181 protein-coding genes, 1 tRNA gene and 1 other RNA gene (2 of these 183 running past the window's edge) are annotated in these 218,689 nt (G+C 60.4%); 104 read left to right on the forward strand and 79 right to left on the reverse strand.

The annotated features are described in order from the left end of the window. Together GSVR_RS02555 and GSVR_RS02560 are read left to right on the forward strand one after the other, a co-directional pair. On the forward strand, nucleotides 1-547 hold the 3' end of the coding sequence (locus tag GSVR_RS02555; RefSeq protein WP_173198459.1) for an ATP-binding protein. Its footprint begins 1,883 nt before the window's first position; only the last 547 of its 2,430 coding nucleotides appear in the window; its start codon lies beyond the left edge, outside the window; the stop codon is at nucleotides 545-547. Between the two features lie 114 nt (nucleotides 548-661). Further along, on the forward strand, nucleotides 662-1,294 hold the full coding sequence (locus GSVR_RS02560; protein ID WP_203978774.1) for a LysE family translocator: 633 nt from the start codon (nucleotides 662-664) through the stop codon (nucleotides 1,292-1,294). A 399-nt stretch (nucleotides 1,295-1,693) separates the two neighbouring features. On the opposite strand, the gene GSVR_RS02565 is transcribed toward GSVR_RS02560, so the two are convergent. The 5 genes from GSVR_RS02565 to GSVR_RS02585 all read right to left on the reverse strand — a co-directional run bounded on the left by GSVR_RS02565 (nucleotide 1,694) and on the right by GSVR_RS02585 (nucleotide 9,108). Continuing rightward, the gene (locus tag GSVR_RS02565) at nucleotides 1,694-2,170 is read right to left on the reverse strand and encodes a hypothetical protein (RefSeq protein ID WP_173198458.1); all 477 of its coding nucleotides are present in this window, start codon (nucleotides 2,168-2,170) and stop codon (nucleotides 1,694-1,696) included. 32 nt (nucleotides 2,171-2,202) lie between these two features. After that, nucleotides 2,203-4,188, reverse strand: coding sequence for an ATP-binding protein (locus tag GSVR_RS02570; RefSeq protein WP_173198456.1), 1,986 nt, complete (start codon nucleotides 4,186-4,188; stop codon nucleotides 2,203-2,205). Next, nucleotides 4,185-5,555, reverse strand: coding sequence for a sigma-54 dependent transcriptional regulator (locus GSVR_RS02575; RefSeq protein ID WP_173198454.1), 1,371 nt, complete (start codon nucleotides 5,553-5,555; stop codon nucleotides 4,185-4,187). Before GSVR_RS02575 ends, GSVR_RS02570 begins: the two co-directional genes overlap by 4 nt. Nucleotides 5,556-5,712: 157 nt before the next feature. Next, nucleotides 5,713-7,719: a cache domain-containing protein gene (locus GSVR_RS02580; RefSeq protein WP_173198452.1), complete on the reverse strand. Its 2,007-nt coding sequence runs from the start codon at nucleotides 7,717-7,719 to the stop codon at nucleotides 5,713-5,715. A 3-nt stretch (nucleotides 7,720-7,722) separates the two neighbouring features. Then, a complete protein-coding gene (locus GSVR_RS02585) occupies nucleotides 7,723-9,108 on the reverse strand; it encodes a sigma-54 dependent transcriptional regulator (RefSeq protein WP_173198450.1) in 1,386 nt (461 codons plus the stop codon). Between the two features lie 410 nt (nucleotides 9,109-9,518). Here GSVR_RS02585 and fdnG (GSVR_RS02590) point away from each other — a divergent pair, with 410 nt between their 5' ends. The 10 genes from fdnG (GSVR_RS02590) (at nucleotide 9,519) to GSVR_RS02635 (ending at nucleotide 21,917) form a co-directional block, all read left to right on the forward strand. Further along, nucleotides 9,519-12,695 carry a formate dehydrogenase-N subunit alpha gene (fdnG, locus tag GSVR_RS02590; protein WP_173198448.1) on the forward strand — a complete coding sequence of 1,059 codons (3,177 nt, stop codon included), beginning with the start codon at nucleotides 9,519-9,521 and terminating at the stop codon, nucleotides 12,693-12,695. A 5-nt stretch (nucleotides 12,696-12,700) separates the two neighbouring features. Continuing rightward, on the forward strand, nucleotides 12,701-13,492 hold the full coding sequence (locus GSVR_RS02595; RefSeq protein WP_239077439.1) for a 4Fe-4S dicluster domain-containing protein: 792 nt from the start codon (nucleotides 12,701-12,703) through the stop codon (nucleotides 13,490-13,492). Beyond that, complete coding sequence (locus GSVR_RS02600; RefSeq protein ID WP_173198446.1) at nucleotides 13,485-14,108, forward strand: formate dehydrogenase subunit gamma; 624 nt, start codon at nucleotides 13,485-13,487, stop codon at nucleotides 14,106-14,108. The genes GSVR_RS02595 and GSVR_RS02600 overlap by 8 nt, the downstream gene beginning before the upstream one ends. 41 nt (nucleotides 14,109-14,149) lie before the next feature. Beyond that, the gene (locus GSVR_RS02605; RefSeq protein WP_173198444.1) at nucleotides 14,150-14,992 is read left to right on the forward strand and encodes a formate dehydrogenase accessory protein FdhE; all 843 of its coding nucleotides are present in this window, start codon (nucleotides 14,150-14,152) and stop codon (nucleotides 14,990-14,992) included. Nucleotide 14,993: 1 nt separating this feature from the next. Continuing rightward, nucleotides 14,994-15,656: a molybdenum cofactor guanylyltransferase gene (locus tag GSVR_RS02610; RefSeq protein WP_173198442.1), complete on the forward strand. Its 663-nt coding sequence runs from the start codon at nucleotides 14,994-14,996 to the stop codon at nucleotides 15,654-15,656. A 413-nt stretch (nucleotides 15,657-16,069) separates the two neighbouring features. After that, nucleotides 16,070-17,182 carry a hydrogenase small subunit gene (locus GSVR_RS02615; protein ID WP_173198440.1) on the forward strand — a complete coding sequence of 371 codons (1,113 nt, stop codon included), beginning with the start codon at nucleotides 16,070-16,072 and terminating at the stop codon, nucleotides 17,180-17,182. Beyond that, entirely contained in the window at nucleotides 17,166-18,119 is a 954-nt protein-coding gene (hybA, locus tag GSVR_RS02620) for a hydrogenase 2 operon protein HybA (protein ID WP_173198438.1), read from the forward strand. Before GSVR_RS02615 ends, hybA begins: the two co-directional genes overlap by 17 nt. Then, nucleotides 18,106-19,422 carry a Ni/Fe-hydrogenase cytochrome b subunit gene (gene hybB, locus GSVR_RS02625; protein ID WP_173198436.1) on the forward strand — a complete coding sequence of 439 codons (1,317 nt, stop codon included), beginning with the start codon at nucleotides 18,106-18,108 and terminating at the stop codon, nucleotides 19,420-19,422. The genes hybA and hybB overlap by 14 nt, the downstream gene beginning before the upstream one ends. Before the next feature lie 204 nt (nucleotides 19,423-19,626). Beyond that, entirely contained in the window at nucleotides 19,627-21,306 is a 1,680-nt protein-coding gene (locus GSVR_RS02630) for a nickel-dependent hydrogenase large subunit (protein WP_173198434.1), read from the forward strand. A gap of 122 nt (nucleotides 21,307-21,428) precedes the next feature. Further along, nucleotides 21,429-21,917 (forward strand): HyaD/HybD family hydrogenase maturation endopeptidase, encoded by a 489-nt coding sequence (locus GSVR_RS02635; RefSeq protein WP_173198432.1) that lies wholly within the window; start codon nucleotides 21,429-21,431, stop codon nucleotides 21,915-21,917. 27 nt (nucleotides 21,918-21,944) lie between these two features. Here the strand turns inward: GSVR_RS02635 and GSVR_RS02640 are convergent, their stop codons facing one another. Then, entirely contained in the window at nucleotides 21,945-23,915 is a 1,971-nt protein-coding gene (locus GSVR_RS02640) for a cache domain-containing protein (protein WP_173198430.1), read from the reverse strand. Between the two features lie 78 nt (nucleotides 23,916-23,993). Further along, nucleotides 23,994-25,361, reverse strand: coding sequence for a sigma-54 dependent transcriptional regulator (locus GSVR_RS02645; protein ID WP_173198428.1), 1,368 nt, complete (start codon nucleotides 25,359-25,361; stop codon nucleotides 23,994-23,996). A 735-nt stretch (nucleotides 25,362-26,096) separates the two neighbouring features. On the opposite strand from GSVR_RS02645, the gene fdnG (GSVR_RS02650) reads away from it, so the two are divergent. From fdnG (GSVR_RS02650) to GSVR_RS02685, 8 genes are all read left to right on the forward strand, one after another. Then, nucleotides 26,097-29,123 (forward strand): formate dehydrogenase-N subunit alpha, encoded by a 3,027-nt coding sequence (gene fdnG / locus GSVR_RS02650; protein WP_173198426.1) that lies wholly within the window; start codon nucleotides 26,097-26,099, stop codon nucleotides 29,121-29,123. Continuing rightward, nucleotides 29,120-29,983 (forward strand): 4Fe-4S dicluster domain-containing protein, encoded by an 864-nt coding sequence (locus GSVR_RS02655; protein ID WP_173198424.1) that lies wholly within the window; start codon nucleotides 29,120-29,122, stop codon nucleotides 29,981-29,983. Before fdnG (GSVR_RS02650) ends, GSVR_RS02655 begins: the two co-directional genes overlap by 4 nt. After that, nucleotides 29,980-31,200, forward strand: coding sequence for an NrfD/PsrC family molybdoenzyme membrane anchor subunit (gene nrfD, locus GSVR_RS02660; RefSeq protein ID WP_173198422.1), 1,221 nt, complete (start codon nucleotides 29,980-29,982; stop codon nucleotides 31,198-31,200). Before GSVR_RS02655 ends, nrfD begins: the two co-directional genes overlap by 4 nt. Then, nucleotides 31,200-31,856: a molybdenum cofactor guanylyltransferase gene (locus GSVR_RS02665; RefSeq protein WP_173198420.1), complete on the forward strand. Its 657-nt coding sequence runs from the start codon at nucleotides 31,200-31,202 to the stop codon at nucleotides 31,854-31,856. The genes nrfD and GSVR_RS02665 overlap by 1 nt, the downstream gene beginning before the upstream one ends. 246 nt (nucleotides 31,857-32,102) lie before the next feature. Further along, nucleotides 32,103-33,707: a methyl-accepting chemotaxis protein gene (locus tag GSVR_RS02670; RefSeq protein WP_173198418.1), complete on the forward strand. Its 1,605-nt coding sequence runs from the start codon at nucleotides 32,103-32,105 to the stop codon at nucleotides 33,705-33,707. Between the two features lie 420 nt (nucleotides 33,708-34,127). Then, nucleotides 34,128-34,979 carry a substrate-binding domain-containing protein gene (locus tag GSVR_RS02675; protein WP_173198416.1) on the forward strand — a complete coding sequence of 284 codons (852 nt, stop codon included), beginning with the start codon at nucleotides 34,128-34,130 and terminating at the stop codon, nucleotides 34,977-34,979. Further along, nucleotides 34,979-35,677: an ABC transporter permease gene (locus GSVR_RS02680; RefSeq protein ID WP_173198414.1), complete on the forward strand. Its 699-nt coding sequence runs from the start codon at nucleotides 34,979-34,981 to the stop codon at nucleotides 35,675-35,677. The genes GSVR_RS02675 and GSVR_RS02680 overlap by 1 nt, the downstream gene beginning before the upstream one ends. Continuing rightward, nucleotides 35,674-36,411, forward strand: a complete 738-nt coding sequence (locus tag GSVR_RS02685) for an ABC transporter ATP-binding protein (protein ID WP_173198412.1) — start codon at nucleotides 35,674-35,676, stop codon at nucleotides 36,409-36,411. Before GSVR_RS02680 ends, GSVR_RS02685 begins: the two co-directional genes overlap by 4 nt. A gap of 359 nt (nucleotides 36,412-36,770) precedes the next feature. Here GSVR_RS02685 and GSVR_RS02690 read toward each other — a convergent pair whose 3' ends face one another. Beyond that, nucleotides 36,771-37,139 carry a hypothetical protein gene (locus GSVR_RS02690; protein ID WP_173198410.1) on the reverse strand — a complete coding sequence of 123 codons (369 nt, stop codon included), beginning with the start codon at nucleotides 37,137-37,139 and terminating at the stop codon, nucleotides 36,771-36,773. Nucleotides 37,140-37,319: 180 nt separating this feature from the next. On the opposite strand from GSVR_RS02690, the gene GSVR_RS02695 reads away from it, so the two are divergent. The 14 genes from GSVR_RS02695 (at nucleotide 37,320) to GSVR_RS02760 (ending at nucleotide 64,157) form a co-directional block, all read left to right on the forward strand. Beyond that, nucleotides 37,320-38,489, forward strand: coding sequence for a hydrogenase small subunit (locus GSVR_RS02695; protein WP_173198408.1), 1,170 nt, complete (start codon nucleotides 37,320-37,322; stop codon nucleotides 38,487-38,489). Beyond that, nucleotides 38,434-40,131: a nickel-dependent hydrogenase large subunit gene (locus GSVR_RS02700; RefSeq protein WP_173198406.1), complete on the forward strand. Its 1,698-nt coding sequence runs from the start codon at nucleotides 38,434-38,436 to the stop codon at nucleotides 40,129-40,131. The genes GSVR_RS02695 and GSVR_RS02700 overlap by 56 nt, the downstream gene beginning before the upstream one ends. An 11-nt stretch (nucleotides 40,132-40,142) precedes the next feature. Then, nucleotides 40,143-40,796 (forward strand): Ni/Fe-hydrogenase, b-type cytochrome subunit, encoded by a 654-nt coding sequence (gene cybH / locus GSVR_RS02705; RefSeq protein WP_173198405.1) that lies wholly within the window; start codon nucleotides 40,143-40,145, stop codon nucleotides 40,794-40,796. 130 nt (nucleotides 40,797-40,926) lie between these two features. Beyond that, nucleotides 40,927-42,774 (forward strand): ATP-binding protein, encoded by a 1,848-nt coding sequence (locus tag GSVR_RS02710; RefSeq protein ID WP_173198403.1) that lies wholly within the window; start codon nucleotides 40,927-40,929, stop codon nucleotides 42,772-42,774. Further along, nucleotides 42,771-43,172: a response regulator gene (locus tag GSVR_RS02715; protein WP_239077440.1), complete on the forward strand. Its 402-nt coding sequence runs from the start codon at nucleotides 42,771-42,773 to the stop codon at nucleotides 43,170-43,172. Before GSVR_RS02710 ends, GSVR_RS02715 begins: the two co-directional genes overlap by 4 nt. 77 nt (nucleotides 43,173-43,249) lie before the next feature. Next, on the forward strand, nucleotides 43,250-45,142 hold the full coding sequence (locus tag GSVR_RS02720) for an ATP-binding protein (RefSeq protein ID WP_173198399.1): 1,893 nt from the start codon (nucleotides 43,250-43,252) through the stop codon (nucleotides 45,140-45,142). Between the two features lie 259 nt (nucleotides 45,143-45,401). Beyond that, nucleotides 45,402-47,645, forward strand: a complete 2,244-nt coding sequence (locus tag GSVR_RS02725) for a PAS domain S-box protein (RefSeq protein WP_173198397.1) — start codon at nucleotides 45,402-45,404, stop codon at nucleotides 47,643-47,645. A gap of 36 nt (nucleotides 47,646-47,681) precedes the next feature. Then, nucleotides 47,682-49,811 (forward strand): CHASE3 domain-containing protein, encoded by a 2,130-nt coding sequence (locus GSVR_RS02730; RefSeq protein WP_203978776.1) that lies wholly within the window; start codon nucleotides 47,682-47,684, stop codon nucleotides 49,809-49,811. Between the two features lie 56 nt (nucleotides 49,812-49,867). Further along, entirely contained in the window at nucleotides 49,868-51,514 is a 1,647-nt protein-coding gene (locus tag GSVR_RS02735; RefSeq protein ID WP_173198393.1) for a CHASE3 domain-containing protein, read from the forward strand. Continuing rightward, nucleotides 51,504-51,944, forward strand: coding sequence for a response regulator (locus GSVR_RS02740; protein WP_173198391.1), 441 nt, complete (start codon nucleotides 51,504-51,506; stop codon nucleotides 51,942-51,944). The genes GSVR_RS02735 and GSVR_RS02740 overlap by 11 nt, the downstream gene beginning before the upstream one ends. A 3-nt stretch (nucleotides 51,945-51,947) precedes the next feature. Next, entirely contained in the window at nucleotides 51,948-56,273 is a 4,326-nt protein-coding gene (locus GSVR_RS02745) for a PAS domain S-box protein (protein WP_173198389.1), read from the forward strand. 37 nt (nucleotides 56,274-56,310) lie between these two features. Next, nucleotides 56,311-58,575 (forward strand): PAS domain S-box protein, encoded by a 2,265-nt coding sequence (locus tag GSVR_RS02750; protein WP_173198387.1) that lies wholly within the window; start codon nucleotides 56,311-56,313, stop codon nucleotides 58,573-58,575. A gap of 87 nt (nucleotides 58,576-58,662) precedes the next feature. Continuing rightward, nucleotides 58,663-62,232 carry a PAS domain S-box protein gene (locus GSVR_RS02755; RefSeq protein WP_173198385.1) on the forward strand — a complete coding sequence of 1,190 codons (3,570 nt, stop codon included), beginning with the start codon at nucleotides 58,663-58,665 and terminating at the stop codon, nucleotides 62,230-62,232. 38 nt (nucleotides 62,233-62,270) lie between these two features. Beyond that, on the forward strand, nucleotides 62,271-64,157 hold the full coding sequence (locus GSVR_RS02760) for a PAS domain S-box protein (RefSeq protein ID WP_173198383.1): 1,887 nt from the start codon (nucleotides 62,271-62,273) through the stop codon (nucleotides 64,155-64,157). A gap of 53 nt (nucleotides 64,158-64,210) precedes the next feature. Here GSVR_RS02760 and GSVR_RS02765 read toward each other — a convergent pair whose 3' ends face one another. From GSVR_RS02765 to GSVR_RS02785, 5 genes are all read right to left on the reverse strand, one after another. Then, nucleotides 64,211-64,672, reverse strand: a complete 462-nt coding sequence (locus tag GSVR_RS02765; RefSeq protein ID WP_173198381.1) for a DUF2889 domain-containing protein — start codon at nucleotides 64,670-64,672, stop codon at nucleotides 64,211-64,213. An 11-nt stretch (nucleotides 64,673-64,683) separates the two neighbouring features. Next, on the reverse strand, nucleotides 64,684-65,121 hold the full coding sequence (locus GSVR_RS02770) for a DMT family transporter (RefSeq protein WP_173198379.1): 438 nt from the start codon (nucleotides 65,119-65,121) through the stop codon (nucleotides 64,684-64,686). Between the two features lie 224 nt (nucleotides 65,122-65,345). Beyond that, nucleotides 65,346-65,966: a DNA-3-methyladenine glycosylase I gene (locus GSVR_RS02775; RefSeq protein ID WP_173198377.1), complete on the reverse strand. Its 621-nt coding sequence runs from the start codon at nucleotides 65,964-65,966 to the stop codon at nucleotides 65,346-65,348. After that, nucleotides 65,963-69,490, reverse strand: a complete 3,528-nt coding sequence (gene mfd / locus GSVR_RS02780) for a transcription-repair coupling factor (RefSeq protein ID WP_173198375.1) — start codon at nucleotides 69,488-69,490, stop codon at nucleotides 65,963-65,965. Before mfd ends, GSVR_RS02775 begins: the two co-directional genes overlap by 4 nt. Nucleotides 69,491-69,557: 67 nt before the next feature. Next, nucleotides 69,558-70,115 (reverse strand): MXAN_5187 C-terminal domain-containing protein, encoded by a 558-nt coding sequence (locus GSVR_RS02785; RefSeq protein WP_173198373.1) that lies wholly within the window; start codon nucleotides 70,113-70,115, stop codon nucleotides 69,558-69,560. A gap of 163 nt (nucleotides 70,116-70,278) precedes the next feature. Here GSVR_RS02785 and glmU point away from each other — a divergent pair, with 163 nt between their 5' ends. From glmU to GSVR_RS02805, 4 genes are all read left to right on the forward strand, one after another. Continuing rightward, nucleotides 70,279-71,652: a bifunctional UDP-N-acetylglucosamine diphosphorylase/glucosamine-1-phosphate N-acetyltransferase GlmU gene (glmU, locus tag GSVR_RS02790; protein ID WP_173198371.1), complete on the forward strand. Its 1,374-nt coding sequence runs from the start codon at nucleotides 70,279-70,281 to the stop codon at nucleotides 71,650-71,652. A 54-nt stretch (nucleotides 71,653-71,706) separates the two neighbouring features. Beyond that, nucleotides 71,707-73,827: an EAL domain-containing protein gene (locus GSVR_RS02795; protein WP_239077441.1), complete on the forward strand. Its 2,121-nt coding sequence runs from the start codon at nucleotides 71,707-71,709 to the stop codon at nucleotides 73,825-73,827. 234 nt (nucleotides 73,828-74,061) lie between these two features. Next, entirely contained in the window at nucleotides 74,062-76,923 is a 2,862-nt protein-coding gene (uvrA, locus tag GSVR_RS02800) for an excinuclease ABC subunit UvrA (RefSeq protein WP_173198369.1), read from the forward strand. A 92-nt stretch (nucleotides 76,924-77,015) separates the two neighbouring features. Continuing rightward, nucleotides 77,016-77,840 (forward strand): formate/nitrite transporter family protein, encoded by an 825-nt coding sequence (locus GSVR_RS02805; protein ID WP_173198367.1) that lies wholly within the window; start codon nucleotides 77,016-77,018, stop codon nucleotides 77,838-77,840. Nucleotides 77,841-77,980: 140 nt separating this feature from the next. On the opposite strand, the gene GSVR_RS02810 is transcribed toward GSVR_RS02805, so the two are convergent. The 7 genes from GSVR_RS02810 to GSVR_RS02840 all read right to left on the reverse strand — a co-directional run bounded on the left by GSVR_RS02810 (nucleotide 77,981) and on the right by GSVR_RS02840 (nucleotide 85,414). Further along, nucleotides 77,981-79,219, reverse strand: coding sequence for an MFS transporter (locus GSVR_RS02810; protein WP_173198365.1), 1,239 nt, complete (start codon nucleotides 79,217-79,219; stop codon nucleotides 77,981-77,983). Nucleotides 79,220-79,489: 270 nt separating this feature from the next. Continuing rightward, nucleotides 79,490-79,885, reverse strand: coding sequence for an aspartate 1-decarboxylase (gene panD, locus GSVR_RS02815; RefSeq protein ID WP_173198363.1), 396 nt, complete (start codon nucleotides 79,883-79,885; stop codon nucleotides 79,490-79,492). Nucleotides 79,886-79,887: 2 nt separating this feature from the next. Further along, nucleotides 79,888-80,739 carry a pantoate--beta-alanine ligase gene (gene panC, locus GSVR_RS02820; RefSeq protein WP_173198361.1) on the reverse strand — a complete coding sequence of 284 codons (852 nt, stop codon included), beginning with the start codon at nucleotides 80,737-80,739 and terminating at the stop codon, nucleotides 79,888-79,890. A gap of 61 nt (nucleotides 80,740-80,800) precedes the next feature. Continuing rightward, complete coding sequence (panB, locus tag GSVR_RS02825; RefSeq protein ID WP_173198359.1) at nucleotides 80,801-81,601, reverse strand: 3-methyl-2-oxobutanoate hydroxymethyltransferase; 801 nt, start codon at nucleotides 81,599-81,601, stop codon at nucleotides 80,801-80,803. 376 nt (nucleotides 81,602-81,977) lie between these two features. Beyond that, nucleotides 81,978-83,954, reverse strand: coding sequence for a methyl-accepting chemotaxis protein (locus GSVR_RS02830; protein ID WP_239077442.1), 1,977 nt, complete (start codon nucleotides 83,952-83,954; stop codon nucleotides 81,978-81,980). 11 nt (nucleotides 83,955-83,965) lie between these two features. Next, the gene (locus GSVR_RS02835; protein ID WP_173198355.1) at nucleotides 83,966-84,358 is read right to left on the reverse strand and encodes a PilZ domain-containing protein; all 393 of its coding nucleotides are present in this window, start codon (nucleotides 84,356-84,358) and stop codon (nucleotides 83,966-83,968) included. A 72-nt stretch (nucleotides 84,359-84,430) separates the two neighbouring features. After that, nucleotides 84,431-85,414 carry a class II fructose-bisphosphate aldolase gene (locus tag GSVR_RS02840; protein WP_173198353.1) on the reverse strand — a complete coding sequence of 328 codons (984 nt, stop codon included), beginning with the start codon at nucleotides 85,412-85,414 and terminating at the stop codon, nucleotides 84,431-84,433. Between the two features lie 193 nt (nucleotides 85,415-85,607). On the opposite strand from GSVR_RS02840, the gene mnmH reads away from it, so the two are divergent. Both mnmH and GSVR_RS02850 read left to right on the forward strand, forming a co-directional pair. Next, the gene (mnmH, locus tag GSVR_RS02845) at nucleotides 85,608-86,645 is read left to right on the forward strand and encodes a tRNA 2-selenouridine(34) synthase MnmH (RefSeq protein ID WP_173198351.1); all 1,038 of its coding nucleotides are present in this window, start codon (nucleotides 85,608-85,610) and stop codon (nucleotides 86,643-86,645) included. A gap of 65 nt (nucleotides 86,646-86,710) precedes the next feature. Further along, nucleotides 86,711-87,403 carry an MgtC/SapB family protein gene (locus GSVR_RS02850; RefSeq protein ID WP_173198349.1) on the forward strand — a complete coding sequence of 231 codons (693 nt, stop codon included), beginning with the start codon at nucleotides 86,711-86,713 and terminating at the stop codon, nucleotides 87,401-87,403. Nucleotides 87,404-87,566: 163 nt separating this feature from the next. On the opposite strand, the gene GSVR_RS02855 is transcribed toward GSVR_RS02850, so the two are convergent. The 9 genes from GSVR_RS02855 to GSVR_RS02895 form a co-directional block, all read right to left on the reverse strand. Beyond that, nucleotides 87,567-88,049: a YbaK/prolyl-tRNA synthetase associated domain-containing protein gene (locus tag GSVR_RS02855; protein ID WP_173198514.1), complete on the reverse strand. Its 483-nt coding sequence runs from the start codon at nucleotides 88,047-88,049 to the stop codon at nucleotides 87,567-87,569. A 55-nt stretch (nucleotides 88,050-88,104) separates the two neighbouring features. Next, the gene (locus GSVR_RS02860; RefSeq protein WP_173198347.1) at nucleotides 88,105-88,461 is read right to left on the reverse strand and encodes an FxLYD domain-containing protein; all 357 of its coding nucleotides are present in this window, start codon (nucleotides 88,459-88,461) and stop codon (nucleotides 88,105-88,107) included. Between the two features lie 84 nt (nucleotides 88,462-88,545). Then, entirely contained in the window at nucleotides 88,546-89,004 is a 459-nt protein-coding gene (locus GSVR_RS02865; RefSeq protein ID WP_173198345.1) for a hypothetical protein, read from the reverse strand. A gap of 901 nt (nucleotides 89,005-89,905) precedes the next feature. Continuing rightward, nucleotides 89,906-91,246, reverse strand: coding sequence for an MATE family efflux transporter (locus GSVR_RS02870; protein WP_173198343.1), 1,341 nt, complete (start codon nucleotides 91,244-91,246; stop codon nucleotides 89,906-89,908). 102 nt (nucleotides 91,247-91,348) lie between these two features. Further along, nucleotides 91,349-92,290: a tRNA glutamyl-Q(34) synthetase GluQRS gene (gene gluQRS, locus GSVR_RS02875; protein ID WP_173198342.1), complete on the reverse strand. Its 942-nt coding sequence runs from the start codon at nucleotides 92,288-92,290 to the stop codon at nucleotides 91,349-91,351. Between the two features lie 77 nt (nucleotides 92,291-92,367). Next, nucleotides 92,368-92,682, reverse strand: coding sequence for a pyrimidine/purine nucleoside phosphorylase (locus tag GSVR_RS02880; RefSeq protein WP_173198340.1), 315 nt, complete (start codon nucleotides 92,680-92,682; stop codon nucleotides 92,368-92,370). 123 nt (nucleotides 92,683-92,805) lie between these two features. Beyond that, nucleotides 92,806-93,192, reverse strand: a complete 387-nt coding sequence (locus tag GSVR_RS02885; RefSeq protein ID WP_173198338.1) for a hypothetical protein — start codon at nucleotides 93,190-93,192, stop codon at nucleotides 92,806-92,808. A gap of 184 nt (nucleotides 93,193-93,376) precedes the next feature. Beyond that, a complete protein-coding gene (locus GSVR_RS02890) occupies nucleotides 93,377-96,028 on the reverse strand; it encodes a CBS domain-containing protein (RefSeq protein ID WP_173198336.1) in 2,652 nt (883 codons plus the stop codon). A 248-nt stretch (nucleotides 96,029-96,276) separates the two neighbouring features. Beyond that, nucleotides 96,277-97,461: an aminotransferase gene (locus GSVR_RS02895; RefSeq protein WP_173198327.1), complete on the reverse strand. Its 1,185-nt coding sequence runs from the start codon at nucleotides 97,459-97,461 to the stop codon at nucleotides 96,277-96,279. A gap of 216 nt (nucleotides 97,462-97,677) precedes the next feature. Between GSVR_RS02895 and GSVR_RS02900 the strand changes: the two genes are divergently transcribed. Then, nucleotides 97,678-100,254 (forward strand): response regulator, encoded by a 2,577-nt coding sequence (locus GSVR_RS02900; protein WP_173198325.1) that lies wholly within the window; start codon nucleotides 97,678-97,680, stop codon nucleotides 100,252-100,254. A 91-nt stretch (nucleotides 100,255-100,345) separates the two neighbouring features. Here the strand turns inward: GSVR_RS02900 and GSVR_RS02905 are convergent, their stop codons facing one another. Then, nucleotides 100,346-100,822: a MaoC family dehydratase gene (locus GSVR_RS02905; RefSeq protein ID WP_173198323.1), complete on the reverse strand. Its 477-nt coding sequence runs from the start codon at nucleotides 100,820-100,822 to the stop codon at nucleotides 100,346-100,348. Between the two features lie 232 nt (nucleotides 100,823-101,054). On the opposite strand from GSVR_RS02905, the gene queF reads away from it, so the two are divergent. The 25 genes from queF (at nucleotide 101,055) to ftsZ (ending at nucleotide 125,319) form a co-directional block, all read left to right on the forward strand. Continuing rightward, the gene (queF, locus tag GSVR_RS02910; protein ID WP_173198321.1) at nucleotides 101,055-101,489 is read left to right on the forward strand and encodes a preQ(1) synthase; all 435 of its coding nucleotides are present in this window, start codon (nucleotides 101,055-101,057) and stop codon (nucleotides 101,487-101,489) included. A gap of 131 nt (nucleotides 101,490-101,620) precedes the next feature. Beyond that, nucleotides 101,621-102,184: an elongation factor P gene (locus tag GSVR_RS02915; RefSeq protein ID WP_173198319.1), complete on the forward strand. Its 564-nt coding sequence runs from the start codon at nucleotides 101,621-101,623 to the stop codon at nucleotides 102,182-102,184. A gap of 326 nt (nucleotides 102,185-102,510) precedes the next feature. Further along, entirely contained in the window at nucleotides 102,511-102,813 is a 303-nt protein-coding gene (locus GSVR_RS02920; RefSeq protein WP_173198317.1) for a hypothetical protein, read from the forward strand. 214 nt (nucleotides 102,814-103,027) lie between these two features. Continuing rightward, complete coding sequence (locus GSVR_RS02925; protein WP_173198314.1) at nucleotides 103,028-103,813, forward strand: PilZ domain-containing protein; 786 nt, start codon at nucleotides 103,028-103,030, stop codon at nucleotides 103,811-103,813. Nucleotides 103,814-103,928: 115 nt separating this feature from the next. Next, nucleotides 103,929-104,005, forward strand: a tRNA-Ile gene (locus GSVR_RS02930). Between the two features lie 113 nt (nucleotides 104,006-104,118). Next, nucleotides 104,119-105,240: a Nif3-like dinuclear metal center hexameric protein gene (locus GSVR_RS02935; protein ID WP_173198306.1), complete on the forward strand. Its 1,122-nt coding sequence runs from the start codon at nucleotides 104,119-104,121 to the stop codon at nucleotides 105,238-105,240. Nucleotides 105,241-105,437: 197 nt separating this feature from the next. After that, nucleotides 105,438-106,154 (forward strand): zinc ribbon domain-containing protein, encoded by a 717-nt coding sequence (locus GSVR_RS02940; RefSeq protein WP_173198297.1) that lies wholly within the window; start codon nucleotides 105,438-105,440, stop codon nucleotides 106,152-106,154. 89 nt (nucleotides 106,155-106,243) lie between these two features. After that, nucleotides 106,244-106,605, forward strand: an RNA gene (gene rnpB / locus GSVR_RS02945) — RNase P RNA component class A. A gap of 23 nt (nucleotides 106,606-106,628) precedes the next feature. Further along, on the forward strand, nucleotides 106,629-107,201 hold the full coding sequence (locus GSVR_RS02950) for a hypothetical protein (protein WP_173198295.1): 573 nt from the start codon (nucleotides 106,629-106,631) through the stop codon (nucleotides 107,199-107,201). Beyond that, a complete protein-coding gene (locus tag GSVR_RS02955; protein ID WP_173198293.1) occupies nucleotides 107,188-107,541 on the forward strand; it encodes a hypothetical protein in 354 nt (117 codons plus the stop codon). The genes GSVR_RS02950 and GSVR_RS02955 overlap by 14 nt, the downstream gene beginning before the upstream one ends. Nucleotides 107,542-107,719: 178 nt before the next feature. Next, entirely contained in the window at nucleotides 107,720-108,202 is a 483-nt protein-coding gene (mraZ, locus tag GSVR_RS02960; RefSeq protein ID WP_173198291.1) for a division/cell wall cluster transcriptional repressor MraZ, read from the forward strand. After that, nucleotides 108,202-109,146 carry a 16S rRNA (cytosine(1402)-N(4))-methyltransferase RsmH gene (gene rsmH, locus GSVR_RS02965; RefSeq protein WP_255569658.1) on the forward strand — a complete coding sequence of 315 codons (945 nt, stop codon included), beginning with the start codon at nucleotides 108,202-108,204 and terminating at the stop codon, nucleotides 109,144-109,146. Before mraZ ends, rsmH begins: the two co-directional genes overlap by 1 nt. Nucleotides 109,147-109,234: 88 nt before the next feature. Next, nucleotides 109,235-109,576, forward strand: coding sequence for a cell division protein FtsL (gene ftsL / locus GSVR_RS02970; protein WP_173198289.1), 342 nt, complete (start codon nucleotides 109,235-109,237; stop codon nucleotides 109,574-109,576). Beyond that, nucleotides 109,573-111,561, forward strand: coding sequence for a penicillin-binding protein (locus tag GSVR_RS02975; protein ID WP_173198287.1), 1,989 nt, complete (start codon nucleotides 109,573-109,575; stop codon nucleotides 111,559-111,561). The genes ftsL and GSVR_RS02975 overlap by 4 nt, the downstream gene beginning before the upstream one ends. Nucleotides 111,562-111,761: 200 nt before the next feature. Continuing rightward, a complete protein-coding gene (locus GSVR_RS02980; RefSeq protein ID WP_173198285.1) occupies nucleotides 111,762-113,285 on the forward strand; it encodes a UDP-N-acetylmuramoyl-L-alanyl-D-glutamate--2,6-diaminopimelate ligase in 1,524 nt (507 codons plus the stop codon). After that, nucleotides 113,285-114,661, forward strand: coding sequence for a UDP-N-acetylmuramoyl-tripeptide--D-alanyl-D-alanine ligase (gene murF / locus GSVR_RS02985; RefSeq protein ID WP_173198283.1), 1,377 nt, complete (start codon nucleotides 113,285-113,287; stop codon nucleotides 114,659-114,661). Before GSVR_RS02980 ends, murF begins: the two co-directional genes overlap by 1 nt. Before the next feature lie 41 nt (nucleotides 114,662-114,702). Further along, on the forward strand, nucleotides 114,703-115,779 hold the full coding sequence (gene mraY / locus GSVR_RS02990) for a phospho-N-acetylmuramoyl-pentapeptide-transferase (protein WP_173198281.1): 1,077 nt from the start codon (nucleotides 114,703-114,705) through the stop codon (nucleotides 115,777-115,779). A gap of 37 nt (nucleotides 115,780-115,816) precedes the next feature. Further along, nucleotides 115,817-117,157 (forward strand): UDP-N-acetylmuramoyl-L-alanine--D-glutamate ligase, encoded by a 1,341-nt coding sequence (murD, locus tag GSVR_RS02995; RefSeq protein WP_173198279.1) that lies wholly within the window; start codon nucleotides 115,817-115,819, stop codon nucleotides 117,155-117,157. A 28-nt stretch (nucleotides 117,158-117,185) separates the two neighbouring features. After that, the gene (gene ftsW, locus GSVR_RS03000; protein ID WP_173198277.1) at nucleotides 117,186-118,319 is read left to right on the forward strand and encodes a putative lipid II flippase FtsW; all 1,134 of its coding nucleotides are present in this window, start codon (nucleotides 117,186-117,188) and stop codon (nucleotides 118,317-118,319) included. A gap of 31 nt (nucleotides 118,320-118,350) precedes the next feature. Beyond that, nucleotides 118,351-119,460, forward strand: coding sequence for an undecaprenyldiphospho-muramoylpentapeptide beta-N-acetylglucosaminyltransferase (gene murG / locus GSVR_RS03005; protein ID WP_173198275.1), 1,110 nt, complete (start codon nucleotides 118,351-118,353; stop codon nucleotides 119,458-119,460). Between the two features lie 77 nt (nucleotides 119,461-119,537). Then, the gene (gene murC, locus GSVR_RS03010; RefSeq protein WP_173198273.1) at nucleotides 119,538-120,914 is read left to right on the forward strand and encodes a UDP-N-acetylmuramate--L-alanine ligase; all 1,377 of its coding nucleotides are present in this window, start codon (nucleotides 119,538-119,540) and stop codon (nucleotides 120,912-120,914) included. 34 nt (nucleotides 120,915-120,948) lie between these two features. Further along, nucleotides 120,949-121,878 (forward strand): D-alanine--D-alanine ligase, encoded by a 930-nt coding sequence (locus tag GSVR_RS03015; protein ID WP_173198271.1) that lies wholly within the window; start codon nucleotides 120,949-120,951, stop codon nucleotides 121,876-121,878. 4 nt (nucleotides 121,879-121,882) lie between these two features. Then, complete coding sequence (locus tag GSVR_RS03020; protein ID WP_173198270.1) at nucleotides 121,883-122,758, forward strand: cell division protein FtsQ/DivIB; 876 nt, start codon at nucleotides 121,883-121,885, stop codon at nucleotides 122,756-122,758. Beyond that, nucleotides 122,736-123,974, forward strand: coding sequence for a cell division protein FtsA (gene ftsA / locus GSVR_RS03025; RefSeq protein WP_173198268.1), 1,239 nt, complete (start codon nucleotides 122,736-122,738; stop codon nucleotides 123,972-123,974). The genes GSVR_RS03020 and ftsA overlap by 23 nt, the downstream gene beginning before the upstream one ends. A gap of 169 nt (nucleotides 123,975-124,143) precedes the next feature. After that, nucleotides 124,144-125,319, forward strand: coding sequence for a cell division protein FtsZ (gene ftsZ / locus GSVR_RS03030; protein WP_173198266.1), 1,176 nt, complete (start codon nucleotides 124,144-124,146; stop codon nucleotides 125,317-125,319). A 282-nt stretch (nucleotides 125,320-125,601) separates the two neighbouring features. Here ftsZ and GSVR_RS03035 read toward each other — a convergent pair whose 3' ends face one another. From GSVR_RS03035 to GSVR_RS03075, 9 genes are all read right to left on the reverse strand, one after another. Then, a complete protein-coding gene (locus GSVR_RS03035) occupies nucleotides 125,602-126,411 on the reverse strand; it encodes a sensor histidine kinase (RefSeq protein WP_173198264.1) in 810 nt (269 codons plus the stop codon). A 9-nt stretch (nucleotides 126,412-126,420) separates the two neighbouring features. After that, nucleotides 126,421-127,200, reverse strand: coding sequence for a diguanylate cyclase (locus GSVR_RS03040; protein WP_173198262.1), 780 nt, complete (start codon nucleotides 127,198-127,200; stop codon nucleotides 126,421-126,423). 5 nt (nucleotides 127,201-127,205) lie between these two features. Next, the gene (locus GSVR_RS03045) at nucleotides 127,206-127,583 is read right to left on the reverse strand and encodes a DUF1987 domain-containing protein (RefSeq protein ID WP_173198260.1); all 378 of its coding nucleotides are present in this window, start codon (nucleotides 127,581-127,583) and stop codon (nucleotides 127,206-127,208) included. A gap of 13 nt (nucleotides 127,584-127,596) precedes the next feature. Then, nucleotides 127,597-128,124, reverse strand: a complete 528-nt coding sequence (locus GSVR_RS03050) for a SiaB family protein kinase (RefSeq protein WP_173198258.1) — start codon at nucleotides 128,122-128,124, stop codon at nucleotides 127,597-127,599. A gap of 46 nt (nucleotides 128,125-128,170) precedes the next feature. Beyond that, nucleotides 128,171-130,150: a SpoIIE family protein phosphatase gene (locus tag GSVR_RS03055; protein WP_173198256.1), complete on the reverse strand. Its 1,980-nt coding sequence runs from the start codon at nucleotides 130,148-130,150 to the stop codon at nucleotides 128,171-128,173. Nucleotides 130,151-130,199: 49 nt separating this feature from the next. Then, complete coding sequence (locus tag GSVR_RS03060) at nucleotides 130,200-130,382, reverse strand: hypothetical protein (protein WP_173198254.1); 183 nt, start codon at nucleotides 130,380-130,382, stop codon at nucleotides 130,200-130,202. Between the two features lie 61 nt (nucleotides 130,383-130,443). Continuing rightward, complete coding sequence (locus tag GSVR_RS03065) at nucleotides 130,444-132,135, reverse strand: radical SAM protein (RefSeq protein WP_173198252.1); 1,692 nt, start codon at nucleotides 132,133-132,135, stop codon at nucleotides 130,444-130,446. 200 nt (nucleotides 132,136-132,335) lie between these two features. Further along, nucleotides 132,336-134,951, reverse strand: coding sequence for a molybdopterin-dependent oxidoreductase (locus GSVR_RS03070; protein ID WP_173198250.1), 2,616 nt, complete (start codon nucleotides 134,949-134,951; stop codon nucleotides 132,336-132,338). 184 nt (nucleotides 134,952-135,135) lie between these two features. Then, nucleotides 135,136-137,154 (reverse strand): FAD-dependent oxidoreductase, encoded by a 2,019-nt coding sequence (locus GSVR_RS03075; RefSeq protein WP_173198248.1) that lies wholly within the window; start codon nucleotides 137,152-137,154, stop codon nucleotides 135,136-135,138. Nucleotides 137,155-137,320: 166 nt separating this feature from the next. On the opposite strand from GSVR_RS03075, the gene tnpA reads away from it, so the two are divergent. The 5 genes from tnpA to GSVR_RS03100 all read left to right on the forward strand — a co-directional run bounded on the left by tnpA (nucleotide 137,321) and on the right by GSVR_RS03100 (nucleotide 141,459). Further along, the gene (gene tnpA / locus GSVR_RS03080; protein ID WP_173196373.1) at nucleotides 137,321-137,758 is read left to right on the forward strand and encodes an IS200/IS605 family transposase; all 438 of its coding nucleotides are present in this window, start codon (nucleotides 137,321-137,323) and stop codon (nucleotides 137,756-137,758) included. A 343-nt stretch (nucleotides 137,759-138,101) separates the two neighbouring features. Next, nucleotides 138,102-139,232, forward strand: coding sequence for an aminopeptidase (locus tag GSVR_RS03085; RefSeq protein WP_173198246.1), 1,131 nt, complete (start codon nucleotides 138,102-138,104; stop codon nucleotides 139,230-139,232). Then, nucleotides 139,229-140,065, forward strand: a complete 837-nt coding sequence (locus tag GSVR_RS03090; protein ID WP_173198244.1) for a menaquinone biosynthesis family protein — start codon at nucleotides 139,229-139,231, stop codon at nucleotides 140,063-140,065. The genes GSVR_RS03085 and GSVR_RS03090 overlap by 4 nt, the downstream gene beginning before the upstream one ends. A 114-nt stretch (nucleotides 140,066-140,179) precedes the next feature. Then, nucleotides 140,180-140,974: a hypothetical protein gene (locus GSVR_RS03095; RefSeq protein WP_173198242.1), complete on the forward strand. Its 795-nt coding sequence runs from the start codon at nucleotides 140,180-140,182 to the stop codon at nucleotides 140,972-140,974. A 173-nt stretch (nucleotides 140,975-141,147) separates the two neighbouring features. After that, nucleotides 141,148-141,459 carry a hypothetical protein gene (locus GSVR_RS03100; RefSeq protein WP_173198240.1) on the forward strand — a complete coding sequence of 104 codons (312 nt, stop codon included), beginning with the start codon at nucleotides 141,148-141,150 and terminating at the stop codon, nucleotides 141,457-141,459. 436 nt (nucleotides 141,460-141,895) lie between these two features. Here the strand turns inward: GSVR_RS03100 and GSVR_RS03105 are convergent, their stop codons facing one another. Further along, a complete protein-coding gene (locus tag GSVR_RS03105) occupies nucleotides 141,896-142,417 on the reverse strand; it encodes a hypothetical protein (protein ID WP_173198238.1) in 522 nt (173 codons plus the stop codon). A gap of 317 nt (nucleotides 142,418-142,734) precedes the next feature. On the opposite strand from GSVR_RS03105, the gene GSVR_RS03110 reads away from it, so the two are divergent. Then, a complete protein-coding gene (locus GSVR_RS03110; protein ID WP_173198236.1) occupies nucleotides 142,735-143,283 on the forward strand; it encodes a DUF4337 domain-containing protein in 549 nt (182 codons plus the stop codon). Between the two features lie 46 nt (nucleotides 143,284-143,329). On the opposite strand, the gene GSVR_RS03115 is transcribed toward GSVR_RS03110, so the two are convergent. The 10 genes from GSVR_RS03115 to nuoH all read right to left on the reverse strand — a co-directional run bounded on the left by GSVR_RS03115 (nucleotide 143,330) and on the right by nuoH (nucleotide 153,667). Further along, nucleotides 143,330-144,124: a M48 family metallopeptidase gene (locus GSVR_RS03115; protein WP_173198234.1), complete on the reverse strand. Its 795-nt coding sequence runs from the start codon at nucleotides 144,122-144,124 to the stop codon at nucleotides 143,330-143,332. Nucleotides 144,125-144,138: 14 nt separating this feature from the next. Continuing rightward, nucleotides 144,139-145,542 carry an NADH-quinone oxidoreductase subunit N gene (locus GSVR_RS03120; protein WP_173198232.1) on the reverse strand — a complete coding sequence of 468 codons (1,404 nt, stop codon included), beginning with the start codon at nucleotides 145,540-145,542 and terminating at the stop codon, nucleotides 144,139-144,141. After that, entirely contained in the window at nucleotides 145,539-147,032 is a 1,494-nt protein-coding gene (locus GSVR_RS03125) for a NuoM family protein (RefSeq protein ID WP_173198230.1), read from the reverse strand. Before GSVR_RS03125 ends, GSVR_RS03120 begins: the two co-directional genes overlap by 4 nt. After that, on the reverse strand, nucleotides 147,029-148,975 hold the full coding sequence (gene nuoL / locus GSVR_RS03130; RefSeq protein WP_173198228.1) for an NADH-quinone oxidoreductase subunit L: 1,947 nt from the start codon (nucleotides 148,973-148,975) through the stop codon (nucleotides 147,029-147,031). The genes GSVR_RS03125 and nuoL overlap by 4 nt, the downstream gene beginning before the upstream one ends. A gap of 8 nt (nucleotides 148,976-148,983) precedes the next feature. Then, nucleotides 148,984-149,292 (reverse strand): NADH-quinone oxidoreductase subunit NuoK, encoded by a 309-nt coding sequence (gene nuoK, locus GSVR_RS03135; protein WP_173198226.1) that lies wholly within the window; start codon nucleotides 149,290-149,292, stop codon nucleotides 148,984-148,986. Further along, nucleotides 149,289-149,831 carry an NADH-quinone oxidoreductase subunit J gene (locus GSVR_RS03140; RefSeq protein WP_173198225.1) on the reverse strand — a complete coding sequence of 181 codons (543 nt, stop codon included), beginning with the start codon at nucleotides 149,829-149,831 and terminating at the stop codon, nucleotides 149,289-149,291. The genes nuoK and GSVR_RS03140 overlap by 4 nt, the downstream gene beginning before the upstream one ends. 4 nt (nucleotides 149,832-149,835) lie before the next feature. Then, complete coding sequence (locus tag GSVR_RS03145; protein WP_173198223.1) at nucleotides 149,836-151,455, reverse strand: methyl-accepting chemotaxis protein; 1,620 nt, start codon at nucleotides 151,453-151,455, stop codon at nucleotides 149,836-149,838. Between the two features lie 111 nt (nucleotides 151,456-151,566). Beyond that, nucleotides 151,567-152,097, reverse strand: coding sequence for an NADH-quinone oxidoreductase subunit NuoI (nuoI, locus tag GSVR_RS03150; RefSeq protein WP_173198221.1), 531 nt, complete (start codon nucleotides 152,095-152,097; stop codon nucleotides 151,567-151,569). 117 nt (nucleotides 152,098-152,214) lie between these two features. Then, the gene (locus GSVR_RS03155; protein ID WP_173198219.1) at nucleotides 152,215-152,625 is read right to left on the reverse strand and encodes an ankyrin repeat domain-containing protein; all 411 of its coding nucleotides are present in this window, start codon (nucleotides 152,623-152,625) and stop codon (nucleotides 152,215-152,217) included. Nucleotides 152,626-152,674: 49 nt separating this feature from the next. Beyond that, a complete protein-coding gene (gene nuoH / locus GSVR_RS03160; RefSeq protein WP_173198218.1) occupies nucleotides 152,675-153,667 on the reverse strand; it encodes an NADH-quinone oxidoreductase subunit NuoH in 993 nt (330 codons plus the stop codon). A gap of 278 nt (nucleotides 153,668-153,945) precedes the next feature. On the opposite strand from nuoH, the gene yihA reads away from it, so the two are divergent. The 5 genes from yihA (at nucleotide 153,946) to mqnB (ending at nucleotide 157,082) form a co-directional block, all read left to right on the forward strand. Further along, nucleotides 153,946-154,536: a ribosome biogenesis GTP-binding protein YihA/YsxC gene (yihA, locus tag GSVR_RS03165; protein ID WP_173198216.1), complete on the forward strand. Its 591-nt coding sequence runs from the start codon at nucleotides 153,946-153,948 to the stop codon at nucleotides 154,534-154,536. Continuing rightward, nucleotides 154,533-154,808, forward strand: a complete 276-nt coding sequence (locus tag GSVR_RS03170; RefSeq protein WP_173198214.1) for an acylphosphatase — start codon at nucleotides 154,533-154,535, stop codon at nucleotides 154,806-154,808. Before yihA ends, GSVR_RS03170 begins: the two co-directional genes overlap by 4 nt. Nucleotides 154,809-154,870: 62 nt before the next feature. Next, nucleotides 154,871-155,671 carry a GTP cyclohydrolase FolE2 gene (folE2, locus tag GSVR_RS03175; RefSeq protein ID WP_173198510.1) on the forward strand — a complete coding sequence of 267 codons (801 nt, stop codon included), beginning with the start codon at nucleotides 154,871-154,873 and terminating at the stop codon, nucleotides 155,669-155,671. A gap of 14 nt (nucleotides 155,672-155,685) precedes the next feature. Continuing rightward, complete coding sequence (locus GSVR_RS03180; protein WP_173198212.1) at nucleotides 155,686-156,372, forward strand: TIGR04282 family arsenosugar biosynthesis glycosyltransferase; 687 nt, start codon at nucleotides 155,686-155,688, stop codon at nucleotides 156,370-156,372. Beyond that, nucleotides 156,360-157,082: a futalosine hydrolase gene (gene mqnB / locus GSVR_RS03185; RefSeq protein WP_173198210.1), complete on the forward strand. Its 723-nt coding sequence runs from the start codon at nucleotides 156,360-156,362 to the stop codon at nucleotides 157,080-157,082. The genes GSVR_RS03180 and mqnB overlap by 13 nt, the downstream gene beginning before the upstream one ends. Nucleotides 157,083-157,280: 198 nt before the next feature. Here the strand turns inward: mqnB and GSVR_RS03190 are convergent, their stop codons facing one another. From GSVR_RS03190 to GSVR_RS03205, 4 genes are all read right to left on the reverse strand, one after another. Next, on the reverse strand, nucleotides 157,281-157,985 hold the full coding sequence (locus tag GSVR_RS03190; protein ID WP_173198208.1) for a YggS family pyridoxal phosphate-dependent enzyme: 705 nt from the start codon (nucleotides 157,983-157,985) through the stop codon (nucleotides 157,281-157,283). 118 nt (nucleotides 157,986-158,103) lie between these two features. Further along, nucleotides 158,104-158,691, reverse strand: a complete 588-nt coding sequence (locus GSVR_RS03195; RefSeq protein WP_173198206.1) for a Maf family nucleotide pyrophosphatase — start codon at nucleotides 158,689-158,691, stop codon at nucleotides 158,104-158,106. A 13-nt stretch (nucleotides 158,692-158,704) separates the two neighbouring features. Next, a complete protein-coding gene (locus GSVR_RS03200) occupies nucleotides 158,705-158,977 on the reverse strand; it encodes a hypothetical protein (RefSeq protein ID WP_173198204.1) in 273 nt (90 codons plus the stop codon). Nucleotides 158,978-159,006: 29 nt separating this feature from the next. Continuing rightward, complete coding sequence (locus GSVR_RS03205; protein ID WP_173198202.1) at nucleotides 159,007-160,386, reverse strand: FAD-binding oxidoreductase; 1,380 nt, start codon at nucleotides 160,384-160,386, stop codon at nucleotides 159,007-159,009. 323 nt (nucleotides 160,387-160,709) lie between these two features. On the opposite strand from GSVR_RS03205, the gene GSVR_RS03210 reads away from it, so the two are divergent. The 3 genes from GSVR_RS03210 (at nucleotide 160,710) to GSVR_RS03220 (ending at nucleotide 163,233) form a co-directional block, all read left to right on the forward strand. After that, a complete protein-coding gene (locus tag GSVR_RS03210) occupies nucleotides 160,710-162,041 on the forward strand; it encodes a hypothetical protein (RefSeq protein WP_173198200.1) in 1,332 nt (443 codons plus the stop codon). Nucleotides 162,042-162,175: 134 nt separating this feature from the next. Beyond that, nucleotides 162,176-162,910: an AzlC family ABC transporter permease gene (locus GSVR_RS03215; protein WP_173198198.1), complete on the forward strand. Its 735-nt coding sequence runs from the start codon at nucleotides 162,176-162,178 to the stop codon at nucleotides 162,908-162,910. After that, nucleotides 162,907-163,233 (forward strand): AzlD domain-containing protein, encoded by a 327-nt coding sequence (locus GSVR_RS03220; protein WP_173198196.1) that lies wholly within the window; start codon nucleotides 162,907-162,909, stop codon nucleotides 163,231-163,233. The genes GSVR_RS03215 and GSVR_RS03220 overlap by 4 nt, the downstream gene beginning before the upstream one ends. Before the next feature lie 168 nt (nucleotides 163,234-163,401). On the opposite strand, the gene GSVR_RS03225 is transcribed toward GSVR_RS03220, so the two are convergent. From GSVR_RS03225 to GSVR_RS03235, 3 genes are all read right to left on the reverse strand, one after another. Further along, entirely contained in the window at nucleotides 163,402-164,043 is a 642-nt protein-coding gene (locus GSVR_RS03225) for a tetratricopeptide repeat protein (RefSeq protein WP_173198194.1), read from the reverse strand. Between the two features lie 4 nt (nucleotides 164,044-164,047). Further along, nucleotides 164,048-166,768: a hypothetical protein gene (locus tag GSVR_RS03230; protein ID WP_239077443.1), complete on the reverse strand. Its 2,721-nt coding sequence runs from the start codon at nucleotides 166,766-166,768 to the stop codon at nucleotides 164,048-164,050. A 170-nt stretch (nucleotides 166,769-166,938) separates the two neighbouring features. Beyond that, nucleotides 166,939-168,159, reverse strand: a complete 1,221-nt coding sequence (locus GSVR_RS03235; protein WP_173198192.1) for an ammonium transporter — start codon at nucleotides 168,157-168,159, stop codon at nucleotides 166,939-166,941. Nucleotides 168,160-168,390: 231 nt separating this feature from the next. On the opposite strand from GSVR_RS03235, the gene uvrC reads away from it, so the two are divergent. From uvrC to GSVR_RS03265, 6 genes are all read left to right on the forward strand, one after another. Continuing rightward, the gene (uvrC, locus tag GSVR_RS03240) at nucleotides 168,391-170,223 is read left to right on the forward strand and encodes an excinuclease ABC subunit UvrC (protein WP_173198190.1); all 1,833 of its coding nucleotides are present in this window, start codon (nucleotides 168,391-168,393) and stop codon (nucleotides 170,221-170,223) included. 301 nt (nucleotides 170,224-170,524) lie between these two features. After that, nucleotides 170,525-172,096 (forward strand): Ig-like domain-containing protein, encoded by a 1,572-nt coding sequence (locus tag GSVR_RS03245; protein ID WP_173198189.1) that lies wholly within the window; start codon nucleotides 170,525-170,527, stop codon nucleotides 172,094-172,096. Nucleotides 172,097-172,270: 174 nt separating this feature from the next. Next, nucleotides 172,271-172,993, forward strand: a complete 723-nt coding sequence (locus tag GSVR_RS03250) for a response regulator transcription factor (protein ID WP_173198187.1) — start codon at nucleotides 172,271-172,273, stop codon at nucleotides 172,991-172,993. 241 nt (nucleotides 172,994-173,234) lie between these two features. Then, nucleotides 173,235-173,558, forward strand: coding sequence for a PleD family two-component system response regulator (locus GSVR_RS03255; protein ID WP_173198185.1), 324 nt, complete (start codon nucleotides 173,235-173,237; stop codon nucleotides 173,556-173,558). Between the two features lie 144 nt (nucleotides 173,559-173,702). Beyond that, nucleotides 173,703-174,611, forward strand: coding sequence for a tRNA (adenosine(37)-N6)-dimethylallyltransferase MiaA (miaA, locus tag GSVR_RS03260; protein ID WP_173198183.1), 909 nt, complete (start codon nucleotides 173,703-173,705; stop codon nucleotides 174,609-174,611). Between the two features lie 106 nt (nucleotides 174,612-174,717). Beyond that, nucleotides 174,718-175,401 carry an FKBP-type peptidyl-prolyl cis-trans isomerase gene (locus GSVR_RS03265; protein ID WP_173198181.1) on the forward strand — a complete coding sequence of 228 codons (684 nt, stop codon included), beginning with the start codon at nucleotides 174,718-174,720 and terminating at the stop codon, nucleotides 175,399-175,401. 86 nt (nucleotides 175,402-175,487) lie between these two features. On the opposite strand, the gene ndk is transcribed toward GSVR_RS03265, so the two are convergent. Continuing rightward, entirely contained in the window at nucleotides 175,488-175,901 is a 414-nt protein-coding gene (gene ndk, locus GSVR_RS03270) for a nucleoside-diphosphate kinase (RefSeq protein WP_173198179.1), read from the reverse strand. Between the two features lie 189 nt (nucleotides 175,902-176,090). On the opposite strand from ndk, the gene htpX reads away from it, so the two are divergent. The 6 genes from htpX to GSVR_RS03300 all read left to right on the forward strand — a co-directional run bounded on the left by htpX (nucleotide 176,091) and on the right by GSVR_RS03300 (nucleotide 181,965). Further along, nucleotides 176,091-176,945, forward strand: a complete 855-nt coding sequence (gene htpX, locus GSVR_RS03275; RefSeq protein ID WP_173198177.1) for a zinc metalloprotease HtpX — start codon at nucleotides 176,091-176,093, stop codon at nucleotides 176,943-176,945. Further along, on the forward strand, nucleotides 176,942-178,300 hold the full coding sequence (gene rsmB, locus GSVR_RS03280; protein ID WP_308936462.1) for a 16S rRNA (cytosine(967)-C(5))-methyltransferase RsmB: 1,359 nt from the start codon (nucleotides 176,942-176,944) through the stop codon (nucleotides 178,298-178,300). The genes htpX and rsmB overlap by 4 nt, the downstream gene beginning before the upstream one ends. A 159-nt stretch (nucleotides 178,301-178,459) precedes the next feature. Then, on the forward strand, nucleotides 178,460-179,125 hold the full coding sequence (rpe, locus tag GSVR_RS03285) for a ribulose-phosphate 3-epimerase (protein WP_173198175.1): 666 nt from the start codon (nucleotides 178,460-178,462) through the stop codon (nucleotides 179,123-179,125). Between the two features lie 88 nt (nucleotides 179,126-179,213). Then, nucleotides 179,214-180,131, forward strand: a complete 918-nt coding sequence (locus GSVR_RS03290; protein ID WP_173198173.1) for a diguanylate cyclase — start codon at nucleotides 179,214-179,216, stop codon at nucleotides 180,129-180,131. Between the two features lie 40 nt (nucleotides 180,132-180,171). Beyond that, entirely contained in the window at nucleotides 180,172-180,384 is a 213-nt protein-coding gene (locus GSVR_RS03295) for a hypothetical protein (protein WP_173198171.1), read from the forward strand. 120 nt (nucleotides 180,385-180,504) lie between these two features. After that, complete coding sequence (locus tag GSVR_RS03300; protein WP_173198169.1) at nucleotides 180,505-181,965, forward strand: transglutaminase family protein; 1,461 nt, start codon at nucleotides 180,505-180,507, stop codon at nucleotides 181,963-181,965. Between the two features lie 77 nt (nucleotides 181,966-182,042). Here GSVR_RS03300 and GSVR_RS03305 read toward each other — a convergent pair whose 3' ends face one another. The 6 genes from GSVR_RS03305 to GSVR_RS03330 all read right to left on the reverse strand — a co-directional run bounded on the left by GSVR_RS03305 (nucleotide 182,043) and on the right by GSVR_RS03330 (nucleotide 187,975). Next, a complete protein-coding gene (locus GSVR_RS03305) occupies nucleotides 182,043-182,807 on the reverse strand; it encodes an undecaprenyl-diphosphate phosphatase (protein ID WP_173198168.1) in 765 nt (254 codons plus the stop codon). Nucleotides 182,808-182,862: 55 nt separating this feature from the next. After that, nucleotides 182,863-184,173, reverse strand: a complete 1,311-nt coding sequence (locus GSVR_RS03310) for a pitrilysin family protein (protein WP_173198166.1) — start codon at nucleotides 184,171-184,173, stop codon at nucleotides 182,863-182,865. Continuing rightward, nucleotides 184,170-184,592, reverse strand: coding sequence for an HIT family protein (locus GSVR_RS03315; protein WP_173198164.1), 423 nt, complete (start codon nucleotides 184,590-184,592; stop codon nucleotides 184,170-184,172). The genes GSVR_RS03310 and GSVR_RS03315 overlap by 4 nt, the downstream gene beginning before the upstream one ends. A gap of 167 nt (nucleotides 184,593-184,759) precedes the next feature. After that, complete coding sequence (locus GSVR_RS03320) at nucleotides 184,760-185,986, reverse strand: ABC transporter permease (RefSeq protein ID WP_173198162.1); 1,227 nt, start codon at nucleotides 185,984-185,986, stop codon at nucleotides 184,760-184,762. An 84-nt stretch (nucleotides 185,987-186,070) separates the two neighbouring features. Further along, on the reverse strand, nucleotides 186,071-186,763 hold the full coding sequence (locus GSVR_RS03325; RefSeq protein ID WP_173198160.1) for an ABC transporter ATP-binding protein: 693 nt from the start codon (nucleotides 186,761-186,763) through the stop codon (nucleotides 186,071-186,073). A gap of 3 nt (nucleotides 186,764-186,766) precedes the next feature. Then, nucleotides 186,767-187,975 (reverse strand): efflux RND transporter periplasmic adaptor subunit, encoded by a 1,209-nt coding sequence (locus GSVR_RS03330; RefSeq protein WP_173198158.1) that lies wholly within the window; start codon nucleotides 187,973-187,975, stop codon nucleotides 186,767-186,769. 519 nt (nucleotides 187,976-188,494) lie between these two features. On the opposite strand from GSVR_RS03330, the gene cobM reads away from it, so the two are divergent. The 4 genes from cobM to GSVR_RS03350 all read left to right on the forward strand — a co-directional run bounded on the left by cobM (nucleotide 188,495) and on the right by GSVR_RS03350 (nucleotide 191,825). After that, nucleotides 188,495-189,271 (forward strand): precorrin-4 C(11)-methyltransferase, encoded by a 777-nt coding sequence (gene cobM / locus GSVR_RS03335; protein ID WP_173198156.1) that lies wholly within the window; start codon nucleotides 188,495-188,497, stop codon nucleotides 189,269-189,271. Continuing rightward, nucleotides 189,271-190,344, forward strand: a complete 1,074-nt coding sequence (locus GSVR_RS03340) for a cobalt-precorrin 5A hydrolase (protein WP_173198505.1) — start codon at nucleotides 189,271-189,273, stop codon at nucleotides 190,342-190,344. Before cobM ends, GSVR_RS03340 begins: the two co-directional genes overlap by 1 nt. Then, nucleotides 190,337-191,344 (forward strand): 4-hydroxythreonine-4-phosphate dehydrogenase PdxA, encoded by a 1,008-nt coding sequence (gene pdxA, locus GSVR_RS03345; protein WP_173198155.1) that lies wholly within the window; start codon nucleotides 190,337-190,339, stop codon nucleotides 191,342-191,344. The genes GSVR_RS03340 and pdxA overlap by 8 nt, the downstream gene beginning before the upstream one ends. 73 nt (nucleotides 191,345-191,417) lie before the next feature. After that, entirely contained in the window at nucleotides 191,418-191,825 is a 408-nt protein-coding gene (locus GSVR_RS03350) for a bacteriohemerythrin (RefSeq protein ID WP_173198153.1), read from the forward strand. 152 nt (nucleotides 191,826-191,977) lie between these two features. On the opposite strand, the gene GSVR_RS03355 is transcribed toward GSVR_RS03350, so the two are convergent. Beyond that, nucleotides 191,978-192,460 (reverse strand): YchJ family protein, encoded by a 483-nt coding sequence (locus tag GSVR_RS03355; RefSeq protein WP_173198151.1) that lies wholly within the window; start codon nucleotides 192,458-192,460, stop codon nucleotides 191,978-191,980. A gap of 266 nt (nucleotides 192,461-192,726) precedes the next feature. Between GSVR_RS03355 and GSVR_RS03360 the strand changes: the two genes are divergently transcribed. Then, the gene (locus tag GSVR_RS03360; RefSeq protein WP_173198149.1) at nucleotides 192,727-193,155 is read left to right on the forward strand and encodes a fibronectin type III domain-containing protein; all 429 of its coding nucleotides are present in this window, start codon (nucleotides 192,727-192,729) and stop codon (nucleotides 193,153-193,155) included. Nucleotides 193,156-193,234: 79 nt separating this feature from the next. Here the strand turns inward: GSVR_RS03360 and flgM are convergent, their stop codons facing one another. From flgM to GSVR_RS03415, 11 genes are all read right to left on the reverse strand, one after another. After that, nucleotides 193,235-193,522, reverse strand: a complete 288-nt coding sequence (flgM, locus tag GSVR_RS03365; protein WP_173198147.1) for a flagellar biosynthesis anti-sigma factor FlgM — start codon at nucleotides 193,520-193,522, stop codon at nucleotides 193,235-193,237. A gap of 52 nt (nucleotides 193,523-193,574) precedes the next feature. Then, nucleotides 193,575-193,988 carry a bacteriohemerythrin gene (locus GSVR_RS03370; protein WP_173198145.1) on the reverse strand — a complete coding sequence of 138 codons (414 nt, stop codon included), beginning with the start codon at nucleotides 193,986-193,988 and terminating at the stop codon, nucleotides 193,575-193,577. Nucleotides 193,989-193,997: 9 nt separating this feature from the next. Beyond that, the gene (locus GSVR_RS03375) at nucleotides 193,998-195,428 is read right to left on the reverse strand and encodes a pitrilysin family protein (RefSeq protein ID WP_173198143.1); all 1,431 of its coding nucleotides are present in this window, start codon (nucleotides 195,426-195,428) and stop codon (nucleotides 193,998-194,000) included. Further along, nucleotides 195,425-196,975: a pitrilysin family protein gene (locus GSVR_RS03380; protein WP_173198141.1), complete on the reverse strand. Its 1,551-nt coding sequence runs from the start codon at nucleotides 196,973-196,975 to the stop codon at nucleotides 195,425-195,427. Before GSVR_RS03380 ends, GSVR_RS03375 begins: the two co-directional genes overlap by 4 nt. 154 nt (nucleotides 196,976-197,129) lie before the next feature. Further along, nucleotides 197,130-198,212, reverse strand: a complete 1,083-nt coding sequence (locus tag GSVR_RS03385; RefSeq protein ID WP_173198139.1) for an MlaD family protein — start codon at nucleotides 198,210-198,212, stop codon at nucleotides 197,130-197,132. Further along, on the reverse strand, nucleotides 198,191-198,991 hold the full coding sequence (locus GSVR_RS03390) for an ABC transporter ATP-binding protein (RefSeq protein WP_239077444.1): 801 nt from the start codon (nucleotides 198,989-198,991) through the stop codon (nucleotides 198,191-198,193). The genes GSVR_RS03385 and GSVR_RS03390 overlap by 22 nt, the downstream gene beginning before the upstream one ends. Next, on the reverse strand, nucleotides 198,988-199,458 hold the full coding sequence (locus GSVR_RS03395; protein ID WP_173198137.1) for an EVE domain-containing protein: 471 nt from the start codon (nucleotides 199,456-199,458) through the stop codon (nucleotides 198,988-198,990). The genes GSVR_RS03390 and GSVR_RS03395 overlap by 4 nt, the downstream gene beginning before the upstream one ends. A gap of 10 nt (nucleotides 199,459-199,468) precedes the next feature. Continuing rightward, nucleotides 199,469-200,239, reverse strand: a complete 771-nt coding sequence (locus GSVR_RS03400; RefSeq protein ID WP_173198135.1) for an ABC transporter permease — start codon at nucleotides 200,237-200,239, stop codon at nucleotides 199,469-199,471. A gap of 192 nt (nucleotides 200,240-200,431) precedes the next feature. After that, nucleotides 200,432-202,744, reverse strand: coding sequence for an endopeptidase La (lon, locus tag GSVR_RS03405; RefSeq protein ID WP_173198133.1), 2,313 nt, complete (start codon nucleotides 202,742-202,744; stop codon nucleotides 200,432-200,434). A 108-nt stretch (nucleotides 202,745-202,852) separates the two neighbouring features. Continuing rightward, complete coding sequence (locus tag GSVR_RS03410; protein WP_173198131.1) at nucleotides 202,853-203,431, reverse strand: hypothetical protein; 579 nt, start codon at nucleotides 203,429-203,431, stop codon at nucleotides 202,853-202,855. A gap of 4 nt (nucleotides 203,432-203,435) precedes the next feature. Continuing rightward, on the reverse strand, nucleotides 203,436-204,047 hold the full coding sequence (locus tag GSVR_RS03415; protein ID WP_203978780.1) for a DNA-deoxyinosine glycosylase: 612 nt from the start codon (nucleotides 204,045-204,047) through the stop codon (nucleotides 203,436-203,438). Nucleotides 204,048-204,202: 155 nt separating this feature from the next. Between GSVR_RS03415 and GSVR_RS03420 the strand changes: the two genes are divergently transcribed. The 3 genes from GSVR_RS03420 to GSVR_RS03430 all read left to right on the forward strand — a co-directional run bounded on the left by GSVR_RS03420 (nucleotide 204,203) and on the right by GSVR_RS03430 (nucleotide 207,468). Next, nucleotides 204,203-205,108, forward strand: coding sequence for an NAD(P)H-binding protein (locus tag GSVR_RS03420; protein ID WP_173198499.1), 906 nt, complete (start codon nucleotides 204,203-204,205; stop codon nucleotides 205,106-205,108). 71 nt (nucleotides 205,109-205,179) lie between these two features. Continuing rightward, a complete protein-coding gene (elbB, locus tag GSVR_RS03425; protein ID WP_173198129.1) occupies nucleotides 205,180-205,833 on the forward strand; it encodes an isoprenoid biosynthesis glyoxalase ElbB in 654 nt (217 codons plus the stop codon). Between the two features lie 357 nt (nucleotides 205,834-206,190). Further along, a complete protein-coding gene (locus tag GSVR_RS03430) occupies nucleotides 206,191-207,468 on the forward strand; it encodes a M48 family metallopeptidase (RefSeq protein WP_173198127.1) in 1,278 nt (425 codons plus the stop codon). An 18-nt stretch (nucleotides 207,469-207,486) separates the two neighbouring features. Here the strand turns inward: GSVR_RS03430 and GSVR_RS03435 are convergent, their stop codons facing one another. Continuing rightward, nucleotides 207,487-211,086, reverse strand: a complete 3,600-nt coding sequence (locus GSVR_RS03435; RefSeq protein ID WP_173198125.1) for a DUF748 domain-containing protein — start codon at nucleotides 211,084-211,086, stop codon at nucleotides 207,487-207,489. A gap of 90 nt (nucleotides 211,087-211,176) precedes the next feature. Next, nucleotides 211,177-211,782 carry a helix-turn-helix domain-containing protein gene (locus GSVR_RS03440; RefSeq protein WP_173198123.1) on the reverse strand — a complete coding sequence of 202 codons (606 nt, stop codon included), beginning with the start codon at nucleotides 211,780-211,782 and terminating at the stop codon, nucleotides 211,177-211,179. Nucleotides 211,783-212,130: 348 nt separating this feature from the next. Here GSVR_RS03440 and GSVR_RS03445 point away from each other — a divergent pair, with 348 nt between their 5' ends. The 3 genes from GSVR_RS03445 to GSVR_RS03455 all read left to right on the forward strand — a co-directional run bounded on the left by GSVR_RS03445 (nucleotide 212,131) and on the right by GSVR_RS03455 (nucleotide 214,927). Continuing rightward, nucleotides 212,131-213,567 carry a DegQ family serine endoprotease gene (locus GSVR_RS03445; RefSeq protein ID WP_173198121.1) on the forward strand — a complete coding sequence of 479 codons (1,437 nt, stop codon included), beginning with the start codon at nucleotides 212,131-212,133 and terminating at the stop codon, nucleotides 213,565-213,567. Between the two features lie 39 nt (nucleotides 213,568-213,606). Next, a complete protein-coding gene (locus tag GSVR_RS03450; protein ID WP_173198119.1) occupies nucleotides 213,607-213,870 on the forward strand; it encodes a hypothetical protein in 264 nt (87 codons plus the stop codon). Nucleotides 213,871-213,973: 103 nt separating this feature from the next. After that, entirely contained in the window at nucleotides 213,974-214,927 is a 954-nt protein-coding gene (locus GSVR_RS03455) for an RluA family pseudouridine synthase (protein ID WP_173198117.1), read from the forward strand. Between the two features lie 15 nt (nucleotides 214,928-214,942). Here GSVR_RS03455 and GSVR_RS03460 read toward each other — a convergent pair whose 3' ends face one another. Continuing rightward, entirely contained in the window at nucleotides 214,943-216,172 is a 1,230-nt protein-coding gene (locus GSVR_RS03460; RefSeq protein WP_173198115.1) for a DUF3365 domain-containing protein, read from the reverse strand. Nucleotides 216,173-216,361: 189 nt separating this feature from the next. Between GSVR_RS03460 and GSVR_RS03465 the strand changes: the two genes are divergently transcribed. Continuing rightward, nucleotides 216,362-218,689: the 5' portion of a penicillin-binding protein 1A gene (locus tag GSVR_RS03465; protein ID WP_370552063.1), read on the forward strand. Its footprint extends 24 nt past the window's final position; 2,328 of the gene's 2,352 nt are visible here — the first part of the coding sequence; its start codon is at nucleotides 216,362-216,364; its stop codon lies off the right edge, out of view.

Raw genomic sequence — 218,689 nt, forward strand, 5'->3', positions numbered from 1 at the left:
GGAGATCGGTAAAGGCACCGGCCTGGGCCTGGCGACCATCTACGGTATCGTCACCCAGAACAACGGATTCATCAATGTGTACAGCGAGCCGGACTACGGCAGCGTGTTCAGCATATTCCTGCCCCGTCTGGAAATACTTCCCGATCCGGAAGTGCGGGAGCATCCGGCCTCCCTGAGCGGCTCCGGCACCGTGCTCCTGGTGGAGGATGACGAGACGGTGCGCGGCATGACGGTCATGATGCTGGAGGAGTTGGGCTATGCGGTGCGGGTGGCGTCCAACCCGGATGAGGCGATCCGCATCTGCGGTGATCAGGCGGTACCGGTGGATATCGTGCTCAGCGACGTGATCATGCCCGAGATGAACGGCAAGGATATGATCGACCGGATCAAAATCTTCCGACCGGGCATAAAGGTGCTCTACATGTCGGGCTACTCCTTCGAGGTGTTCTCGAACAAGGGGGTGATGGGGGCGGATATGAGTTTCATCCAGAAACCCTTTGACATGGCTATGCTGCACCGGATGATCAGCGAGACGATCGATACCTGAAAGGGCCGGGGGCAGCGGCGCTGTGGCGAAACTTTCGGCATCGCAGAGTTGCGGCGGGTTGACAGCCTGCTCAGGAGCACGGAGCTGGTATTCCATTATTCACAGGAGAACGAAGTGCAGCACATTTTTCCACTGCTCGGGATCGCAGGGGCCATAGCCATCGGCGCCATGAGCCCCGGGCCAAGCTTCCTGATGGTTGCACGCACGGCCGTGGCTTCGTCGCGCTCTTCCGGCCTGGCAGCGGCCCTCGGCATGGGGGTGGGTGGCGTTCTGTTCGCCATCGCGGCCCTGGCCGGCCTCCAGGCCGCTTTCACTGCCATTCCGGGACTATACCTGGTCTTGAGGATCGCCGGCGGGTTCTACTTGGTCTACCTGGGATGCAGAATCTGGAGGGGGGCTGCCACGCCGCTCATGCTTCGGTCGGAAACCGCCGGACCGGGCAGAACCGCAGCGCGCGCTTTTGTACTGGCGCTTGGAACACAGATCAGCAATCCCAAAGCGGCCGTGGTGTATGCGAGCGTGTTTGCCGCATTTCTGCCCCGGACGTTTCCTGTGCTGCTCGGTGTGGGCACGGTCGTGATCATCTTCATCATCGAAACCGGCTGGTATGCGCTGGTAGCAGCGGTTCTGTCCGCTGACGGCCCGCGTGCGGCCTACCTGCGGTACAAGGCATGGGTGGATCGTTCTGCGGGCGGCGTCATGGGCATTCTGGGGATCAGGCTGATCACGTCCGCCCGGGGAGGTTAATGAACCGCGGAGTTCTTGTTGGACGTATGTGTTTCGGGTGAGACCGTTGCCGGAGGAGGGTGAGCTCCCCGGAAAATTGTCCGTTGTTTTTTTATTCCAGAGGAGTATCCTTGAATCAGAAGCAGCAGAAAGACGAGTAATCCCGACGGTATTCCCATGAGAGTATCCGGGAATGAAAGTCCCGATGCGGCTTCTGAACTCATAAGAGTTGTGCTCCTGCTCCCGCGATTGGCTATAAAGACTATCGATCGCGCGTAAAACCCGTAGCTGACAAATAGCTGCGGATTCCTCAGGGGCACAATGATAACGCAAGGCCGGTTCACCCGAACCGGCCTTTTCTTTTTCTTCCGCCTCCGTGTCTCTGCGTGGTGGCGGAATTCATACCTCAGGCCCGTACTGCTATTGAAATGTGACGCTCTGAATGGCGACCGTCATGCCGGAAAGCGGCGCCCCTTCCGGGCTGGTGACGCTGTAGCCCCCCGCGATGCCGAAAACGTTTGCCGCCGGGACGTTTCCTGGAGCGATGTGGTAGGTCAGGGTAGCGAATTCGCCAGCCGGGATTCCGTTGGCACTGATGAGGCCAAGCACCACGGCCCCCACGGCGGCGGTATTGGGCGCCAGAAATGCGTCCGGGGCGGCCCCATTACCGGTCGCTGACACATCGGAAGTCCCGATGCTCAGTCCCGAGGCCGGGCTGGCGGTGACCGTTGCCTGAATGGTGCCGATCGACGTGTTGGCCGGCAGTGTTCCGGCTGTGTGCACCTTGACGATCGCCCTGGCAGGTGCTGGCCCTCCGTCTCCTCCACCGCCACCGCAGCCTGCAATGGCCAATGCCAGCATTGTCGACGTAATTCCCGGAACGTTCACGAACTTCATGAGCCCTCCTCTTGCCGCGTGTCGTCATGTCCTCATTGCAGGGGCGGTGGGGACGAAAGCGGCAACGTGACGGTGAACAGCGAGCCGCTGCCCGGTGTGCTGGCAACGGATATCGTGCCGCCGTGATTTTCGACGATCCCGTAGGAGACCGACAGGCCCAGGCCGGTACCGGTCGGCTTGGTGGTGAAAAAGGGGGTGAAGATATCCTTGAGATGCTCGGCAGGGATGCCCTGGCCGGTATCTGCAACGGTCACGGTGAGATATTCCGTCTCCGTATCGGCCGTTGCATCGATGGTCAGGAGCCCCTGACCGTCCATGGCCTGCAGGGCATTGACCACCAGATTGGTGAAAACCTGCCGCAGCTGTTCCTCGTCCCCTTCCATGAAGAGCACCCGGTGACGATAATTGCGGGCGATGGTGCAGCGTCCGAGATCGATCTGGTGTCCCACCTGGTCGAGAATGCCATCCAGCAGCGCCACCACCGAAAAGAGGCGGGACTGCTTGATGCCGCTGCGCGAAAAGGTCAGCAGGTTCTGGACGATGCGCTCGATGCGTCCGGACTGTCGCAGGATCGTTTCCACCTCTTCGCCCCCGGAGCCCTCTCCGGTGTAGAGTTCCAGCAACTCCGCATTGCCGCGGATAATCGCCAGGGGGTTGTTGATCTCATGGGCCACGCCCGAGGCCAAAAGTCCGATGCCCGCCAGTCTCTCCGCCTCGGCCAGTTCCTTTTGCGTGCCCAGCAACTGGCTGTTCCGCTCCTCGAGCTGCGCGGTGCGCTCGATTACCTTCTGCTCCAGGGTGCGGTTGAGCGACAGGTTTTCTTCCTCGCGCTCCGCCAGCCGGCGTTTCATGACATTGAATTCCCCGGCCAGGGAGGCGATCTCGTCGGAACCTTGCGCCGGAATGTCGGGCAGAGCTTCGCTGGCCGCAATCCGCCGGACCCCCTCTTCCAGTGCCTTGATGGGCCGGGCAAGGCTGCTGCCGAGCCAGGCGGAAAGCCCGATGCCCACCAGGGTGACGAAGAACAGCACCGTGGAGAAGATCAGGTTCATCTGCCAGCGCAGCTCACGGTAGGGGCGTTCGGGCATCCCGGCATAGAGCGCCCCGATGACCGCGCCCCGGTAATCCCGCAGCGGCTCGTAGGCGGAGAAGTGGCGCTCGTTCAGCACAAAGGCGCTGCCAGTCCAGCGCTCGCCCCGGCTGACGGCGGCATGCACCTCGGCCGACATCAGGCTGCCCACGGCCGGCTGGCCGCTGTTATCCGGCACGGTGGTGGCGATGCGCACATCGTCCAGGAAAATGGTGGTGTTGCCCGCATCCTTGGCAACGCTGTCACCCCGCCGGAACACGACCCTGGAGATGCGGTCCACCAGGCGCCTGTCGCTGTTCAGCAGCAGGCCGCCGTAGACCACTCCGGCTACCTCGCCGTCCGGCCCCGGCACCGGTGCGGCTGCCACCAGAAACATGCCGCGCTCTTCGATTTGTCTGGTGTAGGGCTGGCTATGGGGGGTGGGCAGAATGGAGATGCGCATCTGGCCCGGCAGCAGCGGATTCTCGCGGGCGGCCCGCTCCGGTGCGAGCAGCGCGATACCGCTGACGGCCGCCCCCTTGAGGGCATCGGCCACCAGCTTGTCGTCCCGGCGGGAATCTCCCGAGCTGCCCGGATTGGCGGCACGGTAGCGTACAAACCCGAAGCGGTCCACCAGGGTCAGAAAGCTGAGCCGTTCATTCCTGAGCACGACCTGCAGGGCCGGGGCGGCCGGTCCGCTGATCAGTGCAGCCGACAGTTCCGGAGAGCGGCTGGTGAGGCGGATGCTGTCCCCCAATCGGGCCAGTTCCCCCTGCAGCATTTCGTGGGCCGCGCTCAGGTCGGTCTCTACCCCCTGCTGGGCCTGGCTGAAGAAGCGGGTGGTGATGATCGAAGTACCAATCAGCCAGCACAGGACAATGGCGGCCATCAGCGGCACCAGAGTAGCCAGGGTCAGCTTGAGGCGTATGGAGTAGCGCAGCCCCTTCATGCGCCGCGCTCGTCTCCCATCCCGTATTCAACGATCTTGCGGTCCAGGGTCTTGCGCGAAATTCCCAGGATCTCCGCACTGCGGCTTTTGTGGAAACCGGTCTGGCGGAGCACCGTCTCGATATGCCGGCGCTCCACCTCCTCCAGGGCCACCAGCGCATCGGGTGCCGGAGGCGGGGCGTGCTCCCGACGCTCCCTTTCCAGGGGGAGCAGCGAAGCGGAGATGGTGCCGTTCCTGGCCAGTATGACTGCCCGCTCCATGACGTTTTCCAGCTCGCGGACATTACCGGGCCAGTCGTAGCGCAGTAGTGCGCCCAGGGCGTCATCGTCGATGCCGCGCACATCCTTTTTCATCCTGCGGGTGGCGATATCCAGAAAATGCCGTGCCAGCGGTTCGATGTCCTCGCGCCGTTCCCGCAGCGGGGGCAGGTTGATGGAAATGACGTTCAGACGGTAGTAGAGATCCTCCCGGAAGCGCCCGGCCTGGACCTCGGTCATCAGGTCCTTGTTGGTGGCAGCCACGAAGCGGACATCCGCCTTGCGGGGACGGGTGGAGCCTACGGCAATGAAATCCTTTTCCTGGATCACCCGCAGCAGTTTGGCCTGCACCGCCGGGCTGACGTCACCGATCTCGTCCAGAAAGAGCGTGCCTCCGTCGGCCTCCTCCACCAGCCCCTTCTGGTTGATGACCGCACCGGTGAAGGCGCCCCGCACATGTCCGAACAGCTGACTTTCCAGCAGGGTGTCCGACAGGGCGGCGCAGTTGAGCGATACGAACGGCTTGCCCCGGCGCGGGCTGTTGCGGTGCAGGGCATTGGCGATCAGCTCCTTGCCGGTGCCCGATTCCCCCATGATCAGGGTGTTGACGTCGCTCTCCGCCACCTGCAGGGTCAGGTCGTAGACCTCCCGGAAAGCGGTGCTTTGGAAAACGATCGAATCAGACCGCCCGGTGCCGCGCTGCAGTTCCTCGCGCAACTGACGATTCTCGCATGCGAGCCGGCGGTGGTCCAGCAGACGTTTCAGTACACCCAGCAGTTTCTCGCGGGGAAAGGGCTTCATGATGTAGTCGTAGGCCCCCAGCTTGATGGCCTGAACCGCGTCGTCGATGGTGCCGTGGGCGGTCATGATCACTACCGGCAGGTCGTGAAAGCGCTTGTGTACCTGTTCGAGCACCTGCAGGCCGTCCATGTCGGGCATGCGCACATCCAGCAGGATTGTGTCACATTCCCGCCGGTCCGCCGCACCGAGCCGGGCCAGCAGATCGGTCCCTCGGCTGAAGGTTTCCACCCGGTAGCCGGCCACGCTCAGCAGCTTGTCCAGGTAGCGCAGGATATCGGTTTCATCGTCACAGACATAGATCGTGGGCACGGATTGTCTCCTCTCGACCGGAGCCTGATCGGAATAAAGGGTCCGGTGGTGTATACGGGACAAAACGATACAGTGTCGGACAAAAAGTATCAAGCACTGTTTGTCATGTGGTCGGCTTCTTCCAAAAAAAATGGGCCGATACAGTCTTACCGGATATTCAGGCCTGCGCTGCCGTCTGTCTCACGGGCAGGGTAACCGTGAAGCGGGAACCATGGCCCGGCTCGCTCTGCACGCCGATTTCTCCGCCGTGATTCCTGACGATGCCGTACGAGACGGAGAGGCCCAGGCCGGTGCCGGTCTGCTTGGTGGTGAAGAAGGGGGTGAAGATGTCCCTGATCCGTTCCTGCGGTATGCCCGTTCCCGTATCCTCGATTTCGAGCCGGCAGAACCCCGGCTGGCGGTCCGGCCCGGTCCGGACGGTCAGGGTGCCACCCTGTTCCATGGACTGCAGGCCGTTCACGATCAGGTTGGTGAACACCTGCCGCAACTGGTTCTCATCGCCGTCGATCTCCGTGGTGCCATGGGGAGGAAATTCTCGCCGGAGTTCGATCCCTTCCAGCGGCACCTGGTGCCGCACCTGCCGCAGGATGTCGTCCAGAACCGGCTCGATCTCCACCCGTTTCACGCTCTTGCACTTCCGGCGGGCAAAGGAGAGCAGGTTGCCGACGATCTCCTTGACCCGCACCACCTGCCGGGCGATGATCTCCGCCTCTTCGCGGTTAGGGTGCCCCGGTGGCAGCTCCATCAGCAATACCTCCGAATTGCCCCGGATGATCGCCATGGGGTTGTTGATCTCGTGGGCCACGCCGGCTGCCAGCTCCCCCACGGCGGCAAGTTTCTCGGCCCTGACCAGCTCTTCCCTGGCCTTTGTCAGGAGCCGGTTCTTCTCCTCCAGTTCCGCGGTCCGTTCCCTGACCTTTCGCTCCAGTTCATTGCTGAACTCCCTGATCTCCGCCTCCCGCCGGATGAGGGTGGCGGTCATGGCATTGAACTCTGCGGCCAGGTCGCCGATCTCGTCGTTGCTGGTGACGCCGCCGATATGCAGGTCCCGTTCGCCGGCGGAAAAGCGTTTGACCAAATGCTGCAATTCGCGGATCGGCCGTGCCAGGCGTGAGCCGATGTACCCGGACAGGGCCAGGCCGAACAGGGAGCCCCCCAGGAGCACGGCGCCGAACAGCAGACCCACGTTCATCTTCAGGGCGGTGTTGGGCCGTTCCCGCATTCCCACGTAGAGGGAGCCGATCACCTCCCCCCGGAGGTCGAGGATCGGCTCGTAGGCCGAGAAGTACCAGTCATTGACCACAAAGGCCCGGTGTACCCATTTCTGCCGGTTAAGGATCACCCGGTCGTACACCTCGGCCGAGAGTCGGGTGCCGATGGCCCGGTTTCCGTCCTTGGTCTGGACATTGGTGCTGATGCGGGTGTCGTCCAGGAAGATGGTGGCGGTACCCACATCCTGCCCCTCGAAGCGGACCCCCTCGTACACGATCCGCTTGATCTTGTCCACCAAGCTGTTGTTCCGGTTGAGGAGAATGCCGCCATACAGGGCGCCCGCAATGCGGCCCGTGCTGTCCCTGACCGGTGCCGCGGCCACCAGCAGCATGCCAGAACGCTCGGTCGTTTTTACTCCCGGCCTGGCCCGCTCGGTGGGAATCACATCAATGGCGGCCATGTCCGCCAGACCGATCCCTTCGAGGGTCAGCCGCTCCGGTGGGAAGAGCGCTGTGCCGGCCGTTACTTCCCCTTTCAGGGCCCGCTCCGGCAGGGGATCGTTCCTGATCAGGTCGCCGTGGTCATCCGGGTTTCCGGCCCGGAACAGCACGCGCCCGCTCCGGTCCACTGCGGTCAGGATATCAAGCCGCTCGTTATGGCGCAGTGAGGAGAGCAGATCCGCAATCCTCTCCCGGTCTCCGGCGACCATCCCTTTGGCGATAAAGGGCATGCCGGCGGAAAAGCGCACCACGTTGCGGAGGTGGGCAATCTCGTTGTTGTACACTTCGCGGGCTGAATTGAGGTCGGTGCGCACCTTTTCCTGGGCTTGGGCGTCGATGCGCGAGTTGATGAGGGAGATGCCGGCCAGGGAACAGAAGAGGATGGCTACGAACAGCGGCAGCAGGGCGCCGATGGTCAGCTTCAGCCTGATGGAGACGCGGGGCCTTCCCATGGCCTACCTCTCCGCCCCCCTTTCCCGGGGAATGCTCAGGTCATATTCGGCAATCTTTCGGTCAAGGGTCTTGCGGGTGATCCCCAGGGCCCGGGCGGTACGGCTCTTTTGCCAGGCGTTTTTCTTCAGCACCCGGAGGATGTGGCCTCGTTCCATGGTTTCCAGGGAGTCGTTGCCGCTTCCGCCGGCAGGCGGCAGGGGAATGCCGTCACTGCGGCGCAACGGCAGGAGGTCGGCCGTAATCCGGTTTCCCCGGGCCAGAATGACGGCCCGTTCCATGACGTTCTCCAGCTCTCTGATGTTACCGGGCCAGTGGTATTCCGTGAGCCAGTGCATGGCGTCGTCGGCGATGGTGTCCACCTGTTTCTGCATCTTCGCGGAAAAGCGGGCCAGGAAGTGTCGGGCCAGGGGGGGCACATCCTCCTTTCGCTCGCGCAGCGGCGGCGGATTGATGGCGATCACGTTCAGGCGGTAGTACAGGTCCTCCCGGAAACGGCCTTCCCGTACCTCCCGCTCCAGGTCCCTGTTGGTGGCGGCCACGAAGCGGATGTCGGCCCTTCGGGGAGCAGTCGCGCCGATCGGAATGAATTCCCGCTCCTGGATGACCCGCAGCAGCTTGGCCTGCAGGGCCAGGGTCATGTCCCCGATCTCGTCCAGGAACAGGGTGCCGCCGTCGGCAGCTTCCAGGAGGCCCTGCTGTGTCGTGGTGGCTCCGGTGAAGGCGCCGCGCAGGTGGCCGAAGAGCTGGCTCTCCAGCAGGGTATCGGTCAGGGCCGCGCAGTTGATGGTGAGGTAGCGTCGCTCCCGCCGGGTGCTGTTGAAGTGGATGGCCCGGGCGATCAGCTCCTTGCCGGTGCCCGATTCTCCCTGGATCAGGATATTGGCGTCACTTGCCGCCACCTGGATGGTCATATCGTAGACCTCCCGGTACCTGGCACTGGTAAAGACGATCTCGTCGGAGGCCGGGTTCAGGTTCAGCTCTTCCCTGGGCCGCCGGTTTTCCGTCAGCAGCGATTCCCGTTCCAGCGCCTTTTCAAACACCTCCAGGAGCCTTTCCTTGGGGAACGGTTTGGCGATGTAGTCGTTGGCCCCCTGTTTGATGGCCTCCACGGCGGCATCTATGGAGCCGAAGGCGGTCATGATCACCACCGGCAGTCCGGACCGGAGTTCCCGCACCTTCCGCATCACCTCAATGCCGCTCATGCCGGCCATCTGCACGTCAAGCAGCAGGAGGTCGGGCCTGAAGGCGGGGTCTGCCTCCAGCCGGTCCAGCAGGGTCTGCCCCCCGCCGTAAGTCTCCACGGTAAAACCGTGGGCCTGCAGAATCTTCCGCAGGTAGCGCAGTATTTCCTTTTCATCGTCGCAGATGGCGATCTTTGCCTCCGGCACGCTCTCCTCCGTATTGAAATGTGTAAAAAGTATCCATCACAGGAAAAAAGAATACAAAAACGGCCAGGTTACCAGGGGTTGCCTCACGTAATCCACTGCGGATGCTTCGCAATTTTAGCTGGTTATACATAGCAAAATTTTGTTTTATTACGTGGATAAATAATGGCACGTGCGTTGCTGTAAATGTAGGTTTAATGCGCATCATGCCATCGTTATGATCAAGATTATGTATATAACATACTAATTTAAAAATTTATTTTATTTGAGAAGCATCTGGGTTGGGTTTACGTAATTACGATACAATGGTTTATTTATAAAATTCCAGTTTTTTGTACATCCATGATCGTTTCCCGACTTCTTGGGGGAGTACATGGGGATGCGTCACCATCAAATAATCGGGAGGAATATCTATGGGAGTGTCACGCAGGGACTTTCTGAAACTCTCGGGAACGGGGCTGGCGGCAACCACCCTTGGCCTGAACCTGTCGCCGCTGGAGGCAAGGGCGGAAGAACTCAGCATCCGCTACGCCAGGGAAACCACCACCATCTGTCCTTATTGCGCGGTCGGGTGCGGCATGATCGTCCATACCCTGGGGGGCAATGTTATCAACATCGAGGGAGACCCGGACCACCCCATCAATGAAGGTTCCCTCTGCCCCAAGGGCTCGTCCATCTACCAGTTGCGCGACAACAAGGCCCGCATCACCAAACCGCTCTACCGCGCCCCCGGTGCCACGGAGTGGAAGGAGGTTTCCTGGGACTGGGCCCTGGACGAGATCGCCAAAAAGGTCAAGAAGACCCGCGATACCTCCTTCGTAGCCACCTCCAGGATCAAGGTCAAGGAGAAGGTGGGCAACGCCGAGGTGGAGAATGAGATCGAAGCGGTGGTGAACCGCACCATGGGCATGGCCTCGGTGGGGAGCGCCGCCCTGGACAATGAAGAGTGTTACCTGTATCAAAAATTCCTCAGGGGGTTAGGCTTGGTGTATATCGAACACCAAGCACGCATTTGACACAGCGCTACGGTAGCGGCTCTGGCAGAGTCGTTCGGACGCGGTGCAATGACGAACCACTGGATCGATCTGAAAAACTCCGATGTAATTCTCATCATGGGAGCCAACCCGGCCGAAAACCACCCGGTTTCCTTCCGCTGGATCATGAAGGCCAAAGACGCCGGTGCCAAGGTGATCTGCGTCGATCCCCGCTTTACCCGCAGCGCGGCGAGAGCCGATGTGTATGCTCCGCTCCGATCGGGTACCGACATCGCCTTCCTGGGCGGCATGATCAACTACATTATCCAGAACAAGCTCTATTTCGGCGAATACGTCCGCAATTACACCAACGCCTCCTATCTGGTGAACGCCGACTTCAGGATGCCGGGGGATCTGGACGGCCTGTTCTCCGGCTATGCCCCCAAGAAGCGCAGCTACGACGTTAAGACATGGGGGTTCCAGAAGAACGAGGATGAAAGCGTCAAGAGAGACGCTACCCTGGAAGACCCGAACTGCGTCTTCCAGTTGATGAAGAAGCATTACTCCCGCTACACGCCGGAGTTGGTCTCGAAGATCACCGGCACACCCAGGGAGAAGCTTCTGGAAGTCTACAAGCTGTACGCTGCCTCCGGCGCACCGGATAAGGCCGGCACCTCCCTGTACGCCATGGGATGGACCCAGCATACCGTAGGGACCCAGAACATCCGCACCATGACCATCATCCAGCTCCTTCTGGGCAATATCGGCATTGCCGGCGGCGGGGTCAATGCCCTGCGGGGCGAGTCCAACGTACAGGGATCCACCGACCACGGTCTGCTGTTCAACAGCCTGCCGGGCTACATGCCGGTGCCTTCGGCCGATCAGAAGGATACAGCCACCTACATCGAGAAAAACACTCCCAAGACCAATGATCCACAGAGCGCCAACTGGTGGGGCAACCGCAACAAGTATCTGATCAGCTACCTGAAGGCCATCTACGGTGCCAAGGCGACCAAGGAAAACGATTTCGGCTATGCCTGGCTCCCCAAGCTGGATCCCGGCATGAATGGCTCATGGATGATGATCTTCGACAACATGATCAAGGGCAAGTTCAAGGGATTCTTCGCCTGGGGCCAGAACCCGGCCTGTTCCGGCACCAACTCCACCAAGGTACGCAACGCCCTGACCAAGCTGGACTGGATGGTGGCGGTCAACCTGTTCGACAACGAAACCGCTTCATTCTGGAAAGGGCCGGGCATGGACCCGGCCAAGCTCAAAACCGAGGTGTTTCTGCTGCCGGCGGCAGCCTCCTTCGAGAAAGAGGGGAGTGTCACCAACTCGGGCCGCTGGGCCCAGTGGCGCTACACCGCAGTCAAACCGCTGGGGCAGAGCAAGCCGGACGCCGAGATCATCCACGAGTTGTTCCAGAAGCTGAAGGAACTCTACACCAGGGAAGGGGGCGTTCTGCCGGAGCAGCTCACCCACCTGACTTGGAACTACGGCTTCAAGCGGGCCGACGGCACCATCAAGTCGGTGGACACCCATCTGGTGGCCAAGGAAATCAACGGCTATTTCCTGGAGGATGTGGAGGACAAGCCCAAGCTCAAGCCGGGCGAGGCGCCGCCACCCGCCCCGCCCCCCTGGACCCCCAAGAAGCTTCTGGGCAAAAAAGGGGAGCTGACCGGGGGCTTTGCCCAGTTGCAGGCGGACGGCAGCACCTCCTGCGGCTGCTGGATCTACAGCCAGAGCTACAACGAGAAGGGGAACCTGATGGCCCGCCGGGTGAAGAAGGACCCCACCGGACTGGGGCTGTTCCCGGAGTGGTCCTGGGCCTGGCCGGTCAATCGCCGCATCATTTACAACCGCGCCTCCTGCGACCCGAACGGCAAGCCGTACAACCTGAAAAAAGCGGTAGTCTACTGGAATCCCGCAGTCGTGCTGCCGGACGGCAAGCTGGGCGCCTGGGTGGGGGACGTGCCCGACGGCCCCTGGCCCCCCATGTCCAACGAAAAAGAGGGAAAGAAGCCCTTCATCATGCGGGCCGACGGCCTGGCGGCCATCTTCGGGCCGGGCATGAAAGACGGCCCCTTCCCCGAGCATTACGAGCCGGTGGAGTCGCCCCTGGCGCAGAATTTCATGTCCAAACAGATGTCCAATCCAGCTGCCAAAAATTTCAGCGGCACCGACATCAAAGAAGACGCCTTTGCCGCCAATGACGGCACATTCCCCTACGTGGCCACCACCTACCGGGTGACCGAGCACTGGCAGACCGGGGTCATGACCCGCAATACCCCCTGGCTGCTGGAGTTGCAGCCGCGCCTGTTCTGCGAGATCAGTCCGGAACTGGCCAAGGAGAGATCCATCGGCAATGGGGACCTTGTGGAGGTATCATCGGCTCGCGGCAAGGTTGAGGCCGTGGCCGTGGTGACGCGCCGCATGCAGCCTTTCAAGCTCGGAGACAAGGTCGTGCACCAGATCGGCCTGCCCTACTGTTTCGGCTGGTCCACGCCAGGGGTGGGGGACAGCGCCAACCTGTTGACCCCTACTGCCGGTGACGCCAACACCATGATTCCCGAAACCAAGGCCTTCATGGCCGCTATCCAGAGAAAGGGGTGAGCGCCATGACAGATATGGTAAAGACGGAAAACAGGAAGGGCTTCATGGTGGATACCTCCCGCTGCATCGGGTGCCGCTCGTGCCAGGTGGCCTGCAAGCAGTGGAACAAGACGGATGCCGACAAGACGGTCAACCAGGGCGCCTTCGAGAACCCGCGCGACCTGACCCCGGCGCTGTACAACCGCATCCGCTTCGTGGAACTGGGGGAGGAACCGGGCGGAGTGAACTGGCTGTTCCTCAACGAACGCTGCATGCACTGCGGCGAGGCCGGCTGCATGAAGGTCTGCCCCTCGCCGGGGGCGCTTTACCGCACCAAAGACGGCATCGTGGCCTACGACAAGGAAAAGTGTATCTCCTGCAAGTACTGCGTGTCGGCTTGCCCTTTCAATGTGCCGCGCTACGACGGCAATGACAAAGTCAGCAAGTGCCATCTTTGCCAAAGCCGAATCGAAGGTGGCATGACACCGGCCTGTGCCAAGGCATGTCCCACCGAGACCCTGAAGTTCGGCAACCGCAGCGAACTGATCGCCAAGGCCCAAACCACCAAGAAGACCCTGTACGGAGTGGGAGACCTGGGGGGGCTTGGCGTGGTGTACGCCCTTGAAGGGCCGCCGGAAAAATATGGCTTGCCGGCAGCCCCGCACATCCCGGTCTCCATCTTCCTTTGGAAGGACGTGATCAAGCCGCTGGGTATTCTCGGATTCTGGGGCAGCATCGGCGCCATGCTGCTGCACTACGTGACCATCGGCCCCAAGAAGATCGATGCGGCAGCCGAAAAGGAGGAACACCATGAGTAACTACATCGAGCGCTTCAGTACCAGCGAGCGTGTCCTCCACTGGATCGTCACCTGCAGTTTCTTCACTCTGCTTCTCTCCGGGCTGGGACTCTACTCCCGGCTGTTCAATGGCTATTTCGCCCTGTTCGGCAGCGGCAAGAATGCCATCATGGTCCACAAGATCGCAGGCGTGATTTTTTTCCTCAGCTCTCTGTACATGTTCCTCAACCACAAGAAGGATGTCTCCACCTTCGACGAGGATGACAAACAGTGGATCAAGCAGCGTGGCGGCTATCTCTCCCGGGGCGAGTCCCATTTCAATATCGGCAAATACAATCCGGGCCAGAAACTGTTCGCCATTTTTATCGCCGCCGCCACTCTGCTCCTGGGGCTGACCGGCCTGTTCATCTGGGCGCCAACAGCCTTTCCCCGCTGGATTGTGCAACTCTCGCTCATGACTCATGGACTCTTGTTTGTCGGTGCGGTCATGTTCGTGGTGGTGCATGTCTACCTGGCCACTGTCGGCAATCCGGGCACCATCGAGGCCATGCTCTACGGCAACGTGCGCAAGCGTTGGGCAAAAACGCATCATCCCAAGTGGTACCGGGAAATGACCGGAGAGAAGGCTGATGGCTGATGGACAGAGTAATCCCTTTTCCCTGAATGTGAGGAGGTGCGATGGTTTCGTACAGCAACAAGATCCACTGGCTTCGGCAAGCGCAGATGGCCTTGCCTGAATACGCCGAACTGGTCCCTCTTTTTGCGGAGCTTTTCCGTTATCTTGAAGAAAAGGGGGGGGAGACGGGGATCGAGCCCCGTATCAAACGGCAGGGGCTGAAGGAACGGCTGGAGAATGGTTTCCCGCTGCTCTCTTCCGGCGATCTTGAGATTGATGTCTCCGTTTGTACGGAGTTTTTGAAGGGGGCTATTGGGGTGCTTTCACAGTCCAGCCGCAACGGAGCAGACGGCTTGACGGACATTGGAGCTGCATTGACTGAGGGCAGGCTGGATCCGGCCCGGCTTATACGGGCTATTCTGGGGCGGGAGCGGATTGTCATTGAGGAAGCCGCTCAGGCAACGGGGACGCCGGCGCCTTTGGTGGAATATCTGTTCGAAATCCCGCTCAAGGCTGCGCTGGAGCGATGTGCAACAGGCTTCGCCCCTGAAGAGCTCGACGGCTGGAAAGAAGCGTATTGCCCGGTATGCGGTTCCCGGCCCGCCATGGCGGAGATTGCAGGCGACGAAGGACGGCGCTTCCTCTCCTGTTCCGCATGCACGTACCGCTGGCCTTTCAAGCGTCTGCAATGCCCCTGCTGCGGTAACGAAGAGGTGAAAAAACTCGGCTACTTTACGGCAGGCGAAGGCGCGACGCGGGTGGATACCTGCACGGCGTGCAGCCGCTACATCAAAACCAGGGATTCGCGAAAGGGGCATGCTGACGTACCGCTGGACGTGGAGGATCTGCTGACGATCCACCTGGACCTGCTGGCGGCGCGGGAGGGATTCGAACGGGGGAGATGATATGAATTATCACAATACCATACCCGGTGTGACCGGTGTCATTCTGGCCGGAGGCCGCTCATCCCGCATGGGAAGCGACAAGGCTCTGCTCCCCTACCGGGGTGGGCGGTTCGTGGAAGCGATTCACCGCCGGTTGTCCGGCATCTTCGACGAGGTGCTGCTGGTCACCAACAATCCTGAACAGTACGACTTCCTGCCCTGCCGGAAGGTACCCGACATCCATGCGGGCATGGGGGTTCTGGCGGGAATCCACTCCGGCCTGTACCACAGCAACAATCCCGCCATATTCGTCGTTGCCTGCGACATGCCCTACCTGGTGGAGGAGTTGATCCGCCGCCTGGCGTCCCGCGCCGATGCAGGGGGTGTCCTTATCCCGGAAAGCCCGCAGGGTCTTGAACCGCTCCATGCAGTCTACGGAAAGGGGTGTCTTGCCGCCATTGAGGCAGCCCTGCTGTCCGGGCAGCGGCGCATCGTCTCGTTTTTCGACCGGACCAATGTCAGCAAGATGAATATGGAGCAGGTCGCCCTGTTCGATCCCTCTTTTGTCTCATTCATCAATGTCAATACGCCCAGCGATTACTTCGAGTTGCGCGATGCCGAGCGGGGCCGTGATGCAGCGTATCAGTCTGCCATGCGGTATGAGGACGCACGCCGGGCGAGATAGCCCTGGAGATCAATATCATACACCGGACCTCGAAAGCCCCTGGTGGAGTAATCTGCCAAGGGCTTCCCTGTATTGCCCCCTCCATCAGTCCGAAGTCTGCAATACGGCGGCCCAGGGCCCGGCGGTCAGGGGCGGCCCTGTTCGATGAGCTGCAAGGATGTTGGTCGCCACAATGCCGTGGATAAGGTGATCAGCGCTGCGTCATTTCTGGACAAAACGACACATATTCGGGACACAATGAAACAGACTATTCCTTTCTGATCAAACGCCCGGAAGCGGGCCCCGCCGAAAATCCTCTTTATTACAAGTCATTAGGTAATGTCTTTCGACCCGATAACACTTGGCGCGCCACTTGCTAATACTGGCTTCGTTTACACGTATACATATTACATAGAGGCACGCGGAGGATTGGGATGAAAAAAGACGGTTTGCTCCCCGACGTTTCAAGACGGGATTTCATCAAAACATGCGTGACGGTTTCCGCCATGCTGGGGCTCCCGTTCGGGATGGTCAGCAAGGTGGCCGCTGCGGCTCAGAAGGGGGATAACCGACCGGCGGTAATCTGGCTCCATTTCCAGGAATGCACCGGTTGCTCGGAATCGCTGCTCCGTTCCACGCATCCCACGGTTTCGAGCTTGATCCTGGACATGATCTCCCTGGATTACCATGAGACACTCATGGCCGGTTCAGGGCACCAGGCGGAGAAGGCCCTGCACGATTCCATGCTGGCCAACAAGGGCAATTACATCCTGGTGGTGGAAGGAGCCATCCCCACCAAAGACAACGGCATCTACTGCAAGGTGTCGGGCAAGACCGCCCTGGACTCGCTGAAAAAAGGGGCTGAAGGGGCCCTGGCCATCATCGCCATGGGCACCTGCGCCAGCTACGGCGGCATCCAGTCCGTGGGTCCCAACCCCACCGGCGCCGTGGGAGTGCGGGACATCGTCAAGGATAAGCCGATCATCAACATTCCTGGCTGTCCCCCCAACCCCTACAACTTCCTCTCCACGGTGCTCTACTACGCCACCTTCAAGAAACTGCCGGAGCTTGATCAGATGGGCAGGCCCAAGTTCGCCTACGGTCGCAAGATCCACGAACACTGCGAGCGGCGCCCTCACTTCGATGCCGGCCGCTTTGCCAAGGCCTACGGCGATCCGACCCATGCCGAGGGGTACTGCCTCTACAAGCTGGGGTGCAAGGGACCGGCCACCTTTGCCAACTGTTCGGTACAGCGCTTCAACGACGTGGGGGTCTGGCCGGTGTCGGTGGGGCATCCCTGCATCGGCTGCACCGAGCCGGACATCCTCTTCAAGACCGCCATTGCCGACAAGGTCCAGATCCACGAGCCGACCCCCTTCGACAGCTATGCTCCGGTTGACCTGAAGGAAAAGGGCAAGGGTCCCGATCCGTTGACCACCGGCGTGATCGGTCTGGCTGCCGGTGCCGCCATCGGTGCGGGGGTGATGATGGCCAAGCGGCTCCCCGATGGCCAGGACAAGGGGGACGACCATGGCAAAACCGAGTAGACGCCAGTTTCTCAAGATCCTGGGCGCTACCGGCGCGGCGCTCCTGGCGGGGAAATCGGCCAGGGCCAATGAAGCGCACAGGATCAACAACGAAACCCTGGGCATGCTCTACGACGCCACCCGCTGCGTGGGCTGCAAGGCCTGCATGGCAGCCTGCAAACGGGTGAACGGCGACTACGGCAGCCTCTCCTACGAACGGGCTCCCTTTGACAACGACGGCCTGTGGGATGCTCCCCAGGACCTGTCCGGCTCTACCCGTACGCTGATCAAGCTTTTCAAGGAGTCGGAGCGGGAGTGGTCCTACGTCAAGTACTCCTGTATGCACTGCCAGAAGCCTTCCTGCGTGTCGGTCTGTCCGGTCAGCGCCATGACCCGCGATCCGGAAACCGGCATCGTGGACTACAACAAGAACACCTGCATCGGCTGCCGCTATTGCCAGGTGGCCTGCGCCTTCAACATTCCCAAGTTCCAGTGGGACAAGGCCATACCCCAGATCGTCAAGTGCGACCTGTGCAAGAACACCAATCTGCGCCAGAAGGGAATCTCGGCCTGCGCCGAGGTCTGCCCGGTGGGCGCGATCAAGTTCGGCAAGCGTAAGGATCTGCTGGAAGAGGCGTCCAAGCGTTTGCGGGAACATCCCGGCAAATACGTCAATCACATCTACGGCGAAAAAGAGGTGGGGGGCACCAACCACCTTTACCTGACCAGCATGCAGTTCAACAAGCTCGGCCTGCCGGTTCTCAAGGACGAAGCGCCGGCCGAGTTCTCGGAAAAGATCCAGCACACCATCTACAAGGGCTTCATCGCGCCGGTAGCGCTCTACGGCACGCTGTGCTTCATCGCGGTCAAGAACATGAAGGGACACGGTGAGGTGGAAAAAGACAAGACAGAAAAGAGCGATAGCGATGCAACGGGAGGGAGCGATGGGGCACGATGAATTTCAAACACACGACGCGAAGATCTTTACTCCTTCGTTCGTCGTCCTGCTGGTCCTGACCCTGATCGGATTCGGCCTGGTGATCCTGCGCTTCGTGAAGGGGATCGGGGCGGTCTCCAACATGAGCGACGGCTACCCGTGGGGGATCTGGATCACCTACGACGTGGCCACCGGCACGGCCATCGCGTGCGGCGGCTACGCCATGGCCATCCTGGTCTACATCCGCAACCGCATGAGTTACCACCCCATGATCCGCTCCGCCATCCTGACCAGCATGTTCGGCTACGGCCTGGCCGGTTTTTCGGTCATGGTGGACGTGGGGCGCCCCTGGAACGCCTACAACTTCTTCATCCCGTCCAAGTGGCAGGCCAACTCGGCCATGTTCGAGGTGGCCCTGTGCGTCATGGCCTACACCACCGTGTTGGTCATGGAGTTTCTGCCGGCCATTCTGACCACCCTGGAAAAGACCGAGTGGAAGACGCTGCAATTCCTGTTGGACAAGTTGTACTCCCGCCTGAAGCTGAAAGGGCGGCCGGAAGAGATCACCGACCGGCTGGAACGGGTCAGGGAGCTGGCGGTCTGGCTCAAGCCGCGCCTGGACAAGGTACTGATCTTCATCATCGTACTCGGCATCACCCTGCCGACCATGCACCAGTCCTCCCTGGGCTCGCTGCTGCTGATCGCCTCCACCAAGCTGCATCCGCTCTGGCACACCGGCTTCCTGCCGCTGTTGTTCCTGATCAACTGCATGTACATCGGCTACTCCATCGCCATCCTGGAATCGGTCATCTCCTGCTACGCCTTCAAGCGTCCTTTCGAAACCAAGGAACTGGCGGGCATGGCGCGCATCGTTCCCTGGCTGACGGTGATCTGGCTGACGGTCGTCATCGGCGACCTTGCCTGGCGTGGTCAGTTGGGCGCCGTACTGTCCCTGGATTTCTATTCGCGCTTCTTCCTGCTGGAGTTCTGTCTGATAGCCGGAGGATCGCTGCTGCTGTTCAGCGGCCGCAAGCGCGAATCCATCCGCTGGCTGTTCGTATCGGCGGCCCTGATCGTGCTGGGAGGCGCCCTGTACCGCTTCAACGTCTATCTGATCGGCTTCAATCCGGGCAAGGGATGGCGCTACTTCCCGGCCCTGGCCGAGTTGATGATCACCGTGGGCATCGTGGCTTTCGAGATCCTGGGCTACCAGGTGCTGGTCAAGATCCTGCCGGTCCTGCCGCGCCTGCACACCCGCGAGCAGCACGCCGCGGCCCAGGCGGGGGAGCATGAGGTCCCGCTCGGCGGGGCGGAAAAAGCGTAATCCCTGATGGAACACGGAAAATGCGGAAAAAACGGATAACAACAGATTTTAAAGCATCTTTTACGAGAACATTGCCAACCACAGATGAAAGCACATCGACATAGTAAAGGTATCTGCGTTTTATCTGCAGTGATCCGCTTTTTCTGCCTTTTCCGTGTTCTATCGCAGTCAGATTTTTAAGAATTCCATTCGGAGGTAACATACATGGCCCGCATTACCCTTGACCCCATCACCCGCATCGAAGGTCATCTCAGGATCGACGTGGAAGTCAACGGCGGCAGCGTCAGCAACGCCTGGTCCTCGGCCCAGATGTGGCGCGGCATCGAAACCATCCTCAAGGACCGCCCCCCCCAGGATGCCTGGATCTATGCCCAGCGTTTCTGCGGCGTCTGCACCACCGTGCACGCCATTTCCTCGATCCGCTCGGTGGAGAACGCGCTGAAAGTGGACGTGCCGCTCAATGCCCAGTACATCCGCAACATCATCATGGCCCAGCACTCGGTGCAGGACCACATCGTCCACTTCTACCACCTGTCGGCCCTGGACTGGGTGGATGTGGTTTCGGCCCTCAAGGCCGACCCCAAGAAGACCGCCCAGTTGGCACAAAGCATCTCCGACTGGCCCGGCAACAGCGAGACCGAGTTCAAGGCCGTGCAGAAGAAGCTCAAGTCGTTCGTGGACACGGGCCGCCTGGGCATCTTCTCCTCCGGCTACTGGGGGCATCCCGCCATGAAATTGCCGCCCGAGGCCAACCTGATGGCTGTGGCCCATTACCTCAAGGCCCTGGACTACCAGCGCAAGGCTGCCCAGGCGGTCGCCATCCTGGGGGGCAAGAACCCCCATATCCAGAATCTCTGCGTCGGCGGGGTGGCCACGGCACTCAACATGGAAAACCTGGCCACCATCAACATGGAGCGGATTGCGGCCCTGCGCGCCCTGATGGAAGAGACCCGCGACTTTGTCCAGAAGGTCTACTATCCCGACATGGTGGCCATCGCCTCGATCTACAAGGAGTGGTTCAAGTACGGACGCGGCGTGGTCAATTACCTGGCCGTGCCGGAAATGGCCGAAGATACCAAAAACACCAAATTCGCCCTGCCGGGGGCCATCATCACCGGAGGGGATCTCAAGCGGGCCCGCATCGTCACCAACCACCAGGACCTGGACCTGATCGCCAACATCAAGGAAAACGTGGCCCATGCCTGGTACGAGGGGAACGGTACTCTGCACCCCTGGGAGGGGGAGACCAAGCCCAACTACACCGATTTCCAGGACAACGGCAAATACACTTGGTGCAAGGCACCCCGCCTGCACGACAAACCAGTCCAGGTCGGCCCGCCGGCCCAGTTGTTCGCAGCGTATGCCGGGGGTAACGAAAAAGTCAGGAAGCTAGTGGACGCCAGCTGCGCCAAGATCGGCGTCGGTGTGAACGACCTGCACTCCACCATGGGCCGCCTGGGCGCCCGCGCCATCCGGGCCCATCTGATGGCCGACTACTCGCTGGAATACCTGGACAAGCTGGTCGAGAACGTGGGCAAAGGGGACAAGGTCTACGCCAATCCGACCGAGATCCCCAAGGGAGAATACAAAGGGGTCGGCTTCCATGAAGCGCCCCGCGGCACCCTGTCCCACTGGATCGTGATCGAGAACAAGAAGATCAAGAACTACCAGGCCGTGGTACCCTCCACCTGGAACGCCTCGCCCCGCGACGAAAAAGGAGCCTTGGGGCCCTACGAGGCATCGCTGGTGGGCAACCCGGTGGCCGAGCCGGAAAAACCGCTGGAGGTGCTGCGCACAATCCACTCCTTCGACCCTTGCATCGCTTGCGCCGTGCATACCATCGATCCGGAGGGGAAAGAAATTACTAAAGTTAAGGTGATGTAAAAAACAAGTTTACCGCGGAGGACACGGAGGAAGGCGGGGGAAGACTTTTGTTTTCCCCCTCTGTAGATTTCGGTTTTCTCTGTGCCCTCCGTGCCCTCTGCGGTGAAAAAAGGTTCTAACTAATGAAAACACTGATATTCGGCGCCGGTAACCTGCTCCTCTCGGACGAGGGCTTCGGCGTTCATTTCGTCAAATATCTGCAGGATAATTACCAATTTCCGGAAGACGTGGAATTGTACGACGGCGGGACCCTGGGGATCATGGTGACCCACTGGCTGGAGGAGGCCGACCAGGTCTACCTGGTGGACGTGGTCGAGGCCAAAGGGGAACCGGGGGATATTTACCGCTACGAGAAGGATGATTTCATGCTGGGCAGGTTGCCGGTCAAGCTGTCCCCGCATCAGATCGGCATCCAGGAAGTGTTGGCCCTGTCCGAGATCCGCGGGCGCTGTCCGGAGCAGGTGACCCTGCTGGGAGCGATTCCCGCTTCCTACGAGGCCGGCGTGGAGCTGTCCCCCGTTCTCGCGGAGAAACTGCCGGGACTGGCGGAACTGGTGGTAGGTGAGCTGCGTGAAAGCGGCCACACCATAGCAGCGCTGCCTTCCCCCTGACGATTCCCCCGCTGTGCCTGCCGTCCGTCAATGGGCGGCAGGCAGCCCTTTCTCTTGCCGGAGCGGCAGCACGACTGTAAAGATCGCTCCTTCTCCCACCCTGCTCTCTACCCGGATTTCCCCCCTGTGGTCGCTGACAATGCCGTAGGAAACCGCCAATCCCAGGCCGGTGCCATGCGGTTTGGTCGAAAAGAAGGGGGTGAAGAGCCGGTTCATGTCTTCCTCGCCGATGCCGCGGCCATGGTCCTGCACCATCACCCGCACCCGGTCGCCGTCTTCCTGCTCCAGCCCAACCCGCAGCTCTCCCCCCTCGGGCATGGCCTGCAACCCGTTGACCACCAGATTGGTGAAAACCTGACGCAACTGGTCCCGGTCCCCCTCCATCTCAAGGTCGCTGCCCCAGTAGGCCCGCACAACCCGGTAGTGTTCCAGGGGAATCTGGTGTCCGATGCTGTCCAGAATGCTGTCCAGCAGCTCACCCAGGGAAAAGCGTGAGAGGTGCTGCAGGCCGTTGCGGGAGAAGGCCCGCAGGTTGTTGACGATGCGGCCGATGCGCACCGCCTCGCCCACGATGGCATCAACCTCTTCCCGGTCCTCGTGCTCCGGCGGAATGGCGGCCTGCAGCAGCTCGGCATTGCCGCGGATAATGGCCAGGGGATTGTTGATTTCATGGGCCACGCCCGCTGCCAGCAGTCCCAACCCCGCCAGTCGCTCCGACTTGGCCAGTTCCTTCTGGGCAGCCAGCAACTGCCGGCTCTTCTCCTCCAGTTGGCAGGTGCGCTCAGCCACTTTTTGTTCCAGGGTCTGCTTCAGTATGCTGACCTCGCGGGCCATGGTGTTGAACTCTTCGGACAGGAGCGCGATTTCGTCGTCCCCCCTGACCGCGATCGGTTCGATGGGGGCGCCGGTGGCCATGCGGCGGGCCGCCTCGGCCAGGGCTCGCACCGGCCGGGCCAGACGGCTGCCGATCCAGGTGGAGAGCGTGATGCCGATCAGGGCCACCACCAGCAGCACCCCGCCGGTCAGCAGGTTGAGGTTCTTTCTGAGATCGAGCAGCGGCTGTTCCGGCATGCCGACGTACAATGCCCCGATCACCGTGCCGGCCGGGTCGCTGATCGGCTCGTAGGCGGAGATGAACCAGTCGTTCAGCACAAAGGCCCGGTCACTCCATTGTCTGCCCTGGGTGAGGACCACCCGCGCTACTTCCTGGGACATGAGGGTGCCGATGGCCCGGTCCCCGGCCGCGTCGCGCACGTTGGTGGCGATGCGCATATCGCCCAGGAACACCGTGGCCGCACCCCCTCCCTCCCGCTCGAAGACGATGCGGGTGATGGTATCCACCACCCGGCTGTCGCCGTTGAGCATGAAGCCGGCCTGCAGGGCCCCGGCCACTTGTCCGTCCGGCGTCAGGAGCGGCGCCACCGCCACCAGCACCAGTCCCCGCTCTTCGGTGTGATGGGTGACCGGGCGGGCATGGGGAGTGGGCCTGACCAGCATGCTCGCCGCACGGGCCAGGGCAGGATTTTCCAGGGACAGGCGTTCCCGGTCATAGACCTGGGCCCCGCCGGCCGGCTCCCCTTTCAGGGCGCTGGCCACCAGCGGGTCATCTCCGATCCGGTCCCCGCTGCGCTGGGGGTTGGCAACCCGGTAACGCACCACTCCGGTGCTGTCGATGATGTTGAGAAAGCTGAGCCGCTCCTCGTGCAGCAGGTGCCGCAGGGCCGTTTCCGGCATCGGCAGCCGGCCTGAGGCCAGGTAGCCGGCCATGGCGGGATCCAGGCCGGCCACCTTGACGATGCCGGCCAGATGGTTGACCTCGTCCTGATAGACCTTGCGGGCCAGGTTCAGGTCGCTGATCACATTCTGCTGGGCCTGGCGGAAGATGCGGTCGGTGATCAGCAGCGAACCGATCAGCCAGCAGAGCAGGATCGCCGCACAGAGCGGAGTCAGGGTGGCGAAGATCAGTTTGCGGCGGATGGGGGTGCGGACGCGCTGCATGGATTTAGTCTCCCGTCCAGGTATCGAGCAGGTTGCATGCAGATGTGAAGTGGCGATTCGTACAGGGCATGAGTGCGGTTATTCCCCCATCAGCCCGAAATCGGCGATCCTGCGGTCCAGGGTCCGGCGCGAGATGCCCAGGATCTCGGCGGTGCGGCTCTTGTTGTAGTTGTTCCCCTTGAGCACCGCCTCGATGTGCTGACGCTCCATCTCCTCCAGGGGGACCATGGCGGAAGGCTGCACAGGCATGGGCAGGGCAGGCGCAGCCGTCTGCGCGCTCTGCACGCCCCGCAGGGGGATGACGGCGGTGGTGATGGCGCTGCCGGCGGTGAGAATCACTGCCCGCTCCATGACGTTTTCCAGCTCCCGCACGTTGCCGGGCCAGCCATAGTTCTGCAGGGCCGCCAGTGCGTCAGGGGCGATGGCACTGATATCCTTGGCCATGCGGGCGGCAAAGCGCCGCAGGAAGTGCCGCACCAGCGGCTCGATGTCCTCGGGGCGCTCCCTGAGCGGCGGCAGGTTGAGGGTGATCACGTTCAGCCGGTAATAGAGGTCCTCGCGGAAGCGCCCCTCGGCTACCTCCCGCTGCAGGTCCTTGTTGGTGGCGGCCACGAAGCGCACATCAACCTTTTTGGGGCGGGTGGAGCCCACCGGGATGAAGTCCCGTTCCTGGATGACCCGCAGCAGCTTGGCCTGCACTGCCGGACTCACGTCGCCGATCTCGTCCAGGAAGAGGGTGCCGCCGTCCGATTCCTCCAGCATGCCCTTCTGGTTGGTCACCGCGCCGGTGAAGGCGCCCCGCAGGTGGCCGAACAACTGGCTTTCCAGCAGGGTGTCGGTCAGGGCGGCGCAGTTGAGGGAGACGAAGGGGTGGTTGCGGCGCGGGCTGTTGTGGTGCAGGGCGCTGGCGATCAACTCCTTGCCGGTGCCCGATTCCCCCAGGATGAGGATGTTGGCGTCGCTGGAGGCCACCTTGAGGGTCAGGTCGTAGACTTCGCGGAAACGGGGGCTGGCAAAGACGATCGGTTCCGGTGCTCCACCGGACAGCTCTTCCCGCAGGCGCCGGTTCTCGGCTGCCAGGCGGCGCAGGTGCAGTACGTTCTCCACCATGCCGAGCAGTTTCTCGTTGGGGCAGGGCTTGGTGACGTAATCGTAGGCCCCCAGCTTGATGGCCCGCACCGCGTCGTCCACCGTGGCAAAGGCGGTCATGATGATCACCGGCAGCTCCGGGCGTTTCTCTTTGAGGCGCTGCAGGATCTGGATGCCGTCCATGTCCGGCATGCGCAGGTCCTGCAGCAGCAGTCCCACCCGCTCCCCGGCCGGCGATTCCAGGTGCGCCAGCAGGTCCACCCCCCGGCTGAAGGTGGTGACCTGATGTCCTTTGAGCAGTTTTTTGAGGTATTTGAGGATGCCTTCCTCGTCGTCGCAGATACAGATCTGTGCCATCGTGTATTCCTTTTGTAAAAGGTTGTTGAAAAACGGGCATTTCGCCGACGTCCTCGTCAGCCCTCTTGTGACTTCGGCCTGCGGCCTCACCCTCCGGGAGTCTCCGCGGTCCAATCTCACACGTGAAATTGTGCGGCGTAGCGCTGCAGCCCTCTCTCTATCCCTCCCCCAGAGGGGGAGGGCATTCTGTTCCCTCTCCCTCTGGGGAGAGGGTGGCCAAAGGCCGGGTGAGGGCCTCCGCGGGGCTTCCTGCGGGTGCGACGATCTCCCCATTTTTGAACAACCTGGGAATTTCAGCAGCCTGCTAAAAGTCAACATCAAAAGCAAAGGAACGCGGACCCACAGAACGGGCCTAAAGAAAAGGCCGGATTTGAGCACATTTTCACGGATAAGCCGAAAACTGATTGAAAATCCGCATTGATCCGCCGCATCCGCGTAAATCCGCGTTCCATTGCTTTTCAGTTTTTGTAATCAAGACAGTTTTGCACAGTATTGGACAATTTTGCGCAGTTGGCAATCGAAAAAAGTGCCTGGCAGACCCTCGTCCCCTTTCCTTTGTTTACGCCGGAATCGCGCAGCCGGCCGCACGGCGCCGTCTCATCCCGATCATGTAAACAATATTGGCACACCACTTGCCGTATACACCGTGGCTTGAAGTGATCGAGACAGTTTTGCGCACTTTTGCTCATATACGGACACGGTTCTCAGTGTCATCAATGAAAGGAGATGTGTTGTATGGGAATGTCACGTAGGCAGTTCCTGCAGGGGGGGGCGCTGGCAGCGGCCGGCATGGCCCTGCCCAAGCAGGGCGAGGCCAATGCCGATGCACCGGCATTGCGCACCAAGGGGCTGAAAAGCTCCACCACCATCTGCCCCTTCTGTGCGGTCGGCTGCGGCCTGATCGTGCACACCAAGGACGGCAAGGTCGCCAATATCGAAGGTGACCCGCAGCATCCGATCAACCGCGGTTCGCTCTGCTCCAAAGGGAGCTCGCTCTTCCAGGTGGCGGTCAACGAGCGCCGGCTGCAGAAGGTCATGTACCGGGCCCCCGGCTCCGACACATGGGAAGAGAAGTCGTGGGACTGGGCCTTGGATCGCATTGCCCTTCGCATGAAGGAAACCCGCGACAGGACCTTCAAGGCCACGGAAGTCAACAAGAAGGATAACAAGGAATACGTCGTCAATCGCACCGAAGGCATGGCCTATCTGGGTGGCGCCGGCCTCGACAACGAGGAATGCTACCTCTGGTCGAAGTTCGCACGCTCCATGGGAGTGGCCCAGCTCGAACACCAGGCCCGATTATGACACTCCGCCACAGTCGCCGGTCTGGCGGCTTCGTTCGGTCGTGGTGCCATGACCAACCATTGGAATGACCTGAAGAACAGTGATGCAATCCTCGCCATCGGCTGCAACCCGGCCGAAAATCATCCGATCTCCTTCAAGTGGATCGAAGAGGCGCTGGACAACGGCGGTACGCTGATTTCCGTCGACCCGCGCTATACCCGTACCTCTTCCAAAGCCGACATCTACGCCCAGATCCGTCCGGGCACCGACATCGCCTTTCTGGGCGGCATGATCAACTACGCCCTGCAGCACAACCTGATCCACGAGGAATACGTGCGCGAATATACCAACGCCGCCTTCATCGTGAACGAGAAGTTCGACTTCAAGGAGGGGATGTTCTGCTCCTTCGACGATCAGGAAAAGACCTATGATCCCAAGGCCTGGGCCTATGCCCTTGACGGCGCCGGCAACCCCCGTCGCGACATGAGCATGAAGGACCCGCGCTGCGTCTACCAACTGCTTAAAGTCCATTACTCCCGCTATGACGTGGACACGGTCTGCAGCATCACCGGCACTCCCAAGGAAAGCTACCTCAAGGTCGCCAAAGCCTTCTGTGGCACCGGGCGTCCCGACAAGGCAGGCACGATCCTTTATGCCATGGGCATCACCCAGTCGACCCACGGCACCCAGAACGTGCGTGCCGTGGCCCTGCTGCAGATGCTGCTGGGCAACATCGGCATCGCCGGCGGCGGCGTCAACGCGCTGCGCGGCGAGTCCAACGTGCAGGGTTCCACCGACTACGGTCTGCTGTTCCACACCTGGCCCGCCTACCTGAAATCGCCGGAATTCGACAACGTCGACCTGAAGGCCTACCTGGAGAAGTGGACCCCCAAGACCAAGGACCCCAAGAGCGCCAACTGGTGGGGCAATACCCCCAAGTACACGGTCAGCATGCTGAAAGCCTGGTACGGGGATAACGCCACCAAGGAAAACGACTTCTGCTTCGGCCTGCTGCCCAAACGCAGCGGAAACTACGCCTATGACAAGATCATCGAAAAGATGGGCAAAGGGGGCATCGAGGGCCTTGTCTGCATGGGCATGAACCCGGCCGTGGGCGGTCCCGACTCCCAGGCGGCCCGCCAGGCGCTCAGCAAGCTGAAATGGCTGGTGACGGTCGACCTGTGGGAAACCGAGACCTCCATTTTCTGGAAACGCCCCGGCGTCAATCCCAAGGATATTCAGACCGAGGTCTTCATGCTGCCGGCCGCCTCGTCGGTGGAAAAGGAGGGTTCCATCTCCAACTCCGGCCGCTGGGCCCAGTGGCGCTACAAGGCCGTGGAGCCGGTGGGGCAGTCCATGAGCGACCTGTGGATCATCGACCAGTTCCACAAACGGGTCAAGGCGCTCTATGCCAAAGGGGGCACCTTCCCGGAGCCGATCACCAAGCTCGCCTGGAACTACGGCAATGGCCACGAGCCTGACGTGCACCTGGTGGCCAAGGAGATCAACGGCTATTTCACCAAGGACACGACCATTGTGGACAAGGACAAGACCCTGGAGTTCAAGGCCGGGGACCAGGTCCCGATGTTCAAATACCTGCAGGACGACGGTTCCACCGTGTCCGGCTGCTGGATCTACTGCGGCTCCTACACCAAGGAGGGCAACCAGATGGCCCGCCGCGACGCCGGCGACCCTACCGGCCTGGGAATGTATCCCAAGTGGTCGTGGTGCTGGCCGGTCAACCGCCGCATCATCTACAACCGCGCCTCGGTCAATCCGGACGGCGTGCCCTTCAACCCCAAGCGGGCCGTCATCGCCTGGGACGCGTTGGAGAAGAAGTGGAAAGGGGATGTGCCCGACGGTCCCTGGCCCCCCATGAACGATGCCAAGGAGGGCAAATATCCCTTCATCATGGTGGCCGAAGGCCATGGCCGGCTCTACGGCCTGGACCTCAAGGACGGCCCCTTCCCCGAGCACTACGAGCCGGTGGAGAGCCCGACCCGCAACCTGCTCTCCAAGGTGCAGAACAACCCGGTGGTCAAACTGCCCAAGAACGTCTCCAGCGACCTGGGCAAGTTCCCCTTCATCGGCACCACCTACCGCATGACCGAGCACTGGCAGACCGGCGGCATGACCCGCAGCCTGCCCTGGCTGGTGGAACTGGTACCGGACATGTTCGTCGAGATCAGCGAAACCCTGGCACGCCAGAAAGGGATCAAGAAAGGGGACAAGGTGCGGGTGACCACCGAGCGTGGCACCATCGAAGGGATCGCGCTGGTGACGGCACGTCTCAAGCCGTTCACCGTGGGGGACAAACAGGTCGAGCAGGTCGGTATGCCGTGGCATTTCGGCTATTCCGGCCTGACGAAAGGCGACAGCGCCAATGTGCTGACCGCCTCGGTCGGCTGCGCCAACACCAACATTCCGGAGTTCAAAGCCTTCCTCTGCAACATAGAGAAAGGGGGTAACAAAGCATGAGCAGCACACCCATCAATTATGACAAGACCAAATCATTTCTGATCGATACCACCAAATGCACCGGCTGCCGCGGCTGCCAGGTGGCCTGCAAGCAGTGGAACCAGCTCAAGGCGGAAAAGACGCACTTCTTTTCCGGCGAAGGCTACCAGAACCCGCCGCAGATGTCGGAGTACACCTTCACGCGGGTCAAGTTCAAGGACTACCAGAAGAACGGCCAGAACGAGTTCGCCTTTTACAAGGAAATGTGCATGCACTGCAACGAGCCGGCCTGCGCCTCGGTCTGCCCGGTGGGTGCCTTCAAGAAGACCGCCGAAGGCCCGGTGGTCTACGACAGCGCGCGCTGCATCGGCTGCCGCTTCTGCATGATGGCCTGTCCCTTCGGCGTGCCCAAATACGAATGGAGTAAGGCCTTCCCGCTGGTCAGAAAATGCACCGGCTGCTACAGCCGCATCAAGGAAGGGCTGGAGCCGGCCTGCGCCACGGCCTGCCCGACTGCCATCACCTACGGTACCCGTGCCGACATGCTCAAAGAGGCGGAGAAACGGATCAAAAACCGTCCGGAGCGCTATTTCAAGACCATCTACGGCAAGGAGGAGGCCGGCGGTACCAGCATCCTCTACCTGACCCATCAGCCGCTGGACGAGCTCGGCTTCAAGCCGGTCACCAAGCGTCCGCTCCCCTCCTACACCTGGCAGGCGCTGCGCCTGGTGCCGGGGATCTTCCTGACCGTGGGGGGCACCCTTTCCCTGGTCTCCTGGTTCCAGCACCGCAAGGAGCGCATCAGGATGGAGGAGAGCTTCAAGAACAGCAAGGTCAAGCCGGAAGCGCATGACGCAGAGCACAAGGAGGCCCAGCAATGACCGCCGCAGCCAGAATCATTATCAATGAAATCAAGGGCTTTCACTTGTTTTTGAAGTTCATGCTCTTCCTGGTGGCCGTCGGAGCCCTGGCCTCGCTGGTCCGTTTCGTGTTCGGCCTGGGGGTCACCACCAACCTGAACGACACCTATCCCTGGGGGCTGTGGATCTCCTTCGACGTCGTTACGGCCGTGCCGCTGGCGGCCGGGGCCTTTACCATCGGCATCGTGGCCCACGTCTTCCATATCAAAAAACTGGAACCGCTGGTCAGGCCGGCTATCGTGACCGGCTTCCTGGGCTACTCCCTGGTCTGCGTCGGGCTGATGCTGGACCTGGGACAGCCCCAGCGGGGCATCAACGTGCTGCGCTACTGGAACATCCACTCCCCCATGTTCGAAGTGTCCATGTGCGTCATGGCCTATACCACGGTCCTGGCCCTGGAGTTCCTCCATCCGGTGGCGGAGAAATTCGGCTGGCACGTGCCGCTGCGGCTGCTGCGCACCCTGGAGCTGCCCTTCGCCATCCTGGCAGCCATGATTTCCACACTGCACCAGTCCACCCTGGGGACCTTCTTCCTGATCGCGGTGGACAAGCTGCACAACCTCTGGTACAACCCGCTGCTGCCGCTGCAGTTTTGGCTTTCAGCCATTTTCACCGGCCTCTCGATCGTGATCTTCGAAGCCAGCCTGGTGCACAAGTACATGGGACAGCCGGACGAGTCTGAGCTGCTGGCCACCCTGACAAAAATCATCCCCTGGGTCATGGCGGTCTATATGGGGGTCAAGGCCTATGCCCTGGCTTTCCTGACCCATGGCCCGCTCTTCGACCGTCCGGTCCTGCTGGCCCTGTTCCTGGTCGAGGTGGTGCTGGGGGTCATCGTACCGTTCTGCATGTTCCTGACCAAAAAGATCCGCAGCGACAAACAGCTGCAGCTGCGGGCCGCCAGCCTGGTCATGTTCGGCCTGATCCTGAACCGCTTCAACGTCTCCATGTTCGGCATGGAACAGGCCGGCCAGCAGATCTACGTGCCGTCGCTGATCGAATCCCTGGTGACCCTGGGCATCATCGCGGCCCACGTCCTGTTTTTCGTGCTGATCGCCAAGTATTTCCCGATCTTCGAGCATCATCCCGAGGTTACCGACTACCGGATCCCGGATGGTTTCCGCCGCATCGAGGGGCATGGCCATGATGGCAAGGCTGCTGGAGAGGCGGCCCACTGATGGTCCGACACCACAAACGTCCGGCCGGAGTGACGGGAGTCATTCTGGCCGGCGGTCAGTCCAGCCGCATGGGGAGCAACAAGGCGTTGCTCCCCTTTCGCGGCGGCCGGTTCATCGAGGCGATTCACCGCCAGTTCACCGAGTTGTTCGACGAGGTGCTGCTGGTCACCAACACCCCGGAACAGTACCACTTCCTTTCCTGCCCCAAGGTACCCGACCTTCACCCCGGCATGGGGGCCCTGGCCGGCCTGCACTCCGGACTGCATCACGCTTCCCACCCGCACATCTTTGCCGTTGCCTGCGACATGCCATACCTCGACAACGGCCTGATCCACCTGCTGACCAAGCGGCGGCACGACTTCGACGTGGTCATCCCGCACGGTGAACATGGACCGGAACCGCTGCACGCCGTCTATGCCAAGCGCTGTCTGCCGGCCATGGAGGCCGCCCTGCTGGCGGGAAAACGCCGCATCGTTTCGTTTTTTCCGCAGGTTCGGGTGCATCATTTCGACCAGGCCGAGATCGCTATGCTGGACCCCGAATTCATGTCGTTCCGAAACATCAATACGCCCGAAGAATATTACGACCTGCGCCGCGGCGAAACCAGCCCCGCCGCACTATCCGAGCAGGGCGAACGCACCGTGTCGCCGGCATGACGATACGTTCGCGGAATAAAGACGCAACCACGCATACAGCAGGACAAAATGATACATACCCGGTCACATTGACGTGTCCGAACAGGCATCCCCTTCGCTGGCACCCTTCTCATCCAATAAATTCAGTTAATTGCAGATCTTTACTTCTTGGCATATGAGTTGCTTTTAAGGGGGATTTGCGCCTTTCGGTGCGGGCACGGGTGCGTCCGCCCAGCAGGCAATACCAACCATCCGGAGAACAAACCGATGAAGGTCAGAACCAAATTTATCGTTGGAAATACGTTTATTGTTACCGTGGCGCTGATTGCCGCCATCATCGCCTGTCTCGTATCATTCCAGCACGAGCTGCAACGGCAGGCCGCAGTGTCCCAGGAGGCCCGGATCAAGACCTTGTGGGAACTGCTGCACGGCAAAGGCAGCGAGTTCCGGGTGGCTGAGGGCAAGCTGTATGTCGGAGACTATCTTCTGAACGGCAATTTCGAACTGCCCGACAAGCTGAAGGAAATCTGCGGCGGCACGGCCACCATTTTCATGGGGGACGAACGGGTCTCCACCAACGTCGTCAAGCCCGACGGCAGCCGGGCCATCGGCACCAGGCTGAGCGGCCCGGCCCGGGAGACCGTTATTGTAGAGGGCAAACCCTACCGCGGCGAGGCGGAGATTCTCGGCACTCCCTATTTCACCGCTTACGATCCGATCCGCAATGTTCGGGGTGAAACCATCGGCGTGCTGTACGTGGGGGTCAAGAAGAGCGAGTTCTACGCTGCCTATCACCGGCTGGAGATCGTCATCAGCATTATCGTCGGCGTAATCCTGCTGGGCGGTGTGGTGACCAGCTATCTCATGATCCGCTGGATGTTCGAGCCGTTCAATCGCATGCACGACCTGCTGGTGGAGGTGGCCCAGGGGAACGGCGACCTGACCCGCCGCCTCGACTATTGCAAGCAGGACGAGATCGGCGAAATGAGCTCATCCTTCAACACCTTCATGGACAAGCTGCAGGCCATCATCGGCCGGGTTGCCGTCACGACCGATCATCTGGCTGCGGCAGCGCTCCAGGTGCAGGGATCTTCGGGGCAGATTGCCGAGGGAACCGACAAGGTGGCGCAACAATCGGCTGCCGTTGCCACGGCCGGCGAGGAAATGGCCTCGACCTCCTCGGAAATCGCCCGCAACTGCCTGCAGGCCGCCGAAGAAGCGCGGCAAGCCACCGATTCCGCCCAGAGCGGCAGCGCCATTGTCGAGCAGACCATCACCACCATGAACAAGGTGTCCGAGCAGGTCATGGCGGCTGCGAAAACCGTGGAAAGCCTGGGAAAACGTTCCGACGAGATCGGCGAGATCATCGGGGCTATCGAAGACATTGCCGATCAGACCAACCTGCTGGCCCTGAACGCTGCCATCGAGGCGGCCCGGGCCGGAGAGCAGGGGCGCGGCTTTGCCGTGGTGGCCGACGAGGTCAGGGCTTTGGCCGAACGTACCACCAAGGCCACACGGAGGATTGCCGAGATGATCACCATGATCCAACAGGAAACGAACGCGGCGGTCGTCTCGATCAAGCAAGGGGTGGACCAGGTCGAGGCCGGCGCCGGCGAGGCGTTGCGCTCCGGCGCGGCCCTGGAGGATATCCTGGGCAGGATCGATGCACTTACCCGGCAGTTCAACCAGATCGCAACGGCCGCGGAGGAGCAGACCAGCACCACCTGCGAAATCAGCAGAAGCATGCACGAGATCACCGGCATCGTCCACGGTACGGCCAGGGGAACCCAGGATTCTGCCGCCGCGGCTGCCCAGTTGAACCTGCTGGCCCAGGAGCTCCATTCCCTGGTGGGGCAGTTCCGCCTGGCGTAGGGCCTGTTCCCGTCATTCGATGAAAAAAAGCGCTCGCAGATTGCGGCGCTTTTTTTCGGTGTGCAGTATGGCTGCACACGCCGCATTCGTGCTTGTCAACCACCCGCAATGTCCGTATAGTTTTCCGGTCAGCACATCTCCGAGTCGCACCCGCCTACCAGGGAAAAATCCTCAGGGCGTCCGACCAGCAGGTGTCGCCGGAAACGGCGCCGCCTTCCTTTAGTGAGTTAGAAGTGATTTTCTGTGTTTTTTGCAGAAAATAACTTCGTGAACGAACTATCCCGTGGTTAGGGACCGAAAAGGGGTACAGGCACTACGAGCATTGCACAGCGTTCGTCAAGGCCCCTTTCCGTCCGGAAGGGGCCTTTTTTATTTCTGCTTCAACAGGCAGGTACCAATACACACGAGGAGGTAACAGCAATGAAACGGGGAAAACATCTTATCTGGCTGATGACTGTCTGGACGTTGGTTCTGGCCCTGGCGCTTCCGGCCGTTGCGGCCAACAAGTCCGTCATCCTTGCCACCACCACCAGCACGCAGGATTCGGGACTTCTGGACCTGCTGGTGCCGGTGTTCGAGAAGGATAGCGGCTACAGCGTCAAGACCATTGCAGTCGGCTCCGGCCAGGCCATGGCCATGGGCAAAAAAGGGGAGGCCGATGTGCTGCTGGTGCATTCACCCGATGCGGAAAAGGCCTTCATGGCGGAAGGGTCCGGCAGCAGCCGCCGGCTGGTGATGCACAACGACTTCGTGCTGGTGGGCCCGGCTGCGGACCCGGCCAGGATCAAGACCGCCAAGACGAGCGCAGAAGCGCTGCAACGTATCGCCCAGAGCGGTGCCCTGTTCGTTTCGCGCGGCGACAATTCCGGCACCCATGCCAAGGAAAATTCGCTCTGGAAAAGCGCCGGGATCAAGCCCGACGGCCAGAAATGGTACCAGCAGACCGGACTGGGCATGGGGCAGACCCTCAATGTTGCCGCTGAGAAGAAATGCTACACCCTGACCGACCGGGCCACCTACCTGGCGCTCAAGAAGGGGCTCAACCTGGAGATCCTGCTGGAGGGTGACACCAAGCTGCTGAACATCTATCACGTGATCGAGCTGAACACTGCCCGCTGGCCCAAGGTCAACGCCGCCGGTGGCAAGGCCTTTGCCGACTTCATGGTCTCCCGCAAGGCCCAGGACCTGATCGGCCGCTTCGGCGTGGAGAAGTTCGGCGCGCCTCTGTTCTTCCCGGATGCCGGTAAAAAGCCGGAGTCGCTGGGGCTCTGATGGACCTGATCCTGGATGGCATCCGGACGGCGCTCAGGCTGCTGGCCTCGCTCGACAGCGAAGTGCTGGCGGTCACGCTGCTGTCGCTCAAGATCTCGTGCTGTGCCACCCTGGTGAGCCTCGTGCTCGGCATTCCCTCCGGCACACTGCTGGCGCTGGCCGATTTTCCCGGCCGGCGCCTGATCGTAAGCCTGGTGAATACCGGCATGGGGCTGCCGCCGGTGGTGGTGGGCCTGTTCGTGACGATCCTGCTCTGGCGCAACGGCCCCCTGGGCTTCCTGGAAATCCTATACACCCCCTGGGCCATGATTTTCGCCCAGGCCGTGATCGCCACCCCGATCGTGGCAGGCATCACCATTGCCTCGATTCAGAAACTGCCCCCCAACCTCAAGCTGCAGGTGCTGGCCCTGGGGGCGACCCGCACCCAGATGGTCCGGATTCTGGTCAGGGAGGCGCGGCTGCCGCTTCTGGCAGCGGTCATGGCCGGATTTGGCGGGGTGATATCCGAGGTGGGCGCTTCCATCATGGTGGGGGGCAACATCAAGGGCTCCACCCGCGTGCTGACCACCGCCACGGTGATGGAGACGGGCAAGGGCAACTTCGATGTGGCCATTGCCCTCTCGATCATCCTGCTGCTGCTGGCCTTTGGCGTCAACTACGTGCTGACCGTGATCCAGCAGAGGGAGCGTCCGCGATGAGTGCCGACCATTCCCTGCTGCACGTCGAGCACCTGCGCATCAGGCGCGGAGGAGTGCAGGTGCTGGAACTGCCCCACTTTTCGATCCGTGCCGAGGAGAAGGTGGCGGTGATCGGCCCCAACGGTGCCGGCAAGTCCAGCCTGCTCCTGGGGCTGGCCTGCCTGATCCCCCGGGATGGCGGCAGGATCGCCTTTGAGGGGCACGAGGTGGCGGCTCACGACGAGATGGCCTACCGGCGCCGGATCGCGATGGTCTTCCAAGAACCGCTGCTGTTCGATACCACCGTGCTGGACAATGTGGCCGAAGGGCTGCGCATACGCGGCACCGGGCGCACAGAGGCCCGCCGGCTCGCCCTGGAGAGCCTCGAACTTCTGAAGGTGGGGCACCTGGCAGCACGTTCTGCTCACAAGCTCTCGGGTGGTGAGGCCCAGCGGGTCAGCCTGGCGCGGGCCTTTGCAGTCAGGCCCCGGCTGATCCTGATGGACGAGCCCTTTTCCAGCCTCGATCTGCCGACCCGGATCGCCCTGGCCGAGGACCTGGGGAACATCCTTCACAAATCCGGCACCGCGGCGATCATAGCCACCCACGACCGCATCGAGGCGTTGCGGGTGGTGGATCGCCTGGTTGTCATGGATCGGGGCGTTGTCGTTCAGGAAGGCACGCCCAAGGAGGTCATGGCGCAGCCGGCCAACGACTTCGTGGCGGCATTCCGCCGCACGACCGCCCCCCGCTGACAAGGGGTACATCGCGGGAAAAAAGAAACCTGATAGTGTCAACCTTCCGCTCCTGGGAGAAGGGTTCAGCGGAAGATGGGCGCTAATCAGAAAAAAAGACCTCCGGGGCACCAGCCTGCGGAGGTCTTTCTGCATCGGCTCCCACCGATAACCGCCCCTGCCGTGCTTGCAGCCACTTCAATCCTCGCCCATCCACGATCGCTTGACTAACAGATTGTTGAAATTCCAAGGTTGTTCAAAAATGGGCAGATCGTCGCACCCGCAGGAAGCCCCACGGAGGCGTAGCAGCGCTACGCCGCACAAGGTGGCTGACGAGGACGGCGGCGAGATGGTCGTTTTTCAACAACCGCTTAATTCTGTCATTCCCGTGCCCGCGACCGCTCGATCGCCCGCTGCATGTCCGCAAGCACCCCCTCCAGTTCCTGCCACGCCTTTTGTCCTGATTCGCGCAAACGACCGAGGTCCTGCCGCAATTGCCGTTCTCGCGACTGCAGCTCCGGCAGTTTTTTCTTCAATTCGCCCTGCGCCTCCTTGCGGGCTCCCCTCAGCGATTTCTCCAGCCGGTCAAGCTGCCGGTCGATCTCATCGATCTGCTGTTCCAGCGTGCCGTTTCGCTGTTCCTGGTCCGTAGCATCCGAAGGTGCGCCGGTCTGTTCCGCCGCCGCCCCGGGTGCAGCGGGAAGCGCCAGACAGGCGATCAGCAGGAGCGGTGAAAGTATGCCTTTCATGGTTCCTCCGTTTTTACTCAAAGCTTACCAGACGGATGCACCTGGTCGAGCGGATGCGGAGTCCTGCGTGCCCTGTTTACGGCGGTCCCGGTTGACAGTGCGGCAAGTTGCCGTACTGTTTATGTCATCAGAGTATCATGGCTTTTGAGGACATTTCGTCGGGTACTGCGGGAGGCGCTCATGCCCATACCGGTCCGGAAGCGAGATGATGATACGTCCACCACCATCGCCGAGGCGCTGAGCGAGCATGGTGTCACCCGCCGCCAGTTTCTTCAGTTCTGCACCGCCATGTCGGCCACGCTGGCGCTTCCCGGACTGTTCGTTCCCCGGATAGCCAGTGCCCTGGAGCAGGCCAAGCGGCCGACCCTGGTCTGGATGGAATTCCAGGAATGCTGCGGCAATATCGAAGCCTTCCTGCGGGCTGCCAATCCCACGGTGTCCGATATCATCCTCGACATTATCTCCCTCGATTACAACGAAACCATCATGGCGGCCTCGGGCCAGCAGGCGCACGAGGCACTCGCCAAGGTGGTCAAGGAGCAGAAAGGCTCCTACATCGCAGCGGTGGAGGGATCGATCCCCCTCAAGCAGGGGGGCATCCACTGCTGTATCGGCGGCCGGACCGCCCTGGAGCTCGCCCGTGAGGTGTGCGGCAACGCCCTGACCACCATTGCGGTAGGAAGCTGCGCCGCCTTTGGCGGCGTGCCGGCGGCCTCGCCCAATCCCACCGGAGCGGTGGGGGTCAAGGACGCCGTGTCCGGCATCAAGCTCATCAACCTGCCCGGCTGTCCCGCCAATACCGACAACATCACCGCAACGCTGGTCCATTATCTGGTCTTCAACAAGCTGCCCGAGACCGACCGCTTCGGTCGCCCCCTGTTCGCCTACGGCAAGCGCATTCACGACAATTGCGAGCGGCGCTCCCACTTCGATTCGGGCCAGTATGTGGAGCAATGGGGCGACATGGCCCATCGCCAGGGGCACTGCCTCTACAAGATGGGATGCAAGGGACCGGAAACCTTCCACAACTGCCCCAGCCAGCGCTACAACCAGCGCGTCAGCTGGCCGGTGGCTGCCGGGCACGGCTGTGTGGGCTGTTCCGAGCCGCAGTTCTGGGACACCATGGCCCCCTATTACCACAGGTTGCCGCACGTGCCCGGCTTCGGCATCGAACATACGGCGGACAAGATCGGCGCAGGCCTGGCCATAGGCACGGCAGCGGCCTTTGCCGCCCACGGCGTCATCAGTGCGCTGCGCAAGGATGACAAATCGGAAGGAACCAGGGGAGAAAAGCATGGCGAGGATCGTGATAGACCCGATAACGCGGATCGAAGGCCACCTGAGGATTGAGGCGGAGCTGGCCGGCAACAGGATCGTCGATGCCTGGAGCAGCAGCACCATGTTCCGCGGCATCGAAAAGATCCTGCAGGGACGTGACCCGCGCGACGCCTGGTACATCACCCAGCGCATCTGCGGCGTGTGCACCACGGTGCATGCCATTGCCTCCATACGGGCCGTTGAATCGGCCCTTGGCATCAGGATACCCCCCAATGCCGAGCTGATCCGCAATATCATCATCGGCATCCAGAACGTGCAGGATCACGTCATCCATTTCTACCACCTGCATGCGCTGGATTGGGTGGACATCACCTCGGCCCTGCAGGCCGACCCCGCTAAAACGGCGACCCTGGCCGGCTCCATCTCCGCCTGGCCCGGCAATTCGGTGCAGCGTTTCGCGGCGGTGCGCGACAGGCTCAAGAAGTTCGTGTCATCGGGCCGTCTGGGCCCTTTTGCCAACGCCTATTGGGGGCATCCCGCCTATCGTCTGCCACCGGAGGCCAACCTGATGGCGGCCTCCCACTACCTCGAAGCACTGGACTGGCAGCGGGAGGTGATCAGGATCCATGCGATACTGGGCAGCAAAAATCCCCATCCGCAGACCTTCCTGGTGGGGGGCATGGCCATCCCCATCGATCCCGACTCCCAGAACGCCCTGAATGCCGACCGGCTGGCCACCATCCGCAGGCTTCTGGTCCAGGCGCAGGAATTCGTCGAGCAGGTCTATATCCCCGACCTGATCGCCGTGGGCTCCTTTTACAAGGAATGGGCCGGCATCGGGGCAGGGGTCGGCAATTACCTCTGCTACGGCGATTTTCCCGACCCGGCCACCGGTGCGCAGTGGATAAAGCCGGGCATCGTGATGAACAAGGACCTGTCAAAGGTCCTGCCGGTCGATCATGTCAAGATCAGCGAATATGTCGATCACTCCTGGTACAAGTACGCGGCCGGCGAGGGCAAGGGGCTGCACCCCTGGGAAGGGGAGTCGGAGGAGAACTACACCGGTCCAAAGCCCCCGTATGCGCAGCTGGATACGAATGCCCGGTATTCGTGGGTCAAGGCGCCCCGCTATCAGGAGCAGCCGATGGAAGTGGGGCCGCTGGCGCGGATGCTGGTGGCCTATGCCGCCGGGCACAAGCAGGTTCAGGCCGCGGTGAACGATCTGCTCGGGAAACTGTCGGTCGGCCCGGAGGCGCTCTTCTCCACGCTCGGCCGTACCGCGGCGCGCGGAATCGATGCCCTGCTGATGGCGCGCCAGAGCCTGGTCTGGGCCGATGCCCTGGCCGATTCCATGGCAAAAGGGGACTACCGCATCCATGCCGGCCGGATGTGGGAACCTTCCTCCTGGCCCGCCACCGCCGCCGGCTACGGCTGGCACGAAGCCCCGCGGGGAGCCCTGGGGCACTGGATCAAGATCAAGGACCAGAAGATCGTCAATTACCAGGCAGTGGTGCCCACGACCTGGAATGCCTCGCCACGCGATGGAAAAGGCTTGCGGGGGCCGTACGAAGCTGCCCTGATCGATACGCCGGTGGCTGATGCGCAGAAACCGCTGGAGATATTGCGCACGATCCACTCCTTTGATCCCTGCCTGGCATGTGCCGTTCACGTGGTTGCCCCGGGTGAGGAAACATTTGCGGTCAGGACTTCCTGAAGGGGGAAACGATGGCCAATGATCTGCGGCAAGAGTATGTCTGGGAGGTTCCGGTACGGGTGACACACTGGGTGAATTTCCTGGCGATCATCGTCCTGTCGGTCACCGGCCTGTACATCGGCTCACCACTGACCCTGACCGTGGATCCCACCCGTTTCTACATGGGCACCATCCGCTTCATTCATACGACTACGGCCTACATCTTCACCATCAGCGTCTTTGCCCGCATTTACTGGGCCTTTGTCGGCAACCGCTATGCCGGCTGGCGGGAGTTCGTGCCGTGGTACAGCCCGGAAGGGCGCCGCAACATGGCGCTGACCCTGCGCTACTACATGTTTGTCGACAGGCAGGTGCCGAACGTGGTCGGCCACAATGCGCTGGCCGGTGCCACCTATCTGCTCGTGTTCCTGCTGTACCTGGTCATGATCGTCACCGGCTTTGCCCTGTATTCCCAGTCCGCTCCGGACGGCGTGTTCCAGCATCTGCTGGGATGGCTGTTCAGGCTATTCACGAACCAGGGGATGCGCCTGGTTCATCATATGGGCATGTGGTTCCTGATCGCCTTTGCGATACACCATGTCTACAGTGCCTGGCTGATGGATGTAAAAGAGCGGGGAGGGACCATGTCGAGTATTTTCGGCGGCTACAAACCGGTGCGCAGGTAAGTTCCCATGTGGCGCACTACCCGCTGAATCCCGCAAGAACAGATCCCGTGCAACCCCTCCCGGACGCGATCGCTTCCCCCATCTTCGGGCGCCCGCCTGACCCATGCCCTCAGACGTCAATCGAGCACCTATGAGACACCTGGCGATACGAACAAAGCTGATATGCCTGGTCGTGTTCATGTCGGTCGTGCTGATCGGGGTCGGTGTCCTCGGCCTGAACGGCATGAAGGACGCCAGGACCAGCCTGGAAATGATCTACAGCGATCGGCTGCTGTGCGTGATACAGCTGGCCCTGATCGGAGAGCAGTTCTCCGATGCCGTGCGGGAAATGCTGCAGTCGGTCGAGCATGACCGGACCGGTGACGACGGCACGGGTATGTACAAAAACCACGAACAGCATGCCGCGAAAGTTGAGGCCGATCTTGCCGAAGTAGACAAAACCTGGCGCAGGTATATGGCCAGTTATCTCACACCGGAAGAGAAGGTGCAGGCGGACAGCACCCGGTCGCGCTTCACCGACCTGGTGGAGCAGGGGATCAAGCCGGGCATCGCTTTGATGAAAAGCAAGGATATGGCCGGGCTGGACGCGCACATCAGGAATGTGGTGCTGCCGCTCGCCAGCAAAACCCATGCTGCACTCGATATCCTCATCAGGCTTCAGGGCCAGATGACCGAATCGGAGCTGGCGCAGGATGCCACGAAGTACCGTGTCAGGCTCACGGTATATGTCATCGGCATCATACTGGCGGTAGTGGCCGGTCTGGTGATCGGTGCCGTGACCACCAGGTCGGTGACGGGTTCAGCCAATCTCCTCAGAAAGAGAGAGACCCATTACCGCACCCTGTTCGAGAGCGCCAACGACACGCTGCTGATCATGAGCGGAACCACTGTCGTCGATTGCAACAGAAAGGCTCTGGAAATGTTCCGCGGCACACGGGAGCAGGTGATCGGCTCTTCGCCGGCGAGCCTTTCGCCCGATTTCCAGCCCGACGGGAAACGGAGCGACGAGGAGGTTCGCAGGCGCATAAGCGCCTGCCTGGAGGGGCATTCGCAGCTGTTCGAGTGGCAGCACAGGCGCCTGGACGGCATGCTCTTCGACGCGGAGGTGGCGCTGAACCTTGTCGAAGCGGATGGTGAAGGAATCTCCCTGGGCATACTCCGCGATATTACCGATCGCAAGCACCATGAACAGGAACTGCTGAGGGCCCGCCAGGGCGCAGAAGCGGCCAACCGTACCAAGAGCCAGTTTCTGGCGAATATGAGCCATGAGCTGCGAACCCCCATGGCCGGTGTGCTCGGCATGCTCGAGCTCGTCCTTGGAGGGCCCCTTGAGGAGGAACAGCGGGAATTCATCGCCACAGCCCATAAATCGGCCGGTTCCATTGTCGGCATACTCAACGACATCCTCGAAATGACCAGGATCGAGGCGGGCATGTTCTTCCTGGTGGAAAAACCGTTCGACCTGCGGGAGTGCGTGGAAAGCGCCATCGACATCTTCGAGTCCGAGGCTCGGCGCAAGCGGCTCGACATGATCCTGACGATGACGGGGGATCTTCCGGAACGCGTGGTCGGAGACTGTCTGCGGCTGCGCCAGGTGCTCACGAACCTGGTGGGAAACGCGGTCAAGTTCACCGAGCAGGGACGGGTGGAAATAAGGATCGCGGCAGGAGGCATCAGCCACGGCACCCGGCGGACATTCATCTTTGCCGTGACCGATACCGGCATCGGTATTCCCGAAGACAAGAGACACCTGGTATTTCGCTCCTTCAGCCAGGTTAACGGCACCCACACCCGCAGATACGGTGGTGCCGGGCTCGGGCTGACGATCAGCAAGGAAATTGCGGAGCGGATGGGGGGAACGATAATGTTCGATTGCGCAGAGGGGGCGGGATGTACCTTCACGCTTTCCGTCCCCTTTGGAGAGACCGGGACGGAACCGCATTCCTCGATGGTGGACCGGAGCGGAGGGGCAGCGTGAAGCGGATTCTTGTCGTTGACGACGATGCCGTTATCAGCCGGATCTTTTCGGTGATGCTTCAGCGGGTCGGTTACCAGGTCGATCTGGCCGAAAACGGTCTCAAAGGGGTCGAGATGTGGGGAAAAGAAAATTACGACCTGGTGCTGATGGATATACAGATGCCCTACATGAACGGATTCGAGGCAACCCGCGTCATCCGGGAGAAAGAGGCAACGCGCGGCGGGCATACCCCCATCATCGCCGTTACGGCCCATGCGCTCAGCGAAGACCGGGAACAATGTCTGGCCAAGGGTATGGACGCCTATATCTCCAAGCCGGTCGATTTCAAGAAATGCTTCGAAACCATCGGCAGGCTCCTCGACATTCAGGACCGGGTTACCGGTGACGGAAAGCAATGATACAGGGCTGACCTTGCTGTGAGCCCGTATGTTCCGGAGCGGCCACTGCAGAGTGAAAGACAACGTCAGGCGGAACCATGCTGGTTAAAACGAGGCTGCACATAAATGCCGTGGTATGGGTGGCAACGGCGGTCGTCATCATCGTCCTGTTTCTTGTTGCGCAGTATCGGGTGACGGATGCGGTCGATAAAGCCAAGACCGCCGGCGAGATAGTCAACGGCTCCTTCGAAAGGGTCGTGTTCAGAGACGATTACATACGGACAAACAGTGAAAGTGCGAAAGTGCAGTGGCTGGCCAAGCATGAGCAGATCGGCAGGCTGCTCGGTGAGGCTTCCGGCAAATTCACCGACCCCGAAAGCAGGCGCATTCTCGCGCATATGATCGACGATCATCAATCCACGGGCCGGCTCATAGCGGCCGTGATACGGAACAGGGAGAGCAAGTACGAATCCGGCACCCGTGGAGCCGGTTTTTCCCGCGAGATCGAGAACCGGCTGCTCAGCCAGCTGGACCTGAGGTTGTACGACAAGCTTCTGCAGGCGCGCAGGCTGCGCGAGTCGGCCAATGGCAGACTGCTCTCCAGCCTGGAGCTGGCGGGGGGCAGCATATTCTGCATACTCGCCACGGTAACCGCGGTGGCATTGATCAATTCCTGGACAACGGGCCGGACCATTGCCGACCGTATCGGAAGGTTGCGTCAGGGCGCACTGGTAATTGGCGGAGGAAATACCGATCACAGGATCGACATCACCGGGAACGATGAGTTTGCAGAGCTGTCACGGGCATTCAACGTCATGGCGGCACAGGTGGGCAGGTCGCGCCTGGATCTCCAGAACGAGATCGCAGAACGACTGCAGGTGGAAGAGGTGCTGCGGGAGTCGGAAGATCATTACCGTACGCTGTTCAGTTCGATCGACGAAGCCTTCTGCGTTATCGAGATGATCTTCGACGAGCAGGGCATGCCGGTGGATTACCGCTTTCTGGAAGTCAATCCCGCATTCTACAAGCAGACGGGGCTCGCTGATGCGCAGGGCAAGAGGGTGCGGGAGCTCGTGCCGAATCTCGAAGGACAGTGGTTCGAGATATTCGGAGCTATCGCCATGACGGGGGTGCCGGACCGTTTCGAGAGGCTGGCTGAACAGCCTCAGCGCTGGTGGGACGTGTATGCCTTCCGCTTCGGAAAGGCGGAGGAGCGACGCGTGGCCATCATATTCAATGACATCTCCCAACGAAAGCATACGGAAGAGGAGATCGAGCGGTTGAACGCCGATCTGGAGGCGCGGGCGGCCGAGCTGGAGGCAGCCAACCGCGAACTGGAGGCCTTCACCTATACGGTCGCCCATGACCTGCGCAAGCCGCTGACCGCTGTCAGCGGTTATTGTCAGGTTCTCCGGGAGGTCTGCGGCGACAGGCTCGGCGAGGAATGCACGGAGTACCTGCACGGAGCGTATGACGGCACGGTACGCCTGAGTCAGCTTATCGATACCCTGCTCAATTTCTCCCGCCTGATTCATATCGAACTCTGCCGGGAACCGGTGGACCTGAGTGAAATGGCACAGGCGCTGGCCGCGGAGCTGGTACGGGCCGAGCCCTCCCGCCAGGTCGAATTCCGTATCGCGGAAGGGGTTGCGGTGGTCGGCGATGCCGACCTGCTGCGGGTGGTCATGACCAACCTGTTCGGCAATGCCTGGAAATACACTGGCAAGCGCTCGGAAGCGTTCATCGAATTCGGCGTGACCACGGTGGGAGAGGAACGGGTATTTTTTGTCGGCGACAACGGCCAGGGCTTCGACATGGCCAATGCGGATAAGCTGTTCGTCCCCTTCCAGCGCATAGCCGATCAGGAGGTGGCGGGGCACGGAGTCGGCCTGGCCACCGTCGAACGGATCGTCAAGCGCCACGGCGGCCGGGTGTGGGCCGAGGGGGAGCCGGGCAAGGGGGCGATCTTCTACTTTACGCTGCGGACATAGGTCCCCAGTTCCGTGGAAGATCTGCTGCGGGAGAGCGACCGCCGTCGTTGCCCGGAAGCTGGCGCAGCACTGCCGCGCCTCGCACCTCCACCCCCAGCCGCTGCCGATCCGGATTCCGATACAGGAGAACCGGATGACCGGGGCCTTCTGCCGCACCGCTGCCTGTGCCTGTGAGGACATGCGGAAAGGGAACGCAGGCCCCGAAAGGTACACAGCCGCATGAGCACGTCCCGGAACAGGAAGCCTTGAGGTGAAGTATATGGAAAACAGGCCGCTTGAAATCCTGCTGATCGAAGACGATCCCGCACAAGCAGCGATGATCGGGAAGATGCTGGCGGAGTCTCTGCGGCAGGGGGTCTCGGTGCGGCATGCCAAGAACCTGGCGGATGGCCTCGGACAGCTTGCGAGGGGGGATTTCGACATCATCCTGGTCGCTCTCGGCCTCCCGGACAGCCAGGGGCTCCAGACGGCGCTGTCCGTGCGCAACCGGGCACAAGCGACACCGGTCATCGTGCTGACCATGCACGAGGATGAAGACATAGCCCTGAAAGCGTTGCAGATGGATATCCAGGACTATCTCGTCAAAGGTGAAATCAACGGCACTACCCTGAAGCGCTCGATCCGCTACGCCATTCAGCGCAAGCAGGATACCGAAGCGCTGCGGCAGAGCGAACAGCGTTTCGCCTCGTTCATGCTTCACCTGCCGGCAGCCGCCTGGATGAAGGACCTGCAGGGGCGCTACGTGTATGCCAACACGGAGACGGAGCGGATCTTCTCCATGCCGTTGTCCGAGTTCACGGGCAAAGGGGACGCGGAATTCCTGTCGTCGGAAACAGCCGGGCCGCTTCGCGAGAACGACCAGCGGGTACTGGCCGAAGGCGGTAGCCTGCGGACTACCGAGACCATGCGCCAGATCGACGGCGTCGAAGGACACTACATCGTCAGCAAGTTCTCCGTTCCGGGCCCCGATGGCAGGCCGGGATACGTCGGCGGTGTTGCTTTCGACATCACCGAACTCGTGCGGGCGGAGGAAGCCTTGCACCTCAGCGAGGAGCGTTTCCGCGCCCTGATTACGGCCAGCTCGCAGGTGCTGTACCGGATGAGCCCTGACTGGAGCGAAATGCGCGAGTTCCACAGTCGTGGATTCCTGGCCAGTACCGAGACTCCGAGCAGTAACTGGCTTCAGGAATACATCAGTCCCGATGATCAACCGCAGGTGGTAGCCGCCATCCGGGAAGCCATACGCACCAGGAGCATGTTCGAACTGGAGCATCGGGTCCGGCGGGCCGACGGCAGTCTGGGGTGGACGTGGTCGCGTGCGGTGCCGCTGATGGATGCCGCCGGCAGGATCACCGAATGGTTCGGAACCGCCAATGACATCACCACACGCAAGGAAGCCGAGGAGGCGCTCCGGAAATCGGAAAAGAAGTTCGCCAAGGTTTTTCACGCCGTACCGGCTCTGATTGCGATTTCCACACTGGAAGAGAACAAGTACCTCGACGTCAACGAAACCGCATTGCAGTTGCTGGGCTACCGGCGCGAGGAGGTAGTCGGCAGGACGGCGACGGAGCTTGACCTGTGGGAGGATCCGTCGCTCCAGGCCAGAGTCCAGCAAACGCTGAAAGAGCATGGTCATATTTCGAACCTGGAGGTCAGATTCAGAGGGAAGAACGGGCAGATTTTCACCGGCCTCCTTTCCGCCGAATACGTGAGTTTCAATGGCGATCACTACCGGCTCGGCCTGGTGAAGGACATAAGCGACCGTAAGGCGGCCGAGGAGGAGATCGCGCGGCTGAACATCGAACTGACGGAACGGGCCGCCGAACTGGAGGCTGCCAATCGGGAGCTGGATGCCTTCACCTACACGGTTGCCCATGACCTGCGCAAGCCGCTGGCCGTTGTCAGCGGCTATTGCCAGGCACTCAGGGAACTGTGCGAGGATACGCTCGACGAGGAGTGCAGGGGATTTCTCGCAGCAGCTTACGACGGCACCTGGCGCATGAACCAGCTTATCGACACCCTGCTCGATTTCTCGCGCCTGACCCATAGCGAACCGCGCCGGGAAGCGGTCGACCTGAGCGGGATGGCGCAAGCGATTGCGGCGGAGCTGGCATTGTCGGAACCGAAACGCCGGGCCGAGTTCCTCATCGCGGAAGGGGTATCGGTCATGGGGGATGCGGACCTGTTGCGGGTGGTCATGGTGAACCTGCTCGGCAATGCCTGGAAGTACACCGGCAGCCGGGAACAGGCAGTCATCGAGTTCGGAGTGAAACAGGGCGGAGAGGAAAAGACGTATTTTGTCAGGGACAATGGCCCCGGCTTTGACATGGCCGATGCAGACAAGTTGTTTGTCCCCTTTCGGAGAATAGCCGAACAGAGATTCGACGGACACGGCGTCGGCCTGGCAACGGTAGAGAGGATCGTCAGGCGTCACGGCGGTCAGGTGTGGGCCGAAGGGGAGCCGGGCACGGGGGCGGTCTTTTACTTCACCCTGCCCGGATAAGGCCCGGGGCCTGCACCCGTCCTCTCCGGAAACAGCATGGACTGCGAATGCGTGCGGTTACGCTGCCGTCAGACGACGTACGGCACTATCAGGAGCTACCGTGATATGGAGCGTGCAAAGAGTGGCTTGAACAACAGGAAACCGTCAGGCCCGATGATCCGCGAAATCTCATATCCAGGGCCTGTCCCGGAATCCGATTTTCGTACCCTGTTCGAGGCGGTACCGGACCCCTGCCTCGTGCTCGATCCGACGTTGCGAATCGTGGCGGCGAACGAGGCATACCTGCAGCTCACCAGGACAAGGCGGGAAGACATTATCGGTCACGGCATCTTCGAGCTCTTTTCCGATGATCCCGCCGAAACCTCCGCCACCGGCGGCCATGGCCTGAGCGCTTCCCTCGACCGCATACTCCGTGACGGGGAGGCGGATACGATGCCGGCGCAAAAATACGGCATCCGCAACCCCGGAGACAAGGGGGACACATTCGAAGAGCACTATTGGAGCTCGTTCAACACACCTGTCTTCGGAGGTGACGGTGAACTGGCCTACATCATTCTCCGCGTCCGGGACGTCACGGAGTTCGAATCTGCCCCGCAAGCGGCTGCCGGCCGGCACACCGGAGCGACCGAACAGGGGAAGAAGAGGTCCGGACTGTCCGCCCAGGATAAACGGAGGAGCCTGGCGGTCGGCATGGCATTTCTGGTGGCCGTGGCACTTCTGGTGCTCATGGGATGGCTTGGCTACCGGATGTTTGCGGAATTGCAGGGGGCCACCGGCAATGTGACCCATACCTACCAGGAGATCGAAAAACTACAGGAAATCTTCACTGATCTGTCGGATGCCGAGACGGCCCAGCGGGATTTCATCATCACCGGAGATCAGCAGCACCTCGAACTGTACCGGGCTGCCATTGACGAGACCGATCGGGACATGGCCACCCTGAAGAGCCTGATGGAGGGCGATCCGGCGCAGCAACAGCGGCTGGCAACCGTCGAGGCTGCCGTCAGAGACCGGCTGGCGGCACTGTGGAACGGCATCGAAATCCGGAAGACCGGCGGGTTCCGGGCAGCGCAGGAGGCGGTTTCAAGCGGCCGCGGCAAGGTGCTTATGAACAGGGTCCGCTCCCAGATCATGGAAACCATTGCGATGGAGACCGATCTTCTGCAGGAGAGATCCACACTGCTGGCATCGAAGACCGCGAAGGTAAATCAGAACCTTCTGGCCGGATCTCTGCTGGCAGTTGCCCTTCTCGGAGCCATCTTCACGGCCCTCAACCGCGAAATCACCCGCCGCGGCCGCGTGGAGCGCGAGCTGGCATGGCGGCAGAAGCAGCTGTTCGAGGTGCTGGAAGAACGTACGCGGGCCAACGATGAGCTGGTAAGGCAGCGGAAGAACCTTGAGGAGATGAACGGCCGACTGGAGGCGGAGGTGACGGAACGTGTCCAGGCACAGGGGCTCCTGAAGGCGACCAATGCCGAGCTGGCTGATGCCAACCGGGAGCTGGAGGCTTTCAATTACACGGTTGCCCACGACCTGCGCCAGCCGCTCAATATCATCTGCGTCTACTGCCAGACGATCAGGGAACTGTGCGGGGACAAGCTGGACGGGGCGTGCCTGGGGTACCTCCAGGACACCTATGATGGCGCGCTGCACATGAACAGCCTCATCGACGCCCTGCTCCATTTTTCCCGCATGGCACGCGTGGAAGTGCGGCGGGAAACGGTGGACCTCTCCGCAGAGGCTCGGGCTGTGGCAGCCGAACTGAAGCGGACGGAGCCGCAGCGCAAAGTCACGTTTCTGCTCGCCGACGGAATCGTGGTGGAGGGGGATGGAGGGCTGCTGCGGGTGGTCCTGGTCAACCTCATCGGTAATGCCTGGAAGTACACCGGCACCCGGGAAGAGGCCATCATCGAATTCGGGGTGACGAAGGTGGGAGAGGAAAAGACGTACTTTGTCAGGGATGACGGCCCGGGCTTCGACATGGCCGATGCGGTCAGACTGTTCGTCCCCTTTCAGCGGGTTGCCGGAAACGAATTTGCAGGACATGGGATCGGCCTGGCAACGGTGGAAAGGATTGTCAGGCGTCACGGCGGCCGGATATGGGCCGAGGGAGAGCCGGGCAAGGGAGCGATTTTCTACTTTACTCTGCCGGAAAGCAGAAACTGAGGTTTCATTGCGGTTTTCCGGCGGCTGACTTCAAGATGTTCAAGGATGTGCCTGTCGTGCGGAACGCAGCGATCAAGGATGAACGTCGTACTGGCGCTGGGGGCTACCGGGACATGAAGCGTGCATACGAGGAACCGTCCATACGGGAGGTGCAGGGGGATACGGAGTCCGTGCTGCACCTGCGCGATAGAAAGAGAAGCCATGCCGTGAGTGGGGCATTTCTGGTGGCCGTGGCGGTTCTCATCCTGATGGGCTGGCTCAACCACCGGTTGCAGACCGAATTGCATGACGATACCGCCAAGATCAGCCAGACCTACCAGGTAATCGAAAAGCTGCAGGAGATTCTTACGGATCTGTCCGATGCGGAGACGGGCCAGCGGGATTTCATTATAACGGATCACCGGCAGTATCTGGAAACGTACGATGCGGCCGTCCGCGAGACGGAACGGGACATGGCCGCCCTGAAGGAGCTGACGGAGGATCATCCGGCGCAACAAAAACGGCTGGCAGGAGTCGAGTCAATAGTGAGGGAGAGGCTGGAGGCACTCCGAAACGGCATTGAAATCCGAAAGTCCGAGGGGTTTCAAGCAGTGCGGGCGAAGATCATGGGGGGCCGGGGCCAGGCCGTCATGGACAGGGTCCGCAGCCGGGTCAACGAGATTGCCGCGGCGGAGACGGAGCTGCTGCAGGAGAGGTCCGCCCGGCTGGTTTCGAAGACCACCAGGGTGAATCAGGCTCGGCTGGCCGGGTCTTTCCTTGCAATCTCCCTGCTTGGCGCCGTTTTCCTGCTTCTCAACAGGGAGGTCACCCGCCGCGGCCGCGCCGAACGCGAACTGGCACGGCAGCAAAAGCTGCTGTACATGGCGCTGGAAGAACGGACGCGCTCCAACGACGATCTGACGAGACAGCGGAAAGACCTGGAAGAGATGAACCTCCGGCTGGAGGAGGAGGTTGCGGAGCGTGTTCGCGCCCAGGAACTCCTGCATGAGACGAATGCGGAGCTGGGGCGCTCCAACAGGAACCTTGAACTGTTCGCCTCGGTGGCGTCCCACGACCTCCAGGAACCGCTGCACACCGTAACCAGCTATACCGAACTGCTTGCACACAAGTACCGAGGCAGGCTCGACCAACGGGCCGATACGTATATCGGCTTCATCGTCGACGGCACTACCCACATGCACAGGATGATCAACGACCTCCTGGCTTACTCCCGGGTGGGCACGAGAGCAAAGCCGTTGGTTCCGGTGAGGATGGATGCCGTGCTCGACCAAGCGCTTGCCAGTCTCGGCAAAGCGTTGAAGGAGAGCGGTGCCGTCATCGAACGCACCGATTTGCCGGAGGTGGCGGGAGACGATACCCAGCTGGTGCAGCTCTTCCAGAACCTTATCGGAAACGCCGTCAAGTTCAGGAAAAAGGAGGGGCAACTCCGCATCCGCGTCTCCTGTGAACGCAAGGGTGATGAATGGGTCTTTGGCGTGCATGACAACGGCATCGGCATCGAGCCGCGTTTTTTCGAACGAATCTTCGAAATATTCAGCCGGCTGCACACCCGCGAGGAATACGAGGGAAGCGGCATGGGGCTGGCCATCTGCCGCAAGATCGTCGAGCGGCATGGCGGGCGCATCTGGGCTGAATCGGGACCCGGGGAAGGGGCATCCTTCTCTTTCACGATGCCCGGGAAAGGAACAGGCCATGCAGCATGAGGAAAAATCCGTCGAGATACTGCTGGTCGAGGACAATCCTGCGGACGTGCACCTGCTGCAGGAGGCCTTCCAGGAGAGCAGGATCGCCAACCATCTGAGCGTGGTGAAGGACGGGGAACTGGCAATGGATTTCCTGTATCACAGGGGAGAATACGCCGCAGTCCCCCGTCCGGATTTGGTCCTGCTCGACATCGGCCTGCCGAAAAAGAGCGGTCTCGAGGTTCTGGCCGAGATCAAAGACGATCCTGGCCTGAGGCGCATTCCGGTGATCATGCTGACAACCTCCAAAGCGGAAGCGGACATCCTCATGAGCTACGATCTCCATGCCAACAGCTTCATCACGAAACCGGTGCACCTGCATGAATTGTTCGAGGTGGTCAGGCAAATCGAGGAATTCTGGTTCGAGATCGTAAAATTGCCGCCGAGGTGAGGCATGGAAACTTCGACGATAGAGGTTCTGGTGTTCGAGGGCAGCCCGGCCCGGGCAGAGATGATCCGAGAGATGCTGGCGGAGTCCCGGAAGCCTGCGTTCGCGGTTCAGCATGTGGGGTATCTGGCGGAGGGACTCGGGCAGCTTGCGAGCAGGACCTTCGATATCATCCTGGTCGATCTGGGCCTTCCGGACAGCCAGGGACTGGAAACCGCCCTGGTGGTGCTCGGCCACGCCAAACGGACGCCGATCGTGGTGATGACCGTCCTCGACGACGAAGAGACTGCACAGAAAGCGCTGCAGCTGGACATCCAGGACTACCTGATCAAGGAAGAGATCACCGGCCGCCTGCTGAAACGCTCGATCCGCTACGCCATGCAGCGGAAACGGGACATGGAGGCATGCCTGCAGTGCGAGCAGCGTTTTGCCTCCTTCATGAATCACCTCTCCGCCGCGGCCTGGATCAAGGACCTGCAGGGGCGGTATGTCTATGCCAATGCAGAAAACGAACGCATTTTTTCCCGTCCCTTTTCCGAGTATTCCGGCAAGCGCGACGAAGAATTCCTGCAACCGGAAACGGCCCGGCAGCTTCGCGAGAACGACGAGCGGGTGCTGGCCGGAGGAGAAAGTCTACAAACCGTAGAAATTTTGCGTCAGGCCGATGGCCTTGAGCGTCACTTCATCGTCAGCAAGTTCCCTATCCCGGATCCCGGCGGCCAGCCTGCGTACGTAGCCGGCATCGCCTTGGACATCACCGAGCGCGAGAGGGCGGAGGAGGCACTCCACAGAACAGAGAGGAAATTTACCAGGATTTTCCAGTCGGTCCCTGCGCTGGTCTTCATCTCCACCCTGGAAGAAGGAAGATTCGCCGATGTCAACGATACGGCAATGCAGTCATTGGGTTACCGGCGCGAGGAAATGATCGGACGGACGGCACTGGAGCTCGACCTCTGGGAAAACATGTCCGATCGGGCCAAGATGCTGCAGGAACTGGAAGAAAGGGGGGCGGTGCGAAACATCGAGGTCAGGCTCAGGGGAAAGGGGGGGCAAAGCCTTGTCGGGCTTTTTTCCGCCGAATGTATCGAACTTGAAGGTAACCGCTACATGCTCGGCCTGGTAAAAGACATCACCGAGCGCATTCAGGCGGAAGAGGCCTTGCGCTTCAGTGAAGCACGCTTTCGGATCTTGCATGACGACAATCCGGCCATGATCTTTACCCTCGACACCGAGGGGAGGATCATATCGAGCAACCCCGCCTGCAGGACTCATCTGGGCTATAGCTCGGATGAACTGGCAGGCCAGCCGGTACTGAAGATATTCCATGAAGACGAACGCCCCATGGTGGCCAAGCGTCTGCAAATGTGCCTGCGGCACCCGGAGAGGGTGCACCACTGGCAGTCCCGCAAGATCCGCAAAGACGGGGGCTTGGTGTGGGTGGAGGAACTGGTTCGCGTGATACACGATGTGAACGGTGCTTTGAATATAGTGGTCGTATGCCAGGACGTCACCGAGCGGAAGCGGGCGGAGGCGGCGCTGCAGAAAACGGAATGGAAACTGCGCAACATCATCGAGAACAGCACCAACCTTTTCTACATGCATTCCACCGACCATACCGTTACCTACATAAGTCCACAGTCGCGTCAGTTTTTCGACTGCGAGCCGGATGAGACACTGGGGCGTTCGTGGACGAAATTCCTCACCGACACTCCTGTCAACCGGGCCGCGGTCGAAGCCACCCAACACGCTATCGACACCGGGGAGCGGCAGCCCCTGTTTCAAGCCGAGGCCATCGGGCAAACGGGGAGGAAAATCTGGGTGGAGGTCAACGAGTCGCCGGTCGTCAAGGACGGGAAGACCGTGGCCATTGTCGGTTCACTGACCAACATCACCGAACGGAAACGGGCGGAGGACGCTCTTCGCAAATCGGAAAAAAAGTTTTCGAAAGTTTTTCATGAAGTCCCGGCGCTGCTTGTCATCTCGACCCTGAAAGAGGGGCGATACATCGACGTCAACGACATGACGCTGCGTACCCTGGGATATCGGCGCGATGAAGTGATCGGCCGGTCGGCATCCGAGCTCAACATCTGGGAAGACCTGTCCGAGCGGTCCGCAATAGTGCAGGCGCTGGAGAAAAGGGGTTCGGTGAAAAACGTCGAGGTCAGGCTCAGAGGAAAAAGAGGTCAGACGCTTATCGGCCTCTTTTCCGCGGAATACATCGATTTCAATGGTGATCGTTATATGCTCAGCCTGGTGGAGGACATCACCCTGAAAAGGAGGGCGCAGGAAAAGGTCGAGCGGCTGAATGCCGAACTGACGGAGGTCAACAGGATAATGGCCGACGACCTGGAAGCGATGAAAATACTCCAGAAGATCGGCATGCTGTTCCTGCATGAGGAAAGCCTGGAACAGATTCTTGCCCAGGTGCTGGAGGCAGCCATCACCATTTCCGGCGCCAATTTCGGCAACATCCAGACCATCAACCCACAGACATCCGGTCTGCAGATTGCGGTTCAGCACGGCTTCCCGCAGTGGTGGCTCGACTACTGGAACCAGGTGGTCGGAGGCAAAGGGGTGTGCGGCACGGCACTTGGCCGCGGCGAGCGTGTCATTGTGGAAGATATCGAACACAGTCCGATCTTCTCTGACCCAGACGCGCTTGAGATCCAGCTCAAAGCCGGTGTGCGAGCGGTTCAGTCCACTCCTCTCGTCAGCCGCTCGGGCAGTCTCCTCGGCATGTTCTCGACACATTACCGGGCGCCGCATCGGCCGAGCGACCGTGAATTACGGCTGCTGGATCTGCTGGCCCGCCATGCGGCCGACTTCATCGAGGAGGCGCGCCTGCGGGAGATGCTGGAGGCACGGGTGCAACAGAGCGAGGAGCGCTTTGCCGCGTTCATGAGTCATCTCCCCGTGGCAGCCTGGATGAAGGACCTTACCGGCCGCTACGTATATGTCAATGCGGAAGAGGAGCGCCTCTTCTCACGGCCTTTTGCCGAACTTTCGGGCAAGACCGACAGAGACCTCCTGCCGCCGGAAACGGCCCGACAGTTTCGTGAGAATGATGAGCGGGTAGTGGCCGAGGGGAAAACCATTCAAGCTACCGAGGTCGTCCTGTTGCCGGACGGGATCGAGCACCATTACATCGTCAGCAAGTTTACGGTGCCGGGACCCGACGGCCGGGCCGCATACGTTGCCGGCATCGCGCAGGACATCACCGAACGCATGAAGGCTGAGGAGGCCTTGCGCTTCAGCGAGGAGCGTTTCCGTGCCCTTGTTACGGCCAGTTCCCAGGTGCTCTACCGGATGAGCCCGGACTGGAGCGAGATGCGCCAGCTCAGCAGCAGGGAGGTTTTGGCAAGCACCGAGATACCGAGCAGTGATTGGCTTCAGAAATACATTCACCCGGAGGATCAACCGAACGTGACCGCCGCTGTCCAGCATGCCATCCGGACCAAGAGCATGTTCGAAGCGGAATGTCGGGTCCGGCGACCTGACGGCGGTCTTGCATGGACACTGTCGCGCGCGGTCCCGCTGCTGGATGCCAAAGGCGAGATCATTGAATGGTTCGGGGCGGCCAACGACATCACCGAACGCGTGGAAGCCGAGAAGGCCGAGCTGGCGGCACGGGCCACCGAGCTGGAGGACGTCAACCGGGAGCTTGAAGCATTCAATTATACAGTCGCCCACGACCTGCGCAAGCCGCTGGCGACCATCAACGGTTACTGCCAGATCATCCGGGAGTTGTGCGGCGAAAGGCTCAGCGAGGAATGCAGTTCCTATCTCCAGGAGACCTATGACGGCACCTGGCGCATGAGCCGGCTGATCGACGCCCTGCTCGACTTCTCCCGGGCAAGCCGGGTCGAACCGCGTCGGGAAAAGATCGACCTCAGCGGCCTGGCCCGGACGGTTGCGGGCGACCTGAAGCACGAACCGGCGCGCAGGGTCCGGTTCCTGATTATGGAGGGAATAGAGGGCATCGGCGATGTTGACCTGCTGCAGGTGGTGCTGACCAATCTGATCGGCAATGCCTGGAAGTACACTGCCCAGCAGGAGGAGGCCATCATCGAGTTCGGCGTAACGCAGGTGGGCGAGGAGATGGCCTACTTTGTCAGAGACAACGGCCTCGGTTTTGCCATGGCCGATGCGGAAAGGCTGTTCATTCCCTTTCAGCGGATGGCCGGAAACGGGTTTGCAGGGCACGGGATCGGTCTGGCAACGGTGGAGAGGATCATCAGGCGTCACGGCGGCCGGATATGGGCCGCAGGGGAGCCGGGCAAGGGGGCCACCTTTTACTTCACGCTGCCGAATATGGACAAAGCCTCGCATTAATCTCTGGTGTGAGCGGTATTGCCGCCGAGGTGAGGGTATGGAAGCACCGACGATAAAGGTTCTGGTGATCGAGGACAATCCGGCCCATGCAGCCATGATCCAGGAGATGCTGGCGGAATCACGGAAGCCTGCGTTCACGGTTCAGCATGTGCGGTATCTGGCGGAGGGGCTCGAGCAGCTCTCCGGCAGTGCCTTCGATGTCATCCTGATCGATCTGGGGTTGCCCGACAGCCAGGGGCTCGAGACTGCCCTGGCCGTGCGGAAGCAGGCCACGTTGACGCCAATCGTGGTGATGACCGCTCTCGATGACGAAGATGCCGCGCTGAAAGCGCTGCAACTGGACATACAGGACTACCTGATCAAGGGAGAAATCACCGGCAATCTGCTGAAACGCTCGATCCGCTATGCCATGCAACGGAAGCAGGACACCGAAGCGCTGCGGCAGAGCGAGCAGCGCTTCGCCTCATTCATGCTCAACCTCCCCGCCGCAGCCTGGATGAAGGACCGGCACGGCCGGTACGTATATGCCAATGCGCAAATGGAGCGAGTCTTCTCCCTACCGTTTTCCAAATTTTCAGGCAAGACCGATGGTGAATTTCTGCCACCGGAAACGGCCGGATCGCTCCGGGAAAATGATGAACGGGTATTGGCCGAAGGGGAAAGCCTGCAAACCATCGAGGTCCTGCGTCAGGCCGACGGCATCGAGCACCATTCGGTCGTCGGCAAGTTTCCCATTCCGGGCCCGGATGGCCAGGTGGCATACGTTGCCGGCGTCGCGTTGGACACTACCGAGCAGGTAAAGGCAGTGGAGGCACTGCAAAAATCGGAAAGAAAGTTTGCGAAGATCTTCCATGCTGCCCCGGCGCTGGTCGGCATATCCACTCCGGAAGAAGGAAGATTCATCGATGTCAACGATGCAACAATCCAGTTATTGGGCTATCGGCGCGAGGAAATGATCGGTCGAACGGCACTGGAGCTCAATATCTGGGAAGACCTGTCCGACAGGGCCCGGGTGCTGCAGGCGCTGGAGGAAAAGGGATCGGCGAAAAACATCGAAGTCAGGCTCAGGGGCAAGAACGGTCAGATCCTTGTCGGCCTGTTTTCCGCGGAATACGTTGATTTGGACGGTGACCGGTACCTGCTCAGCCTGGTCAGAGACATCACCGAGCGCAAACGGGCGGAGGAAACGCTTCGGAAATCGGAGCAGAAGTTTGCCAAGGTTTTCAACTCGGTCCCGGCGCTGGTCAGCATATCGACCTTGAAAGAAGGGGGATTCGTCGAGGTGAACGAGACAATGCTGAAAATGCTCGGCTACCGGCGCGAGGAAATGATCGGCCGCACGGCAATGGAACTCGGCATCTGGAATGATCTGGCCGACAGGGCCCGAATACAGCAGGCACTGGAAGAAAAGGGATCGGCGAAAAACTTTGAAGTCAGGTTCAGGGGGAAGAAAGGCCAAAGCTTCGTCGGGCTCTTTTCCGCGGAGTATGTTGATTTTGGCAATGACCGGTACATGCTCAGTCTGGTGAAAGACATAACGCTCACAAAGCAGGCACAGCAGGAAGTCGAGCTGCTGAACACGCAACTGGGGGCACGGGCCGCCGAACTGGAGGAGGCCAACCGGCAACTGGAGGCTTTCAATTACGCGGTCGCCCACGACTTGCGCAAGCCGTTGTCGACCATCAACGGTTACTGCCAGATCATCCGGGAGGCGTGCGGCGAACGGCTCGACGCGGAATGCAGGAATTATTTGCAGGAGGCTTACGACGGTACCTGGCGCATGAGCCGGCTCATCGATGCATTGCTCAGGTTTTCCCAAGCAAGCCGCATTGAGCCGCGCCGGGAACAGGTCGATTTCAGCAGCATGGCCCGGGCGGTTGCGGTCGACCTGCAGCACGCCGAACCGGCCCGCCGGGTCGACTTTCGGATCGCGGAAGGGATCTCGGTTATCGGCGACACCGACCTGCTGCGGGTAGTGCTGGCCAATCTCATCGGCAATGCGTGGAAGTACACCGCCAAATTGGAAGAGGCCGTTATCGAATTCGGGGTGACCCGGGCAAGAGAGGAGAAGGCTTGCTTTGTCAGAGACAACGGACCGGGCTTCGCCATGGCCGATGCGGAAAAGCTGTTCATTCCCTTCCAGCGGGTCGCCGGAAAAGAGTTCGCAGGGCATGGGATCGGCCTGGCAACGGTGGAAAGAATCATCAGGCGTCACGGCGGCCGGATATGGGCCGCAGGGGAGCCGGGCAAGGGGGCCACCTTTTACTTCACGCTGCCGAATATGGACAAAATCCCGCATTAATCTGTGTTGCGAGCGGTATGAACGGTCGACATCGGGAATCAAAGAAGATCGTGTTCGGAATCGGAGGATTGCCGCCGAGGTGAGGGTATGGAAGCATCGACGATAAAGGTTCTGGTGTTCGAGGACAACCCGGCCCATGCAGCCGTGATCCAGGAGATACTGACGGAGTCACGGAAGCCTGCGTTCACGGTTCAGCATGTGCGGTATCTGGCGGAGGGGCTTGAACGGCTCTCAAGCAGTGCCTTCGACGTCATCCTGATCGATCTGGGGTTGCCCGACAGCCAGGGGCTCGAGACTGCCCTGGCTGTGCGGAAGCAGGCCACGTTGACGCCGATCGTGGTGATGACCGCCCTCGATGACGAAGAAACTGCCCTGAAAGCGCTGCAACTGGACATACAGGACTACCTGATCAAGGGAGAGATCACCGGAAACCTGCTGAAACGCTCGATCCGCTATGCCATACAGCGAAAGCAGGACACCGAGGCGTTGCGGCAGAGCGAGCAGCGCTTTACCTCATTCATGCTGCACCTCCCCGCCGCAGCCTGGATGAAGGACCAGCAGGGCCGGTACGTGTACGGCAACGGGGAACACGAACGCATTTTTTCCCTGCCCTTTTCCGAATACTCCAACAAGCGCGACGAAGAATTCCTGGCGCCGGAAACCGCCCAACAGCTTCGGGAGAACGATGAGCGGGTGCTGACCGAGGGTGAAAGCCTGCAAATCAACGAGGTCCTGCGTCGGGCCGACGGCATCGAGCACCACTTCATCGTCAGCAAGTTCCCCATTCCGGGTCCCGACGGTCAGGTGGCATACGTTGCCGGTATCGCGCTCGACATCACCGAGCAGAAGCGGGCGGAAGAGGCCATGCAGAAATCGGAAAGGAAACTGGCGAAGATTTTTCATGCGGTTCCGGCGATCCTCGGCATATCCACGGTGGAGGAAGGACGATTCGTTGATATCAATGAGAACGCACTCGAATTGTTAGGCTACCGGCGCGATGAGATGATCGGCCGCACCGCATTGGAACTCGGTCTATGGGAGGAGATGTCCGAGCGGACGAGAGTGCTGCAGGCGCTGGAAGAAAAGGGATCGATAAGAAACGTGGAGGTCAGACTGAGAGGAAAAAGTGGCCAGACCCTGGTTTGTCTCTTTTCCGGGGAATTCATCGATATTGACGGTGAGCGGTACCTGCTCAGCCTGATTCGGGATATCACCGACCGCAGACGGGCCGAGGAGGCGCTCCAAAAATCGGAGAAGAAGTTTGTAAAGGTGTTCAACGCGGCTCCGGCGCTGCTTGCCGTTTCGACCCTGGAAGACGGAATGTTTCTCAATGTCAACGACACTATGGTGCGCACCCTGGGCTATCGGCGCGACGAAATGATTGGCCGTACCGGAGTGGAGCTTGACCTGTGGGAGGATATGTCGGAACGGGCCACACTCCTGCAGGTGCTGGAAGAAAAGGGATCAGTGAAAAACGTGGAGGTCAGGCTCAGGGGAAAGAACGGCCAGCACCTTGTCGGTCTCTTCTCAGCGGAATACATCGATATTGATGGCGATCGTTACATGCTCAGCCTGGTGAAGGACATCACCCTGAAAAAGCGGGCACAGGAGAAAGTTGAGCGGCTGAACATCGAACTGGTGGCGGCCAACAAGGTCCTGGCCGACGATCTGGAGGCGATGAAAATACTTCAGAAGATCGGCATGCTGTTCCTGCATGAAGAAAGCCTGGAACAGATCCTTTCCCAGGTACTGGAGGCGGCTATCGGCATTGCCGGCGCCGATTTCGGCAACATCCAGATCATAAACCCCGCCACCTCCAGTCTGCAGATCGCAGTCCAGCACGGCTTTCCCCAGTGGTGGCTCGACTACTGGAACAGGGTGGCCGAGGGCAAGGGGATGCGCGGCACAGCACTTGGTCACGGTGAGCGCGTCATCGTGGAGGACATCGAACACAATCCGATCTTCTCCGGCACCGAGGTACTTGAGATCCAGCTCAGGGTGGGGGTGCGTGCGGTCCAGTCCACCCCCCTCGTCAGCCGCTCGGGCAGTCTCCTCGGTATGCTCTCGACGCATTACAAGGCGCCGCACCGGCCGAACAACCGCGAATTACGTTTGCTGGATCTGCTGGCCCGCCATGCGGCCGATTTCATCGAAGAAACGCGTCTGAGGGAGATGCTGGAGGCACGGGTACAGCAGAGCGAGGAACGCTTTGCCGCTTTCATGAGTCATCTCCCCTCGGCAGCCTGGATGAAGGACCTGACTGGCCGCTTCGTCTACGCTAACACGGAGGTCGAGCACCTTTTCTCAATACCTTTTGCCGAATATTCAGGCAAGACCGAAGAAGAATTCCTACCCCCAGAAACTGCCCGCCAGCTTCGTGAGAATGATGAACTGGTACTGGCCGGAGGAAAGAGCATGCAAACTATTGAGGTCCTCACGTTGTCAGACGAGATCGAACACCATTTCATCGTCAGCAAGTTCGTGGTGCCGGGACCCGACGGCCGGGCTGCATACCTTGCCGGCCTCGCACAGGACATCACCGAGCGCGTGCGGGCGGAGGAGGCACTGCATGCCAGCGAGGAGCGCTTTCGCGCCCTGGTGACGGCCAGTTCACAGGTATTATACCGGATGAGCCCGGACGGGAGCGAGATGCGCCAGCTCAGCAGCAAGGGATTTCTGGCCAGCACCGAGACACCGAGCAGTGACTGGCTTCAGAGATACATCCCTCCGGAGGATCAGCTGCAGGTGATCGCCGAACTTCAGTATGCCATCCGGACCAAGAGTATGTACGAGCTGGAACATCGGGTCTGGCGAGCCGACGGTGGTCTGGGATGGGTATTGTCGCGCGCCGTTCCGCTGATGGATGCCAATGGCAAGATCGTTGAATGGTTCGGGGCGGCCAACGACATCACCGAACGCGTGGAAACCGAGAGAGCAGAACTGGCAGCCCGGGCCGCCGAGTTGGAGGAGGCCAACCGGGAACTGGAGGCGTTCAACTACACGGTGGCCCACGACCTGCGCAAGCCGCTGGCGACCATCAACGGTTACTGCCAGATCATCCTGGGGATGTGCGGCGACCGGCTCGACGGGGAGTGCAGGAACTATCTTCAGTCCGCCTACGACGGCACCTGGCGTATGAGCCGGCTCATCGACGCCCTGCTCAACTTCTCCCGGGCAAGCCGCATCGAGCCGCGCCGGGAAGGGGTCGACCTCAGCGGCCTGGCCCAGGCGGTTGCGGTCGAGCTGAAGCTCACCGAGCTGGCCCGTCGGGTCGACTTCCGGATCGTGGAAGGGCTCTCGGTCATTGGTGACGCCGACCTGCTGCGGGTGGTGCTGGCAAATCTGATCGGCAACGCCTGGAAGTACACCGGCAACCGGGAAGAGGCAGTCATCGAATTCGGGGTGATGCAGGTGGGCGAGGAAGAGGCCTACTTTGTCAGGGACAACGGCCCGGGGTTCGCCATGGCCGATGCGGGAAAACTGTTCCTCCCTTTCCAGCGGGTGGCCGGAAACGAGTTTGCCGGGCATGGGATCGGTCTGGCAACGGTGGAGAGGATCATCAGGCGTCACGGCGGAAGGATATGGGCCGAAGGAGAGCCGGGCAAGGGGGCGGTCTTTTACTTCACCCTGTCGAATACGGACAAAGCCTCGCATTAATCTCTGGTGTGAGCGGTATTGCCGCCGAGGTGAGTGGCATGGAAGCATCGACGATAAAAGTTTTGGTGTTCGAGGACAACCCAGCCCATGCAGCCATGATCCAGGAGATGCTGACGGAATCACGGAAGCCTGCGTTCACGGTTCGGCATGTGCGGTATCTGGCGGAAGGGCTCGGACAGCTATCGAGCAGTGCCTTCGACGTCATCCTGATCGATCTGGGACTGCCGGACAGCCAGGGGCTCGCGACCGCCCTGGCCGTGCGCGACCGGGCCAGACTGACGCCGATCGTGGTGATGACCGCCCTCGATAACGAAGAGATTGCGTTGAAAGCGCTGCAATTGGACATACAGGACTATCTCGTCAAGGACGAAATCACCGGCAACTTGCTGAAGCGCTCGTTAGGGTATGCCATGCAGCGAAAGCACGACACCGAGGCGCTGCGGCAGAGCGAGCAGCGTTTCGCCTCGTTCATGCTGCATCTTCCTGCCGCAGCCTGGATCAAGGATCTGCAGGGCCGGTATGTGTATGCCAACGCGGAGGAGGATCGCATCTTTTCCCTTCCCTTCTCCGAATATTTGGGCAAGCGTGACGAAGAATTCCTGCCGCCGGCAACATCCCGGCAGCTTCGTGCGAACGATGAACAGGTGCTGGCCGACGGAGAGAGCCTGCAAGCCATCGAGCTTCTGCGCCAAGCCGACGGCATCGAACACCACCTGATCGTCAGCAAGTTTCCCATCCCGGGTCCCGACGGTCGGCCGGCATATGTTGCCGGCATTGCGCTCGACATCACCGAACGGAAACTGGCGGAGGAGCAGCTGCGGAAATCTCAAAACGAGCTGGCGAAAATTTTTCACGGAGTTCCGGCACTGATCCTCGTATCCACCTTGAAAGAAGGAAGAATCGTCGATATCAATCAAACCGCCCTGCAAACCCTGGGCTATCGGCGAGACGAGGTAATCGGCAGGACCGTAACCGAGATCCGTTTCGGAGATACGCTGCCTGACCGGGCCGTGATGCTGCAGATGCTGCAAGAACAGGGATCGCTTCAGAATTATGAAATCAGATTTAGTGGAAAAGGCGGCCAGGCCTTTATTGGTCTTCTTTCTGCCGATTTGATCGAATTTGACGGCGAACCGCACATCCTCAGCCTGGTAAAGGACATAACCCTCGCAAAACAGGCCCAGCAGCAGGTCGAGCTGCTGAACAGGCAACTGGCGGCGCGGGCAGTTGAACTGGAGGAAGCCAACCGGGAGTTGGAAGCCTTCAACTATACGGCCGCCCACGACCTACGCAAGCCGCTGTCGACCATCAACGGCTACTGCCAGATCATCCGGGAGCTGTGCGGCGACCTGCTCGACGAGGAATGCAGTAACTATCTTCAGTCCGCCTACGACGGCACCTGGCGCATGAGCCGGCTCATTGATGCCCTGCTCAGGTTTTCTCAGGCGAGCCGCGTCGAGCCGCGCCGGGAACGTGTCGATCTCAGCGGCCTGGCCCGGGCAGTTGCGGATGAGCTGCGGCATGCCGAGCCGGCGCGCAGGGTCCGGTTCCTGATTGCGGAGGGTATAGAGGGGGTCGGCGATGCCGACCTGTTACGGGTGGTGCTGGCCAACCTTATCGGCAATGCCTGGAAGTACACCGGCACCCGGGAGGAAGCCGTCATCGAGTTCGGGGTAACGCAGGTGGGTGAGGATAGGCCGTATTTTATCAGGGACAATGGCCCGGGCTTCTCCATGGCCGATGCGGAAAAGCTGTTCATTCCCTTTCAGCGGGTTGCCGGAAACGAGTTTGCAGGGCACGGGATAGGCCTGGCAACGGTAGAGAGGATCATCAGGCGTCACGGCGGCCGGATATGGGCCGAAGGGGAGCCGGGCAAGGGAGCGACTTTTTACTTCACGTTGCGGAAGTATGCGGCTTTGGGCTGAAGGCATGCTGCCATCAGGTTCTGCAGATAGCTGTTTCAACGGGTCCGGCAGGTTCACGCCCGCTCCGCACCACCGTCACTTCGGCGCGGATAGCCGGCGCAGGTGCCGCGCAACTGCTCGCGGATGTTGTCCATCATGGCCTCTTCGTCTTCGAAGCCCTCGGCCGCCTTGAGATTCATGGCCAACGGCAGCAGGCCCAGCAGCAGGTTACGCAGATTGCCGCAGCCCGATTCCCCCCCCAGTGCCTCCATGATGCGCCGGTTGAGCCCTTTGCCGATGGTCGTGCCGGCCAGCTGCTGCAGCCGCAGGGTCGCGAACCGGCATTCTCCGGTCGGGCAGCGGCGGAACTCGGCCGTAATGCCGTCGATGACCAGCGTGTCTTCGAGCACCAGCACCTCCAGCACGATGTCGTGGTAACGGTCGCGCATGGTGGCCGAGAGCAGCAGGCGGCCATCTCCGTGCCGTCCGATGCGGTAGGAAATGTCGCGCTGAAAACCGTCCATGAGATTGGTCATGCCAGACCCTCCTAACGTTTGATGATCAGGGCGGCCCCGGCGGCCAGGAGCAGGATGCCCAGAGCCCGGGTCATCGTGAAGGGGATCTGCCGCAGGCCAAAGGCACCGAAATGGTCCATGACCGAGCCGCTCAGCAACTGGCCCGCGATGATTGCCGCCATCACGGCGGCCGTACCGAGCCGCGGCACGGTCATGATCGTCAGGGTGACGAAAAAGGCGCCGAACAGCCCGCCGGTCAGCTCCCACCAGGAGGCGGAGGCCACGCCGCGCAGGCTGCCCTTGCCCATCAGCAGCACGACCGCCAGCATGGCCAGGGTGCCCACGGCGAACGAGATCAGGGAACTCTCGTAGGCGCCGGTCTTCTGGGCCAGCCGGGCATTGATCGACGGTTGTATCGCCACCGCCATCCCGCCGCAGACCATCAGCATCATCATCACCAGGTTGCTCATCGCTCTCCCCCTAAAAGGTTGTTGAAAAACGGGCATCTCGCCGCCGTCCTCGTCAGCCGCCTTGTGCGGCGTAGCGCTGTAGCCCTCTCCCTATCCCTCCCCCAGAGGGGGAGGGCATTCTGTTCCCTCTCCCTTCGGGAGAGGGTGGCCAAAGGCCGGGTGAGGGCCTCCGCGGGGCTTCCTGCGGGTGCGACGATCTACCCATTTTTGAACAACCTGAGAATTTAACAACCTCCCAATTCTCTCCAGCGGAAACAGCCGGTGGTATGGTCGTTAACCATCCCCACGGCCTGCATCATGGCATAGCAGATGGTCGATCCCACAAAACCGAACCCGCGACGCTTCAGGTCGCGGCTCATGGCGTCCGAAACCGGGGTTGCGGCCGGTACCTGGCGCAGGTCGCTCCAGGCGTTCTGCAAGGTGCTGCCGTCCACGAAGCGCCACAGGTAGCTGTCAAAGCTGCCGAACTCCTCCTGGACCCGCAGAAAGGCGCGGGCATTGCCGATGGCGGCGGCAATCTTCAGGCGGTTGCGGATGATGCCGGCATCGGCCAGCAGTTCGGCCTGCTTGTGCTGGTCAAATCCGGCCACCGCGGTTGGGTCGAACCCGGCAAAGGCGCGGCGGTAACCCTCGCGTCGCCTCAGGATGGTGAGCCAGGACAGCCCGGCCTGGGCCCCTTCCAGGATCAGGAACTCGAACAGCAGGCGGTCGTCGTGTACCGGTACCCCCCATTCGTGGTCATGGTAGCGGACATAGTCGGGATCGCTGCCGGCCCAGCCGCAGCGGGCGGGTTCCTGCCCAGGATAGAGCGCGTTTTCCATGTCGTTGCCTCTCTCGATCGTCATGGTGCCGCCGCTGGCGGCATCAGCCGCTGCAGCACGTTTTTGGATGTGGCCAGGACATCCTCGAAGGCGGTGCCCGAGACCTGACAGGTCAGGCGATAGTCGGGGGTGAACTGGTACTTGCGCGGCTCGGTGCGCATCATGGTGATGATCGTGTCGGGCGGCGCCGGGGTGCGCGGGTGGAACGAGATGATCACCTGGCGGCCGTCGTAGTCGATCTGGCGCACCAGCAGGCGCTTGAGCATGATGCGCAGCCGCATGACCTCGAACAGGTAGGCCGTGGCCAGCGGATAGGCGCCGAAGCGGTCGCCGAGCTCGTTCTGCACGTCCAGGATATCCTCTTCGCTCTCGGCCTGGGTCAGTTTTTTGTAGATCACCAGCCGCTGGTTGGTATCGCGGATATAGGCCTCGGGGATGAAGGCCGGCACCTTCAGGTTGATCTCCGGTTCGACCCGCTCGGCCATCTCTTCGCCCCGCAGGCGGCAGATGGTCTCCTCCAGCATCTGGTTGTAGAGCTCGAAGCCGATTTCGGTCACGGTGCCGGACTGGCGGCTGCCGAGCATGTCGCCGGCCCCGCGGATCTCCATGTCGTGGGTGGCGATGCGGAAGCCGGCTCCCAGTTCGGAGATGTCCTGCAGGATCTTCAAGCGCTCGCGCGCATCGGAGGTGATGGTGCTTTCGCCCGGAATCAACAGGTAGGCGTAGCCGCGCTGGCTGGAGCGCCCCACCCGGCCGCGCAGCTGGTAGAGCTGGGACAGGCCGAAGGTGTCGGCCCGATCAATGATCAGGGTGTTGGCGTTGGGGATGTCCAGCCCGGATTCGATGATGGTGGTGCAGATCAGCAGGTTGGTCTCGCCGTGCATGAAGCCGAGCATGACCTTCTCCAGTTCGTGCTCCCCCATCTGGCCATGCCCCACCGCGATCCTGGCCTCGGGCACGATGGCGGCGATCTGCTCGGCCCGTTTGGCGATGGAGGTGACCCGGTTGTGCACGAAAAAGACCTGGCCGCCGCGGCGCAGCTCGCGCATGATGGCCTCCCGGATCAGCTCTTCGGAGAAACGGGCCACAAAGGTCTTGATCGCCAGGCGGTCCACCGGCGGGGTGTCGATGATCGACAGGTCGCGGATGCCCATCATGGACATGTACAGGGTGCGGGGGATGGGGGTGGCGGTCAGGGTCATCACGTCCACCACGGCCCGGAAGGCTTTCAGGCGCTCCTTGTCCTTGACCCCGAAGCGCTGCTCTTCGTCGACGATCAAAAGTCCCAGGTCCTTGAAGGCCACATCCTTCTGCAGCAGGCGGTGGGTGCCGATGATGATGTCGATGTCCCCTTTTTTCAGACGCTCCAGGATCGCCTTCTGCTCCTTGGGGGTACGGAAGCGCGAGATCACCTCCACCGTGACCGGGTAGTCCTTCAGGCGTTCGTGAAAGGTCTCGTAGTGCTGCTGGGCCAGGATGGTGGTCGGCACCAGCACGCCGACCTGCTTGCCGTCCAGGGCCGATTTGAAGGCTCCCCGCAGGGCCACCTCGGTCTTGCCGTAACCTACGTCGCCGCACACCAGCCGGTCCATGGGGCGGGTGTGCTGCATGTCGGCCAGCACGTCCTGGATGGCTGCCAACTGGTCCGGGGTCTCCTCCCAGGCAAAGGAAGCCTCGAACTCGCGGTACAGCTCGTCCGGCGGCGAAAAGGCAAAACCTTCGCAGATCTGGCGCTGGGCATAGATCTCCAGCAGCTCGCCCGCCAGTTCCTCGATCGCCTTTCTGGCCTTGCCCTTGGACTTCTCCCAGCCGCTGCCCCCCAGCTTGTCCAGGCTCGGGGAGCCCCCCTCGGGCCCCACATAGCGCTGCACCAGCCCGAGCCGGTCCACCGGCAGGTAGAGCTTGTCGCTGCCGGCGTATTCCAGGAGCAGGAAATCGCCGCCAACGCCGGCCACGCTGATGTGCTGCAGGCCGCGGTACAGACCGATGCCGTGGTCCACATGCACCATGTGGTCACCCGGCTTCAGTTCGGCCAGGGAGGAAAGGATCTGCTTCTTGCGCACCTCGGAAATGCCGCGCCGGCGCACGCGCTTGCCGAACAGCTCCTCCTCGGCGATCAGCGCCAGCCGCGAGGCCGGCAGGCGGAACCCGCGCGAGATGTCACCCAGAATGATGGCGACGTTCCTCTCCTGATGGGGGAGGGGCTGGCCGGAAGGGGCTCCGACCGTCTCGGGAAAGCCGGCCTCGCTGACTATGCAGCGGATGCCGTAGGGGGCGAGCAGATCGCGCAGGCGTTCGGCCTGGGCGCGTTGATGGCAGGTCACGATTACCCGGTAGCCGGTGTCGAGCCATTCCTTGAACGTGTGCGACAGGGGGGCCAGGGCATGGCTGGTCTCCTTGGAGACCGTGACCTTCAGTGCGCCGTTGTCTTCGCAGGGAATGGCGATCGAGGCGGTCTGACCGGCGTCCGAAAGGCTCAGGCCGGAGAGCTCCAGGCAGGCACGGCCGGCCAGGATGGTCTCCAGCGCTGCCGGACTCAGGTACAGCTCCTGCGGTGGCGCATGGGGCAGGCGGGCGGCACGCGCCTTTACAAGGCCATTTTCGATGTCGGTGCCGAAGCGCTCGGCAGCCTCGCGGATCGCCTCGGGATCGAGCAGTACCAACGGACGGCCGGGGGCATAGTCGAAGATGGTTTCCAGGCCGGGATGCAGCAGGGGCTGGAGGAATTCGACCCCCTGGAAGTAGACCGCCTGCTTCAGGTCTTCCTGAATGGCCCTGCGCCGGTCGGCCGGGATCTCCAGTTCGTCGCAGCAGGCCTTCAGGCGCGGGGCGATGCCCTCCAGTACCTCGTCGGTCAGCAGAACCTCGCGCGAGGGGAGCAGTACCAACTCCTCCAGCGGCTGGAGCGAGCGTTGGGTGAGCGGATCAAAGGAGCGGATGGTTTCGACCGTGTCGCCGAAGAACTCGATCCGCACCGGTGCTGTCAGGTTGGGGGGAAAGATGTCCAGGATGCCGCCGCGCACGGCAAAGGTGCCGCGGTCCTCCACCAGGGGGGCATTGGCGTAGCCCATCCGGACCAGCCGGGCCAACAGTTCCTCGCGCTCGAACTCTTCGCCGGCCACCAGATAGCAGGAGGCCTCGCCCAGGGTCCTGAGCGGCAGCACCCGCTGCAGCGCCGCCGCCACCGGCAGGACCACGACCCGCGCCAGCCGGTTCTGGAGGCGGAAGAGGGTATCGAGCCTGGTTCCGGAGATGTCGGGGTGGGGGGATGATGCTGTCAGGGGGGGCATATCCCAGGCCGGAAAGGAGAGCGGGGTGGCATCGCTGCCACCGAAGAAGCCGAGCTCGCGGCTGAACTCGTCGGCAGCCTCCTGATCGGCGGTCAGCACCAGCAGGCCGGCCGTGTCCGAGCGCAGCAGCTCCGCCACAATGCAGGCGGCTGCCGAGCCTTTCAGTCCCGGCAGCACGATGCGGTTCCTGCCGCGTCGCAGCTCGGCCAGAATCTCGATGGTCTGGGGGATCAGGTTGTCTGTGGAAGCAGGTATCATACGATGGATCCGTGACGCCGGAACGCCGTGGCGTGCGGAATCGGGAGTTGTTGAAGCAGCTTTGTACTCATGTGCGGCGGCGGGCCTTGATCCTCGGTTTTCCGTCCTCCACCACCACCCGGAAGGTCAGGTCCTCGGTGCCCAGGCGGGCGGCCAGGGCGGGCCTGCTCTTCTCGATGGCGGCCGCCACCTTTTCGCGCGTCAGCTTTTCCACCGGCAGGTTGCAGGCCCTGCGTGCCTCGCCGAACTCCCTGAACAGCCGGTCCAGTTCCGGTTCGTCGCTGCTGCCGGAACGGGCGCCTCTGGTGGCCGGGCCGTCGCTGCGCCGGCGTTCGTGCAGATCGCAGATGAAGCGGTCGCGCGAGTATCGGCCCTCCTCGATCTGCCGCACGGTCCGGTTCCAATGCTCCCGGTAGGTGTTGAAGCGGGCCACCAGCGTGGTATATTTGTGCTTGTACATGGTGTTGTTGATCGGCACGTTGAGGTACCGCCGCACCGTTTTTTCGATCTCGCTCAAGAGCTGGAGTGGTTCCCGTTTTTCGAGACCGATGAAAAAGCGCTCGTATCTTCTGATCAGTTCGTCCAGCTGAAGCTCAAGCTGGGTCAGATCCTGTACGATCCCCATTGGAAATCCTTGCAGGCAAAAATAGCACCGGACTTGAAGGATATATCCAAAGCCCCGCGCAAGTAAAGACCAATCCGGTTCATATTGACTTGACGGAGCCAGCGGCTTCGCATACAATTTCGCTTAAAAAATGAGCAGATATGAATATAAACAGGTGAAAATCATGGAAAAGGTTGCTGCTGTCATTCTTGCCGCCGGCAAGGGAACCCGCATGAAGTCGGGGGTGGTCAAGGTGCTGCATCCGGCTGCCGGGCGCCCGATGATCGCTTGGCCGGTGGATGCCGCCCGCGCGGCTGGTGCGGATCCGATCGTGCTGGTAGTGGGACATCAGGCAAATGCCGTGATGAACACCTTCCGCGGCGCCGGCGACATACGCTGCGCCATGCAGGAGGAACAGCTCGGCACCGGCCATGCCGTGGCCTGCGCCCGCGATGCGCTGGCCGGTTTCCGGGGCACGGTGCTGATCCTGTGCGGCGACACGCCGCTCTTGCGGGGGGAGACGCTGCAGGAACTGATCGCGTTCCACCGTGGGCAGGGGGCCGACCTGACCGTGCTGACCGCACTGATGGACAATCCCCACGGCTACGGCCGCGTGGTGCGGGACGAATCCGGACGGGTGCTGCGCATCGTGGAGCAGAAGGACGCCTCCCCCGAGGAGCAGGCCGTCCGCGAAGTCAACAGCGGCATCTACTGCATGGAGTCCGACTTTCTCTTTGCCAACATCGATTCCATCGGCAGCGACAATGCCCAGCAGGAGTTCTACCTGACGGATCTGCTCGCGATCGCCGTTGCCCAGGGACGGGTCTGTCTGGCACGCGCTACGAACGACACCGACGAGATCATGGGGGTCAATGACCGCGCCCAGCTGGCGGCGGCCTCCCGCATCCTGCGGCAGCGCATCAACCAGGGCCTGATGGCGGACGGAGTGACCCTGGTGGACCCCGATCACACCTACATCGATTACGGCGCCTCCATCGGCCCGGACACGGTGATCCAGCCCAACTGCTCCATCGACGGCGCCACGGTCATCGGCGCCAACTGCGAGATCGATGCGGGCAGCTCCATCACGGGGTGCAGCATCGGCAACGATTGTCACATCAAGGCCGGTTCGGTACTGGAAGACTCGCAGCTGCACAACGGGGTCAGCATCGGCCCCATGGCGCATCTACGCCCCGGCACGGTGCTGCACGACCATGTCAAGATCGGCAATTTCGTCGAAACCAAGAAAGTAGTCATGGGCACCGGCTCCAAGGCTTCCCACCTGACCTATCTCGGTGATGCGGAAATAGGCAGTGAGGTGAACATCGGTTGCGGTACCATCACCTGCAACTATGACGGGGTCAGGAAGCATCGCACGGTTATCGGCGACGGCGTTTTCGTCGGCAGCGACGTACAACTGGTGGCACCGGTAACCGTGGGCAGCAATGCCCTGATAGCGGCCGGCACCACCGTTACCAGCGATGTCCCCTCCGATGCCCTGGCCATAGCCCGTGTGCCCCAGGTCAACAAGGAAGGGTGGCGTTTGCGGAAAAAGTAGAGCAGCAGGACTTGGTGCTTGATCCCCTTTGTACTCCACGATGAAAGAGTGTATGTGAACGATCCTCGGCAGGAAAAAACGGCAGCGCACGATCCCAAGATCCTGATCATCGAGGATGACAACGGATTTGCGGAGTTGATGGCGACCGCCCTGGATGATGAAGGCTTTGCCAACTGCTGCACCGGCAACGGCAGAGACGGGCTGGAGCTGCTGGCCTGCAACAGTCCTGCGTTGGTCATCCTGGACTACACCCTGCCGGATATGAACGGCGATGCCTTTATCGAGCAGATGCGCGACCAGGGCTGTGCGACACCCTTCATCATGGTGACCGGAAGGGATGATTCCAGCCTGGCCGTGAGGATGATGAAAACCGGCGCCTATGACTACATGCTCAAGGACGCCTCGTTTCTGGACCGCCTGCCGTCGGTCGTGGGCCGCGCACTGCACGAGGCTGAAACCCGCAAGCGTCTGTACCAGGCCGAAATTTCCCTGCGGCAGAGCGAGACGCGCCTGGCCCGTGCCCAGAAGATCGCCCGCATGGGGAGTTGGGAGTGGACGGTCGACACCAACGAGATCTACTGGTCGGATGAGTTGTACCGCATCTTCGGTCTCACCCCCGGAGACCCCCGCAAAATAGAGTCCGACTGGATCTTCAGCCTGGTTCATCCCCTTGACGTGGCGTCAGTGAAACGGGCGCTGACCACCGCTCTCAAGAGTTTCCAGCCTTTCAGCATCATCTACCGCATCATCTCCGGCAATGGTGCCGAGGTGGTGGTCAACAGCCAGGGGGAAGTCGAACTGGGAGAGGACGGCAGGGCCAAGTTCCTTTCCGGCACGACCCTGGACATTACCGCCCGCATCCGCGCCGAGAGCGAAATCCAGCAGCTGATCAACTACGACACGCTGACAGGGTTGCCCAACCGCAGTCTGCTGCACGACCGGCTCAGGCTGGCCATCGCCCAGGCCGCCCGGGAGCGCCAGTTGATCGGGGTGCTGTTCCTGGACCTGGACCGTTTCAAGGGAATCAACGATACGCTCGGCCACCGTGCCGGCGATAAGCTGCTCCTGTGCGTTGCCCAGCGCCTGGCGGCCTGCGTCCGTGAGAGCGATACGCTGGCCAGACTGGGTGGCGACGAGTTCGTGATCATCCTGGACGGGATTCACAGTGAAGACGGCATCACCACCGTGGCCAACAAGATCCTGACCCTGATCGCCGAGCCGATCTACATCGACGGGCACGAGCTGTACACCACCGCCAGTATCGGCATCGCCGTCTATCCCATGGACGGCGAGGACAGCCACACCCTGCTGAAGCATGCCGATGTGGCCATGTACCAGGCCAAGGATCTGGACCGCAACAACTTCCAGTTCTTTTCCCGCGAGATGAACACCAAAATGCTGGAAAGGATGATGCTCGAAAATTCCCTGCGCCGGGCGCTGGAGCGCGAGGAATTCTTCCTGCTGTATCAGCCCCAGGTTGACGCGCGTTCGGGCCGGATCGTGGGCATGGAGGCGCTCCTGCGCTGGCAGCATCCCGACCTGGGGCTGCTCGGGCCGGACAAGTTCATCTACCTGGCCGAGGAAACCGGTCTGATCATTCCGCTGGGCGAGTGGGTGCTGCGGACCGCCTGCCGGCAGAACAAGCTGTGGCAGGAAGCGGGGCTTTTTCCGGTGAGGGTGGCGGTCAACCTTTCGGGCAAGCAGTTCAGCCAGCGGCTGGACGACATGATCGCCTCGGTGTTGCTGGATACCGGGCTCGGGGCGGAGTGGCTGGAGCTTGAGATCACCGAGAGCGCCATCATGAAAAACGCCGAGAATAACGTCACCATGCTGCGCAAGTTGATGGACATGGGCATAGCCCTGGCCATCGACGATTTCGGCACCGGCTACTCATCCCTGGCCTACCTCAAGCACTTCCCCATTTCCCGGCTCAAGATCGACCGCTCTTTCGTGCGCGACATCACCACCAATCCGGATGATGCGGCCATTGCGGAGATCATCATCGCCATGGCCCATACCCTCAAGCTGAGTGTCATTGCCGAGGGGGTCGAAACCCGGGCCCAGATGGAATTCCTCTCCTTTCACAACTGCGTCGAGATGCAGGGCTACCTGTTCAGCCGTCCGGTGCGCGCCGAACAGTTCGAAGAACTTCTTCGCAACGGCCTGAAGTACTGACCCGGAGCCATCCGGAACCCGCTCTCCCACTCGTTTCATTTCTCTCCTCCCGGCATTTCCCTTCGGATAATCGGCAGTTTCCACGATCATAATCGCGAGTAAGGCCGAGATTGCAATCAGTGTGCTGTCATGGCATTATGAAAAATTATCCTGGCAAATTTTCAGGGCGTTACGGGCGCAGATGTTTCTGATGGTGGCCGGCGCCCCTTCAGCTTCACCGAAAGAAGGAAAACCATGGCCCACGACAAGATCGTCATCAAAGGTGCCTGCGAGCACAACCTCAAGTGTATCGACGTCGAGATTCCCCGTGACCAGCTGGTGGTGATCACCGGCATTTCCGGCTCAGGCAAGTCCACCCTGGCCTTCGACACAATCTACGCCGAGGGGCAGCGCCGCTACGTGGAATCGCTCTCGGCCTATGCCCGCCAGTTCCTGGAGCAGATGGAAAAGCCGGACGTGGAGTCCATCGAGGGACTCTCCCCCGCCATTTCCATCGAACAGAAGACCACCAGCAAAAACCCGCGCTCCACCGTCGGCACCGTGACGGAGATCTACGACTACCTGCGCCTGCTGTTCGCCCGCATCGGCCATCCCCATTGCACCTCCTGCGGCCGGGAGATCACCTCCCAGACCGTGTCTCAGATGGTGGACCAGTTGATGGTCCAGCCGGCCGGTACCAAGCTGACTCTGCTGTCCCCCATGATCCGCGGCCGCAAGGGGGAGTACAAAAAGGAGCTCAACCAGCTGCGCAAGGAGGGCTTCACCCGGGTGATCGTCGACGGCCAGCCGCGCGACCTGGCCGATGAGATCGAGCTGGACAAGAAGAAAAAGCACGACATCGACATCGTGGTGGACCGGATCGTTGTCAAGGAGGGGGTTCAGCGGCGGATGGCCGATTCGCTGGAAACCGCCTTACACCATGCCGAAGGGGTGGTGAAGGTCGAAGCGGTTCTGCCTGCCACGGACGAACCGGCAGAGGGGGGAGGAAAGAAGACTCCCAAGCCGGAAACCCTGATCTTTTCGGAAAAACTGGCCTGCGTGGAATGCGGCATTTCTTACCAGGAGATCACCCCGCGGCTGTTTTCCTTCAACAATCCCCACGGAGCCTGCCCGGAATGCACCGGTCTGGGCACCCGCATGTACTTCGATGCCGAACTGGTGATTCCCAACCAGGAGCTGTCGCTCAGGGAAGGTGCCATCGCCCCCTGGGAAAAGCGCCTGTCGGGCTGGTTTCACCTGGTCCTGGACGCCCTGGCCAAGGCGTACAAGTTCGATATCCGCAAGCCCTTCAAGGAACTGCCCGAACATGTGCGCGACGTGATCCTGAACGGCTCCAAGGGTGAAAAAATCGAATTCTGGTGGGAGGAGGAGGGGGACCGCCGCCATACCTACTACAAGGAGTTCGAAGGGGTACTGAACAACCTGCAGCGGCGCTGGCGCGAGACCGAATCGGAGGCGGCCCGCGAGGAGCTGGAAAAGTACATGAACGTGATGCCCTGCCCCACCTGCCAGGGAGCCCGTCTCAAGCCGGAGGCGCTGCACGTACTGGTGGGCAACCGCACCATCCGCGACGTGACCTCCCTGGCCATCCGCGATTGCCTGAGCTTTTTCGAGGAACTGAAGCTGACTGAGAAGGAGGGAGAGATCGCCCGCCGGATCCTCAAGGAGGTGCGCGAGCGGCTGACCTTCCTGGTGAATGTCGGGCTGGACTATCTCTCCCTGGACCGCACCTCCGGCACGCTCTCCGGCGGGGAAGGGCAGCGCATCCGCCTGGCCACCCAGATCGGTTCCAGCCTGGTGGGGGTGCTCTACATTCTGGACGAGCCCTCCATCGGCCTGCACCAGCGCGACAACTCCCGCCTGCTGACCACCCTCAAACGGCTGCGGGATCTGGGCAATACCGTGCTGGTGGTCGAACACGACGAAGAGACCATTCTGGAGGCCGATTACCTGCTGGATATGGGCCCCGGGGCCGGCGTGCACGGCGGCGAGGTGGTGTCCCAAGGTACGCCGGCCGAGGTGATGAAGGATCCGGCCTCCCTGACCGGCCGCTACCTGTCGGGGGAGCTGACCATCCCGGTGCCGCGCAAGCGGCGCAAGCCCGGCAAGCACCTGAAGATCGTGGGGGCCAGCGAGAACAACCTGAAGAACGTGGATGTGGAGATACCGCTGGGGGTGATGACCTGCGTGACCGGCGTTTCCGGCTCGGGCAAATCGACCCTGATCATCGACACGCTGCACAAGGTGCTCAGCCAGCGGCTCTACCGCAGCCGCGAGAAGTCCGGCGCGGTCCGGGATGTGAAGGGGCTGGAGCACCTGGACAAGGTCATCAATATCGATCAGTCCCCCATCGGCCGCACGCCGCGTTCCAACCCGGCCACCTATACCGGGGTCTTCGGCGATATCCGCGATCTGTTCGCCAACCTGCCGGAATCCAAATTGCGCGGTTACAAACCGGGACGCTACTCCTTCAACGTCAAGGGGGGGCGCTGCGAGGCCTGCTCTGGCGACGGTATCATCAAGATCGAGATGCACTTTCTGCCGGACGTCTACGTGGAGTGCGAGGTCTGCAAGGGGCGCCGCTACAACCGCGAAACGCTGGAAGTGCTTTACAAGGGCAAGTCGATCGCCGACGTGCTGGGCATGACGGTCACCCAGGCCCTGGAGTTTCTGGGAGCGATCCCGCGCATCAAGAACAAGCTGCAGACCCTGGAGGAGGTCGGCCTGGGCTACATCACCCTGGGACAGTCTGCCACAACCCTGTCCGGGGGCGAAGCCCAGCGGGTCAAGCTGGCCAAGGAGCTTTCCAAACGCGCCACCGGCCGCACGATCTACATCCTGGACGAACCGACCACCGGCCTGCATTTCGCGGACATCCACAAGCTGCTGGAGGTGATCCACCGCCTGGTGGAGAGCGGCAACACCATCGTGATCATCGAGCACAACCTGGACGTGATCAAGACCGCCGACTGGATCATCGACCTGGGACCGGAAGGGGGCGACCGGGGGGGCGAGATCGTTGCGGCCGGCACGCCGGAGCAGGTGGCCAAGGTCACCCGCTCACATACCGGACAATTCCTGCGGAAGATGCTGTAACGTAGCATCCGCCTCCAGGTTTACTAAGGTCCCTTGCGTCCTGTACGTCCTTTTTGTCTCTTTGTTCCGTCTGATTCTCCAAGAGGGATTGCATGGAAAAACACGCTTTGACGCCGGCCGAGGCCATCCAGGCGGTGATCGCCAACGGTCGCCGGATTCTGACCCAGCCGCTGGGGCGCACCTTTGTGCTGGCGCTTTTGGCTGGATTCTACATCGCTTTTGGCGCACAGCTGACCACCGTGGTCACCCAGGACGCGGCCCAATGGACAGGGCAGGGGCTGGCCCGCCTGCTGGGAGGGGGCGTGTTTTCGGTCGGTCTGATGCTGGTGGTGGTGTGCGGGGCCGAGCTGTTCACCGGTAACAGCCTGCTGGCTGCCGCGGCGCTGCATGGCGCCATCAGCTGGAACAAGCTGCTGGAAAACTGGGCCGTGGTGCTGTTGGGCAATTTCGTCGGTGCCCTGCTGATGGCTTGGCTGCTGTACGAATCGAACCTGTGGGAAATGGGGGCCGTGGCCGAGCAGGCGGTACGGATAGCTGCGTCGAAATGCAAGCTCTCTTTCGAGGTGGCCTTCGTGCGGGGGCTGTTGTGCAACTGGCTGGTCTGTCTGGCGGTCGTGATGGCCACTGCCGCGCGGGACATCACCGGAAAGTTCCTGGCCTGCTTCTTTCCGATCATGGCCTTTGTCACCAGCGGGTTCGAGCACTCGATCGCCAACATCTACTTCATCCCCGAGGGGATCCTGGTGGCCCGGGCGCGCGGGCTGGTGGAACCGGCCCTGAACTGGGACACGTTTCTGTGGGGCAACCTGCTGCCGGTCACGCTCGGCAACATCGTGGGAGGAGTGGTGTTCGTGGCGACCGCTTACTGGTATGTGCATGCCATGGGGAACAACGCCGACGGCAACAAAAGGGCCTGACGAGAAGTTTTGTTTCTCCGCCTGTCCCGCGCGGCTGATAGCCGTTCAAAAACAGGGGCTGCCATTATTCGGCAGCCCCTGTTTTGTTATCTCAGGTACCTCGTGTGAGGCCCCCCGTCGTAGGATGATTGGCGGCCTGCCTACCGTTTGCACTCTCGCGTGTCAGGCAGGAACGCCGTCACGATCCCGAGCAGCGGCAGGTACGCGCACAGCTTGTAGACCCACACGATGCCGTTCGTATCGGCCAGGTGGCCGAGGCCTGCCGCTCCGATGCCGCCGATTCCGAACATGAGGCCGAACATGAGGCCTGCGACCATGCCAACACGACCGGGAACGGCTTCCTGGGCGTAGACCACCAGCGCTGCGAAGGCCGACGCCATGACCAGCCCCACCACGATCGCCAGCACAGCCGTCCAGAAGATATTCGCGTGCGGCAGCAGCAAAGCGAATGGTGCAACCCCCAGGAATGAAATCCAGATCACTGCCTTGCGCCCGATTCGATCGCCCACCGGGCCGCCTGCAAAGGTCCCCGCAGCCACGGCAGCCAGGAAGGCGAACAGATAAAGCTGTGAGGTCTGAACGGGAAGCTTGAAACGTTCGATCAGATAGAAGGTGAAGTAGTTGGTGAAGGCCGCGATGTAAACGAACTTGGCGAACAGCAGAATTGCAATCACCACCACCGCGCGAACGATCTGGTTGTGGCTGAGGTTGGAAACTGCCTGCTTGCCAGCCGTCGCCACATGTACGTGGGCGTGCTTCAATCTCCAGCCGGTCACGCGGAGTAACACCCAGATTGCCAGCACTGCGACAGGCATGAACCAGCCAATGGCCCGCTGCCCATTGGGGATGACAATCGCGGCAGCCATCAAAGGCCCGATCGCAGAGCCGGTATTGCCCCCCACCTGGAAGGTTGACTGCGCCGTGCCGAATCGTCCGCCAGAGGCCATCCGCGCAACGCGCGAAGCTTCCGGGTGGAACGTGGATGAGCCTACACCGATGAGCGACGACGCTACAAGCAGCATCGGATAGCTGTCGGCGACAGCAAGCAGTCCGATCCCAACCAGGGTGACCACCATACCCATCGGCAACAGGTAGGGTTTCGGGTGCTTGTCGGTATACAGGCCGATCCACGGTTGCAGCAGTGAGGCCGTGATTTGATAGACCAGGGCAATCCGGCCGATTTCCGCAAAACTGAGCGAAAATTGGGTCTTCAACATTGGATAGACCGCAGGCAGTACCGCCTGGATCAAGTCGTTGAGCAGGTGGGCGAAGGCTACCGCGCCCACGGTACGGAGCACAAAATCCTGGGCCTGACTGGCCGATGAAGATTCCCTTGGTGGGGCAGCGGTGCTGCCAAGGGTAGCAGTGTTGTCTGACATAGAAATCTCGTTTCGCATTGCTTGGCGCTGTAAGCGACAATCAAACCAGTTCTGGAAGGCGCACAACGCGGGCGGCTACTGAACGAATCTGTGAACAGCCCGCAGCGGCAGCCAGGATCGCGCGGCGGCATAAACAGCTCGATCACTTCCGGAATGAACTCCCTGTGGGCCGGAATTCCTGCACCACATCGTTGTATTCCCCGACTTGACCCCACCCCAGCGGGATCACTTACACTTGGCCTGGCGCCGGAAGTCAGTTCCGGTGTGTCGTTAGTGCACGCACGTAAGCCGGGCCTGGCCGGCCTCTTCCTTGCGGGTGGGGAGCATACGGTTCTGCTCGTCCACGAAGACCAGCTTGGGCTCGTGCGCAATGGCCGCCTCGTTGTCCATATTGACGAAGCTGGCGATGATCACCAGGTCCTTGGGGGCCACCAGCCGGGCAGCAGCACCGTTCAGACAGATCACCCCCGAGCCCCGCTCACCCTCGATAGCGTAAGTTTCCAGGCGGCTGCCGTTGGTGACGTTCCAGACGGCCACCTTTTCGTACGAGACGATGTCGGCCGCGTCCATCAGATCGCGGTCGATGGTGACACTTCCTTCGTAATGCAGATCAGCCCCGGTGACAGTGGCGCGGTGGATCTTGCTCTTCAACATGATTCTTTGCATGGCTACAACTCCTTTCCCAACACGGTGTTATCGATAAGACGCGTTTTGCCGATCCTGACCGCCAGTGCCATCAGCGTTCCGTCGGCGGCAGTGAAGGACGGCTCCAGGGTAGTGCCGTCACGAAATTCAAGATAATCGATTACGGCTGCCGGTTCCGCCTGGATGATGGACAGCGCCGCCTGGTGCAGGCGCCCGGTCGAGCGTTCGCCGGCGGCGTACTGTTTACGGACCGTGCAGATCGAGCGGTACAGGCACAGGGCGCTCTCGCGTTCCGGCGCGGATAGGTAGGCGTTGCGGGAGCTCATGGCCAGGCCGTCCGTTTCCCGGACGATCGGCATGCCTTCGACGAGGACCGGCAGGCTCAGGTCGGCAACCATGCGGGTGATTACCGCCAGCTGCTGGTAATCCTTGCGCCCGAACAGCGCCACATCCGGCATGACGATGTTGAACAGCTTGGTCACCACGGTTGCCACGCCATCGAAATGTCCCGGCCGGCTGTCGCCGCACAGCGGCTGCGACAGCTCCCGTACCGAAATGGAGGTCTGAAAGCCCTGGGGGTACATTTCGGCAGCCTCGGGGGTAAAAACGATATCGACCCCGCACTCCCGGGCGATGCGGCAGTCCCGCTCCATGTCCCGCGGGTAGCGGTCGAGGTCCTCGTTCTGTCCGAACTGGATCGGGTTGACGAAGATCGACAGTACCAGCAGGTCCCCTCGTGTACGTCCTTCACACAGGAGCGAGGCATGTCCCTCGTGAAGGAACCCCATGGTGGGGACAAAGGCGATGCGTTTTCCCTCCCGCTTTGCGGCCAGGGCCAGGGCTTGCATATCTGCTATCGAGTTGATGATGTTCATGGTCTGGTTAGTTCCGTAAATCCTGCCCCGGCTCCGGTCGATCGGACGGGAGCACGGCTGTTCAGTGGAATGAATGGGTCTCGTCAGGGAATTCACCGTTCCGCACCTCGGCCACGTACTGCCTGACCGCCTCGGAAATTATCGGCCCCAGCTCGGCGTAGCGTTTGACGAACTTGGGGGAATACTTCTCGCACAGGCCGAGGATGTCGTGGATCACCAGCACTTGGCCGTCGCAGGAGGGACCCGCGCCGATCCCGATGGTGGGAATCGACAGCTCGGCGGTAATACGGGCTGCCAGCTTGGCAGGAATGCCTTCCAGCACGATGGCGAAAGCGCCCGCCTCCTGGACCGCCAAGGCGTCCTCCAGAATCCGGTCGGCCTGGTCCTTGCGTCCCTGCACCTTGTAGCCCCCCATACGGTGAACCGACTGGGGGGTCAGGCCGACATGCCCCATGACCGGGATGTCGAACGAGGTAATGGCCCTGATGACGGGAGCCATGGCAACGCCCCCCTCGATCTTGACCGCTTCGGCGCCCCCCTCCTTGATCATCCGGCCGCTGTTGCGGCAGGCTTCTTCGATGCTCACCTGGCACGACATGAAAGGCATGTCCGCCACCACCAGGGCACGGGGCTGGGCGCGGGTCACCGCTTTGACGTGATACACCATCTCGTCCATCGTGACCGGCAGGGTGGTATCGTGACCGGCCACCACCACTCCGGCCGAATCACCCACCAGTATGACATCCACTCCACCGTGATCCACCAGCCGGGCAAAGGGAAAGTCGTAGGCGGTCAGCACCGCGATGCGGCGTCCTTCCTGCTTCATGGACAGAATGTCCGGTATGGTTGCCTTCTTGCGCATCTGCTCTCCTGTTTCAGGGGAATGAGGAGCTTTTTGTCCTGGCAAGGAACGTGGAGATTGTGCTGAGAAATTACGCCGCACAAAGCAATCCGACACGCGACACCGCCAGGGCGAAAAGACTATTCCAAAAACAAAAAACGCGCCGGAGGGCGCGTAGACGGATAGCAACGGCAGCTTTAGCCACCATATGCTTGGTAGGTATCCCGTCCGTCCCGGTTCGCCATCGAATCCGTGCGGTATGTGTCAGTCTCTGTCCGTCAGATGCCGATCGGGTCCCTAACGGGTAGCCGTCGCTGAGCGGAAAGTGACTGTATAGCAAAAAGCGCAGCACGATACCAGAAAAATCTGTGGTCCGATGCTGCGCCCTTGTGGTCTGTCAGATCTGGCAGGTCAGGCTTTTCATCGATTCCAGTTCCTGTACGACCTCGGCGCTCTGTCTGCGGCGCTGCTCCATGTTGTCGAACATTTCCGTGACCATCGCACTGACCGATTCCACGGTACCGCTGATCTGGCGGCCGTCGTCCACCTGGCGGGCCGTGGACTTGACCATTTCGTGCGCCATGTCCTTGATGGTTTCGATCGAGCGGGCGATGCTGCGGGTGGCCTTGGCCTGGTCCGCAGAAGCGGCGAAGATCTGGGAGGTCATGGAGCTGATATCCTCCATGGAGCGCGCCACGACCTGCACGCTGGTGACCTGCTCCTCGGTGGCCTGCTTGATCTGCTGGGTCATGTCCATGGAGCGCACCGAGCGGTCGTAGATCGCCCGGAGGCTTTCGCCGGTGGAATGCCCCAGGTCCACCCCGCGCTGGACCAGGTTTTTGCTGATGGTGATGTTGCTGGCGGCGGTCCTGGATTCGGTCATGATCTCTTCGATGATGCCGGTGATCTCGCCAGTGGAATGGCCGGTCTGCAGCGACAGGTTGCGGATCTCGTCGGCCACCACGCCGAAGCTCTTGCCGTATTCGCCGGCCTGGGCCGCGATGATCGAGGCATTCAGGGCCAGCAGATTGGTGCGTTTGGTGATGTCGTTGATGACGCTGACGATATTTTCGATGCGGGTGCTGTTCTCTGCCAGCCGTTTGATGGCGGCGTAGGACTGCTCGACCGAGGACTGAATCTCGGCCAGGGAGTTGATCGTCTCGCTGACGACGGCAATACTCTCGTCGGCCTGGGACTTGACCTGGCTGGAAACTTCGTGGGAAACGGCCGCATTCTGCTCGACATTGCTGATGGTGCTGTTGATCTGCTCCATGGCGGCGGCCGACTGGTGCACGATCCCGGCCAGATGGTCGAGATTGCGGGTAACCTGTTCGATGGCCACCGAGATTTCGTTGACCGCGGTGCTGGTCTCATCCACCGAGGCCATGACCCCTTCGGAAGCGGATGCGATGATGGAGCTGCCATCGGCCACCGAATGGACATTTTCCTTCAGGTTCTGGACGTTGCGGGAATACTGTTCGCGGCTGCCGAGCAGGAAGGTGAAGGAACTTTCCATCTCGCTGGTGAGCGTATCGATCGAGGTCAGCAGGTTGATGCGGGTAATGGCCGAGGCAACCTGGTCGGCAAACAGCATGATCGTATCCACGTCCGAATCGTTCAGGGCGCGCTTGCTGGCCTTGTTGTCGATGGCAAAGGCGCCGATGGCCTCCCCCTTGACCACGATGGGGCAGACGATGAAGCTGCGGGAACGCAGCGGCGCCAGGTTGTTGTACGGCGGCTGCAGGTGGAAGTCCGGCGAATAGCGGGAGATGTCGTCGATCAGGTAAACCTTTTTGTCGACAAAGCACTTGTAGATGACGCCGATGGTCGGATCGAGCGGCATGGTAACGTCATCGACGTCGAAATCATCGGTGCCGGCGGCGGTGACGAAACGGAGGGTGCGCCCGTCCTGGGACATCAGGATGTTGACCCGCTCGTATCCCAGGACTTCGTGGAGCCCCTCGGCGCACAGGAGCAGGATCTCCTCCAGGTTGAGCGACATCTGGATCTTGCTGCTGATGTGGTGGAAGTTTTTGATGTTGCTGTCGAGCACCCGGTAGCGGTTCTCGAAGATTTCCTTCTGGGAGGCCACTTCCCTGTGCAGGACATCCAGTTCGGTGGCGCGTTCCTGCAGCTCGTCGCCATTCTTCCCGATCAGGTAGCCCAGGCAGGCCAGCACAATGGCGGTACCGGCCCCCATGTAGGTGTACATGAGAAAATGCTCGGAGTCCTTGAACAGATCGCCGATGATCTGCCCGAAGAAGCCCTGCCTGCTATCATAGAAGAAGGCCAGCCGAATGGCGATCCATCCGATCGGCGCGCTGATGCCGAGCAGGAAACCCGATATGGAAAACAGTGTCGAGTGCTTCTTCATGCGGCCATCCTTCATGCGCGCAGGTCATTCCCTACCGTGTCGGCTATCTTCTCGTCGATGGAATTGTAGATTTCTTCCATCACCTTTTCGGAGTCGACCATGTTATAGGCAATGATGTTCTTCAGGTGGGTATAGGAGTCCAGGTCGATCTTTTCGAAGGTGAAGGCAAGACCCTCGTCGGTGATCCGGCCAACCTTGCCGCTGAAGGCGATCGAAATTTCCGGGCTGGAGCCGGCCAGCGCGATGGTTATTTCGACCTGCTGTCCCACCGGCAGCTGCTCGGTCGTGGCCAGGAACAAGCCGTTCATGCTGAGGTTCTCCACACTGCCGTTGAACTGCCGGTCGGCGGTCTGAATGGTTGCCTTCACGTTGAAAGGGACTCGCGAAAATTTTCTGGTGGTCATGTACAACTCCTCATGCCCGGTTTTAATGGTTGAATCATGCATGTGCCGTTTTGCCGGCCAGGGGCGTTGCTCCTAGGCCCGACCTGCCGAGCCGAGCACCGCCTCGTTTTTGTGTTTTATCAGTTTGATCAGTTCCTTGCGGGCCTCGCCCAGGTACTTGCGCGGGTCGAATTCCTTGGGGTCCTTGGCGAAATATTCGCGGACCTTGGCCGTCACGGCCAGGCGGCCGTCGGAATCGATGTTGATCTTGCAGACGGCGCTGGCAGCGGCCTGGCGTAGCTGTTCTTCCGGAACCCCCACGGCGCCGTCCATCTTGCCGCCGTGGGCGTTGATCAGTTCCACGTACTCCTGAAGTACGGACGAGGCACCATGCAGCACGATCGGGAAGCCGGGGATGCGTTTTTCGCACTCGGTCAGAATGTCGAAGCGCAGGGGAGGCACCGATTCGCCCGGCTTCAGCTTGAACTTGTAGGCGCCGTGGCTGGTACCGATCGAGATGGCCAGCGAATCCACGCCGGTCTTCTTGACGAAGTCCTCAACCTCTTCAGGCTTGGTGTAGGTGGAGTGTTCGGCCGAAACCTCGTCCTCGATGCCGGCCAGAACACCCAGTTCACCTTCCACCGTGACGTTGTGCTGGCGGGCATATTCGACCACCCGCTTGGTCAGCGCCACATTCTCGTCGTAGGGGAGGTGCGATCCGTCGATCATGACCGAGGAGAAGCCGCTGTCGATGCAGGAGACGCACAGCTCGTAGGAGTCGCCGTGGTCAAGATGCAGGCAGATGGGGATGTTGGAGCCCATTTCGCGGGCCATTTTGACGGCGCCCATGGCCATGAAGCGCAGCATGGTTTCGTTGGCGTAGCTGCGGGCCCCTTTGGAGACCTGGATGATGACCGGCGAATTGGTTTCGACGCAGGCGGTGACAATGGCCTGGAGCTGCTCGAGGTTGTTGAAGTTGTAGGCGGGAATGGCATACTTGCCCGCCATGGCCTTGGCAAACATCTCTTTGGTGTTGACCAGCCCCAGCTCGCTGTAATGCACCTTCTGCTTTTCCATTGCTCCCTCCCGTGGTGTCGTCTGTATTGGTGTCGCGAAATGCCGCTGGCGACCCTTCGCGCCGTAAGCCATATGGTATACAATTCTATCATAAATACCATGTAAGTAAGGCTGAATCAAGGAGTAACAGCAGACTTCCCTGTTGCCAGCGGTGGTCACAGTCGCCTATAATGGGCCTCCGGAGACCGCCAGCATGCCTGAGAAAATCACATTCAACCCCGACCTGCTTGACAGCCACTGCATCATCGACGTCCGCTCCCCATTGGAGTTTGCCGAGGACCACCTGCCGGGAGCCCACAACGTCCCGATCCTGACGGATGCGGAGCGGGCGGAAATCGGCACGATCCATAAACAGATCGGGCCCCGCGAAGCACGGGTGCGCGGCCTGGAGCTGACCTGCGGCCGGTTTGCCGCCATGGTCGGAGAGATCACCGCCCTGGCGGCCGGCCGGACGGTACTGGTGTACTGCTGGCGCGGTGGACTGCGCAGCCTGTCAATGGCGATCCTGCTGGAAATGACCGGTTACCCGGTGCAGCAGCTCAGGGGGGGGTACAAGGCCTTTCGTGCGCGGGTTCTCGACTATTTCGAGGAATTCGTTCCGCCGGCACCGCTGGTGGTGATCCACGGCATGACCGGCACCGGCAAGACCACCTTCATCAACGGCCTCGACCGGCAGCGCTGGACCACCATCGACCTGGAGGGGCTGGCCTGCCACCGCGGGTCTGCCTTTGGCGCGGTCGGACTGGATCAGGCGCTCAGCCAGAAACGCTTTGACACCCTGTTGTGGGATGCCTTCCGGCAGGCGCCGCTAGGACGGACAATCGTGCTGGAGGGGGAGAGCCAGCGCATCGGCAAGATTTCGCTGCCGGGCAATCTCTATGCCGTCATGGCCGCCAGTTGCAAGGTCTGGTGCAGCGCATCGCTGGAAACCCGCGTCCGACGGCTGGCCGAGGAGTACGCCCGCACGGAGTACCGCGAAGCAATGGCGGCCGCCCTGGAGCGCATCAGAAAGAAGCTGGGGGGGCAGCGCCACGCCGAACTGGCGGGGATGCTGGAGGCCTGGGATGTGGCAGGCCTCGCCAGGGGCTTGATCGAGCAGTATTACGACAAGCTGTATTACCGGCACCGCCCCTGGACGCCCGATATTGAGCTCGACCTGGAGGAATTCGGCCTTGCAGAGGAACGCCTGGCGGAGTTTCTGATGCAGGAAGGGGTGAATAAGTCGGTTTAAAAAAGTGTTTTGCCAAAAGAAAGTTTGACGTATGATACGCGATCATCGTTTCAGGGAGGTGAGGCATGGTCGGATATCCCTACGAGGCTCATCTGGTGCTTCGGCTGTTGTTGGCGGTACTGTGCGGGGCGGTTCTGGGGTATGAGCGGGAGCGCCACGGAAGAAGCGCCGGATTGCGGACCAACCTGCTGGTGTGTGTCGGGGCCGCGCTGATGATGATCGTGTCCAAGTACTTCTACTTCAAGCCGGGCGAATTCACCGGCAACATCACTACCGCCCTCGATCCCTCGCGTATCGCCGCCCAAATCGTCACTGGCATCGGTTTTCTCGGCGCAGGTGTCATCATCAAGGAGCGGGGGAGCATACGGGGGCTGACCACTGCCGCGACCTTGTGGTACAACGCCGGAGTGGGCATGGCCTGCGGGGCCGGGATGATCATCCTGCCGATCGTCTGCACCCTGATCGGCCTGGCCTCACTGACGGCGCTGAAACGTGTGGAAAGCCGGATACCCCGGGATAGCTACAAGGTGGTCCACGTGGAATGCGAGGGGCTGGGGGAGCAGGCGCTGCTGGAGCTGAAGGAGTATTTTACGGATCGTCATATCCATATCGTTACTATGAACTTCAGCCAGCATATCAAGGAAACCACGACCAATTACGAATTCGTGGTCAAGGGCAACTGGAACGACAACGAGTTGCTGTCTCACATCAGCCAGTTGTCGAACTTCGAATTCGTCAGCCAGACACGGCTGAGTTGAGCCCGCTTTCTCAGAGGGAAGGTACGGGCGCGCCAGGCAGGAGAATCCGAACAAAACGAGGGGGTAGCCGATGTGGCTACCCCTCTTCTTTTTTTTCTGCAACTTCCGCTACCTATTGGAATTGTGATCCGGGTGATTAATAAGCGAATAGGGGCATTCCCAATTAATTTTCGTCCTCTTGAACGGCAATATCGGCCAGCAAAGGCTTTGCAATGCACAGGTAATCTCGGGAGTTCAGGACAATCGAGGTATCAAGCCTGCCGGCGTTGAAGGCGATTTCCTCGTACGACTCAAGTAATTTCGGATCGACAATCAGTCGGACATCCGGCCAGAATGAAAACGGCGGAACAGCCCCCATCACGCAACCCGTCAGGGCCGTCGCCTCCTCCGGAGAAACCAGAGATGCCTTTTTGCCACCCACGACTTCACCCACCTTCCTGAAGTCTACCTTTCGATCCCCGGACAGCACTGCGAGCACGAATATACCCGGCACTCCCTTGGCACGGCACAGCATCGCCTTGGCTCCCTGTCCCGGTAACGTCCCCCGAATTTCTGCAACCTTGGCCGAACTTCCCTCGGCAGGGTGCTGAATGACGCGGAACTTCGCATTTTCCTGGCGCAGGAGCTTGGTCAGCTCTTCGAATATGATCCGGGTCTCTTGCAAACGCTTCCCCTTTGTTCTTACGTCACCACTTGCCAGGTTAGCGCTTGGTAGTCAGATCAGACTCGAAAGCCTGCATCCAGGCGGTGGCCCCGTCTCCGCCGTCGCTTCCCTGGTATTTATAGGTAAAGAGGAGGCTAGCCTCGCCGGATGCAGGCGCCGCCAGCTTTACGCTGAATGGCGCCGTATCGTCGCGGTCCAGGCGGAAGATGTAATCGACCGCACGGGCAACCTGCATGCCCTTCGTATCCCGCAGCGTCACCCATATCTCGATGTTTTCCATCAGGGCATAGCGGACATTCCGGAAGGTACCCGAAATAACGGTCTCCGTAGCGGTGGACGTTACTTCCCAGGTCAAGCTGGCGTCGAAGTTTGTGTAGTGGTGTGAAGAAGGCATGCGTTCGTGATTATTCCCTGTTCGAGCAACGGGGTGGGGGCGCACCGGCGCGAAGCGGAGCCCGTGTGCCGCCTTGTTGAGTGCTCACTTCCCTCTCAGGTATGGTGGCGCTTCCAAGGCGGCTTCATAGTCTGAACGCCGGTAAAATGGCCAAACGTCTTTGTCGCCTTTTTCTCCTGTGGCCGCTATTATCTTTCGGATTATTGCAATAACTCCAAGAGTGAATACGCCAAAAAGCGCCCAAACAAATGCCTTTATTCCTGACTTTCTTGGCCATTCATATTCAAGATCAGTTTTTAAGAAGAGAATAAATCGAGCAGCAACCGATTTACTTTCTTCTGGAATTGCATACCCATCAGCCTCAGTAAGCTTGTGCTCGTGCAAATCATCGTAAAGCGGCCAAGCGCCGCGATAATAGATTTCGTGAATCGCGATATCTTTGCTGAATTTCAGCCTGTCCTCGAACTCGTCGTTTGTAATCTGGCCCGTGATAAGATGCCTATAACTTTCAGCGAGTATGTCTCTTGCTTTTCTGTCGATCATCTTTCCTTCACTCAACGTGTATGAGGAGTAGCGGCGGAGCGTAGCGAAGCTCGTCTGCCGCCGTCTTGTTGGGCATTTATGATTATGAGATCAGTGTCTCCGCTATTTGTGAGGCTTTTCCTTCAATTACAATTGAAGAAGCATTCAAACCGTTAAGCAAGGGAGTGTATTGTTCCATAAGTTGTTAACTTATGACGGGAATTTGTATTCCTAGCCTACGCTATTCAAGTTGCTCTTGCATACCTGCAGCCATCCATTTCCTAAAATTATTATACTGAACCAAAAATACGGAATGCGACTCCTTTAGCTCTGGGAAATAAAGCTTCCTAATCATCGTTGCCCAGGTCGTCGTCTTTGAAGCGCGGCACCTTCAGCAGCATCTCTTCCACAACGAGCTCAACCCGACTTCAGCTTGAAATACAGGAGTCCTTAGCACGATGCTTCATTAAATTCAATGAGCTTAATATTAGAATGGCTACGAGGTCGAGCGGCAGTGAGCAAGGGGCGTGGGAGCTGCTGGGAGAAGTCTGTGAATGGGGGAATGTAAGGAAAAAGTGCTGTGATGGGACTTTCAGGAAAGTCAGGTCACATGATATTCATTTCTCCGCTGCTGGCCGGCAGACGCGTGATATCAAAATGTACCGCCGCAGTTCCTCAGGGGACTCCTGGCTCAAAAAGCGCAGCATCGCCAGGAGCGGCGCTTCTTCTCGCCCTTGCCCAGTTTCCCCAGGTGATGAGAACTAAGGTTGTCGCGTTTGCTCAGCTGACTCCGCCCGGGCTGGTTACCAGCGACAGGTGGCACAATTGCAGCTACGGATATTCAAGGTACCGCCGCAGCAGGAACTGGCTCAGAGTGAAGAAAAGAGACCCAACTCCCCGCACCACCTGGGTGACCCTCGGTCTACGCCGTCCCCTTCAGCACGCTGATGTTCCTCCAGTCTCCGGAACGGAAGCGGAGATACCAGATCAATGCCGTGGCGAAAACGAATAGCGTTGCCAGCGTCCACTCCGCCATGATCCCCGGACTCAGTGCGGCTATCAGGACCAGGAGGAGGAGAAACACGCCCGAGCAGAGTAGGAAATTGCGGGCGAGCCAGTGGGTGTCCCCGGCAGAGGCGAGGACGCACCCGATTACCACATTCGCGGCATCGAAGAGGCAGTAAAAGGCGACGAACTTCATCAGGAGCGCGCCGGTGGCGATGATCCCCGCACTCTCCGGTTCGCTCCCGGCAAACAGCGCCATCAGCGGTTCGCCGGCGAAGAAAAAGGGCAGTGCCATGGCCACCATCCAGACTTCGCAGACGAGGAGCGATTGCCACCCGATGGCCGTCACCTCATCGTCCTTTCCCGCTCCGCGGGCGTGCCCGACCAAAATTCCGGCCGCCTGCCCGAGGCCGAGCGCCGGAAAGAAGGCGGTGCCGTTAATCCGGAAGGCGATGCTCGATGCCGCCAGCTCAACTGTACCAAGGCGTCCGAGCACCAGCAGAAACACCGTCCATGCCGCCACTTCGACGCCGACGCGCAGCCCCAGGGGGACAGCCAGTGTGAGGTAGCGGCGGAATTCGGCGCGGTCGAGTCGTCGTGCGGCAGCATCGATGAGACCGCCGGAACGGGCGAAAACGAAGAGATACAGCAGCGCCGCCACGAATTGCGCCGCCACCGTCGCGATAGCCGCGCCGGCGATCCCGAGACGCGGCAGCCCCCATTCCCCCAGGACCAGTCCCCAGGCGAGCAGTGCGTTTACCGCCAGCGATACGAAGGTGACGCCGGTGACGATGACCGGCCGTCCAATTCCCGACAGCCACCCCGCCAGAGCAGACCCGACCACCGGAAAGAACGATCCCGCCATGCAGATCAGGAAATAGATGCTCTCATTCCGGGCCACCTCCTGTTCGTGGCCGGCAAGGTGAAAGAGCCGTGCCAGCGGCCATGCAGCCGCCAGGGCAAGCGCTCCGGCGACCAAAGAAACATGGATGCCGAGCCAGGCCGAAGAACGGATGCCGTGGGCGTCGCCGCGCCCGTGATGGTGCGCAACAAACGTCCCGGCGTAGCCGGATGTGGTAAACAGGAAACCCTGGAAAAGGATCACTGCCATGCCCGACGGACCGATGGCAGCGACCGCCTCGGTCGAATGCCGCGACAGGACGATGGTGTCGATGATCTGCATCAGCGTGATCGTGGAAGCGGAGAGAATCATGGGGCCGGCAAGTTTCAGCAGGCGGGGAATATGGTTCGATTTCATGGCTGCTACTTTTGTGTTCTTCCGTGACCGGTGCCTGAGCTGGCAGGAGCACCGATCAAAACGTCTCGGGATAGTGATTGAAATATCTGAGTTACGGTTCGCCTATCCGAGGAGCAGTTCACCCCCCGTGTAGGGGAGGCGTCCGGCATCGAACTGCGCTGCACCCCAAAGCAGGATCTCACGACAGGGTGCGCCGGTCAACTCCGCAGGAGGCTCCTGGCCCAAAAAGCGCAGCACCGCCAGGAGCAGCGCTCCTTCCCGCCCTTTCCAGTTCCCCAGGTGATGGGAAATCAGATTGTCGCGCTTGCTCAGTTTGGTCCCGCCAGGACCCGTCACCAGCGGCAGGTGGCAGTAGGCCGGCTGCGGATATCCCAGGAGCCGCTGCAGCAGGATCTGGCGCGGCGTGGAAGAGAGCAAATCCTCTCCCCGCACCACCTGGGTCACCCCGGTCAGGTAATCGTCCACCACCACTGCCAGTTGATAGGCAAAGCCCCCGTCCGCACGACGCAGGACAAAGTCTCCGCACCCCCGCGCCAGGTTCTGGCAGATATGCCCCCGCCGCAAGTCCTCGAAGCAGATATCTTCGTCGGCCACCCTGATCCGCCATGAACGGCAGGTCGCTCCCGTCCGCATGCCGCTGCGGCAGGTGCCGGGATACGGCAGACAGTCGTCATCGGGGTGGGGTGCCGAAGCAGCCAAGGCGATCTCCCGGCGGGAACAGCCGCAGGGATAGACCAGCCCCTTCGCAATCAGGCGTTCGAAGGCCGCCTCGTAGGCATCCTGGCTTTCGCTCTGCTGGGCAATCTCCCCGTCCCACTCGAGCCCGAACTCCTCCAGAGTAGCCAGAATGTCCTCGGCCATGCCCGCGATCCCGCGGGGAGTGTCCAGGTCGTCAATCCGCACCAGCCAGCGTCCTCCGGTACGTTTGGCGACCAGGTAACTGCCGACCGCCGCCACCAGCGATCCGAGATGCAGCGCGCCGGTGGGGGAGGGGGCAAAGCGGCCGGTTATGATGCGTGGCTTGTCTGTCATGTGGCAGAGCATCAATCCCTCACCTCCCCTATTTGAAAACGGGGGAGCACCCCCCTTTTGCAAAAGGGGTCAGGGAGGATTTCCGCTTCTCAGTTTATGAAGGAACAGCAGTAGTCGGTCACCGTAGCAACCTTCATCAGGAATACCGCATCGGCCGGCACGTCGAAGGACTCGCCACCGGCCACGTTCTTCCACCCGGCTTCCCCCTTCAGTTGCCATTCCAGGCTGCCCGACAGGATCTGCATGTTTTCGGCTGCGCCGGTGGAAAATTCATATTCTCCGACCTGCATGACCCCCAGCGTCTTCTTGGTGCCGTCGGGGAACAGCACGGTGTGGCTGACAACCTTGCCGTCGAAGTAGATGTTGGCCTTTTTGACAACGGTTACGTTTTGGAAATCAGACATGGTGCCTCCTTCAGGTTGTGGTGCCGACGGTTATAACCATAATGGCCGCCTGTTGCAAAAGAAAAAAGCCCGCCGCGGGGAATCGCGACGGGCCGGTAATTGGCAACAAGCGAACCTCTGCGATCAGAACGTCCCCCGCAGCAGATCGGCCCGCCAGGTGATGGTGGTCGTCTTGCTGTTGGGCGATTCCACCAGGTCGGGGATGATGGTCGGCATGGCCATCTTGAATTTGCCGTTTTCGATCGAGGCCAGTGCGCGGACCGACTTGGCCACTCCATAGGCGGTGCCGGCCAGGACGCCGGCCGCAGCACCGTACCCGAGATAGTCCAGGTGATTGCCCGGCTTCTTGGTGAAGATCAGCAGGGCGCCCCCCACCAACGTCCCCAGGGCGCCGCCGTACAAGGCGCTCTTAAAGGTGTCCTGCACGGCGTTGTCATCGGCAAGAGCAAAGGTGGCGGACAACAGGGAGGCAAGGGTAAGCAGGGATACTATTCTGGCAAAGCGGTTCATCGGGGCATCCTCGTGAGGTAGTGTACCGGTTGTAGCAAAAAGGATGCCTGAAGTGCCCTCGGAAGGTCGGGGCGGTATTTGGTGCGGAAAACCCGGCAGTTAGCAATGGCAAAAATGACGGGATGGAATCTCCACATCTAACACTGATCAATTTTTTATCAGGAGGTGTGGCGTTTGGACCACACTAGTCCGCTGATTGACGGAGAATCAGATCCATCGCCAGGCGCCGTTCCTCTTCCGGCGTACTGATTTCCCCATCCAGCCGGGTCGCCAGCAAATGCGCCAGAATTTCGCCGACCCGTGGCCCGGGCTTCAGCCCCAGGGCCAGCAGCGATGTTCCGTCCAGGTCGCAGCGCACCAGCCGCAGTCGGGTGATGTACAGGGTCACACAGCGCCGCACATTCTCGTAGCGTGTCCTGGCCGCCAGATAGAGCAGGATCTCCAGCGGCAGGTCGTGGAAGCAGGAGTAGATCTCACTGTTGCGGACCGGTGGACCGTGCTTGAGCCTGCGCTGCAGGGCATCCAGCAGCCCCAGCGCCCGACGGCGGTGCCCCAGTATGCGTGTCACCACCCGGCCGGGGATCGCCAGACGCGAACAGATCTCGCCGAATTCCTCGTGCTTGAGCCGATCGCAGAGCGACAGAAAATAGACCTGCCACTGTTCGCAATGATCCTCCAGGTACAGGAGCCGGAACCAAGCCAGCACCTGGGCCGCCTCACGCACCGTGCGCTCGGTCTCCGGCGTCAGCTTGAGGCTGGGGTGGATCGACGGCAGGAGCCCCAGGCTGGCCATGCGCATGATCGTACCGGTCGGCTCCCGCTCGCGCAGGATCAGGATCAGTTCGTTCAACAGCCTGGTGCCCCCCACCTTGTCCAGCACGTTCATCCGCACCGCGCCGCGCATCAGGTTTTCCGTATGGGGAGCAATGTGGAATCCCAGGCGCTGTTCGAAGCGGATGGCACGGAAGACCCGGGTCGGATCCTCCACGAAGGAGAGGTTGTGCAGCACCCTGACGACCCGTTCCTGGATATCCTGCTGTCCGCCGAAGAAGTCGGTCAGCAGGCCGAAGCGGTCGCCGTTGAGGCAGAAGGCGAGCGTGTTAATGGTGAAGTCGCGGCGATAGAGGTCGTGACGCAGGGATGAACGCTCCACCGTCGGCAGCATGCCCGGCGACTCGTAAAACTCCAGCCGGGTGCTGGCGACATCCAGCTTGGCACCGTCGGGCCGGATCACCACCGCCGTGGCAAAGGCAGGATGGCTGCGGACCCGGAAACCGTGACCGGCGGCAAAGCGCTCCGCAAAGAAGATGCCGTCCCCTTCCACGGTGACATCCACATCCAGGTTCTCCACCCCCAGCAGCAGGTCGCGCACGAAGCCCCCCACCGCATAGACCGACAGCCCCAGATCATCCGCGGTCGAGCCCAGTTCGCGCAGCAGTGCAATAGTCGCGGGGGGCAGCCGCCGCTCGATCTGCCCCGCAATGGATCGCAGTTTGGGTGCCGGCGTCAGCGCTTCGCGATCGTAGAGCGCCTCGGGTTCCTCACGCCGCCCACCATACATGTGCCGCAGCAGGTCGGTGCGCGTGACCGCGCCCACCAGCTGTGCTCCCTCGAAAACCGGCACGAAGCGGCGATTCCCCTCCACCATGTAGGCCTGGATGTCCGCCAGCAGGGTGGAGGGCTCGCCGCGCAGGAATTCGGTGTGCATGAAATCCGTCACCGGTGCCTCTCCCAGGTCGTGGTAGAGCGCCTTTTCGACTATTCTGCGCGAGATGATGCCGACCATGCGCTCTCCGGCCATGACCGGCATGGCGTTGCAGTTATAGCGGGTCAGCAGTTCACGGGCTTCGGCGATGGTAATGCCGATCGGCATGGTCTTGACCGGGGAGGACATCAGATCGCGGGCCGAAACCCGGGGGCTGACGGCGATCCGCAGCAGTTCCTCCAGTTTCTCCAGCACCTGTTTCAGCGACAGGTCATGGACCGTGGCCGAGGCGGCCGAGGCGTGCCCGCCGCCATGGAAGTGGCGCAGGATTTCACCAGTATCGACCTCCGGCACCCGGCTGCGGGCCACCAGATAGATCCTCTTTTCCATGGCCACCACCAGGAAGAGGGCATCCAGGTTCTCCATGTCCCGCATCAGGTGGGCCAGGATGGCGATGTCCGGGATGTAGCTGTCCGATGCGGCGTGGGCTATGGAGATCTTGACGCCGTTGACGGCCGTGGTCTTCAGGCTTTTCAGCAGCGTGTTCAGCAGACTTACCTGCTGGCTGGTAAGGTCCTGGGAGATGGAGTTGGCCACGATATTCAGCCGGGCCCCCTGCTCCAGCAGCCAGGCCGCGGCCAGATAGTCGTCGCTGGTGGTGGGCTGGAACAGCAGGCGGCCGGTGTCTTCGTAAATGCCGAGCATCACCAGGGTGGCCTCTTCGGCGGTCAGGGCGATGCCGCGCTCCCGCAGCAGGCCCGCCATGATCGTCGACACCGCGCCGCAGGGGCGGATGACCCCGCCGGTAGGCCGGATGCTGTCAGCAGTGACCGGGTGGTGGTCGTAGATGTGTACTTCCAGTCCGGGGCGGCCGATGATCTGGCCGAAGCGGCCGATGCGTTCGGCCTGCTGGCAGTCGACGATCACCAGGCGGGAGACCTTGTCGAGGTCGATTTCCTTGGCCCGTGCAAGGGGGGGCAGGTAGTCGGGGTGTTGGGCGATGAAGTCCCGCACCCCCTTTTCCTGGGAGCCGGAAAAGGTCAGCAGGGCGCCGGGGTAGAGTCTGAGGGCCGCCACCATGGCGCCCAGGCAATCGAAGTCGGCATTCAGATGAGCTGTGATGACATCCATGTCCACTCGTTCGTATTGGAGATAGGCATCCGGCCCCGTGGCGCCTCCATGCCTGCGCTGGCCTGAAAGGCCTCTGCCCTTGCGGAGGTGCGGTGTGGACATTTCTGCGAAGGGCCACCGGCCAGAGCGATTGCCGCTGCACGGGCGACGGTGGGCCCCGGCTCTTTCATGCGCTCCCGGCATTGCGGCGTCACGGGACCGGATGCCGCACCTTTATGTCTGCTCTCGACTGAAACCGGCACCGGATGTTACGGCAGTGCGGACTCGGTTCGGATTCCGCGGAAGCGGCGCACCGCCTCCGGGATCTGTTCTTCGCGGATATTGCCGAAAGCCAGCCGCAGGTAGCCCTCCAGACCCGGTCCAAACACCTCCCCGGGCAGGCACAGCACAGCGGCTTCGTCCACCAGGCGCCGGGCCGCTGTCCGGCCGGTACCCCCAAAGGGATGGCGCACCCAGGCGAAAAAGGCGCCGCTGGCGGCAAGGTGAAAGGGGTTGCCCGGCTTCAGGAATTCGGCCCTGAACAGGTCGTGGCGGCGGGCCATCATTTCGCGGTTGGCGGCTACCCACCCGTCCAGGTGCTCCAGCCCGTACTTCACCGCCTGCTGCGTAATGCGCGGCTGGCAGACCGCCATGGTGTCCTGGGCCTTCAGGGCATGCCGGATGAATTGCGGCGAAGCCACCAGCATGCCGGCCCGGTAGCCGGTCAGGGCAAAGGTTTTGCCGAAGGAAGCAATCTGGATCAGGTGCTCGCCCCAGTCCGGGCGGGTGAACAGATCGTGGGGGCGTGCGCCGCCCGGTATGAAGGCGTTGTAGGTTTCATCCAGGATCAGCGCGATGTTGTGCCGCCTGGCCAATTCGTACAGGTCGGCCAGTATCTCCGGAGGGGTGATGGCGCCGGTCGGGTTGCTGGGGGTTACCAGCAGGATAGCCCGGGTCTTCCCGGTGATCAGGCTCTCCAGGACTGCCGGCGACGGCAATCCGGCCGCGGACTCGTCAAAGGGGGCGTAGACCCCTTTCAGTCCGAGCATCTCCAGCGCCATGGGGTGGTCGAAGTAGTAGGGGGACTGAACCACCACCTCGTCTCCGGCCTGGCAGAGGGTTACGATGGCCAGCCAGAAGGCCTGGCTGGCGCCGATCGTCAGACAGAGGCTGTCCGGGCCGATCACGGCGCCGTAGGAGCGCCGGTAGGCCTCGCAGACCGCCTGGCGCACATCGGGCAGCCCCTCGTCCGGTGAATACTTCGAGATATGCGGATCGGTCAGCAGTGTCGCCAGGTGGGCGGTCAGCTCCGGCGCCGGAGGGTAGTCGGGCACTGCCTGGCACAGGTCGATCAGCTCCAGGCCATTGTCCGGGCGTTCGGCGAGCCAGCCCCTGACCTCTGAAATGGGCGGGGGATGCACCCCGGCTATCCGCGGTGAAACGGTGTACGGCATGTCGCCTCCGTCAGCGAAACCTTCAATGTCAATCCGCGGCGAGTCCCTGCGTTCATGGACCTCCGGCATTGAGCGGCGCCGCGATTCACGGTGTCAGTATACACCGGCTTTCGGCAGATACATAAATGTTTTACAATTGGCTGCACAGTCGTGTATGTTCGAGTCCTTCCGACATCACCTGTTCCCGATCACGCATCCATTGGGGGAGTTGCAGCCATGGCCGGCCTTTCATCACCGCACGGTTCTACGTCGCAGAACGATGCGTCCCGAAGTGATGCCACCTTCGCCCTTCCCGCTCCCACCCATGCCAGGGTCGTACAGCTCACCCTGGCCACCTTCGTTGTCGCCCTCCTGGCCGGTGCGGCCATTGTTGCCGTCATCGAACAGAACCGCTTTCAGCAGAGGCAGAAACATGCCGGCGAGATCGCCGTCCGTTCTGCCTATACCCTCCATGACCATCTGAGCCGTTCCCTGTCCGCCACCTATGCCCTGGCCGCCCTGGTCCGCCAGGGTAACGGCACGATTGAAAACTTCGAGGAGCTGGGCACCGAAATGCTCGGCCAGTACGGCGGAATCAACAGCCTGCAATTGGCCCCCGGCGGTGTGCTGCGGCAGATTGTCCCGCTGGCGGGCAATGAAAAGGCAATCGGCCTCGATCTGTTGAATAGTCCGAAGGTGAAAAAAGAGGCACTGATGGCCGTGACCTCACGCAGCCTGAGCCTGGCCGGTCCTTTTGAACTGATCCAGGGGGGGCAGGCCGTGGTGGGACGACTGCCGGTGTTCCTGGGCGATTCGAAGGGAAAGGACCGCTTCTGGGGCCTGACCGCGGTCGTGATACGCATTCCGGACTTCATCAAGGCCAGCCATCTGCAGCAGTCGATCGATGTGGGATACGATTTCGAGCTGTCACGCGTCAATCCCACGACCGCTGCACGAGAGATCTTTGCACGCTCTTCTTTGCGGGAACTGAACAGGCCGGTCCAGCATGCCATCCAGGTGCCCAACGGCGTCTGGACCCTCAGCATGGCCCCCAGAAACGGCTGGTTTTCGCCGGCTGCCATTGCCGGGGAAAGCGCTCTGGTGTTGCTGGTGAGCACGCTGCTGGCCCTGATGATGCGCATGCTCTACCGCCAGCCGCTGGTGCTGCAGGGCATGGTGGAACAACGCACCCGGGAGCTTTCCGAGAGCAACCTGAGGCTCACGGCGGAAGTATCGGAGCGCGAACGGGTCCAGCAGGCCCTGAGCGGCAGTGAGGAACGCTACCGCACCCTGGTGGACAATATCCCGCTGGGCATCTCCCTGATCGACAGGGACTACCGCATTGTGATGGTCAATCACACTCTGGCGGAATGGCTCGGACACCGGCCGGAATGGTTTTCGGGACGGCACTGCTACGAAGAATTCGAGAAGCGGGAGAAAATCTGCGAACATTGCCCTGGCATGGTTTCCATGGCCACCGGAGGGGTGAGCGCCATCGATACCGAAGGTTTCAGGGGGGACGGCAGCCGGATGGTGGTGCGCCTGCGTACGGTGCCGCTCATAAGCGCTGACGGCGATCAGAAGGGGTTCATCGAGGTGGTGGAGGACATCACCGAGCACAAGCGGGCCGAAGAAGAACGCTCCCGGCTGGAGATGCAGATCCTGCACGCCCAGAAGCTGGAGAGCCTGGGGGTGCTGGCAGGGGGGATCGCCCACGATTTCAACAATATCCTGCTGGCCATCATGGGGCATGCCGAACTGGCTCTCATGCGCAGCTCCCCGGCTGCGCCGGCCCGCGAACACATGGAGCGCATCCTGCAGGCCGGCGAAAGGGCTTCTGACCTGGCGCGGCAGATGCTGGCCTATTCGGGCAAGGGAAAGTTCGTCATCACCAGGATCCATCTGGGGGAGCTGGTGAAGGAGATGACCCACATGCTCGAGGTGTCCATCTCCAAAAAGGCGGTGCTGCGCCTGAACCTGACCGCCGACCTGCCGCCGGTGGAGGTGGATGCGACCCAGATCCGCCAGGTGCTGATGAACCTGGTGATCAACGCCTCGGAAGCCATCGGTGACAAAAGCGGCGTGATTGCCATTACCAGCGGCGCCATGCAGTGCGACCGCCGGTATCTCTCGGAGGTCTGGCTGGACGAGCGGCTTCCCGAGGGGCTGTATGTCTATCTGGAGGTGGCCGACACCGGTTGCGGCATGGACCGGGAAACCCAGGCCAAAATCTTCGATCCCTTCTTTACCACCAAGTTCACCGGCAGAGGATTGGGCATGGCGGCGGTCCTGGGAATCATGCGCGGCCACCACGGAGCCATCAAGGTCTATAGCGAGCCGGGCCGCGGTTCTACCTTCAAGATCCTGCTACCTGCCGCAGGAGGGAGCGCCGAAGCCCTGTACTGCATCAGCGCCGAAGAGGAGTTGTGGCAGGGAAGCGGTACCGTGCTGCTGGTTGATGACGAGGATACGGTCAGGGCCCTGGGGGGTGAAATGCTGGCAGCCCTGGGCTACAAGGCGCTGGTGGCCGCCGATGGGCGCGAAGCCCTGGAAGTGTTCCGGGAGTGCCAGGAACGCATCGATGCCGTGATCCTGGATCTGACCATGCCGCACATGGACGGCGAGGAGACCTTCCGCGAGCTGCGCCGGAACACCCCGGACATCAAGGTGATCATGTCCAGCGGCTACAATGAGCAGGAGGTCAGCGAGCGTTTCATCGGCAAAGGCATGACCGGTTTCATTCAGAAGCCCTACAAGATGTCCGAGTTGAGCAGCGTTCTCCGCAGCGCCCTGGCCCCTGCCGATCCCTTGTAACATCCCGGCCGTCGTGGCGCCGTCCGTCGTGGCGGCCGGGTGATCGCTGCCGGGCGGGAATGGTCGGCAGCCGGTGCCGGCCATCTGCCGGTTACGGATAGACCCTCACCAGAGATTCTGCCACGCAGGCCGGCTTATCCTCCCCCTCGATCTCCACTGTTAGCAGATAGCCGAACTGCACCCCTTCTCCGGCCCGCTCGATCTGCCTGAGCAGCGTACGGGCACGAATGCGCGCGCCTGCCCGCACGGGCGCCGGAAAGCGCAGCCGGTCGAGGCCATAGTTGATTCGCAGGCGCATGCCGGGATAGGTGCGCTCGAAGAAGCCTGGGGCATTGCTTTCGGTCAGAAACGGCAAGAGCGACAGGGTGAGGTAACCGTGGGCGATGGTGGTGGCGTAGGGGGATTCCAGCCGGGCACGCTGCGGATCGGTGTGGATCCACTGGTGATCGCCCGTGGCCTCGGCAAACCGGTCGATGCGCTGCTGGTCGATCTGCAGCCAGGGACCGCAGTGGATTTCGCTGCCGATTAAAGGCCGGTAGAGTGCTATCAGGTGGTCCGTTGGCGACATGATCTATCCTTTCTCGGGGGCAATCGCCCTATGTTCTGTCAGGCGCACGGTGTTGGCCGCAGCCCTCGGCATGGAACCGCCTGATGAAACTAACGGCTGTACCGCGGACCGCCACAGCTTATCCCTACGCTCAAGCAGGGCGGGGCGGCGGTTCCGGAAGCAAAAAAACATTGCCAAGCGATTCCGTGCTATGATATCGCAGATTCCTCGATCGACCACAAGGAGATGTAGTATGACGTTGCACACCAATCTGAAATCACTCGGTTCCGGGACAACCAGCTATCGTTACGATCAGCCCGACGCGGCGCTCCTGGAGGCGTTTCCCAGCCCCTTCGCACAGCCCGGACAGAATCCGGCCGGAGCGGTCGGCACGCTGCATATCGAATGTCCCGAGTTCACCTGTCTCTGTCCGATGACCGGCCAGCCCGACTTCGCCAGGATCGTTATCGATTACCAGCCCGATCAACTCTGCGTGGAGAGCAAGAGCCTCAAGCTCTACCTGGGCTCCTTCCGCATGCACGGCGAGTTCCACGAGGCCAGCGTCAACCGCATCTGCAACGACCTGGTGGCGCTGCTCGCTCCGGTCTGGCTGACCGTGCGGGGCGAATTCACTCCTCGCGGCGGCATCCCCTTCTGGCCCATGGCCGAGTACCGCAAAAAGTCCTGAATCCTCTGAAACCTGCCACAGAGACACTGAGGCACAGAGAAAACCGAAAACATTTCTAAAGAGAGATGGGTAAGTTTTGTCTCAGTGTCTCCGTGGCAAATTAAAAATTCTCTCTCGTTAAAGGAGTTCGCATGTTCACCACATCGGATTTTAAAAAGGGGCTGGTCATACAGCAGGAAAATGCCCCCTGCCTGATTCTGGACGTCACGGTCCAGTCTCCCACCGCCCGCGGCGCCAATACCATGGTCAAGACGAAGTACCGCAACCTGATCACCGGCCAGGTACTGGAAAAGACCTTCCGCTCCGGCGACAAGGTCGACGAGGCCGACTTCGAGCGCCATAAGGGGCAGTTCCTGTATGCGGACGGCGGCCGCGGCGTTTTCATGGATCTGGAAACCTACGAGCAGTTCGAGATGGAGGAGGGGGAGTTTGAAGCGCTGTCCCCTTACCTGCTGGAGGGGACCGAGGTGGTGCTCGGCATTTTCGAAGGGCGCATGGTCAACGTCGAGCTGCCGATGACGGTGGAACTGACTGTTGCCGAGACCGCTCCGGCCCTCAAAAACGCCACTGCCACGGCCGAAACCAAAGAGGCTATTCTGGAAACCGGCCTGAAGGTCAAGGTTCCCCCGTATCTCGAATCAGGCGAAAAGGTCAAGATCGACACCCGCGACGGCCGCTTCATTTCCCGCGCTTGACCTGATTTTCCGCTGCTTTGACCGGGTCCGGCCTGTCGGCTGGACCCGGTTCTGCCCCTTCTCCCCGTTTCACCTTCAGGGCTCCCTTTTTTTCCGGTTTCTTGCCGCTTCCCCGTTCTTCTGTATACTTCCTAAGGACATCCGGCCTTGCCTGCCACATCCCCCGTAGAGACTGCTGCAGAATAAGTTCCGGCGCAGTTGAACCGATCCGGCTCCAACTGCTCATCCGGGAACAAGGCATATGGGCCTGGTGCTCCCCGCCTGCTTCAATCGTTTTCCCCTGAAACCTGCATGCACATATCCGCGTCCGGCTGAAAGGTGAGCCAATGGTGAAGAGTTTTGAGTGCGTCCTGCTACTGATGGTATTGATGGGGTGTTATCAGCTCTACTGTTTTTCCGTCACACGCAAGGGGTTTGACAGGCAAAGACGCTGCCTGGTGCTGGGAGTGCTCTATCTCACGCTCGGCAGCGTGGGGCTGGTCTGCGGTTTTCCCCTGGCAATCGGAGCCTGCGTCCTGTTGATGATGGGGCTGCGGCTGGCCTCCTACGGACTGGACCGGATGGACAAGCAGATCTACATCGACCGCTACGCCGGGGATGATCCCTCGTCTGCAAATGATGTGCAGTAGTGGTCCGGAAGCTGGGTTCCAGGGAAACCGGTCCGCCCCGGGTGCCGCCTGGCGGGGAAGCGAACGATTCCTGCTCCGGTCTTCCAGGGGTTCCCCGTCCCATGCAGGGGGCTGCGGCACCTGTTTCTGACTGGCGTTTCGGGGGGAATTGCGCTAACCTAATCGGTCCTAGTACGTCCGTCATGTCTGAAGTACCCTGGCCGAGGTCTCATTGATGAAATCGCATGCCGATTACAGCAGGTATTTTGCTCTCAAGCAGAGAGCGTACCTGATCAATATATCGGAAGAGCGGGATCGGGAGCATTTCGAATCCCTCAGCGGCGTCATTATTGACCGCAGCGGCAACACCATCGTGCTGCAGATTCCGTATCCCACGGAACAGGAACTGCCTGGCCACGACGGCATCCCCCGGATTACCTATAAACTTACCAGCGAATCGATGGGTGGCGGGATACAGATGATGGCCGATCTTGTCAAAGTAACGGCCGGCAATGTATTCCATCTCCAGTTGCGCGGCAACATGGAGATGTACCAACGCCGCCAGACTCCGCGTGTCGATACCACGGTAAATCTGTTCCAGATTCGCAGAGACGCTTCGCTGGCGGTGTATCGCAAGGAGTTCCGGCGTATCACGGCCTATCTCGGCACACAGGGGATGCCACCCGGCGTCAAGCTTCAGAGAACCGGGATAAACCTGAGTGCCGGCGGTGTACGTCTCAATCACGATCCAAAGGAAGCACTGTCCCCCCTCGGACTGTTTTTGCTCGACCTGAACGATGGCCGGCAGCCGGTGTGCGTTGTGGCGGAGGTGGTCTGGAATCGCCTGGAAGAGAATGTGCGGAAGTGCGGTTACCGCTTCGTGCAGATCCTCAAAGCCGATCAGGAGCGCCTCAGAAATCATGTCCAGGCCGTACAGAAACAACAGGGAATGGATGTTTCCCCCCTTCGGACGAACTGGGAGCTGCTGGACAGAATGACCTTCGAAGATCCCCGCAAGTAAGGTTTTTCGCGGAAGCCCCGCTGCGGCGCCAGCGCTGCCTGTAACATACTCGTGACCTGCCGCCAAAGTTTCCTTGACAAGGCGGGCCCGATTCTTTAGTATTATTCATTCAGACGGGCCTATAGCTCAGTTGGCTAGAGCCACCGGCTCATAACCGGTTGGTCCCAGGTTCGAGTCCTGGTGGGCCCACCACTTCATATCGAGGAAGACGCGCCGGATGCCGGCAATATTACAAGCGGGACGAATCCCCTCACCAATCTCACAAGAGTGCACACCAACCGGTTGCACTCTTTTTATTTGGCCGAATGAAAATCGCAAGACTCTCTGACATAGCTGGAATTATTGGTAAAATTGCTCCGCCTGGCCTGTCTGAATCGTGGGATAATTCAGGACTGCAGGTAGGCGATGCCGGCATGGAGGTCTCGCGCATCATGGTTGCGCTGGATGCCACTCAGGCCGTTGTCGACGACGCCCTCTCCGCCGGTTGTCAGTTGCTCGTCACCCACCACCCCCTGCTTTTTAAACCTCAGAAGGTCATCTCCACCGCCACCACCCAGGGACGATTGGTCCACACCGCCATCAGGGGGGGGCTGGCCATCTTCAGCATGCACACCAATTACGACATAGACGACGGGGGCCTGAACGACGTGCTGGCGGAACGGCTCGGCCTGCCGGTCCGCTCCGTGCTCCAGGCAACTGCCGGGCAGGAACTGGTCAAGCTGGTGGTGTTCGTGCCCGAGGGGCATCTCGACCAACTGCGCACGGCACTCTTTCCGTATGCCCAGCAGCTGGGCGCCTATCGCGACTGCTCCTTTGCGGCTGCGGGTGAGGGAACCTTTACGCCGCTGAGTGGCGCCACACCGTTCATCGGCGCTGTCGGAGAACAGGAGCGGGTGGCGGAGAGCCGCCTGGAAGTACTGATCGACCGGACAGCCATGCCGCGCGCCGTCAAGGCGCTTTTGTCGGCGCACCCTTACGAAGAGCCGGCCTTTGATGTCTATCCTCTCCTCAACGAGGGGCGCAGGCTTGGTCTGGGGCGGATAGGCGTGCTGCCCGAATCGACCACCCTGTCCGCTTTTGCCGCCCGCGTTGCGCAGAAGCTGGGAGCACCGGCCCTGCGGTATGTGGGCTCTCCCGAGGCAGTGGTGAGCAAGGTTGCCCTGTGCAGCGGCAGCGGCGCCTCCGTGATGCAGGCTGCGGTGAGGGGCGGTGCGGATGTCCTGGTAACCGGGGATGTCAAATATCATGAAGCCCGCGACGCAGAGGCTCAGGGGATCGCCCTGATCGATGCCGGCCATTTTGCCACCGAGATCATCATGGTGGATGCCGTAGCCGATCGGCTGGCCCGGATGCTCTCCGAAGCGGGCTATATGGGGTGCGAAATCGTACCGTGCCGCTGCGAAACTGATCCGTTCAGGTATTGCTGAATCTGCGGCACAGTCGGTGCCGGAGAGCCTGAAAGAGAGCGGTCGCAATGCCGCCACGTACGCACTGTTTCAACACGCTTCCCGCGGAAGCGTTCCATGCCACGGAGGCGATGACAATGGGGCAGGAAGAACTGCGGATTCAGGAATAACCGGACACGACGTCGTGTTTCAAACCATAGGTATCGGAGGAAGCAGATTTGAAAAAGAGACTTGAGATGCTGGAGCAACTGCAGGAGATCGATGTTCGGATCGACATCCTGAAAAACACTCAGAGCGGACTGTACGGCGAGATGAACGCCATCGAACAGGGGCTTGGCGATGCCCGCGCGGCCCTGTCGGACCTGCAGTCGCGGGTCGCCGCACTGGAGCAGGAGAAAGCGGAGCTTGACACCAGTCTGGCAACGGAACAGGAAAACATCCGCCGTTCCGAGACCAACATGAAAGAGATCAAGACCAACAAGGAATTTCAGGCGGTCGGGCGGGAAATCACCGCTGCCCGCAAGCTGACGACCGAGCTGGAGGAGCAGATCCTGCAGAAGCTGGCGCTGGTCGAAGAGTTGAAAGGGGAGATCGGTGTCAAGGCCGACAACCTGTCCGAGCTGGAACAGAATTCGACCCAGCGCCGGGAAGAAAAGCAGGCCGAGATCGACGCCCTTCAGCATGATCTCGATGCCGATACCGAGCGCCGCCAGGCCATCGCCGGAGAACTGCCCGCCAGTCTCGTCAAGCGTTATGACAGCCTGCGCGAGCAGCGCCGGGGACAGGCCGTGGCCGTGGCTCGCGACGGCTACTGCCTGGGCTGCAACATGAACCTGCCCCCTCAGCTGTACAACAGCCTGTTCCGCGGTGACGAGATGATCAGCTGCCCGCACTGCCAGCGGGTGCTGATTTTGAAGCAGCAACCGCAGCAGTAAAAAACAGGTTGAGGTTAAAATTGAGGTTGGGCACCCCCTGGACCTCAACCTTAATCTTAACCTGTGAGCGCAGCGAGCACGGTTTGGTTGAAGTAGTCCAGATGGTCGCCTCCGTCAGGAGGAGGAAAGTCCGGGCTCCACAGGGCATGATGCTGGATAACGTCCAGCGGGGGTGACCCCAGGGAAAGTGCCACAGAGAGAAGTCCGCCTGCCCAGGCAGGTAAGGGTGAAAGGGTGAGGTAAGAGCTCACCGGGTCCGTCGGTGACGGCGGATGCCAGGTAAACCCCATCAGGAGCAAGACCTAATAGGGAGGCGTCAAGGGTGGCCCGCCCGTGCCTCCGGGTTGGTCGCTCGAGGCTGCCGGTAACGGCAGACCCAGATGAATGGCCATCGTCCGGGAAGGGGTAACCCGACCCGGAAACAGAACCCGGCTTACGGACTGCTTCAGCCAATTATTTTTTTCAGGACGCGATGTGGATGACCAGCAGACATGGCAGCGGGCACTTCGGGCAATCGACGACTGGCACCGGGGCCTGAGCGAAGAGTGCAGAACCCAGTTGGGAGAACTGATAGGCCGGATCATGCTGCTCAAGGAGGAATCGCTCCGGCTCGGGCTTGCTGCAGGAAGTGCGGAAATATGCCGGACCTGCGGCGGCAGTTGCTGCCGGTACGGCAAGTACCACGTAACCATTCTGGACCTGCTGGCATTCAGGCTGAATTCCATCGATCCCATTGCGAATTTCGACAATTTTCCGTTCTGCCCCTATGGCGGGGACGAAGGGTGCCTGATGCCCCCCCGTTTCAGGCCGTTGACCTGCGTGATCTTCAATTGCGATCCGATCGAAGAGCGCATGGGGGACGACGCCTGCCGGTCGGCCGCTACCCTTGAAGGGGAATTGAGAGAACAGATCGCCCGGGCTGAGCGTTTGACCGGCCGCCGCCTGGGGAGGCCGGTCCTGCTGGATTACGGGGCCGCCGAAACCGCCGGTCAAATCGTAGAATCTGAAATCCCTCTTGATAAAGGATGCATCAATGGCAACCATTAATGATGTCGTACTGGTTCACGTGGATAACAAGCCGGGCTTCTACGCCCGCATCGAAGATATCAGCCCGGATGTCAGGCAGGGCTGGTGGCAGGTGCGTCTGCTGGTCTTTACCTTTCCGCTGCAGGTGTTTACCTGGACCCTTGACGAGTTTCAGCTGGAAGGGGCGGACTTCACCATGGGGGGGACTCCGATCAGGATGGAGCCGGTGGTCGCACCGGTTGACAACGTGCGGGAGCAGCTTGAAGAGCAGGAACAGGTGACCCCGGAGCAGGTTGAACCCAAAAGGCAGGCGGGTGGTGGAGCGAAGGTGGTTTCGCTCGCCGACCGGCGCAAAAAATAGATCAGTGTCCTGGCTGGAAGATGCCAACCTCCCCCGGAAACGGGGGAGGTTTTTTTGTGGGAAAAAACCCTCGTAGATACAGAACTTTTTATCTTGACACACACCTTGACCGCCGCTATATTTTCCCGCAAAGTGGAAAAAAGTGGATGTTTGTGGTATAAAGTGCCAAGAGAGAGCCATGTTCCGAGGGATTTTCGAGACAACCATCGACGCAAAGGGGCGCACCAGCCTGCCGGCCAAGTTCCGCGACGTGCTGGTGGAGAGCTTCGGCGACGAGCGTTTTTTCATCACCAACGCCATTCCGGTGAAGGTGGGCGAAGGGGCGGCCTGTTCCGGTCTCGTGATCTACCCGTATAGCGAATGGCTGGCTTTGGAAGACAAGATCAGGGCCGGAGCCGGACTGGGATTCACCTCGGCCCAACTGGAGGCGGTCAAGCGCTGGAGTGTGGCCCCCGCCGAGGAACGTTCGGCGGACAAGCTGGGCCGCTTCCTGGTTCCGCCGCATCTGCGCAAGAGCGCAGCCCTTGATCGGGACATTGTATTTGTCGGTTCTCTTGGCAAACTAGAAATATGGAGCCTGGCGGAGTGGGATAAAGTATTTGCCCAGTCTGCCAAGGATTTCCCGGTGGATACCCAGGCGCTGGCGGAGTTGGGGCTCTAGTGGAGTTCCGGCACCTGTCAGTAATGCCGGAGGAGGTGCTCCGATTCCTGGAGCCCCGGCCGGGCGGCATCTACCTGGACGGAACGCTGGGTGGTGCCGGCCACGCCGCCATGATCGCGGAACAGTGCGTTCAGGGTGGCGGCATGCTGATCGGCATCGATCGCGACCGGGAGGCGCTGGAGGCTGCTGGACGGCGTCTGGCGGGATTTGGCAGCGGTATCCGGCTGGTCCATGGAGATTTCGCCCGTCTGGCCGACCACCTGGCCGGGCTCGGCATCTCCGGGCTGGACGGTTTTGTGCTCGACCTGGGGGTGTCATCGCATCAACTGGACAGCGGCCAGCGCGGATTCAGCTTTCAGCAGGACGCACCGTTGGACATGCGCATGGATGCCAGCCAGGGCGAAACCGCGGCCGATCTGGTCAATTCGCTGCCGGAGCGGGAGCTGGAGCGGATCATCAGTGAATACGGCGAAGAACGGTGGGCCAAACGAATTGCCGCCTTCATCGTAAAGGCCCGTGCCGAATCGCCGATCAGGAGCACCCTGCACCTGGTCGACATCGTAAAGGGCGCCGTGCCGAAGGCCAAGTGGGACGAGCGTATCCACCCGGCCACCCGCACCTTTCAGGGGCTGCGGATCGCCGTCAATCATGAGCTCGACAGTCTGGAGCAGGGCCTGCGTGCCGCACTCGATCATCTCAAGCCGGGGGGGCGGGGGGTGGTGATCTCCTTCCACTCACTGGAGGACCGGATCGTCAAGCATATCTTCAGGGAGTTTGCCACCGGCTGCATCTGTCCGCGTCACCTGCCGGTGTGCGTCTGCGGTCATCAGCCCAAGGTGCGCATCCTTACCGGCCGGCCGGTGCTTGCCACCGACCGGGAGGTGCAGCACAATCCGCGCGCGCGCAGCGCCAAGCTGCGGGTGGTTGAACGCCTGCAGAGCTGAGGGCGGTTGAAATGAATTGACGCCGTGAGCCGCAGGCATCATGGCGAAGCAGTACCGGGCAGGGTATTTTTCAGGAGGAAAAAACAGCATGGCACACGCCAGGACCGATTACGGCAAGGTCGCCGCTCCACGGCACATCACCGGAGTGGAGTTTTTGTCCCACCGCATGGACATCTTCAGGTTCCTGATGATCTGCATGATTCTCTTCACGATCGTTTCGGTGTTTCATGTCTGGTCGCGTTTCAAGCTGATCGACCTGAACCTGCAGATTGCAGAGTCGAGCAGGCAGCTCAAGGAGAGCCAGCAGGAACAGAAGCGCCTCAAGCTTGAGGCTGCTTCCCTGAGAACTCCGGGACGCATCGAGACCATTGCCAAGGGAGAGCTGGGCATGGCACTGCCGAGCGAGCAGCAGGTCGTTTTCGTAAAATGAAGGAAGACCGGGAAAAATGGGCCCGCACCCGGATAATCATTATCGGGACGTGCTTTGGCCTGTTGTTCCTGGCAGTGACGGTCCAGGCCTTCAGGTTGCAGATCCTGCAACACGAGGAGATGGTCAAGAAAGCGGACCGGCAGCACCAACGCGTTGTCCCGCTGACACCGGCGCGCGGCACCATCATGGACCGCAACGGCAACAATCTGGCAGTATCGGTCGAGATGGATTCCTGCTACGCCGAGCCCCGCAATATTCAAGATCTTGAAGGCACGGCAGCCGTATTGGCCCCTTTCCTGGGTACCACCCAGCAGGAGCTTCTCAGGAAGCTGAACGGGAACAGGAATTTTGTTTGGCTGGAACGCAGGTTGACCCCGGAGCAGGCTGTCCGGATCAAGAACCTCAAGTTGCGGGGCATCGGCTTCGCTCCCGAAACAAAACGTTTCTATCCCAATCTGGAAGTGGCAGCGCATGTGATCGGGTTCACCGGTCTTGACCCGGTCGGCCTGGAAGGGGTGGAGCGCAAGTACGATTCCGTCATTCTCGGCAATACCGGCTATATTGTAACCGAGCGCGACGCCCTGGGACGCAATATTGCCCTGAAAAATGTGCTGGTCAAGAATTCGTCGCCCGGCAAAAACCTGATCCTGACGCTGGACATGACCATCCAGCACATTGCCGAGAAAGAGCTGGCCAAGGCGGTTACCACCAGCCAGGGCAAGAACGGCATGGCGCTGGTGATGGAATCCGATACCGGCAGAATTCTGGCGATGGCCAATTACCCGGCATTCAACCCCAATGCCTTTTCGCATTATCCGCAGGCCTTTCTGCGCAACCGGATCGTGGCCGACAGCTTCGAGCCGGGATCGACCTTCAAGATATTTCTGCTGGCAGCAGCCATGGAAGAACGGCTCATCAAGCCAGGGGATGTACTTAACTGCGAGAACGGCAGTTATCGCGTCGCTGATCGTACCATCCATGACACCCACAGCTATGCGCGTCTGACGGTGGCGGAGATCCTCAAGTATTCGAGCAATATCGGGGCAGCCAAGATCGGATTCAAGCTGGGGGACGAACGGCTCTTCCAATACCTGCGGAACTTCGGTTTCGGCGAGCGTTCCGGCATCGATCTGCCGGGAGAATCGCCGGGCAACCTGCGCGACAAGCGCCGCTGGTACGGTGTCGACCTTGCCACCATCTCCTTTGGGCAGGGGGTGTCAGCCTCGGCTATCCAGCTCGCAGCGGCGGTATCGGCAGTGGCGAACGGCGGCAATCTGATGAAACCCTACGTGGTCGAGCGTATCCTGGACGACAGCGGCCAGGAGGTTCGAAAAATCGAGCCACAGATCGTGCGCCGGGTGATCTCTCCCGAAACGGCTGCGCAGGTGACCAAAATGATGGAGGGGGTCACCATCGATGGTGGAACCGGGCTCAACGCTGCTGTTGAAGGCTTTCGCGTGGCCGGCAAGACCGGTACGGCCCAGAAGGTCGATCCCGTGACCCGCGGCTATTCGGCTACCAAGCGTACTGCTTCGTTTATAGGGTTCATCCCGGCCGACAAGCCCAAGCTGACCATCCTGGTGGTGGTGGATGAGCCGAAGACCAGCCCCTATGGCGGTGTCGTGGCTGCCCCGGCCTTTCACGAAATAGCTCTGAACTCGCTGGCCTATCTGAAGATCGTACCGCCCGGAGCGGCAGACAAGCCCAGGGTAATGGAGGCCAAGGCAGCACAACAAAAGACCGCACCCCCCCCGCCGCAGGATGCAATGATCGAAGGGGGTGCCATGGAAGAGCCGGGCGCCGGTGCGGTGGTCATGCCTGATTTCCGGGGTATGAGCATGCGCACGGTGCTGCAGGTGATGGAAAAACGAAAGATAAACATCAGGCTGATGGGCAGCGGCCGGGCAACGGAGCAAAACCCGATGCCGGGGCAGACCATCAGGGGTGGCGACGAGGTCTGGATTAAATTCACCCCCTCAGCGTAATGATCACAACCTGCCTGCCGTCGGCGGGTTGTGCCATTTTTGCGAATTGCAACAGGCGGAATTGTTGCCTGAAACGAACAAAGCGATCGCCTGCTGACTCCCTTCTTTGGCGATTGAGACGTAACATCGCATCCCCCGATTGTGGGATAATGAAATCGAAGCTGTTACACCACTACTTTACATCAAGGGCGGTAGATCGTATGACTCTCTCTCAACTGCTCAGCCCGCTTGCCGATTGCGAACTCCACGGACAAGGCGTTCCGGAGATCAGCGGCGTTACCTGCGATTCCCGCGGCGTGGCTCCGGGATCGCTCTTCTTTGCACTGCGGGGAACCAGCTTCGACGGCCATAATTATGTCGCTGCGGCTGTGGAGGCGGGTGCCGCGGCAGTGGTGCTGGAGGATCCCTCCTTTGCACCGGCAACGATTCCGTGGGTGCGGGTGCCGGACGGACGCGCGGCCATGGCCGCCATATCGGCCGAGTTCTACGGCAATCCGACTGCCGGGCTGCCGCTGGTCGGCATCACCGGGACCAACGGCAAGACCACGACCACCTATCTTCTGGAAGGTATTCTGACGGCCGCGGGCCTCCCTCCTGCCGTGCTGGGAACCATCAGCTACCGTTTCGGGGATACCAGCATCGAAGCATCCCACACCACGCCGGAATCGACCGAGCTGCAGGCCGCTTTCAGAACGCTGGACAATGCCGGCGCTCGGGCCTTTGTGATGGAGGTCTCCTCCCATGCGCTTGAACAGAAGCGGGTGGATGGTTGCCACTTCGACGTGGGGGTCTTCACCAACCTGACCCGCGACCATCTGGACTACCACAAGACCATGGAGAGCTACCTGGACTCCAAGCTGCGCCTGTTCAGGGAACTGCTCCGTACGGCGCCGGTCAAGCCGCAGCGCCGGGCAGCGGTCAATATGGACGACGAATATGGTGCCCGGGTGGCAGCGGCTGCCGTCTGTCCGGTCATCACCTATGGTGTCGACTTCGCAGGGGATGTACGGGCAGCCAATGTCACCTCCTCCGTCAGCGGCATCAGCGGAACGCTGGTCACTCCCGCAGGGGAAATTCCCTTTGAGTCACGTTTGCTGGGCAAGTTCAATCTTTCCAATATTCTGGCGGCTGCAGCTGCCGGTATCGCACTTGACCTGCCGCTGGAAGCGATCAAAACCGGCATCGAGCAGCATGCCACGGTTCCGGGGCGGATGGAGCGGGTCGACAACAGTCACGGCGTCACACTGCTGGTGGATTATGCCCATACCGGGGATGCCCTGGAAAATGTGCTGTCAACCCTGCAGGAGTTGAAAACCGGACGCATCATCACCGTTTTCGGCTGCGGCGGCGACCGCGATCCGGGCAAGCGCCCGATCATGGGCAGCATTGCAGCCCGGATGAGCGACATTGCCATCGTCACCTCCGACAACCCCCGCACCGAGGATCCCTTCGCCATTCTGGATCAGGTCAGGGCCGGCATCGTTCCGTTGAGATTGTGCGAGTTCAGCCCCGATCAGATCGATGCCGGCGGCGTGGAAAAGGGCTTCACCATGCTGGAAAACCGGCGCGAGGCGATCCGGCTGGCAGTGCGCCTGGCCCGCCCGGGGGACATCGTGCTCCTGGCAGGCAAGGGGCATGAGGACTACCAGATCATCGGCCGCACCAAGCACCATTTCGACGATCGCGAAGAGGCGCGGCAGGCCTTTGCGGAGCTGCTACCCTGATGTTCACCGTTGCCGAAATAGCCGCCGCCACCGGAGGCGTCATTCATGGCAACCGAGAGCGGGAGGTGGCGGCCGTGTCCACCGACTCGCGCAGTGTTCAGCCGGGGGCCCTGTTCGTTCCGCTCAAAGGGGAGCGTTTCGACGGGCATGATTTTCTCCCGGAGGTGTTCGGCCGCGGTGTAACCGTGACGCTGGCCGAGAGCGGCCATTCGCTCGCCCGTTCAGGTGAGGAGGGCCGGACCATCATCGCGGTTCCCGACACGCTGAAGGCCCTGGGAGACCTGGCTGCCGCGTTCCGGCGCCGCTTCGCGCTCACCGTGATCGGCGTGACCGGCAGCAACGGCAAGACCACCACCAAAGAGATGCTGGCTGCAATTCTCGAGCAGACCGGGTCCGGACTCAAGACCCAAGGCAACCTCAACAACCTGATCGGCCTGCCGCAGATGCTGTTCCGGCTGGAAACGGGGCATCGCTGGGCAGTGCTGGAGATGGGCATGAGTGAGCCGGGGGAGATCGATCGCCTGGCCGAGATCGCCGGACCGCAGATCGGCATCGTGCTGAATGCCTTTCCCGCCCATCTGGAGAGCATGGGGAGCGTGGAGAACGTGGCCCGCGCCAAGGGTGAGCTGCTGCTGCGATTGCCGCACGACGGCTGCGCCGTGGTCAATGGCGACGATCCGCTCATTGCAGTACAGCCGTCGCCCGCCGGAGTGCGGCGTCTGGTTTTCGGTTCAGGCAGCCAGGTGCATGCCACGGAAATCGAGCCCCTGGGCATCGTGGGCCAGCGTTTCCTGCTCCATATCGAACAGGCGGTTTATCCGGTTGTGCTGCATGCCTTTGGCGGCCACGCCGTCAGCAATGCGCTGGCCGCGGCTGCCGCCTCGCTGGCCGCCGGAGTTTCGCCGGAACTGATCGTGAGCGGCCTGGAGCGGTTCCGGCCGTATGACAAGCGCTTCCGTTTGGAAGAGGTGGGAGGGCTGGTCCTGATCGACGACAGTTACAACGCCAATCCCGCATCGACCGAGGCGGCGCTGAACACCCTGGCCGGACTGAAAGGCAGTCGCCGGGCCTTCGTAGCCCTGGGGGACATGCTGGAGCTGGGGGGTGACGAGGCGGAACTCCATCGCCAGGCGGGCATCCAGGCCGCACGTGTGGCGGACCGGCTCTATCTGCTGGGAGATTTGACGCGGCATAGTGCCGAAGGGGCGTCCTCCGCAGGCATGCCGGCCGCAGATATCGTCCGTGCCGCAAATCATGAGGAGATCATCGCTGATATCCGTCTGCGCGCCGCAGAGGGAGACTTCATACTGGTCAAGGGCTCGCGCGGCATGCGGATGGAGCGGGTGGCCGAAGGAATCCGGGACATCAACCGGTAGGGGCGGTACGAGTATCGTCCCAACATGAATCGGGGAAAAACATGCTTTACCATATTTTCTATCCGCTGGCTTCCAACGTAAAGCTCTTCAACATATTCAAGTACCTGACCTTCCGCACCATCTACGCGATGATCACGGCGCTGGTGGTCTGCTTCGTACTGGGGCCCTGGATCATTCGCAAGCTGGAAAGCCTGCAGGCCCGCCAGGTGATCCGTACCGACGGTCCCGAATCGCACCTGCAGAAGCAGGGTACCCCGACCATGGGGGGGGTGATGATCCTGGCGGCGATCGTGATTCCGACCCTGCTGTGGGCAGACCTCAAGAATCTGTATGTCTGGCTGGCGCTGCTCATCACCGTCGGCTACGGCCTGATCGGGTTCGTCGACGACTACAAAAAGGTGGTGGAGAAAAACCCCAAGGGGCTCTCGCCGCGTCAGAAGATGTTCTGGCAGGTGCTCCTGGCCGGATCGGTGGCGATATACCTGTACGTCAAGCCGGGATTCAGCGAGCAGCTTTTCTTCCCGTTCTTCAAGAATTTCCATCCCGATCTATGGATCTGGTTCATTCCGTTTGCGACCCTGGTAATCGTGGGGGCCAGCAATGCCGTTAACCTGACCGATGGTCTGGACGGTCTGGCAATCGGCCCGGTGGCGATCAATGCCGCCACCTACATGCTGTTCTCGTACATCGCCGGCCACGCCACCCTGTCAGCCTATCTGCAGGTGCCACGCGTACCGGGGGCCGGTGAACTGGCGGTGCTGTGCGGCGCCATGGTGGGGGCCGGTCTCGGGTTCCTGTGGTACAACTCCTACCCGGCCGAGGTCTTCATGGGAGATGTGGGCTCGCTCTCCCTGGGGGGGGCGCTGGGGGCGATCGCGGTCCTGACCAAGCAGGAGATCCTGCTGGTGATCGTGGGGGGGGTATTCGTAGTCGAAGCGCTGTCGGTCATCTTCCAGGTCGGCTCCTACAAGTACCGCGGCAAGCGCATATTCCGCATGGCGCCGATCCATCACCACTTCGAGCTGAAGGGGGTGGCCGAGCCCAAGATCATCGTGCGTTTCTGGATCATCACCATCATCCTGGCCCTGGTGGCGATTTCGACACTGAAGATGCGTTAAAAATCCGCCACGGGGGCGCAGAGACACAGGTTTTCATATGGAACTGAAAGATAAGAACATACTGGTGGTCGGCCTGGCAAAAACCGGCGTGGCCTGTGCGCGTTTCCTGGCGAAAAAGGGAGCCCGGGTGACCGTGACCGATATGCGCGATGAAACGGCGCTGACGGGCCAACTGGCCGAGCTGGCGGCGTATAAGGTCCGTATGGTGCTGGGGCGCCACGACCAGGCCGACTTTACCTCCAGCGACCTAATCGTGGTTTCGCCCGGCGTTCCGCAGGATCACCCGCTGCTGGCTGCAGCCACAGCCGCAGGGGTCGAGATCGTCAGCGAGATCGAGCTGGCCGGACGTTTCATCGATGTTCCGCTGGCGGCCATCACCGGCACCAACGGCAAGACCACCACCACCACCCTGCTGGGGGCGATCTTCAAGCACAACGGTTATCACACCTTTGTGGGGGGTAACATCGGCAATCCGCTGATCGAGCTGGTGGAATCCCGTCAGATGGTGGACCAGGTCGTGGCCGAAATCAGCTCCTTCCAACTGGAGTGGATCAGAACCTTCCGGCCTGCCGTGGCGGCGCTGCTCAACCTGAGCGAAGACCATCTGGACCGTTATCCCAGCTACCAGGCCTATATCGATGCCAAACTGCGCATCTTCGAGAACCAGACCGCCGAAGACTTTGCCGTGGTCAACCGCGACGACCCGCTGGTCTGGCAACATGCCCAGCACCTCAAGGCGCGGCTGTTCCCCTTCAGCCGTACCCAGGAGCTGGAGGAGGGCATCTTCTACCGCGACGGCGTGATAACCTACCGTCACGATGGACATGAGGAGTGCTTTCCCATCGCCGCTATCCGGCTGCAGGGGGTCCATAACCGGGAAAACATCATGGCGGCCCTGGCATGTGCGCTGCTTCTGGGCTGCCGCGCTGACGAGGCTTTCGAGACCGTGCTCTGCTTCGAATCACTGCATCACCGCATGGAGTTCGTGCGGGAAGTCAACGGAGTCGGCTACTACGAGGACAGCAAGGCCACCAATGTCGGCAGCGTGCAGAAGGCGCTGGAGAGCTTCGATAACATCACCCTGATTGCCGGCGGCAAGGACAAAGGGGGCTCCTATGCACCCCTGGCAGCCCTGGTGCAGGAACGGGTGCGCCACCTGGTGCTGATCGGCGAGGCTACCGACCGGATGCAGGCCGAACTGGGTCACCTTACCGATACGCTCAGGGCCGCCACTCTGGAGGATGCGGTCGCGCTGGCAGCACGGGTCACGCAAGCGGGGGGCACGGTGCTGATGTCTCCTGCCTGTTCCAGTTTCGATATGTTCAAAGATTACGAGGAGCGCGCCCAGCGCTTCATTGCAGCGGTGAACGCGCTGTAAAAGACCATGAATTGTTGCTCGGGATGCCATGAAACTGATGCTCAAAAAACTGGAGGAGTATGATCTGATCATCATGCTGATGGCGATCGCCCTGACCTGTTTCGGGGTGGTAATGGTCTACTCCGCCTCGAACATCATGGCAGACAAGCGCTTCCACGACGGCTTCTTTTTTCTGAAACGCCAGGGACTGTTTGCTCTGGTCGGGTTCACCATCATGCTGATCGTGATGCGGGTCGATTACCATCTCTGGAAGAAACTGGCCGTGCCGGCGCTGTTGATTTGCCTGGTGCTGCTGGGGATGGTGCTGATACCGGGCATCGGCGGCAAGGCCGGGGGCTCGTCGCGCTGGATCAAGCTGCCCGGTTTCAACCTGCAGCCATCCGAGATGGCCAAGCTTGCCCTGATCATGTATATGGCCTATTCCCTGGACAAGAAACAGGACAAGGTCAAATCGCTGACCTCGGGGTTTATCCCCTACATGATCGTGCTGATGTTCCTGATCGTCTTCCTGGTGCTGCAGCCCGACCTGGGTGGGGCGCTGACCCTGGCGGCGGTAGCGGTTACCATGCTGTTCGCTGCCGGTACCCGTTTGACCTATATCCTCTCCATGTTCCTGCTGGCATTGCCGCTTCTGGCCATCAAGCTCAGTCGCGGTTACCACAAGGGACGCATCGACGCCTACCTTGATCCCTGGAGCGACCCGGCCGGCAAGGGCTTCCAGATCATCCAGTCCTGGCTGGCCCTCGGCACCGGTGGCGTATTCGGACAGGGGCTGGGTGAGGGGAAGCAGAAGCTGTTCTACCTGCCCGAAGCGCACACCGATTTCATCCTCTCGGTGGTGGGCGAGGAGCTGGGATTCCTGGGAGTTGCGGTGATCATCGGCATGTTCTTTCTGCTGGTACAGCGTTCCATGCGGATTGCCGTGGCTGCGCCGGATACCTTCGGTCGCTTTCTGGCCTTGGGCATCGCCGTGTTGTTCGGCATCGAGGCCACGGTCAACATGGGGGTCGTGACCGGCCTGCTCCCCACCAAGGGGTTGGCGCTGCCGTTCATCAGTTACGGCGGCAGTTCCCTGCTGATCAGCCTGTTTGCGGTCGGCATCCTGCTCAACATTTCCTCGGGGCTGAAGATCTCCCCCATCGGCATCAAGGATGTGAAATGACAATGGCACCTATTCTCAAAGGTGGATTGATATGAGGCTAATCATTGCCGGCGGCGGCACGGGAGGACATCTGTTTCCCGGCATTGCCGTGGCCGAGGAATTTCTGTCCCGCGATCCCGCCAACCAGGTGCTGTTCGTGGGCACCGAGCGCGGCATCGAGGTCCGGGCCGTACCGGCTGCCGGCTATCGGCTGGAGCTGATCTCGGCCGCCGGCATTCGCGGCAAGGGGAGCCTCAGCAAGCTTAAAGGGACGCTGATGATGCTGTACGGCTACTCCCAGTCGCGTTCGATCCTCAAGGAGTTCCGTCCCGATCTGGTGCTGGGGGTGGGGGGCTATGCCTCGCTGCCAATGGTGCTGGCCAGCCGGGGGATGCAGATCCCGCGTTTCATTCACGAGCAGAATGCGATTCCCGGCATGACCAACAAACTGCTGGCACGGGTGGCTGATCGGGTCTTCATCACCCTGGAGGAATCTGCCCGCTATTTTCCCGAGCGCAACACGATGCTGAGCGGCAATCCGTTGCGGCGCCAGATTTTGGATCAGGCCGGGCAGTTGACCTCGGAACAGACCGGTGGTGACGGGCGATTCCGGCTGCTGGTATTCGGCGGCAGCCAGGGAGCACGCGCCATCAATCAGGCCATGACAGCGGCGCTCCCCTTTCTGGGAGATCGTGCCGACCGGATCGAGATCACGCATCAGACCGGTGAGAAGGAGGCCGGCGAGGTCGGCGAGGCCTACCGCAAAGCGGGATTCGAGGCTTCGGTAACCCCCTTCATCCATGACATGGCCTCGGCCTATCAACGGGCCGACCTGGTAATCTGCCGGGCCGGGGCAACCACCATCGCGGAATTGACCGCCTGCGGTCGCCCCGCGGTTTTCATTCCCTTCCCCCATGCGGTGGACGACCATCAGCGCCGCAACGCCGAGGCCCTGCTCAAAAAGGGGGCCGGCTTCATGTTGCTGGAACAGGAGCTGAGCGGAGAACGGCTGGCCGAGACGATCCGGGAGTTGATGGACGCCCCGGAAACCCTGCAGCATACGGGGCAAGCCGCCTTTGCCTTGGCCCGCCTGGATGCGGCACGGGTGATTGTGGACGAAATGGAGAAATACAGGGAGAAAACAGGTACAGGTAGAGATTGAGGTTTAAAATTTCTCAACCTCAATCTTAACCTCAACCTGTGAGCGTAGCGAACCAGCGACCAAAGGGAGCACACCCCATGTACGGTAAAATAGAGAAAATACATTTCGTCGGTATCGGCGGCATCGGCATGAGCGGCATCGCCGAGGTGCTGCTGAACCTGGGATACCAGGTTTCCGGCTCCGACCTGCGGCAGTCCGACACCACCGAGCGGCTGGCTGCTATCGGCGGGGAGATCTACATTGGCCACGCGCGCCAGAACCTGACCAACGTGGATGTGGTGGTGACCTCCACGGCGGTGCAGGAAGACAACCCCGAGGTGCTGGAGGCGCGGGATCGGATGATTCCGGTGATACCGCGGGCCGAGATGCTGGCCGAGCTGATGCGCATGAAGTACGGCATCGCCATTGCCGGCACCCACGGCAAGACCACCACCACTTCCATGGTGGCCACCATTCTGACCCACGGCGGCATTGACCCGACCATCGTGATCGGCGGCAAGCTCAACACCCTGGGCACCAATGCGGTGCTGGGGCAGGGCAAATTCCTGGTGGCCGAGGCGGACGAGTCGGACGGTTCCTTCCTGAAACTGTCGCCGACCATAGCCGTGGTCACCAACATCGACGCCGACCATCTCGACTTCTACACCGGCGGAATCGCCCAGATCAAAGACATCTTCGTCGATTTCATCAACAAGATCCCCTTTTACGGTCTGGCGGTTCTCTGCCTGGATGACCGCAACGTGGCCGACATCATCCCCCGGGTCAAGAAACGCTTCGTCACCTACGGGCTCTCGTCCCAGGCCGACATCCGCGCTACCCACATCAAGCTGGAGGGGGGCCGCAGCACCTTTGTGGCCCACTACAAGGGCTACCGCATGGGGGAGGTCAGCTACACCATGCCCGGTGCCCATAACGTGCTGAACGCCCTGGCCTGCATTGCCGTGGCAATGGAGCTGGATGTGCCGTTCAATCTGATCCAGGAGGGCTTTGCCCGTTTCGGCGGCGTGGGGCGGCGCTTTCAGGTCAAAGGGGAAATCAACGACATCATGGTGGTGGACGATTACGGTCATCATCCGGCCGAGATCAGGGCCACTCTGGCGGCAGCCAAGGGGGGCTGGCCGGAGCGGCGGCTGATCGTGGTCTTCCAGCCCCACCGTTACACGCGCACCAAGGAGCTGTTCGACGAGTTCGTGAAGTGCTTCTACGATGCCGATGCGCTGGTGCTGACCGATATTTATGCGGCCAGCGAACAGCCGATCGAGGGGGTGTCGTCCGAGACGCTGGCAAATGCCATCAAAAAGCATGGCCAGCGTGATGTCACCTACGTGGCGGACCGCGAAGAACTGCCCCGCTACCTGGAAGGGGTGGCCAAACCGGGTGACATCGTGCTGACCCTAGGGGCCGGCAACCTCTGGCAGGTCGGAGAGAGTCTGCTGAAGATCCTGGCTGGCTAGAGACGCACGGCTGCCAACAGTTCGGGGAAGGACAATGACCATGAAATCAAAGAGAATCGGCGTACTGATGGGTGGCCTGTCGGCCGAGCGGGAGGTCTCCCTGCAGAGCGGGAAGGCCGTGCATCAGGCACTGCTGGATCGCGGATACGATGCGGTGGCGATCGACATGGGGCGGGACCTGCCCGAGGTGTTGCGCCGCGAGGGCATTCAGGCGGCCTTCATCGCTCTGCATGGCCGCTATGGCGAGGATGGCTGTGTGCAAGGGCTGTTGGAGCTGCTGCAGATACCCTATACCGGGTCCGGTGTGCTGGCCAGCGCGCTGGCCATGCACAAGCTCTACAGCAAGCAGGCCTTTGCCGCTGCCGGGATTTTGACCGCCCCCTTTCACCGCGTGAGGCGCGGCGAAGAGGTCCGCCTTGGCTCGCTTCCCTTCGGACTGCCGCTGGTTGTCAAACCGGTGCAGGAGGGCTCCTCGGTGGGGGTTTCGATCGTCAAGACCGAACCGGAGCTGGCAACGGCCCTGGAGCTGGCCTTTCGCTACGATGACGAAATCCTGGTCGAGCAGTACATCAAAGGGCAGGAGGTGCAGGTGGGCATTCTGGACGACCGCCCCATCGGCGCCATCGAGATCGTTCCCAAAAATGAATTCTACGATTTCGAAGCAAAATATCAGGACGGCATGGCCGAGCACATTTTCCCTGCCAGGCTGGAAGCGCCGCTGTACGAGAAGGCGCTGCAGGTCGGGCTGGCTGCCCACCGCGCCCTGGGGTGCCGCGGATACAGCCGCGTCGATCTGCTGGTGACCCCGACGGGTGAGTCTTACGTGCTGGAAGTCAACACTCTGCCCGGCATGACGGCCCTGAGCCTGCTGCCGGAAATTGCAACCAAAGGTGTTGGCCTCTCCTTCGGAGAGTTGGTGGAGCGGATACTGGAATCGGCGGCACTTGCCACAAAGGTGAACTGAACGCTTGCGAGACTTCTCCTCCTCGAAATATCAGCGCAAAAAGGTCGCTGTCAACCGGGTCAAGGTGCAGCGCACGCCGATCAACTGGGGCAAATACCTGCGGCCACTGATCAAGGTGGCCTCAGGCCTGGCGGGCCTGGCCCTGGCCTGTGTCGTGGCGGTGATCGGGTGCCGTACGCTGGGCAAGATCGCACTGTTCCGCGTGAAGAACATTGACGTTTCCACGGCCAAGCATCTGACCAGAGAGGAGATCCTGTCCATTGCCGGAGTGGAGCCGGGGCGCGACCTGCTGCACATGAACCTGAAGCGGATGGGTGAACAGCTGACCCAGAACCCTTGGGTGGAAACGGTCCGCATCCACCGCTATTTCCCGGACGGGCTGTCGATCTCGATCACCGAGCGCGAGCCGGTGGCAGTGGTCAACATGGGCTTCATTTACTATCTCGATAAAAAGGGCATCGTCTTCAAGGTACTCAATCAGGGGGACCAGTTGAATTATCCGGTCGTAACCGGGTTCACCGAAGAGGATATGACCAGCGATCCGAACGGCGCCAGGAAGGCTCTGCAGGCCACCTGCGAACTGCTGGACGTTTTGCGCCAAAAAGGGGCGTTTCTCCTTGCAGATGTGTCAGAGATTCATTACGATAAGGGCTTTGGTTTTACCCTGTTTACCGCTTCCGGCGCACTTCCGGTCAAAGTCGGCTCAGGCGATTTCGGCGCCAAGGTCGATCGATTCTCCCGCATCTATCGGGATCTGATGGCTCAGCGCCCGACACTCCACTACATCGACCTTGATTACAACGACAAGATCATCGTCAAAAAAGCACAAAACACCATTCCTGACAACGGGGGGGGGCATGTCAGCAATAAAAAAGGATAATCTGATAGTCGGCCTGGATATTGGTACCACCAAGATCTGTGCCATCGTCGGCAATGTTACCGAGGACGGTATCGATATCGTCGGCATCGGCACCAGCCCCTCCAGCGGCTTGCGCAAGGGGGTGGTCATCAATATCGAAAGCACGGTGGGTGCCATCCGCAAGGCGATCGACGAGGCCGAGCTGATGGCCGGCTGCGAGATCAAGTCGGTCTACGCCGGTATTGCCGGAGGCCACATCAAGGGGACCAATTCGCAGGGCGTGATTGCCATCAAGAATCGCGAGGTCTCCCAGGAGGATGTGCGCCGCGTGATCGATGCCGCCAAAGCCATCGCCATTCCGATGGATCGGGAGGTTATCCACATCCTGCCCCAGGAGTTCATCATCGACGAGCAGGACGGCATCCGCGAACCGCTCGGTATGAGCGGCGTGCGGCTGGAGGCCAAGGTCCATATCGTCACCGGTGCGGTGGCCAGTGCCCAGAACATCGTCAAGTCCTGCAACCGGGCCGGACTGGATGTGGCCGATATCGTTCTGGAGCAGCTGTCCTCCTCCGAGGCGGTGCTTTCGGCCGACGAGAAGGAGCTGGGGGTCTGCCTGGTGGACATCGGCGGCGGCACCACCGATATCGCCATTTTCTCCGAGGGGGCCATCAAGTACACCTCGGTGCTCTCCCTGGGGGGAAATCACCTGACCAACGATATCGCGGTCGGTCTGCGCACCCCCATGGCAGAGGCGGAGAAGATCAAGCAGAAGTACGGCTGCTGTCTCTCCTCGCTGGTGGGCAAGGAGGACAAGGTGGAAGTGCCAAGCGTAGGTGGGCGCAAACCGCGTGAGCTTTCCCGCAACGTGCTGTGCGAAATCCTCGGTCCGCGGGTGGAGGAGATCTTCACCCTGGTGAACCGCGAAATCGTAAAGTCCGGCCTGGAAGACTCCATTGCCTCGGGGGTGGTCATTACCGGCGGCTCCAGTATCCTGGAGGGAATGCCCGAACTGGCGGAACAGATCTTCAACCTGCCAGTCCGGCGGGGGGTGCCGCAGCGTATCGGCGGCCTGATCGATGTAGTCAACTCCCCGGTCTACGCCACCGGCGTCGGCCTGGTTGTCTACGGCAGCCGCAACTCCGGTGCCCGTGAATTTCCTACCACAAAGTCCGAAAGCAACCTGTTCGGTTCGGTCTTTGGACGGATGAAAGGGTGGTTCAGTGAGTTTTTCTGACACACCGTTCAGTCATGTCATAAGCTTGTTGAATATTTATTAAATAAAACTTTAAAAAACATTTTGAAGGGCCGTATTTTTCTGAAATTTTCCTTTGATTCTTGAAGGAAATGCAGTTACAGTTCACCCTTGGAAATGAAACACCGCCAATGCCGAAAGGGGGAAACAGATGTTCGAATTCGATGAGACGATAGAGCAGGGCGCCATCATAAAGGTGATCGGGGTGGGAGGCGGCGGCGGTAACGCAGTCAACACCATGATCGCCGGCAGCATACACAAAGTCGATTTCATCGTTGCCAATACTGATGCCCAGTCGCTGCGCATCTCCAAAGCGCCGGTCAAGATCCAGCTCGGCCGCGAGCTCACCAAGGGGCTCGGTGCCGGTTCCAAACCCGAGGTGGGCAAGGACGCAGCGCTGGAAGATCGTGAGTATCTGCTCGAATCGTTGAAAGGATCGGACCTGGTTTTCATCGCCGCCGGCATGGGTGGCGGTACCGGTACCGGCGCTGCGCCGGTCATCGCCGAAGTGGCCCGCGAGTCCGGCGCCCTGACCGTGGGAGTCGTCACCAAGCCATTCACCTATGAGGGCAAGGCCCGGACCGAACAGGCCGAGCGCGGCATTGCCGACCTCAAGAAGCATGTCGATTCGTTGATCATCATCCCCAATGATCGTCTCATCAGCATGGCCAGCAAAAACATGTCCCTGTTCGACGCCTTCAAACCCTCCGATGATGTCCTGCGCCAGGCTGTCCAGGGTATTTCCGAGCTGATCACCTCCACCGGCATGATGAACCTGGACTTCGCCGACGTGAAGACCGTCATGAGCGTGCGCGGCATGGCCATGATGGGCATCGGCACCGGCACCGGTGACAACCGTGCTGCCGATGCCGTCAACAGCGCCATTTCCAGCCCGCTGCTGGAGGACAACGATATCTCCGGCGCCAAAGGTGTGCTGGTCAATATCACCGGTTCGGAATCCATGACCATGGACGACTACAATACCGTCAACCGGATCGTGCACGAGAAGGTACATGCCGAGGCCAACATCAAGATCGGCGTCGTCAGGGACGACAACCTGGGCGAGACCATCAAGGTCACCGTGATCGCCACCGGTTTCGGGGATCGTTTCGATACGGAAAAGGGGCGCGAGTACCGTGCAAGTACGCTGCCGATCGCTGAAAAACCCTCTCCGGCCAAGAACCTGTTGGACATCCCCACTTTCAAGCGCGACCGTCAGCAGACCGAGAACGCCGTCCGCGTGCGCCCTGTCAGCTTTGCCTCCTACTCCGAGGAGGACGAGGATCAGTACGACATCCCCACGTTTCTGAGGAAGTCGGTCGACTGATTTCAACATTTTGTGCAGAGGCGGTTCAAACCGCCTCGCGTTTGCCCGGTTCTCCAACCTTTCCCCCTCCTGGAGAACCGGGCTTTTTTATGTTTAAGTAACGGGGAGTAAATCCAAAACTGCAGACAGCCATAGAGATTCTTTGAGAACGCCGAGGGACAGTCCATTTTTAATCACGAAGCGGTGAGGAGGATAAAGGGATAACAGCTTGATGGGGGTCTGCGATCTCTGTGGCAGAGCTTTTCAAGTTGGATAGTGGCCGTGAGTGGGCGTTCTCGTGCTTCAGGCCGTTTCCAGCGTGACGGAAACGCTTGTCCCTGATGGGGAAGAGGAGACGGTAAGCGTCGCTCCGATTTGATCGGCGCGTTCCCGCATGATGCGCAGTCCCATGCCGGTCTGCTCCTGCAGCGGCCCCCGCAGGCCGCGGCCGTTATCGGCAACGCAAAGGCGCAGAACACCGTCCTGATGGGTCAATTCGACGGAGATAAGCCCGGCGTGGGCATGGCGGGCAGCGTTGGCCACCCCTTCCTGGGCGATGCGGTAAAGGTTGTCGCTGACCTCATGGGAAAGTGATGCGAAGTCGCCGGCGCAGGCCACCTCGATCGGCACGCCCCGCCTGGCAAGCAGTTCGCAGCGTTCGGCAACAGCCTGGTCCAGCGTGAGCTCGTTCAAATAGGAGGGGCGAAGCTGTTGGGCAATGTCCCGCAGTTCAGCCGCCACATCGGCAACCTCCCGGGCCAGCTGTGCGGCCAAGTGTTTCGGATCGCCGGCCCCCCCGTTGGCCAGCAACTGCAGATGCAGCGAGATGGCGTACAGGGACTGTCCCGCCCCGTCGTGCAGGTCACGATACAGTCGGGAGCGCTCCTCTTCCCGGACCAAGCCCTGGATGCGGTTATTCAACTCCTGCAACTGGGCCTGATAGCGATCGCTGATCGCCAGTGTTTTGTTGAATTTGCGCATGAGTGAGCGGTAATCGTCGGCCAGGGAGGCGTACTCGGCTTTCAGGTCAAGGGTTGGCCGGTCAGGGGCGGCAAGCACTTGGCCGAGGCGTGCCAGGACGACCTCCTCGATGTTGATTCTGTCCGATGCCATGGGGTGCGTCTAGTCCGCAGCCGCGACGATGCGGTCGCGTCCCCGGTTTTTGGCTGTGCAGAGCGCCTCATCCACCAGTTTGATGCACCCGTCAATACTCATTCCCGGTTTGAAGACTCCCACCCCGATGCTCATGGTGACGCCGATATGGGAGCCCTCCCATGGCACCTGATGCCTGCGTACCCCCTCCAGCAGTTTGCGAGCCACCTGATGCGCCTCCTGCAGGCCGGTCTCGGGAAGAACGATCAGGAATTCCTCGCCTCCCCAGCGCCCGCAGATGTCTTCGCAGCGCAGGCAGGTACGCAGGGTGGCGGCCACCGACTTGAGAAGCCGGTCCCCTGCCAGGTGGCCGTGGGTATCGTTGATCTTCTTGAAGTTATCCAGATCCGCAATCAGTATCGAAAATTCCTTGCCGTGACGTTCCGAACGGCTCTGCTCAGCCTGGAGCCGCTCCATGACATCCCAGCGACTGCCCAGCCCGGTAAGCAGATCAGTGCGTGCCATCATCTCCAGACGGGACTTGAGCTCCATCATCTGGGACTGATAGCTGTCGCCGATGGAGAGAACCTTGTCGAAGCGCCGCAAAAGCTTGTCATAGCTTGCCACAATCCGCTCCAGATCGGGTGCGAGCGGATTGCAATCGGCAATGCACTGCTGGAGCAGGGCCTGCATCCCTTTGAGGGCTTCGTAGTTGCCCTGCCACATACGTTTGACGGACGGGGGGCGTTGTGCAGGCTCAGTCCTGAACGGGATACTGCTGTCCGTATGTCTGCTCTTCCGGTGAGGCATGGCGTTTATTCCTCGCAGGCAATGATGGAGAAGGGCAGGGTGACCTCTTCCTGGAACTCTTCCGCCAGATCGCGCGAGCGAGGATTTTCAGGGTCGTAGCGCCAATCTATGGAGATTCCGCTGCCCTTGGAGTGTGCCTCTTCCAGCAGGTCGAGCAGGTCGAGCATGCACTTGGTGCTGCTGCTGTTCATGTAGCTGACGTTGATGTCCAGGAGAAGCTCGTTCTGTCCGGTAAGATATTCCTGCAACCAGCCGGTGACCGGGGCATAGAACTCGAACGAGTTTTCCGGATAGGATTCTCCGGTGATGCATAACCGCCGGGTGGCGGGATCAAAAGAAACCCCCGGCGTTGACAGTGATTGGGGTATGTCGAGCGTTGTCATCTGGCGGGTCCTCCTAAACCAGTGCTTTCAGGGTAAAAAAAGTGTGTTGCCCGTCGATGTCGCGCAGAGAGTACTCCAGCCTGCCGCTGGATCTCTTGGCCATTTCCATCAGGCCGATTCCGGCCCCCAGGGCTCCGGGCGCGACTTCGGCCCGCAGTTGCTGCCGGATGAGCTTTTTCAGCCCGTCCCGGTCCAGGGCGTTGATGTGGTCGATCCGCAGGCGCAGGTCGTCGACATCCTCGTTGAGGATCACGTTGCCGGAGGTGACGACATAGGCATCGTCCTGGCGGGCAATCAGGATGGTGGCCGAGCCGGACTCGCAGGTCATGTTCCTTCTGAAAAGGTAGTTACGGGCGTTCTGTGACATCTCGATGTAGATGGCGAATACATCCTGCACCGCCATGGGGGGGCTGTTTTCGGCCGACAGATGGTTTCTGATGGCGGTGCCGATTTCTTCGATGATGCTGTGGGAAAAGGGGCCGTTGAAACACAGAATGATGCCATCCTGCGAGAATTCGTCCCTGAGTTTGAAAAGGTCCATTACTTCCCTCCTTGCTGGTGTCTTGTCCGGCACGGATCGCTGTTCTTCAATACTGGAAACCGATCAACGTCATATCGTCCCGCTGCGGGTATTCTCCCCGGTAATCATTGAGCAACCGTTCGAAGATGGCCGCCTGTGCCTGCATGTCGGCCTGTCCGTACGCGCCCAGCATCGTGCGGAACCGGTCGGAGCCGAAGCCGAAACCCTTGCGGCCGCCGGCCTGATCGAGAAGGCCATCGCTGCAGAGGTAGCATGAGTCTCCTGCGGATACAAGCAGTTCGTGATTGGTGTAGGCAAAATCGCTGCGGGAACTTCGATAGCCGACCCGACGGTGGTCGCCTTTGACCTCGCGTATCTCCCCGCGTGATACGATGTACAGGGAAAGCCCCGCCCCGGCGAAGACCAGGCGGCCCCCCTGCCGATCCACCAGGCAGAGTGCTATGTCGAGGCCCACATCCACCTGACGCAGGTTGAGGGTCTTTCGGAGAACCCGGTGCAGCTCCGCAAGAATCCGGGCAGGATCGTCGGAGCAGATCATGTCGACCACATGGTTCAGCACTGCATTTACCGTCATGGTCATGAAGGCGCCGGGCACGCCGTGGCCGGTACAATCGATGACTGCTGTCAGGAAGTGGTCGGGGAAAGTGCGCAGGTAGTAAAAATCCCCCCCTACCATCTCTTTGGGGCGAAACAGAATGAAATGCCGCCCCAGGCAGTCCTCCAGCAATCGGCTGTCGGGCAGAATGGAAGACTGGATCATGCGGGCGTAGCGGATGCTCTCGGTGATCCGCTGCTGCGATGCTTCCAGCATGCGGTTCGCTGCCGCCAGTTCTTCGGTGCGCTCCCGCACCATTACCTCGAGGTTGTTGGTGTAATCGAGGATGGTTCTGGTCATGGCATTGAAGGTACCGGTCAGTTCCCCGATCTCGTCCTCCTTCACCACCTCCAGGGTGACGTCGTAGCGTCCGTCGGCCACCGCGCGGGAGGCGTCCGTGAGCCTGGTCAGTGGGGTCAGCACCATCCGGTTCATCAGGATGGCGATCGTTACGATCACCAGCAGCAACGAGATCAGCATGATGGCAATGATCGGAAGGAACTCCCGCACGCTCATGACACTGGCGGTGTCCACCAGGACGACGTTGAACCAGCCTACCCCCGGCATGAACGAGACGGCGACGAGGTGATTCCTGCCGGCCAGGCGGGCCGGAAAGGCCTCCACCTCGCTTTTGCCGGCGGCAAGGGAGGCCAGTGCCGATCGCAGCAACTCCTGCTGCGAGGGATCAGCCATCAGGCTGAAGATGGTGGTCTTTTTGGTGCTGTCCCTTTCAGTTGCGTTACGCTCGACGATGCTGCGGTCCTGATGCGCCTGGATCACGCCGGACCGGTCGATCAGGATGGCGGCGAGTCCCTTTTCCTTGGTATGGACAATTTCGTCAAGAAAGTCGGTGAGCGTGATGCCGCCGCCGCAGAGCCCGATCTTTTTCCCGTTTTTGTCCTTCATGACGGCATTGAGCCAGACTCTGGTCTCACGCAGGGTCGTATTGTAGTCCAGGTTCAAGGCATAGCTGTCAATCATGCGCAGCCCATCATAAAACCATTTGTCATCGGGTTTGGCAGGATCGAGCGTCATGAGCGGCTGCCCCTGCCGATCGGCTCCTCTGGTATTGATATAATAGTTCCCCGAGGAAGCCAGGGCTATGAAACAGCTCCTGTCCCGAAAAAGGGTGCGGTAGCTCTCCAATTCGGTGAAGGCCCGCCCCTTTTTTACGGGATCGTGTTCCGCCAGGGCCCACTCTTTCAGGGCCGCATCATCCGCCATCTTTTGGGCCAGCACCACCTCCCGGTCGATCACCGAAATGATCCGGTTCTTTTCCAGGAGCGCCTCCTTGACCGCGAAGCGCCGGGCAAATTCAGCGATGATGCCGCTGGTGGAGGTGTAAAAGGCGGTGAGGGTGGCAATTCCCACCGCCACCGAGACGGCGACAACGATGATGATGAATTTGGTTTTGAGCCGACGTATTCTCATGCCGCTGTCCTCCCCCGTCCGTCACGGATCTTCAAATCCCGTCACGGTTTCAGGTGTTGTACTCATGGCAGTACATCATGACCAGTTTTGTCCGGATTTCGAGGCAGGTGGGGCAGAGGGTGCCGGCGTCCTGCCAGACCTCCTCGGCCAGCCATTCTCCCGCCTTGGCGTCCTCGGACCGCTCGGCGGCAGCATCGAATGATCGCGAACAGATGCCGCAGATTTTCTTCATCGTATGAACCTCTCAATCCCTTATGGGGATAGTACGTGGCATTAAAAGATCGAGCCCGGCGTCACCGGTCCTCGGAATTCGAAGGAAACGCCCGACGGTACTCATCCTTCAGGTGATCCGGATCGGCGCTCCCCAGGAGCCCCCAAGGCAGCGCCTCGTCCAGCGGGATCGTCCGGTACACCCGGGTGTCGGTATCCATGCCGCATGATCTGGCGGCCTTCTTCAGATTCGCACCGGCGGCCATCTCAGCCAGCAGAGGCGCGCAGCGGCGGTCACCCCGCGACAGGAGCGCCTGGAGATAGCAGCCCTTGAGACTCTCGACCTTGAGATGGACGTTGGCAACTCCGCGCAGGCGCGATTCCAGCAGCTTGACCTTGCGATCCAGCGAGGGGAGCGGCTCCATGCCGCACCACTGCAAGGGGGTGAAGGGCTTGGGGATGAAAGGGTTGACCGACAGGGTGATGTCGCCCAGCCTCCGGTTGATGCGGGCCCGCTCTACAACGCGTTCACGGATGGCCAGGGTCAGCCGGATCAGTTCCTCCAGATCCTGTTCGGTTTCGGTAGGCAACCCGATAATGAAATACAGCTTCAGGTTGAGGATGTCGCGGCTGATCAGCATTTCGCAGGCATCCAGAATCTGCTGCTCGGTCAGATTCTTGCGGATCAGGTCGCGCAGGCGCTGGGAACCACCTTCCGGCGCCAGGGAGATTGTCTTGTGACCGCTGGCCGTCAGCGCATCGATCATGTCCGGATCGAGCCGGTCGATGCGCAGCGAGGAGACCGAAACCTTGCCCCCCCTGTCGACGATAAGCCGGCACAGCTTGCCGATATCCCGGTGATCCGACACCGCCGCCCCGACCAGGCCGATCTTGCCGCGATAAGTCAGGCCGTCTTCCACCGCCGCTGCCAGATGATCGAAAGGCTGCTGCCGGAAAGGGCCGTAGACGAATCCCGAGGTGCAGAAACGGCAGCCGCGCGGGCATCCCCGGCTGACTTCGATCAGGAACATGCCGCCGAACTCGGTATTATCGGTCAGGATCACCGAGCGCGCCGGTGGATGCTGTTCCGGCACCGCGCACACGCGCCTGACCTGAGCCGGTATCCCCGCGTCGGTATCGTAACCGGTCAGACGATCGGCCTCGTACCGGGGATGATGAAAGCGGGGAACATAGAATCCCGGCAGGAGCGCCAGCCTCTCAAGCAATGCCTGACGGTCTCCCGAAGCCCGTGTCATCAGCTCGGCTGTCAGCTCGGGCACCAGCACCTCACCTTCGCCGATGCAGATCACATCCAGAAAATCGGCCACCGGTTCGGGATTGATAAAAAATGCCGCCCCTCCGGCAATGACCAGAGGATGTGACGCGCTCCGCTCGTGGGACCAAATCGGAATGCGGGCTGCAGAAAGCATCAGGGGAATGTTGACGTAATCGGGTTCGAATGAGGTCGAAAAGGCGATCACATCGAAGTCCGAGAGGGGGCGTTGGGTCTCCAGCGAAAGCAGCGGCTGGCCCCGGCGGCTGTTCTCTTCGAGTTCGCTGCGCTCCGGCAGAAAGGCGCGTTCACAGAGGATGCCAGGGGAGGATGCCAGCAGGGAATAGACTGTCTGGAAACCGAGGCTGCTCATGCCGGTCTGGTAGCGGCCCGGCGAAACCAGGCATACGCTCAGTTGTCCCCCCCGTTCCCGGCCATGGCGGCAGAGATTGAGTTCCCCCGCCAGGAGGACTTTAAGCTTTTGTTTGCGGTCAAAACTCATCTGAAGGTGCCGGGAACCGCTTCCGTGGCGTGAAAATCTGCAGCGGTGTGCGGGGATTGGAGTGCATACGGGTCCTCAACATGACATCGTATCGGCAACACTCTAGCAGCAGACATCGATTTTTCAAAGCGGATCATAGTGATCCAATAAAAAAAGCGCCGCATGGGGGCGGCGCTTCGGGCACGGTTGTCAGGTGGGGATCAGGCTTTCTGCAGTGTGACGCTGGCAGTTCGGCCGGCGGAGATGAGCTGGTTCAGGCCGGGCTCACGGAAGTGAGCGGGGGCAAACAGCAGACCCGGTTGCACGTCGGAGGAAATACGCGCCTTGAGGGTGCAGCTGCCCAGGGCCGAGACGAGCGTGACGGTGTCGCCGCAGGCAATGCCGGCCTTGGCTGCGTCGGCGGAGCAGATTTCGACGTAGGCTTCCGGGGCAACGGTGAGGTTGTTTTCTGACCGGGTCGTCAGAGTACCGTTGTGGTACAGAACCGGACCGAGCGAAAGGGTGAAGCCCTTGGACTCGGCCAGTGCTGCAGGGGTGAGCGACCGTAGGGCGGCCTTCTTCTCCCCGAATTCGACCCGGCTCTTGGTGCGGCCGATCCGGCAGGCGCCGTGATCACAGGTACCGCTGTACAGGCCGGTGAGGGCGTCGATCTCGTTCAGGACCGATTCGGCATCCGGCGCGGTAATGGTGGTCACCGGCGCAACCAAACGATGCAGCTTGGTGAGAATATCGGCATCGGTGCGGGCCGGGCCGGAGGGAGCCAAGGCACGCAAGAAGCACTGCACGCGATTATCGACGGTGGTGAAGGAGCCGCTCTTTTCCGCCGCAGTGGCGGCAGGCAGCACAACATGCGCCAGGCGGACGGTCTCGGTCGGGAACAGGTCCTGGACGATGAGCAGATCCAGTTTCTGCAGCGCTTTCAGGACACGGTTCCGGTCCGGCATGACCTGCAGCGGATCGCTGCCCATAACGTACAATGCCTTGATTTCGCCCCGTTCAATGCCCTCGAAGATCTGGAAGAGATCCTTGCCGGGGGTGACAGGTATGCTGCAGTTCCAGGCGGCGCCGAATTTCGCGGCCGCATTGGCGTAAGTAAGGTAGCCGGGCAGGAATTCCGGGCAGATCCCCATGTCGAGCATGCCCTGGGTATTGTTCTTTTCGTCAAGCGGGAAGATGCCCGCACCGGCAGTGCCTACCGCGCCGGTCAGCACGGCCAGATCGATCACGGCCTGGACGGCAGTGCCGCTGTCGGCGGAGCGCATGACCTCGGCTCCGTAGATGACGGCGGCGCGGCCCCCCTTGACTGCATAACGGGCTGCCTCGCGCAGGGCCGCCTCATCGATGCCGGTAGCCGATTCGATCTGGGCGAAGGTGAGGGCATCGAGCGATGCTTTCAGGCTGTCCAGTCCGGACGCTTCCTGGGCCACAAAGGTGGTGTTCTCCAGTCCTTCTGCCAGGATCGCCTTGCACAGACCTGCTGCAAACCAGGCTTCGCTGCCGGGATGGTACTGGAGGAAAGCGTTGGCGAATTTGTTCATGGACGTGGCGCGGCTGTTGGCCAGGACCAGGGCGGCATCGTTCTTTGTGGCAGCCTGGATTACCCGATAGGCGAAACCGGGGGATTCCCCCTTCAGGTCGGCGCCGATCACGATCACAGCCGTGGCCTGCTCGATGGCGTCCATTGCCTTGGTTCCGCCGCTGTAGCCCAGCATTTCCCACTGGATCACCTGCGCCGGGAAATATCCCAGACGGGCCTCGGAATCGATGTTGTTGGTGCCGACTGCTCCCCGCAGGAACTTCTGGAACAGATAGTTCTCCTCGTTGGTCGCGCGGGGAGAGCCGATGCCGGCCACCGCCGATCCGCCGCTGGCGGCGACGATCTCTTTCAGCTTGGCGGCTGCCGTGCCCAGTGCCTGGTCCCAGGAAGCGGTCTGCTGGTTGCCGGAGGCGTCCTTCAGCAGCGACGCCCCCAGTCTGGCGGGGGAGTTGAAGGCAGCGTAACCGAAGCGTCCGTTGATGCAGAGGTTGCCCTTGTTGAAGCCGGTATCGGAACTGGTGACCCGCTCGACACGGCCATCCTTGGTGTGGTAGTCGATCTGGCAGCCGGACGAGCAGAAGCCGCAGATGCTGGGGGTCACGCTGAAGGCCCAGGGGCGGCCGCGGAACTTGAAGGGCTTGCTCAGGAGCGTACCGGTGGGGCATGCATTGATGCAGTTGCCGCAGAAATCGCAGTCCAGCGGACCGCCATCGGGCGTATCGATCAGGGTCCGGTCGCCGCAGGACTTGATCTGGATCGCATCGGCCCCTACGATCTCGTGGCAGACCTTGGTGCATTTCTCGCACAGGATGCAGCGGGTAGTGCAGTTCTCGATCAGCGGCCAGTCGTAGCGGATCGGCGTCGAATCCGGGTTGGCGCCGTATTCGTTCCGGTCCACCTTCAGCTTGTAGCAGGTGTCCTGCAGGTCGCATTCGCCCCCGGCATCGCAGACCGGGCAGTCCAGAGGATGGTTGACGAGCATCAGCTCCATGGTCTTCTTGCGGAGCTGCTCCAGTCTGGGAGTGGAGGTCGTGACGTTGATGCCCTCCTTGACCGGGGTGTTGCAGGCGGTCTGCGGCAGGGCCACCCCTTCGATCTCGACCACGCAGATGCGGCAGGCGCCGGTGGTGGAAACCTTTTTCAGCCAGCAGAGCGTGTGGATCTCGATACCAAGGCTGCTGGCCGCCTCCAGAATGGTGGTTCCGGCGGGTACCGTCACTTGCTTCCCGTCGATGGTCAGTGTCGCCGTTGCCTTTGTTTCAGTGGGTGCGTGTGCCATCCTGTCATATCTCCATCTGCTTCAGATTAATTTTTGAATTCTGTTCAGGAGCGAGATTTTTTCGTCCTGGCAAGGCTGTCGAGGGACTACGCGAAGGCGTAGTACCCGCGCGGGCATAAACAGCGCTACGTTGCACAAGTTAGTCCCGAAGACTTACGCAGCCAGGGTGGAAAGGGCTCATTCCTCAAACCGTAACCAGCGCCACGCGGTAGCAGCGCAGGCAACGATCGGCCTCGCGCTGGGCGGTGCTGTCCGGGAAGCCGAGTTCCACTTCGCTGTAGTTCTTGAAGCTGGCGCGCTCCTTGCCGTGCACCTCTTTCTGGTTGGAGCGGGAGACGGAATCGAGGCAGGCCACCTGCTCGTTCTTGTCGTAGACCCCCAGGTAGGTCAGCAGGTCTTCGAAAATGTCCTCTTCGGTCAAGTAGGCGCTGCCCTCCTCCAGCCAGCGCTGGATCACACTGGCGGCGCGGTGGGCGTTGCCGACGCAGGCCACCACCGTCAGCGGACCGATCTCGGCATCACCGCCGGCGAAGACACCGTCGCAATCGGTGATCAGTGAGCGGGACAGGTCATTGCCCATGCCGTCTTTCAGGGATTTCCCGGCGGCATCTTTGAGCGGCAGGGCCTTGGTGACGACCGTATTCCACTTGGTGATGTCGATGCCCATGTCGGAGGGAATGAAGCTCAGGTCAGGATCCTGGCCGATGGCCGGGATGACGGTGTCGCACTCGACGATGAATTCGCTGCCCGGCACCGGTTCAGGACGCCGGCGACCCGATGCGTCCGGCTCGCCCATGGCCATGCGCACGCATTCCACGCCGGTCACCTGCTCGTTGGCATCCACCACGATCTTGGTGGGCAGCACCTGGAACTCGAACGTGACCCCTTCCTCTTCGGCGCCGTCCACTTCCCAGACATCGGCCGGCATCTCCTTGCGGGAGCGGCGGTAGAGCAGGGTCGATACCTCGGCCCCTTCGCGCAGGGCCACGCGGACGCAGTCGATGGCGGTATTGCCACCGCCGACCACGCAGACCTTCTTGCCCATGCCGGTCGGCTTGCCCATGTAGGCCTCGCGCAGGAAATCGATGCCGCCGGTGAGGAAGCCCTTGTAGCCCTTGTCCTCTCCTTCGACACCCATCGGCTTGGAACGGTGGGCGCCGGGAGCCAGGAAAACCGCGTCGTGCTTCTTCTTCAGCTCAGGCAGTGTAATGTCCTTGCCGATGCGGCAGTTGTAGACGATCTCCACGCCCATGGACTGGATGATGTCGATATCGCGCTGCAGCAGGTGGCGCGGCATGCGGTAGGCCGGAATGCCGACCGCGATCATGCCGCCGCCGAATCCTTCGGGCAGGGTTTCATAGATCGTGCTGCGGTACCCTTCCAATGCCAGGTAGTAGGCTGCCGCGAGGCCGGCAGGCCCGGCGCCGACGATGCCGACGGTCTTGCTTTTGGCTGGCTTGGGCTGCATGGGGGGCTGCAGTTTGTGCATCCATTCGTAATCAGATGCTGAACGCTTCAGCACCATAATGTTGATGGCATCATCGACATTTTTGCGGCGGCAGGCGGTTTCGCAGGGGTGCGGACAGACCCTGCCGCATACGGCCGGCAGCGGCATGTGGTTGCGGATCGTGGCCAGCGAGTCGCCGAACTGATAGTTCTTGATCGCCTCGATGTAGGCTGGAATATCGATGTGCGAAGGGCATTTGTCCATGCAGGGGGCGGTCAGCTTGTGGATATAGCTGGCCGGTTTGGGGGTGCGGGTGCCGTTCAGGTAGGCCAGAAAATCATCCCGGAAGTGGGTGACGGCGTCCAGGACCGGCGTGGTCGCGCTCTGGCACAGGGTGCATTTGCAGTGCTGCAGCACGTCGGTCAGATCAGCGACCGAGTCCAGATCGGCCGGGGTGGCTTTGCCTTCCAGCACGTTCTGAAGCAGGTCCATCAATACCTTGGTGCCCTTTTTGCCCGGCGTGCACCTGCCGCAGCAGAAGAGTGTCTGAACGCGCTTCATGTACTCGGCGGTCATGGCAGGTACGTCGACATCCTTGTCGAACAGGATCAGCCCGTCCCACCCCATGAAACTGCGCAGGGGGCGCGTGCCGTCGAACGCGACCGGCAGCTTGAAGCTGGCCGCCGTCGGCTCACCGGAAATATTCCTGTTGTCGACTATATTTCTGCCCCATGTCGAAAAGACTACCTGAGCCACACGAACCTCCGAATGCGAACCCCTTGTTATGCAGGGTTAAGTATCTGTAATTTCCTTAGGGTAAACCCCCGGCTCTGCCGGGGGACCCCAATAGTTTGACAGTTCCTGAAATATGTAGAAGCCTCCCTAACGTGAACCGCTCAAAGTACACGAAAAGGAGGCTTCAATGGACGACACACAAAGTTTATGCCACACGAAATGGGATTGCAAGTATCACGTTGTATGGATTCCAAAATGTCGCCGCAAGGTGCTGTTTGGTCGAATCCGGAAATATCTTGCCGACTTGTTTCATAGTCTAGCCAGGCAGAAAGAGTGCAAGATAGTGGAAGGGCACCTTCAACCTGATCATATTCACATATTGATATCGATCCCACCAAAATACTCCGTTGCACAGGTGATCGGTTTCATCAAGGGCAAAAGTGCAATCCATATTGCGCGAATGTACCTTGGTCAGAAGAAGAACTTTGCTGGTATGAGCTTTTGGGCACGTGGCTACTTTGTATCCACTGTCGGTGCTGACGAGGAAACAATTGCCAACTACATCAGGAACCAGGAAGACGAAGACAAACGTCTGGATCAATTGACATTTTTGCCCGAAGAATGACCACCACTCGTGGTGGTCAGATAATCTTTTGAAAAAACCGCTTCGAGCGGTTCACGACTTTGAAAGCCCCCGGCTTTGCCGGGGGATGCTTACTATTGCCAAAAGTGTTGTGGGAAAATTGTATACAGTATGCATGCTTATCATAATAAGCTATCAGAAATCAAGGGAAAAAATATGAAGTTCCCCCTCCCGTTTTCGACGGAATTCCCCTTTTGGCTTTCTTATGCTATAGAACCAGAGAGAGCTCTGCCGAATCGACTGCAGAGGTGCTGCAGGCCTGTCCCGCATCCGAAATTCATCCTGTCCGGGCCTTGCCGCCCATACCTGAAGGGAGACCATGCCGATGAAAAATCTCGATCAAGCGTTCCGATCGCTTTTTGAAACCAATATGGGTATTCGCGCCGGTGAGCGGGTACTGGTGTTCAGCGACCTGATCCGGCCGGATGAAGAGCCTTCCGCCGGCGATCGTGACCGGCGTACCCGTCTGCAGGCCACCGCCCGCGAGGCAGCCGACTTTGCGGCCCGTGCCTGGGGCAGCGGGACGTTCGTCGATTTTCCCGCCACTCCGGCATCCGGGGCCGAGCCCCCGCGGGAGTTGTGGCTGGCCACCTTCGGGGCGGAAGCGCTGGCGCACCTGGAGGGAGCCGGGCTGCTGGACAGGCTGCTGGTCAAGAGCGCCACACCTGAAGAGGTGGACCGCGCCCGTGAGATCGTAGTGGAGCATAAGGAATCCGCCGCCGACATCATCATTGCCATGAGCAACAATTCCACCAGCCACACCCGCTACCGGGCCCTGGCCTGTGCCACCGGCACCCGCTTCGCCAGCCTGCCGCACTTCGACCCGGAGATGTTCCATACCTCCATGACTGTCGACTGGCAGGTCCTGGCCGATCGTACCGCCCGGCTGGCAACGGCGGTCAACCGAGCCGACTGGGTGAGGGTCACCACACCCAACGGCACCGATATGCGGATCTGCAAGCAGGGGCGCGTCGCCAAAGAGGACGACGGATTGCTGACTGCCCCCGGCAGCTTCGGCAACCTGCCGGCCGGCGAGGCCTACCTGGCGCCGTTGGAGGGGAAGAGTCACGGCGTGATGGTGATCGAGTGGGGGCCGACCCGCAGGCTGGATGAACCGTTGCGTCTGACGGTTGAAAACGGGCGGGTGGTCTCGATCGAGGGCAACGACCAACACCGTGCCAAGCTGGAGGCCAAGTTCACCGAGAACGACAACTGCCGCAACTTCGCAGAACTGGGCATCGGCACCAACGATCGGGCCACCCGGCCGGACAACGTGCTGGAGGCGGAAAAGATCATGGGCACGATCCACCTCGCCCTGGGGGACAACTCCGGATTTGGCGGCACGGTCAGCGCCCCCTTTCACGAGGATTACGTCTTCTACCGACCGACCCTGACCGCCATTGCAGCGGACGGCAGTGTGCAGGTCATCATCGACGACGGCAGGATGCTGATATGAATGACATTCTCACCCTCGGATTTTCTCCCTGCCCCAATGACACCTTCATGTTCTATCCGCTGGTCCACGGTCTGGTGGACACCGGCGGTCTTTCCTACCGGGAGCGCCTGGAGGATGTGGAAACCCTCAACCAGCTGGCGCTGAAGGGGGAGCTGGATGTGACCAAGGTCTCCTACCACGCCTTGGGGCACATCCGCGACAAATATGCCCTGCTGCGCTCCGGCAGCGCCCTGGGGCGCGGTTGCGGTCCGTTGCTGGTGACAGCCGGGGATACGGGGTTGCAGGACCTGGCCGGCAAGAGAATCGCCGTACCAGGCAGGTACACCACAGCCCTGTTGTTGCTCAGGCTCTTCGATCCGACGTTGGAAAATTTCCAGGTCATGCCTTTTAACGAGATCATGGAGGCGGTAACCAGCGGAAGGGCCGATGCCGGACTGATCATCCACGAGTCGCGCTTCACCTACCAGGATTTCGGGTTGCGCAAGCTGCTCGATCTGGGGGAGTGGTGGGAAGGAGAAACCGGGCTGCCGATCCCGCTGGGTGGCATCGTGGCCCGCCGCTCGCTGGGGGCCGAGAGGATCGCGGCGGTGGAGAGAGCCCTGCGGGCCGGCGTGGAATATGCCCGGAGCCACCCGGACCAGGCCGCGCGCTATATCGGCGAACATGCCCAGGAGATGAGCGCCGATGTCTGCGCCGCCCATATCGAACTGTACGTCAACGATTTCTCCTGCGATCTGGGAGACGAGGGGGTGCGGGCGATCGAGTGTTTGATGGAGAGAGCGGAGAAAGCCGGGATCGCGCCGCCGTCACGAGAGGGGCTGTTTGTGCAATGAGTTTATATGTTACTGTTAATTTTGAAAAAAATTAGCTCCGGTGCCATTTTCATGGTGGAAGTCAATCTCATAAGTGTTGTATATAGACGACAACCACTTTAGGAAAGGGCTTAGATGGCTATAGAAATCTCTTCCTACCGCAAACACCTGAAACCTGGGGCCACCGGCATTATTTCAGCCACCCTCGATCCTACGACAAAAATCGATCTGCATGGAGTTGTTGTTCAGGTAACCAGAATTGCTGCGGAGCTAGAGCTTACATCGGGCGAGGTGCCTGCCAGCATCAAGGGAGCGGAAGTTCCTGCGGTGCTCTTGCTGTTTACAGACAGTATTCAATGTGCCTGCCCCGTCATTATAGGAAAAAATTCTTCCGGCAATACCGTTTTTCTTCGTTTTACCGAAATCGCGGAAGTCATGCTTAAAAGGGATTACTTCAGACGGGACGTCCTGATTCCTTTCTACTACGATGAGGAAGGGGAGGACCTGGAAACCGTCAGGGACAAATGGCTTGAAGCCAGACTGGTACCCACCAGACCGGTTTTCGAACTGATGTCCCACGGTGAAGGAAGCAAAGTACTCAACTGGAAAGGTCAGGACGTCCTTTTGCCGCAAAAGATCAATCTGAGCGGTGGAGGGCTCAGGTTCGCCAGCACAAAGGAACTTGCACCGGGCAGCCTGATCACGGCCCACATGTTCATCGAGAAGCCTTCTCCCTATTGCATCAGCGCCATAGTCGAAATATCCCGCTCCGAAATATTCCATATGACCATCGAGAACCGCGCCTTTTACAACTGGGCCAAATTACGCCTGAAGTCAGAGCCCATTTTTCTTACTGCCGGCAAATTTATCACCATCGATGAGAAAGAACGGAAGGTCATCACCAATTATCTTAAAACTGTAGAAGAATAATCAAGGACGCAGCCCCTCTTTCGCACATCCTCCGAAAGCTTTTGCCTTCTGCCGGTATTCATCATTCATGGATGCATTTGCCGTGGATACTCCTGCCATCAAGGATCGAATGGTTGCGGAGCGCGGTGACGCAGCCTGACCAAGGTACGTCTTCACAAAGGGAGTAGCAACGTTTGATTCTGAACAACAACTGTCTGCCCTGGCCGATGAGCGCCGCGCTGAAGACACTGATAAACCGGCACCTCTCCGAGCGTTACAGCGCCACGGTACTGCATTTTGACGACATCAACGGTATCGGAGGCCCGGTGGAGATCGTCATCGACCTCGACGGCAGCATCGTCATGATCAACGATCCCAATCCGGTACCGCTGGACTCCGGTTCGGAAAATCTGAGCCGCTGGGACAATGATTTCATGGCCCGGTACCGACTCGGATCCTACCGGGTCGAGGTCTTTCCCCTGATCGAGCTGCTGGAGATTGCCTGATGGGTATGCATAACGGCCTCGCGGTGTGACCTGCGCGGCAGTTTTTGCCGCGTCAGTGTCCTTGCCGATGGCGGGGGAAACATTTCAGAAACATTTCGAGTCAGGATTGCAAATGGTAAAGTTGGCCGAAGATTTCTTAAGTTTGCAACTTTACAATCCTGACCCACCTGTTCTCCCTTAATTGATGAGCATCAGCAGCAGGGCTGCAGACCGCTGCTCTATTCCTTGAGCCTTGCACCATAGATAGAACTGAAAAAGCGGCCAATCGGCCGCCTTTCCTGTCTGCACCATCAGCAGCCGTGATCTGGCTGGCTTGCCTGAGGATCAAGTCTGGAAGAATACCTTACGTCCTTATAAAAGGTGTGCCAAAGAAAGTTGGCAGGTAAATCTCAACTATTCAAGATTAAACGGATTATCGGGTTTTTTTTTCTCAGACTTAGAACCCTGGATTTTTATCTGTTTCTTTTTTTCTCTGTTTTATTTCATCGTTATATTCCTTGGAGTGCATCTCTATGTATCCGCCTTTCGTACCAACTGGCTCTTTAATAAAGATTGAGCCACCGTTGATATACCAAATACACTCTGCGCCCTTAAATTTTGCTCCGAACGCATTTTCATAGTCATTTACTTTGCAATTTTCGGTTTCACCATACTTTTCAATAAGGCCCTTATATAAGGGGAGGAAGGAATATTTTTTATCAAAAGTTGCCAATAACGCTGTCATGGTAGAAGTATTTTTGTCGAAAATTGGTGAAATTTTGAGCCATTCTCCTTTAACCTTAACATGAAATTCGCATGCTCCTGTTCTTATATATTTTGCACCTATCTCGCATATTTCTGATTTTGGTAGACCGAGCCTAAATTCACGTATGGCAAGGTCTACTGATGTATTGTCTTGAGCAGAACTTACTGACACAGTACAAGCAAAAACGATTGCTATCAAAATATTGATCTTCATTTTTCCTCCTAGCATTTCATTCAATGGTTCCGTTAGGGTTGATTCTAAAACACAACGTTGATTCCTTAATACCTGATTCTTTGAAAACCGCGGGAACACTGAGTAGCCTGGGGACGTTGTAACTCGACACTTAATTAGAGAAACGGTGAACAATAATGATCGGAATAGTAAGTCTTCAATAATTGTCTGTCAATAATAGAAAGATATGCGCTGGGGAGGTACTGGAAACATGCCTAGATTCTGTGATATGGTCTGTAGGCTCAAGATTGCACAGCGTCCGGAGCACGTATGGCACCTGAAAGGGAGAGGGTTTTTCTATGTCGCAGAATGATAGCTCTGAGCAGAAAAAAGATCGCTGGATGGGATATCTGGCGCTTTCTACTGCCATCATGGCGGTTCTGGCCGCACTGACCACCCTGTACATGGGCAAGTATTCATCGCGGGCCATCCTGGCCCAGGGGCAGGAGAGCGACCAGTGGGCCTTCTACCAGGCCAAAAGCATCAAGCAGCACACCTTTGACCTGGGCAAAAAGGCGCTGGAACTGCAGTACCGCTCCCAGAAGGGGCTTTCGCCGATGGTGGCCGCCGAGTACGAGAAGACTGTGGCGGCCTACGGCAATGAGGTCAAGCGCTATGACCAGGAGAAAAAGGAGATCAAGGACAAAGCCGAGGTTTTGGGAAAGGATAAGCTGAAGGCGCAGGCCATGGGGGGCAATTTCGCCTATGCGCTGATCTTCCTGCAGATCGCCATCATGCTCTCGTCGCTGGCCAGCCTGACCAAGCGCCATTACCTGTGGTACATCGCCCTGCTGTGCAACATCGGCTGGCTGTTCTTCTTTCTGGATGGCTGGTTGCTGTTCTACTGACACCTTCCGTTGAACGTAAAAAGGCCCGGTTGCATCTGCACCGGGCTCATTTCCTGTATTTTGCGATCACCTCGGGAATCTGCTGCTTGATCCTCTCGATCCTAGTGGCATCAGCCGGGTGGGTGCTGAGGAATTCCGGCCCCCCCTGTCCGTTTTTCTGCGCCGCCATCCGTTCCCAGAACGTCACCGCCTGGTTGGGATCGTAGCCGGCCATGGTCATGAAGATCAGTCCGAGCTGGTCCGCCTCGTTTTCCTGCAGGCGGCTGAACGGGAGGATCGCGCCATATTGGGCCCCGGCACCGTAGGCCGCCATCCAGAGCTGCTGGGTCTGTGCCGGCTTTGTCGCAAGTGCCGTGGACAGCGCCACGCCCCCCAACTGCGCCATCAGCCCCTGGCTCATGCGCTCGTTGCCATGCTCGGCCACCGCATGGGAGATCTCGTGCCCCAGCACCACGGCCAGGCCTTGTTCGTCCTTGGTGATTGGCAAGATGCCGGTGTACACTGCCACCTTACCCCCCGGCATGCACCAGGCATTGACCTGTTTATCCTCCACCAGATTGAATTCCCACTTGTAGTTCGCCAGGAGGTCGGCTCGGCCGATGCCGGTAAGATATTGCTCCACCGCCCCTTTGATCCGCTCCCCCACCCGTTTGACCAGTTGGGTCTGTTCCTGGTTGGTGCTTATCTTATGCTCCTTCAGGAACTGGTCGTACTGCTGCAGGCTCATCGAGGTCATTGACGAGGCGGGAATGAGGTTGAGCTGATACCTGCCGGTGACCGGCACCGTGCTGCAGCCGGTCAGTGCCAGCAGCAAGCCGCTGATGAGCCATTTTTTCGACATTGGGCCTCTCAACGTTACCGCGTGAATGCCAGCAGGTTCAGCAGTGGACCGGGATAGACACCGGCCAGCAGCATCACCGCTGCAGGGATGCACAGTGCCGCTACCTCGGATATCAGCAGGGGACGTTCCAGGGACAAAGAGGTCTGGGCCGGCTTCATGTAAAGCGTAACCACGACTCGCAGGTAAAAGAATACGGACACCAGTGCCGTCACGACCCCCACCACGGCCAGCGCGGTTTCGCCCCCCCGTAGCGCTGCTACGAAGATGACGAATTTGCCCATGAAGCCGGCGGTGGGTGGGATGCCAGCCAGGGAGAACAGGGCCAGGGCCAGGACCGCCCCTGCCAGCGGATTCTTGAAGCCGTAGCCCTGATAATCCTCGATGCGGTCCCGCTCGGACCGGTCCGACAACACCGCTACGGCACCGAAGGTAACCAGCCCGGCCGCGGCATAGGCCACAGCATAAAAGGCCGATGCCCCGATACCCCCGGCGCTCGGGGCAACCACGAACCCGATCGCCAGATAGCCCATTTGGGCTACCGAAGACCAGGCCAGCATCCGCTTGAGGCTGGTCTGCACCAGGGCTGCCAGGTTGCCGAACAGCATTGACAGGAGCGCCAGCCACCAGAAAATGTCGTGACCCAAATGCCCCATCGGCACAAGAGGCAACAGGAGCAGCAGGGCCGCAACCGAAGCGGCCTTGGATGCGGTCGAAAGCATGGCGGTTACCGGGGCCGGGGCTCCCTGGTAGACGTCGGCCGTCCATAGGTGGGCCGGGACCAGGGAAAGCTTGAAGGCCAGCCCCAGCAGAATCAGGCCGGCACCGGCTGCGAACAGGGTGCCGGATTCCGCACTGCTCGCCGATTGTGCCAGCTCCGCCAGTCTCAGTGTGCCGCGGCTGCAGTAGATCAGGGCAATGCCCATGGCCAGAATGGCTGCCGAAAGAGTGCCGTTCAGCAGGTACTTCAGCCCCGCCTCACCGCCGCGGGGTGCCTCGCGTTCGATCGCCACCATGATGTAGAAGGCGAAGGTGAATGACTCCAGCCCCAGAAAGAGCATCAGCAGGTTGTTGGCCGCGCAGGCCACCCCCATGCCCAGCAGGGCGAACAGCAGCGTGGACGGGAATTCCTCGCCGGTGATATCGCGGCGCCGGTTGTAGCCGGCTGCCAGCAGCAGTGAGATGATACCGGTGCCGTAGAGGAAGGCCGAGAAAAAGCGCGAGAAGGCAGTGATGCTTAATCCGGGCATGATTGCCGTTGCTGGCACGGCCAGGCTCCACACTAGGGCGCCGGCTGCCGCTGCCGCTGCCACCTCGTACAGGTAGAAGCCGGACCTGACCGCGCCGGCCAGGAGCACCAGCACACTGCCGACAGTCAGAATGATCAGGGGCATCAGGGCTATCATGTCGTTCGCAGTCATGGCACCCCTCCGATCAGAAGCTGCACCGGCGTGTGAATCAAATCCAGGAGCGGCGCCGGGTGGATGCCCATCCAGATGTTCAGCAGTGCCAGTACGGCCAGCAGGCACAGTTCGCGCCGGTTCAGGTCCAGCAGCGGCAGCGGCTGACGCTCCTGCTGGAAAAGCACTTCCTGGACCAGCCGCACCGTGTAGATCAGGGTCAGTACGATGCCGACGAAAGCCAGGGCCGCCACCAGGGGCGATTGCTTCATTGTGCCGGCCAGTACCAGGAATTCCCCCACGAAGTTGTTCAAGCCGGGCAGCCCCACCGAGGCGAGCGAGAAGAGCAGGAAAAAGAACGACCAGAGCGGCACCTTGCCCCACAGGCCGCCGAAGGCGCGGATGTCGCGGGTATGGGCGCGCTCGTCCAGCATGCCCACCATGCAGAACAGTGCGCCGGTGGTGACGCCATGATTGGCCATCTGGATGATCGCTCCGGAGAGTGCCACCGGTTGCCAGGCGGCAATGCCGATGGCCACGTATCCCATGTGCCCGATACTGGAATAGGCGATCAGACGCTTCATGTCCTCCTGGGCAAAGGCCACCAGCGAGGCATAGACCAGACCGATCAGTGCCAGGGCGTATACCAGCGGAGTCAACACCTGGGCTGCCTGGGGAAAGAGCGGATAGCCGAAGCGGATCAGGCCGTAGCTGCCGGTCTTGAGCAGCAGTCCCGCCAGGATCACGCTGCCGGCGGTGGGGGCGTCGGTATGGGCGTCGGGCAGCCAGGTGTGCAGCGGAAACAGCGGAAACTTAATGGCAAAGGCCAGCAGAAAAGCGGCGTACAGCCAGAGCTGGGTTTCCAGCGGGAGCCGGTTCTGCAGCAGCTCGTACAAACCGAAGGTGGCTACTCCCGTCTGTTGGGCATGCAGCAGGTGCAGGGCAATGATCGCCAGCAGCATCAGGAGCGAGCCGGCCAGGGTGAACAGAAAGAATTTGACGGTCGAGTACAGCCGCCGGCCGTGCCCCCAGATGCCGATCAGGAAAAACATCGGGATCAGCATCACTTCCCAGAACAGGTAGAACAGCGCCAGATCCAGAGCCAGGAATACCCCCATGATGCCGCTTTCCATCAACAGCATCAGGAACAGAAACATGCCTGTCTTCTCGGTAATGGCGCGCCATGATACCAGCAGGGCCGTGCAGAAGGTGAAGGCGGTCAGCATGACCATCAGCAGGCTGATGCCGTCCAGTCCCAGCGTGTAGCGGATGCCCAGAAACGGGATCCAGGGGAGATCCTCCAGCAGAAAGAACCCGGGCAGGCGCGAGGGGAGGGCGGCCATGCCCTGCCAGTCGGCAAACAGCCGGAGCGTTAGGGCGAATTCGGCCAAGGCGATTCCCAGCGTGAGCGGAAAGGCTACACGTGGACGTTTCCAGACGGGCAGAAGCAGCAGACAGCCGGCCAAGGGAAGCAGTACAAGGAACGAGAGTAAAGGGAAGGAATTCGTCATGCCAGCACCCATACCAGGTAGACCAGCACCACCGCAACCCCGCCCCCCAGCCCATACAGGGCGGTTGCCACGCGGCCGCTGCTCCAGCCGGCCGGAAGCTGGGCCAGGCGCGCCGTGAGCCGCGCCAATCCGTCCAGGGTGCCGTCGATGGTGGCTTCATCGATCGATTTCCAGAGGAAACGCGCCAGCCATACGAAGGGGGAGATAAACAGCAGGCGGTAGAGCGAGTCGAGATACCAGCCATTCTTCAGGAAGGCGGTCACCGGTGCGTCGCTTTCTTCTGCGGCCAGGGCGCCAGCCCGGCGGGAGCCGGTGTAGCGGAACCAGGCGATTGCCAGGCCGGTCAGACTGACCGCGGCGGCAAGCAGTTGCAGCATGATCTCGGTAGTATGTTCCACCGGCGCCGGATGTTCCCCAGCCTGAAGCGCCAGAAACCGTTCCAGCAGGCCGTGTCCCGGCAGGTATTCCGGCAGGTTCAGGAGCCCCCCCAGCAGGCCGAGGATGGCCAGCGGAACCAGGGTCCAGGTCATGACGGCCGGCAGCCCGGTTCGACTCCGCTCACCGACCGGAGCTTCATCGGTCGAATGATGGCTGAGCTGGTTCCCGCCGGTTGAACGGTGGCTGAGCGGAGTCGAAGCCCCGTGGAACACCACCAGCACCATCCGGAAGGTATAAAAGGCGGTTAAAAGCGCCGTCAGCAGCCCCAGCAGGAATAAACCTCCGTACAATGCTCCCCCGTGCTCGAAGACTGCCCCAAGAATGGCATCCTTGCTGAAAAAACCGCCGCTCAGGGGGAAGCCGGCCAGGCAGAGCGCACCGGCCAGGAATGGCCAGTACACGGCCGGCAGACGCTCCTTCAATCCCCCCATGCGGAAGATGTCCTGCTGATGGTGCAGGGCGGTGATCACACAGCCCGCCCCCAGGAACAGCAGGGCCTTGAAGAATGCATGGGTCAGGAGATGAAAGCTGGCCGCGGTCAGTGCGCCGGCCCCCACGCCCAGCACCATGTAACCGATCTGGCTGATGGTGGAGTAGGCCAGGATGCGCTTCAGGTCGCGCTGACCGCAGGCGCAGGTGGCGGCGTAGAAGGCGGTGAGCCCGCCAGTGAGGGCAATGGCCGCTTGTACCGTCTCCGATCCGCCGATCAGGGGGAACATGCGGGTCAGGAGATATACTCCGGCGGTGACCATGGTGGCGGCGTGGATCTGGGCCGAAACCGGTGTGGGGCCGGCCATGGCATCCGGCAGCCAGACCGACAGCGGCAGCTGGGCCGATTTTCCGGCCGCTCCGATCAGCAGCAGCAGACCCCAGATGGTGACAATGCCGGCCGGAATCAGGGGCCCCAGCGAATTCAGATGAGTAATGGAGACGCTGTTGGAGAGCTGGTACATCCAGACAATGGCGATGCCGAAGGCGGTGTCACCGATGCGGGTGACGATAAAGGCCTTGCGCCCGGCAGTGGCGTTCTTCTCCTCTGTGTACCAGAAGCCGATCAGGGCGTAGGAGCAGAAGCCGACTCCTTCCCAGCCCAGGTAGAGCAGGGGCAGGTTGCCGGCCAGGATCAGCACCAGCATGGCGAAGACGAAGATGTTGAGGAGAGCGAAATAGCGGGCAACATCGGACTCTTCCCGCATGTAGCCGACGGAGTAGAGATGGATCAGACCGCAGACAAAGGTGATCATCAGGGTCAGCGACAGGGAGAGCTGATCCAGGTAGAAGGAGAGGGGGGCCTGAAAATCGAAGACTGACAGCCAGGAGCCATACTCCAGCGTTACCGGCCCGCTGAATCCCAGAAAGGCCAGCACCGAGCACAGAAAGGCGCCCCAGATAACCCCGCAGGCCACGGTTTCTCCTACCTGGCGGGGGAACCTGCGGCCGGCCAGGGCATTGAAAAGCCCGCCGGCGAGGGGGAGTAGGAGTATGAGGGCCAGGTAGAGCTTCATCAGGTTCTTTACCCTTTCATCTCGCTGAAGTCATCGGTATTGACCGTTCTCTTCCTGCGGTGCAGATAGACCACCAGGGCCAGGGCCAATGACACTTCACTGGAGGTCAGGGCCATGATGAAGAAGGCGAACAGCTGTCCGTCGGCATTGCCCCAGTGGGCGCTCCCTCCCACGAAGACCAGCATCACGGCATTCAGCATGATCTCGATGCAGACAAGCATCATGATCAGGTTGGCGCGCCAAGCCAGCAGCCCTCCCATGCCGATGAAGAACAGCAGGGCAGCCAGTATCAGGATATGCTGAAGCGGCACGATCATGGAGAATCCTCCCCCTCAGGCTTTCGGCCACCTTCTGGAGCAGGGAGCGAGGGTTCACGCCGTTTTCCCAGATACAGCGCCCCCACCAATGCGAACAGCAGCTGCATCGATACCAGCTCGACCGCCAGACCGTGTTCCTGGAACAGGCGTGCGGCAATCTGGCGGAGCGGCAGCGCCTGCAGCGAAGGAACCGGCGATGCAGCCTGACGCGAGATCACGATCACCAGTGCCGCAATGCTGATGGACACCAGTACCAGGGCCGGCAGCCATTCGTACCGCTGTGGCGCGAGCCCCTTTTCGGGATGCCCCAGATCGAGCATCATGATCACGAAGAGAAACAAAACCATGATGGCACCGGCGTACAGGATCACCTCGAAGGCCGCTACCAGCGGAGCCATCAGCAGATAGAAGATTACCGCCACCGCGAACAGCGATGTTACCAGGTAGAGGATGGCATGCACCGGGTGTTTCTCGAAGACTGCCAGGAGAGTGCCGATCAGCGCCAGGGCGGCCAGTATGTAGAAGATGCTCTGTTCCATTCAATTACAGCCTGAACTGTCTCACCAGAGATTCGAGATCGGTGGCAAGCCGCGACAGTTGGTCGGAGGCCTGGGCGGTCTCATGCGTTCCCTTGGCGGTTTCCTGAATGATCTCGGTGATCTGGTGCATGTTGTTGCTGATGTCGCGGCTGGTCGAACTCTGCTCCTCGGCGGCCGTGGCGATCTGGTTGATCTGTCCGGTTACGTCGTTGATCTGGCTCAGGATCTCCTGCAGGGCGCCTCCCGAACGCGACGCGCCTTCCGTGCCGTGTTCCACCTCGTTGACGCCCTCTTCCATGGAGATGACCGCCTGCCTGGTCTCGGTCTGGATGGCCTTGATCATCTCCCCGATCTCGCGGGTGGCACGGGTGGTGCGCTCCGCCAAGGCGCGCACCTCGTCGGCTACGACGGCGAAGCCGCGCCCCTGCTCACCGGCCCGGGCTGCTTCAATGGCCGCATTCAGTGCCAGCAGATTTGTCTGATCGGCAATATCCTCGATGGTGCTGATGATGGCGCCGATCTGATCGGAACGGGCACCGAGGCTTTCCACGTTGCGGGCGGTGGCGCGCACCCGCTCGGCAATGCGCTCCATGCCGTCCACAGTGCTCTGAACGATGTGTGCGCCGCTGGTGGCGAGATCATTGGCATGACGGGAACTTTCGGCCGCGGCATTGCAACTGCCGGCGATGTCCAGGGAGGTGGATGCCATCTCCTCGCCGGAGGTGGCCACCGTCGATGCCTGGGACGCCACTTCCGAGGTGCCGTTCACCATGTTTTGCGATGCGGCGTGCAGTTTGACGGCTGCCGACGAGACGGCGCCGGAGGCCTGGGAGACCCTTTCCATGGCGCCGCGCATCCTGACGATCATATTGTTCATAGTGCGCATGAGGTGCGATGTTTCGGAACGTCCCTGATCGGCCGCGACCGAAACGGTCAGATCGCCGTCCGCGATCCGGTCGGCAACGTTCACGCATTCATGGAGAGGTCCGGTAATGCCGCGAGTGATGACAATTGCCGTCAGGACGCTCAGGATCAGCGCTGCCAGGCCGAAGGCATACATGATGCGGGTGGCTGTCTGTGAGCTGCCGACGGCATCGTCCACGCGCACGCCCACCCGCTTCTCGTAAAACGTCAACAGCGCCTCGGCCCCTTTTGATACGCGTGCAACCGCCTTGTCCCCCTCGCCGTTCATAAGCTGTCTGAAGGTGGCGCTGTCGCCCGCCACTGCGGCGGCGATCATTTTCTGATTGACTGCATCCTCCGCGCCGACAGCCTCTTTCAGCTCGGTTATCAGCTTCTTGCCTTCAGGAGTCTTGGTGTTCTTGTCGACAATGTCGAGCGCCTCGCGATATTTCGACTTGAGCCCCTCGATGGCGGCCAGCTGCTTGTCCTTGTCCGACTGCTCCTCGTGCAGGATCAGCCCCTTGATGGATTCGTCGATTGTCTTGAGGTAGGCCTGCACCCTGGCGACATTGCTGCTCAGCATGGTGATGCGCTTGACATTTCCGAGCTGGTCTTCACTCTTGGAGAGACTGCTGACCCCTGCCCCGATTACCGCCAGCAGCAGTATGGTTACGATGGAAAAGCCAACCAGAAGCCGGCTCCCGATGCTGAACCTGTTCATCTCAATCCTCCTTGACTCGACACGACATCCGCTCATTGTTCAGATCGACAGCCGACGGTGCGAACCGGCATGACGATCGGCCGGCTCTGATCAGGCCGCACGGGAAAAGCGTCATGGCATGAGTGTCCTGACATCTACCGGCGGCGTTTCCTCCAGCCCTTTTCCCCGCGGCTGGGTTACATTGATGCCGGCATGGCGATAAAAATTATAGGAGGCATCCTTGCCGCAGCCGTTGATCAGCAGGTCCTCCTTTTCCGCGACGAGCGACATGATGTCGCGCGAGCAGATCTCATAGTCCGGCGACATCTGGATAGCCAGGGTGGGACAGGCCTCGGCGCACAGCCCGCAGAAGATGCAGCGCGAAAAATTGATCCTGAACCATTCGGCGTAGCGCCGACCATTCTCCTGTTCCGCCGATTGCATCGAAATACAGTCCACCGGGCAGGCGGCCGAACAGAGGTAGCAGGCCACGCAACGCTCACCGCCGTCAGGATCGCGGGTCAGCACGATCCGGGCACGGAAGCGTGGAGGGGGGGTCCTTTTCTGTTCAGGATACTGGATTGTCACCGGTTTGCGCAGCATGTGGCGCAGGGTGACTCCCAGCCCCCCCAGAATGGCGCGTATGTCAGAAGAAATGGTCATTATGCGGTTCCAAACTGAGCGGCGAGGATGCCGGAAACAGTGCCGTGACTCCTATCGGACTGTTTTCGATTCAGCCACGGTTCGCATCCGTTTGTCTCGTCGTGAAATTTTGCTCCGTTATTGTGTCCGTCCCGCTTTTTTCAGCAGCGCAGCAGCCAGAGGGTGGCTGTTGTTCTCGGCGTACTGGGCAGCAGTCGTGCCTACGTTGGTTTTGATATCAGGCCGCGCACCGCCGTCGAGCAGGGTCTGAATGGTCCTGTTGCAGCCGTAGATGGCAGCCAGCATCAGAGGAGTGTGTCCGGCACTGTCTCGGGCATTTACATCGGCACCCTTGTCGAGCAGCATGCGGGCGACCTCGGTGTGTCCGTTGGCGGCGGCATAATGCAGCGCGGTCTTGCCCTTGGTACTGGTGGAGGTAAGATCTGCCCCACGATGGAGCAGGTCCAGCACAAAGTCCTTTTGCCCCTCACGAGCGGCAGCGATCAGCGGGGTGTGTCCGTTACGGTCCTTGGCATTTACGCTTTCCATGTGAGTCTCCTCCCTTGGGCATGTGAAGTCGGACGCTATGTCCGTAATGTCATGATCGCAACATCAACCACCATCCGGTTACCAGAATGTTCAGCAGTGCCAGGGGCGTCAGCACCTTCCAGCCCAGGTGCATCAGCTGGTCGTAGCGCAAACGCGGCAATGTGCCACGCACCCAGATAAAGAAAAAGGCAAAGGCCAGAGTTTTGAGCGAAAACCAGATCACCGGCGCCAGAAACGGACCGTGCCAGCCGCCGAGGAAAAAGGTGGCTGCCAGTCCTCCCAGGACGATGATGTTGATGTATTCTCCCACGAAGAACAGGCCGAATCTCATGCCGGAATATTCGGTGTGGAAGCCGGCCACAAGTTCCCCCTCGGCTTCGGGCAGGTCAAAGGGGATGCGCTTGCATTCGGCCGTGATGCTGATAAGAAAGATGATAAAGGCCAGTGGCTGGTAGACGATGAACGGCATGCCCTGCTGCGCGGCTACTATGTCAGTCAGGCTGAAGGAGCGGGAGAGCATGACCACCGGCACCAGGGACAGCCCCATGGAGAGCTCGTACGAGATCAACTGCGCCAGCCCGCGGATACCCCCCAGCAAGGAGTATTTCGAGTTGGAAGCCCAGCCGCCGATGGCGACCCCGTAGACGGCGATGGAGGAGAGTGCCAGGAAGAACAGCAGTCCCACGTTGAGGTCGGAGATCAGGAGCGGTACCTGGCGTCCGACAATGTCCAGCGGTGCCCCAAAGGGAATTACGGCAAAGATCATGATGGCGGGGATAGCGGCCATGGCCGGCGCAAGATAGAACAGCCACTTGTCGGCCGAATCGGGGAGAAAGTCTTCCTTTGTCAGGAGTTTGATCAGGTCTGCCAGTGGCTGCAGCAATCCGAACGGCCCGACGCGGTTGGGGCCCTTGCGATCCTGGATCCATGCCAGAATGCGCCGTTCGGCGAACACCAGGTAGGCGGCCAGGGTCAGGATGACGAAGAAGACCATCCCGAGTTTTACTGCGAAGATCACTATGTCCACAGAAGATGCCGTCATCTGAACCTGTCGCGGGCATGTCGAGAGAGGCGGAAAGTACGCACTCTCATATAACATAAACGTACATTAAACACCACAGGCTAATTTCTGTCTGGAAAGCCTGTTGTGGACTGCGAATGGCCGGCGTTACCTTATCTCCAGTATAGTCAAAAACCCGATTATCACAATGTCCGGCGCCTCGCCGCGCCTCGCCGGGGGCCGGCAGACAGGCGTCGGGGAAATAAGCGCTTGTGTCGGTGTAGTACCGCACACTATAATGCAACGCTCGGAGGAGTTGCATGGACGTAAAACAGACCGAATTCATCAAAAGCGCGGTGAAACCCCGCGATTTTCCCCCCGCTACGCTGCCTGAAGTGGCCTTTGTCGGCCGCTCCAATGTCGGGAAATCTTCCCTGATCAATGTGCTTGCCAACCGCAAGGCGCTCGTCCGTACCAGTTCCACCCCCGGTCGGACCCAGCTGATCAATTTTTTTAATGTGAACGGCCTTCTGACCCTGGTCGACCTGCCCGGTTACGGCTATGCCAAGGCTCCGCCCGAGGTACGCAAGCAGTGGGGGCCGATGATCGAAACGTACCTGGCCAAACGGGAAAACCTGAAGGCGGTGGTTCTGATCCTGGATATCCGCCGGATACCCTCCGACGGCGATCTGCAGATGCTGCGCTGGCTGGAAAACTACAATATTCCGCCGATTCTCGTCCTGACCAAGTGCGATAAGCTGTCGAAGGTGGAGCGCGCCCGGCAGACCGGTTTGATCGCAGCCGCCATTCAGCGGGACAAGGGCATGATGCTGCTTTTTTCGGCGCTGTCCCGGGATGGGCGCGATCAGGTCTGGCAGGAGATCGTGCGGTTGCTGGAGGTCCAGGCATGAAGATCAGGATGGGCGTAACCGTTCACGGGCTGGTGCAAGGGGTCGCCTTTCGTCATTACACCTGTCGGCAGGCCCTGCAACTGGGGGTGACCGGCTGGGTCCGCAACATGCCCGACGGTACGGTGCAAGGGTTGTTCGAGGGGGATGAAGCCGCTGTCCAGGCCCTGGTGGAATGGTGCCGCAACGGCCCGCCGGCGGCTCGGGTCGAGAGTGTCGACGTTTGCCCCGGGGCCTATAGCGGCAGTTTCGAGACATTCCGCACCGAACATTGATTCAACCCGACAAAGGATTTTCCATGCCTCATACCCGCATGACACCTTCTCCGGCGCACCCCATGCCGGACATGCAGAAACGCCCCGACCATCGCCGGATACCGATCGCCAAGGTCGGTGTAAAGGACATCAGCTACCCGATCGTGGTGATGGACAAGAACCATTCCCTGCAGCATACCGTGGCACGGGTCAACATGTACGTCGACCTGCCCCACCATTTCAAGGGGACTCACATGAGCCGCTTCGTGGAGATTCTCAACCGGCACCGGGAGCAGATCGCCCTGGACAAGCTGGAGACGATCCTGCACGAAATGAAGGCCAAGCTGGGATCTGACAGCGCACACCTGGAGATCCAGTTTCCCTACTTCATCGACAAGACGGCACCGGTGTCGGGGGCCAGGAGCCTGATGGAATATACCTGCGAGTTCAGCGCCTCGATGACCGATACCCTGGACTTCGTTCTGGGGATCAAGGTGCCGCTCACCTCGCTCTGCCCCTGCAGCAAGGAGCTGTCGCGTTTCGGCGCGCACAACCAGCGCAGCGTCATGACCGTACGGGTGCGCTATCGCGAGTTCATCTGGATAGAGGACTTGGTGGAGCTGATCGAGCAGTGCGGCAGCAGTCCGCTCTTTGCGCTGCTCAAGCGCGAGGATGAAAAGTACGTCACCGAGCACGCCTACGAAAATCCACGCTTCGTGGAGGACATGGTGCGTGAGGCCTGGTCCCGCTTGGCGGCCGAAGAGAATATCATCTGGTTTTCGGTGGAGACCGAGAATTTCGAATCGATACACAACCATTCGGCCTATGCCGCCGTTGAACTGGACAGAAGGCTGCCCGGCCAGCATCCCTCCCACCAGGTCTGATGTACGTTCCCGAGATGGATACAAACAAAGGACTGATCATCTTTGCCCGCGAACCGGTCCCGGGCAGGGTCAAGACGCGGCTGGCCCGGCAGGTGGGCGAGCAGGCCGCTGCGGACCTGTATGCCGAAATGCTGGCTGATGTCGTTGCACTGGCCGCTTCACTGGAGGATGTCAGGCCGGTGGTGTTCTGGGCGCTGGAAAACCCTGATGTTTCCTGCCCCGAATTTTCGGGCATGGGCTCCGCACGGCAGCAGGGGGCCTGCCTGGGGGAGCGCATGTCCGATGCCTTTGAACGCACCTTTGCCGACGGCAGCGAGCTCTGCTGCATCATTGGCAGCGATTCGCCGGACCTGCCGGCGGATTACGTGCGCCAGGCCTTTGATGTCCTGGAACAGGGCCGGGCCGATGTGGTCTTCGGACCCAGCGAAGACGGCGGCTACTACCTGCTGGGCATGAGCCGCCTCTGGCCGGAACTCTTCGAAGGTATTTCCTGGGGTGGTCCCCAAGTGCTGGAGGTCAGCCTGGAGCGAGCCCGGAAACAGGGGCTGCGGGCAGTGTTGCTCCCCACGTGGTACGACATCGACACAGCCGCGGATCTGGAACGCCTGGCCCAGTCGCCGGACGCCGTCGCCTGCCGCACGGGGCGGATGCTGCTTGGGTCGGATTTCATCGTACAGGCAGGTCAAGCATGTCGGTTCTGATTATCACTGCCGTTCGCCAGGAGGCGGCCCTGCTGGAGCAGGCCCTGAGCAGGCCGTCACGTGTCGGCGCTCGGGCCTTTCCTCATGTGGAAGGGCTGATCGGCGGCTTGCCGGTCGCGATCTGCGTGGCAGGAGTCGGCAAAATCAACGCTGCAGCCGCCTGCGCCGCCATGATCGAACGGCGTCAGCCTCAGCTGGTGATCAATGTCGGCTGTGCAGGGGCCTATACCGGCAGCGGATTGGGGATCGGAGCCCTGGCAGTGGCTGCCAGCGAGTTTCTAGGGGACGAAGGGGTGATCACCTCGGCGGGGTGGCTGGATCTGCTCGGCATGAAACTGCCGTCGCTGGTGCAGGGTGAACGGCGCTACTACAACGAGATTCCGCTTTCGTCGCAGGCGGTGGAGCGGGCTCGGCAGCTGGCCGACCGCTGCGGAATTTCCCTGGCATGCGGCGGTTTCGTGACTGTTTCGACCTGCAGCGGCTCAGAGGCTCAGGCGGAGGTACTGGCCGGCCGGTTCGGAGCCCTGTGCGAGAACATGGAGGGGGCTGCCATTGCCCTGACCTGTCTGCGGTACGGCATCGACTGCCTGGAAATCAGGGGCATCAGCAATCTGGTGGAAGAGCGGAACATGGCGGCTTGGGATATAGCGAGGGCAGTGGAGGAGGCGCAGCGTTTCGTGCTGAAGTATCTGGAAAACAGGGATTGGTGATCGGGGGCCAGGGACCGGTAACAGGTTGTTAAAATTCCCAGTTCAAAAATCGGTAGATCGTCGCACCCGCAAGAAGCCCCGCGGAGGCGCCCGGAGAGTGAGGCCGCAGGCCGAAGTCACAAGGTGGCTGATGAGGACGGCGGCGAGATGGCTGTTTTTCAACAGCTTTATAATTCCAAAACAGATAATGCCTTTGATTTAACCGGCCCCTGGTCCCCGGTCCCTGGTCCCGAAGATGGCGGTACCGATCCTCACCAAGGTGGCCCCTTCCTGAATGGCAGCCTCGAAATCCCCTGACATGCCCATGGAGAGTTCCCTCATCTCGACTCCCGGGATTCCCGCGGCGGCGATCCGTTCCGACAGACGCCTCAGTTCGGCGAAGTAGGGGCGAGCCGCAGTCGGATCGTCAAAGAAGGGGGGCATGGTCATCAGGCCCCTGACGCGGAGATTGGGCAGCAGCGCGATCTCCTGTACCAACCGGCGCGCCTCTTCTGCGGTAGCGCCCGACTTGGTCGCCTCCCCCGAAACATTCACCTGCACCAGCAGATCGCAGCTTTTGCCGAGCCTGCCCCATTGGCGGCTGATTTCCTGCGCCAGGGAGAGGCGGTCGACCGAATGGATCATGCCGACGATCCCGGCAATGTACTTGACCTTGTTGCTCTGCAGGTGGCCGATGAAATGCCATTCCACCGGCTCGCTCAGCCCGGCCGCCTTGGCCTGCAATTCCTGGACGTAGTTCTCGCCGAAGACCAACTGGCCCGCCTGGAAACACTGGCGCACCTCCTCGGTCGGCCGCGTCTTGGAAACCGCCACCAGCCGCACCCCGTCCGGATCTCTCCCTGCCTTCACGGCAGCGGCGCGTATTTCCTCCCGTACCTCGGCCAGCCGCTCGGCAATCGACATGAGTCTCTCCTTGTTTCGGAACTATCCACAGCCAATCATGCCATAAAGGCAACACAACGGAGAACCGCAGCGGTCAACGGCGGTTTTGGCGCTGCCTCAGCGGTGCCGGATGCACGTATTACGGTAGGGCCTGAATGGTCTGAAGCAGTTCGTAAAGTTCCGTCATCGGCAGCCCGACAACGTTGGTGTAGGAACCGTTTATAGAACGGACGAAATGCACCGCCCCCCCCTGGATGGCATAGGCGCCGGCCTTGTCCATGGGGCAGCCGGTGGCGATGTAATCGCTGATCTCCCGGTCGGTAAGGGCCTTGAAAGATACTTCCGTGCGGACCGAGCGGCTGAGGCAGACGGATGATTCCCGGTCGAGCACGGTGATACCCGTGATCACCTCATGGCTCGTGCCGGACAGAGCCGAAAGCATCTCGCGGGCCTGCTGTTCGTCGGCCGGTTTGCCCATGATCGTGCCGTTCAGAACCACCACGGTATCGGCGCCGATGAAAAAGCGCCCCGGAGCCGTCTCGGCGACCGCTTCGGCCTTTTCGCGCGAGAGGCGGATAGCGTATTCGCCGGCCTGCTCTCCCGGCATCGCATCTTCGCAGATATCGGCCGGCACAACGTTGCAGGTGATGCCTGCCAGGGCCATCAGCTCAGTCCGTCGGGGCGATGCGGAGGCAAGGACGATGGGGGTATGCGGGGGACTGCTCATTTCAGACTCCGAATCACTCATGGGGCGGTCTTTTGGCGTCCTGGCGCCGCTGGCGGGCTTTCTGTTCGGCCTCCAGCTCTTCCCAGTGCTTTTTCCAGTCCTTTTTACGCACCTTGGACAGGATGAAGACCCCGGGAATGATGACCAGGCCCCAGAAGACGTTGATCATGACATTCTGGACCAGGCCGTACACCAGGGAAACCAGCCCCATCAGCAGGAGCAAAGCCTCCATCGAAAATAAGCGGCCTATGAGAGATACTTCCTGGCGCTGCTTGTCGTTGTCCATAAGAATCCTTTGTAGTACGGGCGTGGTGGCTACCAGGGAAACATCTTGCCGGGATTGAGAATGTTGTTGGGATCCAGGGCATGCTTGATCGCCTTCATGGCGGCGATCTGATCCGGGGTCAGTTCCAGCTCGATGAACGGCGCCTTCGACAGCCCCACGCCGTGCTCTCCGGACATGGTTCCCCCCAGTCCCAATGCGGCCTGGAAAACCTCGCGGATCGCCTCGTGGGCCTTTTCCTCCATGCCCGGCACCGATTTGTCCACCATGATGTTGACATGGATGTTGCCGTCGCCGGCATGGCCGAAATTGACGATCGGTATGTCGTAGCGTTGCCGGATCTGTTCGATCAGCCGGATCACGTCCGGTACCCGGCTGCGCGGCACGACGATGTCCTCGTTGTACTTGTCCGGGTTCACGTCCCTGAGGGAGGGGGATACCAGGCGCCGCACCTTCCACAGCTGTTCCGACTCGGCCGCGTCACGGGCGGCACGGAACTGCACCAGCCCCAGCGGTTTGATGATGTCGTGAATCTGCGTGGCCTGTTTTTCGATCAGATCCCGATCGCCATCCACCTCGATCAGCAGTACGGCGCGTCCTTCCGGCGGAATTCCCAGGTTGAAGCGCCGCTCCACGCACTGCAGCGTGGGGTAATCCATGAACTCCAGCGTGGTGGGGATGATCTTGCTTCCGATAATGGCTGAAACCGCCTTGGCGGCGCCATCGATCGAATCGAAGATCGTCAGCATGGTTTTCTTTGCATCAGGATAGGGGAGCAGTTTGAAAATGATCCTGGTGATAATACCGAGGGTCCCCTCGCTGCCGCAGAGCAGCTTGGTGAGATCGTATCCGACCACTCCCTTGTAGGTTTCACCCCCGGTGCGGATGATGGCGCCGGTCGGCAGCACCACCTCCAGTCCCATCACGAAGTCCTTGGTGCAACCGTACTTGACTGCCCGCGGACCGCCGGCGTTTTCGGCCACATTGCCCCCCAGGGTGGAGAACTTCAGCGAAGCAGGATCGGGGGGATAGAAGAGCCCCAGCTTTTCGACCGCCTGCTGGAACTGTTCCGTGACCACTCCTGGTTCAACTTCGGCGATCAGGTTTTCGGTATCGATCCGCAGGATGCGGTTGAGTCGCGTGGTGACCAGGACGATGCCCCCCGCCTTGGGCAGGGCTCCCCCCGAAAAACCGCTGCCGGCTCCGCGCGGGAAAACCGGAAATCCCTCACGGTTTGCAAGGCGAACAACCGCCGCGACCTCTTCGGCGTTTGCGGGATGCACGACGGCAGCAGGCAGGTATTCCATCTGGGTTGCGTCATAGGAATAGCACAGCAGGTCCTGCCGCTCAGTTGAGATATTACCGCTTCCGACAATTGCTGCAAGTTCTTCGATGATGCCTGGTTTGAGCATTGGAGCTCCTCCCGTGAGGGGATACGGCACGCCTGCCGGATCATGCGCCGTTTTCACCGCTGTTTGCCATTTTATGAAACTGACAGAATACATGATTGTCTCTGATGTGCGCAACAGCATTTGCGCGTGATGCTCTGCCGTGAGAAACAACCAGATGGTGGCGCAGCCCGCTCTGACGTTCGCTGCAACAGCTTCGAGGCGCCTCCTTACCGGCATGCGTCACGCATTCCGGCTCTGACTCGGTATTTTTGTCCTGAACAATCCAGTTGATAACGATGAATCCATGGCTTACAATATGCCGATTACCAAACGGAGGAGCTGCAGTGACCGATCTGTTGTTGATTACGGATGTACCTCGCCTCAGGAAGATCTTTTCCCTGTTTTCCGACGAGCGCGATGTGCGGTTGCGCGTGGCTACCAGCCTGGAAAGCGGCGCTGAGGAACTTTTGGCTGCCAAGCCTGCCGTGGTGTTTGTCCAGGCATATCTGTCGGGTTTGTCGGCCGAAATTCTGTTGATGCATCTCAAGAAACAGCTCGGCCGGCGCCGGACCCGCTTTGTGCTGCTCAGTTCCGAAGACCAGACCGGTGAAGACGTTCGCAGGCTTTACCACGGCTTTGTCGACATCTCGCGTGACGACAATCTTCTGTTCCAGGAGGTTCAAGCGCTGGTGGCCGATCTGGGAGCCAAGGGCAGGAAAGGCGGTTCTGCCCCCCAGAAGGGGGATAATGCGGAAGTCCCCTCCGGGAGAGAAGTCATGCCTGCGGAAGAGGCCGCCTCCTCTGTCGCTGTTGAACAGCCGTCTGAGGCTGTCTCCCCGGTTGCTCCCCCGGACGGCACCCCTGCCGAAGCGTCCCTGGAGGAGCAGGGAATCGTTTACTCCCGGCGTCCCCCGCTTTCCGTCTATTCGGAGTTTACCAGCTCCTTCGACAGTGCGGTCAGCAGCATGAATCCCCCCGAGCCGGCTGTGGAGCCCCCCCGCTCCTCTCCTCCGCTTCTCACCTGGAGCCATGAAGAGGCGGACATAGAAATCGCGGAGCGACCGCGCTCCAGGGTGAAGACGTTCCTGCTGTGGTTCGTGCCGATCGTGGCAGCCGTGATAGTCGTCACCGTGCTGCAGCACCCGGAATCCCGGAACGGCGTCGCTGTCACCGCCACTGCACCAGCCGTATCCCCCCCGCCGATCCCCTCCACTCCGCCAAAAGCGGGTGAGCCCGATGCCCGTCTCAGTGACCGGGCCGTGATGTCGGCCATTGCCGAGAACGCCGGACAGGCGCCGTCCGCATCGCCCAAGCCCCCGCGGCTGTCCGAATTGCCGGCCTTCATCCCGCGTGCGGGGCTGGATAAGGCTTATGGTTCCGCGAATCCGGGCTGGGAGCGCTATAAAGGTCAGGTTACGGAGTTCAAGGTTTATCGGGAAGGAAACTCTGTCAAAGCCATCCAGATCATAGACCGTGGTGGCCAGGGGTTGCCGGAATCGTACATGAAAACGGTTTTCAGCCAGCTGACAAAGGCGCCCTCCTTTGTCGTGGAGTCTTCCGAGAAAAAGGATGGCTATGAGATACAGCGGGGACGGTTGGCGGAAAATCTGAAGGCCGTGTTTTACCGCGACACGCAGGGGGGGCTGCTGCGGGCTTTTGTGGTGACCTGGCAGTAACCTGGGCAATACGGCATACGGAGCGAAGAGGGGGTGTGCATCCAGCCATCCCCTTTTTTCTTTGATGCCCACAGGGGAAACGTATGAGAGCGGCTCCCCTGCGTAGACCTGCAAATTATGGAACTATGCCTGCCATGATCGAAACGTCCAAAAAAAGTTTCTGCAGCTCTCAGGCCGGTACCGGTGAGCTGCGGGCAGGCTTGGCCGCAGCCTGGCCGATCTGCCTCGGTTTCATCCCCATTGGCCTTTCGTTCGGCGTTCTGGCCCAGAAAGGGGGGCTGCACCCCTGGCAGGTGGCACTCATGTCGGTAATCGTATTTGCCGGCGGCTCCCAGTTCATCGCGGTCGCCATGATTTCGTCGGGAACCGCTGCAGCGGCGATCGTCACCACCACCTTCATGGTCAACCTGCGGCACCTGCTGATGAGCTCCGCCCTGGCAGTGCACTTTCCCCGGGCTTCCCGCCGTTTTCTGGCGCTGTTCGCCTATGGCGTCACTGATGAGAGCTTTGCGGTCAACATGGCCCGTTTCAACAGCGGGGAGTGGGACCAGCGCAGCGCCCTGGCGCTCAATCATATCACCAATGCCACCTGGATCGTTAGCACCGTCATCGACGCTTATGCCGGTCAGTTCATACCCTCCGGCGGCATGGGGATCGACTACGCTTTGACCGGCATGTTCATCTGTCTGCTGGTATTCCAGCTGCGCGGTGCCATATTTGCAGTAACAGCCGTGCTCGCCGCTGTCTGCTCGATTGCGGCATATCTCTGGCTGCCGGGCAATGCCTATGTGATCGTGGCCTCCTGCATGGCGGCAACCGCCGGTTTCTGGATCAAGCGCATCATGCGGCGCAGGCGGGGGATATCGTGAGCAACCGTGACTTTTTCATCCTGGTGCTGGCCATGGGTATGGTCACCTACCTGCCGCGCATGCTGCCGCTGGCAATCCTCTCTCGCCAGAAGCTTCCGGCCTGGTTGGCTGAATGGCTCGAGCTGATTCCCCCGGCCATTCTCAGCGCTCTTCTGGCTCCGACGCTCTTCGCCCACGCAGCCCCCCGTTCACAGGCATTCGGCAAGATCGAGCTGCTGGCTGCTCTGCCGACCCTGCTCTGTGCTCTGAAGACCCGCTCCCTTGCCGGAACCGTCCTGGTTGGCATGCTCTCTTACTGGGGACTGACGCTGGCCATGGCTTGAGCAGGATGACAGGAAGGATGGCGTGGCCGCCTGAATTTCGCATTCGCTGAGCATTGCGGGGCGAGTGGAAAAGGCGAAGAAAAACGGGACCTGCATGACTGCGGGTCCCGTTTGTATTTTGGGGTGAAAATATTGAACTGGAAAGCAACCTGCCGTGGCGTGATTGCTCTATCTGGACTGTTTCAGGTAGCACTCGGCCTTGTAGAGGCTGGCGTCGGCAGCCAGGGGGGAGGAGGGATTCCCGGCCAGGAAGCGGTCGAACAATTCCAGCGCGGCGCGGCAGTCATCTTGGCGATAGGCCGTCATGGCACGTTCGTACAGTTTCGCTCCGGCCGCTTCGGCGGTAGCCGCTTTCGGCTGCGGTGCGGTACCAGCCTTTCTGTGCGCCTGGCGGTGCTTGTGCTTCGTTTTCTTTGACGGCCGTGTCTTGCCGACCGCAGGGACGGTCGGTCCGGCGGCCTCCGGAGCGGGTTGCACAGCTTCCCTCTTCGGTTCGGAAGGGCGACCCGGGGACACAGGTACTCTCAGGGTATCGCCGGCGTAAATCAGGTCGGGATTGTCAATCCGGTTGAACAGAAGAATCTGGGGATAGTAGGAGGCCCGCCCGCTGAACCTCTTCGATATCTTGGCAAGCGTATCCCCCCTGTGCACCGGTACCTCGCGAACCAGCACGCCCTCTCCCTGCTGCGGAGCACTCTCCTCGGTGTTTACCGCCTTCGGGGTATAGAGGTAGTGTTGCTGAGCCTGAACGTGCGCGGCCAGGCCGAGAAGCAGCAGGGCCGCCGCAACGCCGCATGCGGGTCGGGTCATATGGTCAGTACCTGTTTCCTAATTGATCTTCGTACGAGAGGACGTTGGTCACCTGGATATTGGTGCCCACGCTGGTGCCGGGTTTGACGCGGAAGGAAACCTTGATGTTCCGTCGTTCACCCGCGCCGAGCTCCTTGAACTTCCAGATCACATCGCCGTTGCCGGCTGCGCTGTTGCCCGGCTCGGCCGCGACAAGTTCCAGCTCCCGGGGCCAGGCGCTCTGCAGCTCGACGGTCCGTGCGAGGTTGGAGCCGTTGTTCGTTACGGCAAGGTCAAAAGAGGTTATTTCACCCGGCTTGAGCCTGCCGTCGCGGTTTGACAGGGCCAGTTGCAGCACCGGCCGCGAGTAGATCACGCCGGTTACGCTCGAAGCGGAACGCAGCTCGTCTCCTTCGGATTTGAAGGCCACCTGGACGCTTCCCTCGGTGCGGTCGGCGGTTGTGTTGGCGGTCTTGATTTCCATCACGACGCTGGCCTCTTCCTTGGGTTCGAGCGGACCGATCTCGCTGATGACGGGCTCGTTGGCCTGCCTGATGCCGTCGCGGTTGAGGTCGTGGTAGATGAGCCCCTCCGGGACGCCTTTAACGACCGAGGAGATGCGGAACTTCTCGCGCACATTGCCGGTGTTGGTCACGGTCAGCGGCATGGTAACGGTCTGGCCGGGGATGACGACGATCTTGTCCGAGCCGGAACGTACCTTGACGCCGTGGATCGCTCCGACTTTGGCCAGATTCGAAACAAAGGCGGCGCTGGTTTTCAGCGGGTTGTTGATCAAGTCGGCATGGCAGAGCAGGTCCTGGCCTGCCAGGGAATCATCCTTGAGCCGGAAGGCGATCGTGAATTCCCTGTTTTCCCCCGAATTCAGCTGCAGCGAATCCAGAGTAAGAGCAGCCTTGGATTCGAGTCTGAATCCGGCAGCGGCAAAATCGACCGGCTCCAGTTGCGGTGGAAAATCCAGATGCAGGGAAACGTTGCGGGCAGCGGTTGAGCCGACGTTAAGCGCAGCCAGGCGATAGGTGATCCGCTCTCCGGGCAGCGGCTGGCTCCTGTCGGCCTTGAGCACCGCCCTCAGGAGCGGCGCTGCCGCGGTCAGGGCGACTTCACGGGATTGGGTCGCTTCACGCATCAGTGACGATACGGCCTTGATCGGATGGGTAATGCGCAGGCCATCGATGCTGGTGGCGGGAATGATCAGGCTGACCAGCCCCTTGAAGGTTTCACCGGGGGCCAGACTGGGAGTTTGGGGTATGGCCTGTTCAGGTGCGGCGGATGAGGCGAAAAACACTGCGAACTCGGCCGGGAACCCCGATTCGAAGATGAAACTGTCGTTACCGTTGCCGCGGTTGATGATTTCAAACGGCACCGTGACGCGGCGGGCAACCTCGAAAGCCTGCGGAGCGGCCAGCAACTTGAATTCGAATCCGGCGAACTGGGTCACTTCCAACCTGAGTACCTGGGCATTTTCGGTCTGTTTGACCGGCTTGGGCTCGGCAACTGCCTTGGGGGGCAGGGCAACTGCAATGCCCAGCTCCTTCAGCTTGTTGGCGGCAACGGTCGCCGCGTTGCTGGCCGGATACTTTTCGATGATGGATTTGTACTGTTCGATCGCTTTTTCGCGCAGGGCTGCCTTTTCCCGGCGTGCGCGCTCCTCATCCTCGCGCTGCTTGGCCAGGCGCTGTTCCTCGGCTTTCCGCTGTTGCTCCTTCCGCTTTGCCTCGGCCTTCCGCTGTTGCGCGAGCCGTTCCTCTTCGGCCTTGCGCTGTTGCGCCTGTCGCTCCGCTTCTACCTTGGCAGCGGCTATGCGTTCCTGTTCCTTCCTTGCAGCGGCGACCCTGGCAGCCTCGGCCTCGCTGGCGGCTTTTTCCGCGGCCAGTCTTTCCTGCTCGTGTTTGGCAGCGGCACGCCGCGCAGCCTCGGCAGCGCGCGCTTCTTCGGCCTTGCGAGCGGCTTCGTACTCCCGTTTCGCGTTGGCCTGGGCCAGACGTTGCTGCTCCTCGGCAAGCTTGCGCTCTTCCTCGGCTTTCAGGGCGGCCTGTCGTTCCTGCTCGGCCTTTTCTGCAGCGAGTTTCTCCTGGGCCGCCTTTTCCCGGCGCTGCTGCTCGACCAGTTCGGCGGCCTTGCGATCTTCCTGTGCCTTCAGGGCCTGTCGTTCCTGTTCGGCTTTTTCGGCGGCGAGCTTTTCCTGGGCTGCCTTTTCCTGGCGCTGCTGCTCAGCCAACTCGGCAGCTTTGTGCTGCTCCTCGGCCTTGGCCGCGGAGATCCGCTCCTGTTCGGCGGCCAGTCGGTCTTTTTCAGCCTGTTCGGCTTCTGCCGGTTTTGCCGGCTTGGCAACGGCGGAAAGCTTCTCGCCGCGTTCATAGCGTGCAGTCAGGTTGAGCAATTCGTCTTCGGCGGTGTTTTTGAGGGGATTTCCGGGGTATTCGGCATTGAACTGCGCCATGAAGCGGACGGCGTCCTGCTGGTTACCGTTTTTGAAGTATGCACGGGACAACCAGAAAAGAGTCATGTCGCGCAGGGGAGTTCCGGGGTACTTCTGCAGCACCTCGTTCATTTTCCGGATGGCAGCGGGATAGTCCTTCTGTTGATAGGCATTGAAGCCTGCAATGAAAGCCTGGGAATCTTCGGTTTCCTGGCAGAAGGCCAGCGGAGCCAGAAGCGATGAGATGAGTGCCAGTGCGACAAAAAGCCGGATCGGGGTGAGGCGGCATAATTTCAATGTTATCACGACGGTGAACCTCTTCTTGGCCGGCACTGAAAAAAGGCGCACGGAGATCGGCTAATGGTAGGATAAAATGCCTCCTAAATAGCACCTCTCCGTGCCCATGTCAACGAAAGAAAAGGTCCCCAAAAGCACGTCCGGTGCTTCTCCGGACTGCTTTTGGGAGGAGGGGGTTCTCAGCGGACGTGATCCTCGGGGTAGGCCCCGATGCAGTGGATGGAAAGGTCGGCCCCGGCATGCTCATCTTCCTGGCTTAACCTGATGCCGCATGTTCTGGAAAGTACGCCGTAGACGATGAAGCCGCTCAGCAGGGCGAAGACGATGGCCGAAACGCTTCCTGCCAGCTGGGAGATGAAACTTACGCCACCCATGCCACCCAAGGCCTTCTGGCCGAAAATGCCGGCCGCAATCCCTCCCCACGAACCGATTACGCCATGCAGCGGCCAGACTCCCAGAACGTCGTCGATCCTGAGTTTTTCCTGCTCGTAATGGAAGCCGTAAACGAAGATGATCGATGCGATGCAGCCGATTACAAAAGCCGCCAGGGGATGCACGATGTCACTGCCGGCACAGATGGCGATCAGGCCGGCCAGTGCGCCGTTGTGGATGAAGCCCGGATCGTTTTTGCCGGCAACCAATGCGGCCAGTACACCGCCAACCATGGCCATCAGGGAATTGACTGCAACCAAGCCGGAGATCTTCTCAAGATTGCCGGCGCTCATCACGTTGAAGCCGAACCAGCCCACGGCCAGAATCCAGGAACCGAGTGCCAGAAATGGGATGTTGCTGATCGGGATCGGATGCGACTTGCTGCGGACATAGCGCCCCATGCGCGGCCCGAGGATCAGGACAGCGGGGAGCGCAATCCAGCCGCCGATGGAGTGTACGACTACCGAACCGGCATAGTCATGAAACTCCGCCCCGCCGATACGTTTGAAAAATTCCTGCAGCAAAGAGGAGTTCTGGCCCCAGATCAGCGATTCGAACAGGGGATAGGAGAGGCCGGCAAAGATCGCCCCGGCGATGACCTGCGGCCAGAACTTGGCGCGCTCGGCAATGCCGCCGGAAATGATGGCCGGAATGCAGGCCGCGAAGCACAGCAGGAAGAAATAATGCACAAGATCGTAACCCTGGGTCTTGCCGAGCAGTTCTTCGGCAGGTTTCAGGAAGGATATGCCATAAGCGATGGGAAAGCCGATCACGAAATAGGCCACGGTCGATACGGACCAATCGGTGAGGATCTTGACAAAGGCATTGACCTGGTTTTTCTTGCGAACCGTCCCTACCTCGAGAAAGGCGAAGCCGGCATGCATTGCGAAAACCATTACCGCCCCGAGCATCAGAAAAAGGACATCGGCGCTACTCTTCAGGCCAGTCATCGTTGACATGGTCTCCATACACACTACCCCCGTTGGTATCGGTGAATTGTGCCCTCCTTTGGGCAAAGGTCTGTTTTAGCAAGAATTCTGCCAGATCGGGGTGCGATGGCGCAAAGGGTTGTAATGAGAGCAGGATTGTATGCAACGCACTAGTAACGGCTGCCCCAAATTTGTGCTGACGCCCAAAAAAGAGGCATTGTGACGCAACGGGCTTTTCATTCCGTTATCAAACGGCTAGAATACAGCCCCATGGGTGTAGAGGATAAAATACGACAGCTGCCGAACTCCCCGGGCGTGTACCTGATGCGCGACGCCGCAGGGGAAATCATCTATGTCGGCAAGGCGCGCAGTCTGCGCCAGCGCGTGCGCGCCTACTTCAGCGCCACCGGAGATTCCCGGTACCACATCAAATTCCTGGTTGCCCGGATCGCCGACATCGAGGTCATGCTGACCGATACCGAAAAGGAGGCGCTGCTGCTGGAGAATACCCTCATCAAGCAGCACCATCCTCGCTACAATCTCAGCCTGAAAGATGACAAGACCTACTTTTCCCTCCGCCTCGATCCCAACGAGGAGTTTCCCCGCTTCGGCATCGTGCGCAAGGTCCCCCGCGACGGCGCGCGCTATTTTGGACCCTATGCCTCCGCATCCGCGGCCCGCGAAGTGTTGCGCCAGCTCCAGCGCATGTTCCCCCTGCGCCACTATCCGCTGGCCCGCTGCATGGCCCGTAAGCGCCCCTGCCTTTATTACCAGATCGGACAGTGCAGCGCCCCCTGCAGCGGCCTGATATCGGCCGCGGAATACGGATTGCTTGTGGAGGGGGCCATACTGTTCCTGGAGGGGAGGAACCGGCAGCTGGTGGCGGAGTTCCGTCGCCGCATGCAGGAGGCCTCTCAGGAACTGCGATTTGAGGAGGCAGCCCGCTGGCGGAACCTGCTGCGGTCGATCGAGGTGACTGTGGAGAAGCAAAAGATGGTCACCCGCGGCGGAGACACCGATGCCGTCGGTTTTTACCGCGATGGCTCCCGCCTGGAACTGGCGCTGCTGTTTATCCGCGGCGGCGTGCTGACGGGAAGCCGCCTTTTCAGTCTGAGCTGGGAGTTGGAAGACGCCGAGGGGATCGCCGCCTTTCTGACCCAGTATTACGGCGAGGATGCCTTCATACCGGAGGATATTCTGCTGCCGCTCGATATCGAAGAGGGAGCGGCATTGGCTGAGCTTTTGGCCGAGAGGAAGGGCAGAAAGGTCACCATAGTGCGCCCCTCGCGGGGGTTGAAGCGAGAACTGGTGGAGTTGGCAGGTAAAAATGCGGCTGCTGCGCTGCGGGAGCGGGACGACCGGCACGCCTCGTCTCAGGCGGTACTGGAGGTCTTGCGGCAGCGCCTGCATCTGTCGCGCTTGCCGGCGCGGATCGAATGTTACGACATCTCGACCATCCAGGGACGCTTTTCCGTGGGGAGCGGAGTCGTGTTCAGCGACGGTCGGCCGGACAAGGCGCGCTACCGCCGTTACCGGATACGCGACGTGGTTGGTCAGGACGATTTCGCCATGCTGGCCGAGGTCTTCTCGCGCCGCTTCAGCAGCGAAAAGGTGGAGCAGGAAGGCTTGCCCGATCTGGTGGTGGTGGATGGGGGCATCGGCCAGTTGAATGCAGCCGGTGAAATTATCAGTGGACTGGGGCTGAAGGGGCGATTCGATCTGGTTTCGCTGGCTAAGAGCCGCGTGAGCGGGAACAGCGCATCTGAGGTGATCGAGAAGAGCGACGAGCGGGTTTTCCTGCCGGGGCGCAAAAACCCGGTGGTGCTGCGGCAGAACTCGGCCCCGCTCTTGTTGCTGGCCGCTATCCGCAATGAAGCGCATCGATTTGCGATCGAATACCACCGGAAGTTGAGGGGAAAAAACGGCATGGCCTCTGCTGTCGAGCAACTGCCCGGTATCGGTCCAAAACGGCGCACGGCTCTGCTGCGGCATTTCGGCAGCCTGCAGCAGCTCAAGCAGGCGAGTGTGGAGGAGATCGCCGCGGTGGAGGGAATGAATCGGGCAACGGCGGCGAAACTTTATGTGGCGCTGCATGGAGATTAGGAAACACGAACGGACTATCAGCCCAATCGGCTCAGAGGACTTTGTCCAAAGTTTATAAATTGCTCTTTGAAAGCACGGTAAGCCAGGGCCTAAAGGAAGTCGGGGTTAAGCAACGGCTTGACTAATCATCTAGGACCGCCCCCTTTTATGTTCGAGGCCGGCGGCTGTAGCCTCGTAAGCTGATCCCGGAGAGGCACTAACTCTGCAATTTTACTGGCACACATCGTTTCCCAGTAACTTTTGTACTCAACCGGCCGTCCTAATGTGTGTCAGTTTAATTCACATCAGGGGGGGCAACGAAATGATTACCCGGATCTTGAGAAACTTTCCAGGGATAGTGATGGTTGTGTGTACTCTGGTATTCTCCGGTTGCAGCCCCTACGATGGTGATTACAGCGGCGGTTATGGTGGCGGTGGTTATGGCGGCAGCGAGTACTATAGCGTCGATACTATCCAAGTAACCCCTGCTGCCCTTAACCTCCTTGTCGGCGATACCCAGTCTCTCACCGCCACCGCGACCTGTGACGACTACTCGCAAGAGGACCTGAGTTGGGAGGTAACATGGCATTCGAGCGATACTTCAGTTGCCACTGTCTCTCCCTATGGAGAAGTAACGGCTGTTTCCGCCGGGACTGCAGAGATCACCGCCAAATATGACAATCTCTACTCCTATATCTACTCAACGCCTATAACCGTCACAGTGATAGCTGCGCCCACTTCACTCGTGGACAGTACCTTTGGAGATAACGGATTAGCTGTGTATGATGCAGTCCCGGATACTGTCGAGCGGATACAGTCCGTGAAAGTGGTCCAACAGGACAAAACCCTGGGACTCGGAATCGCCGGATCACGAACATATATCCTCGTGCAGTTGTTGAATAACGGCTCACTGGACACAGGTTTCGGCGCCGGAGGAGTGGTTACTTCGACCACATCCGGCCTGAACCTGATAGACGCGAATGCAATGGATGTCATGCCGGATGGTAAGATTGTTGTGGCCGGAACGAACAGTTCGGCACATCTGGCTCTGATCAGACTGAATGCCGACGGGTCTCCGGACACCAGTTATGGTGCAGGGGGTATGGCTTCAACACCTATAACCGGTTTTTCGGTCTCCCGGGTCATGTATGATGCGACCAATGGGCTCTATTATGTACTGGGCGCATCGTCCATTGTGAGGCTGACTGCTGCAGGCACCGTTGATGCGATATACGGCACAAACGGGATTGTTGCCCTGCCGCCATCGTCGGTTTCTTCCATAAGCTCAGGTATTCTTCAAGCAGACGGCAAATTGATCATTGCCGGCCTTGACAATGCGAATCGTATGGCGGTCGCCCGATTCACTATGGCAGGCAAACCGGACTCCTCTTTTGGGACCGGCGGAGAAGCTTCTGTCACAATATATACGGGTTACAGCAATCTTGCCACGACAGATGTTGCGATAGCACCGAACGGGGACATATTCATTTCCGGCACTGCGACCTTAAGAGGAGAAAAATACTCGAATGCTATCGTTGCCGGATTCAATTCTCGGGGCGCAGAACTATATTCTTTTGGGACGGTGCGGTTCCTATCCTATGACTTTACATCCCCCAGCGTCGGCAGATGCATTGTCGTCCAGGCCGACGGCAAGATAATCGTAGCCGGAGATTATGCTGGCAACTCAAAAGGTGGCTTTATACGACTGAATCCTGAGGGCACCTTAGATAGTGGATTCGGGTCAAGAGGCAAAATCAGCATTCCATCGGTCAGGATTAATGCACTAACCATCCGTCAGGACGGCAAGATTGTCGCCGGGGGCACACAGGTGGATCAAAATTCGAATGCGATGCATCTGGCATTCATTCGGATCACCAATGATTCTCCCCAATAAGAGCCTTTGGAGCGAACAAATAGGGCTCGGCCCGTCGGTGGCAGAACCCATTTTCAAACAGTTGCACGAGGCGCCAAAAATTTCGGAAAAGCCTCTTCAAATTCTTGACTAAAAATAATATTGTATGTCCACGGCAGGCTGGCCCCTCTAATTACAATCAATGCAGGACACAGCATGAACCCTACCATTACCAGTGCCACGCAAGCGCTACATATAGTTGTTGTCGAGGACATCGAAGATGTGCGGCAACTGCTTGTCATGGGGCTGGCCGAATTCGGGCACCACGTCAGGGGGGCGGTGGACGGTCAGGACCTGGATGCCGTGCTGGCCGAGGCGCCGGCCGACGTGGTGGTCCTGGACATCGGACTGCCGGGCGAAGACGGCATGGCAATCGCCCGCCGCCTACGGCAGACAAGCACGTGCGGCATCGCGATGGTCACCTCGTATGGAAGGGTCAGTGACCGCGTGCAAAGCTTCGAGAACGGCGCTGACCTTTATTTCGTGAAGCCGGTCGATCTCCGTGAGCTTGAGGCTGCGCTCCGAAGCCTGGCACGCAGGCTATCAGCAGAGCCTCCCCCCCCTGTGTGGCATTTCAATGCCCTTGTCTCCAAGTTGTTGACCCCGCAAGGGATCGAAGTCTCCCTGAGTGCCCAGGAGTTCATCCTGATGCGCACACTGATGGAATTCCCGGGCGAAATCGTTTCACGGAAGAATATCTTCGCTGCGCTCGGTCAGCCGGATGACCAGTATGCCGACAGGCGTCTGGAGACGCTGATCAGCCGGCTGCGCTCGAAAGTCAAGGCCAAGGACCCTGATAGCGAACTGCCGGTGCGTTCCCGCCACAATCTCGGGTATGCCTTTCTTGCCGAAGCGGATTACACGGATGGTAGTCCCTAGGCAACCCGTGATCACCCCCCTTCTTGATACGGCCAATCTGTAAGAATTTGTAAGAAAGTGTCAGATAAAATGTGTGCCCATCAGTACACTGGTGCGGTACCTTTTGCCCCTTGAATTGTTCTTCATCACTTTGCATTCAAGGGGGGGTCCATGAAAGGCGAAACCAAGGCGCTGGTCGTGGACGATTCGCGGAGCGTTCAGAGGGTTGTGGAAAAGGCTCTTGCCGAATCAGGGATTGCCAATGTTGCCAAAGCCGGAACCGGGCTCCGGGCAGTGGAACTGTTCGAGGAGGCGCTGCGGAACGGCACGCCTTACAATCTGGTGTTTCTCCGACATCGTCATGCCGGAGATGGACGGCCAGGAAGCATTGAAGCGGATCCGCGCCCTGGAGCGGGAAGCGGGGATAGCGGGAAACGGCAAGGCGACCATTATCATGGCCAGTTCGTTGCACTCCACGGAAGACATGGTGCAGGCCCTGATCGAGGGGGATTGCAGCGATTATCTCGTCAAGCCGTTCGGCGATGACGAACTGCGTGGTATGCTCATCCGATATGGTTTTGTCTGATCCGGACATCGGCCTTTCCCGGTGGAGATGCTTCTCTGATTCCCCCCTCTGATTTCAGTTTTTGACGAAATCCCCTGTTCGTGATAGGGTCGGCCTGTTTCCGACTCCCGTCCGCGTTCAGCCGCTCATACAGCACACCGCACTATGACACTACCCCCATCCTTCAACCTCCTGACCATACTCGGCCCCACCGCTTCGGGCAAGACCCGGCTCGCCGTGGCTCTGGCCCGCGAATGCGGAGGCGAGATTATCTCGGCCGATTCGCGCCAGGTCTTTCGCGGCATGGATATCGGCACCGGCAAGGATCTGCACGAATATGGCGATGTGCCGTATCACCTGATCGATATCCACGAGGCTGGCGCCGAATTCAGCGTGTTCGAGTTTCAGCGGCTTTTTTTTGTCGCCTTTACCGGTATAGCGGTCCGGCACCGGCTTCCGGTCCTGTGCGGCGGCACCGGCATGTATCTTGACGCCGCCCTGCGCGGCTATCGCATGGAGGCAGTCCCGGAGAACCCCGCCCTGCGAGCAGAGCTGGCAGGATGCTGTGACGCCGAGCTGGGAGAAAGACTGCTCCAGCTGCGCCCCGAGCAGCACAACACGACCGACCTCCGGGACCGGAGCCGCCTGATCCGTGCCATCGAAATTGCGCTCCACGGAAGCGTTTCGGAAGAGGGGGCGTCTCCCGAAGTCCGCCCTCTGGTGATCGGTATCCGCTGGGAACGGAGCGAGCTGCGCCGCAGGATAACCGAACGCCTGCAGCAGCGCCTGGAAAACGGCATGATCGAAGAGGTCCGCCGCCTGCATGAAGAGGGGGTGCCCTGGGAGCGACTGAATTATTACGGATTGGAATACCGTTTCGTGGGGAGCTTTCTGCGAGGAGAGATGAGTCGCAACGACATGTTTCAAAGATTGAACAGCGCTATCCATGATTTTGCCAAACGGCAGGAGACGTGGTTTCGTCGGATGGAGCGGCATGGGGTGACGATCTACTGGGTGGACGGCGCAGGCGATCCGCTTCAGGCAGCCCGCCGGATCATGGGGCGCACGGGCTGAAGCCGCCCAAAGGGCCCGCCCTCGGGAGGCTCAAAAGCCCCTTGCCAATGCACAGGGCTTTGCTACAATTGCCAATGCCTGTATTTCACTAATTCTGGAGGGAAAAATGCACAGATTAATTGTCACATTGCTGATCGCACTGCTCGCCACACCGGTATTCGCCGCTGAAGAGCCAAAGACCGAGGAGCAGAAGACCCTTTATGCCATCGGACAGCTGGTAGCCCGCTCCATGTCCGTTTTCCAGTTGTCCCCGAACGAGTTGGAGTACGTCAAGCAGGGGCTCACTGACGCGGTAACCGGCAAAAAGCCGGTGGTGGAAGCGAGTGCGTATACCGAAAAGGTCCAGGAAATGGCCCGCACCCGGCGTAAGGCCCAGGGGGAAAAGCAGGCTGCAGCGGGCAAGGCTTATATCGAGCAGGCTGCCAAGGAGAAGGATGCCCAGAAGACCGCTTCCGGTCTGGTGTACATACCCCAGAAAGAGGGGGCCGGGGCAGGACCGACCGCCAGTGACACGGTCAAGGTCAACTATCGTGGCACCCTCACCGACGGCAAGGAATTCGACAGTTCCTACAAACGGGGCATGCCGGCTGAGTTCCGTCTGGACGGAGTCATCAAGTGCTGGACCGAGGGTCTGCAGAAGATGAAACCCGGGGGCAAGGCAAAGCTGGTCTGCCCTTCGGATCTGGCCTACGGTGAAAACGGCGCCGGGGAGCTGATTCTGCCGGGTGCCACCCTGGTATTTGATGTGGAACTGCTGGATGTCAAGAAAGCGGAGAGTGCCGTAAAGTAGTCCGCGCCAGATGGTGCTTCCGCAAACACGAAAGCCCTTCCATTCGGAAGGGCTTTCGTGTTTTTACTGCGATGCAGCTCGACGGATCAGACCAGTTCCAGCGCGCTGAAGAAGTAAGGGATCTCGAAAGCGGCGGTTTCGGGTGCGTCGGAGCCGTGGGCCGAGTTTTCCTCGATGTTGACGGCGAAGTCCTTGCGGATGGTGCCGGGCTCGGCGTTGGCGGGATTGGTGGCGCCCATCAGGGTGCGCCAGTCGGCAATGGCGTTTTCCTTCTCCAGGCACAGCACGACCACCGGGCTGCGCGACATGAAGGCGCACAGATCGTTGAAGAAGGGGCGCTCCTTGTGGACATGGTAAAAGCCTTCGGCCTGGCATCTGGTCAGTTTGATCTTTTTCATGCCGACGATGTTGAAACCGGCTGCTTCGATCCGGTCCAGGATCTTGCCGGCCAGCTTGCGCTCGACTGCGTCGGGCTTGATGATGGCGAATGTGCGTTCCATAGAATCCTCCAAAAGTGTCAAAATTGAAGTGGTTTGATAGCACTCCCCCCCGGCTGTTGTCAAGGTATTTGGCGTGGTTTCAGGCAGATTGCGGATTCACTCATGCCGCTGCCTTGCGCTTTTCACCATCAATGTTTATTATGTGATAAAACAGCTCTAGCGCTGATTCCAACCGTGTGAGGTATCCAGATGAACACGCTCAAGACAACCTTGTTGATGGGGCTTTTGACCGTCCTGCTGGTGATTGTCGGCGGTGCCATCGGAGGCCGCAACGGCATGACCTTCGCCTTTCTCATGGCAGCCGGCATGAACTTCTTCTCCTACTGGTTCTCGGACAAAATCGTCCTCTCCATGTACGGGGCCAGGGAGATCGGAGAACGGGATGACCCGCGCTTCTACGGCATCGTACGCCGACTGGCCGCGAGCGCCGGCCTCCCCATGCCCAAGGTCTATCTGATAGATTCCGAGACTCCCAATGCCTTTGCCACGGGCCGTAATCCCGAGCACGCCGCAGTTGCCGCCACCAGCGGTATTCTGCGCATTCTGAACGAGGACGAACTTGCCGGGGTCATGGCCCACGAACTGGCCCACGTCAAGCACCGGGATATCCTGGTTTCCACTCTGGCCGCCACCTTTGCCGGAGCCATTACCTATCTGGCCCACATGGCCCAGTGGGCTGCCATCTTTGGAGGCGGACGGCGCGACGATAACGAGGGGGGCGGGGTGTTCGGCATGCTCTTCATGGCCATCCTGGCCCCCATCGCGGCCATGTTGGTGCAGATGGCCATTTCACGTTCCCGTGAGTTCGGGGCGGATGCCGGCGGTGCCAGCATCTCGCATAATCCACTCTCCCTGGCCAGCGCCCTGCAGAAGCTGGAGATGGCCAACCAGCGCATCCCCATGGATGCCACCCCTGCCACGGCCCACATGTTCATCGTCAACCCGCTGACCGGCGGCAGTCTCATGTCGCTGTTCTCCACCCATCCTCCTATGGCGGAGCGGATCGCGCGGCTGCAGGAAATGTCACGGACCCGCAGCTATTGAGCACGTTGACCCCGTCAAACCCGCGCCGTTCAGCCTGGTCGGTTCTTCGCCGGATCCAGAAGGAGGGTTGTTATGCCGACCAGACGATGGACCGGGAGCTGTCCGAAGGGGGGCTGTCCGGCCCCGACCGGGGGCTGTTCGCCGAGTTGGTGTTCGGCGTGCTGCGTCGGCAGGGGACTCTCGACTACATCCTGTCCGAATTTCTGAAACAACCGCTTGGCAAGCTTGAGCCGCAGGTGCTGATCCTGTTGCGGCTCGGCCTGTATCAACTGGTCTACCTCGATCGCATCCCCCACTCGGCCGCCGTCAACGAGACGGTCAACCTGGCCAAGCAAGGCGTTCCCCGGGCCAGTGGGCTGGTCAACGCTGTGCTGCGCAATTACCTGCGCCGCAAGGATGCCGTCATTTTCCCCGATCCCCTAGCAGCACCGGCCGCCTCCCTGGCTGCCCGGCATTCGCACCCCCTCTGGCTGGCGCAGCAGTGGCTCGATCAATTGGGACCGGTCGAGGCGGAAGGTCTGGCCGAGGCATCCTCCAGTCCGCCCCCCCTTACCTTGCGTGTCAATACCCTGCGAACAAACCGCCAGGAACTGCTGCAGCGCTTGGCCGACAGCGGCATCGAAGCCGCTCCCTGTTCCTTTTCTCCTCTCGGGATCAGAGTTGCGGGGCGCCACAACATTCCCGGTCTGCCCGGATTCCGCGAAGGGCTGTTTGCCGTGCAGGACGAGGCTTCCCAGATAGCAGGCTTCCTGCTGGATGCCCGTCCCGGGGAGCGGGTGCTGGATGCCTGCGCGGCGCCGGGGGGCAAGGCCACCCTTTTGGCCCAGCTCATGGAAAACCGGGGCGAACTGATCGCCACCGACATCTCCCGCAGCAAGCTGCCGCTGATTCGGGAGTCAGCCGAACGGCTGGGGATGACGATCATCACCCCCCGCGCCGCGGACCTGCGTCATGAGGAGGTTCTTCCGGCCGGTTCCTTTGATCGCATCCTGCTCGATGCGCCCTGCTCCGGTCTGGGGGTGATCCGCCGCAATCCTGAAGCCAAATGGCGGCTCTCGCCGGACGATCTTGTCCGTTTGTCCACGACCCAGAAGGTCCTGCTGGAACAGGTTGCGACACTGCTGAAGCCCGGTGGTGCGCTGGTGTATTCAACCTGCTCCACGGCTGTGGAGGAAAACGAGGCGGTGGTGCGTGATTTCCTTTCGCGGCGGGACGATTATGTGCTAGAGAATCTGCAGGATGCGTTTCCGGAATATGCGCAACTGTTGAGTCCGGAGGGCATGTTCCGGGCATGGCCCCACCGCCATGGCATGGACGGTTTCTTTGCCGCGCGGCTGAGGAAGCGAGAGAGATAAATCTGCTGCAGAGCACGAAGGCCCCAAGGAACACCAAAGGCGGGAGCACGAGGAGAAAGGCAAAAGGCTTTACCGTACTTGGCCTTCTGTTTAAAAAGGATTTTGGCTGTCTCCGGGTCTCCCTGACTCGGTGGCAAAATAAACCGAGGAAATGAACATATGAAAAAGATCGCCCCTTCGATACTGTCCGCCGATTTCTCCCGTCTGGGAGACGAAATCCGCGCCCTGGAAGCGGCCGGCGCCGACTATATCCATGTGGATGTCATGGACGGGCACTTTGTCCCCAACATCACCATCGGCCCCCTGGTGGTCAAGGCTGCCCGCCAGGTGACTGCGCTACCGCTGGATGTGCATCTGATGATCGAGCATCCTGATCGCTACATCCCCGATTTTGTGGCGGCCGGCGCCGATATCGTCGTGGTGCACGCCGAGGCAGTCGCCCATCTTCACCGCACCGTACAGCTGATCAAATCGCTGGGAAAAAAGGCCGGCGTCTCCCTCAATCCGGCCACACCGCTGAATGTTCTCGACTATGTGCTGGACGATCTGGACTTGGTGCTGCTGATGACCGTCAATCCCGGCTTCGGCGGCCAGAGCTTCATCGACGCCTGTCTGGGAAAGATCCACTCGCTGCGGGCCATGATGGATCGCCGCGGCAGTGAAGCCGAGCTGGAGGTGGACGGTGGAGTGAAGACCTCGAACATCGCCCGGATCTCCCAGGCGGGGGCAGATGTGTTCGTGGCCGGCAGCGCCGTTTTCGACAGCGGCGATTACGCCGCAACCATCGCCGAAATGAAGCGCCTGACGCAGGAGCCGTTGCTCTGATCCCCGGATTTTTCCAGGCCGCGGTGCATTTCGCGTTCACCGATTCTGGATTGTGTTTACGCCTGGATTAAGGTACTATTTTGCCGCCATGTTCGATAGCGTGCTGATCATAGACGACTCTGTCGCGATTCGGGAAAGGATCATCAAGAGCCTTGAATCGTTCGAGCTGTTCGCGCGCTATTACGAGGCCGATGACGGACTGGAGGGCTTCAAGAAATTGCTGGCCTCGCCGGTTGACATCATCCTCTGCGACCTGGAAATGCCCCGCATCGACGGGTTCAAATTCCTCAACATGCTGAAGTCCCGCCCTGATCTGCAGGATGTGCCGGTGATCATCCTGACCGGCATGAACGACCGCGAGTTGAAGGTCAAGGGGCTGGAGCAGGGTGCCAGCGACTATATCACCAAGCCTTTCGACCCCGAAGAACTGGTCGCGCGGGTCAAGGTGCACCTCAAGATCAAACATCTCCAGGATGACCTCAAACGCACCAATGAGCTTCTGCTGGAGCTCTCCAATACCGATCATCTGACCGGCATGTACAACCGGCGATACCTGATGGAGGCCTTGGACAAGGAGGTTCAACGCAGCAGCCGCAAAGGAGGCAACCTGTCCCTGATCCTGATGGATATCGATCATTTCAAGCAGGTCAATGATACCTGCGGCCATCTGCAGGGAGATGTGGTGTTGCAGAAGGTTGCGCTGCACCTTCAGAAGGAGCTGCGCAGCTATGATATCGCGGCCCGTTACGGAGGGGAGGAATTCGTCGCTGTGTTGCCCGACACCTCTCTCGAAGAAGCTGCCTTTGTGGCCGAGCGGGTGCGCGCATCGATCAGGGGTATCCGGTTCACCGGAGCGTTATCATCCCTCTCCATCACCGTCAGTCTGGGAGTGGCCACCTTCACTTCGCCCGGCTGCAGGTCGGTGGACGAATTCATCAAGTTGGCCGATGACGCGCTGTACCGCGCCAAGGCCAACGGACGCGACCGTGTTGAGTGTTCGCGCTGAAGCACTACCGAACGAATATGCAAAGGAGCCCAATTTGAGCATGGATCTGAACCTGGACGAACAACGCCTGATTGCCGAATTCAGAAGACTTACCCCATCCGGCAGGGATGAACTGTTGGCCGCCGCTGCCGCATTGCTGCGCAAGGCCGGCAACAGGGAACTTCATGACGGATCCGAAGTTTCGGATCAATGCTGCCTCAAGCAGCGCGAAATGAAGCCGGAGACGGAAAAGAGTCCTTTCTTCACCGAATAGATTGTGTCATTGCCCGCCTTGGCGGGTGTTCTGCGCCACAGCCGATTGCCCCTGAGTATGTACGAGGCAGCCGGGGTGGCGTTTTTTGCAATAAAATCCGAGCTGACGGGAGATGAAATCATGAGACTTAAAACAGCACTATTTCTTTTCAGCCTGATGCTGCTGCTGTCTGTCGCCGGAGTATGTCCGGCCATGACCGCCCCCTCGTTCCAGAAACTGGACAAGCCCCCCCTGGGGGAGCGCTGGTTCGGCATCTACGTTGATAACGAGCGGGTCGGATTCTACCACCAGACAATAACGGAGGTGCCGGGTGGCTACCGGCTGAAGGGTGACGGCAGTGCGCGGATGAAGGTGATGGGCTCCTCAAGAGCAGCCACCACCCACGAGGAATACCTGGTTGACAAGGGATTGGCTCTGCGAACGGTCAAAGTCGAGCAGACGATAAACGGAGAGTCTTCCAGCCTGTCCGGCGACGTGTACGGCAGCAGCCTTCGCATCAGCGTGATGAGCGGCGGCAAGCGCACCCAGAAACAGCTCAAGTTCAAGAACGAAGTGTTTCCCGGCCCGGTGCTCAACCTGTATCCCCTGATGCGGGACAGCTCCGCCGGGAAGGTCTACCACATAGCGACGTTCGATGCCGAGGAACTGAAGATCAAGGAGGTAAAGATCACCGTTTTCGGGAATGAGGCCATCGACGGTCAGGCAGCGGTCAAGCTGCGCAACAACCTCTACCCCTTTGTCAACAACGATATCTGGATAGATGCCCACGGCAATACGATCAAGGAGTCGGTACGGGATGGGCTGGTGGTCACCCAGGCCGAGGATGCCAGGCAGCTGGCCTCTTTTGTCAGCAATATCGCCCTGGCCCGCAAGGACCTTGTTTACGATTTCAGCCTGGTCAGAGCAGAGCCCCCCATTAAGGATCAGGCCAAGCTCAAGGGGCTGGTTCTGGAGATAAGCGGCTGGAACGACAATCTGCCGCTGATGCAGGCGTGCGGGCAATCGATGGAGAAGGCGGGCGAGGAACGCATCATCGTCAGAACCGGTTCGGCCGTGCCGCCTGCGGCGGAAAACAACCAGTCCGCGCCGGCAGCCAATGACGAGCGCTACCTGAAACCGGCCGACAAAATCGAATCCCTCGCTCCGGAGATCGTGGCAAAATCAAAGGAGATCACTGCAGGTAAAAGCGGTCAGGAAGCGGTCCATGCCCTGGCGGCCTGGACATCGGAATGGCTGAAGAAGAGTGTGGACGATGGCGGTGGAGCGCTGGCCAGCCTCAAATCGCGTGTCGGCAATTGCCAAACCCATACCCGCCTCTACACCGCCCTGGCCCGTGCTGCCGGGATTCCTACCCGGTTCGTGTCCGGGCTGGTTTCCCTGGAGGGCAAAGGATTCCTGTATCACAGCTGGGCGGAAAGTCTCGTGGGGGGCGTCTGGATCCCGGTGGATCCGACCTATAACCAGGTGCCGGTCGATGCCACCCATATCAAATTTTTCGAGGGGCATACCCAGGAGGATCTGGCGCCGATCCTGGCCATCATCGGCAAGATCAGGATAACCGTGCGGGAGGCGAAATACTGATTGACTGAGCTACTTGGGTCAGAGAGGCAGAAAACTTCGGTTTTCTGCCTTTTTTATTTTCGGCTCCCGGGGTCCGGTTACGGCAGAAAGAGCAAAAACAGGACTCCGATGGCGATCCGGTAAATGCCGAAGGGGATGAAGGTGTGGCTGGTGATGAACTTCAGCAGCGCCTTGATCCCCAGCACGCCGAAGATAAAGGAGGCAATGAATCCCACCAGGATGTTCTGCCAGTCACCCATGTTGAATATGGCGTGGTTCTTGTAAATATCGTAGGCGGTGGCTGTCAGCAGGGTCGGCAGCGCCAGTAGAAAGGAAAATTCTGCCGCATCCTTGCGGTTCATGCCGAGCAGCAGCCCTCCCATGATGGTGGCGCCGGAGCGGGACACGCCGGGAATCATCGAAAGGCTCTGGATCAGCCCTATGGAAAAGGCCTGCCGGTATGACATGCCCTCCAGGTCGACCACCGTGGCGGGACGGTCTTTGATCCACCGTTCGATAAGGATGAAGGCGATACCTCCGGCAATCAGCATGTAGCTGACAAGTGACGGCTGGAAGAAGCTCTTGACGACCTTGTACAGCAGAAACCCGAGCGCTCCGGTGGGCAGGAAGGCGAAGCAGAGTTTTTTGAGCAGGTCAGTGCCGGCCGTCAGGCGGCTGCGGTAGATATAAATCACCGCCAGCAAGGCACCGGACTGGATGGTTACCTCGAACACCTTGTGAGTGTCGGTCTGCCTGAGCTTCATCAGTGCCGAGGCCAGGATCAGGTGCCCGGTGGACGAGATCGGCAAAAACTCGCTCAAGCCTTCCACCATGCCAAGTACGATCGCTTCGATAACGGTCATTCCCGTCCCCCTCTGTATTCTTCGGAATATGGATCAGTGATGTTGCAGTGTCGCGTCATTGCGGCGTCCCGGCCGCTTTCAGGCGGCTGGCATAGCGTTCCACCAGTTCCACCGTCCGTGCCTTGATGGTCCTGTTCCAGGGGCCGACGGCCACCAGCCGCAGATTGGCCGGCATGAACAGAGTTTTCGCCAGCTCTCTCAGATCGGCGGCCGTGACGGCGCGCGCTTCCTGCTGGTCCTCTTCGATGCTGCGGACCACCTGCATCAGTTCCCCCCAACCATAGCGCCCCCCCATCTCATAGGCGGAGTCGCGGCTGTATTCCAGGTCGAAGATATAGGACTGGCAGATCCGTTCCAGTTCGGTCTCGGGCACCGGCTGCTCGACCAGGCGGGCAGTCTCGTCCAGCGTCACCTCAACCGCCTGCACCAGGGTTTCGGGAGCGGTGGAAAGATCGATGGAGAGGCAGCCGGTTTCGTCATAGGCGCCGATGGCTCCCTCCACCGAGTAAACGATCCCCAGTTGTTCGCGCAGGCGCAGATGCAGGCGTGAACTGCCCCCGCCGGCAAGCAGGCGGCGTAGCAGGCGCTGGGCCATGAAGCGCTCATCTCCGCGGGAAATGCCCAGAAAAGCCAGCTGCAGGCTCATCTGGCTGTCCGAATCCCGCACGAAACGCACCTGCGGCTCATCGTGCCACCGAGTCACCGGCATTGCCGCCGGCATCGCCGCCCCCTGCCATTGGCCGAAGGTTTCCATGGCCGCCGCAAATACTTCGTGGCTCCTCACCGGTCCGGCCACGACCAAAACCGCAGCGGTGGGAACGTAGTACTTCCGCAGATGGGCCTCCAGGTCGGCGCGGCACATGCCGGCGATGCTCTTCAGGGTGCCGATGGTCGGCTTTCCGAGCGGATGCCGCGGCCAGAGCAGCCGGCTGGAAATCGTATCGGGATTGATCTCCTGGCCCCGCTCGTTCAGATCCTCGCGCGCCTCCTCGGCAATGATGCGCTTCTCGATGTCGATCCCCTCCAGCAGGGGGTGTAGCAGCATCGAGGCGAAGATTTCCATGCCACGGCGGACATGGGCGGGATGGATACGGGAATAGTAGCAGGTCGATTCGGCGTCGGTAGCGGCATTGGGGGCACCGCCGATGGCCTCGAAGGCGCTCTCGATCTCCAGCGACGAGCCGAAATGCCGGGTACCGCGGAACAAGGTGTGCTCCAGGAAATGGGAGAGTCCCTCTTTGCCGGGAGGATCGTTGCGTCCTCCCACCTTCAGGTAGACCGCCAGTTCGGCGGCATGCAGGTGCGGCATCTCCACGCAGACCACGCGCAGACCGTTGGCAAGGGTATGGACAAAGGGTCTGATCATGAAAGCGCCTTTCGGATCTGTTGTATGCGGTGCGGGTATTCGTCCGGAGCCAGCACTACCTCGTCATGGGGTTCGGCCCAGATCGGCCGCGGCCAGAGCGGATCGGAGGCGAAGCGCGGCACCAGGTGCCAGTGCATGTGCGGCACCATGTTTCCCAGGAGTTCGTAGTTGATCTTGACGGGTGCGAAGACATCGTACAGCGCCCGGGCCACGCGGCTGACCTCCTCCATCAGGCCGGCCCGTATCCCGCTTTCCAGGTGGAACAGCTCGGTCACGTGCGAGCGGGTGAACAGCAGGCAATATCCGGGGAAGAACTGGTCGCGGTTCAGGACTACGCGGGAATGTTCCAGTTCGATGATGCGCAGGTCGCTGTCGTCTTCCCAGCGACGGCACATCGGACAGTCAGCATGAGTGGTCATATTCGTTGCGTCCTTCATAGACAAATGATTTTGAATTCACAGGGATGTACAGGATTACATCCATGGTTCCAGAAGACCAGCGACGTTGACTCGCTTACCTGTTTATCTCAGTACATCCCTGTAAAAAGCTCTTTAGTCGTTTTTCATAGAGCCGCGGTTATACCGGTCTACTCATACCGCAAGGCATCGATCGGGTTGAGACCGGCCGCTCTCTTGGCAGGGTAAAATCCGAAGAAGATACCGATCGCGCCGGAAAAGACAAAGGCGATGGTGATCGACTGGAGCGAGATCATCGTGGGCCAGGTCAGGAGGTGTGAAACCACCAGCGCGCCGCCTGCCCCCAGGCAGATGCCAGCCAGGCCGCCGATCATGGTCAGGAGCACCGCCTCGGTCATGAACTGCAGCAGGATGTCGTTGCGGCGGGCCCCGATCGCCATGCGGATGCCGATTTCGCGGGTACGTTCGGTGACCGACACCAGCATGATGTTCATGATACCGATGCCCCCTACTATCAGCGAAATGGAGGCTACTGCTCCGAGGAGCAGAGACATGGCCTTGGAGGATTGTTCCGCCACCGCCAGGATCTCCGACAGATTGCGGGTCGTGAAGTCGGGTTCCCTGTTGTTGGTGATGCGGTGGCGCTGTTTGAGCAGGCTGTTGACCTCCTCCTCGGCCTTGTTCAGCAGTTCCGAGCTGCGGGCCTTTACCATGGCCGCCCCGATCGTGTTGGGAAACTGGGAGCCGCTCAGTTTGCGCTGGGCCGTGCGCAGCGGCACGAAGATCACATCGTCCTGATCCTGTCCCTGGGGAGATTGCCCTTTGCGCTCCAGCACGCCGATCACCACAAAGGGCACCTTTTTGATGCGGACCATTCTGCCAACCGGGTCGGCCGCCCCGAACAGATTTTCGGCAACGGTCTGGCCCAGCAGGCAGACCTTGGCAGCGCCGTCATTGTCCTGCTGGCCGATGCTGCGGCCGCTCACAACGCCCCATTCGCGGATGTCGAACAGTTCCGAGGTGGTGCCCATCACGATCGTCGACCAGTTCAGGTTGCCGGAGACCACCTGGGCAGAGGTGCGCACCGTCGGAGCGGCTGATTCCACCGAGGGGCATTCGGTCATGATGGCGCGCACGTCGTCGCCGGTCAGGGTCTGCATCCCGCCGGTGCCGGTACGGATGCCTCCGCTGGTGGTCGAGCCGGGGATCACCAGGATGATGTTGCTGCCGATACTGGCGATCTGCTGGGAGATGACATGGCGGGCTCCCGCTCCAACAGCCATCATGGCGATCACTGCGGCGATGCCGATGATGATCCCCAGCATGGTCAGGAATGAGCGCATCTTGTTGGTGCGCAGCGCCCGCAGGGCTATTTTCAGTGTCTGTACTACGTCCATGTCATGGGAGCTTCTTGTTCATAATTGAACTCTGATGTGCGCGGATGGAGCGAATCCGCGTCATCCGCGTTCCATTGCCGTGCCTTACAAAGCATCTGCCTTGGTATCCCCGATGATCCGTCCGTCGCGGAAGGTGATCTGCCGCCCGGCATGGGCGGCCACGTCATGTTCATGCGTCACCATGATGATGGTGATCCCCTGCTCGTTGAGGCTCTTGAACAGCCCCATGATCTCTTCGCTGGTGATGCTGTCCAGGTTGCCGGTCGGTTCGTCGGCCAGGATGACGGCAGGCTTGTTGACCAAAGCCCGGGCGATTGCCACCCGCTGCTGCTGCCCCCCTGAGAGCTGGCTGGGATGGTTGCCGGTCTTACCCGACAATCCGACCTGCTCCAGTGCTTCCACGGCTCTTGTGCGGCGTTCCTTCGATGAGATGCCGGCGTAGATCAGCGGCAGCTCGACATTTTCCACCGCCGGAGTACGGGCCAGCAGGTTGAATCCCTGGAACACGAAGCCCAGCTTGCGGTTGCGGATCTCCGCCAATTGGTTGGGGGACATGCCCCCCACTGCCAGTCCGTCCAGCAGGTACTCTCCCGAGGTGGGGCGGTCCAGGCAGCCGAGGATGTTCATGCAGGTGGATTTGCCGCTGCCCGAAGCCCCCATGATGGCTACGAACTCCCCCTCGTCAATGGAGAACGAAACGCCCTTGAGCGCCTCGAACTGTTGGTCGCCCATGACGAAGATGCGGCGGATGTCATTGAGTGCGATGACCTGCTTCATGGGTTAAAAAGGGCGCCCCATGCCGGGGCCCATGCCCTGCTTCTTCTTGGCGCTGTCGCCGCCCAGCTGTTCCACGATCACCTCATCCCCCTCCTTCAATGCCCCCTCCGTCACTTCGATGGCGGTATTGTTGCCTATGCCGGTCTTGATGGTAACGGCGGCCGGTTTACCCTCCTTGAGGAGGTACACCTGCTGTCCCCGTTCTTCCTTGCGGCCGGGCCGGGCCTTATCCGCAGGGCCGGAACGCTTGGCCGAGGGCTCTTCCCCTTTGGGCTTGAAACGCAGGGCTGCCGGCGGCAGCTTGAGGGCGTCGTCGTTCCTGTCCACCTGGATCGAGACATTGGCGGTCATGCCCGGCTTCAGCTTGAGATCGTCGTTGTCGACATTGACCACCACCACATAGGTGACGACATTCTGTGAGACAACCGGTGCATTACGGATCTGGACCACCTTGCCCTTGAAGGACTGCTCCGGGTAGGCATCCACCGTGAAGCTGGCGGATTGATCGAGCTTGATGCGGCTGATATCCGATTCGTCCACGCTGACCTCGATCTGCATCTTGGTCAGGTCCTTGGCGATGGTGAACAGGGTCGGCGTCTGAAAGGATGCGGCCACGGTCTGGCCCACATCCACTGCGCGGGAAATGACCACCCCGTTCACCGGGGAGCGGATGATCGCATAGTTCAGGTTGGTGCGGGACTGCATCAAGGCCCCTCTGGTCTGGGCCACGCTCCCTTCGGCCGCCTTAACGGCCGCGCGGGCCGACTGGAATGCTGCCTCGGACACATCGTAATCTCCCTGCGAGATGATGCCTTCCTCAAGGAGCTTCTTGCTGCGATTGAAGGTGCGTTCGGTATCTGCCTGCGTTACCTTGGCCTTCTGCAGATTGGCCTCGGCGTTAAGGAAATTGCCCTGGGACTGTTCCACCGCAGCCCGGAAGAGCGACGGGTCTATTTCGGCAATCGTCTGGCCTTCCCTGACGTGGGAATTGTAATCCACATAGATCCTGTGGATGGTTCCCGAAACCTGGGTGCCAACCTGGACGGTGGTTACAGCGCTCAGGTTGCCGGTGGCCGAAACGGTGGAAACAATAGGGCCCCGCTCGATTCTGGCGGTTTTGTAAGTTATTTCCGGTGCGCGCTTGAAATAGGTGAAGCCGGCCACGCCGGCCACAAGGAGGATGGGTACGACAATCAGCAGCACTTTTTTCATGTATGTCTCTCGAAGGAGGAGGGTTTGATATGAGCCTGAATTCTGCGGCTCCATGCCTCCGCCTGTATGGAAGGCCTCGATCGAGTCTTTTCCGCGACGCGAGCGTTCGTGTGGTCGTCCGGTACATACGGTTGTCGCACAGACGGCTTTTCCGGTACCCGGACCTCCCGGATTCTGATTGAATCCAAGAACACTTAGATCAAACGCGAATGATAGCAGAAAAGTTACAAAAAAAAAGCCCCATGTCCGCAGACCGGGGCTTTTCGACAATCTGCCCGCCGCGATCAGGCGACGGGCCAACTAGGGCAACCCTCTTTGCAGTGGGAAACCGGGCGGATTCTGAATCGTTCAGTCCACATACGGGGCTCTCCTTTCGTTGGTGATCTGGACTTAACAGGACTTTTTTTATCTTAAACGTTTCGGCATTATTGTCAAGATTTTTTGGTCCCGCGTCCGGCTTGACATGCCGGGGGTTTCAGACTACAAGAACGGATATTCCAATGCCTGACGGAGATGTACATGACGCCGAAAGTATCGTTTGTCGGTGCCGGACCGGGTGCGGGTGATCTGATCACCGTCCGGGGGGCACGGCTCCTGAGCAACAGCGATGTGGTCATTTTTGCCGGCAGCCTGGTGGACCGCGCCCTGGTCGAGCAGTATGCCACCCATGCCGCGATCCATGATTCAGCCGGCATGACCCTGGGTGAGGTCATCACCGTGATGATGGACGCCATTGCCGCAGGGAAGAAGATCGTGCGCCTGCACACCGGCGATCCTGCCATCTATGGGGCCATCCAGGAGCAGATGGAAGCCCTGGACCGGCTGGGGGTCGCCTATGAGGTCGTGCCGGGGGTGACCAGCGCCTTTGCCGCAGCGGCAGCCCTGAAGCAGGAGCTGACCTTGCCCGAGGTGTCCCAGACCGTGATCTTCACCCGCTGCGAGGGGCGCACGCCGGTGCCGGAGCGCGAAAAGTTGGCCGCGATCGCCCGGATCGGAGCCACCATGGTGATCTACCTCTCGGTCGGCATGATCGAAACAGTGGTGGAGGAACTCCTGGCCGGAGCCTATGATCTTTCGACGCCGGCGGCTGTCGTCTGCCGCGCTTCCTGGGAGGATGAACTGGTCCTGGAAGGTACCCTAGCCGACATCGCCGCGGCGGTGAGGGCAGCCGGAATCGACCGCCAGGCGCTGATCATCGTGGGCGATGTACTGGCAGCGCGGCGCCAGGGGCTGAAGGCCAGGTCCCTTCTGTACGACGACGGGTTTTCGCACGGATTCCGGGACAGCACGGGGTGATGCGTATCGCCGTGATCGCCATAACCCGCAACGGCGCACTGCTGGGGCGGAAATTGCGGGAGGGACTGCCGGAGGTGGAGCTGCATGTCGCCAACCGCTATGCCGGCCAGGCAGGATCACTGCGGCACACGTTCGAGCCGTCAGGCCTGAAGGAACTGATCGCCGCGCTGTGGCACCGGGTGGACGGCCTGGTTTTCATCATGGCCAGCGGGATCGTGGTGCGCCTGATCGCTCCCCACCTGGAATCCAAGGAGAGCGATCCGGCCGTGGTAGTGATGGACGAAGGGAGCCGGTTCGCCATCTCCCTCCTGTCGGGGCATCTGGGAGGAGCCAACGAACTGGCCGAGCGGTGTGCCTTTGTGAGCGGGGCCCGGGCAGTGATCACCACCGCCACGGATGTCAATGACCTGCCCGCTTTCGACATGCTTGCCAAGGAGCAGGGCTGGGGGATCGACGACCTCTCCCGCGTCAAGGTGCTCAACCGCCTGCTGCTGGATGGGGAGGAGATCGCCGTGGTCGATCCGAGCGGGCGCACCCGCAGCTGGTTTCGCGGGCGCGGGCGGCTCAGCTTTTACGACACCTTCGCCAAGGCGAGCGACAGCCGTGCCGCAGGGGTATTGTTCGTCACCAACCGCCACATCCCCCCCCAGACCCGGCCGGACAACCTGCTGATCTTGCGCCCGCGCGATCTGGTGCTCGGCATCGGCTGCAACCGGGGCACCCCCCTGGAGGAGATGGAGGCGTTTATCGGACAGCAGTTGCGGCGGATACTGCTCTCTCTGCAGAGCGTCTGCTGTATCGCCACGGCCGAGGCCAAGCGCGGGGAACCCGGCCTGGAGGCCTACGCGGAACGGCTGGGCGTTCCGATACGCTACTATGCCAGCGAGGAACTCAACCGCGTGGCCGGGCCGTCGCCCCCCTCGGCACATGCCCTGGCAGCCATCGGCGCCGCGGGCGTTGCGGAGCCTGCCGCCATCCTGGCTTCGGGAGGGGGTACGCTGCTGCTGAAGAAGGTCAAATCCGACAACGTCACCCTGGCGGTGGCGGAGCTGTGTGGGGGGCGTCATGCCTGAAATTCCGGTCAAGCCGGTTATTGCCATCACCATGGGGGATCCCTGCGGGGTCGGCCCGGAAATCATCGTCAAGGCGCTGCAGAACCCTGCGGTGGCGGGGCGCTGCATCCCCTTCGTGATCGGTGATGGAAACGCCCTGGAAAGGGGGCTGGCAGTATGCCGGTCATCCCTGGCCATCCGGGAGATCTTCGCCCCCGGGGAGGCACACCTGCTTCCACCGGGCTCGATCCCGCTCCTGGCGCTCTCCCGCCTGGATGAGGGAGACCTGCTGTACGGCCGCCCAACAGCGGCCAGTGGCGATGCGGCTTTCCGCTATATCTGCACCGCGGCCCGCTTCTGCCTCGATGGCAGTGTGGCCGCCATGGCCACGGCGCCGATCAGCAAGGAAGCCATGCACCGGGCAGGACACGACTATCCCGGACATACCGAGCTGCTGGCGGAGCTGTGCGGTTCGGACGATTATGTGATGATGCTGGCGGGAGAAGTGCTGCGGGTCAGCCTGGTGACGATTCACGAGGCCTTGAAGGATGTGCCGGCCCTGATCGACGTCGAGCAGGTGCTGAAGACCATCCGGGTTACTGCCGCAGGCGTGGCCCGCCTGACCGGCAGGCAGCGTCCGCGTCTGGCTGTCGCGGCTCTGAACCCCCATTGCGGCGAGGGGGGGATGTTCGGCCGCGAGGAGCATGACATCATCGCCCCTGCCATCGCCGCGGCACAACGTGCCGGGATCGACGCGGTGGGCCCTCTGTCTGCCGATACGCTCTTTTATTTCGCCCGGCAGGGGCAGTACGACGGCGTGGTGGCCATGTACCACGACCAGGGCTTGATTCCCCTGAAGATGCTGCACTTCGACGACGCGGTCAATATCACCCTGGGGCTGCCGATCATCCGCACCTCGGTCGACCACGGCACCGCCTACGACTTGGCCGGGACCGGCCGTGCCTCGGAGCGGAGCATGCTGGCGGCCATCACCATGGCGGTGGACATGGCCGGCCACTGAGGCCGTACGTACCGCTGCCGGAGTATCTTTTTGCTGCACTGCAATGACATATCGCTGTTTCCCGGAGGAAGCCATGCCCATGGCCGAGTGGAATGATTCGTTCAGGCTGGGTGTCGATCAGTTCGATGAGCATCATCGGCATCTGTTTTCACTGTTCAACAAAACCTATGACATCTTCGTGCTGGAACGGCCCCGGCATCATTTGGCCCCGGTGCTCGACGAACTGCTCGACTACGCCACCTATCATTTTGCGGCCGAAGAGGCCTGGATGCAGCAGCACAACTATCCGCAACGCCGGGAACATGCCGAAGAACACGAAAGGTTTTGCGAGCGGATCAGTGAACTCAATCGGGGGTTCTCCAAGGGCAAGACCCCAGTGACCCTGGAGGTATTGAAGTTTCTGCAGGGGTGGCTGGTTGAGCACATCCTGAAGCGGGACAGGGAATATGGGCTTTTCCTGGCGGCACGAGAGACGGCTTAGATTCTCCTGTTGATGGGGTCGCGATCCGCCTGCGGCCTCCCTCCTGCAACTCCTCAAAAGAAGAGGGCGAAGCAACCCACTTCGCCCTCTTTATTCCAACCCTGCGGTTTAAAAACCGCTTCAGTCGAATCTGCAGTTCCCTGCCAACCGCATCATTTTCCGCAACACTTTTTGAACTTGAGCCCACTGCCGCAGGTGCAGGGATCGTTGCGGCCGATCTTGGCGACCGTGATCGGTTTCGGTTTTACCATCCTGCCATCGGTAAAGTACCATCGTCCATTTTCACGTTTGAATTGGGCGCACTCATGGTGTTCGCGCGCCACGCCCTGCTCCCTGAAGCGGGCAACGAATTCAACCTCACCCCTGTCATCATCCCGACTCCCCCCAGCCGTCTCCAGAATCCGGAGCTCCTGCCATTCGGAATTCCTGGCCCATTCCTCGGTCCCCTTGTGATCGTAGCCCCGGCGATGGTCGGGATGGGTACTTTCGAACAGGAAATCAGTCTGCACGTAAACGTGGGCGGTGTAGCGCGCCCTCATCAGTTTTTCCGCCGTTTCGGCCGGATGTACGCCGGTAATGGCAGGTTCGCAGCAATCGGCATAGGTCAGGCCGCTTCCGCAGGGACAGCTGTTCATAGCATGTATCTCCTTCCTGGTGTCATTCCTGATTGGCCTATTGCGGTGCCATACTCCCCTGCCGCCTGTCAAATGTTTTCTGTGATGCCTGTCCATAGGGATGTTCATGGATATGCGTCCGGTGTGACAGGTGTCACAGGGTTTTTTTACGTTCCGGACTAGTATGGGCTATCGCAGCACGGGGGAGAATTTCACTCCCTCTGCCGCAAGACCCTGGCCGGATGTTTCGGCCTCCGATTTCAAACGATTGTGAAGGGAGATGATGCATGCGGAAATTCAAAAGTTTTTCAATTCTTGTTCTGTCCTTGATGGTGATGATGAGTACTTTGGTCGGATGCGGCGGTGGAGGTGGCGGCGGAGGCCAGTCGGCAGCCAGCGGTATATCTTCCAATGCAGGGCAGCCTGGTGATGCCGGGCAGCCAGGTGCGGTAAGCGGAGCCACGACCAAGGTGGTGAACCTGGCATGGGATCCCTCCACCAACCAGGATGGTACACCCCTGTCGAATCTGGCCGGATACAAGGTTCACTACGGAACGACATCCGGGACATATACCTCCGTGGTCACGGTGGACCAGGGAAACACTGCGGCGGTGAATATCAGCGAGCCCGGCACCTATTATTTCGTGGTTACCGCGCTCGATTCCGATGGTAATGAGAGCGGTTATTCCCAGGAGGTCAGCACCGTCGTTTCATAGCCGGCAAAGGTCCGCAGCCTGCCGCACTAACGAAAAAAGCCCGCACAAGCGGGCTTCTTTCGTTCTGCTGTAGAAAAAGCTATTCCTTGATGGCGTTGAGGATCTTGCTGGCAACATCCTTGCCGCTGATGTTGTAGCTGCCGGAAGCCAACTGTTCCCGGATGGCGGCTACCCTGGCACGCCGGATTTCCTCATCGTCCTCTGCCGGTGCGGCGGCCGGCTGCTCCAAGGCCTTGGAAAGGGTTACGCTGAAGGCAGGGTCTGACGATGCGGCTGTCCGCTCATCTTCCTTCGTACGGGCTGGCCCTCTTCTGTGTATCTTTTCATTCGGCAGCATGGTGTTGATTGTTCCGGCTTCGATCTTCATGGCAGACTCCTTGGTCTGTGTCCTGATACCATCTCTTATCGGTAATTCAATTTCAATCTTTATTGTAACCGGTCTGTTCCCGGATAAAGGCCGCATACACCATGTCAGTCCCTTTGATGTGGCTGGAAAGCCAGTCCAGCAGGAAATCGAGGGTGTTTCTGCCGAGATCCTCTCCATCCAGCAAACCCTCCTGAATCTGGCTCAGCCGTGTCACGTAAAAATCGTGCTCCTGGCAATGCATGGGTAGACCGGGGAAATTGTGCCGCATCATCAGGGCCTCCTCATCCGTGAAATGGTTGCCCACGTAGCGGATCAACTCTTGAAGAACCCCCCCGATCATTGCTTTGGCAGTGCCCTTCTCAACAGCCTCATCCAGATCGTTGATCAGCGCGACGAGTTGCCGGTGTTGCTGGTCGATCTTGGGCAGTCCGGTGTCGAAACTCTGATCCAGTGTGAATCGCGCCATGCTCTTCTCCTATTCTCCGGTAAGGTCCTGTCTCAGATCGATTTCGTGAACGCTTCCGAAGGTCGACAGCGGCATGTCGAACCTGGCGGCGTCGCCGACCACGATCAGTTTGAAGGCAGCGGGCTTCAGGTACTTGCGGGCGGCAGCCAGCACATCGTCTTTGGTTACCCTGGCGATCCTGTCCCGGTATGTTTCCAGGTAATCGGGGGGATAATCGTAGAACTCGAGCCTGGCTCGCTGCGTAACGATGGTTGCCGGACTGGTAAACCCGAACATGAAGGAGTTGATGATGTATTCGCGGGCGGACTTCAGTTCCTGATCGGTGATCGGTTTTCTGGTCATGTCCGCGATAATGTCTTTCATGAGGGTAATCGTCCTGCCGGTGGTTCCCGCCTTGGTTTCGGTGGTGGCCACGAAATTACCGGTAAAACGGCGTCCGATATCGAAATGGCTGTCGACGTTATAGGCCAGCCCCTGGTTGGTGCGGATCTCCATGGTCAGGCGCGAGGTGAAGCTGCCCCCGAGAATGTAATCGAGAACACGGACGGCATAGAGATCGGGGTTGTCCTTACGCAGGCCCAGGTGTCCCATGCGGATGACGGTCTGATTGACGTCCTTGCGGGCATACAGGACCTCCGGGGCGAATTTCGGCTCCGGCTGGGGAATGGCCGGCAGTGCCAGGGGGGGCGCGGCCGAGGCGGGGCCGAACACGGCGTTCAACTCCTTCAGCATGGCCCCCCGCTCAAAATCGCCGGAAACCGCCAGGATGATGTTGTCCACCCGGTAAAAACGGCGGTGGAAATCGATCAGGTCCTGTCTGGTGACGGCATTGACCGACGAGAAGGTAGGCACGACACCCAGCGGATGACCGGAGTAGATGGCCTTGGTCATTTCGCGGTCGGCAAGCTCCTTGGGGTCGTCATTCTGGCGGCGCAGCCCCTCGATCATCTGCTTGCGGGCGATGTCCACGCGTTTCTCGCTGAAGTCCGGCCGCAGCAGCACATCCGCAAAGATCCGCAAGGTGCGGCTGAAATTCCTGGTGAGCGAGGTCAGCATGACCGTACCCATATCGCTGTTGATGCTGCTTTCCACTGCCGAAGCCATGAATTCCAGCTCTTCGTCCATCTTGTCCGGAGCGAGTCCGCCGGCGCCGCCGCTGCGCATGACGCTGCCGGTCATGGAGGCCAGGCCTGCCTTGCCGGGGGGCTCGTAGACCGAACCGGTACGCGCCATGGCACTGATATTGATGATCGGCAGCTCAGGGTCGCTCAGCAGGTAAACCGGCATGCCGCAGTCCAGCACGACCCGCTCCGCTTTGGGAATGTCGTAGCGCAGGGGAGCAAAGGTCATGGTGCGGGGATCGGCCGCCCCCTGGCCGGCTGCAAAGGCTGGCCAGACAGCACAGAGAGTGATGCACAGAGAGATGATCAGCCTCTTCATTTAGCGGCCCCCCCTTTTTTGGTGATCAGCCCGATCATGCGGTTCTCACGGGTGAAGTAATCGCGTGCCACGCGCTGGATGTCGGCCGGCGTGACCGCAGCCACCTTGTGGCGGTACTCGATCATGTAGCGCCAGGTGCCGGCAACCGCCTCATATTCGGTCAGATTGCGGGCCAGGCCGCCGTTGGTACCCATGCGGCGGGCTTCCTCGTATTCAATCCTGTTGAGGATGCGCTGCAGTTCCCCCTGTGATACCGGAGCGATCTTCAGCAGCTCCAGCTCGGTCAGGATGGCTGCCTCCACCTCCTGCACCGTGTGGGGAGCACGGGGAGTGGCATTCAGCACCAGCAGATTCGGATAGCGGCGGCCGGGTGCGTCGAACACGCCGACGTCGGTTGCCAGTTGCTGTTCGATCACCAGTTTCTTGTAAAGGCGGGATGTCCGTCCCTGCCCCAGGATCATGCTGATCACTTCGAAGATGTAGTCGTCCGGTTCATTGATGGCCGGCTTGTGGAAACCCATGATCAGGGTCGGCTCGGCTTCGGCCACCAGTTCCATGCGCCGTTCACCCCCCTGTTTCGGCTCTTCGGTCGTTACCGGGAGGGTGGGCTTGCCGGGGACGATGTCGCCGAAGTAACGCTCCACCAGCGCGATGGTCTTCTTGGTGTCGATATCGCCGACAATCGCCACGATGGAGTTGTTGGGGGCATAGTAATTGTGAAAGAACTGCTCGGCCTTGGTGCGGGTCAGCCCTTCGATGTCCGACATCCAGCCGATGGTCGGCTGACCGTAGGGATGCGCCAGAAAACCGGCAGCCACGAACGTCTCCCACAATTTGCTCTCGGGATCGGCATCGTAGGAGCGGCGCCGCTCCTCCATCACCACCGACCGCTCGGTGTAAAATTCGCGCAGCACTGCATTCTTCATGCGGTCGGACTCTATTGCGGCCCACAGTTCCAGCTTGTTTGAGGGCAGGCTGATCAGGTACGTGGTGCCGTCCCGGCTGGTAAAGGCGTTATATCCCACGCCGCCATTCTTGGAATATATCTCAAAGAATTCGTCCTTGATGACGTATTTCGAGGCTTCCGCCTCCAGGGTAGCGAGCCGCTTTTCCAGATCGGCGATCCGGGCCGTATCCGCCTTGGCGCCCCTGGCCCTTTCCGCCATCAAGGCCTGGGCAGTCTGTTCGATCTTGTCCAGGATCGGCTTTTCGGCGGCATAGTTGGTGGTGCCCAGGGTGGTGGTGCCTTTGAAGAGCATATGCTCCAGCATGTGGGCAATGCCCCGCTCGTCGCTGCGTTCGTCGACGCTGCCCACGCGGAAACGGATCCAGGCCGAGACGGTCGGCGAGGTGTGGCGTTCCACCAGGAGGAGCTTCATGCCGTTTTTAAGGGTGTGCTCCACGACCTTTTCCTCCAGGGTCGCCTTGGATGCGGTCGCGGGTGCCCCGGCCGCGGTCTCCGAAACGGTGAGGGACGCAGGAGTGGCGGCCAACAGAGGGGAACACCACAGATTCAGGGATACCAGCAGCAGTAACAGTCGTTTCATGCAGCACCTCGAATCAAGGGTTTAAGTTAAATAAAAATACAAATGGATACAGCGAAAACCGGAAAATAAATTTTACAGGGATGTACAGGATAGACAGCTTATTTTCTCCTGTACATCCCCGTAACGTGCTTTTGAGAGGGTACATTTTTTCGGATTAAAACAGCGAGAACTTCACGTAGCGCCCCGGATTTTTCTTGATGTCGCTGACCAGCAGGTCCACCGAGTCCACCATTTTGTTCAGGCGCTCGTAAAGCTCCTGCTCGTTGATGGCCTTGCCCAGCGACCCCTCGCCCTTGTTGACCCGGCCGGTGATCTCTTCGATAGCCTTGACCGAGTTGTCGGCCCTGGTCAGCAGGGAGAGCCCCTTGTCGTAAAGCTCACGGCTTCCGATCAACTGGCCGATGGTGCTGTCCTGGGAGGTCAGCTTCTTGTTCAGTTCGCGTACATCCTGGGCAGCCTCGACGCTCTTGTCGGCCAGGGACACGAGTTTGTCGTAAAGAGTCTTGTCATGGATCAGCTTGTTCAAGCTTCCCTCGGAGGCCTGGATGTCCTGCAGGGTCCGGTCGGCCCGGTTGAGAATGCTGATCAGCTTGTTGTACGGTTCCGGGCTGCGGTTCAGTTTGCCCAGCGTGCCTTCGCCCCGGTTGATGGTGATTGTCAGGTCGCTCAATTCGTTGGTCAGTTTGACGATGTTCTGGTACAGGGCCGGGTCGGTGTTCAGCTTGCCGAGGGTGCCCTTGCCCTGGGTGATGCTGTCCACGACGGTGTTGACCCGGTCGAAGGTCGTTCCGGCCTTCTGGATGACATCATCCAGCCTGGCCACGGAGGTGCCGTGCAGGATGGTCGGCTGTGTCAGCGAATAGGACTGGGACGGGGTGATGTCCACGTACTTTTCGCCCATCAACCCTCGGGTCTTGATGGTGATGGAGGAATCGGAACCGATCTTGCGCAGGGCGCCCTTGTCCGCCTCCAATTGGATGGTGACCTCGTTGTTCTTCTCCGGGTTGGCGAAGCCGATGGCGGTAACCACCCCCACATCCACCCCCGCCAGCCAGACCGGCGCCCCTTCCTTGAGTCCGGCTACGTCGCTCATGATCACCTGCAGTTTCCCCTTGGAGGTGAACATCTTGGTCTTCTGTCCCATCAGCAGGATGCCGCCTGCGATGAAGATCAGCGCCGCCACGATGAACACCCCTGCCCGGACCTGCGCCCAGCCTATCTCGTTGCTGCGTTCCATGTCGTCTTCCGTTCCTTTTCCGCATGTAGGACAAATAGAGATCGATCCGTCGGCTGCAGGAATTCCTGCACCTCAGGCAGAGCGCTGGCCTTCATCTCCGCCTCGGTGCCCTCGAACACCTGCCGCGCCTTATGCAGAAAAGTGAAGCGGTCAGAGGTGACGAAGGCGGTGGCAAGGTCGTGGGTGACCATCAGAGTGGTCGTGCCCCCGGCCTGCAGCCGCTGCATCAGGTGACAGATGTTGTAGACCCCGATCGGGTCCAGCCCGGTAGTCGGTTCATCAAAAAAGATATAGTCCGGATTGGCTGCCAGGGCCCTTGCTATGGCGACCCGTTTTTTCATTCCGCCGGAAAGCTCGGACGGATACAGGTCCAGAGCCTGCTCTACGCCGACGAACTGCAGTTTTTCCAGCACGATCCGTTCGATCTCGCCGATGCTGAGCCGCCCCTCCTCGAACAGGCGGTAACCGACGTTTTCTCCGACGGTCATGGAATCGAACAGGGCACCACCCTGGAAAACGATGGCAATGCGCTTGCGCAGCTCTACGTACCGGGACTCGGGCAGTCCCGTGATGCACTGATCACCGATGAATACCCGTCCCGCCTGCGGTTCCAGGAGCCCCAGCAGCAGCTTGAGGATAGTGGTCTTGCCGGCCCCGCTGACCCCCAGGATGGTACGATTGACTCCCCGTTCCAGGCAGAAGTCGAAATCTTCCAGTATCTTGCGGCCACCGACGGAATAGCATACCTTTTCCATACGGATCGAATTGCTGCTGGTCATCGGTCCGGCATACCCCCCATGGTCATGATGATCTGCCACTGCTCCGGCGTAACCGGTTGGATGGAAAGCCGGCTGCGCCGGACCAGCGGCATCTCGTCCAGAAGAGGATTGCCCTTGATCTGTTCCAGGGTGACCGGGCGCAGCAGCGGTTCCCGGTAGCGCACGTCGACCATGTACCAGATCGGATGATCGGGAGAGGATTTTGGGTCGAAGTGGTCGCTGCCCGGATCGAGGGCGGTAAAATCGGGGTAGCCACCCCTTACCACCTCGGCAATGCCCACCACGGTCGGAATGGCGATGTTGCTGTGGTAGAACAGCACCAGGTCGCCGACCTTGATGGCATCCCGCAGGAAGTTGCGGGCCTGGAAGTTGCGCACCCCGTCCCAGTGCTCGGTCATGCCGGGGCGGTTCTTCAGATCGTCGAAGGAGAAACAGCCCGGCTCGGTCTTGAAAAGCCAGTAGGTCATGCAGCGCTCCTTACCTGAAGGCCACGAATATCTTGGAGATGAAAAAATCGGATACCAGGATCGTCACCGACGACAGCACCACCGCCTGTTTGGAGGCCGCGCCCACTCCTTCGGCTCCCCGGCGGGTGTTCAGTCCCGCGTAGCAACCGGTCATGGCCACGATCAGGCCGAAGAACGCAGGCTTGGCCAGCCCTTCGATCAGATCCTGGAAGACCATGAATTGGGGCAGTCCGCTGACGTACATGGTGGGATTGATGCCGTAACCGGCGGACATGACATAGCCCCCCAGCAGGGAGGTGGCGTCGGTGACCACCGTCAGGAGCGGCATCGCCAGCAGCATGGCCTTCAGGCGTGGCGCCACCAGGCGCTTGATGATGTCGGTGCCCTCCACCCGCATGGCGTCCACCTGTTCGGTCACCACCATGGTGCCGAGTTCGGCGGTGATGGCGGAGCCGACCCTACCGGCCACCATCAGCGAGGCCAGTACCGGCCCCAGCTCCTTGATCATGGTGGCTGCCACCATGCCGCCCACATAACTGGTGGCGGCGAATGGCTTGAGTTGGATCAGCGCCTGCAGCGCCATGACCATGCCGGTGAACAGCCCGGTCAATATGCAGATGAAAAGCGAGGAAAAGCCGAGTTTGTCGAATTGGATCGCGAATTCACGATAGTAGAAGGGGCGGCTGAACATGCGCACAAACGACCGCCCGGCCAGGGCGAAATAGTTCTGCAACTCCTGAAAAAACAGGATCAGGAGCCTATCGATCACCGCGATATTCATGCAGGTCCTTTTACTATGCGCCAAAATCAGCAACAGGGATGAACAAGATAGCAGACATAACGGCGGTCTGTCATCTCTTCATCCCTGGTCAGGGCTTTTTACGAGCCTGGTACCCTGTCGTCCCTCATGTCTCTCTCTGCCTGTAGAACCCGTGTTCAGGAGCGGAACAAACCTGCGGTTGCGCACCCGGCGCTAGAATGCAACTGCCAGGGCTTCGCGCGCCTCGTTGATGAACGTGAATTCCAGGCCGGTGCGGACGTTGTCGGGTATGTCCTCCAGGTCGTTGCGGTTGCGCTCCGGGGCCACAATTCTGCGCACCCCCGCCCGATGGGCAGCCAGCACCTTTTCCTTGAGTCCGCCGATTGCCAGCACCCGGCCGGTCAGGGTGATTTCGCCGGTCATGGCCACTCCGCGTTTGGCTGGCTTGTCGGTCAGCAGAGAAACCAGCGCGGTGACCATGGTGATCCCTGCCGAAGGGCCGTCCTTGGGGATGGCGCCTGAAGGCACATGGATGTGGATGATCTTGTTGTCAAAGGCGCCGGGAGCGATCCCGAAGTCGCCGAAGTGGGCCTCTACGTACGAAAGGGCCGCCCGGGCCGACTCCTTCATCACGTCTCCCAGCGATCCGGTCAGGATCAGCTCCGATTTGCCCGGCATGCTGGTGACCTCCACGAACAGGATGTCTCCGCCGGTCTCGGTCCAGGCCATGCCGGTGACGACCCCCACGCGATCGTTTTCGGCTGCGACTTCGTTGTGGAATTTGCGCGGCCCGAGGAGTTCCGCCACCACCTCCGGGGTAATCGGCGTACGCAGAGGCTTTTTCTGGGTGATCTCCTTGGCGACCTTGCGGCAGATGGAGGCGATGGTGCGCTGCATGTTACGGACGCCGGCCTCGCGGGTGTATTCGGTGATGAGCCGTTCAAGGGCGTCGTCATGAAATTCGGGAGGTTTGCCCTTCAGCCCGTTTTCCTCGACCTCGCGCTGGATGATGAAGTTGCGGGCGATGTGCAGTTTTTCCTCGGTACTGTAGCCGGCCAGGCGGATCACCTCCATCCGGTCCTTGAGCGGCCCGGGTATCGGGTCCAACTGGTTGGCGGTGGTGATGAACATCACCTTGGAAAGATCGAAAGGCACATCCAGGTAATGGTCGTTGAAGGAGAAATTCTGCTCCGGATCGAGCACCTCCAGCAGTGCGCTGGCCGGGTCGCCGCGGAAATCCTGCCCCAGCTTGTCGATCTCGTCCAGCATGAAGACCGGGTTGTTGCTGCCGCAGCGGAACAGCTCCTTGATGATCCGGCCCGGCAGCGCACCAATGTAGGTGCGGCGATGGCCGCGGATCTCGGCCTCGTCCCGCACCCCCCCCAGGGAGATGCGCACGAACGTGCGCCCCAGGGAGCGGGCGATCGATTTGCCCAGGCTGGTCTTGCCGACACCGGGGGGACCGACGAAGCAGAGTACCGGCCCCTTCATGTTGTCCTTGAGCGAGCGCACCGCCAGGAATTCCAGGATACGCTCCTTGACCTTCTTCAGGTCGTAATGGTCTTCGTTCAGTATCTCCTCGGCCCGCAGGATGTCCAGGCTGTCCTCGGTGCTGGTGCTCCAGGGCATGCCGGCCAGATAGTCCAGATAGGTGCGGGAAACCGTGTATTCCGGTGAGGCGGGATTGATGCGCTCCAGGCGCTGCAGTTCCTTGTCGGCGATCTTGCGGACCTCTTCCGGCAGCCCCGCCTCCTCGATCCGGCGCCGCAGTTCGTTCATGTCGGCCGTGCGGGGATCGTCCTCGCCCAACTCCTCCTGGATGTGCTTCATCTGTTCCCGCAGGATGTATTCCTTCTGATTCTTGCCCACCTTGCGGTTGACTTCGCTGGCCACCTCGCTCTTGACCTGGATGCGCTGCACCTCGTTGGTCAGGTGCACGTAGACCTTCTTCAGCCGCTCCAGCGGATCGACCGTTTCCAGCAGTTCCTGCAGGTCGGGCAGCGGCAGGCTGACGTAGAGCGCCACCAGGTCCGACAGCCGGGCCGGGTTGTCGATGTAGTCGATCATCTTCATGACATCGTCCGGCAGCGGCTTGCCATAGGAGAGCGATATCTTCAGCAGGGCATTGAGGCTCTGCACCAGGGCCTCGGATACCATGCTCTTTTCCACGAATTCCCGCACCACTTCGCAATGGGCCAGAGTGACCGGCGAAGCCTCCTCGAGTTCAAGGATTCTCAGGCGGTGCAGCCCCTCCAGAGTTACCTTGAACTTGCCGTCGCTGACCTTCTTGATCTGGTTGACCCGGCAGAGCGTGCCGATCGGAAAGAATTCTCCGCTCGGTCCCCCGTTCGCTTCATTCCGCTTGAGCACGATTGCCACCAGCTTGTCGTACTTGTCCGCCTCGGTGAAGATCTGTACCTCCCGGTCGTTGACGAACACCGGAAAGATCATGTAGGGGAAGGCAACCATCTCTTTTTGGCCGTAAATGGGGAGTTTTTCCGGGATCTCTATATTGGCGTGGGGCATGGGAAGTGTCCTTTGAAGTGGCGGTCTCGAAAGCTAACTTTAGCATATTTTCAGGCCCGTTCAAGCCCTTAGAACACGCTTATGGAGAGGGTCACGGAGGGAGCGAACCTAGGTGGGGCGGCCTTCACGCACGCTGACACGTACCACACGCACGGCCGTGCGCCGACCTGACCGCTCGCGATGGAGCAGAATAAGAAAGCGTACCGTCACCAGACGATGGATCAGAGCCTGGGTCAGGCGATAGAGCCAGCGCCTGATGGGTGAGGGACTGGGGCTGCCGAGGATCAGGGGGCAGAAATCGGAGAGCCGTAGCTCGACCTTGGTCCCTTCCTCCCCCGGTACGACGCTGAAATGCAATTCCCCGCGTCGGCATTGGCGCGGCTGCACCAGTATTCCGCCGCAGATCTGCAGTGCCGTGCTCTCCGCCGATGGCAGTGGAGGAAGAAAGCTGATCAGGCTCAGGCCGCTGCCGCCCAGCCGGAACTCAACCCCGTGCGGCTCCTGCACCGGACGGATGATGCCGAAGGTAAAGTGCCGGATGTAATCCTGGTAGCGCTGCAGCAGGAGATCGGCGGTCAGGCCGGCTGCGATGCCGGCAGGAAAGATGCTCCATTGCACGGAGAAAACCGAGGCATCCTCCATCAGTACCTGCTGGCAGGCGATCTCCTGCCGGTGAATCGGTGACATCGCTTCAGTCCTTTGCTGCGGCGCCGGGCATGCCGCCGGTGCTGCATCTGTCCGATTTCTGGCCTGCGGCCGTGTCGCGCTGTTCCTTGCCCGCAGCATCGCGGTCAGAGAGATACTTCCTGATTTCGAGCCAGCGGCAGAGCTTCTCTTGCCGATCGACCCGTACATTGGCAGGACTGGTTGATGGCAGCGCGATCAGTTCGGGGGTATCCGCCAGGGTCGGGACGACGTGCCGCCGAAAGAGTTCGGCCGCCTTGGCCCCGTCGAAAAAGATGCTGCCGATCCGGTGCAGGGTCAGGAAGGCTCTGAAGTCGTTGACACTGAAGCCTCCCCGGCGGATGTCGGCATCCATGCTCCCAATCCTGCTGCACGATGCCAGTACGTCCCACAGGGCAATGCCATTGTGCAGCAGGACAGCCACACGCTCGGTGTAGGTCTTGTCCCGGCCGGCGCCGCAGAGCTCTCCCATTATGTCCCAGAACAGGTTGCGCGGATGGGCATAGTACTGCTGCCGGCGAAGCGACTCCTCACCCGGAAAGGCGCCCAGAATCAGTATGGTTGCGCCATAGTCCGCCACAGGAGGCAGCCCCTTTCTTTCCAGCCCGGTTTTAGCCACGTTCCCTCCGCAGGCCAGTTATGCCGCCTGTCTTGATGCCCATTCTGCCACCGGAATTAGATATTGCAAACCCTTTTCCAGTGTGGCACCTTTCCTCTGCAGACCCTGTGTCAGGGGGGCTTGAGTTGCCGCATAGCTATGGCACACTCCATTCTATGGACGACAAGGAAAAGACGGTACTGATAACCGGCGCCACCGGCTTTATCGGAAAGCGTCTGACCCGCCTCCTGCTGGAACGAGGCTGCCGGGTGCGCTGTTTGGCGCGGGGGACCGCCGTTGCCATCCCTGCCGGTGCGGAAGCGGTGCGGGGTGACATGCTGGACCGTGCCTCGCTGTTGCCGCTCCTGAAAGGTATCGATACCGCTTTTTACCTGGTGCATTCCATGGCCGGAGGCCGGACCGGGTTTGAACGTCGCGACCGCGAAGCGGCCCGGAATTTTACCATGGCCGCCGACCGGGCCAGGGTGCGGCGGGTTATCTACCTCGGGGGGCTGGGAGAAACCGGCTCTCAGCTGTCCGAGCATCTCAGGAGCCGCCTGGAGGTGGCCGAGATCCTGCGCTCCGGCGCCTTTGCCACCACCTTTCTACGGGCAGCCGTGATCATCGGGGCAGGGGGCGCCTCCTTCGAGCTGGTGCGGGGATTGGTGGAGCGTTTGCCGGTGATGGTTACCCCCCGCTGGGTCTCGACCAGATGCCAGCCCATTGCGGTGGATGACGTGATCGCATACCTGGCCGGTTGCCTGGCGGATGAGCGTACCGCCGGCGGCACTTACGACATCGGTGGTCCCGACATTCTCACCTATCGTGACATGCTGGAACGCTTTGCCCGTCTGACTGGCAAGCCGCTGCTGATAATCCCGGTGCCGGTGCTGACCCCCAAGCTCTCCTCCTACTGGGTCGGGCTGTTCAGCCCGGTGCCGCCGTCGGTGTCGATGCCGCTGATCGAGGGGCTTGCAAACGAGGTGATTTGCCGGGAAAATGTCATCCGCCAATTGATCCCGCTGCAGTTGATCTCCTATGACGAGGCCGTGCGGCGGGCCTTGAACGAGGCGGCGCAGTAGCAGCTTTCTTGCTGCAGCACATTACGTGAGGCGTCCTGTTGCGGCGTCACCCATACAAAGGAGGAATGGCTATGAAGAAGGTTGGGGTTGTGTTGTCCGGGTGCGGCGTGCGCGACGGCAGCGAGATCCACGAGGCGGTCTTTACCCTGCTGGCGATCGACCAGTGCGGGGCGGAGGCGGTTTGCATGGCTCCTGATGCGGAGTTTCCCGAGACAAACCATGCGACCATGGAAGAAACCGGAGCCAAGCGCAACGCCCTGGTGGAATCGGCCCGTATCGCCCGCGGCGATATCCGTAATATTGCAGCGGTCACCGCGGCCGATCTGGATGCAGTCATCTTTCCCGGCGGTTTCGGCGCCGCCAAGAACCTGTGCGATTTCGCCGTAAAAGGTGCTGCCGCGTCGGTACACCCCGAAGTTGCCCGGCTGTTGAAAGAGATGGCGGCTGCCAAAAAGCCGATCGGGGCCATCTGCATCGCCCCGGTGGTCACGGCTGCGGTGTTCGGCAAGGAACTGGCCCCCACACTCACCATCGGCACCGATGCCGGCACGGCCGCCGAAATCGGGAAAACCGGCGCCCGGCACCAGGATTGCGCCGTGACGGAGTGCGTAGTGGACCGGGAGAACAAGCTGGTATCAACCCCGGCTTACATGCTGGCCACGCATATTTCCGAGGTGCACGAGGGGATCGGAAAATGCGTCAGGGAAGTGATCGCCCTGATCTAACAGGTTGTTGAAAAACGGCATCTCGCCGCCGTCCTCGTCAGCCACCTTGTGACTTCGGCCTGTGGCCTCACCCTCCGGGCGCCTCCGCGGTCCAATTTCACATGTGAAATTGTGCGGCGTAGCGCTGTTTACACCCTTGGGTGCTACGCCTCCGCGGGGCCTCCTGCGGGTGCGACGATCTGTCCATTTTTGAACAACCTGAGAATTCAACAGCCTGCTAGTCTCCGTTCATTTACCTGAACTTGTAACCACGGACTGTCGGAGTATCTGACCACGTGTTAAGGCTATTGTAACCTGGCAACAGGGGCGAAGCACACGTTTCGCCCCTCTTTTTATCGATGCAAAGGAAGTCGTCCGATGAAACCGACCCTGTTCCTGCTTTTCGTTACCCTGACCGCCTTCAGCTATTGGCTGCGCCATATCAACCTGCGTCATCTCCGGCAGTACGGCACCAAGGTTCCCAAGGAATTCGCCGGTGCCATTGACGAAGAGAAACTGCTCAGCAGCAGCGCCTACACTGTCGACTCCAGCCGGCTCGGGTTGTGGGAGTCGCTGTTCGATAATGCGCTGCTGGTCCTCTTTCTGTTCGGCGGCCTGATCGTCATTTATGACCGCTGGGTGGGAGGCTTGTGTAGCGGGCCCGTACTCAACGGCATCCTGTTCTTCCTGTTGTTGACCTGGTGCCAGACGCTCCTGGGAATGCCTTTTGACCTCTATGGCACATTCGTAATCGAGGCGCGCTACGGTTTCAACACCATGACGCCCCGCCTGTGGGTGCTGGACTTCCTCAAGTCGCAACTGATCGGGGCCGTGCTGCTGGCGGTACTGATTGCGGCGGTCTTCAGTCTGATCGGGTGGAGTCAGTCTCACTGGTGGCTGTGGGTATGGTCTTTCCTGGCGCTGTTCAGTCTGTTCATGATGTTTATCTCTCCCTATGTGATCGAACCGCTCTTCAACAAATTCGAGCCGGTTACCGAGGAGGGGCTGGAGGATGAGATCCGGGCCATGATGGAAAAGGCGGGCCTGAAGGTGGGACGGGTCATGCAGATGGATGCTTCCCGGCGCAGCCGGCATTCCAATGCCTATTTCACCGGTATCGGCCGCGTCAAGCGCATCGTGCTGTTCGATACGCTGATCAGGCAGATGACCCACGGCGAGATCGTGGCGGTACTGGCCCATGAGATCGGCCATTGGAAGCGGGGGCACATCTGGAAACGATTGCTGGAGGCGGAGGTGATGGCCCTGGCAGGGGCCTGGATCAGCTTCAGGTTGCTGGGTTGGGAGGGACTGCCGGGGGTGCTGGGGCTGCCGGCGGATCTGTCGCTGCCGGGGCGGGTGGTGGTCCTCGGCCTGATTGGGTCGCTGGTGATGTTCCCGCTGGGGCCCCTGTCAGCCTGGCGTTCGCGCTGTCAGGAACGGGAGGCTGACCGGTTTGCCGCCGAACTGACCGGCCGTCCCCAGGACTTGGCTTCGGCCCTGGTCAAGCTCTCGGCGGAGAACCTCTCAAACCTGTTTCCTCATCCGTTCTACGCTGCTTTTCACTATTCCCATCCGCCGGTAGTGGAGCGGGTACGGACGCTCAATGAATGGGCTTCGTCCCTGAAAAGCGGAGAAGCACGCAAGCTTGAGGCTTAACCTGCTGCGCCTGCCGGCTCATTGCACGATGGCGTTGAACTCTACCCGGCTGCGGGCAGTCTCTTTGACAGGCGGTTTGTGGATGTCATCGTTCTTTTGAAACAGGCGTTCCGCAGGGATGCCCCCCTTTGAAACCAGGTAGGTCATGACCGCCGCGGACCGCTCCCGCGCCAGGGCTTGCAGTTCGTTCTCACCCACCGCCGTGTTGGCGATGATCAGCTTCCGCATCTCGGTATCGGGCAGGTCCTTTATCAGGCCCAGCACATTGCGGGGTTTGGGGAACTTTTCTTTGCTGTAGACCGCCTTGAGCAGGCGTGAATATTCCGTTGCCGCTATCTGCACGGTTTCGGCGCTTTCCCCGGCTTTTGCCCTTTGCTCCTTGACCAGTTCCAGGAACTTTTCCTTGCGCAGCTTGCTGCTGAGCAGTTCCTGACGGTAGCCTTCGGGGTCTTTCTCCCTGTCCACGAATCCCTTTATCTCGACCTTCAGAGCAGGCCTGTCCGCCAGGGCCTTGGCCAGCTGCTGCAGTTTGTGTTCCTCTTCCGGGGACAGTTTGCTGGAGCCGGCCGTAAAACCAACGGTGCTGAAGTCCTGTCCGCTCCCCATCATGGAGGAGAGCAGGGCAAAGGGGGATGTGGCCGCCTTGACCAGCAGGTTTTTGAGCATCTGTCCCACCACGCCCCAAACGCTGAACTGGGGGTCATCGGTGCGGCCGGTGACCGGCAGATCCAGGTGGATTTCACCTTTGCGGTCCTTGAGCAGGGCCACTGCCAGGCGCACCGGCAGGGAGGTGGCCTTGTCGCTTTCCACCTTCCTGCCGAAGGTAAACTGATCGATGAAGACCTTGTTCTCCGAATTGAGCTGTTTCTTGTCGATCAGGTATTTCAGGTCGAGGAACAGTTTGCCCTTGTCCACGGTATAGCCCAGGTAGGTGCCGGAATAGGGCGTTACGGGAGAGAGATCGATATCCTGAAAGGAAACCTTCAGATCGACAAACAGATCATCCCGCAGGGGGTTGAGTTTCCCGGAGATCCGCAGGGGGGAGTGATTTTCGAGGTTGCCACGCAGGTCCAGGTCGGCAAACTTCGATTCTTCCGACGAGAGGCCGCTGACCCGTCCCCCCAGGCTGAAGAAGGTGCTGCTGAAGGTCTGAGGCAGATGGTTATCGGTGAAAGAAAGCGTGCTGTCTTGAATGGTGACGCTGTCCACCGAGATCTGGCGCCCCGGTGCCGGGGGGACTGCCGGTTGTTGTGCTGGTTGGGCTGTTGCGGTCGTTGCCGGGGCCGGCTCCGGCTTTGAAACCAGATTCTGCAGGTTGAGACTGCCGTCCTTTCTGACAACGATGCGCGAGTAGGCGTTATTGAGCGCCACCTGGTGAATGTTCAGGCTGAATGGTTCCAATCGTCCCTGAACTTCGTCGAACTGCAGGCTTTCCCATTTCAGCAGGTCTTCCTCGGCCAGGGCATCGATGCTGTGAAAGGCGCGTACACCGGCGCTGCCCCTGAAACTGCCTTCCGGTTTGCCGTCCTTGAGTGCGACGTCCAGATGCAGATCAGTATCCAGATAGCCGCCGATAATGAAGACATTCAGGTTATCGGGGAAGTAGGCCTCGAAATCACGGATCGGCAGCCGTCCTACCTTCACGCTGCCCTTGTACCGGAAAGGGAGGGGGGTGATGTCGCCCGCCACTTTGAGCGGTGCATCTTTACCGAAGGTCGAGGAGAGGCGCAGGCTAGCCGGGGCGAATTTCGGCCCCTGCAGGTTCTTGAGCGTAAGATTGGTATTGCGCAGCGCGAAGCGCGGTTCTTCTTCATGGGTCTTATCGGTGAAGGCCAGGTTGAACCGGTCGAGTTGGAACAGACCCAGGCGGTAACTGAGCGGCTTGGCACTGGCTGTCCCAGGGGTTGCCGTGCTGTTTTTCGTTGTGGGGCGCTGTGCCGTGCCGGCCTTTGCCGCTGCCGGAGACTTTTCCGGCTTGGCGAGAAGCGAAAGCAGCGAAATGGTACCGTCATTTTCACGCGACACGGAGGCATCGCCTTTGGAGAGGCGGATACCACCGATCTCCAGGCGGTTCTCCTTCTGCCGGAAGACGACGTCGCTGACCTGCAGGAGCGCCACATCGAACCCATCTTTGATGCCATAGCGCGTCGAGAGTCCCTTCAACGAAAGGTCACCTTTTTCGACACGTAATCCGTCGGATGCTTTGAACGTGGCCAAGGCTGACAGATCGAGCGTCCCCTTGACCGGTGCCGTCAGATAGCGCGACAGATAGGGCCACCCGCGCTGGAGTTTCAGCCCGGCCAGTTCGACGGAAGAGCTTACGGAGAGCGGGTTGACGGAGAAGCTGCCATCGGCGCTGAAGTCCACATCGCCATCCAGCAGCAGCGATAATTCGTATGTTGCGGTTGTATCCGGGGCCGTGCCGATGTTGTCGGCGGTAAGATCGATGCTGGAAATGGATGTCCTGAAGCCCCCTTTGGGCACAGCATCATTGAAATGGATGCTGGCGTTCGTGCAGGCGAGGGAGGCGATTGACAGCTGTGGCTGGGGGGCCTTTGTGCGGGATTCGGACTTTTTCTCCCCAGTGGCTGCCGAGGGGTGGCCGGGATTGGGCTGCGGCAGCAGCCGCGAATACATCCAGGTGCCCGTCCCGTCCCTGCTTACAAACAATTCCAGGCCATCGAGAGCAAGCGCCTCAACATCGAAAAGACCGGCAAAGATATCGAGCTTTTTTGCCTGCAGCTTCAGCGAGGGGAGTCTGAGTAGCGGCTGCTTCTCGGGCAGGTCGATGCTGATATCGTCCAGCACGACTACACCCTTTATGGACAACTCGGGTTTCTGTTCGGCGGAAATGCGGTAGCTGACATTCGTGTCGACGGTCAGTTTTCCGGAGGTCAGATCAGCCGGAGGCTTGACAGGTGAATAGGCGACGTACTCGGGCAGGCTAAGTTGCTTCAGGTCGATACGCACCGAGGTTTCCAGGGACTTGCTGAGAGGCTTTAGTTTACCGCTGAAGTTGAAGGGAGCGCCGTTGACCGTGGCAGATATGCTCGGGTCGATATAGGTTTCTGCCAGGTAGGGGATGTTGCTGATAAAGGGAATGGCGAGTTGCAGGGCCCGCACGGTATGTTTTCTGCCCCCCTCTACTGCGCGGTCGTCGAAATCCAGGGAGCCGTTTTTAATGGAGACATTGTTGATCGAGAAGAGAAAAGGCCCGCTTTTTTCGGGCTTGCTCGAATGCTGCTGTTTGTCGATTATGTCGCTGAAGCTATAGCGGTTGGGACCGGTGCGTGCGAAGGCGAGGGTCGGCGTATCGACAGCGACGCGGGAAAGAATCAGGGCGCCTTTGAAGAGAGAAGCCGGAGCAAGCGAGGCCTGCACCTGTTTGAAACCGATCAGCGGAGGTGCCCCTTTTTCATCGATGGCAAAATCGTTGACCGTAACGGTCAGCGTGAAAGGATTGATCGATACCGAACCGAGCCGGACAGTACGGCCGGTGGCTGCCTGAATGGCCTCAGCGGCTTTGCTTTTGACAATCAGCGGCAGGACTACGATGGTGAACAGCAGGAGGGTGGTGGTAATTCCGATCGCTATGAGGATGTGCTTCCGTTTCAGCATGTGACAAAATCTCGTTGACTGCTTCCGGAGGCCTGAGGATCACGTCCGGAAGCAGTAGAATCTGGTTGCTTCCTTATGCTGTTGGCTGGGCTAGTCGCCTTTGGCGTACAGCACCGCCACTGCTCGGGCCTTTCCGCTGCCGACCGAGATCCAGCCATGAGGCTGTCCGGAGTCGTAATAGATGCTGTCGCCGGCCCGCAGCCTCAGCACTTCGTCGCTGTAATGGAATTCCAGCTCTCCTTCGGTGATATGCACGAATTCTTCGTCCCCTTCGTGCTTGAAGAAAAGGCTGTCATCCCATTCGCGGCTTTCGATTTCCACCAGGAACGGCTCCATATGCTTGTGCCGGAGTCCCTGCGCCAGTGAGTGGTAAGTATAGGGCCTGCTCACGTCGTTGACTACCGCTCTGAGCGCCCGTTCGTCTTCCTTTTGATCCTCGCGCCTGGTCAATACGTATTTCTGGCGGTTTTTCTCGTCCTCGAAAAAGAAGTGGATCCCGACCTTCAGTCCTTTGGCTATCCGGAGCAGCGTGGCCAGAGGGGGGATGACCTGCTGATTCTCAATCTGCGACAGCAGTGGCTTCGACAGGCTGGTCAGGTCGGACAGTTCCTGCAGGGTCAGCCGTTTCTGCTGGCGCAGGGCTCGGATCTTCTCTCCGATACGGAGTTCGTTGATCTCTGCCTTTATGTCGTTCATTGCTTCCTCCGCGCTAAGTATCAGCCGCTGAACGTGACTTCTCACGCCCCCACTCGCCTGACAGGTACGGCACGTTTCCAGGGGGGGCTGACACCATCGCTGCGTGCAGCACCATGATGCGGCCCCGGTCCTTCCAGGCTTCCGGAATGTGAAGCGTCATTGATTCAGCATCCAGGCCACGTATGTTTACATAAACCTTCAAGGGTTTCAATACATTATTATGCACGGGAAAACGGCCAGGGCAGATGGAAGCCGGCGTGGGCACCGGTTTTTAATCCGTTGACAGAGCAGCATAGTTTAGCTAACCTTTCAATAGTTTTGATGAGTTTGGATCCTTCCCGGGGTACTATGATCACCACACTTCACAAAAAATCCCGCATAGTATGGTGCCTTGCTGCCTGCGCCATAGCTCTGTCCGGGCTTGCCGGGTGCTCCGGCAAATCCGATTCCCCGATTTTTTTCGAATCAAAGCGCAAAGGGGGAGAGGCCGAGGCCCCGGTCAAGGATGTGCCCAAAGACATCCTTACCACCCAGAAGGCCTTCAGTCTTGTCGCCAACAAGGTGACCCCTTGTGTCGTCAACATATCCACCATTGGCAAGAAGAAGATGGTCCAGCCATTCTTCGAGATGTCCCCCTTTTTCGAGGATTTTTTCGGCGGGCCGCAGTACCGTCGTGACAAAAGCCTCGGCTCGGGCTTCATCATCAGCAAGGACGGTTACATCGTGACCAACGACCATGTGGTGCGTGAGGCCGAAACCATTCAGGTCAAGCTGTCCAATGACAAGGTCTATGAAGCCAAAGTGGTGGGTGGTGACCAGAAGAGCGATATCGCAGTCATAAAGATCAGCGCCAAGGATCTGCCGGTGGCCGTGCTGGGGGATTCCGAGAAGCTCGAGGTAGGGCAGTGGGCGATTGCAATCGGCAATCCGTTCGGACTCGACCGCACCATGACGGTAGGGATCATCTCCGCCACCGGGCGCTCCAACATGGGCATTGAAACCTATGAGAACTTCATTCAGACTGACGCTTCGATCAACCCCGGCAATTCAGGGGGGCCGCTGCTGAACGTATATGGCGAGGTGATAGGGATCAATACGGCCATCGTTGCGGCCGGCCAGGGCATCGGCTTTGCCATTCCGATCACCATGGCGAAACCGATCTTTACCCAGCTGATCAGCAAGGGCAACGTCAGTCGCGGATGGATGGGGGTAACCATCCAGCCCGTGACCGAGGAGTTGGCCCAGTCCTTCGGATTGAAACAGGCCAAAGGGGCCTTGATCAATGACGTTCTGCAGGGCAGCCCGGCCGAGAAGGCCGGCATTCGCCAGGGGGACGTCGTCACCGCCTTCAACGGCACCGAAGTCAAGGACCCGGCCCACCTGCAGCGTGTGGTAGCCGAAACCGCTGTTGGCAAGCCGGTAAAGGTGACCCTGTTCCGTGACGGTAAATCTCTCGAAACCACCTTGACCCTGACCAGCGCGGAAGCCATTCCCAAAGGGAGGCGCGAGCTGAAGGAGCGGGGTGGTGCACAGGGAGTCGATCCCTTGGGGATGGCGGTGGAAGAGGCGGATGGCCAAGGGGTGGTGGTGGCTGATCTCGCCCGGGAGGGGCTGGCCGCGGAGGCGGGCATCAAGCGCGGTGATGTGATCGTCTCCATCAACCGGAAGCGGATCTCGGGGGTGGCTGATTATCAGCGCAGCGTGCAGCAAGCTCCGGGAGGCAACATAATCATTCTGGTGCGGCGCGGCGATTCCAGCATGTATTTCGCATTGCGGTTGAAGTAATCATCCGGGGGAACCGGATCTGATCTGGGAACGGCATCCATGAACAAGATTGAAAATATCGATTCTGCCAGGCGCCTGGCGCGGGCCATCATTTCGGATGTGGCCCTGTACAACAGGGAAAAGGTGGAAAGCGGCATCAAGAATGACGACATTTTCGATGTCCTGCAGGATGAGCTGGAGGAGGGGCGGCAGCATTTCTTCTCGCGTGTTGCTCCGGAGCTCGAGCCGGAGGTGATCTTCGACCTGGCCGTGGTGGATGTGCTCATCAAGCGGGCAGGCAAGATCGAATCCAGCATCTGGTAACACTCCGGGTTCTGAATCTGACCAAGGCGTGTCCTTCACAAGAGGCGCGCCTTTTTGCGTGTGCGCCGGAACTGCCGGTCCAGACGCAATTTGAGGAAATTCAATGGAGATAATCTTCCCGCATGACGGTGTACCAACCAGGCTTGACCTCTTTCTAAGCAGGCATTTGGCGGATGAAACCCGAGCCGCCGTTCAACGCCTGATCGAGTCGAACAACATCCTGATTGACGGAAAGCCGGCTCGTCCCTCTCTGAAGCTGAAAGGGGGCGAATGCATTACAGTGGAAATCCCGGCTGCAATTCCGGCGGAGCCGTTGCCGGAGGCGATACCGCTGGAGGTGCTGTTCGAAGATGGCGACCTGATCGTGATCAATAAGCCGGCAGGCATGGTGGTGCATCCGGGGCCGGGCAACAGCACCGGCACCCTAGTGAATGCTCTGTTGTCACACTGCGCCGATCTTTCGGGCATTGGCGGCGAATTGCGTCCCGGCATCGTCCACCGTCTGGACAAGGGCACCTCCGGGGTTTTGGTGGCTGCCAAGAACGATCGGGCCCACCAGGCCCTTTCGACGCAGTTCAGCCGGCACTCCATCAAGCGCGTTTACCAGGCGTTGGTCTACGGTAATCCCGGGCTTGATGCGGGAAGAATCGAGGGGCTGATCGGCAGGCACCCCACAGACCGCTTGCGCCGGTCCGGCAAGGTCACTCACGGCAAACACGCAGCCACCCGCTGGCGGGTGCGAGAGCGCTACGGCAGGATATCCTTGATTGAACTGCGTCTGGAAACCGGCCGCACTCACCAGATCCGGGTTCATCTGAGCGAGGCGGGTTTTCCCCTGGTGGGGGATCCGCTCTACCCGGATGGCGGCCGCTTCAACAACCTGAGTGACCCTCAGTTGCGCAAGATGATTGCCGCTCTGGGCAGGCAATCCTTGCATGCCCGGACGCTTGGCTTCATCCACCCCGTGACCGGGGAGTACCTCGAGTTCTCCGTGGAGCTGCCACAGGATATGGCGGAATTGATCGGATTTTTGAGGGGTAAGGTCGAGCAGGGGTGACCGACGAGACCTGCCCTATCGTGCGGCTGAACCGTTCTTGATTGTTCTGAGAATGGCGCTGAAGATCTGGGTTTGGTCGGATTGAGACACGGAAATCACCATCTCGGCGTCGAACAGCCGTCCACACACGTCGCGCACCTTCTGAAGGGTCGTGGTGCCGATCAAATCGCTGCTGCCGGCACTGAAGTACGCTTCGATCGCCCGGCGCAGATTCTCGCCATCTTCCATGAAATCGAAAATCGAGAGGCCGAGCAGTTCCTCCTTGCTCAGACCGAAGAGCTTTTCAGCCTTTTGGTTGGAAATGACGATCTTGCCGTCTGCCATGAACGAGATGATAGGAGACTGGGCAATCTCGATAAAGTTGCGGTAACGCTCCTCGGACTCCACCCGCTGCCGCGTCTTGCGGTCCAATTCTTCCATCAGCTCATTGAAAGAACCGACCAGTTGGCCGATCTCGTTGGTACTCGTCCTTTCCAGTCTCTGGGAAAAGTTGCCTGTTTTGGCCACATCGGAAATGTGAACGGCCACATCCTTTACCGGGGTCAGGATCGCCTTGCGCATTATTGCACCCGTAATGGCCAGAAAGGCTATCAGTACGCAGGCATCGTAGATGATATCATGCTTGAGGTTGGTGCCGATCTGGCGGTAGAGCCCCTCCATGGGCACCGAGACCGAGATGGCGCCGATCACTTCTCCTACCTGGTAGCCATAGGAAAAATGTCCGCGGGCAAAACGCGCCTGGACAAAAGCGGGTGCAGCGTCGTAGCTGCCATGACATGCCAGGCAGGAGGAATCCGCCACCATTGCCAGGAGGTAGCGAAGCGATTTCTTCCCCTGTTCCGTCGTCACCTGCCAGCTTTCATGGTTCCTTTTCTGCATGAAAAGCTTGAGTTGTTCAGTTTCAAAGGGATCAGGACGGTTACCGGGATTGCGGTAGCGTAACGAGACCTGGCGCACGGAGAAATTGGACCCGCTGGTCAGCTGCCGTGCTATCTGGGTGGAGGCAACCTGGGGGACAAGGTTGTAGTTGCTTTCGGGTTCGGTGGTGACATGATTGGAGAGGTAATCCCGGGTGACGATGATCTGGCGGGAGATGGTACGGGCATTGTCCACGGCCCCATTCAGGATCAGGGCCTGTTCTCTGCGATAGTTGTTGTACGCCAGAGCCAGGAAGAGCATGACGAGCAGCAGCGTCGAGATCATGTTGAAGGTGGTGTTGACGCTGAGGCTGGTGAAGGGTTTCATGGAGGCTCTTGTCCCTTTCTCTCCCGCCGGTTCCTGGCGATTCCCGATAATTATAGCTGCTTCATGCGGCAAGGCAAGGCCAAACAGCGATTGGTGATTCTGCTTGAATTCGGCCGGCCATGTGCGCTACTTTACAGGATCAATAACCACGGGCGCTCTTACTGCCCGTAAATTCAGGGGATTATGAGTATGGAAAGAAAGGCGCCACCATCGCGGAGCGGCAAGGGCCTTTTCGCATCGCTAATGCTTTTTGCCGTGACAATGGTTATCGTGGCGGCGCTCGGAGTGGCAGGCTACGTATTCTATCTGCTTGCCCGACTGCCCAAGGTGGACCGGCTCGCAGACTATAAACCCCCCATCGTATCCCAGGTGTATGGCGATGACGGCAGCCTGGTGGGTGAGTTCTATCTGGAGCGGCGCATCGTGGTGCCGGTCGATAAGATGCCGCGCAAGCTGATCCAGGCTTTCGTCGCTGCCGAAGACTCCAATTTCTATTCCCACAAGGGCATCGATTATTTCGGTATTCTGCGTGCGGCCATCAAGAACGTCATTTCCATGCGCAAGAAGGAGGGGGCTTCCACCATCACCCAGCAGGTGACCAAGTCCATGCTGCTGACCCCCGAGAAAAAGTTCTCCCGCAAAATCAAAGAGGCCATCCTGGCCAAGCGCATGGAGGAGAAGCTCAGCAAGGACGAGATCCTCTACCTCTACCTCAATCAGATATATCTGGGGGGGGGAGCCTATGGTGTCCAGGCTGCGGCCGAGACTTATTTCGGAAAGAACGTCGATGAACTCAACCTGGCCGAGATGGCCATGCTGGCCGGCTTGCCCAAGGCGCCCAACGCCTACTCGCCCATCAAGCATCTCGACAAGGCTCGCGAGCGCCAGTCCTATGTCCTGGAGCGGATGGTCAGGGAAGGCTATATCACCCCTGCCGAGTCTGAGCACGCCAAAAAAACCGTTATCTCCATCCACCCCATGAAGAAGGTCAATAACGACCAGTCCGCCTACTTTTTGGAACACTTGCGCATCCAGCTGGAGGCCAAATATGGTGAAGAGCGGCTCTACAAAGGGGGGCTCAAGATATATACCACCATGAATGCCGAGATGCAGCGGGCTGCTTACGAGAGTGTCAGAAACGGGCTCAAGGCCGTTGACAAGCGCCAGGGATTCAGAGGCCCGAGCAGGTACCTCAAGCAGGAGGAGGTCGAGGCTTTCTGTGCCAAGGTCGAAGAGGGTATCGATTCGCCGGTGCTGAAAACCGGTGAAACGTATCAGGGAGTTGTGGTCGGCTTCAACACAGACAAGGGCGAAGCTGTCGTCAGAGTAGGGGATCGCCGCGGCATTCTCAGCCGCCGGAACATGGCGTGGGCCGGCCGGCTCGCTATGATCAGCAGCTATGGCAAACCGGAAAAAGGAAACCGGGCTCTGACCCTGGGGTCGGTGATCGAGGTGTCGGTCGTCTCGCCGGAGATCAACAAGGAAGGCGCCCATTTTGCCCTGGATCAGGTGCCCGAAGTTCAGGCGGCCCTAGTCGCCCTCGATCCGCGCAGCGGCGGCATCAAGGCCATGGTGGGCGGGTACGACTTCAAAAAAAGCCAGTTCAATCGTGCGATCCAGGCAAAGCGTAACGGCGGTTCCGCCTTCAAGCCGATCATCTATGCGGCCGCCCTTGACAAAGGCCTGACGCCGGCCACAGTGATCGAAGATGCCGAGGTTGAATATCCTGATGGCGCCGGCGGCACCTGGAAACCGAAAAACTATGATGGTCTGTTCCGTGGCCCGGTGACGATGCGGGAGGCGTTGACCCATTCGATCAATATCGTCAGCGTCAAGATCATGGAGCAGATCGGCGCGTCTTATGCCGCGGAGTATGCCAAAAAACTGGGATTCGTGTCGCAGATCCCATCCAATCTCGCGCTTGCCCTGGGTGCGGCCAGTGTCTCACCCCTGGAGCTTACTTCGGCCTATGCGGTATTCGCCAACAAAGGGGTCGTGCAGCCGACCTTCGTTATCACCAAAGTAACCGACAACGACGGGATCGTTCAGGAAGAGCCGGCGCCCCAGGCCCCCGTTCCGACGATTGCCCCGGAAACCGCGTATGTCATCACCAACCTCATGCAAAGCGTCGTTTCCAGCGGTACCGGGCAGCGTGCCTCGATTCTGGGGCGTCCGGTGGCAGGAAAGACCGGAACCACCAATGATTCCAAAGATGCGTGGTTCGTGGGGTATATCCCGCAACTCGTGACAGGGGTCTGGGTCGGCTATGATCAGGAGCGTTCGTTGGGAGCAGGCGGGTCAGGTGGACAGGCGGCCGCGCCTATCTGGGCCGAATTCATGCAGAAGGCGGTATTGTCGCTGCCGGTCGAAGACTTTGAGGCTCCGGAAAATGTCAGTTTCGTCCTGATCAATCCCCGAACCGGCAAGCTCGCCCGGGAAGGTACGCCGGGGGCGGTTATGGAATGTTTCATCAAGGGTACCGAGCCGACCAGCTATGACGGCGACTCTGCAACTGCC

The organism is Geobacter sp. SVR (assembly GCF_016865365.1).
In the GTDB taxonomy this organism is placed as follows: Bacteria; Desulfobacterota; Desulfuromonadia; order Geobacterales; family Pseudopelobacteraceae; genus Pelotalea.

What these genes read in the sequence shown, in the direction of transcription:
- murG (WP_173198275.1), top strand. Translation starts at nt 118,351, where the DNA reads ATGAGGCTAATCATTGCCGGCGGCGGCACGGGAGGACATCTGTTTCCC.
- GSVR_RS02850 (WP_173198349.1), top strand. Translation starts at nt 86,711, where the DNA reads ATGGTCGGATATCCCTACGAGGCTCATCTGGTGCTTCGGCTGTTGTTG.
- nuoH (WP_173198218.1), bottom strand. Translation starts at nt 153,667, where the DNA reads ATGACGGCATCTTCTGTGGACATAGTGATCTTCGCAGTAAAACTCGGG.
- gluQRS (WP_173198342.1), bottom strand. Translation starts at nt 92,290, where the DNA reads ATGCTCTGCCACATGACAGACAAGCCACGCATCATAACCGGCCGCTTT.
- GSVR_RS02755 (WP_173198385.1), top strand. Translation starts at nt 58,663, where the DNA reads ATGGAAGCATCGACGATAAAGGTTCTGGTGTTCGAGGACAACCCGGCC.
- GSVR_RS02635 (WP_173198432.1), top strand. Translation starts at nt 21,429, where the DNA reads ATGAAAACACTGATATTCGGCGCCGGTAACCTGCTCCTCTCGGACGAG.
- GSVR_RS02645 (WP_173198428.1), bottom strand. Translation starts at nt 25,361, where the DNA reads ATGGCACAGATCTGTATCTGCGACGACGAGGAAGGCATCCTCAAATAC.
- GSVR_RS02890 (WP_173198336.1), bottom strand. Translation starts at nt 96,028, where the DNA reads ATGGATGTCATCACAGCTCATCTGAATGCCGACTTCGATTGCCTGGGC.
- pdxA (WP_173198155.1), top strand. Translation starts at nt 190,337, where the DNA reads ATGCCTGAAATTCCGGTCAAGCCGGTTATTGCCATCACCATGGGGGAT.
- GSVR_RS03390 (WP_239077444.1), bottom strand. Translation starts at nt 198,991, where the DNA reads ATGACCAGCAGCAATTCGATCCGTATGGAAAAGGTATGCTATTCCGTC.
- GSVR_RS02605 (WP_173198444.1), top strand. Translation starts at nt 14,150, where the DNA reads ATGGTTTCGTACAGCAACAAGATCCACTGGCTTCGGCAAGCGCAGATG.
- GSVR_RS02725 (WP_173198397.1), top strand. Translation starts at nt 45,402, where the DNA reads ATGGAAAACAGGCCGCTTGAAATCCTGCTGATCGAAGACGATCCCGCA.
- GSVR_RS02975 (WP_173198287.1), top strand. Translation starts at nt 109,573, where the DNA reads ATGAAGGAAGACCGGGAAAAATGGGCCCGCACCCGGATAATCATTATC.
- GSVR_RS02900 (WP_173198325.1), top strand. Translation starts at nt 97,678, where the DNA reads ATGGCCGGCCTTTCATCACCGCACGGTTCTACGTCGCAGAACGATGCG.
- GSVR_RS03410 (WP_173198131.1), bottom strand. Translation starts at nt 203,431, where the DNA reads ATGTCACCGATTCACCGGCAGGAGATCGCCTGCCAGCAGGTACTGATG.
- mraY (WP_173198281.1), top strand. Translation starts at nt 114,703, where the DNA reads ATGCTTTACCATATTTTCTATCCGCTGGCTTCCAACGTAAAGCTCTTC.
- panC (WP_173198361.1), bottom strand. Translation starts at nt 80,739, where the DNA reads ATGAACATCATCAACTCGATAGCAGATATGCAAGCCCTGGCCCTGGCC.
- GSVR_RS02665 (WP_173198420.1), top strand. Translation starts at nt 31,200, where the DNA reads ATGGTCCGACACCACAAACGTCCGGCCGGAGTGACGGGAGTCATTCTG.
- GSVR_RS02680 (WP_173198414.1), top strand. Translation starts at nt 34,979, where the DNA reads ATGGACCTGATCCTGGATGGCATCCGGACGGCGCTCAGGCTGCTGGCC.
- GSVR_RS03440 (WP_173198123.1), bottom strand. Translation starts at nt 211,782, where the DNA reads ATGAACGACATAAAGGCAGAGATCAACGAACTCCGTATCGGAGAGAAG.
- GSVR_RS03305 (WP_173198168.1), bottom strand. Translation starts at nt 182,807, where the DNA reads ATGACCGTTATCGAAGCGATCGTACTTGGCATGGTGGAAGGCTTGAGC.
- GSVR_RS03125 (WP_173198230.1), bottom strand. Translation starts at nt 147,032, where the DNA reads ATGACGAATTCCTTCCCTTTACTCTCGTTCCTTGTACTGCTTCCCTTG.
- nuoK (WP_173198226.1), bottom strand. Translation starts at nt 149,292, where the DNA reads ATGATCGTGCCGCTTCAGCATATCCTGATACTGGCTGCCCTGCTGTTC.
- elbB (WP_173198129.1), top strand. Translation starts at nt 205,180, where the DNA reads ATGAAGAAGGTTGGGGTTGTGTTGTCCGGGTGCGGCGTGCGCGACGGC.
- GSVR_RS03265 (WP_173198181.1), top strand. Translation starts at nt 174,718, where the DNA reads ATGCACAGATTAATTGTCACATTGCTGATCGCACTGCTCGCCACACCG.
- GSVR_RS02570 (WP_173198456.1), bottom strand. Translation starts at nt 4,188, where the DNA reads ATGAAGGGGCTGCGCTACTCCATACGCCTCAAGCTGACCCTGGCTACT.
- GSVR_RS03435 (WP_173198125.1), bottom strand. Translation starts at nt 211,086, where the DNA reads ATGCTGAAACGGAAGCACATCCTCATAGCGATCGGAATTACCACCACC.
- GSVR_RS03195 (WP_173198206.1), bottom strand. Translation starts at nt 158,691, where the DNA reads ATGAGCAGTCCCCCGCATACCCCCATCGTCCTTGCCTCCGCATCGCCC.
- GSVR_RS02925 (WP_173198314.1), top strand. Translation starts at nt 103,028, where the DNA reads ATGAAATCGCATGCCGATTACAGCAGGTATTTTGCTCTCAAGCAGAGA.
- GSVR_RS03110 (WP_173198236.1), top strand. Translation starts at nt 142,735, where the DNA reads ATGTCGCAGAATGATAGCTCTGAGCAGAAAAAAGATCGCTGGATGGGA.
- GSVR_RS02830 (WP_239077442.1), bottom strand. Translation starts at nt 83,954, where the DNA reads ATGAAGAAGCACTCGACACTGTTTTCCATATCGGGTTTCCTGCTCGGC.
- GSVR_RS02600 (WP_173198446.1), top strand. Translation starts at nt 13,485, where the DNA reads ATGAGTAACTACATCGAGCGCTTCAGTACCAGCGAGCGTGTCCTCCAC.
- GSVR_RS03315 (WP_173198164.1), bottom strand. Translation starts at nt 184,592, where the DNA reads ATGACCACTCATGCTGACTGTCCGATGTGCCGTCGCTGGGAAGACGAC.
- GSVR_RS03375 (WP_173198143.1), bottom strand. Translation starts at nt 195,428, where the DNA reads ATGAAGAGGCTGATCATCTCTCTGTGCATCACTCTCTGTGCTGTCTGG.
- GSVR_RS03140 (WP_173198225.1), bottom strand. Translation starts at nt 149,831, where the DNA reads ATGGAACAGAGCATCTTCTACATACTGGCCGCCCTGGCGCTGATCGGC.
- GSVR_RS02785 (WP_173198373.1), bottom strand. Translation starts at nt 70,115, where the DNA reads ATGGGGATCGTACAGGATCTGACCCAGCTTGAGCTTCAGCTGGACGAA.
- folE2 (WP_173198510.1), top strand. Translation starts at nt 154,871, where the DNA reads ATGCCGGACATGCAGAAACGCCCCGACCATCGCCGGATACCGATCGCC.
- GSVR_RS03460 (WP_173198115.1), bottom strand. Translation starts at nt 216,172, where the DNA reads ATGAAACCCTTCACCAGCCTCAGCGTCAACACCACCTTCAACATGATC.
- GSVR_RS03430 (WP_173198127.1), top strand. Translation starts at nt 206,191, where the DNA reads ATGAAACCGACCCTGTTCCTGCTTTTCGTTACCCTGACCGCCTTCAGC.
- panB (WP_173198359.1), bottom strand. Translation starts at nt 81,601, where the DNA reads ATGCGCAAGAAGGCAACCATACCGGACATTCTGTCCATGAAGCAGGAA.
- GSVR_RS03360 (WP_173198149.1), top strand. Translation starts at nt 192,727, where the DNA reads ATGCGGAAATTCAAAAGTTTTTCAATTCTTGTTCTGTCCTTGATGGTG.
- GSVR_RS03155 (WP_173198219.1), bottom strand. Translation starts at nt 152,625, where the DNA reads ATGGAAAGCGTAAATGCCAAGGACCGTAACGGACACACCCCGCTGATC.
- GSVR_RS03045 (WP_173198260.1), bottom strand. Translation starts at nt 127,583, where the DNA reads ATGACAACGCTCGACATACCCCAATCACTGTCAACGCCGGGGGTTTCT.
- GSVR_RS03355 (WP_173198151.1), bottom strand. Translation starts at nt 192,460, where the DNA reads ATGAACAGCTGTCCCTGCGGAAGCGGCCTGACCTATGCCGATTGCTGC.
- GSVR_RS02760 (WP_173198383.1), top strand. Translation starts at nt 62,271, where the DNA reads ATGGAAGCATCGACGATAAAAGTTTTGGTGTTCGAGGACAACCCAGCC.
- GSVR_RS03035 (WP_173198264.1), bottom strand. Translation starts at nt 126,411, where the DNA reads ATGGCATCGGACAGAATCAACATCGAGGAGGTCGTCCTGGCACGCCTC.
- GSVR_RS03170 (WP_173198214.1), top strand. Translation starts at nt 154,533, where the DNA reads ATGAAGATCAGGATGGGCGTAACCGTTCACGGGCTGGTGCAAGGGGTC.
- mraZ (WP_173198291.1), top strand. Translation starts at nt 107,720, where the DNA reads ATGTTCCGAGGGATTTTCGAGACAACCATCGACGCAAAGGGGCGCACC.
- GSVR_RS03225 (WP_173198194.1), bottom strand. Translation starts at nt 164,043, where the DNA reads ATGACCCGACCCGCATGCGGCGTTGCGGCGGCCCTGCTGCTTCTCGGC.
- nrfD (WP_173198422.1), top strand. Translation starts at nt 29,980, where the DNA reads ATGACCGCCGCAGCCAGAATCATTATCAATGAAATCAAGGGCTTTCAC.
- cobM (WP_173198156.1), top strand. Translation starts at nt 188,495, where the DNA reads ATGACGCCGAAAGTATCGTTTGTCGGTGCCGGACCGGGTGCGGGTGAT.
- GSVR_RS03105 (WP_173198238.1), bottom strand. Translation starts at nt 142,417, where the DNA reads ATGAAGATCAATATTTTGATAGCAATCGTTTTTGCTTGTACTGTGTCA.
- GSVR_RS02615 (WP_173198440.1), top strand. Translation starts at nt 16,070, where the DNA reads ATGAAAAAAGACGGTTTGCTCCCCGACGTTTCAAGACGGGATTTCATC.
- GSVR_RS02770 (WP_173198379.1), bottom strand. Translation starts at nt 65,121, where the DNA reads ATGAGCAACCTGGTGATGATGATGCTGATGGTCTGCGGCGGGATGGCG.
- GSVR_RS02730 (WP_203978776.1), top strand. Translation starts at nt 47,682, where the DNA reads ATGGACTGCGAATGCGTGCGGTTACGCTGCCGTCAGACGACGTACGGC.
- GSVR_RS03115 (WP_173198234.1), bottom strand. Translation starts at nt 144,124, where the DNA reads ATGTCGAAAAAATGGCTCATCAGCGGCTTGCTGCTGGCACTGACCGGC.
- GSVR_RS03400 (WP_173198135.1), bottom strand. Translation starts at nt 200,239, where the DNA reads ATGAATATCGCGGTGATCGATAGGCTCCTGATCCTGTTTTTTCAGGAG.
- GSVR_RS02810 (WP_173198365.1), bottom strand. Translation starts at nt 79,219, where the DNA reads ATGTCAGACAACACTGCTACCCTTGGCAGCACCGCTGCCCCACCAAGG.
- hybB (WP_173198436.1), top strand. Translation starts at nt 18,106, where the DNA reads ATGGGGCACGATGAATTTCAAACACACGACGCGAAGATCTTTACTCCT.
- GSVR_RS03050 (WP_173198258.1), bottom strand. Translation starts at nt 128,124, where the DNA reads ATGGACCTTTTCAAACTCAGGGACGAATTCTCGCAGGATGGCATCATT.
- GSVR_RS02565 (WP_173198458.1), bottom strand. Translation starts at nt 2,170, where the DNA reads ATGAAGTTCGTGAACGTTCCGGGAATTACGTCGACAATGCTGGCATTG.
- GSVR_RS02805 (WP_173198367.1), top strand. Translation starts at nt 77,016, where the DNA reads ATGGAAAAACACGCTTTGACGCCGGCCGAGGCCATCCAGGCGGTGATC.
- GSVR_RS03450 (WP_173198119.1), top strand. Translation starts at nt 213,607, where the DNA reads ATGAACAAGATTGAAAATATCGATTCTGCCAGGCGCCTGGCGCGGGCC.
- GSVR_RS03420 (WP_173198499.1), top strand. Translation starts at nt 204,203, where the DNA reads ATGGACGACAAGGAAAAGACGGTACTGATAACCGGCGCCACCGGCTTT.
- GSVR_RS02880 (WP_173198340.1), bottom strand. Translation starts at nt 92,682, where the DNA reads ATGTCTGATTTCCAAAACGTAACCGTTGTCAAAAAGGCCAACATCTAC.
- uvrC (WP_173198190.1), top strand. Translation starts at nt 168,391, where the DNA reads ATGGGTGTAGAGGATAAAATACGACAGCTGCCGAACTCCCCGGGCGTG.
- GSVR_RS02775 (WP_173198377.1), bottom strand. Translation starts at nt 65,966, where the DNA reads ATGACGATCGAGAGAGGCAACGACATGGAAAACGCGCTCTATCCTGGG.
- GSVR_RS03070 (WP_173198250.1), bottom strand. Translation starts at nt 134,951, where the DNA reads ATGGCACACGCACCCACTGAAACAAAGGCAACGGCGACACTGACCATC.
- miaA (WP_173198183.1), top strand. Translation starts at nt 173,703, where the DNA reads ATGACACTACCCCCATCCTTCAACCTCCTGACCATACTCGGCCCCACC.
- GSVR_RS03040 (WP_173198262.1), bottom strand. Translation starts at nt 127,200, where the DNA reads ATGCCTCACCGGAAGAGCAGACATACGGACAGCAGTATCCCGTTCAGG.
- ftsL (WP_173198289.1), top strand. Translation starts at nt 109,235, where the DNA reads ATGGCACACGCCAGGACCGATTACGGCAAGGTCGCCGCTCCACGGCAC.
- GSVR_RS02710 (WP_173198403.1), top strand. Translation starts at nt 40,927, where the DNA reads ATGAGACACCTGGCGATACGAACAAAGCTGATATGCCTGGTCGTGTTC.
- htpX (WP_173198177.1), top strand. Translation starts at nt 176,091, where the DNA reads ATGAACACGCTCAAGACAACCTTGTTGATGGGGCTTTTGACCGTCCTG.
- GSVR_RS03200 (WP_173198204.1), bottom strand. Translation starts at nt 158,977, where the DNA reads ATGGACAACGACAAGCAGCGCCAGGAAGTATCTCTCATAGGCCGCTTA.
- GSVR_RS03325 (WP_173198160.1), bottom strand. Translation starts at nt 186,763, where the DNA reads ATGAAGCAGGTCATCGCACTCAATGACATCCGCCGCATCTTCGTCATG.
- GSVR_RS02670 (WP_173198418.1), top strand. Translation starts at nt 32,103, where the DNA reads ATGAAGGTCAGAACCAAATTTATCGTTGGAAATACGTTTATTGTTACC.
- GSVR_RS02955 (WP_173198293.1), top strand. Translation starts at nt 107,188, where the DNA reads ATGGCAACCATTAATGATGTCGTACTGGTTCACGTGGATAACAAGCCG.
- murF (WP_173198283.1), top strand. Translation starts at nt 113,285, where the DNA reads ATGTTCACCGTTGCCGAAATAGCCGCCGCCACCGGAGGCGTCATTCAT.
- GSVR_RS03205 (WP_173198202.1), bottom strand. Translation starts at nt 160,386, where the DNA reads ATGCTCAAACCAGGCATCATCGAAGAACTTGCAGCAATTGTCGGAAGC.
- GSVR_RS03215 (WP_173198198.1), top strand. Translation starts at nt 162,176, where the DNA reads ATGATCGAAACGTCCAAAAAAAGTTTCTGCAGCTCTCAGGCCGGTACC.
- GSVR_RS02690 (WP_173198410.1), bottom strand. Translation starts at nt 37,139, where the DNA reads ATGAAAGGCATACTTTCACCGCTCCTGCTGATCGCCTGTCTGGCGCTT.
- lon (WP_173198133.1), bottom strand. Translation starts at nt 202,744, where the DNA reads ATGCCCCACGCCAATATAGAGATCCCGGAAAAACTCCCCATTTACGGC.
- nuoL (WP_173198228.1), bottom strand. Translation starts at nt 148,975, where the DNA reads ATGAAGCTCTACCTGGCCCTCATACTCCTACTCCCCCTCGCCGGCGGG.
- GSVR_RS03255 (WP_173198185.1), top strand. Translation starts at nt 173,235, where the DNA reads ATGTTGCCAAAGCCGGAACCGGGCTCCGGGCAGTGGAACTGTTCGAGG.
- GSVR_RS02640 (WP_173198430.1), bottom strand. Translation starts at nt 23,915, where the DNA reads ATGCAGCGCGTCCGCACCCCCATCCGCCGCAAACTGATCTTCGCCACC.
- GSVR_RS03300 (WP_173198169.1), top strand. Translation starts at nt 180,505, where the DNA reads ATGAGACTTAAAACAGCACTATTTCTTTTCAGCCTGATGCTGCTGCTG.
- GSVR_RS03445 (WP_173198121.1), top strand. Translation starts at nt 212,131, where the DNA reads ATGATCACCACACTTCACAAAAAATCCCGCATAGTATGGTGCCTTGCT.
- mnmH (WP_173198351.1), top strand. Translation starts at nt 85,608, where the DNA reads ATGCCTGAGAAAATCACATTCAACCCCGACCTGCTTGACAGCCACTGC.
- GSVR_RS02750 (WP_173198387.1), top strand. Translation starts at nt 56,311, where the DNA reads ATGGAAGCACCGACGATAAAGGTTCTGGTGATCGAGGACAATCCGGCC.
- GSVR_RS03095 (WP_173198242.1), top strand. Translation starts at nt 140,180, where the DNA reads ATGGCTATAGAAATCTCTTCCTACCGCAAACACCTGAAACCTGGGGCC.
- GSVR_RS02655 (WP_173198424.1), top strand. Translation starts at nt 29,120, where the DNA reads ATGAGCAGCACACCCATCAATTATGACAAGACCAAATCATTTCTGATC.
- GSVR_RS03320 (WP_173198162.1), bottom strand. Translation starts at nt 185,986, where the DNA reads ATGGACGTAGTACAGACACTGAAAATAGCCCTGCGGGCGCTGCGCACC.
- mfd (WP_173198375.1), bottom strand. Translation starts at nt 69,490, where the DNA reads ATGATACCTGCTTCCACAGACAACCTGATCCCCCAGACCATCGAGATT.
- GSVR_RS02870 (WP_173198343.1), bottom strand. Translation starts at nt 91,246, where the DNA reads ATGAAATCGAACCATATTCCCCGCCTGCTGAAACTTGCCGGCCCCATG.
- GSVR_RS03370 (WP_173198145.1), bottom strand. Translation starts at nt 193,988, where the DNA reads ATGGCGCGATTCACACTGGATCAGAGTTTCGACACCGGACTGCCCAAG.
- ndk (WP_173198179.1), bottom strand. Translation starts at nt 175,901, where the DNA reads ATGGAACGCACATTCGCCATCATCAAGCCCGACGCAGTCGAGCGCAAG.
- GSVR_RS03350 (WP_173198153.1), top strand. Translation starts at nt 191,418, where the DNA reads ATGCCCATGGCCGAGTGGAATGATTCGTTCAGGCTGGGTGTCGATCAG.
- GSVR_RS02865 (WP_173198345.1), bottom strand. Translation starts at nt 89,004, where the DNA reads ATGATCGACAGAAAAGCAAGAGACATACTCGCTGAAAGTTATAGGCAT.
- hybA (WP_173198438.1), top strand. Translation starts at nt 17,166, where the DNA reads ATGGCAAAACCGAGTAGACGCCAGTTTCTCAAGATCCTGGGCGCTACC.
- GSVR_RS03055 (WP_173198256.1), bottom strand. Translation starts at nt 130,150, where the DNA reads ATGAGAATACGTCGGCTCAAAACCAAATTCATCATCATCGTTGTCGCC.
- nuoI (WP_173198221.1), bottom strand. Translation starts at nt 152,097, where the DNA reads ATGACCATTTCTTCTGACATACGCGCCATTCTGGGGGGGCTGGGAGTC.
- glmU (WP_173198371.1), top strand. Translation starts at nt 70,279, where the DNA reads ATGGAAAAGGTTGCTGCTGTCATTCTTGCCGCCGGCAAGGGAACCCGC.
- GSVR_RS02740 (WP_173198391.1), top strand. Translation starts at nt 51,504, where the DNA reads ATGCAGCATGAGGAAAAATCCGTCGAGATACTGCTGGTCGAGGACAAT.
- queF (WP_173198321.1), top strand. Translation starts at nt 101,055, where the DNA reads ATGACGTTGCACACCAATCTGAAATCACTCGGTTCCGGGACAACCAGC.
- GSVR_RS02685 (WP_173198412.1), top strand. Translation starts at nt 35,674, where the DNA reads ATGAGTGCCGACCATTCCCTGCTGCACGTCGAGCACCTGCGCATCAGG.
- GSVR_RS02905 (WP_173198323.1), bottom strand. Translation starts at nt 100,822, where the DNA reads ATGTCGCCAACGGACCACCTGATAGCACTCTACCGGCCTTTAATCGGC.
- GSVR_RS03395 (WP_173198137.1), bottom strand. Translation starts at nt 199,458, where the DNA reads ATGACCTACTGGCTTTTCAAGACCGAGCCGGGCTGTTTCTCCTTCGAC.
- GSVR_RS02920 (WP_173198317.1), top strand. Translation starts at nt 102,511, where the DNA reads ATGGTGAAGAGTTTTGAGTGCGTCCTGCTACTGATGGTATTGATGGGG.
- GSVR_RS02610 (WP_173198442.1), top strand. Translation starts at nt 14,994, where the DNA reads ATGAATTATCACAATACCATACCCGGTGTGACCGGTGTCATTCTGGCC.
- GSVR_RS03310 (WP_173198166.1), bottom strand. Translation starts at nt 184,173, where the DNA reads ATGATCAGACCCTTTGTCCATACCCTTGCCAACGGTCTGCGCGTGGTC.
- GSVR_RS03455 (WP_173198117.1), top strand. Translation starts at nt 213,974, where the DNA reads ATGGAGATAATCTTCCCGCATGACGGTGTACCAACCAGGCTTGACCTC.
- GSVR_RS03090 (WP_173198244.1), top strand. Translation starts at nt 139,229, where the DNA reads ATGAATGACATTCTCACCCTCGGATTTTCTCCCTGCCCCAATGACACC.
- GSVR_RS02980 (WP_173198285.1), top strand. Translation starts at nt 111,762, where the DNA reads ATGACTCTCTCTCAACTGCTCAGCCCGCTTGCCGATTGCGAACTCCAC.
- ftsW (WP_173198277.1), top strand. Translation starts at nt 117,186, where the DNA reads ATGAAACTGATGCTCAAAAAACTGGAGGAGTATGATCTGATCATCATG.
- murC (WP_173198273.1), top strand. Translation starts at nt 119,538, where the DNA reads ATGTACGGTAAAATAGAGAAAATACATTTCGTCGGTATCGGCGGCATC.
- GSVR_RS03120 (WP_173198232.1), bottom strand. Translation starts at nt 145,542, where the DNA reads ATGACTGCGAACGACATGATAGCCCTGATGCCCCTGATCATTCTGACT.
- GSVR_RS03250 (WP_173198187.1), top strand. Translation starts at nt 172,271, where the DNA reads ATGAACCCTACCATTACCAGTGCCACGCAAGCGCTACATATAGTTGTT.
- GSVR_RS02935 (WP_173198306.1), top strand. Translation starts at nt 104,119, where the DNA reads ATGAAAATCGCAAGACTCTCTGACATAGCTGGAATTATTGGTAAAATT.
- tnpA (WP_173196373.1), top strand. Translation starts at nt 137,321, where the DNA reads ATGGACGACACACAAAGTTTATGCCACACGAAATGGGATTGCAAGTAT.
- GSVR_RS03065 (WP_173198252.1), bottom strand. Translation starts at nt 132,135, where the DNA reads ATGAGTTTTGACCGCAAACAAAAGCTTAAAGTCCTCCTGGCGGGGGAA.
- GSVR_RS03295 (WP_173198171.1), top strand. Translation starts at nt 180,172, where the DNA reads ATGGATCTGAACCTGGACGAACAACGCCTGATTGCCGAATTCAGAAGA.
- GSVR_RS03180 (WP_173198212.1), top strand. Translation starts at nt 155,686, where the DNA reads ATGGATACAAACAAAGGACTGATCATCTTTGCCCGCGAACCGGTCCCG.
- ftsA (WP_173198268.1), top strand. Translation starts at nt 122,736, where the DNA reads ATGTCAGCAATAAAAAAGGATAATCTGATAGTCGGCCTGGATATTGGT.
- GSVR_RS03290 (WP_173198173.1), top strand. Translation starts at nt 179,214, where the DNA reads ATGTTCGATAGCGTGCTGATCATAGACGACTCTGTCGCGATTCGGGAA.
- uvrA (WP_173198369.1), top strand. Translation starts at nt 74,062, where the DNA reads ATGGCCCACGACAAGATCGTCATCAAAGGTGCCTGCGAGCACAACCTC.
- GSVR_RS03145 (WP_173198223.1), bottom strand. Translation starts at nt 151,455, where the DNA reads ATGAACAGGTTCAGCATCGGGAGCCGGCTTCTGGTTGGCTTTTCCATC.
- GSVR_RS03235 (WP_173198192.1), bottom strand. Translation starts at nt 168,159, where the DNA reads ATGGAGACCATGTCAACGATGACTGGCCTGAAGAGTAGCGCCGATGTC.
- yihA (WP_173198216.1), top strand. Translation starts at nt 153,946, where the DNA reads ATGGACGTAAAACAGACCGAATTCATCAAAAGCGCGGTGAAACCCCGC.
- GSVR_RS03340 (WP_173198505.1), top strand. Translation starts at nt 189,271, where the DNA reads ATGCGTATCGCCGTGATCGCCATAACCCGCAACGGCGCACTGCTGGGG.
- GSVR_RS02840 (WP_173198353.1), bottom strand. Translation starts at nt 85,414, where the DNA reads ATGGAAAAGCAGAAGGTGCATTACAGCGAGCTGGGGCTGGTCAACACC.
- GSVR_RS03385 (WP_173198139.1), bottom strand. Translation starts at nt 198,212, where the DNA reads ATGGAACGCAGCAACGAGATAGGCTGGGCGCAGGTCCGGGCAGGGGTG.
- GSVR_RS02700 (WP_173198406.1), top strand. Translation starts at nt 38,434, where the DNA reads ATGGCGAGGATCGTGATAGACCCGATAACGCGGATCGAAGGCCACCTG.
- GSVR_RS02765 (WP_173198381.1), bottom strand. Translation starts at nt 64,672, where the DNA reads ATGACCAATCTCATGGACGGTTTTCAGCGCGACATTTCCTACCGCATC.
- GSVR_RS03190 (WP_173198208.1), bottom strand. Translation starts at nt 157,985, where the DNA reads ATGTCGATTGCCGAGCGGCTGGCCGAGGTACGGGAGGAAATACGCGCC.
- ftsZ (WP_173198266.1), top strand. Translation starts at nt 124,144, where the DNA reads ATGTTCGAATTCGATGAGACGATAGAGCAGGGCGCCATCATAAAGGTG.
- GSVR_RS03330 (WP_173198158.1), bottom strand. Translation starts at nt 187,975, where the DNA reads ATGAAAAAAGTGCTGCTGATTGTCGTACCCATCCTCCTTGTGGCCGGC.
- GSVR_RS02860 (WP_173198347.1), bottom strand. Translation starts at nt 88,461, where the DNA reads ATGCCTTCTTCACACCACTACACAAACTTCGACGCCAGCTTGACCTGG.
- GSVR_RS02895 (WP_173198327.1), bottom strand. Translation starts at nt 97,461, where the DNA reads ATGCCGTACACCGTTTCACCGCGGATAGCCGGGGTGCATCCCCCGCCC.
- murD (WP_173198279.1), top strand. Translation starts at nt 115,817, where the DNA reads ATGGAACTGAAAGATAAGAACATACTGGTGGTCGGCCTGGCAAAAACC.
- GSVR_RS03015 (WP_173198271.1), top strand. Translation starts at nt 120,949, where the DNA reads ATGACCATGAAATCAAAGAGAATCGGCGTACTGATGGGTGGCCTGTCG.
- GSVR_RS03060 (WP_173198254.1), bottom strand. Translation starts at nt 130,382, where the DNA reads ATGAAGAAAATCTGCGGCATCTGTTCGCGATCATTCGATGCTGCCGCC.
- GSVR_RS02885 (WP_173198338.1), bottom strand. Translation starts at nt 93,192, where the DNA reads ATGAACCGCTTTGCCAGAATAGTATCCCTGCTTACCCTTGCCTCCCTG.
- GSVR_RS03245 (WP_173198189.1), top strand. Translation starts at nt 170,525, where the DNA reads ATGATTACCCGGATCTTGAGAAACTTTCCAGGGATAGTGATGGTTGTG.
- GSVR_RS02915 (WP_173198319.1), top strand. Translation starts at nt 101,621, where the DNA reads ATGTTCACCACATCGGATTTTAAAAAGGGGCTGGTCATACAGCAGGAA.
- GSVR_RS02630 (WP_173198434.1), top strand. Translation starts at nt 19,627, where the DNA reads ATGGCCCGCATTACCCTTGACCCCATCACCCGCATCGAAGGTCATCTC.
- flgM (WP_173198147.1), bottom strand. Translation starts at nt 193,522, where the DNA reads ATGAAGATCGAAGCCGGAACAATCAACACCATGCTGCCGAATGAAAAG.
- GSVR_RS02835 (WP_173198355.1), bottom strand. Translation starts at nt 84,358, where the DNA reads ATGACCACCAGAAAATTTTCGCGAGTCCCTTTCAACGTGAAGGCAACC.
- cybH (WP_173198405.1), top strand. Translation starts at nt 40,143, where the DNA reads ATGGCCAATGATCTGCGGCAAGAGTATGTCTGGGAGGTTCCGGTACGG.
- GSVR_RS03380 (WP_173198141.1), bottom strand. Translation starts at nt 196,975, where the DNA reads ATGAAACGACTGTTACTGCTGCTGGTATCCCTGAATCTGTGGTGTTCC.
- GSVR_RS02745 (WP_173198389.1), top strand. Translation starts at nt 51,948, where the DNA reads ATGGAAACTTCGACGATAGAGGTTCTGGTGTTCGAGGGCAGCCCGGCC.
- mqnB (WP_173198210.1), top strand. Translation starts at nt 156,360, where the DNA reads ATGTCGGTTCTGATTATCACTGCCGTTCGCCAGGAGGCGGCCCTGCTG.
- GSVR_RS02720 (WP_173198399.1), top strand. Translation starts at nt 43,250, where the DNA reads ATGCTGGTTAAAACGAGGCTGCACATAAATGCCGTGGTATGGGTGGCA.
- GSVR_RS03085 (WP_173198246.1), top strand. Translation starts at nt 138,102, where the DNA reads ATGAAAAATCTCGATCAAGCGTTCCGATCGCTTTTTGAAACCAATATG.
- GSVR_RS02675 (WP_173198416.1), top strand. Translation starts at nt 34,128, where the DNA reads ATGAAACGGGGAAAACATCTTATCTGGCTGATGACTGTCTGGACGTTG.
- GSVR_RS02580 (WP_173198452.1), bottom strand. Translation starts at nt 7,719, where the DNA reads ATGGGAAGGCCCCGCGTCTCCATCAGGCTGAAGCTGACCATCGGCGCC.
- GSVR_RS02595 (WP_239077439.1), top strand. Translation starts at nt 12,701, where the DNA reads ATGACAGATATGGTAAAGACGGAAAACAGGAAGGGCTTCATGGTGGAT.
- GSVR_RS02695 (WP_173198408.1), top strand. Translation starts at nt 37,320, where the DNA reads ATGCCCATACCGGTCCGGAAGCGAGATGATGATACGTCCACCACCATC.
- panD (WP_173198363.1), bottom strand. Translation starts at nt 79,885, where the DNA reads ATGCAAAGAATCATGTTGAAGAGCAAGATCCACCGCGCCACTGTCACC.
- rpe (WP_173198175.1), top strand. Translation starts at nt 178,460, where the DNA reads ATGAAAAAGATCGCCCCTTCGATACTGTCCGCCGATTTCTCCCGTCTG.